Annotated in this window: 224 protein-coding genes, 12 tRNA genes and 1 rRNA gene (1 of these 237 cut by a window edge); 67 read left to right on the top strand and 170 right to left on the bottom strand. The window is 66.4% G+C overall.

Annotated features, from left to right (window positions below):
* Positions 1–68 (bottom strand): 16S ribosomal RNA (locus tag GZH52_RS01985); the annotation flags it as partial.
* Positions 69–385: 317 nt separating this feature from the next.
* Here GZH52_RS01985 and GZH52_RS01980 point away from each other — a divergent pair.
* Positions 386–1024: a pyrimidine 5'-nucleotidase gene (locus tag GZH52_RS01980; protein WP_163314825.1), complete on the top strand. Its 639-nt coding sequence runs from the start codon at positions 386–388 to the stop codon at positions 1022–1024.
* On the opposite strand, the gene GZH52_RS01975 is transcribed toward GZH52_RS01980, so the two are convergent.
* From GZH52_RS01975 to GZH52_RS01955, 5 genes are all read right to left on the bottom strand, one after another.
* Positions 1001–2053, bottom strand: coding sequence for a VanZ family protein (locus GZH52_RS01975; protein ID WP_349290625.1), 1053 nt, complete (start codon positions 2051–2053; stop codon positions 1001–1003). The genes GZH52_RS01980 and GZH52_RS01975 overlap by 24 nt on opposite strands.
* A gap of 156 nt (positions 2054–2209) precedes the next feature.
* Positions 2210–3007: an ABC transporter permease gene (locus tag GZH52_RS01970; protein WP_349290624.1), complete on the bottom strand. Its 798-nt coding sequence runs from the start codon at positions 3005–3007 to the stop codon at positions 2210–2212.
* A complete protein-coding gene (locus GZH52_RS01965; protein WP_163314823.1) occupies positions 3000–3887 on the bottom strand; it encodes an ABC transporter permease in 888 nt (295 codons plus the stop codon). The genes GZH52_RS01970 and GZH52_RS01965 overlap by 8 nt, the downstream gene beginning before the upstream one ends.
* Positions 3888–3892: 5 nt before the next feature.
* Positions 3893–4978: an ABC transporter ATP-binding protein gene (locus GZH52_RS01960; protein ID WP_163314822.1), complete on the bottom strand. Its 1086-nt coding sequence runs from the start codon at positions 4976–4978 to the stop codon at positions 3893–3895.
* Positions 4979–5235: 257 nt separating this feature from the next.
* Positions 5236–5841, bottom strand: coding sequence for an OmpW/AlkL family protein (locus GZH52_RS01955; protein WP_163314821.1), 606 nt, complete (start codon positions 5839–5841; stop codon positions 5236–5238).
* Positions 5842–5991: 150 nt separating this feature from the next.
* Between GZH52_RS01955 and ubiD the strand changes: the two genes are divergently transcribed.
* Positions 5992–7473: a 4-hydroxy-3-polyprenylbenzoate decarboxylase gene (ubiD, locus tag GZH52_RS01950; RefSeq protein WP_163314820.1), complete on the top strand. Its 1482-nt coding sequence runs from the start codon at positions 5992–5994 to the stop codon at positions 7471–7473.
* Positions 7474–7527: 54 nt separating this feature from the next.
* On the opposite strand, the gene GZH52_RS01945 is transcribed toward ubiD, so the two are convergent.
* Entirely contained in the window at positions 7528–9063 is a 1536-nt protein-coding gene (locus tag GZH52_RS01945; RefSeq protein WP_163314819.1) for a M30 family zinc metallopeptidase, read from the bottom strand.
* Between the two features lie 361 nt (positions 9064–9424).
* On the opposite strand from GZH52_RS01945, the gene GZH52_RS01940 reads away from it, so the two are divergent.
* Complete coding sequence (locus GZH52_RS01940) at positions 9425–9793, top strand: YggL family protein (protein ID WP_163314818.1); 369 nt, start codon at positions 9425–9427, stop codon at positions 9791–9793.
* A gap of 52 nt (positions 9794–9845) precedes the next feature.
* On the opposite strand, the gene GZH52_RS01935 is transcribed toward GZH52_RS01940, so the two are convergent.
* Positions 9846–10187: a hypothetical protein gene (locus tag GZH52_RS01935; protein ID WP_163314817.1), complete on the bottom strand. Its 342-nt coding sequence runs from the start codon at positions 10185–10187 to the stop codon at positions 9846–9848.
* A 59-nt stretch (positions 10188–10246) separates the two neighbouring features.
* Positions 10247–11650, bottom strand: a complete 1404-nt coding sequence (gene aspA, locus GZH52_RS01930) for an aspartate ammonia-lyase (protein WP_163314816.1) — start codon at positions 11648–11650, stop codon at positions 10247–10249.
* Between the two features lie 212 nt (positions 11651–11862).
* Between aspA and GZH52_RS01925 the strand changes: the two genes are divergently transcribed.
* Positions 11863–12441: a porin family protein gene (locus GZH52_RS01925; RefSeq protein WP_163314815.1), complete on the top strand. Its 579-nt coding sequence runs from the start codon at positions 11863–11865 to the stop codon at positions 12439–12441.
* A gap of 14 nt (positions 12442–12455) precedes the next feature.
* Here GZH52_RS01925 and GZH52_RS01920 read toward each other — a convergent pair whose 3' ends face one another.
* Positions 12456–13367, bottom strand: coding sequence for a LysR substrate-binding domain-containing protein (locus GZH52_RS01920; protein WP_163314814.1), 912 nt, complete (start codon positions 13365–13367; stop codon positions 12456–12458).
* A 123-nt stretch (positions 13368–13490) separates the two neighbouring features.
* On the opposite strand from GZH52_RS01920, the gene GZH52_RS01915 reads away from it, so the two are divergent.
* Positions 13491–14738, top strand: a complete 1248-nt coding sequence (locus GZH52_RS01915) for a GGDEF domain-containing protein (RefSeq protein WP_239057969.1) — start codon at positions 13491–13493, stop codon at positions 14736–14738.
* On the opposite strand, the gene GZH52_RS01910 is transcribed toward GZH52_RS01915, so the two are convergent.
* The 16 genes from GZH52_RS01910 to GZH52_RS01835 form a co-directional block, all read right to left on the bottom strand.
* Complete coding sequence (locus GZH52_RS01910; RefSeq protein ID WP_163314848.1) at positions 14724–16616, bottom strand: polysaccharide biosynthesis protein; 1893 nt, start codon at positions 16614–16616, stop codon at positions 14724–14726. The two genes, GZH52_RS01915 and GZH52_RS01910, sit on opposite strands and share 15 nt — an antisense overlap.
* A gap of 8 nt (positions 16617–16624) precedes the next feature.
* Complete coding sequence (locus tag GZH52_RS01905; RefSeq protein ID WP_163314813.1) at positions 16625–17275, bottom strand: sugar transferase; 651 nt, start codon at positions 17273–17275, stop codon at positions 16625–16627.
* Positions 17272–18435 carry a DegT/DnrJ/EryC1/StrS family aminotransferase gene (locus GZH52_RS01900; RefSeq protein ID WP_163314812.1) on the bottom strand — a complete coding sequence of 388 codons (1164 nt, stop codon included), beginning with the start codon at positions 18433–18435 and terminating at the stop codon, positions 17272–17274. Before GZH52_RS01900 ends, GZH52_RS01905 begins: the two co-directional genes overlap by 4 nt.
* Positions 18436–18490: 55 nt before the next feature.
* Positions 18491–19219: an alpha/beta fold hydrolase gene (locus GZH52_RS01895; protein WP_163314811.1), complete on the bottom strand. Its 729-nt coding sequence runs from the start codon at positions 19217–19219 to the stop codon at positions 18491–18493.
* On the bottom strand, positions 19216–20445 hold the full coding sequence (locus GZH52_RS01890; RefSeq protein WP_163314810.1) for a glycosyltransferase family 4 protein: 1230 nt from the start codon (positions 20443–20445) through the stop codon (positions 19216–19218). The genes GZH52_RS01895 and GZH52_RS01890 overlap by 4 nt, the downstream gene beginning before the upstream one ends.
* A 27-nt stretch (positions 20446–20472) precedes the next feature.
* Positions 20473–21579: a glycosyltransferase family 4 protein gene (locus GZH52_RS01885; protein WP_163314809.1), complete on the bottom strand. Its 1107-nt coding sequence runs from the start codon at positions 21577–21579 to the stop codon at positions 20473–20475.
* The gene (locus tag GZH52_RS01880) at positions 21576–22667 is read right to left on the bottom strand and encodes a glycosyltransferase (protein WP_163314808.1); all 1092 of its coding nucleotides are present in this window, start codon (positions 22665–22667) and stop codon (positions 21576–21578) included. Before GZH52_RS01880 ends, GZH52_RS01885 begins: the two co-directional genes overlap by 4 nt.
* The gene (locus GZH52_RS01875) at positions 22660–23232 is read right to left on the bottom strand and encodes an acyltransferase (RefSeq protein WP_163314807.1); all 573 of its coding nucleotides are present in this window, start codon (positions 23230–23232) and stop codon (positions 22660–22662) included. Before GZH52_RS01875 ends, GZH52_RS01880 begins: the two co-directional genes overlap by 8 nt.
* Positions 23229–24506, bottom strand: a complete 1278-nt coding sequence (locus GZH52_RS01870) for a lipopolysaccharide biosynthesis protein (protein ID WP_349290623.1) — start codon at positions 24504–24506, stop codon at positions 23229–23231. The genes GZH52_RS01875 and GZH52_RS01870 overlap by 4 nt, the downstream gene beginning before the upstream one ends.
* Complete coding sequence (locus tag GZH52_RS01865; RefSeq protein WP_163314806.1) at positions 24503–25600, bottom strand: DegT/DnrJ/EryC1/StrS family aminotransferase; 1098 nt, start codon at positions 25598–25600, stop codon at positions 24503–24505. The genes GZH52_RS01870 and GZH52_RS01865 overlap by 4 nt, the downstream gene beginning before the upstream one ends.
* Before the next feature lie 97 nt (positions 25601–25697).
* Positions 25698–26267, bottom strand: a complete 570-nt coding sequence (locus tag GZH52_RS01860) for an acyltransferase (RefSeq protein WP_203525561.1) — start codon at positions 26265–26267, stop codon at positions 25698–25700.
* A gap of 22 nt (positions 26268–26289) precedes the next feature.
* Positions 26290–27348 carry a Gfo/Idh/MocA family protein gene (locus GZH52_RS01855; RefSeq protein WP_163314805.1) on the bottom strand — a complete coding sequence of 353 codons (1059 nt, stop codon included), beginning with the start codon at positions 27346–27348 and terminating at the stop codon, positions 26290–26292.
* A gap of 3 nt (positions 27349–27351) precedes the next feature.
* Complete coding sequence (locus GZH52_RS01850) at positions 27352–28656, bottom strand: nucleotide sugar dehydrogenase (protein ID WP_163314845.1); 1305 nt, start codon at positions 28654–28656, stop codon at positions 27352–27354.
* 210 nt (positions 28657–28866) lie between these two features.
* The gene (locus GZH52_RS01845; RefSeq protein WP_349290622.1) at positions 28867–29667 is read right to left on the bottom strand and encodes a polyamine aminopropyltransferase; all 801 of its coding nucleotides are present in this window, start codon (positions 29665–29667) and stop codon (positions 28867–28869) included.
* On the bottom strand, positions 29657–30610 hold the full coding sequence (gene ttcA / locus GZH52_RS01840; RefSeq protein ID WP_163314803.1) for a tRNA 2-thiocytidine(32) synthetase TtcA: 954 nt from the start codon (positions 30608–30610) through the stop codon (positions 29657–29659). The genes GZH52_RS01845 and ttcA overlap by 11 nt, the downstream gene beginning before the upstream one ends.
* Before the next feature lie 66 nt (positions 30611–30676).
* Entirely contained in the window at positions 30677–31417 is a 741-nt protein-coding gene (locus tag GZH52_RS01835) for a pteridine reductase (protein WP_163314802.1), read from the bottom strand.
* Positions 31418–31507: 90 nt separating this feature from the next.
* On the opposite strand from GZH52_RS01835, the gene GZH52_RS01830 reads away from it, so the two are divergent.
* The 9 genes from GZH52_RS01830 (at position 31508) to lnt (ending at position 39028) form a co-directional block, all read left to right on the top strand.
* Positions 31508–32662 carry a class I SAM-dependent methyltransferase gene (locus GZH52_RS01830; protein WP_163314801.1) on the top strand — a complete coding sequence of 385 codons (1155 nt, stop codon included), beginning with the start codon at positions 31508–31510 and terminating at the stop codon, positions 32660–32662.
* Positions 32663–32810: 148 nt separating this feature from the next.
* Positions 32811–32887, top strand: a tRNA-Met gene (locus tag GZH52_RS01825).
* Between the two features lie 35 nt (positions 32888–32922).
* Positions 32923–32999: transfer RNA gene (locus GZH52_RS01820), tRNA-Met, on the top strand.
* Between the two features lie 170 nt (positions 33000–33169).
* Positions 33170–33700, top strand: coding sequence for a GNAT family N-acetyltransferase (locus GZH52_RS01815; RefSeq protein ID WP_163314800.1), 531 nt, complete (start codon positions 33170–33172; stop codon positions 33698–33700).
* Positions 33701–33835: 135 nt separating this feature from the next.
* Complete coding sequence (gene miaB / locus GZH52_RS01810) at positions 33836–35170, top strand: tRNA (N6-isopentenyl adenosine(37)-C2)-methylthiotransferase MiaB (protein WP_163314799.1); 1335 nt, start codon at positions 33836–33838, stop codon at positions 35168–35170.
* 58 nt (positions 35171–35228) lie between these two features.
* Positions 35229–36194, top strand: coding sequence for a PhoH family protein (locus GZH52_RS01805; protein WP_163314798.1), 966 nt, complete (start codon positions 35229–35231; stop codon positions 36192–36194).
* Positions 36175–36687 carry an rRNA maturation RNase YbeY gene (ybeY, locus tag GZH52_RS01800; RefSeq protein WP_163314797.1) on the top strand — a complete coding sequence of 171 codons (513 nt, stop codon included), beginning with the start codon at positions 36175–36177 and terminating at the stop codon, positions 36685–36687. Before GZH52_RS01805 ends, ybeY begins: the two co-directional genes overlap by 20 nt.
* The gene (locus GZH52_RS01795; RefSeq protein ID WP_136555540.1) at positions 36687–37544 is read left to right on the top strand and encodes a CorC family transporter; all 858 of its coding nucleotides are present in this window, start codon (positions 36687–36689) and stop codon (positions 37542–37544) included. Before ybeY ends, GZH52_RS01795 begins: the two co-directional genes overlap by 1 nt.
* A complete protein-coding gene (lnt, locus tag GZH52_RS01790; protein ID WP_163314796.1) occupies positions 37544–39028 on the top strand; it encodes an apolipoprotein N-acyltransferase in 1485 nt (494 codons plus the stop codon). Before GZH52_RS01795 ends, lnt begins: the two co-directional genes overlap by 1 nt.
* Positions 39029–39219: 191 nt before the next feature.
* Here lnt and GZH52_RS01785 read toward each other — a convergent pair whose 3' ends face one another.
* Both GZH52_RS01785 and aptA read right to left on the bottom strand, forming a co-directional pair.
* Entirely contained in the window at positions 39220–40707 is a 1488-nt protein-coding gene (locus GZH52_RS01785; protein ID WP_163314795.1) for a CoA-acylating methylmalonate-semialdehyde dehydrogenase, read from the bottom strand.
* Positions 40708–40720: 13 nt separating this feature from the next.
* Positions 40721–42037 carry an omega-aminotransferase AptA gene (gene aptA, locus GZH52_RS01780; RefSeq protein WP_239057968.1) on the bottom strand — a complete coding sequence of 439 codons (1317 nt, stop codon included), beginning with the start codon at positions 42035–42037 and terminating at the stop codon, positions 40721–40723.
* A 161-nt stretch (positions 42038–42198) separates the two neighbouring features.
* Here aptA and GZH52_RS01775 point away from each other — a divergent pair, with 161 nt between their 5' ends.
* The gene (locus GZH52_RS01775; protein ID WP_163314794.1) at positions 42199–43620 is read left to right on the top strand and encodes an aminotransferase-like domain-containing protein; all 1422 of its coding nucleotides are present in this window, start codon (positions 42199–42201) and stop codon (positions 43618–43620) included.
* A 50-nt stretch (positions 43621–43670) separates the two neighbouring features.
* Here GZH52_RS01775 and rplQ read toward each other — a convergent pair whose 3' ends face one another.
* From rplQ to rsmD, 48 genes are all read right to left on the bottom strand, one after another.
* A complete protein-coding gene (gene rplQ / locus GZH52_RS01770) occupies positions 43671–44063 on the bottom strand; it encodes a 50S ribosomal protein L17 (protein WP_136555548.1) in 393 nt (130 codons plus the stop codon).
* Between the two features lie 24 nt (positions 44064–44087).
* Positions 44088–45071, bottom strand: coding sequence for a DNA-directed RNA polymerase subunit alpha (locus GZH52_RS01765; protein WP_136555550.1), 984 nt, complete (start codon positions 45069–45071; stop codon positions 44088–44090).
* A 21-nt stretch (positions 45072–45092) separates the two neighbouring features.
* Complete coding sequence (gene rpsD, locus GZH52_RS01760) at positions 45093–45713, bottom strand: 30S ribosomal protein S4 (RefSeq protein WP_163314793.1); 621 nt, start codon at positions 45711–45713, stop codon at positions 45093–45095.
* An 18-nt stretch (positions 45714–45731) separates the two neighbouring features.
* Positions 45732–46127, bottom strand: a complete 396-nt coding sequence (gene rpsK, locus GZH52_RS01755) for a 30S ribosomal protein S11 (RefSeq protein WP_124735762.1) — start codon at positions 46125–46127, stop codon at positions 45732–45734.
* Between the two features lie 18 nt (positions 46128–46145).
* A complete protein-coding gene (gene rpsM / locus GZH52_RS01750; protein WP_163314792.1) occupies positions 46146–46508 on the bottom strand; it encodes a 30S ribosomal protein S13 in 363 nt (120 codons plus the stop codon).
* 63 nt (positions 46509–46571) lie between these two features.
* Positions 46572–46685, bottom strand: coding sequence for a 50S ribosomal protein L36 (gene rpmJ / locus GZH52_RS01745; protein ID WP_077296114.1), 114 nt, complete (start codon positions 46683–46685; stop codon positions 46572–46574).
* Between the two features lie 210 nt (positions 46686–46895).
* A complete protein-coding gene (secY, locus tag GZH52_RS01740; protein ID WP_136555556.1) occupies positions 46896–48215 on the bottom strand; it encodes a preprotein translocase subunit SecY in 1320 nt (439 codons plus the stop codon).
* 11 nt (positions 48216–48226) lie between these two features.
* Positions 48227–48661, bottom strand: coding sequence for a 50S ribosomal protein L15 (gene rplO, locus GZH52_RS01735; RefSeq protein ID WP_136555558.1), 435 nt, complete (start codon positions 48659–48661; stop codon positions 48227–48229).
* A gap of 1 nt (position 48662) precedes the next feature.
* A complete protein-coding gene (gene rpmD / locus GZH52_RS01730; RefSeq protein ID WP_136555560.1) occupies positions 48663–48848 on the bottom strand; it encodes a 50S ribosomal protein L30 in 186 nt (61 codons plus the stop codon).
* The gene (gene rpsE, locus GZH52_RS01725; protein WP_136555562.1) at positions 48841–49359 is read right to left on the bottom strand and encodes a 30S ribosomal protein S5; all 519 of its coding nucleotides are present in this window, start codon (positions 49357–49359) and stop codon (positions 48841–48843) included. The genes rpmD and rpsE overlap by 8 nt, the downstream gene beginning before the upstream one ends.
* Positions 49360–49372: 13 nt before the next feature.
* The gene (gene rplR / locus GZH52_RS01720) at positions 49373–49726 is read right to left on the bottom strand and encodes a 50S ribosomal protein L18 (protein ID WP_136555564.1); all 354 of its coding nucleotides are present in this window, start codon (positions 49724–49726) and stop codon (positions 49373–49375) included.
* 13 nt (positions 49727–49739) lie between these two features.
* Positions 49740–50273 carry a 50S ribosomal protein L6 gene (gene rplF, locus GZH52_RS01715; protein ID WP_136555566.1) on the bottom strand — a complete coding sequence of 178 codons (534 nt, stop codon included), beginning with the start codon at positions 50271–50273 and terminating at the stop codon, positions 49740–49742.
* Between the two features lie 12 nt (positions 50274–50285).
* Complete coding sequence (gene rpsH / locus GZH52_RS01710) at positions 50286–50681, bottom strand: 30S ribosomal protein S8 (RefSeq protein ID WP_163314791.1); 396 nt, start codon at positions 50679–50681, stop codon at positions 50286–50288.
* A gap of 13 nt (positions 50682–50694) precedes the next feature.
* The gene (gene rpsN, locus GZH52_RS01705; protein ID WP_136555570.1) at positions 50695–51000 is read right to left on the bottom strand and encodes a 30S ribosomal protein S14; all 306 of its coding nucleotides are present in this window, start codon (positions 50998–51000) and stop codon (positions 50695–50697) included.
* 4 nt (positions 51001–51004) lie between these two features.
* The gene (gene rplE / locus GZH52_RS01700; RefSeq protein WP_136555571.1) at positions 51005–51544 is read right to left on the bottom strand and encodes a 50S ribosomal protein L5; all 540 of its coding nucleotides are present in this window, start codon (positions 51542–51544) and stop codon (positions 51005–51007) included.
* 9 nt (positions 51545–51553) lie between these two features.
* Positions 51554–51868, bottom strand: a complete 315-nt coding sequence (gene rplX, locus GZH52_RS01695; protein WP_136555573.1) for a 50S ribosomal protein L24 — start codon at positions 51866–51868, stop codon at positions 51554–51556.
* Between the two features lie 9 nt (positions 51869–51877).
* Positions 51878–52246 carry a 50S ribosomal protein L14 gene (gene rplN / locus GZH52_RS01690; RefSeq protein WP_136555575.1) on the bottom strand — a complete coding sequence of 123 codons (369 nt, stop codon included), beginning with the start codon at positions 52244–52246 and terminating at the stop codon, positions 51878–51880.
* Positions 52247–52440: 194 nt separating this feature from the next.
* Positions 52441–52704, bottom strand: coding sequence for a 30S ribosomal protein S17 (gene rpsQ, locus GZH52_RS01685; protein WP_163314790.1), 264 nt, complete (start codon positions 52702–52704; stop codon positions 52441–52443).
* 1 nt (position 52705) lies between these two features.
* Positions 52706–52894 carry a 50S ribosomal protein L29 gene (rpmC, locus tag GZH52_RS01680; protein WP_136555579.1) on the bottom strand — a complete coding sequence of 63 codons (189 nt, stop codon included), beginning with the start codon at positions 52892–52894 and terminating at the stop codon, positions 52706–52708.
* Positions 52894–53310: a 50S ribosomal protein L16 gene (gene rplP, locus GZH52_RS01675; RefSeq protein ID WP_136555581.1), complete on the bottom strand. Its 417-nt coding sequence runs from the start codon at positions 53308–53310 to the stop codon at positions 52894–52896. Before rplP ends, rpmC begins: the two co-directional genes overlap by 1 nt.
* Entirely contained in the window at positions 53294–53998 is a 705-nt protein-coding gene (gene rpsC / locus GZH52_RS01670; protein WP_163314789.1) for a 30S ribosomal protein S3, read from the bottom strand. The genes rplP and rpsC overlap by 17 nt, the downstream gene beginning before the upstream one ends.
* Positions 53999–54008: 10 nt before the next feature.
* Positions 54009–54338: a 50S ribosomal protein L22 gene (rplV, locus tag GZH52_RS01665; RefSeq protein WP_136555585.1), complete on the bottom strand. Its 330-nt coding sequence runs from the start codon at positions 54336–54338 to the stop codon at positions 54009–54011.
* 9 nt (positions 54339–54347) lie between these two features.
* Entirely contained in the window at positions 54348–54626 is a 279-nt protein-coding gene (rpsS, locus tag GZH52_RS01660) for a 30S ribosomal protein S19 (RefSeq protein ID WP_136555587.1), read from the bottom strand.
* Between the two features lie 7 nt (positions 54627–54633).
* On the bottom strand, positions 54634–55467 hold the full coding sequence (gene rplB / locus GZH52_RS01655; RefSeq protein ID WP_163314788.1) for a 50S ribosomal protein L2: 834 nt from the start codon (positions 55465–55467) through the stop codon (positions 54634–54636).
* A gap of 11 nt (positions 55468–55478) precedes the next feature.
* Positions 55479–55787 carry a 50S ribosomal protein L23 gene (gene rplW / locus GZH52_RS01650; protein WP_163314787.1) on the bottom strand — a complete coding sequence of 103 codons (309 nt, stop codon included), beginning with the start codon at positions 55785–55787 and terminating at the stop codon, positions 55479–55481.
* A complete protein-coding gene (gene rplD, locus GZH52_RS01645) occupies positions 55778–56398 on the bottom strand; it encodes a 50S ribosomal protein L4 (RefSeq protein ID WP_163314786.1) in 621 nt (206 codons plus the stop codon). The genes rplW and rplD overlap by 10 nt, the downstream gene beginning before the upstream one ends.
* Positions 56398–57042, bottom strand: a complete 645-nt coding sequence (gene rplC, locus GZH52_RS01640; protein ID WP_136555595.1) for a 50S ribosomal protein L3 — start codon at positions 57040–57042, stop codon at positions 56398–56400. The genes rplD and rplC overlap by 1 nt, the downstream gene beginning before the upstream one ends.
* 144 nt (positions 57043–57186) lie before the next feature.
* A complete protein-coding gene (gene rpsJ / locus GZH52_RS01635) occupies positions 57187–57498 on the bottom strand; it encodes a 30S ribosomal protein S10 (protein WP_008955635.1) in 312 nt (103 codons plus the stop codon).
* Between the two features lie 18 nt (positions 57499–57516).
* Positions 57517–58707 carry an elongation factor Tu gene (tuf, locus tag GZH52_RS01630; RefSeq protein WP_163314782.1) on the bottom strand — a complete coding sequence of 397 codons (1191 nt, stop codon included), beginning with the start codon at positions 58705–58707 and terminating at the stop codon, positions 57517–57519.
* A 64-nt stretch (positions 58708–58771) separates the two neighbouring features.
* Complete coding sequence (gene fusA, locus GZH52_RS01625; protein ID WP_163314785.1) at positions 58772–60868, bottom strand: elongation factor G; 2097 nt, start codon at positions 60866–60868, stop codon at positions 58772–58774.
* A 24-nt stretch (positions 60869–60892) separates the two neighbouring features.
* Complete coding sequence (gene rpsG, locus GZH52_RS01620) at positions 60893–61363, bottom strand: 30S ribosomal protein S7 (RefSeq protein WP_136555887.1); 471 nt, start codon at positions 61361–61363, stop codon at positions 60893–60895.
* Positions 61364–61463: 100 nt separating this feature from the next.
* Positions 61464–61835, bottom strand: coding sequence for a 30S ribosomal protein S12 (rpsL, locus tag GZH52_RS01615; RefSeq protein WP_101709800.1), 372 nt, complete (start codon positions 61833–61835; stop codon positions 61464–61466).
* 156 nt (positions 61836–61991) lie between these two features.
* A complete protein-coding gene (gene rpoC, locus GZH52_RS01610) occupies positions 61992–66188 on the bottom strand; it encodes a DNA-directed RNA polymerase subunit beta' (RefSeq protein WP_239057967.1) in 4197 nt (1398 codons plus the stop codon).
* A 54-nt stretch (positions 66189–66242) separates the two neighbouring features.
* Positions 66243–70418, bottom strand: a complete 4176-nt coding sequence (gene rpoB / locus GZH52_RS01605; RefSeq protein ID WP_163314784.1) for a DNA-directed RNA polymerase subunit beta — start codon at positions 70416–70418, stop codon at positions 66243–66245.
* A gap of 152 nt (positions 70419–70570) precedes the next feature.
* Positions 70571–70936 (bottom strand): 50S ribosomal protein L7/L12, encoded by a 366-nt coding sequence (rplL, locus tag GZH52_RS01600; protein ID WP_136555885.1) that lies wholly within the window; start codon positions 70934–70936, stop codon positions 70571–70573.
* A 40-nt stretch (positions 70937–70976) separates the two neighbouring features.
* Complete coding sequence (rplJ, locus tag GZH52_RS01595) at positions 70977–71474, bottom strand: 50S ribosomal protein L10 (RefSeq protein ID WP_136555884.1); 498 nt, start codon at positions 71472–71474, stop codon at positions 70977–70979.
* 79 nt (positions 71475–71553) lie between these two features.
* Positions 71554–71628: transfer RNA gene (locus GZH52_RS01590), tRNA-Thr, on the bottom strand.
* Positions 71629–71786: 158 nt separating this feature from the next.
* On the bottom strand, positions 71787–72482 hold the full coding sequence (gene rplA / locus GZH52_RS01585) for a 50S ribosomal protein L1 (protein ID WP_136555883.1): 696 nt from the start codon (positions 72480–72482) through the stop codon (positions 71787–71789).
* A gap of 1 nt (position 72483) precedes the next feature.
* Positions 72484–72915, bottom strand: coding sequence for a 50S ribosomal protein L11 (gene rplK, locus GZH52_RS01580; protein WP_136555882.1), 432 nt, complete (start codon positions 72913–72915; stop codon positions 72484–72486).
* 97 nt (positions 72916–73012) lie between these two features.
* Positions 73013–73546 carry a transcription termination/antitermination protein NusG gene (gene nusG / locus GZH52_RS01575; protein ID WP_163314843.1) on the bottom strand — a complete coding sequence of 178 codons (534 nt, stop codon included), beginning with the start codon at positions 73544–73546 and terminating at the stop codon, positions 73013–73015.
* A gap of 2 nt (positions 73547–73548) precedes the next feature.
* Positions 73549–73902: a preprotein translocase subunit SecE gene (gene secE / locus GZH52_RS01570; RefSeq protein WP_163314783.1), complete on the bottom strand. Its 354-nt coding sequence runs from the start codon at positions 73900–73902 to the stop codon at positions 73549–73551.
* Positions 73903–73964: 62 nt separating this feature from the next.
* Positions 73965–74040 (bottom strand) — tRNA-Trp (locus GZH52_RS01565).
* An 11-nt stretch (positions 74041–74051) separates the two neighbouring features.
* Positions 74052–75242: an elongation factor Tu gene (gene tuf, locus GZH52_RS01560; RefSeq protein WP_163314782.1), complete on the bottom strand. Its 1191-nt coding sequence runs from the start codon at positions 75240–75242 to the stop codon at positions 74052–74054.
* A gap of 32 nt (positions 75243–75274) precedes the next feature.
* Positions 75275–75349 (bottom strand) — tRNA-Thr (locus GZH52_RS01555).
* A gap of 19 nt (positions 75350–75368) precedes the next feature.
* Positions 75369–75442, bottom strand: a tRNA-Gly gene (locus GZH52_RS01550).
* A gap of 46 nt (positions 75443–75488) precedes the next feature.
* Positions 75489–75573, bottom strand: a tRNA-Tyr gene (locus GZH52_RS01545).
* A gap of 139 nt (positions 75574–75712) precedes the next feature.
* Complete coding sequence (locus GZH52_RS01540; RefSeq protein WP_163314781.1) at positions 75713–75964, bottom strand: YfhL family 4Fe-4S dicluster ferredoxin; 252 nt, start codon at positions 75962–75964, stop codon at positions 75713–75715.
* Positions 75965–76042: 78 nt separating this feature from the next.
* Positions 76043–76600 carry a 16S rRNA (guanine(966)-N(2))-methyltransferase RsmD gene (gene rsmD / locus GZH52_RS01535; RefSeq protein ID WP_163314780.1) on the bottom strand — a complete coding sequence of 186 codons (558 nt, stop codon included), beginning with the start codon at positions 76598–76600 and terminating at the stop codon, positions 76043–76045.
* Positions 76601–76770: 170 nt separating this feature from the next.
* Here rsmD and ftsY point away from each other — a divergent pair, with 170 nt between their 5' ends.
* The 4 genes from ftsY to rpoH all read left to right on the top strand — a co-directional run bounded on the left by ftsY (position 76771) and on the right by rpoH (position 80673).
* Complete coding sequence (gene ftsY, locus GZH52_RS01530) at positions 76771–78006, top strand: signal recognition particle-docking protein FtsY (RefSeq protein WP_163314779.1); 1236 nt, start codon at positions 76771–76773, stop codon at positions 78004–78006.
* 26 nt (positions 78007–78032) lie between these two features.
* A complete protein-coding gene (gene ftsE, locus GZH52_RS01525; RefSeq protein WP_136551608.1) occupies positions 78033–78683 on the top strand; it encodes a cell division ATP-binding protein FtsE in 651 nt (216 codons plus the stop codon).
* Positions 78680–79588, top strand: coding sequence for a permease-like cell division protein FtsX (gene ftsX / locus GZH52_RS01520; RefSeq protein WP_163314778.1), 909 nt, complete (start codon positions 78680–78682; stop codon positions 79586–79588). The genes ftsE and ftsX overlap by 4 nt, the downstream gene beginning before the upstream one ends.
* A 239-nt stretch (positions 79589–79827) precedes the next feature.
* Entirely contained in the window at positions 79828–80673 is an 846-nt protein-coding gene (rpoH, locus tag GZH52_RS01515; protein WP_163314777.1) for an RNA polymerase sigma factor RpoH, read from the top strand.
* Between the two features lie 62 nt (positions 80674–80735).
* On the opposite strand, the gene GZH52_RS01510 is transcribed toward rpoH, so the two are convergent.
* From GZH52_RS01510 to GZH52_RS01495, 4 genes are all read right to left on the bottom strand, one after another.
* Positions 80736–82508 (bottom strand): PglL family O-oligosaccharyltransferase, encoded by a 1773-nt coding sequence (locus tag GZH52_RS01510; protein ID WP_163314776.1) that lies wholly within the window; start codon positions 82506–82508, stop codon positions 80736–80738.
* A gap of 375 nt (positions 82509–82883) precedes the next feature.
* On the bottom strand, positions 82884–84878 hold the full coding sequence (locus GZH52_RS01505; protein ID WP_163314775.1) for an O-antigen ligase family protein: 1995 nt from the start codon (positions 84876–84878) through the stop codon (positions 82884–82886).
* A gap of 136 nt (positions 84879–85014) precedes the next feature.
* Positions 85015–85446 carry a pilin gene (locus GZH52_RS01500; protein WP_163314774.1) on the bottom strand — a complete coding sequence of 144 codons (432 nt, stop codon included), beginning with the start codon at positions 85444–85446 and terminating at the stop codon, positions 85015–85017.
* Between the two features lie 58 nt (positions 85447–85504).
* Positions 85505–85939: a pilin gene (locus GZH52_RS01495; protein WP_163314773.1), complete on the bottom strand. Its 435-nt coding sequence runs from the start codon at positions 85937–85939 to the stop codon at positions 85505–85507.
* 256 nt (positions 85940–86195) lie between these two features.
* Between GZH52_RS01495 and GZH52_RS01490 the strand changes: the two genes are divergently transcribed.
* From GZH52_RS01490 to GZH52_RS01470, 5 genes are all read left to right on the top strand, one after another.
* Positions 86196–87539 (top strand): adenosylmethionine--8-amino-7-oxononanoate transaminase, encoded by a 1344-nt coding sequence (locus GZH52_RS01490; protein WP_239057966.1) that lies wholly within the window; start codon positions 86196–86198, stop codon positions 87537–87539.
* A gap of 6 nt (positions 87540–87545) precedes the next feature.
* Positions 87546–88904 carry a cyclic-di-GMP receptor FimW-related protein gene (locus GZH52_RS01485; RefSeq protein WP_163314771.1) on the top strand — a complete coding sequence of 453 codons (1359 nt, stop codon included), beginning with the start codon at positions 87546–87548 and terminating at the stop codon, positions 88902–88904.
* Positions 88905–88972: 68 nt separating this feature from the next.
* The gene (gene proB, locus GZH52_RS01480) at positions 88973–90091 is read left to right on the top strand and encodes a glutamate 5-kinase (protein ID WP_163314770.1); all 1119 of its coding nucleotides are present in this window, start codon (positions 88973–88975) and stop codon (positions 90089–90091) included.
* A 176-nt stretch (positions 90092–90267) separates the two neighbouring features.
* Positions 90268–91341 (top strand): ABC transporter substrate-binding protein, encoded by a 1074-nt coding sequence (locus tag GZH52_RS01475; RefSeq protein WP_163314769.1) that lies wholly within the window; start codon positions 90268–90270, stop codon positions 91339–91341.
* Between the two features lie 156 nt (positions 91342–91497).
* Positions 91498–91827, top strand: a complete 330-nt coding sequence (locus GZH52_RS01470) for an endonuclease domain-containing protein (protein ID WP_163314768.1) — start codon at positions 91498–91500, stop codon at positions 91825–91827.
* 127 nt (positions 91828–91954) lie between these two features.
* Here the strand turns inward: GZH52_RS01470 and GZH52_RS01465 are convergent, their stop codons facing one another.
* From GZH52_RS01465 to amgK, 9 genes are all read right to left on the bottom strand, one after another.
* A complete protein-coding gene (locus GZH52_RS01465) occupies positions 91955–93505 on the bottom strand; it encodes an AbgT family transporter (RefSeq protein WP_203525553.1) in 1551 nt (516 codons plus the stop codon).
* A gap of 310 nt (positions 93506–93815) precedes the next feature.
* Entirely contained in the window at positions 93816–94205 is a 390-nt protein-coding gene (locus tag GZH52_RS01460; protein WP_163314767.1) for a hypothetical protein, read from the bottom strand.
* 38 nt (positions 94206–94243) lie between these two features.
* Positions 94244–94963 (bottom strand): glutamine amidotransferase, encoded by a 720-nt coding sequence (locus tag GZH52_RS01455; RefSeq protein WP_163314766.1) that lies wholly within the window; start codon positions 94961–94963, stop codon positions 94244–94246.
* Position 94964: 1 nt separating this feature from the next.
* Positions 94965–95999, bottom strand: a complete 1035-nt coding sequence (ruvB, locus tag GZH52_RS01450; RefSeq protein ID WP_163314765.1) for a Holliday junction branch migration DNA helicase RuvB — start codon at positions 95997–95999, stop codon at positions 94965–94967.
* Between the two features lie 254 nt (positions 96000–96253).
* Positions 96254–97006 (bottom strand): NYN domain-containing protein, encoded by a 753-nt coding sequence (locus tag GZH52_RS01445; RefSeq protein WP_163314764.1) that lies wholly within the window; start codon positions 97004–97006, stop codon positions 96254–96256.
* Between the two features lie 4 nt (positions 97007–97010).
* Positions 97011–97604 carry a Holliday junction branch migration protein RuvA gene (ruvA, locus tag GZH52_RS01440; RefSeq protein WP_163314763.1) on the bottom strand — a complete coding sequence of 198 codons (594 nt, stop codon included), beginning with the start codon at positions 97602–97604 and terminating at the stop codon, positions 97011–97013.
* A gap of 69 nt (positions 97605–97673) precedes the next feature.
* Positions 97674–98201 carry a crossover junction endodeoxyribonuclease RuvC gene (ruvC, locus tag GZH52_RS01435; RefSeq protein ID WP_163314762.1) on the bottom strand — a complete coding sequence of 176 codons (528 nt, stop codon included), beginning with the start codon at positions 98199–98201 and terminating at the stop codon, positions 97674–97676.
* Positions 98198–98896 (bottom strand): N-acetylmuramate alpha-1-phosphate uridylyltransferase MurU, encoded by a 699-nt coding sequence (gene murU, locus GZH52_RS01430; RefSeq protein WP_163314761.1) that lies wholly within the window; start codon positions 98894–98896, stop codon positions 98198–98200. The genes ruvC and murU overlap by 4 nt, the downstream gene beginning before the upstream one ends.
* 2 nt (positions 98897–98898) lie before the next feature.
* On the bottom strand, positions 98899–99930 hold the full coding sequence (gene amgK / locus GZH52_RS01425) for an N-acetylmuramate/N-acetylglucosamine kinase AmgK (protein WP_163314760.1): 1032 nt from the start codon (positions 99928–99930) through the stop codon (positions 98899–98901).
* 79 nt (positions 99931–100009) lie between these two features.
* Between amgK and GZH52_RS01420 the strand changes: the two genes are divergently transcribed.
* The 5 genes from GZH52_RS01420 to GZH52_RS01400 all read left to right on the top strand — a co-directional run bounded on the left by GZH52_RS01420 (position 100010) and on the right by GZH52_RS01400 (position 109022).
* Entirely contained in the window at positions 100010–102211 is a 2202-nt protein-coding gene (locus tag GZH52_RS01420; protein WP_163314759.1) for an LPS-assembly protein LptD, read from the top strand.
* A gap of 8 nt (positions 102212–102219) precedes the next feature.
* Positions 102220–103500 (top strand): peptidylprolyl isomerase, encoded by a 1281-nt coding sequence (locus GZH52_RS01415; protein ID WP_163314758.1) that lies wholly within the window; start codon positions 102220–102222, stop codon positions 103498–103500.
* Between the two features lie 10 nt (positions 103501–103510).
* Positions 103511–104488, top strand: a complete 978-nt coding sequence (gene pdxA, locus GZH52_RS01410; protein ID WP_163314757.1) for a 4-hydroxythreonine-4-phosphate dehydrogenase PdxA — start codon at positions 103511–103513, stop codon at positions 104486–104488.
* A 92-nt stretch (positions 104489–104580) separates the two neighbouring features.
* Positions 104581–108423: a DUF3683 domain-containing protein gene (locus tag GZH52_RS01405; protein WP_163314756.1), complete on the top strand. Its 3843-nt coding sequence runs from the start codon at positions 104581–104583 to the stop codon at positions 108421–108423.
* A 50-nt stretch (positions 108424–108473) separates the two neighbouring features.
* Positions 108474–109022 (top strand): cysteine hydrolase family protein, encoded by a 549-nt coding sequence (locus GZH52_RS01400; RefSeq protein WP_163314755.1) that lies wholly within the window; start codon positions 108474–108476, stop codon positions 109020–109022.
* A 4-nt stretch (positions 109023–109026) separates the two neighbouring features.
* Here GZH52_RS01400 and GZH52_RS01395 read toward each other — a convergent pair whose 3' ends face one another.
* On the bottom strand, positions 109027–110379 hold the full coding sequence (locus GZH52_RS01395; protein ID WP_163314754.1) for an MATE family efflux transporter: 1353 nt from the start codon (positions 110377–110379) through the stop codon (positions 109027–109029).
* Positions 110380–110698: 319 nt separating this feature from the next.
* Here GZH52_RS01395 and GZH52_RS01390 point away from each other — a divergent pair, with 319 nt between their 5' ends.
* Positions 110699–111484, top strand: a complete 786-nt coding sequence (locus tag GZH52_RS01390) for a ferredoxin--NADP reductase (protein WP_163314753.1) — start codon at positions 110699–110701, stop codon at positions 111482–111484.
* A gap of 66 nt (positions 111485–111550) precedes the next feature.
* On the opposite strand, the gene rquA is transcribed toward GZH52_RS01390, so the two are convergent.
* Positions 111551–112252, bottom strand: coding sequence for a rhodoquinone biosynthesis methyltransferase RquA (gene rquA, locus GZH52_RS01385; protein ID WP_163314752.1), 702 nt, complete (start codon positions 112250–112252; stop codon positions 111551–111553).
* A 57-nt stretch (positions 112253–112309) separates the two neighbouring features.
* Positions 112310–113626: a polyamine export protein PaeA gene (gene paeA, locus GZH52_RS01380; RefSeq protein WP_163314751.1), complete on the bottom strand. Its 1317-nt coding sequence runs from the start codon at positions 113624–113626 to the stop codon at positions 112310–112312.
* 127 nt (positions 113627–113753) lie between these two features.
* On the opposite strand from paeA, the gene GZH52_RS01375 reads away from it, so the two are divergent.
* Positions 113754–114152, top strand: coding sequence for an HIT family protein (locus GZH52_RS01375; RefSeq protein WP_163314750.1), 399 nt, complete (start codon positions 113754–113756; stop codon positions 114150–114152).
* A 1-nt stretch (position 114153) separates the two neighbouring features.
* Here GZH52_RS01375 and GZH52_RS01370 read toward each other — a convergent pair whose 3' ends face one another.
* The 5 genes from GZH52_RS01370 to GZH52_RS01350 form a co-directional block, all read right to left on the bottom strand.
* The gene (locus tag GZH52_RS01370; protein WP_163314749.1) at positions 114154–114537 is read right to left on the bottom strand and encodes a hypothetical protein; all 384 of its coding nucleotides are present in this window, start codon (positions 114535–114537) and stop codon (positions 114154–114156) included.
* 202 nt (positions 114538–114739) lie between these two features.
* A complete protein-coding gene (topA, locus tag GZH52_RS01365) occupies positions 114740–117043 on the bottom strand; it encodes a type I DNA topoisomerase (protein ID WP_163314748.1) in 2304 nt (767 codons plus the stop codon).
* A gap of 175 nt (positions 117044–117218) precedes the next feature.
* Complete coding sequence (locus tag GZH52_RS01360) at positions 117219–117668, bottom strand: Smg family protein (protein WP_163314747.1); 450 nt, start codon at positions 117666–117668, stop codon at positions 117219–117221.
* A gap of 23 nt (positions 117669–117691) precedes the next feature.
* Entirely contained in the window at positions 117692–118786 is a 1095-nt protein-coding gene (gene dprA / locus GZH52_RS01355; RefSeq protein ID WP_163314746.1) for a DNA-processing protein DprA, read from the bottom strand.
* Positions 118783–119784, bottom strand: coding sequence for a LysM peptidoglycan-binding domain-containing protein (locus GZH52_RS01350; protein ID WP_163314745.1), 1002 nt, complete (start codon positions 119782–119784; stop codon positions 118783–118785). Before GZH52_RS01350 ends, dprA begins: the two co-directional genes overlap by 4 nt.
* A 129-nt stretch (positions 119785–119913) precedes the next feature.
* Between GZH52_RS01350 and def the strand changes: the two genes are divergently transcribed.
* From def to GZH52_RS01315, 7 genes are all read left to right on the top strand, one after another.
* Positions 119914–120417, top strand: coding sequence for a peptide deformylase (gene def / locus GZH52_RS01345; protein ID WP_163314744.1), 504 nt, complete (start codon positions 119914–119916; stop codon positions 120415–120417).
* A 70-nt stretch (positions 120418–120487) separates the two neighbouring features.
* Entirely contained in the window at positions 120488–121405 is a 918-nt protein-coding gene (gene fmt, locus GZH52_RS01340) for a methionyl-tRNA formyltransferase (protein WP_163314743.1), read from the top strand.
* Positions 121402–122250: a zinc metalloprotease HtpX gene (gene htpX, locus GZH52_RS01335; protein WP_163314742.1), complete on the top strand. Its 849-nt coding sequence runs from the start codon at positions 121402–121404 to the stop codon at positions 122248–122250. Before fmt ends, htpX begins: the two co-directional genes overlap by 4 nt.
* Positions 122251–122270: 20 nt before the next feature.
* On the top strand, positions 122271–123521 hold the full coding sequence (rsmB, locus tag GZH52_RS01330) for a 16S rRNA (cytosine(967)-C(5))-methyltransferase RsmB (protein ID WP_163314741.1): 1251 nt from the start codon (positions 122271–122273) through the stop codon (positions 123519–123521).
* Positions 123508–124065, top strand: a complete 558-nt coding sequence (locus tag GZH52_RS01325) for a DUF4390 domain-containing protein (RefSeq protein ID WP_239057965.1) — start codon at positions 123508–123510, stop codon at positions 124063–124065. Before rsmB ends, GZH52_RS01325 begins: the two co-directional genes overlap by 14 nt.
* A gap of 4 nt (positions 124066–124069) precedes the next feature.
* Positions 124070–126199, top strand: coding sequence for a sensor histidine kinase (locus tag GZH52_RS01320; protein WP_163314739.1), 2130 nt, complete (start codon positions 124070–124072; stop codon positions 126197–126199).
* Positions 126178–127446, top strand: coding sequence for a sigma-54-dependent transcriptional regulator (locus GZH52_RS01315; protein WP_163314738.1), 1269 nt, complete (start codon positions 126178–126180; stop codon positions 127444–127446). Before GZH52_RS01320 ends, GZH52_RS01315 begins: the two co-directional genes overlap by 22 nt.
* A 67-nt stretch (positions 127447–127513) precedes the next feature.
* Here the strand turns inward: GZH52_RS01315 and GZH52_RS01310 are convergent, their stop codons facing one another.
* The 5 genes from GZH52_RS01310 to GZH52_RS01290 are packed head-to-tail and all read right to left on the bottom strand — an operon-like array spanning position 127514 to position 130167.
* A complete protein-coding gene (locus tag GZH52_RS01310) occupies positions 127514–127996 on the bottom strand; it encodes a peroxiredoxin family protein (protein ID WP_163314737.1) in 483 nt (160 codons plus the stop codon).
* Complete coding sequence (locus tag GZH52_RS01305) at positions 127993–128415, bottom strand: acyl-CoA thioesterase (RefSeq protein WP_163314736.1); 423 nt, start codon at positions 128413–128415, stop codon at positions 127993–127995. The genes GZH52_RS01310 and GZH52_RS01305 overlap by 4 nt, the downstream gene beginning before the upstream one ends.
* A gap of 23 nt (positions 128416–128438) precedes the next feature.
* Positions 128439–128798, bottom strand: coding sequence for a VacJ (locus GZH52_RS01300; protein WP_136551548.1), 360 nt, complete (start codon positions 128796–128798; stop codon positions 128439–128441).
* Between the two features lie 16 nt (positions 128799–128814).
* Positions 128815–129663, bottom strand: a complete 849-nt coding sequence (locus GZH52_RS01295; protein ID WP_163314735.1) for a TonB family protein — start codon at positions 129661–129663, stop codon at positions 128815–128817.
* Between the two features lie 39 nt (positions 129664–129702).
* Positions 129703–130167: a Dps family protein gene (locus tag GZH52_RS01290; protein WP_163314734.1), complete on the bottom strand. Its 465-nt coding sequence runs from the start codon at positions 130165–130167 to the stop codon at positions 129703–129705.
* A gap of 78 nt (positions 130168–130245) precedes the next feature.
* Between GZH52_RS01290 and GZH52_RS01285 the strand changes: the two genes are divergently transcribed.
* Positions 130246–130542: a DUF167 domain-containing protein gene (locus GZH52_RS01285; protein WP_163314733.1), complete on the top strand. Its 297-nt coding sequence runs from the start codon at positions 130246–130248 to the stop codon at positions 130540–130542.
* Here GZH52_RS01285 and GZH52_RS01280 read toward each other — a convergent pair.
* On the bottom strand, positions 130533–130985 hold the full coding sequence (locus GZH52_RS01280) for an FxsA family protein (RefSeq protein WP_163314732.1): 453 nt from the start codon (positions 130983–130985) through the stop codon (positions 130533–130535). The genes GZH52_RS01285 and GZH52_RS01280 overlap by 10 nt on opposite strands.
* Before the next feature lie 15 nt (positions 130986–131000).
* On the opposite strand from GZH52_RS01280, the gene cutA reads away from it, so the two are divergent.
* The 6 genes from cutA (at position 131001) to GZH52_RS01250 (ending at position 132270) form a co-directional block, all read left to right on the top strand.
* Entirely contained in the window at positions 131001–131330 is a 330-nt protein-coding gene (gene cutA, locus GZH52_RS01275) for a divalent-cation tolerance protein CutA (RefSeq protein WP_349290621.1), read from the top strand.
* A gap of 164 nt (positions 131331–131494) precedes the next feature.
* Positions 131495–131570, top strand: a tRNA-Lys gene (locus GZH52_RS01270).
* Between the two features lie 16 nt (positions 131571–131586).
* Positions 131587–131662: transfer RNA gene (locus GZH52_RS01265), tRNA-Lys, on the top strand.
* Positions 131663–131683: 21 nt separating this feature from the next.
* Positions 131684–131759, top strand: a tRNA-Lys gene (locus GZH52_RS01260).
* Between the two features lie 22 nt (positions 131760–131781).
* Positions 131782–131857, top strand: a tRNA-Lys gene (locus GZH52_RS01255).
* Positions 131858–131949: 92 nt separating this feature from the next.
* The gene (locus GZH52_RS01250) at positions 131950–132270 is read left to right on the top strand and encodes a hypothetical protein (protein ID WP_163314731.1); all 321 of its coding nucleotides are present in this window, start codon (positions 131950–131952) and stop codon (positions 132268–132270) included.
* A 147-nt stretch (positions 132271–132417) separates the two neighbouring features.
* On the opposite strand, the gene pyrE is transcribed toward GZH52_RS01250, so the two are convergent.
* The gene (gene pyrE / locus GZH52_RS01245) at positions 132418–133062 is read right to left on the bottom strand and encodes an orotate phosphoribosyltransferase (protein ID WP_163314730.1); all 645 of its coding nucleotides are present in this window, start codon (positions 133060–133062) and stop codon (positions 132418–132420) included.
* Between the two features lie 74 nt (positions 133063–133136).
* Here pyrE and GZH52_RS01240 point away from each other — a divergent pair, with 74 nt between their 5' ends.
* Positions 133137–133925: an exodeoxyribonuclease III gene (locus GZH52_RS01240; protein ID WP_163314729.1), complete on the top strand. Its 789-nt coding sequence runs from the start codon at positions 133137–133139 to the stop codon at positions 133923–133925.
* Entirely contained in the window at positions 133913–134518 is a 606-nt protein-coding gene (locus GZH52_RS01235) for an RBBP9/YdeN family alpha/beta hydrolase (RefSeq protein WP_239057964.1), read from the top strand. Before GZH52_RS01240 ends, GZH52_RS01235 begins: the two co-directional genes overlap by 13 nt.
* Here the strand turns inward: GZH52_RS01235 and GZH52_RS01230 are convergent.
* From GZH52_RS01230 to GZH52_RS01200, 7 genes are all read right to left on the bottom strand, one after another.
* A complete protein-coding gene (locus GZH52_RS01230) occupies positions 134515–135735 on the bottom strand; it encodes an SAM-dependent methyltransferase (RefSeq protein WP_163314728.1) in 1221 nt (406 codons plus the stop codon). The genes GZH52_RS01235 and GZH52_RS01230 overlap by 4 nt on opposite strands.
* Before the next feature lie 73 nt (positions 135736–135808).
* Positions 135809–136654 (bottom strand): sulfurtransferase, encoded by an 846-nt coding sequence (locus GZH52_RS01225; RefSeq protein ID WP_163314727.1) that lies wholly within the window; start codon positions 136652–136654, stop codon positions 135809–135811.
* Between the two features lie 69 nt (positions 136655–136723).
* Positions 136724–137104 carry a diacylglycerol kinase gene (locus GZH52_RS01220; RefSeq protein WP_163314726.1) on the bottom strand — a complete coding sequence of 127 codons (381 nt, stop codon included), beginning with the start codon at positions 137102–137104 and terminating at the stop codon, positions 136724–136726.
* Positions 137101–138135: an FAD:protein FMN transferase gene (locus tag GZH52_RS01215; protein ID WP_163314725.1), complete on the bottom strand. Its 1035-nt coding sequence runs from the start codon at positions 138133–138135 to the stop codon at positions 137101–137103. Before GZH52_RS01215 ends, GZH52_RS01220 begins: the two co-directional genes overlap by 4 nt.
* Entirely contained in the window at positions 138132–139079 is a 948-nt protein-coding gene (gene gshB, locus GZH52_RS01210; protein WP_163314724.1) for a glutathione synthase, read from the bottom strand. The genes GZH52_RS01215 and gshB overlap by 4 nt, the downstream gene beginning before the upstream one ends.
* A gap of 60 nt (positions 139080–139139) precedes the next feature.
* A complete protein-coding gene (gene gshA / locus GZH52_RS01205) occupies positions 139140–140420 on the bottom strand; it encodes a glutamate--cysteine ligase (protein ID WP_163314723.1) in 1281 nt (426 codons plus the stop codon).
* Positions 140421–140480: 60 nt separating this feature from the next.
* Complete coding sequence (locus GZH52_RS01200; protein ID WP_163314722.1) at positions 140481–141446, bottom strand: carbohydrate kinase family protein; 966 nt, start codon at positions 141444–141446, stop codon at positions 140481–140483.
* A 126-nt stretch (positions 141447–141572) separates the two neighbouring features.
* On the opposite strand from GZH52_RS01200, the gene GZH52_RS01195 reads away from it, so the two are divergent.
* Entirely contained in the window at positions 141573–142046 is a 474-nt protein-coding gene (locus tag GZH52_RS01195; RefSeq protein WP_239057963.1) for a TlpA family protein disulfide reductase, read from the top strand.
* A gap of 446 nt (positions 142047–142492) precedes the next feature.
* Here GZH52_RS01195 and GZH52_RS01190 read toward each other — a convergent pair whose 3' ends face one another.
* The 17 genes from GZH52_RS01190 to GZH52_RS01110 form a co-directional block, all read right to left on the bottom strand.
* Positions 142493–144514 (bottom strand): oxidoreductase, encoded by a 2022-nt coding sequence (locus GZH52_RS01190; RefSeq protein WP_163314720.1) that lies wholly within the window; start codon positions 144512–144514, stop codon positions 142493–142495.
* A 115-nt stretch (positions 144515–144629) separates the two neighbouring features.
* Complete coding sequence (locus tag GZH52_RS01185; protein ID WP_136551531.1) at positions 144630–144932, bottom strand: P-II family nitrogen regulator; 303 nt, start codon at positions 144930–144932, stop codon at positions 144630–144632.
* The gene (locus GZH52_RS01180; protein ID WP_163314719.1) at positions 144932–145867 is read right to left on the bottom strand and encodes a sodium-dependent bicarbonate transport family permease; all 936 of its coding nucleotides are present in this window, start codon (positions 145865–145867) and stop codon (positions 144932–144934) included. The genes GZH52_RS01185 and GZH52_RS01180 overlap by 1 nt, the downstream gene beginning before the upstream one ends.
* Positions 145868–145942: 75 nt before the next feature.
* Positions 145943–146527 (bottom strand): GNAT family N-acetyltransferase, encoded by a 585-nt coding sequence (locus tag GZH52_RS01175; protein WP_163314718.1) that lies wholly within the window; start codon positions 146525–146527, stop codon positions 145943–145945.
* Positions 146528–146533: 6 nt separating this feature from the next.
* Positions 146534–147412, bottom strand: coding sequence for a phosphoribosylaminoimidazolesuccinocarboxamide synthase (locus GZH52_RS01170; protein ID WP_163314717.1), 879 nt, complete (start codon positions 147410–147412; stop codon positions 146534–146536).
* Positions 147413–147468: 56 nt separating this feature from the next.
* Positions 147469–148608: a 5-(carboxyamino)imidazole ribonucleotide synthase gene (locus tag GZH52_RS01165; RefSeq protein ID WP_163314716.1), complete on the bottom strand. Its 1140-nt coding sequence runs from the start codon at positions 148606–148608 to the stop codon at positions 147469–147471.
* Positions 148608–149096, bottom strand: a complete 489-nt coding sequence (purE, locus tag GZH52_RS01160; protein ID WP_163314715.1) for a 5-(carboxyamino)imidazole ribonucleotide mutase — start codon at positions 149094–149096, stop codon at positions 148608–148610. The genes GZH52_RS01165 and purE overlap by 1 nt, the downstream gene beginning before the upstream one ends.
* Before the next feature lie 107 nt (positions 149097–149203).
* Positions 149204–149956 (bottom strand): tol-pal system protein YbgF, encoded by a 753-nt coding sequence (gene ybgF / locus GZH52_RS01155; RefSeq protein WP_203525551.1) that lies wholly within the window; start codon positions 149954–149956, stop codon positions 149204–149206.
* Positions 149957–149990: 34 nt separating this feature from the next.
* Positions 149991–150425, bottom strand: coding sequence for a hypothetical protein (locus GZH52_RS01150; RefSeq protein WP_163314714.1), 435 nt, complete (start codon positions 150423–150425; stop codon positions 149991–149993).
* 84 nt (positions 150426–150509) lie between these two features.
* Complete coding sequence (gene pal, locus GZH52_RS01145) at positions 150510–151007, bottom strand: peptidoglycan-associated lipoprotein Pal (protein WP_239057962.1); 498 nt, start codon at positions 151005–151007, stop codon at positions 150510–150512.
* Positions 151008–151070: 63 nt separating this feature from the next.
* Complete coding sequence (gene tolB / locus GZH52_RS01140; protein WP_163314712.1) at positions 151071–152351, bottom strand: Tol-Pal system beta propeller repeat protein TolB; 1281 nt, start codon at positions 152349–152351, stop codon at positions 151071–151073.
* An 18-nt stretch (positions 152352–152369) separates the two neighbouring features.
* Positions 152370–153239: a cell envelope integrity protein TolA gene (tolA, locus tag GZH52_RS01135; protein WP_163314711.1), complete on the bottom strand. Its 870-nt coding sequence runs from the start codon at positions 153237–153239 to the stop codon at positions 152370–152372.
* Between the two features lie 4 nt (positions 153240–153243).
* The gene (locus GZH52_RS01130) at positions 153244–153645 is read right to left on the bottom strand and encodes a biopolymer transporter ExbD (RefSeq protein ID WP_163314710.1); all 402 of its coding nucleotides are present in this window, start codon (positions 153643–153645) and stop codon (positions 153244–153246) included.
* Positions 153646–153698: 53 nt separating this feature from the next.
* A complete protein-coding gene (locus GZH52_RS01125; RefSeq protein ID WP_163314709.1) occupies positions 153699–154364 on the bottom strand; it encodes a class I SAM-dependent methyltransferase in 666 nt (221 codons plus the stop codon).
* 57 nt (positions 154365–154421) lie between these two features.
* Positions 154422–154601 (bottom strand): DUF3460 family protein, encoded by a 180-nt coding sequence (locus GZH52_RS01120; protein WP_136551519.1) that lies wholly within the window; start codon positions 154599–154601, stop codon positions 154422–154424.
* 62 nt (positions 154602–154663) lie between these two features.
* Positions 154664–156415, bottom strand: a complete 1752-nt coding sequence (locus GZH52_RS01115; RefSeq protein ID WP_349290620.1) for a GGDEF domain-containing protein — start codon at positions 156413–156415, stop codon at positions 154664–154666.
* A 63-nt stretch (positions 156416–156478) separates the two neighbouring features.
* Complete coding sequence (locus GZH52_RS01110; protein ID WP_163314708.1) at positions 156479–156904, bottom strand: Lrp/AsnC family transcriptional regulator; 426 nt, start codon at positions 156902–156904, stop codon at positions 156479–156481.
* 130 nt (positions 156905–157034) lie between these two features.
* Between GZH52_RS01110 and ocd the strand changes: the two genes are divergently transcribed.
* From ocd to GZH52_RS01090, 4 genes are all read left to right on the top strand, one after another.
* A complete protein-coding gene (gene ocd, locus GZH52_RS01105; protein ID WP_163314707.1) occupies positions 157035–158051 on the top strand; it encodes an ornithine cyclodeaminase in 1017 nt (338 codons plus the stop codon).
* Between the two features lie 80 nt (positions 158052–158131).
* Positions 158132–158207: transfer RNA gene (locus GZH52_RS01100), tRNA-Ala, on the top strand.
* A 203-nt stretch (positions 158208–158410) separates the two neighbouring features.
* Positions 158411–158965 carry a flavodoxin family protein gene (locus GZH52_RS01095; protein ID WP_163314706.1) on the top strand — a complete coding sequence of 185 codons (555 nt, stop codon included), beginning with the start codon at positions 158411–158413 and terminating at the stop codon, positions 158963–158965.
* A gap of 266 nt (positions 158966–159231) precedes the next feature.
* Positions 159232–160269: a GGDEF domain-containing protein gene (locus tag GZH52_RS01090; RefSeq protein WP_163314705.1), complete on the top strand. Its 1038-nt coding sequence runs from the start codon at positions 159232–159234 to the stop codon at positions 160267–160269.
* 306 nt (positions 160270–160575) lie between these two features.
* On the opposite strand, the gene GZH52_RS01085 is transcribed toward GZH52_RS01090, so the two are convergent.
* Positions 160576–161205, bottom strand: coding sequence for an isochorismatase family protein (locus GZH52_RS01085; protein WP_163314704.1), 630 nt, complete (start codon positions 161203–161205; stop codon positions 160576–160578).
* Between the two features lie 342 nt (positions 161206–161547).
* On the opposite strand from GZH52_RS01085, the gene GZH52_RS01080 reads away from it, so the two are divergent.
* Positions 161548–161730: a hypothetical protein gene (locus GZH52_RS01080; RefSeq protein ID WP_163314703.1), complete on the top strand. Its 183-nt coding sequence runs from the start codon at positions 161548–161550 to the stop codon at positions 161728–161730.
* A gap of 10 nt (positions 161731–161740) precedes the next feature.
* On the opposite strand, the gene cls is transcribed toward GZH52_RS01080, so the two are convergent.
* The 4 genes from cls to GZH52_RS01060 all read right to left on the bottom strand — a co-directional run bounded on the left by cls (position 161741) and on the right by GZH52_RS01060 (position 166830).
* Positions 161741–163171, bottom strand: a complete 1431-nt coding sequence (cls, locus tag GZH52_RS01075) for a cardiolipin synthase (RefSeq protein ID WP_163314702.1) — start codon at positions 163169–163171, stop codon at positions 161741–161743.
* Between the two features lie 164 nt (positions 163172–163335).
* On the bottom strand, positions 163336–164220 hold the full coding sequence (locus tag GZH52_RS01070) for an ABC transporter permease (protein ID WP_163314701.1): 885 nt from the start codon (positions 164218–164220) through the stop codon (positions 163336–163338).
* Complete coding sequence (locus GZH52_RS01065; protein WP_163314700.1) at positions 164217–165308, bottom strand: ABC transporter permease; 1092 nt, start codon at positions 165306–165308, stop codon at positions 164217–164219. Before GZH52_RS01065 ends, GZH52_RS01070 begins: the two co-directional genes overlap by 4 nt.
* A complete protein-coding gene (locus tag GZH52_RS01060) occupies positions 165295–166830 on the bottom strand; it encodes an ABC transporter ATP-binding protein (protein ID WP_163314699.1) in 1536 nt (511 codons plus the stop codon). The genes GZH52_RS01065 and GZH52_RS01060 overlap by 14 nt, the downstream gene beginning before the upstream one ends.
* A gap of 220 nt (positions 166831–167050) precedes the next feature.
* On the opposite strand from GZH52_RS01060, the gene GZH52_RS01055 reads away from it, so the two are divergent.
* Positions 167051–168121, top strand: a complete 1071-nt coding sequence (locus tag GZH52_RS01055) for a BMP family ABC transporter substrate-binding protein (RefSeq protein WP_163314698.1) — start codon at positions 167051–167053, stop codon at positions 168119–168121.
* 136 nt (positions 168122–168257) lie between these two features.
* Positions 168258–168878 carry a DUF4136 domain-containing protein gene (locus GZH52_RS01050; RefSeq protein ID WP_163314697.1) on the top strand — a complete coding sequence of 207 codons (621 nt, stop codon included), beginning with the start codon at positions 168258–168260 and terminating at the stop codon, positions 168876–168878.
* A 1-nt stretch (position 168879) separates the two neighbouring features.
* Here the strand turns inward: GZH52_RS01050 and GZH52_RS01045 are convergent, their stop codons facing one another.
* The 5 genes from GZH52_RS01045 to GZH52_RS01025 all read right to left on the bottom strand — a co-directional run bounded on the left by GZH52_RS01045 (position 168880) and on the right by GZH52_RS01025 (position 175799).
* Positions 168880–170586, bottom strand: coding sequence for a response regulator (locus GZH52_RS01045; protein ID WP_163314696.1), 1707 nt, complete (start codon positions 170584–170586; stop codon positions 168880–168882).
* A gap of 16 nt (positions 170587–170602) precedes the next feature.
* On the bottom strand, positions 170603–172768 hold the full coding sequence (locus GZH52_RS01040) for a UvrD-helicase domain-containing protein (RefSeq protein ID WP_432417423.1): 2166 nt from the start codon (positions 172766–172768) through the stop codon (positions 170603–170605).
* Positions 172769–172948: 180 nt separating this feature from the next.
* Positions 172949–173482: a YfaZ family outer membrane protein gene (locus GZH52_RS01035; protein ID WP_163314694.1), complete on the bottom strand. Its 534-nt coding sequence runs from the start codon at positions 173480–173482 to the stop codon at positions 172949–172951.
* Between the two features lie 74 nt (positions 173483–173556).
* Complete coding sequence (locus GZH52_RS01030; RefSeq protein WP_163314693.1) at positions 173557–174207, bottom strand: YceH family protein; 651 nt, start codon at positions 174205–174207, stop codon at positions 173557–173559.
* A gap of 53 nt (positions 174208–174260) precedes the next feature.
* Complete coding sequence (locus GZH52_RS01025; RefSeq protein ID WP_163314692.1) at positions 174261–175799, bottom strand: glycine betaine uptake BCCT transporter; 1539 nt, start codon at positions 175797–175799, stop codon at positions 174261–174263.
* 296 nt (positions 175800–176095) lie between these two features.
* On the opposite strand from GZH52_RS01025, the gene GZH52_RS01020 reads away from it, so the two are divergent.
* The gene (locus GZH52_RS01020; protein ID WP_163314691.1) at positions 176096–176857 is read left to right on the top strand and encodes a TlyA family RNA methyltransferase; all 762 of its coding nucleotides are present in this window, start codon (positions 176096–176098) and stop codon (positions 176855–176857) included.
* Between the two features lie 33 nt (positions 176858–176890).
* Here GZH52_RS01020 and GZH52_RS01015 read toward each other — a convergent pair whose 3' ends face one another.
* The 9 genes from GZH52_RS01015 to GZH52_RS16640 form a co-directional block, all read right to left on the bottom strand.
* Positions 176891–177385, bottom strand: a complete 495-nt coding sequence (locus GZH52_RS01015) for a universal stress protein (RefSeq protein ID WP_163314690.1) — start codon at positions 177383–177385, stop codon at positions 176891–176893.
* A gap of 223 nt (positions 177386–177608) precedes the next feature.
* Positions 177609–177974, bottom strand: a complete 366-nt coding sequence (locus tag GZH52_RS01010; RefSeq protein ID WP_163314689.1) for a cupin domain-containing protein — start codon at positions 177972–177974, stop codon at positions 177609–177611.
* Positions 177975–178053: 79 nt separating this feature from the next.
* Positions 178054–180132 (bottom strand): prolyl oligopeptidase family serine peptidase, encoded by a 2079-nt coding sequence (locus tag GZH52_RS01005; protein ID WP_163314688.1) that lies wholly within the window; start codon positions 180130–180132, stop codon positions 178054–178056.
* Between the two features lie 448 nt (positions 180133–180580).
* Entirely contained in the window at positions 180581–181156 is a 576-nt protein-coding gene (locus GZH52_RS01000; protein WP_163314687.1) for a hypothetical protein, read from the bottom strand.
* A gap of 86 nt (positions 181157–181242) precedes the next feature.
* Positions 181243–182796, bottom strand: a complete 1554-nt coding sequence (locus tag GZH52_RS00995) for a T6SS phospholipase effector Tle1-like catalytic domain-containing protein (RefSeq protein ID WP_163314686.1) — start codon at positions 182794–182796, stop codon at positions 181243–181245.
* Positions 182797–182907: 111 nt separating this feature from the next.
* Positions 182908–183525 (bottom strand): PEP-CTERM sorting domain-containing protein, encoded by a 618-nt coding sequence (locus GZH52_RS00990; protein ID WP_163314685.1) that lies wholly within the window; start codon positions 183523–183525, stop codon positions 182908–182910.
* 81 nt (positions 183526–183606) lie between these two features.
* Entirely contained in the window at positions 183607–184245 is a 639-nt protein-coding gene (locus GZH52_RS00985) for a PEP-CTERM sorting domain-containing protein (protein WP_163314684.1), read from the bottom strand.
* Positions 184246–184320: 75 nt separating this feature from the next.
* Complete coding sequence (locus tag GZH52_RS00980; RefSeq protein ID WP_163314683.1) at positions 184321–185103, bottom strand: CHAP domain-containing protein; 783 nt, start codon at positions 185101–185103, stop codon at positions 184321–184323.
* Positions 185100–187994, bottom strand: a complete 2895-nt coding sequence (locus GZH52_RS16640; RefSeq protein ID WP_203525549.1) for a hypothetical protein — start codon at positions 187992–187994, stop codon at positions 185100–185102. Before GZH52_RS16640 ends, GZH52_RS00980 begins: the two co-directional genes overlap by 4 nt.
* Positions 187995–188096: 102 nt before the next feature.
* Here GZH52_RS16640 and GZH52_RS00970 point away from each other — a divergent pair, with 102 nt between their 5' ends.
* Entirely contained in the window at positions 188097–188915 is an 819-nt protein-coding gene (locus GZH52_RS00970; RefSeq protein ID WP_163314682.1) for a hypothetical protein, read from the top strand.
* Between the two features lie 3 nt (positions 188916–188918).
* Here the strand turns inward: GZH52_RS00970 and GZH52_RS00965 are convergent, their stop codons facing one another.
* From GZH52_RS00965 to GZH52_RS00905, 13 genes are all read right to left on the bottom strand, one after another.
* Complete coding sequence (locus GZH52_RS00965) at positions 188919–189428, bottom strand: YgjV family protein (RefSeq protein WP_163314681.1); 510 nt, start codon at positions 189426–189428, stop codon at positions 188919–188921.
* The gene (locus GZH52_RS00960) at positions 189429–189914 is read right to left on the bottom strand and encodes a nucleoside deaminase (RefSeq protein ID WP_163314680.1); all 486 of its coding nucleotides are present in this window, start codon (positions 189912–189914) and stop codon (positions 189429–189431) included.
* Entirely contained in the window at positions 189911–191074 is a 1164-nt protein-coding gene (locus GZH52_RS00955) for a M20 aminoacylase family protein (protein ID WP_163314679.1), read from the bottom strand. Before GZH52_RS00955 ends, GZH52_RS00960 begins: the two co-directional genes overlap by 4 nt.
* Positions 191075–191302: 228 nt before the next feature.
* Positions 191303–192679, bottom strand: a complete 1377-nt coding sequence (locus GZH52_RS00950; protein ID WP_163314678.1) for a YfcC family protein — start codon at positions 192677–192679, stop codon at positions 191303–191305.
* A gap of 62 nt (positions 192680–192741) precedes the next feature.
* Positions 192742–194178, bottom strand: a complete 1437-nt coding sequence (locus tag GZH52_RS00945) for a YfcC family protein (RefSeq protein WP_163314677.1) — start codon at positions 194176–194178, stop codon at positions 192742–192744.
* 359 nt (positions 194179–194537) lie between these two features.
* Positions 194538–195905, bottom strand: a complete 1368-nt coding sequence (gene allB, locus GZH52_RS00940) for an allantoinase AllB (protein ID WP_163314676.1) — start codon at positions 195903–195905, stop codon at positions 194538–194540.
* A 43-nt stretch (positions 195906–195948) separates the two neighbouring features.
* The gene (locus GZH52_RS00935; RefSeq protein WP_163314675.1) at positions 195949–197379 is read right to left on the bottom strand and encodes a YfcC family protein; all 1431 of its coding nucleotides are present in this window, start codon (positions 197377–197379) and stop codon (positions 195949–195951) included.
* A gap of 217 nt (positions 197380–197596) precedes the next feature.
* Positions 197597–199027 carry an NCS1 family nucleobase:cation symporter-1 gene (locus tag GZH52_RS00930; RefSeq protein WP_163314674.1) on the bottom strand — a complete coding sequence of 477 codons (1431 nt, stop codon included), beginning with the start codon at positions 199025–199027 and terminating at the stop codon, positions 197597–197599.
* A gap of 175 nt (positions 199028–199202) precedes the next feature.
* On the bottom strand, positions 199203–200657 hold the full coding sequence (locus GZH52_RS00925) for a YfcC family protein (protein WP_163314673.1): 1455 nt from the start codon (positions 200655–200657) through the stop codon (positions 199203–199205).
* Between the two features lie 126 nt (positions 200658–200783).
* Positions 200784–201812: an aspartate/ornithine carbamoyltransferase family protein gene (locus GZH52_RS00920; RefSeq protein WP_163314672.1), complete on the bottom strand. Its 1029-nt coding sequence runs from the start codon at positions 201810–201812 to the stop codon at positions 200784–200786.
* A gap of 58 nt (positions 201813–201870) precedes the next feature.
* The gene (gene allE / locus GZH52_RS00915; protein WP_163314671.1) at positions 201871–202644 is read right to left on the bottom strand and encodes a (S)-ureidoglycine aminohydrolase; all 774 of its coding nucleotides are present in this window, start codon (positions 202642–202644) and stop codon (positions 201871–201873) included.
* Between the two features lie 324 nt (positions 202645–202968).
* Positions 202969–203625 (bottom strand): glutathione S-transferase family protein, encoded by a 657-nt coding sequence (locus tag GZH52_RS00910; protein WP_163314670.1) that lies wholly within the window; start codon positions 203623–203625, stop codon positions 202969–202971.
* The gene (locus tag GZH52_RS00905) at positions 203619–204917 is read right to left on the bottom strand and encodes a hydantoinase/carbamoylase family amidase (protein WP_163314669.1); all 1299 of its coding nucleotides are present in this window, start codon (positions 204915–204917) and stop codon (positions 203619–203621) included. The genes GZH52_RS00910 and GZH52_RS00905 overlap by 7 nt, the downstream gene beginning before the upstream one ends.
* 126 nt (positions 204918–205043) lie before the next feature.
* On the opposite strand from GZH52_RS00905, the gene GZH52_RS00900 reads away from it, so the two are divergent.
* Positions 205044–206090 (top strand): AraC family transcriptional regulator, encoded by a 1047-nt coding sequence (locus GZH52_RS00900; RefSeq protein WP_163314668.1) that lies wholly within the window; start codon positions 205044–205046, stop codon positions 206088–206090.
* Between the two features lies 1 nt (position 206091).
* On the opposite strand, the gene GZH52_RS00895 is transcribed toward GZH52_RS00900, so the two are convergent.
* From GZH52_RS00895 to GZH52_RS00885, 3 genes are all read right to left on the bottom strand, one after another.
* Complete coding sequence (locus GZH52_RS00895; protein WP_163314667.1) at positions 206092–206829, bottom strand: sulfite exporter TauE/SafE family protein; 738 nt, start codon at positions 206827–206829, stop codon at positions 206092–206094.
* Positions 206826–207860: a low-specificity L-threonine aldolase gene (ltaE, locus tag GZH52_RS00890; protein WP_163314666.1), complete on the bottom strand. Its 1035-nt coding sequence runs from the start codon at positions 207858–207860 to the stop codon at positions 206826–206828. Before ltaE ends, GZH52_RS00895 begins: the two co-directional genes overlap by 4 nt.
* 110 nt (positions 207861–207970) lie before the next feature.
* Complete coding sequence (locus GZH52_RS00885; protein ID WP_163314665.1) at positions 207971–208210, bottom strand: hypothetical protein; 240 nt, start codon at positions 208208–208210, stop codon at positions 207971–207973.
* Positions 208211–208382: 172 nt separating this feature from the next.
* Between GZH52_RS00885 and GZH52_RS00880 the strand changes: the two genes are divergently transcribed.
* A complete protein-coding gene (locus GZH52_RS00880) occupies positions 208383–209147 on the top strand; it encodes a tRNA threonylcarbamoyladenosine dehydratase (RefSeq protein WP_163314664.1) in 765 nt (254 codons plus the stop codon).
* Positions 209148–209208: 61 nt separating this feature from the next.
* Here GZH52_RS00880 and GZH52_RS00875 read toward each other — a convergent pair whose 3' ends face one another.
* From GZH52_RS00875 to GZH52_RS00865, 3 genes are all read right to left on the bottom strand, one after another.
* Positions 209209–212235: an efflux RND transporter permease subunit gene (locus tag GZH52_RS00875; protein WP_163314663.1), complete on the bottom strand. Its 3027-nt coding sequence runs from the start codon at positions 212233–212235 to the stop codon at positions 209209–209211.
* On the bottom strand, positions 212232–213326 hold the full coding sequence (locus tag GZH52_RS00870; RefSeq protein ID WP_163314662.1) for an efflux RND transporter periplasmic adaptor subunit: 1095 nt from the start codon (positions 213324–213326) through the stop codon (positions 212232–212234). Before GZH52_RS00870 ends, GZH52_RS00875 begins: the two co-directional genes overlap by 4 nt.
* Before the next feature lie 89 nt (positions 213327–213415).
* Positions 213416–213874, bottom strand: a complete 459-nt coding sequence (locus GZH52_RS00865) for a GNAT family N-acetyltransferase (RefSeq protein ID WP_163314661.1) — start codon at positions 213872–213874, stop codon at positions 213416–213418.
* Between the two features lie 64 nt (positions 213875–213938).
* On the opposite strand from GZH52_RS00865, the gene parC reads away from it, so the two are divergent.
* On the top strand, positions 213939–216284 hold the full coding sequence (gene parC / locus GZH52_RS00860) for a DNA topoisomerase IV subunit A (RefSeq protein ID WP_163314660.1): 2346 nt from the start codon (positions 213939–213941) through the stop codon (positions 216282–216284).
* Between the two features lie 6 nt (positions 216285–216290).
* Here parC and GZH52_RS00855 read toward each other — a convergent pair whose 3' ends face one another.
* Entirely contained in the window at positions 216291–218147 is a 1857-nt protein-coding gene (locus GZH52_RS00855) for a methyl-accepting chemotaxis protein (RefSeq protein ID WP_203525547.1), read from the bottom strand.
* Positions 218148–218278: 131 nt separating this feature from the next.
* Positions 218279–219220, bottom strand: coding sequence for a LysR substrate-binding domain-containing protein (locus tag GZH52_RS00850; protein ID WP_163314658.1), 942 nt, complete (start codon positions 219218–219220; stop codon positions 218279–218281).
* A gap of 125 nt (positions 219221–219345) precedes the next feature.
* Between GZH52_RS00850 and GZH52_RS00845 the strand changes: the two genes are divergently transcribed.
* From GZH52_RS00845 to GZH52_RS00820, 6 genes are all read left to right on the top strand, one after another.
* Entirely contained in the window at positions 219346–220113 is a 768-nt protein-coding gene (locus GZH52_RS00845; RefSeq protein ID WP_163314657.1) for an ABC transporter permease, read from the top strand.
* Positions 220110–221138, top strand: a complete 1029-nt coding sequence (locus tag GZH52_RS00840; protein ID WP_163314656.1) for an ABC transporter ATP-binding protein — start codon at positions 220110–220112, stop codon at positions 221136–221138. Before GZH52_RS00845 ends, GZH52_RS00840 begins: the two co-directional genes overlap by 4 nt.
* A 29-nt stretch (positions 221139–221167) precedes the next feature.
* On the top strand, positions 221168–222244 hold the full coding sequence (locus GZH52_RS00835; RefSeq protein WP_163314655.1) for an extracellular solute-binding protein: 1077 nt from the start codon (positions 221168–221170) through the stop codon (positions 222242–222244).
* 12 nt (positions 222245–222256) lie between these two features.
* The gene (locus GZH52_RS00830; protein WP_203525545.1) at positions 222257–223072 is read left to right on the top strand and encodes an ABC transporter permease; all 816 of its coding nucleotides are present in this window, start codon (positions 222257–222259) and stop codon (positions 223070–223072) included.
* The gene (locus GZH52_RS00825; protein WP_163314654.1) at positions 223056–223613 is read left to right on the top strand and encodes a TIGR00725 family protein; all 558 of its coding nucleotides are present in this window, start codon (positions 223056–223058) and stop codon (positions 223611–223613) included. The genes GZH52_RS00830 and GZH52_RS00825 overlap by 17 nt, the downstream gene beginning before the upstream one ends.
* 102 nt (positions 223614–223715) lie before the next feature.
* Positions 223716–224627, top strand: coding sequence for a sensor domain-containing diguanylate cyclase (locus tag GZH52_RS00820; RefSeq protein ID WP_163314653.1), 912 nt, complete (start codon positions 223716–223718; stop codon positions 224625–224627).
* On the opposite strand, the gene GZH52_RS00815 is transcribed toward GZH52_RS00820, so the two are convergent.
* Both GZH52_RS00815 and pdxH read right to left on the bottom strand, forming a co-directional pair.
* Positions 224628–225098 (bottom strand): YehS family protein, encoded by a 471-nt coding sequence (locus tag GZH52_RS00815; protein ID WP_163314652.1) that lies wholly within the window; start codon positions 225096–225098, stop codon positions 224628–224630.
* A 40-nt stretch (positions 225099–225138) separates the two neighbouring features.
* Positions 225139–225780: a pyridoxamine 5'-phosphate oxidase gene (pdxH, locus tag GZH52_RS00810; RefSeq protein ID WP_163314651.1), complete on the bottom strand. Its 642-nt coding sequence runs from the start codon at positions 225778–225780 to the stop codon at positions 225139–225141.
* Between the two features lie 117 nt (positions 225781–225897).
* Between pdxH and hemA the strand changes: the two genes are divergently transcribed.
* Positions 225898–226946: the 5' portion of a glutamyl-tRNA reductase gene (gene hemA, locus GZH52_RS00805; protein WP_163314650.1), read on the top strand. It continues 214 nt past the right edge of the window; 1049 of the gene's 1263 nt are visible here — the first part of the coding sequence; the start codon lies at positions 225898–225900; the stop codon falls past the right edge of the window.

The raw sequence follows: 226946 nt of genomic DNA, 5'->3' as shown, positions 1-226946 counted from the left end.
CGTTCGACTTGCATGTGTAAAGCATGCCGCCAGCGTTCAATCTGAGCCAGGATCAAACTCTTCAGTTCAATCTCTAACTTTTTCGTACTTCTGGCACGCAAGTCCAAAGAAACTTTCGTTTCCTTCTCTTGCAGTGCAAGTGTTGGCTGCGCCAAGCACTCACACCTATCGGTTGTTCGTTCTGTTAAAGAGCAGTGACGTTTCGCGTTGTGTGCGCTGCGTCGAGGTGGCGAACTATACGTTTGCAGCCCGCCTCCGTCAACACCTTCCTGTACAGGAAATGGCAGAAGTCCGTCATCTTGTTGATTAGCATCACAAAAAATTTCAACCTTCGCCCAAGGCTGCGCTTGCCGGATAATCGCAAGCCTGATTACAGGAGACTGCTTTGACCCACCCCACCTGGATTTTCGACCTCGACAATACCCTGCACGACGCCGACCACGGCATTTTCCCGCGCATCAACGAACTGATGACCCGCTACATCATGGACAAGCTGGCAGTGGACGAGGAAGCCGCGCACACGCTGCGCGAACGTTACTGGCAGCAATACGGCGCGACGCTGCGCGGACTGGTCGAACACCACGGCATCGACCCGCACCACTTCCTGCGCGAGACGCACCCGACCGAGGTGTTCCGCCCCATGCTGCGCTGGGAGCCGGACCTCGACAGCGTGCTGCGCACGCTGCCCGGCCGCAAGATCCTGCTCTCGAACGGGCCGCAGCATTATGTGGAAGACCTGCTGCGCGCGATGGGCGTCCACCAGCACTTTTGCGCGCACTACGGCGTCGAGCGCCTCGACTTCACCCCCAAGCCCGCCGCGTCGGCGTTCCGCCGCGTGCTGGTCGACCACCACCTGCAGGCGCAGCACTGCGTGATGGTCGAGGACAGCCTGGACAACCTGAAGGCGGCCAAAGCTCTGGGCATGAAGACCGTCTGGCTCAGCCGCAAGCCGCAGCGCCCCGACTATGTCGACGCGCGCATCAGCCGCATCAGCGAGCTGTCACGCCTTGCGCTGGCGGGCTGACTGCCAGAGCAGACCCAGCAGCGTCGCCAGCGCCGCGTACGGCCACAACTGCGACAGGAAGGCGATCAGCGCGTTCATATTGGCCAGATGGCCGTAATGCCAGCGGAACAGCGACAGCATTTCCTCGTCCGAGCGGGTCAGCGGCCACATCGCGGCGAGCACCCGGGTGCCGGCCAGCGCGAGCAGGGCGACCACCGCCTGCACCAGCGGCGGGAAGCGTGTGAACAGCCACACCAGCAGGAAGCCCGCCGACAACCCGGTCATCACGTTGAAGCTGATCCACTCGAACAGCGCCATCGGCTTGAGCAGCGCGCCCGCGGTCATCATCTTCAGCAGCCACGGCAGCAGCATCACGAGCATGACCGCGCGCGCGTAGTAGCGCCTGTCTGCCAGGAAGGTGGTAACAAACAACAGCACCGCGACCAGGTGCAGCATCACGCTGCCGGCCTCGACCAACAGCAGGAACAGCATGGGGTTTTCCAGCGGTGACACAAAGGGCTGCGGCAGCCCCAGCGGGCGCACCACCACGCCGAACAGCGGCACCGACGGGTCGAGCTGGGTGACGAACCACAGCGCGATCAGCACCACCGCGTAGTCGGCTGCCGTTTCACTGCGGAAATAGCGCTGGCGGGCCCGCCAGATGCGGTGCCATAGCCGGCGAAACAGCGGGCTGACCGCCAGCGTCGCGCCCAGCGCACCGCCGGCGGCGTTGTACAGCATGTCGAGGTTGGACGACACGCGGCTGGGCAAAAATTGCTGGCCGAATTCGACCAGCAGGCTGGCCAGCCCGCACAGCAGCACGGCGAGCAGCCAGCCCAGGATGCGCGGCCTGCAGGTCAGCGCCAGCGCGAAACCCAGCGGCAGGTAGACGATGAAGTTGACCGCGTTGTCGAACACGCGGAAGTAGTAAGGCAGCGGGTAGCTCAGGAACTCGAACAGCGGCCGGCCGCTATACGCCCAGCCGGTGAACGGGTAGAAGCTGGTGAAGACGATCACCACGAAGGTGATCAGGGCCGTGTAATGGGCCACATGGGAACGCGCAGCGTTGACCACGGCATTTAATGGGCAAATTATTGACTGCCAGAGCATACGGCGGCGCCTGCCGGCGGGCAAGCGCGCCGCGGCATCCCCGGCGCACGTAAAAAAGGCAGGCCCAAGCCTGCCCCGATTGCCGCAGCTGCGCGCTCAGTCGTTCGCGCGCAGGGCACCGGGCGAGACGCGCGAGGCGATCACGATCAGTACCAGCGTCAGCAGCATCAGCAGGCTGGACACCGCGTTCACTTCCGGCGTCACCGCGATCTTGATCATCGAGTAGATCTCCAAGGGCAGCGTCGACGCGCCGGCGCCGGCGGTAAAGAAGGTGATCACGAAGTCGTCGATCGACAGCGTGAACGCCATCAGGGCGCCGGCGATGATGCCCGGGCGGATCACCGGCAGCGTCACCAGCCGGAACGCCTGAAAAGGCGTCGCGCCCAGGTCGCGCGCGGCCTCGACCAGGCTCTCGTCCATCCCCTGCATGCGTGCCTTGACCACGATGGCGACGAAGCCGATGCAGAACGCGACGTGCGAGAGCAGGATGGTGAACAGGCCGAGCTCAAGGATGCCGAGGATCTGGTTGACCAAGACGAAGAAGATCACCAGGCTGACCCCGGTCAAAAGCTCGGGAATCGCGATCGGCGTGAGCACCAGGAAGCTCAGGAACGGCACCTTGTACTTGTGCAGCGCCATGCCGGCCAGCGTGCCCAGTACCGTCGACAGGAAACTTGCCGCGAGCGCGATCAGCAGCGAGTTGCCCGCCGCGGTCAGCATCTTCTCGTTGGCGAACAGCTGGCTGTACCAGCGCGTGGTGAAGCCCACCCACTCCGCGTTGAGCTTGGAGTCGTTGAACGAGAACACCACCACGATCACCAGCGGCAGGTAGAGGAACAGGTAGGTCACCCAGGCCGATACCTTCAGCCAGGCGGACTGTTTGGCCTTAGCCACGCTTCACCCCCTTGCGCGCGATCAGCGCGCCCAGCATTGCAATCGCCAACACCCCGGCCGTCAGCATGATCGACAGCACCGCACCGAACGGCCAGTCGCGGGTGTCGAGGATCTGCTGCTTGATCAAGTTGCCGATCATGATCGAGTCGGTCCCACCCAGGATGTCCGGAATCGCGAACATGCCAAGCGCCGGGATGAACACCAGCGCCGAGCCGGCGAACACGCCGGGCAGGCTCAACGGCCAGGTAATCCTCCAGAAGCGCTGCCAAGCGTTCGCGCCCAGGTCCTGCGCGGCCGACAACAGCGACAGGTCGTGCTTCTCCAGGTTGGCGTACAAGGGCAGCACCATGAAGGGCAGGTGCACGTAGACCATGCCGACGATCACCGCGAACGGGGTGAACAAGAGCTGCACCGGCTCACCTCCCATGCCGGTCCATACCCAGTTGACCGCACGAGTGAACGCCGACTGCGGGCCGAGAATGATCATCCACGCGTAGATGCGGATCAGGAAGTTCGACCAGAACGGCAGGATCACCAAGAGCAGCAACAGGTCGCGGTACTTCTTCGCCGAACGCGCAATCAGCCACGACAGCGGGTACGCCATCACTAGGCAGATCAGCGTGGTCAGCGCCGCGTACCACGCGGACTTGGCGAACAGCTCGAAATAGATCGGCTCCTCGACAAGGCGCGTGAAGTTCTCCAGCGTCAGGTCCCAGATGAGCTTGCCTTCCTCGTAGTAATACATCGGCGCGAGGCCGCCGTAGTCACCGGGAAAGCGGAACGCCGCGACGAACATGATCGCGGTCGGGATCAGGAAAAACAGCACCAGATAGAGTAGCGGCGGCCACGACAGCAGCCATTTGCCCAGACGGTTCTTCATGGCGCTTACTCGGTCAGGAAGCTGCCGGCGTCGAAACGCCAGGCAATCTCGACGATGTCGCCGTCGTCGAAGAACTTGGCGACCCCGGGGATGTTGTTGGGCAGCATCGCCTCGATCAGCACGCCGTCGGCAACCTCGACGATGTAGATGGTCACATCGCCCAGGTACAGGCAGTCGTGGATGCGCCCCCTGAAATACGCCTCGTCCGGCAGGTCCGACAGTTCCTTGTCGAGCTTGATCTTCTCCGGCCTCAAAGCGAGCCAGCCTTGCTGGCCGACGGTTACACCCGGCACCGCGAGCGTACGCACCTCGCCGCAGCCCTTGATATCGACCGTCATCGTCCCGCCATCGACCGCGCGCACCGTCCCCTCCAGCACATTGCACTGGCCGATGAAGTCGGCGACGAAACGGTTCTTCGGGTTGCCGTAGATGTTCTCGGGGATGTCGAGCTGCTCGACCTGACCACGGCTCATCACCGCGATGCGGTGGCTGAGCGCCAGCGCCTCGCCCTGGTCGTGGGTGACGTAGACGAAGGTGATGCCGACTTCCTTCTGCAGCTTGATCAGTTCGAGCTGCATCTCCTCGCGCAGCTTGGCGTCGAGCGCGGACAGGGGCTCGTCGAGCAGCAGCAGGCGCGGACGGTCGACCAGCGCGCGCGCGATCGCGACACGCTGGCGCTGGCCGCCGGACATCTCGTGCGGGTAGCGCTTGCCAAATTCGGTGAGGCGCACGTCTTCCAGCAACTCGTCGACCTGCGCGTCCATCTTGTCCTTGGCCCAGCCGGCCATCTTCAACGGGAACGCGATATTTTCGCGCACCGTCATGTGCGGAAACAGCGCGTAGTTCTGGAACACCGTATGCACCGGACGCTTCTCCGGCGGCACACGCGACATGTCCTGCCCGTCGAGCAGGATCTGCCCGGCGTCCGGCTGCTCGAAACCCGCCAGCATGCGCAGCAAGGTGGTCTTGCCGCAACCGGAAGGACCCAGCAGGGTGAAGAACTCGCCTGCCTCGACCGACAGGCTCACGTCGTTGACAGCCGTGAAGTCATCGAACTGTTTTACGACGTTGCGGATTTCAAGGAGCGCCATCTTTCGTCCCCGCCCATAAAAAAGGGCGCAATTGTAGCAAAAATCCCCCCGGGGGGAAGCCGGGAATGCCTTGCAAATTCAAGGCCTCAGCGCAGTTTGCTGATCCGCCTCAAATGCGGATCACGCAAAGCGGGCAAACAGTACCGTTTGTCAGCGGGCCGCACGGACGGCTTATAAACGGTGTAGCGCCGGCGGCCCAGTGCCGCCAGACAATGCAAAAAGGCGCCCGCAGGCGCCTTGCATGGAGATGGCCAGGATCAGAACTTGGTGCCGATGCCCAGACCGAACACCCACGGGTTGATCTTCAACTCACCCACATGTGCGCCATTCAGGCTCACGTCGGTCTTGATCCAGATCTTCTTGACGTCGACGTTGATGAAGTAGTCCTTGTTGACCGCGTAGTCGGCACCGACCTGCAGCGCGCCGCCCCAGCTGTTCTTGTCGATATCCAGATCTGCAGCACCTGCCTTCAAGCTGCTCTTGTAGAAGCGGGTGTAGTTGATACCGGCACCCACGTACGGACGGAAGGCCGCTTCCGGCGCAAAGTGGTACTGCAGGGTCACGGTCGGCGGCAGCACCCAGACGTTGCCCAGATTGCCGAGCTTATTCGAGGTCACCTGATGGCGGGCAGTACCCAGGATCAGTTCGGCGCCGATGTTGTTGGTGATCATGTAGGTGAAGTCGAGCTCAGGTGCGACCTGGCTCTTCACATCAACATCCAGCCCCGGAACGACATTGCCATTGCTCCACGATGCGCTCGGATCAATGTCGATCACGCGGAAGCGGGCCAGGATGTCACCCTGGGCGGCGAAAGCGGGAGCGGCCAGAGCGGCGGCGAGCGCGGCGATTGCGAACTTCTTCATCATTATTCTCCTGAACGGTGAGGTTTTTTGCGTTTAGAATCTTGGGTCAAGACGCGTGGCTCAAACATCCCATACGCGTATCGATGGCAGCAAAATTAGCAAAGCCCTCCGCGTGAAACCTTGAGCCAGATCATGAAAAGAACATAAAACATGAAAAATCCATACCGCGACCTGCGCGAATTCATCGCGCAACTGGAGGCCGACGGCGACCTCAAACGCATCGCCCGCCCGGTGTCGCCGCACCTGGAGATGACCGAGATCGGTGACCGCGTATTGCGCGCGGGCGGCCCCGCCCTGCTCTTCGAGCGACCCGAACGCGATGGCGTGCGCTACGCCTACCCGGTGCTCGCCAACCTGTTCGGCACGCCCGAGCGCGTCGCGCGCGGCATGGGCGCGGACAGCGTCGACAAGTTGCGCGAGATTGGCTCAACGCTCGCCTACCTGAAGGAGCCCGAGCCGCCGAAGGGGCTGCGCGACGCGTGGGACAAGCTGCCGCTACTCAAGCAGGTGCTGTCGATGGCGCCGAAGGAAGTGAGCAAGGCGCCCTGCCAGCAAATCGTATGGGAAGGCGCCGAGGTCGACCTCGAGAAGCTGCCGATCCAGCACTGCTGGCCGGGCGACGTGGCCCCGCTGATCACCTGGGGGCTGACCGTCACCCGCGGCCCCAACAAGAAGCGGCAGAACCTCGGCATCTACCGCCAGCAGGTCATCGGCAAGAACCGCGTGATCATGCGCTGGCTGGCGCACCGCGGCGGCGCGCTCGACTACCGCGAGTTCTGCGCGCGCCACCCGGACACGCCGTATCCGGTCGCGGTGGTGCTCGGCTGCGACCCGGCGACCATCCTCGGTGCGGTCACCCCGGTGCCGGACACCCTGTCCGAATACCAGTTCGCCGGCTTGCTGCGCGGCGCGCGCACCGAACTGACCCGCTGCATCGGCTTCGACCTGCAGGTGCCGGCGCGCGCCGAAATCGTGCTCGAAGGGCATATCCACCCTAACGACACCGCGCTGGAAGGGCCGTACGGCGACCACACCGGCTACTACAACGAGCAGGACCGCTTTCCGGTGCTCACCGTCGAGCGCATCACCATGCGCGAGAACGCGATCTACCACAGCACCTACACCGGCAAGCCACCGGACGAGCCGGCCATCCTCGGCGTCGCGCTGAACGAGGTGTTCGTGCCCATCTTGCAAAAGCAGTTCCAAGAGATCACCGACTTCTACCTGCCGCCCGAGGGTTGCAGCTACCGGATGGCGGTGGTCCGCATCAAGAAACAATATCCGGGGCACGCCAAGCGGGTGATGATGGGGGTGTGGTCGTTCCTCAGGCAGTTCATGTACACCAAGTTCATCGTGGTGGTGGACGACGACGTCGACACCCGCTCGTGGCAGGAGGTGATCTGGGCGATCACCACGCGCATGGACCCGGTGCGCGACACGGTGCTGATCGAGAACACCCCGATCGACTACCTGGACTTCGCGAGCCCAGTGTCGGGCCTCGGCGGCAAGATGGGGCTGGATGCGACCAACAAGTGGCCAGGCGAGACCACGCGCGAATGGGGCACGCCCATCGTGATGGACTCGGCCACCCGCGCCCGGGTCGACGCGATGTGGGACGAACTGGGCCTGTAAGTGGGTACATCAGTAAAGAAGGGAGGCCGAGGCCGCCCTTCTTGCGTTCTGCACTCAATACACGACCAGATGCAGCCGGCTGCCACCGGGCACACGCACGCGCGTGTTCTCTGCAATTCCCGGCTGGACATTGACCGCGTAGCGCGGAGCACTGGCAGCCGGCAGGGTCGTCGTAAAACTCCCCACCTTGAAGTTGAAATAGGCGCCAGGGCTGACTGCGCCCAAGTCAATGGTGGCCGTGCCGAGCGGCCACTTCCTGGCAGGGAAGCCCAAATTGCCCGCGGCCTTTTCCATACGGGTCGAGATGCCCCAGCGGCGGACGACTTCGTGGTACTTCAGTCCGGTACTCGCCGACGCCAACCCCTTTTCGATGGCGGCAATTCCGTTCTCCGGCCCCTGCACCCAATCCTTGAGGATACCGGGTCCGTACTGGTGCAGCATGTACATCGCAAGGCTCAGCGCCTGCGGGTAGTGCGCGCCAGCGGAGCACATGTCGCCGCTGCCACCCCAACTATCCATCAGACAACCCGAATAACCGAGCGATTGCCTGAACTCACCTTCGAAGCCACCGACAACCTCTGTCCTCAGATGCGGGTCTGTCTCGACATCGGGGAACATCTTCCGGCCGGCCAGATAACCCAAGGCCTGTGCGGCAGTCTCGTTCTGGAAGGTGTCGCCTGCCCCCACCGGAGCACCGTGCCGCACCTGCTTCTGGTAGAACTGGATCATGTGCTGGAACTCGTGCGCGAGCGTCGTCATGCCCAGCGCCGGGTACGTGCCCTCGGGCCGCCAGGCCCCGTACTCGGTTTCGCCAATCGTGTAGCGATCCAGCTTGGCAAACGTCGCCGCGTCCATATAGAACACCAGGGCCTCGTTGCTGTAGGGCTTCACACCCTTGCGGAAGCTGTTGACAGACCAGTAGTAGCCGATCGTGCCCAGCGGTTGGCCATCGGGGGTGATATCGAGCAGCACGATATGGATATCTTTGGTTGACCTATCCAGCAACCAAGACTGCAGCGCGGCAGGCACTTCGTTTCCCCACGGCGTACCGATCAGTTCGGTCGCCAGCAGGTAGACCTTAGATGCGAACATGTCGGCCATCGCCTGAGCCTGACATATGCTTACCTTCATGTCGGCCTTGGCAAGGTCATCGCCCGTCAGTGGCGCACCGCAAGAGGAAAGGTTCGTCAGGGCAGTGTTCTGTCCCCACACAACGACCTTCCCGCCGCCACTGTTCGGCAAATCACGCTCGGCAAGCTTTGCAGTTGGGACAGTGGTGATGTTGTCGTTGACGATCGATGTCCAGTTTCCACTCGGCTGGACTGGCGCAGGCGCAGAAGTCCCGACGTTGTTTTTCAATAGATCCCGCAAGTCAGCAGGCGCTTGCAGGTTTTCCTTCGAAATCTGTACGGGGATACTGTTGTGCTGCCGGGACACCGCGTCGAACAGCCTGCCGCCACTACCGGAATCCGGCAGGTCATTCGGTGTCGTATCGCTCGAATACAGCACGGCGCTGACCGTGTGGATGCCGCCAATCCCACTCACCAGCAAATCTCGGGGTACCGATCCCTGATTTTCGTAGGTGAGCACGGCACTGCCATCTCCAATGGCATTACTCTCGACTCGTACGCCGGGCGCACACTCGTTACCGGCCGCCAGGCTGACGCAACTGCTGACGCGGACTGGCGTTTCACCGAACGAGCTACCTAGGGAGCCTGGAGAGCCACCGCCGCTGCCACCGCCGCCGCACGCGGACAGCAGCAAACAGCCAATCAGGCTAAGCGCCTTTTTTGTCATTGTTTATCCCTTCACTTTGTCCTGCCAACAAGATTGCCTGCGATTATCCTCCCAAACCGCAACACAACCCAATTTGCATAAAGACTTCAAGGGGCTTGTGACAAAAAAAGATACACTGCATCATCGCGGGCTATCTCCAAGGAAGGACTTTCCCATGCACAACCCGAACAGCAAGCAGCGCCTGAAACGCCTGAGCCCGCGCCAGCGCAAGAAGATGAAGGTCGGTGAATTCACCGAACTAGGTTTCTCGCTGCTGGTTACCCTCAAGCCACAACTGGCGGCCGAGGCGCAGGACGCGCTGCTCGACGCCTGGCTCGAGACGGTCGACGCGCAGGGCGTGAGCTTCGGCGGCCACTTCGGCGGCGACGAAGTGCAGCGCTTCGAAGGCATCGTGTTCCCGGTTGGCCGCACCAAGGTCACCGAGGAAATGCGCGCATCGCTCGTCGCGTGGCTGAACGCGCGCGACGAAGTCGACGCGGTCGACGCCGACGAGCTGGCCGACCTGTGGAATATCGAGTGGTAAGTACGCCGCAGGTGTCTGCGTAAAGAAAAGCCGGGGCACCCCCCGGCTTTTTTCACGCCTGAGCCAGCGCGTCGAGTGAGCGCGCGGCTTCGACGATCAGCCGGCGCTGCCGGCACGCAGCACTATCTAGCGCGGCAAGACACTGCCCCGCTTGCGCGGGCGGCAGGGTGGCGCACCAGCAAATCGCCGGCCACAGCAGGGCCGGTAATGTGTCGTGCAGCAAGGCCAGGCGGTCGGCCTGCTGGCGACGCAGCAGGCGCCGGCAGCGCTCAGGCAACGCTTCGGGTGAGCGCAGCTGCCTCGCCGTAAAGAAGATACAGAAACGCAGCCAGGCGTGCTGGCTGCGCAAGACGGCGGACGCGCGGGCGTCCGCGAGAGAGGGAAAGCCGGCCATGACAGCCTCCATTGTGCAATGCACAATGGAGAATAGCCTGCCACGGCGCCTGCTTCAAATCAGACCTTGACCCAGCGCGGGCGGGTCAGCGCTTCCGGCTGCAGCACCGCGTCGAGCTGCTCGCGGCTCATCAGCCCGCGCTCAAGCACGATGTCGGCGACGCTGCCACCGCGCCTGAACGCTTCGCCGGCCACTTCGGTCGCCGCAGCGTAGCCGATGATCGGGAACAGCGCGGTGACGAGACCGATCGAGTGCTCGACCTGGCGCTTGAGGAAGTCGCGGTTGGCGGTGATGCCGGAGACGCAGTGTTCGCCCAGCGTGTCGCAGGCGGCGATCAGGTGGCCGATGCTGCGGAACAGGCTGTACGCGATCACCGGCTCGAAGGCGTTGAGCTGCAACTGGCCGGCTTCGGCGGCCATGGTCACCGTCACATCGTTGCCGATCACCTCGAACGCGACCTGGCTGACCACCTCCGGGATCACCGGGTTGACCTTGCCCGGCATGATCGACGAGCCGGCCTGGCGCGCCGGCAGGTTGATTTCGCCAAACCCCGCGCGCGGGCCGGACGAGAGCAGGCGCAGGTCGTTGCAGGTCTTGGAGAGCTTGACCGCGACGCGCTTGAGCACGCCCGAAACCTGCACGAAGGCGCCGCAGTCCTGCGTCGCCTCGATCAGGTTGGGCGAGGTCATCAGCGGCAGGCCGGAAAGCTGCGACAGGTGCTTGCACACCAGCGGCGCGTAGTCCGGGTGCGAGCAGATGCCGGTGCCGATCGCGGTGGCACCGAGGTTGATCTCCAGCATCAGCCGCGCGGCCTCCTGCAGACGCTCGATATCCTCGCCCAGCATCACCGCGTAGGTGCGGAACTCCTGACCCAGCGTCATCGGCACCGCGTCCTGCAACTGGGTACGCCCCATCTTCAGCACGTCGGCAAACTCGTCGGCCTTGGCGTCGAAATGCACCTTGAGGCGGCCCATCGCCTCGATCAGCCGGGCGATGCCCATATGCGTGGCCAGCCTGAGCGAGGTCGGGTAGACGTCGTTGGTGCTCTGGCACAGGTTCACGTGCTCGTTCGGGTGCAGGTGCGCGTACTCGCCCTTGGCGTGCCCCATCAGCTCGAGCGCGCGGTTGGCGATCACCTCGTTGGCGTTCATGTTGGTCGACGTACCGGCGCCACCCTGGATCGCGTCAACCACAAACGCCTCGTGCAAGGCGCCTGCGCGGATCTCGCCGCACGCGGCCGCGATCGCCTCGGCCTTGCGGCTGTCGAGCAAGCCCAGCTCGCAGTTCGCCTGTGCGGCGGCCTGCTTGATCAGCGCAAGCGAAAGCACCAGTTCGCGGTAATGCGAGATCGGCACGCCGGTGATCGGGAAGTTCTCCACCGCACGCAGGGTGTGGATCCCCCAGTAGGCGTCGGCCGGGATCTCGCGGTCGCCGATCAGGTCGTGTTCGAGGCGTGTTTGCATGTTCTGGGCTTTCAAAGCGTTGCGCCACTGGGGGCGAAGAAGGCTGAAACTCTAGACGAGCCCATCGCCTGCCGGCCAATTCCGAATGCGGATGGGGTCATGCAAAAAATGCATGGCACGAAAGCAACAACCGGCACAGTCCCCGACAGTGGTTTTTGCCGATGCACAAATATTCATATAGCATTGCGCAACCATCTCCAAGGCCAACGCACATGAAAAAACTGACTTCCGCCCTGCTCCTGACCGTTCTCGCCGCCGGCGCCCACGCCGCGCAGCCGGATGACGAATATATCGGCATCGCCGGTGCCATCGCCCGTCACAAGACCGATTTCGGCGTGCTCGGTGGTAACGGCAGCAATCAGGAAAACACCCGTGCGGGCATCGCGATCAACGCCGGCTACTACCTGATGCCGCAACTGTCGCTGGAACTCGCCTACGCGGACCTGGGCGACAGCAAGCGCAACTACGGCACGAACAAGCTGAAGACCAACTTCCGCTCGGTGTCGTTCAGCGCGCTGGGCCACCTGCCGGTCAACGACGCGTTCGGCGTGTACGGCCGTCTGGGCGCGTCCCAAGCCCGCGCCCGCGCAACGGTCAACGGAGAGAGCGCAACCCAGCACGACTACCGCCCGGTCTTCGGCTTCGGCGTCGAGAGCACGCTCAGCAGCGACTGGCGCGTCTTCGCCGAACTCACCCACTACGGCAAGGTCGACTTCGAAGACGCATACGGGAATAAGGAAGCCAGCGTAGAAGTCATGGCGCTGCAGGCTGGCGTCAGCTACCACTTCTAAGCATTGTTCTGTGCTCACACCGCCGGGTAACGCCCGGACAGGCTGTGCCACAGCGCGTCGAGCGCCGGTTTTCGCCGGCGCACGTCGCGGTACAGCCTCACCTGCATCGCCACCTGCCAGCCTGGCTCACCCGCCACCGCCAGTTCGCCGCGCGCAAGCTCCCCGGCCACCGCGCTGTCGGGCAGGAAGGCGAGGCCGTGCCCCTGCAGCACCATATGCTTGAGCCCCTCGGCCATGTCGGTCTCGTAACGCAGCCTGAGCGCGCACGGCGCGCCGACCGCTTCGAGCAGCAGCTCGCTCATCCGGTGGAAATACGCGTTGGGCGCGTAGCCGAGAAAGGGGATCGCCGCCTGCGCGTCGCCCGGCAGCCGGAACATCGGCGCGCCGTCTTCCTCGGCCCGCGCGTAAGGGCGCAGGTATTCGGTGCCCAGTTGCAGGCCGCGGTAGCGCGCGTCGGTCAGCTCGACCGGCTGGCGCGGATGGTGGTAGCACATCAGGAGGTCGCTTCCGCCTTCGACGAAGGCGAGCAAGGCGTCGTGCACATTGCTCGCCGACAGCCGGCAAGGCAGCTCGCCGAACGCGTCCTCGACCCCGGACAGCCAGCGCGGAAAGAACGAGAACGACAGGGTATGCGGCACCGCAAACTCGAGCATGTCGTCGTGCGCGGCGCGCAAACTCGCCAGCCGGCCGCGCGCGCTGCCCAGTTTGCCGAGCACCGCGAGCGCCTCCTCGCGCAGCGCTTCGCCCGCCGCGGTCAGCCGGGTCGGGTAGGTGGTGCGGTCGATCAGCTCGCAGCCGGCCCAGCCCTCCAGCGACTTGATGCGCCGCGAAAAAGCCGGCTGCGTCAGGTGGCGCAACTCGGCCGAACGCGTGAAACTGCCGGTCTCGGCGAGTACCAGAAAGTCTTCCAGCCAGCGCGTTTCCATTTGTCCCTTCCCGTCGTGGCCGGCCAGCACAGGCTCGCCGCACCGCAATATGCTTTATGAGTTCATGATGGTATATTGTCAGGCAAACATTCCCAGCCCAGGTTGACCGGGAGCCAGACGGACTTGAGCATACCCACACTGACCGATTTCCTCAGCCGCACGCTGGCGGGCCTGTTGCCCGACGAACTGGAGCGCAGCGACAGCCGCCAACTGGTCAGCCCGATTGGCCACCTGCCGCTGCTGACCAGCCGCCGCGCAACCATGATCGTCAACCGGGTCCGCCTGTTCGCCCTGCTGTTCGCGCTGCTCACGCCCCTGTGGATCGTCGTCGACGTCGCGACGCTGCCTTTTCCGCTGTGGGCGCAACTGGCGGCGCTCAGGCTCACGGCGACGGCCGCCTTCGCCGCCCTGTTCAGCCGGGCACGCGGCAAGAGCAGCCTGCTGCACGCCTACCGCTCGATGGCGACGTTGTTCGCCATCCCCACGCTGTTCTACGTGATCTCGCACCTGCTGATGGCCCAACACCAGCTCGACGGCCTGTCCGCCGCGCTCGGCACCGGTTACGCCTTCCTGCCCTTCGTGCTGCTGGCCGGCTTCGCGGTGTTCCCGCTGACCCTGCTGGAAACTGCCGCGTTCGCCGCGCCGGTACTGCTCGCTTACGGGCTGGCCGGCCTCTCCGAGTTGGGGGGCAGCGACTGGCCGTCGTTCACCGCCGAGTTCTGGCTGCTGATCCTGATCACCGGCGTCGCCGCGCTGGCCAGCCTGTGCCAGCTGGTGCTGATGAGCGCGCTGGTCGGCCAGGCGCTGCGCGACCCGCTGACCGGCTGCTACTCGCGCCGCAGCGGCGAGGAGATGCTGGCAATCCAGTTCGACCAGTCGTTACGCTCGGGCGCCCCGCTGTCGGTCGCCTTCATCGACCTCGACCACTTCAAGCGGGTCAACGACGAGCACGGCCACGACGCCGGCGACGTCCTGCTGAAAAACCTCTCCAAGAGCGTGAACAGCCAGTTGCGCGGCGGCGACATCCTCGCGCGCTGGGGCGGCGAGGAATTCGTGCTGATCCTGCCGTCGACCGACTGCGAGCAGACCATGCAGGTGCTCGCCCGCCTGTACGGCACCGGGCTTGGCGAGCGCCCGAGCGGCAAGCCGGTGACCGCCAGCATCGGCGTGGCCGAACGCACCTGCGACCACGCTCCCGACTGGCGCGCGCTGGTCCAGCTCGCCGACGAACGCATGTACGCGGCCAAGCACGGCGGACGCAACGGCGTGGTCTGCCCGCTCAGGCAGTGCGCCAGCGAACATTGCAACAGTTGCCTGGGCCGCGCGGCCATCACCCGCCAGCAGCCCGCCGTCCGCCTAGAGACGGCCTGATACGGCTGCCACGCGGTCGGTGCACGCACCGGCCGGCGTGAATTCGTGCACCAGCGACGGCATCAGTTCGAACACCGCCGCGCCGTCCTCCGCCTGGCATGCGGCCGCCAGGCGCTCAAGCAGCGGCGACAGTTCGGCCGCAGGCAGATGGTACTCGCGCGCGCGCAGGATGCGCGGATGCTCGGTCGGCTCGGCGCCGTCGCCGATCAGCAATTCTTCGTACAGCTTCTCGCCCGGGCGCAGGCCGGTAATGCGGATCTCGATGTCGCCGTGCGGGTGCGCCGCGTCGCGCACCTCGAGGCCGGAGAGGTGCACCATGCGCCGCGCCAGGTCGATGATCCTGACCGGCTCGCCCATATCGAGCACGAACACGTCGCCGCCCTCGCCCATCGCGCCGGCCTGGATCACCAGCTGCGCCGCTTCGGGGATGGTCATGAAGTAGCGGGTGATCGCCTCGTGCGTCAGCGTCAGCGGGCCGCCCGCGGCGATCTGCCGCTTGAAGAGCGGCACCACCGACCCCGAGCTGCCCAGCACGTTGCCGAAACGCACCATCACGAAGCGGGTGCGGCTGCCGCGCGCGTGGCGCGCCTGCAGGCACAGCTCGGCCAGCCGCTTGGAAGCGCCCATCACGTTGGTAGGGCGCACCGCCTTGTCGGTCGAGATCAGCACGAAGGTGTCGACGCCGCACGCCTCGGCCGCAGCCGCGCAGCGGTCGGTGCCGAAGGCATTGTTCCACACGCCGGCGGCCGTGTTGTACTCGACCATCGGCACATGCTTGTACGCGGCGGCGTGGTACACCGTATTGACGCCGAAGGCGCGCATCACCGACTTGAGGCGCGCCTCGTCGGTGACCGAGCCCAGGATGGGGTCGCGCGGCACGGCGCTCGCGCGTGCGGCGAGGTCCTGGTCGATCGCGTAGAGCGCGAACTCGGACGCCTCGAACAGCACAAGCCTGGCCGGGCCGTGGCGGACGATCTGCCGGCACAATTCGGAACCGATCGAGCCGCCGGCGCCGGTGACCATCACCACCTTGCCGCGGATGTTCGCCGCGAGCAGGTCCTCGCGCGGCGGCACCGGTTCGCGCCCGAGCAGGTCCTCGATCGACACCTCGCGCAGCGCCTCGACGCGCACCTCGCCCGACACCAGCTCGGCCATCCCCGGCAACTGCTTGATCGGCACCCGCAGCTTCTCCAGCGACACCAGGATCTCGCGCTGGCGCGCGCGGCCGACCGACGGCATCGCAAGCAGTATCGACTTGACGCCCAGCTCGTCCACCAGCACCGGCAGCTCGGCCGGCGCGTGCACGGCCAGGCCCCGGTAGGTACGCCGCCACAGCTGCGGGTTGTCGTCGACGAAGGCCATCGGCCGGTACTCGCGCCCGGCCTGCAGGGCGAGCATCAGCTGCACGCCGGCGTGGCCCGCGCCGTAAATCAGCACATGCTCGCGCGGCGCGTCGACCGCGTCGATCCGCCTGACCAGCCCCCTGAGCAGGAAGCGGCTGGCGCCGATATACGCCATCGCGAACACCCAGAAGATGATCACCGACGAGCGCGGGAACGGGCCCACCCGCGCCATCACGATCACCGCCATCAGCACCAGTACCGCCAGGCTCACCCCGGCCAGCACCGTGTACACGATACGGTCGTCGACGTACTTGAGCACCGCGCGATAGAGGCCCAACTTGATGAAGATCGGGATCACCCACAAGGGCGGCACCAGGAACAGCCACCAGAACGGGTCGAGCTTGGGGTCCCAGTTGCCGCCCAGACGCAACAGCACGGCGGACACCAGCGCCAGCGGCAGCAACAGCGCGTCCAGCAACATCAAAAGCGCCATCTTGTGGTGGCGCGAGAAGGAGAGCAGGCGTTCGAACGACATGGTTTTGGTCAACGCTCGACAATCTTGTGAAGGGTGGCGACGATGATGCGCAAGTCGCCCAGCAGCGAGTAGCTTTGCGCGTAGCGCACGTAGTGTTCGAGTTTTTGCGGCAGCACCTCGTCGAGATACGCGCGCTCGGGGTCGGCGGCAGCGCCGAGGATCTGGTTCTCGTCGATCATGCTGATCGACGCCCAGTCGGTGATCCCCGGGCGCACCGACAGCACCAGCGCCTTCACCTCATCCGGGTAATGCGCGACGTACTTGGGCACCTCGGGGCGCGGGCCGACCACGCTCATGTCCCCCATGAGCACGTCGATCAGCTGCGGCAGCTCGTCGAGCTTGCTCTTACGCAGGAAATGCCCGGCGCCGGTCACCCGCGCATCAAGTCCCACCGTCAGCTGGCCGTGCCGCTCGCTGTTTTCCTGCATGGTGCGGAACTTGTGGATGCGGAACAGCACGCCGCCCCGCCCCACCCGCACCTGGCGGAAGAACACCGGCCCCGGCGAGTCGAGCTTCACCCATAGCGCGATCAGCAGCAAAAAGGGCGACAGCAGCACGAGCCCGGCGGCGGACGCCACGATGTCGAACAGCCGCTTCACCAGCGGCGAGCCGTGGCCGCTGCCGGCGCAGCAAGGCAGGGCGGAAGGCCCGCCGCTCATGCGCCGAGCACCCCGCGCACCGCCGCGATCACCCGTGCCTGGTCGTCGGCGCTCATCTTGGTGTACAGCGGCAGCGTCACCTCGGCCTCGAACGCCGCCTGCGCCGCCGGGTAGTCGGCCGGCGTCAGGTGGTAGCCGTCGCGCCATACCGGGTGCAGGTGCAGCGGAATGAAGTGCACCGAGCAGCCTATGCCCCGCTCGGCCATCTTCGCGATGAAGTCGTCACGCTTGACGCCGGCCTCGGGCTTGAGGCGCACCGGGTACAGGTGCCAGGCGTGGCTGCTCGCCGCGTGCGCCGGACGCGCGGGCAGGATCAGCGGCAGGTCGCTAAGCTCTGCATCGAAGCGCGTCGCCATCTCCTCGCGCTGGGCGTGGAAGCGGCGGATCTTGCGCAACTGGTGCAGGCCGATGGCGGCGGCGATATCGGGCATGTTGTACTTGAAGCCGGGCGCGACCACCTCGTAGAACCACGCCGGCGTCGTCGAGCGGTAGCGGTCGAAGGCGTCGCGGCTGATGCCGTGCAAACGCATCACCTTGCAGCGCGCGATCAGCTCCTTGTCCTTGGACACCACCATGCCGCCCTCGCCGGTGGTCATCGTCTTGTTCGCGTAGAAGCTGAACACCGTCGCATCCGAGTCCAGCGCGCCGACGAGCTTGCCCCGGTACAGCGTGGGCAGCGCGTGCGCGGCGTCCTCGACCACCTTCAGCCCGTGCTCGCGCGCCACCACAATGATCGCGTCTAGCTCGCAGGCGAGGCCGGCGAAATGCACCGGCATCACCGCCTTTGTTTTCGGCGTGATCGCCGCGCGCAGGCCCTCGGCCGTCATGTTCAGCGTCACCGGGTCGACGTCGACGAACACCGGGTCGGCGCCCAGGTAGCGCACCACCTCGGCGGTGGCGGTAAAGGTGTAGGTCGGCACCACCACCTCGTCGCCCGGGCCGATGCCCAGCGCCTCGAGCGCCAGGTGCAGGCCTGCGGTGGCCGAGTTGACCGCGATCGCCTCGACGCCGTCGCCGATGAATTCGGCAAACTCGGCCTCGAACTGGCGGGTCTTGGGGCCGGTGGTCACCCAGCCAGAACGCAAGGCGTCGACCACTTCGGCAATCTCTTCCTCCCCGATATCGGGCAGGGCAAACGGCAGGAATTTTTGTTCGCTCATCTCGAACCTCCTTCACATTCGATCAGCGGCACGTCAACCGGCTGACGCATCGCAATTACAGCGCAAGCTTGCGCACAACCCGCTCGGGTTGGGCAAGCAGCGAGAAATGGTCGCACTCGCTCAAAACGGTGCACGTATCACCACGCGAGGCGGCGAGTTCTTGCATGTCGGCAAGAGCAAAACAATCCGCCGCCGCATACATGCGCACGGGAACCTTGACCTGAGCCAGCAACTCGCCCAGATCGGGCCACGTCCCTTCCGCAAGGCGCAGCGCCCGCAACGCCTCCCGGTTACAGCCTTGCAGCCGACTCGCCATCCCCGGCGGCACCGGCATCAGGCGCTGCCACAACGCACACCATGGCTGACCACCAGCGCGCAATGTTTCCAATACCAGATCTTTGTCGACGTCCACGCGGCTGTGGCGCTCAAACCCACCCAGCACCAGACCTCCCACCCGCTCTGGGTGCCAGGCCGCCAGGCCCAGTGCGAACTTGGCGCCCAGCGAATACCCCCAAAGCAGCGCGTCATTGACGGACAAACGCGCCAGCAGCGCATCGATATCGGCCACGATGTCTGCCAGCGCGTACGCGTCCGCAGCAAGCGGTGCCGGACTGGCTCCGTGTCCGCGCGCCGACACGCAGATCATCTGATAGCGACCAATCAACGGTGCCAGATAGCCAAGTTCGTACGCATCTTCATGCACCATTCCGAAACCAAGCAACAGCACCAGCGGCCTGCCGCTACCGTAAACCGCATAATCCAGAGCCAGCGAGGAACCGCTCATCGGCAAGTTACCTGTAGGAACCGCCGCGCCAGCACCTTGTAATCGTGGTTGGCCAGCACGTACTGGCGGCCAGCCGCGCCCAGGCGGCCGCGCTCGTTTGGCGTCTTCGCCATCATCGCGCGCACGCCTTGCGCGATCGCTACCGGGTCTTCCGCGGCCACGCTGACGCCGCAGCCGGCGGCAGCGACGATGTCGTTGCCGGCGTCGACCGAGTGGATCACCGGCTTGCCGGCCATCATGTAGTCGAACAGCTTGTTCGGGTTGATGCCGAAGCGGTAGATCGGCAGTTTGCGCCAGCCGATGTACAGCGCGTCAGTCGCGGCAAGAAAGGCCGGCACCGCGCGCTTGGGGATGGCCGGCAGGAAATGTACGTTGCAAAGAGCAAGCTTGCGCGCCTGATCTTCCAGCGCCGCCTTGTCCGGCCCATCGCCGACCAGCACGAAGGCGGCGCGGCTGTCCGTCAGGCCCACCGCCGCTTCCAGCAGGAAGTCGAGCGCGTTGGCGAGGCCGTGCCCGCCGGCGTAGCCGACGATGAAACGCCCGTCGGCGCGCAAGCGCGCGAGCAATTCACGGTGCGCGTCGGGCAGCGGCAACGGCTCGCCCTGCCACTCGGCCACGTCCACCCCGTTCGGCACCACCGCGTATTTGGCCGGGTCCATGCCGTGCGAGAGCATATAGTCCTGCGCGCACGGCAGCATCGACACCACGGTGTCGGCCTTCCGGTAGCCGAAGTCCTCAGCCCACTGCAAAAGGCGGATGAACGGGTGCTTGGGGCTCATGCCGCCCACTTCGACCGGCGTCAGCGGCCACAAGTCGTGCACCTCGTAGGCGAGGCGCGCGCCGGTCTTGCCGGCGATGAAGGCCGCCGGCACGGTGTCGAGCGGGTAGGTGCTCGACGCAATCACCAGGTCCGGCTTCCAGTCGCGCAGGAAACGCCCGGACAGCCCCATCAGCCGGCGCAGGAAAGCGAAGATGTTGACCACCCGTTTCGCGCCGTTGCCCTCGTAGCGAGGCGTGCGGCACCAGGTGTAGCGGATGCCGTCGATCTCCTGGTCGGCGTAGGCCTTGGAGAGTTCGGGGTTGTGCTGGCGCAGGTGCGAGAAGTCGGCGGCGACGATGTTCACCTCGTGCCCGGCGCGCACCCATTCGCGCGCGAGGTAGTACGGGCGGAACTCCATGCCGTGCTTGGGCGAACCCGCGTAGTGGTTGATATACAGGATCTTCATCGTGTTCTGTCGTGCGGGTTGGCCGCCTCAGGCTGCGGCTTCGAGCGTGCGGTAGAGCGCGACCAGCTTGTCCGCCTCGGCCGCCCAGCTGTATTTGGCGAGCACCGCACGCCGGCCGGACTCGCCCATTTCGCGCGCGCGCGCCTCGTCGGCGAACAGCGTGTTGATCGCCTCGGCGACCGCGCCCGCATTCTCCGGATCGACCAAGAGGCCGCAGCCGGCGTCCTCGACGATGGCGCGCCACAGCGGGAAGTCGCTGGCGACAACCGGCAGGCCGGCCGCCATGTACTCGAACAGCTTGATCGGCAGCGCGTCGACGTAGTTCGGCGTCGGGAACAGCGTCACCAGGCCCGCCTTGCTGCGCGCGAGCACCTCGGCGACGCCGTCGCGGCCGAGCACGCCCAGCTCGTTGACGCGCGCCCAGCCCTCGCGCCGGGCCAATTCGTCGCGCAGGGCGGGTTCGCTCCACGGACCAGCCAGGTTCAGCCGTACGCAGGTCTCTGGCAGCGCGTCGACCACCGGGCCGATGCCGCGGATGCGGCTGATGCCGCCGAGGTAACACACCTCGTTGCGCCGCGCGTTCCAGTCGGTTTCCTGCAGGAATTCGTCGAGGATGGGGTAGTTGCACACGTCGACACAATGCAGCGCGCGCGGCGCGAAGCGCTCGCGGATATGCGGGGTCGCGGCGACCACCGCGTCGAAGCGGCCAACCGCCCAGTCTTCAACCCGCTCGAAGCCGCCGGACACCCAGGGGCGCGCGGCACCGGGAATCCAGTGTTTGGCGAGGATCTGCCGCGGCACGTCCTCGTGCACGTCGTAGACCACCTTGATGCCGGCCTGCTTCAGGCGCAGCGCAGCCGGGATCAGCTCGGGGTCGTGGAAGTGGACGACGTCGGGCGCGAGCGCACGCGCCGCCTCGTACACGCGGCGGGCGGTACCGGTCATCCGCGAGAAGCGCCCGCCCGTCTTGGCGCCGGCGTCGTGGATGCGCACGCCGCCACGGATCTCCTCGCCCAGCCCGTCGGCGACAATTAAGCTCACGTCGAAGCCGGCGGCGGCCAGGCTCTGGCACTCCTTGACGAAGATGCGGATATCGTGGCGCGGGTGCGCGCTGGTCAGGTGGACAACTTTCATGCTTTTTCTGCGGCGCGGGCGGCGCCGGTCACTTCCGTATAGAGCGCGGCGAATTTCGCCATGTTTTCGTGGTGGAGCGCCTTGGCCTCGACCAGGCGGCGGTTGAGCATGGCGGCGTCCGTGAGACGCGCGTCGTCGCCGGCGGTGTCGAGCGCACCCTTCAGCGCGTCGCCCAGCCGGCCGATGTCCTCGGCGATCACCCCGCCCATGCCGTCGATCACCCATTCGAGGTTGGCCGGCAGGTTGGAGAGCAGCGGCAGGCAACCGTGCCCCATCGCCTCCAGCAAGCTGATGCTGGTCGCGTCCGACTCGGGCACGCTGACGAACACCCGGCTTTGCGCGTACAGCTCGGCGAGGCGGGCAGCCGGCACGAAGCCGGTGAACGCCACCCGCGCAAGATTCAACTCTGCGGCGAGCGCCTTCAAGGCATCGGTCTCCTCACCGCTGGCGGCGACGGTCAGGTTCCAGCGCGCGTAGCGCGGGTCGGCCTCGACCTCGGCCCACGCCCTGAGGATCGCGTCGACGCGGTACAGCTTCTTGTGCAGCCGGCACGACAGCACCTGGTAGGGCTTGGCGGCGACGTCGACCGCTTCCGGCAGCGCGTCGATGCCGTAGTTGAGCACCGCGATGCGCGCCTTGTCTCCGGTGAATTCGCGGATCTTCGCCGCCATATGCAGCGAATCCGAGGTGATCAGGTCGGCGGCGGCGAGGTTGGCCTTCACCATCTGCCCCATCAGCGGGTTCTGCTGCGGCAATCTGAGCACGTCCGACCCCCAGGCGGTGAGCACGATGGGGACGCCAAGGCCGCGCGCGGCGCGCGTCGCGTGCCAGGCGACACTGTTGGCCTGGTGGATATGCACGACGTCGGGGCGGATGGACTTCATCCAGCCGCGCAGTTTGCCGACCGCCGAGAACGACGAGAAGCGGAAGTCGACGCGCAACACGCCGGCCAGGTTGGCCGGGCGGCGCGCCGGCGGCACGTCGTCGCTGGTCGCCAGCCACACTTCGCGCACATGGGGCGCGATGCCTGCGAGGTAGCGCCAGGTATGTACCGACGCCGAGCCGACCACCAAGAGTCTGTCAATCATGGGCCCACGCCTCGTACAGGGGTTTGAGTTCGGGATGCGCGGCGAGGAATTTCTCGTCGCGGCTGCGGGTATCGCCGACCACGCGCGCCGGGTTGCCGGCGAGCACCGCGAAGTCGGGGTAGTCGCCCGCCTCGACCAGCGAATACGCGGACACCAGACAGCCCTTGCCCAGGCGCACGCCCGGCATCAGCACCGCGTGCGGGCCAACAAAGCAGTACTTGCCAAGCACGGTCGGCTTTTTCAGGTAGCCCGCGTGCTCGCGGTGGTCGAGGTAGGCCGCGCCGTAGAGGCGTAGCGCGTCGTGGCTGGAGTGCGTGAGCAGCGACACGTAGTTGGTGATCTGGCAGCCCTCGCCGATGGCGAGGCCACCGGAGGCGTCGATCAGGTTGAAGTGGCCGATGAACACGTTGTCGTCGACCATCAGCTGGTGCGGGTGCTCGATCCGCGTCATGTTGGAGACGCGCACGCGGGGCAGGCGTACGCCGTCGTAGCGGGTGAAGCCGACCACCATGCGCGGGCCGATCAGCCCGGAGAGCCGGTATAACAGGGCGCGCCACAGCCTCATCGCCGCACCGCCTTCCACAACCAGACAAAATAAGCAGAAAAATAGACAGTCATCACTGCCGAGACTAACGCAAAAGCGTCGCCGACGTCGCCGAATCGCTCAAAACCGATCGACAGCGCCGCGAGGAACAGCGAGATGCCGGCGACGGTGAACGCGAACGCGGTGCGCTGGCGGCCGATCACCAAGGGCACCATCCCCAACGGCGAGGCGACGAAATGGAACAGGATGTAGGGGGCGAGCATGCGCGCGTATTCGCCCGCCTGCCGCCAGGTCTCGCCGAACACCCACGCAAACAGCGCGTCTCCCCACAGCACGATCACCACGAAGGGCGGCAGCGCGAGCGCGAACAGGATGGCCATCAGGCGCGCGAGCAAGGGGCGCAAGGGCTCATGCGCGGCGTGCGCGGCGGCTAGGTCGCGGTACGCCACCTGCGCGACCGCCTGCCCGACCAAGGCCGCCGGCAGCTTGAGCACCCGCATCAACAGGCCGTAGAGGCCGACGGTCGCCGAGCCGGACGCTGCGGTCAGCAGCGTCACCGTCAGCATGTCCTGCAGCGAGGCGACGAAGGCGTGCGGTGCGTTGATCAGCGGAAACTCGCGGTAGCGGCGCGCTACACCGGCGAGCCCCGCGCGGTCGACGCCGCGCCGCCAGCCGAAGCGCCCGCGCATGTCCTGCCACGCCTGCACCAGCGTCGACGCAGCCTGCCCGGCCACCTGGCCGAGCACGAGACCGGTCGCGCCCATCCCCGCGAAACCCGCCGCCAGTTGCACGCCGACCAGGCTGCCGCCCAGCGCGAGGCGGCCGCCTGCGTTGGCGCGGTAGCGCTGGTGGCGATTGTTCCAGCTGGTGAACGCCTGCATCAGCCCGGCCAGCCACAGGGAGAGCGGCAGCCACGGCAACAGCCGGGCGAGCGACGCCTCGCCCGCCCACGCGGCCAGCGTGTCACCGGCCAGCCACAAGGGCGGAATGGCCACGAGCGACAAGGCGAACGACAGCGCGAGCGACAGCACCATCAGCCGTGCGGCGTCGGCGTCCTCGCGCGGCAGCACGATCGCCATGTCGTAACGCGCGGTCATCAGCACCGCCAGCGAAGACAGCCACGCGGTGTAGATCGCCAGCACGCCGAAGTCGGCCGGCGTATAAAGCCGGGTCAACAAGGGCGCGGCCATCAGCGGCAGCAACTGCGACAGCGCGGCGCCGCCGGCGAGCAGCGTCACGTTGCGGGCGAAACCGCCGGCAAACAGCGCACGCACGCGCCGTATCACGGCACTCACGCCAGCGCCTGCCTCACCGCAGCGACGATCGCGTCCTGGCTCGCCTCATCGAGGAAGGGGTGCATCGGCAGGCTCATCACCCTCGCCGCAGCCGCCTCGGCCACCGGGAAGCTGCCCGCGCCCTGGCCAAGCCCGGCAAACGCTGGCTGCAGATGCAGCGGGATCGGGTAGTGCACCGCGGTCGGCACGCCGGCTTCTTTCAGGGCCGCCTGCACCGCCTCGCGCTTGGCGACTTCGACGGTGTACTGCGCGTAGACGTGGGTATTGCCCTCGCCGACCACCGGCACCCGCGCCACATCCTGCAGCAGGCGGCTGTAACGCGCGCCGATGCGCGCGCGCGCGTCAACCTCATCCGGGAAGCTCGGCAGCTTGGCCAGCAGCACCGCCGCCTGCAGGGTATCGAGGCGGCCGTTGAGGCCGATCACCGGGTGGTGGTAGCGCCTGTCCTGCCCGTGCACGCGGATTTCGCGCATCTTCTTGGCAAGCGCATCGTCGTCGGTGAAGCACGCACCACCGTCCCCGTAGCAGCCCAAGGGCTTGGACGGGAAGAAGCTGGTGCAGCCGATGGTGGACAGGCTGCCCGAGCGGCGGCCGTGCTGGCTTGCGCCGAAGCTCTGCGCGCCGTCCTCGATCACCGCAAGGCCGTGCTTGGCGGCGATCGCGTTGATCGCGGCAAAGTCGGCACATTGGCCGTACAGGCTGACCGGCATGATGGCGCGGGTACGCGGGGTAATCGCCGCCTCGACAAGCATGGGGTCGAGGTTGTAGCTGATAGGGTCGATGTCGACGAACACCGGCTTGGCGCCCAAGAGCGCGATCATCTCGCCGGTGGCGATAAAGGTGAACGGGCTGGTGATCACCTCGTCGCCCGGGCCGATGCCCAGCGCCATCATCGCGATCTGCAGGGCGGTGGTGCCGTCGCTGACGCCGACGGCGTGCCTGACGCCGACGTAGTCGGCGAGCGCCGCCTCGAGCTCGGCCACTTCCGGGCCCATGATGTACTGGCCATGGTCGAGCACCGCGTGGATGCGCGCGTCGATGTCGGCTTTCAGATGCTGGTACTGCGCCTTGAGGTCGATGAACTGGATGGACATGGGTGAACCTTGTTGCCCTGCGGGCGAAAACCGGTATGTAAAACAGAAAACCGGGCGGGAGAAGCCGCTGCGCGGCTCACCCGCCCGATGAAAATGTTCAGACAGGCGTGCAGCTGTTGCCGGTGACCTGGTAGCGGGTGCCACAGGCGGCGCACTCGTGCTCGCCCAGCGTGCTCTCGACGCGCTCGCCGCACTGGCACATCCAGCCGATGCGACGCGCCGGCGTGCCGACCATCAGCGCGTAAGGCGGCACATCCTTGGTGACCACCGCGCCGGCACCGATGAACGCGTACTCGCCGATCACGTGGCCGCACACCACGGTGGCGTTGGCGCCGATGCTCGCACCCTTCTTCACCACCGTGCGGCGGTACTCGTGCTTGCGGCTGACGTGGCTGCGCGGGTTGTTCACGTTGGTGAACACCATCGAAGGCCCGCAGAACACGTCGTCTTCCAGCGTCACCGCGTCGTAGATCGACACGTTGTTCTGCACCTTCACGTTGTCGCCGATCACCACGTCGTTCGCGACGAACACGTTCTGCCCGAACGAGCAGCCGGCGCCTATGCGCGCGCCGGCCGAGACATGGCTCCAATGCCAGACGCGGGTGCCCGCGCCCACTTGCGCCCCCTCGTCGACCAGCGCCGTCGGGTGGATCATCATTTCGCTCATCCCTTGTTCCTCGTGCGTGGGCTCAGTAGTCGAGCGGCAGGCTGACGCGGCGGCCGTCGCGCGCCGACAGGTACATCGCGATCAAGAGCTCGAGCGACTTCAGGCCTTCCCTGCCGTCGGTCTCCGGCTCGGCCTCGCCCTGCATCACGCGGATCACGTTGTCGTAGTAGAGCGGGTGGCCGAAGCCGTACACGCTGGTGGTCGCGTAGCTGGCGTCCTTGATCTCGGCGTCCATCTCGTGCGGCGTCTCGAATTCCCAGTGCAGGATCTCGTTGACGGCGACCCCGCCGACGCGCACTGAACCCTTCTCGCCCAAGATGGTGATCGAGCCTTCCAGGTTCTTCGGGTAGGTCAGCATGGTGACGTTCATGCTGCCCATCGCGCCGGAGCGCCACTTGACGCTGACGGTGCCGGTATCCTCGACCTCGATGTCGCGCGCCAGCGTCGCCATATACGCCTGCACGCTCTCGACCGGGCCGATCAGCCAGTCGAGCAGGTCGACGTAGTGGCTCGCCTGGTTCATGAACGCGCCGCCGTCGAATTCCCAGGTGCCGCGCCAAGCGCCCTGGTCGTAGTAGGACTGCGGCCGCGTCCAGAACACGTTGACGTTGACCATATGGATGCGGCCGAAGCGCTTGGCCTGCATCGCGCGCTTGAGCAATTGCAGGGTCGCGTTGCGGCGGTTCTGCTTGACCACGAACAGGCGGCGGCCGGCCTCGTCGGCCGCGCGCACCATGGCAAGGCCGTCTTCCCAGCGCGTCGCCATCGGCTTCTCGGTCATCACGTGAAAGCCCGCGCGCGACGCGGCGATGCTCTGCGCCGGGTGCAGCCCGGACGGCGTGGTCAGGATCACGACGTCGGCGTCGCTGGTTTCCAGCAGCGCGTCGATGCTGGCGTGGCCACGCGCGCCGGTGCGCGCAACCGCCGCGGCGAGTACCGCCGGGTCGATGTCGCACACGTCGGTCAGCTCGGCGCGGTCGGCGTGCTTTTCCAGCGCGTTAAAGTGGTTGGCGGCGATGCGGCCGCAACCGACGAGCGCGAAGCGGACCTTGCGGCCCTGGATGGTTTCGAATGCGTGCATCGCTTACGCCCTCACGATATGGTCGGCCGGCTCGAGGTACTTGCCGCGGGTGTCGACGATCAGCTGCGCGCTGGCCTTGATCTGCGCGTAGTCGAACTTGTCGTGGTCGGTCGCCAACAGCACGCAGTCGAACGACGCGAGCGACTCGGCGGTGAGTTCGGTGCTCGCCAGATCGAAATGGTGCTCGCGCATCTGCGGGAACACCGGCACGTGCGGGTCGCTGTACGCGACTTCGGCACCCAGCGCGCGCAGTTTTTCCATCAGGAACACCGACGGGCTCTCGCGCATGTCGTCGACGTTCTTCTTGTAGGCGATGCCCAGCACCAGCACGCGGCTGCCGTTGATCGCCTTCTTGCGCGTATTCAAGGCGGACGCGACCTTGGCCACCACCCAGTCGGGCATGCCGGAATTCACTTCGCCGGCGAGCTCGATGAAGCGGGTGTTCACGCCGTACTCGCGCGCCTTCCATGTGAGATAAAACGGGTCGATCGGGATGCAGTGCCCGCCCAGGCCCGGCCCCGGATAGTAGGGCACGAAGCCGAACGGCTTGGTCGCCGCGGCGCGGATCACCTCGAAGATGTCGATGCCCATCTTGTCGGCGACGATCTTCATCTCGTTGACCAGGCCGATGTTCACCGCGCGGTGGATGTTCTCCAGCAGCTTGGTCATCTCGGCCGCGCGGGTGCTCGACACCGGCACCACTTGGTCGATCACCGCGCTATAGAGCGCGACGCCGACTTCCTGGCAGGCCGGGGTGACGCCGCCGCACACCTTGGGGATGGTGCGGGTAGTGAAGTTCGGGTTGCCCGGGTCCTCGCGCTCGGGCGAGAACACCAGGAAAGCGTCCTGGCCGACCTTGAGCCCGCGCGACTCGATGCGCGGCAGCAGCTCCTCGTCGGTGGTGCCCGGGTAGGTGGTCGACTCCAGCGACACCAGCTGCCCCTTGCGCAGGTAAGGCACCAGCGAATCGATGGTGTTCAGCACGAAGGAGAGGTCCGGCTCGCGGTACTTGTTGAGCGGGGTCGGCACGCACAGGATCAGCGCGTCGGCCTCGCCCGCGCGCGCGAAGTCGCAGGTCGCCTCGAAACCGTCCATCAGCGCGCGCTGGATGCTGTCGGCGCTGATGTGCTCGATGTAGCTGCTGCCGTTCATCAGCGCGTCGACCTTGCGCTGGTCGATGTCGTAGCCGATGACCTTGTAGCCGACTTCGGCAAAGCGCAGCATCAGCGGCAGGCCGACGTAGCCCAGGCCGACGATGCCGATGACCGCCGACTTGTCGGCAATGCGGGAGAGGAGTTGCTGTCTGATCACGATGGATTCCACGGAAGTGATTACCCGGGCGCGCCCGTCTGCCGGGACGCGGCCGCCGGCGCCTGAGACGGCCGGCGCGGCGCGAGGCCGCAAAAGTCGCGATTATACGCCTTATTCCCCTATGCAATAGGGCTCTACACCCCGCTGTCGCGCACAAGAAAAAACCCGCCTGCGGGCGGGTTGCAACAGTCCTGCATGCACGGCGCGTCAGATCAGCAAGCGGCCGGCGCTGTGCAGGTTGCTCTCGCGCAGGCGGCGCACGAAGTCGGAGAACTCGACGCCGTAGCGGCATTCGAGCCGCGCCGCGCGCTCTTCCAGCGCGTCCCACGCGGTCGGCACCGGGCTTTGCCTGAACGCCAGCACCGCGACGTTGCCGTGGCCGGCCGACGGCAGCTCGAGCACGCGCCCGTCGAACACCGCAAGCAGCCGCTCGAGGAAGCCCTGGTAGCGCTTGTCGCCGCTCCACCAGTTGGCGACGAACACGCCGCGCGGGCTGAGCGCGCGCTTGCAGTCCTCGAAGAAGTCGTCGCTGACCAGCGCGTCGACGATCTGCAGGCCGTCGTAGCCGTCGACCAGGATGGCGTCGGCCGAATCGCGCGGGATCTTCACGTAGTCGGCGCCGTCGGCCTCGACGATCTCGAAGTACTCGCCTTCCGGCGGCAACTGGAAGAACGAGCGCGCCACCGCGACCACCTGCGGGTTGATCTCGACCGCGACCTGGCGCGCGTCGGGCAGGTACTCGTCGATGAAGCGCACCAGCGAGCCGCCGCCCAGCCCAATATGCAGGATGTGCTCGGGTTCCTCGCTGAACAGCAGGAAACCCGCCATCGCCCGCGTGTAGCTGAGCACCAGCTCGGACGGCTCGTCGAGGTTCATCGAGCTTTGCACGGTCTCCGAACCCAAGTGCAGCGAGCGGATATTGCCGGTTTCCGAGATCTCGACTTCGGGCATCGCGTCGACGCCGCCGCGCACGCGGCGGCGGAACGGGTGGCGCGCCTTACCCGCCACAGGCACTCTCCTTCGGACGCGAGTCGAGGATGCTGATCCGCTTCCGGGCCTGGCCGTCTTCATCCACCGGATGCGGGTCGTGGAACTCTTCCTTGTCGAAGGCGGTATCGCCGCCGGCGGCCGGCACTTCGCCGGCGACCAGGTTCACGAAGTCGAACAGCTTGGGGTCGGCCAGATGCGACGGCACCACGTTCTGCAGCGCGCGGAACATGGTTTCGATACGACCGGGGAAGCGGCGATCCCAATCGTTGAGCATCTCTTTCACCACCTGGCGCTGCAGGTTGGGCTGCGAGCCGCACAGGTTGCACGGGATGATCGGGAATTCGCGCAGCTCGGCGTAACGCTCGAGGTCCTTCTCGCGGCAGTAGGCGAGCGGGCGGATCACCACATGCTTGCCGTTGTCCGACACCAGCTTGGGCGGCATCGCCTTGAGCTTGCCGCCGTAGAACATGTTGAGGAACAGCGTCTGCAGGATGTCGTCGCGGTGGTGGCCCAGCGCGATCTTGGTCGCACCCAGCTCTTCGGCCACGCGGTAGAGCACGCCGCGGCGCAGGCGCGAGCACAGGCTGCAGGTGGTCTTGCCCTCGGGGATCACCCGCTTGACGATCGAGTAGGTGTCCTCCTCGACGACGCGGTACTCGACGCCGATCGACTCGAGGTAGGCCGGCAGCACGTCGGCCGGGAAGCCCGGCTGCTTCTGATCGAGGTTGACGGCGACGATGGAGAAGCTGATCGGCGCCGACTTTTGCAGGCCGCGCAGGATGTCGAGCAGCGCGTAGCTGTCCTTGCCGCCGGACAGGCAGACCATCACGCGGTCGCCGCCCTCGATCATGTTGAAATCGTTGATCGCGTCGCCGACATGGTGACGCAGACGTTTGGTGAGCTTGTTGCCCTCGTAGGCGGCCTTGTCCGCCTTGAGGGCGGCGTCGTTCGAATCAGTCATGGCAGGCTGTAAGGGGCTGAAAAGCCGGCGATTTTAGCGCCAAACCGCCCGGCTTCGCCAGCGCCGCTACAGCACCACGCTGCGCCCGCCGTCGACCGCGAGGATCTGCCCGCTCACGTAGTCGGTGTCCAGCAGCAAGAAGGCGACCGCCCGCGCGATGTCGTCCGGCCCCCCGGTACGCGCCAGCGGGATGCTCGCCTCGATGCGCGCGCGCTCGGCCGCGTCGAACGACACTTCATCGTCCGGCCACAGGTTGACCCCCGGCGAGACGCCGTTGACGCGCACCTGCGGAGCCAGCTCGAGCGCGAGCGCGCGGATCAGCTGCGCGTGACCGGCCTTGGCGACGCTGTACACCAGATGCTTCGCCATCGGCCGCTCGGCGTGGATGTCGACGATGCCGACAATCGCGCCGCGGGTCGCCGCCAGGTGCGGCGCGGCCGCCTGCGCGAGGAACAGCGGCGCCTTCAGGTTGGAGCCGATCAGGTCGTCCCAGTCGGTTTCTCCAATGGCTCCGACCTCGGTCGGATAGAAGCTAGACGCGTTGTTGACCAGCGCGTCCAGCCGGCCGAAGGCGGCCACCGCGTCGGCGACCAGCCGCTCGGGCGCGCCCGGCGCGGTCAGGTCGGCCTGCACGAGGCAGGCGGAGCCGGGGCGCGCCTGTTCAAGCTCGTCGGCCAGCGCTTCGGCTTCAAGACGCGAGCCGCGGTAGTGCAACACCAGCTTGCAGCCCCGAGCGTGCAAGTGCCGCGCGATCCCCGCGCCGACCCGCCGGGCCGCCCCCGTCACCAGCACCACCTTGTCGTCCATCGCGCCTCCTGTTGTCCGTGCCCCTGCCATGCCCTTCTCATGACCTGGGCTTTGGCAGACAATCGCGTCATATTGTACCGGAATCCCGTGATGACCCAGCTTCCCGCCCCCGACGCGGCCGCCCTGGCCGCAAGCGAACAACTGTGCGCGCTGATCGGCGCCGAAATCGACGCCGCCGGCGGCTGGCTGCCGTTCTCCGTTTATATGGAGCGCGCGCTGTACGCGCCAGGCCTCGGCTACTACGCGGCGGGCAGCGCCAAGCTCGGCGCCGGCGGCGACTTCACCACCGCGCCGGAGCTCACCCCGCTGTTCGGCACCACCCTCGCCCGCCAGATTGCCGAACTGCTGCCGCAGACCGGCGGCACCGTCTACGAATTCGGCGCCGGCAGCGGCCGCCTCGCCGCCGACCTGCTCGAGCGCCTGGCCGAACTGGGCCAGTTGCCCGAGCGCTACGTGATTATCGACTTGTCGCCCGACCTGATCGACCGCCAGCGTGCGCTGCTGGCGGACAAGGCGCCGCAGTGGCTGGATCGCGTCCATTGGGCGAGCGAGCTGCCGGAACGGCTTGACGGCGTGGTGATCGGCAACGAGGTGCTCGACGCGATGCCGTGCGAGCTGGTGGCGCGTGGCGAGCGTGGCGCCGTGCTGCGCCGTGGCGTGGTGCGCGAGGGCACGGGCTTCGCCTTCGCCGACCGCCCGGCCGACGCTGCGCTCGCAGAGCACGCCGGCGTCTGCCTGCCGGCCATCGCCGGTTACGTCAGCGAGGTGAGCCCGGCCAACGCGGCCTTCGTGTCGACGCTCGCCGCACGCCTTGCGCGCGGTGCGATCATCCTGATCGACTACGGCTTCCCGCGCGCCGAGTACTACCACCCGCAGCGCAGCCGCGGCACGCTGATCGGCCACTACCGCCACCACACGGTCGACGACCCGTTCTTCCTCCCCGGCCTGATGGACCTGACCTGCCACGTCGACTTCACCGCCGTCGCCGAGGCGGGGCTCTTAGCCGGGCTCGATCTGATCGGCTACCTGTCGCAGGCGCAGTTCCTCGTCAACGCCGGGCTCGCCGACGAACTGTCGCGTCTGGACAGCAGCGACACCGCGCGCTACGCGCCGCAGGCGGCCGCCGCGCAGAAACTGGTGTCGCCGGCCGAGATGGGTGAACTCTTCAAGGTGGTCGCCTTCGGCCGCGGCGTTGGCATAGACTGGGCGGGCTTCACGCAGGGCGACCGCTGCCACACGCTATAAAACACCCAAGCCATTGATCCGACAGCACAAACCCGCAAAAAAACCGGCGAACGCTGTGGGAAATGGCGGATTTTGTCATGCAAAGGGTTGACACCCGTCGGGGCGGCCCTTATAGTTCGCAGCCTCGATGCCAAGGCATCGAAAGCGTGGCGAATTAGCTCAGTCGGTTAGAGCGACGGAATCATAATCCGCAGGTCCGGGGTTCGAGTCCCTGATTCGCCACCACCCGTTTTACCGGGGTTTGACTTGTCAGGCCTCACGGCGAATTAGCTCAGTCGGTTAGAGCGACGGAATCATAATCCGCAGGTCCGGGGTTCGAGTCCCTGATTCGCCACCAATAAAAAAGCCAGCGCAGCGCGCTGGCTTTTTTGCATTCGCCCATACCCGGATCCGCACTGCCCGCACACATTCCAACCGCCCCCCGCCTTGACGCTTTCATGCTGCATCGCGACAATCTCCGGTAGATTGTATAAAAACATACGGCGCATCTGACCGCGCCTCCCTGCCATGCCAAGCCAGAACCTTGCCTCCCGCCCGCAAGCGGAAGTCACACTGCGCGCGATGCGCGCCGCCGATATCGACGCCGTGCTCGCCGTGCAGGCGCAGTGCTACCGCGCCGAACTGATCGAAAGCCGCGACGCGCTCTTTTCGCGCCAGCGCCTGTCGCCCGACACCTGCTTCGTCGCGGAGGAGGACGGCCGCGTGCGCGGCTACCTGTTCGCCCACCCCTGGCAAGGCGAGACGCCGCCGGCGCTGGACACCCCGCTGCCAAGCCTTCCCGAACGCTGCGACACATTGTTCCTGCACGACATGGCGATCAGCGAGCGGCTGCGCGGACGCGGCGTCGCGCCGCGCCTGATGGAGAAGGCGCTACGCTCGGCACGCGAGAAGGGCTACCGCTACGCGCGGCTGGTCGCCGTGCAGGGCGCAGCCAGCTACTGGCGCAAACTCGGCTTCACACCCTACCCGCTTGGCCGCGGCAAGCTCGCCTGCTACGGCGACGACGCGCAGGGCATGCTCGCGCCACTGGCGCACTGAGGCTACCCCGACCGTTTTGCCGCGCCTGTGGTACACTCGCGCGCAAGCCATTCATTTGCCAGCAAAAAACCGCACCCGGCGACGGGAATTGGGCGGGGCGTTGCTGGCATTTATCATTTCCCGAGCGCAAGACAGATGAAAAAGGTTTACATCAAGACCTTCGGTTGCCAGATGAACGAGTACGACTCCGACAAGATGGTCGACGTACTCGGGCTCACCGAAGGCGCCGTCAAGACCGACCGTCCCGAGGACGCCGACGTCATCCTGTTCAACACCTGCAGCGTGCGCGAGAAGGCGCAGGAAAAGGTGTTCTCCGACCTGGGCCGCATCCGCGAGCTGAAGGACAAGAACCCCGAGCTGGTGATCGGCGTCGGCGGCTGCGTCGCGAGCCAAGAGGGCGAAGCCATCGTCAAGCGCGCGCCCTTCGTCGACGTGGTGTTCGGCCCGCAGACGCTGCACCGCCTGCCCGAGCTGATCCGCGCGCGCCGCGCCGAGGGCCGCTCGCAGGTCGACATCTCCTTCCCCGAGATCGAGAAGTTCGACCACATCCCGCCGGCCAAGGTCGACGGCGGCGCCGCCTTCGTGTCTATCATGGAAGGCTGCTCGAAGTACTGCTCGTTCTGCGTGGTGCCGTACACCCGCGGCGAGGAAGTGTCGCGCCCGTTCGACGACGTGCTGACCGAGATCGCCGGCCTCGCCGCGCAGGGCGTCAAGGAAGTGACGCTGTTGGGCCAGAACGTCAACGCCTACCGCGGCCTGATGGCCGATGGAGAGATCGCCGACTTCGCGCTCCTGCTCGACTACGTGCACGAGGTGCCCGGCATCGAGCGCATCCGCTTCACCACCAGCCACCCGCGCGAGTTCACCGACCGCATCATCGACTGCTTCGCTCGCCTGCCCAAGCTGGTTTCGCACCTGCACCTGCCGGTGCAAAGCGGCGCCGACCGCATCCTGATGGCGATGAAGCGCGGCTACACCGCGCTCGAGTACAAGTCCATCATCCGCAAGCTGCGTGCGGTGCGCCCGGACATCTGCCTGAGCTCGGACTTCATCGTCGGCTTCCCCGGCGAGACCGAGGCCGACTTCAACGCGACGCTCAAGCTGGTAGAGGACCTCGGCTTCGACTTCAGCTTCGTGTTCATCTACAGCCCGCGCCCGGGCACGCCGGCGTCCAACCTGCCGGACGACACGCCGCACGCCGAGAAGGTGCGCCGCCTGGAAGCGCTGAACGAGGTGATCGAGGCCAACGGCTACGCGGTCAACCGCGCGATGGTCGGCACCACCCAGCGCGTGCTGGTCGAGTCGGTCTCCAAGCGCGACGCCGGCATGCTCGCCGCGCGCACCGCCAACAACCGCGTAGTCAACTTCGTCGGCCAGCCGCGCCTGTTGGGCCAGATGATAGACGTGCGGATCACCGAGGCTTACCCGCACTCGCTGGGCGGTGAGGTAGTCACGACCGAGTCGGTGTAATACCATCAGGGCATGACGACCCCGGGGCCGCCTGTCGGCGGTCCCTCACACGGATACCATGTCCCACAGCGAACACCTGAGCTTCACCCCTGTCGACAACGAAAGACTGGCCCGTCTGGCCGGCGTGCTCGACGAGAACATCAAGCAGATCGAAACTGGTCTGGACGTCACCATCACCCGCCGCGGCGAAGCGTTCCGCATCCAGGGCGAGCGCGCGCGCGACGCCGCCGACGCGCTGACCCGCCTCTACCTGCTGGCCGACAAGCAGGAACTGTCGGTCGACGACGTGCAGCTGACGCTGGTCGAGATCCGCCAGCACATGAACCGCATGGCCCTGGCCGACGCACCGGTGCTGATCACCCGCCGCGGCGACCTCAAGGGGCGCACGCCGCGCCAGGCCGGCTATATCAAGGCCATCCTCGAACACGACATCACCTTCGGCATCGGCCCGGCGGGCACCGGCAAGACCTACCTCGCGGTCGCCTGCGCGGTCGACGCGATGGAGCGCGACGCGGTCAAGCGTATCGTGCTGGTGCGCCCGGCGGTCGAGGCCGGCGAGAAGCTGGGCTTCTTGCCGGGCGACCTCGCGCAGAAGGTCGACCCCTACCTGCGCCCGCTGTACGACGCACTGTACGACCTGATGGGTTTCGACCGCGTCGCCAAGCTGTTCGAGAAGAACCTGATCGAGATCGCGCCGCTCGCCTATATGCGCGGGCGCACGCTGAACAACGCCTTCATCATCCTCGACGAGGCGCAGAACACCACGCCCGAGCAGATGAAGATGTTCCTCACCCGCATCGGCTTCGGCTCGAAGGCTGTGGTCACCGGCGACGTCACCCAGATCGACCTCGCCCGCCACCAGAAGAGCGGCCTCGTCGAGGTCGAGCGCATCCTGAAGGCGGTGCGCGGCATCCACTTCCACCATTTCCAGAGCGACGATGTCGTGCGCCACCCGCTGGTGCAGAAGATCGTCGACGCCTACGACCAACACGCAATCGAACAAGATGAAAAAAGCCAAGCGTAACCCACTGCTCTCGCGCCGCGCCGCGCGCCTGACCCTCGCCTACGACAACCGCAGCAGCGCCAAGACGCTGCCTTCCCGTGCGCAGTTCGAGCGCTGGGCGTGCGCCGCGCTGCAAGGTGGCGACGAACGCGCCGAGATCAGCCTGAGCGTGGTCGACGCCATTGAAGGCCGCGAACTGAACGGCCAGTGGCGCGGCAAGGACTACGCGACCAATGTGTTGAGCTTCGCGCTGAACGAGGGCGAGCCCGTCCCCGGCATGCCGCTGTGCGGCGACCTGGTGCTGTGCGCCGAGGTGGTCGAGCGCGAGGCCGCCGAACAGGGCAAGCTGCTTGCCGCGCACTACGCGCACCTGACCGTGCACGGCATGCTGCACCTGCAGGGCTTCGACCACGAGGACGACGCCGAAGCCGACGCCATGGAAGCGCTGGAGACGCGCATCCTCGCCCGCCTGGGCTTCGCCGACCCCTACCAGGGCGAGAAGGGGAACGCCTGATGGACGACGGCAAGCCCACGCCCAACTGGTTCGAACGCCTGCTCAACCGCTTCACCCACGAACCGGACGACCGCGAGGAGCTGCTCGCGCAACTGCGCGCGGCGTTCGAGCGCAACCTGATGGACGCCGACGCGCTGTCGATGATAGAGAGCGTGCTGGGCTTCGCCGAACTGTCGGTGCGCGACGTGATGGTGCCGCGCAGCCAGATGGACGTGGTGCGCACCGACGAGCCGATCGAGCGCTTCCTGCCGATGGTGATCGACACCGCGCATTCGCGTTTCCCGGTGATCGACGGCGACAAGGACAATATCGTCGGCATCCTGCTGGCCAAGGACTTGCTGCGCTACTTCCACGACCCGAAGAACTTCGACCTGCACGACTCGCTCAGGCAGGCGGTATTCATCCCCGAGTCCAAGCCGCTGAACGTACTGCTGCGCGACTTCAGGAACGCGCGCAACCATATGGCGATCGTGGTCGACGAGTACGGCAGCGTGTCCGGCCTCGTCACCATCGAGGACGTGATCGAGCAGATCGTCGGCGACATCGACGACGAGTACGACTTCGACGAGACCGAAGACAATATCGTGCCGATCCGCGGCAGCCGCTACCGCGTGAAGGCGACCACCGAGGTCGAGGACATCAACGCCTTCTTCGGCACCGACTTCGCCGACGAGGACGCCGACACCCTGGGCGGACTGGTACTCGGCGCGATGGGCCACGTGCCGCACCGCGGCGAGCGCGTCAGCCTCGGCCGGCTCGACGTGACCGTGCTGCGCGCCGACAGCCGCCGCCTGCACACGCTGATCGTCACCCCCAGACGCGAAGCCGAACCGCCCGCCCCCGAGCAGGACGCCTGATGCGCGCGCCGCTTTACTGGACGCTGGTGGTCGCCAGCGGCGCAGCTGCCTTGTTCGCGTTCGCGCCCTACCGCCTGTTCTGGCTGATGCCGCTGCTGCTCGCGGTGCCGCTCGCGCTGTCCGCGCGCGAGGGTGCCCATCCCTTCCTGACCGGCTACCTGTGGGGCCTCGCCGCGTACACCGCGTGCTTTAACTGGATCTACCACAGCCTGCATACGGTGGCCGGCCTGCCGTCGCTGCCGGCGGCGGCGGCCACGCTGCTGCTGCCCGCCTACCTCGCACTGTTTCCCGCCACGGCCATAGCGCTGAGCCGCCGCCTCGCGCGCGGGCGCCTGCTGCTTGCCCACCTCGTGCTGTTCCCGGCGCTGTGGACGCTGGCCGAATGGCTGAGAAGCTGGTTTTTGACCGGCTTTCCGTGGGGCGCGGTCGGCTACAGCCAGATCACCGAAAGCCCGCTCGCCGGCTACGCGGCCGTCGGCGGCATCCACGCGGTGACCTTCCTCGTCGCGCTCTCCGCCGGCGTGCTCGCGCAACTGCCGGTGTCGAACATGCGCGGCAGGTTCGCCATGGCCGCACTCGTCGCCGCTGTGTGGGGCGGCGGTGCCGCCCTCTCCGGCGTCAGCTGGACGCAGCCGGTCGGCAAGCCGACCCGTGTCGCGCTGGCGCAGGGCAATATCCCGCAATCGCTCAAGTGGAACCCCGACATCCAGCAGCTGACGCTGGAGCGCTACTTCCGCATGATCGCAACCGCGCGCGCCGACCTCTTGATCCTGCCCGAGACGGCGATCCCGCTGTTCCTCGACGATCTGCCGTCCGGCGTGATCACCATGATCCAGCGCGAGGCGCACGCCAAGAAGATGGCGGTCGCCGCCGGCATCCCGCGCCGCACCGACGACGGCCAGGGCTATCTGAACGCGGTGGTCGCCTTCAGCGACGAGCGCCTGCCCTATTACGCGAAGGACCACCTGGTCCCGTTCGGCGAGTTCATCCCGCTACCCTCGCTGATCGGCTGGATCTACCGCTACATGAACATGCCGCTGTCGGGCTTCAGCCGCGGCGGCAGCGCGCAGGCGCCGCTCGCGCTCGCCGGCCAGCAGGTCGCCTTCAACGTCTGCTATGAAGACAGCTTCGGCGAGGAACTGATCGGCCCGGCGCGCGACGCGACGCTGCTCGCCAACGTCAGCAACCTGGCCTGGTTCGGCGACAGCGTCGCCATGGACCAGCACCTGCAGCTGTCGCAGGCCCGCTCGCTCGAAACCGGCCGGCCGATGCTGCGCTCGACCAATACCGGCATGACCGCACTGATCGAGGCGGACGGCACCGTCAAGGCGCTCGCCGCGCCCAACACCACGCAGGTGCTGAACGTCACGGTGACCGGCCGCAGCGGGCTGACCCCGTATATGCGCACGGGCAACCTGCCGGTGCTGCTGTTGTGCGCCCTGCTGCTGGTGGCGGGCAGCCTCTGGGCACGCCGCACGCGCTGAGAGCGTGTTCACGGTCTCGCGAGCGAGAGCGAGACAAGGCGAAAACGGCTGAGAAAGCGGAATGTACAGCTTGTCCATGAGCATTTCGAAGCCGTTTTTAACGCCGTATCGCTGATGCGCAGCAGACCGTAAACAGGCTCTGACAAAAAAGGGCCGGCATGCGCCGGCCCCACCTCCCCACGAGTCAACCCTTACTTCATCGTCGGCATCACGAACTCTGCGTCCAGCCGCTCCGGCCAGCGGCTGGTGATCGTCTTCATCCGCGTGTAGAAGCGCACCCCTTCCGGGCCGTGCATATGGTGGTCGCCGAACAGCGACGCCTTCCAGCCGCCGAAGCTGTGGAAGGCCATTGGCACCGGGATCGGCACGTTGACGCCGACCATGCCGACCTGGATGCGATGGCTGAATTCGCGCGCCGCCGCACCGGAACGGGTGAAGATGCTGGTGCCGTTCGCGTACGGGTGCGCGTTGATCAGCGCGACGGCGCTCTCGAAGTCCGGCACGCGCACCACGGCGAGCACCGGCCCGAAGATCTCTTCGCGGTAGATGGTCATCTCGGGCGTCACCCGGTCAAACAGGCAGGGACCGAGGAAGAAGCCGCTCTCGTAGCCCGGGTGACTGTAGCCGCGGCCGTCGACCACCAGAGTGGCGCCCTCGGCGACGCCGGTGTCGACGTAACCCTTCACCTTGTCGCGGTGCACGCGGGTCACCAGCGGGCCCATTTCCGCCTCGACGTCCGCGCCGACGCCGATCTTCAGCGTCTTCGCGCGCGCGGCCAGCTTGTCGACCAGCGCGTCGGCAATGTCGCCGACCGCGACCGCGACCGAGATCGCCATGCAGCGCTCGCCGGCCGAGCCGAAGGCGGCGCCGGTCAGCGCCTCGACCGTGCCGTCGAGGTCGGCGTCCGGCATCACCACCAGATGGTTCTTGGCACCGCCCAGCGCCTGCACGCGCTTGCCGTGGCGCGCGCCGGTCTCGTAGATGTACTGCGCGATCGGCGTCGAGCCGACGAAGCTCACCGCCGACACATCCGGGTGGGTCAGCAGGGTATCGACCGCTTCCTTGTCGCCGTGCACCACGTTGAACACGCCGTCCGGCAGGCCGGCTTGCTTGAGCAGCTCGGCGAGCAGCAGCGCGGCCGACGGGTCGCGCTCGGACGGTTTGAGGATGAAGGTGTTGCCGCAGGCGATCGCCACCGGGAACATCCACAGCGGCACCATCGCCGGGAAGTTGAACGGGGTGATGCCGGCGACCACGCCCAAGGGCTGGCGCATCGAATGGCTGTCGATGCCGCCGCCGACCTGCTCGGTGAACTCGCCCTTGAGCAGTTGCGGGATGCCGCAGGCGAATTCGACGACCTCGAGACCGCGGGTGACTTCGCCCATTGCGTCGGACACCACCTTGCCGTGCTCGGACGAAATCAGCTCGGCGAGCTTGCGCTGGTTGGCTTCGAGCAGCTCCTTGAACTTGAACATCACGCGGGCGCGGCGCAGCGGCGAGGTGTCGGCCCACGCCGGGAAGGCGGCACGCGCGGTGGCCACCGCGGCGTTCACGTCGGCCTGATCGGCCAGCGCGACGCGGGCGACCACTTCGCCCAGCGCCGGGTTGTACACGTCGGCGCTGCGGCCGCCCTGGCCGGCGACACTCTGCCCGCCGATGTAATGCTGGATGTGCTGCATAGTGCTGTCCTGTTTATTCGGTTTCACGGATGGCTTCGCCGATCGCGGCGAACAGGCGGTCGATCTCTTGCTCTTCGATGATCAGGGGCGGCGAGCAGGCGATGATGTCGCCGGTAAAGCGCACCAGCACCCCCTTCTCCCAGCACTTGAGGAACACGTCGAAACCGCGCTGGCCCGCTGCGCCCGGCCGGCTGTCCAGTTCGATGCCGGCGACCAGGCCCAGGTTGCGGATATCCTTGACGTGGCGCTCGCCGCGCAGCGCGTGCGCCTTCTCCTCGAAGCGCGGCGCGAGTGCGGCCGCACGGCCGAACAGGTCTTCCTCGCGGTACAGGTTCAGCGTCGCGATCGACGCCGCGCACGCCAGCGGGTGCGCCGAGTAGGTGTAGCCGTGCGGGAACTCGATCATGCGATCGCCGGCGGCGGCCATGAACGCGTCGTGGATCTCCGGCTTGACCAGCACCGCGCCCATCGGTACCACGCCGTTGGACAGGCCCTTCGCGCAGGTCAGGATGTCGGGCAGCACGTCGAAGCGGTTGGCAGCCCAGTCGGCGCCCAGACGGCCGAAGCCGGTGATCACCTCGTCGAAGATCAGCAGGATGCCGTATTTGTCGCAGATCTCGCGCAAACGCTTGAGATAGCCCTTGGGGGGGATCAGCACGCCGGTCGAACCGGCCATCGGCTCGACGATCACCGCGGCGATGGTCGACGGGTCGTGCAAGGTGGTGATGCGTGCTTCAAGTTCGTCGGCGAGTTCGGCGCCGTATTCGGGCTCGCCACGGCTGAACGCGTTGCGCGCCAAGTCGTGCGTGCTCTTCAGGTGGTCGGTCGCCGTGAGCGTCACCGGGAACAGCTTGCGGTTGCCGGCGATGCCGCCGACCGAGATGCCGCCGAAGTTCACACCGTGGTAGCCGCGCTCGCGGCCGACCAGCTTGACGCGCGCCGCGTCGCCGCGCACGCGGTGGTAGGCGATCGCCATCTTCAGCGCGGTGTCGGCCGCTTCGGAGCCCGAATTCACGAAGAACACCTTGCCCAAGCCCTTGGGTGCCATCGCGGCCAGTTGCTCGGCGGCCTCGAAGGCAAGCGGATGGCCAAGCTGGAACGGCGGCGCGTAATCGAGCGTGGCGGCTTGACGCTGGATCGCCTCGACAATGGGCTTGCGGTTGTGGCCGGCGTTCACGCACCACAGGCCGGCGCAACCGTCGAGGATGTCGCGGCCTGCGTCGTCCTTGTAGTACATGCCGTCGGCGCTGACCAGCATCCGCGGTGCCGACTTGAATTGCCGGTTGGCGGTAAACGGCATCCAGTAAGCCTGCATGTTCTCCTGCTTCATCTTTGTTCTCCTTGTCGGCACCGTTGTGCCCTGCGCTGAATGTAGCCAGCAGGGCGCGGAGAAAACAGCGACAGTTGGCAAAGAGAATGCCAGGCCGTACAGATGGAATCTCTGCACGGCGGACAAGGCATCGGCGCTGGAAGACGGGCAGATGGCCATGTATGCTGGACAATTATCAGATTGACCGACAGACCATGCCGGAAAACGCACAACCGACCAGTACAATCGCGCTCGCCGAGCAGTTGGCGGCAGAAATCACCCGCCGCATCGAAACCGGTGGCCTGCGCCCGGGCGAGCGGCTGCCTTCGGTGCGCGAGGCGGCGCGCAGCCGTGGCATCAGCACCTTCACGGTCAGCGACGCCTACCAGCGACTGACCACGCGCGGACTGCTGGTCGCCCGCCGCGGCGCGGGCTATTTTGTCGCGCCGCCGCTGGGCCGGGCCCGCGAGGTACTACCGGCGCTGTCGACCCTGCCGATCGACGACGACTGGCTGCTCAGCCGCATCTACCAGCGCGACCCGGCTATCCTCTACGCGGGCTGCGGCTGGCTGCCGGACCACTGGTACGACCGCGACGCCAATAGCTCGGCGATGCGCACCATCGCCCGCCGCAAGGCTCCCTTCCACCCGTACGGCGACCCGCAGGGTTACGAGCCGCTGCGCCGCGAGATTGCCCGCGGCCTGTGCGCGCAGCACCTGCAAGTCGGCGCCGAGCAGGTGTTGATGACGCAAGGCGCGAGCAAGGCACTCGACATGGTCGCCTGTACGCTGGCCGAACCGGGCGACACCGTGCTGATCGACGAGCCGGGCTACTGCAACCTGATCTCTTGCCTGCGCCTGCGCGGCTTCAAGCCGGTGGGCGTGCCGTGGAACGCAGACGGGCCCGACTGCGAACGGCTGGCGGCCCTGCTCGCGCAACACAAGCCCCGGCTCTTCTTCAGCAACCCGCTGCTTAACAACCCGAGCGGTGCCAGCTACACGCTTGCCACCGCGTACCGGGTGATGAAGTTGCTCGACGACGCGGGGTGCACGCTGGTCGAGGACAACGTCGCGCAGCCCTTCCACCCGGCACCGCCACCACCGCTGTGTTCACTAGGCGGCGCTGAGCGGCATGTGTATATCGGCAGCTTCTCCAAGTCGCTCGCGCCGGGCTTGCGTGTGGGCTACGTGGTCGCCAGCCAGGAAAGGATAGAGCGGCTGCTGCGCTACAAGATGATCACCGGCCTGACCACGCCGGTGCTCAACGAGATGCTGGCGATGGAACTGGCCGAAGCGGCCGGCAGCCGCCGCCAGCTGAATGAAGCGCGCGAGGCGCTGCAGGAGGCACAGCATGTGTGCCAGCAACGCTTCGATGCGGCGGGCTGGACGCTGTTCGCGCGGCCCGCACACGGGCTGTTCCTGCTGGCCCGTCCGCCACACGCTGCGCCGGCTCTGGCCGAGCAGGCGCGCGACGCCGGCATCGTCCTCGCGCCGGGGCGCTTGTTCTCCTGCGACGGCAGCCACGACGACTGGTGGCGCTTCAACGTTGCGTACAGCCGCAACAGCCGCTTGTGGGACTTCCTCGGCGCGCTGCGCCACCAATGAAAAAGGCCACCCCTGGGGGTGGCCTTTTTGCCAGGGCTTGCGCCCTCCGATTACTCGGCTTCGTCAACGACGACGGCTTCGCCTTCCGGACGGTCCAGCAGCTCAACCAGAGCCATCGGGGCGTTGTCGCCCTTGCGGAAACCGTACTTCAGGATGCGAACATAACCGCCGTTGCGGGTAGCGTAACGCTGACCCAGCACGTCGAACAGTTTGACCACGATTTCGCGGTCACGGGTGCGATCGAAGGCCAGACGACGGTTGGCCAGCGACGGCTTCTTGCCGAGAGTGATCAGCGGCTCGGCTACACGACGCAGCTCCTTGGCTTTCGGCAGCGTGGTCACGATCACTTCGTGACGCAGCAGCGAGTTCGCCATGTTGCGGAGCATCGCCAGACGATGGCTGGTCGTGCGGTTCAGTTTACGATTGCTATAACGATGACGCATTCTTTTGTCCTTTTATCCCGTAGCTTACGGTTTTTCCAGACCTGCCGGCGGCCAGTTCTCAAGCTTCATGCCGAGCGTCAGACCCTTGGAGGCGAGAACTTCCTTGATCTCATTCAGCGACTTGCGGCCGAGGTTCGGAGTCTTCAGAAGCTCGGTTTCGGTGCGCTGGATAAGATCGCCGATGTAATAAATGTTCTCGGCCTTCAGGCAGTTCGCGGAGCGAACCGTCAGTTCGAGATCGTCGACCGGGCGCAGCAGGATCGGATCGATCGGCGGCTGCTTCTCTTCGATGACTTCGACCGTCGTGCCCTGGAGATCGGCAAAAATGGACAGCTGGTCAATCAGGATACGCGCGGCGGCACGAACAGCCTCTTCAGGCTCGATCACGCCGTTGGTCTCGATATCCAGAACCAGACGGTCGAGGTCGGTACGCTGCTCAACGCGTGCGCTTTCGACAGCAAAGCTTACACGGTTGATCGGCGAGAACGACGCGTCGAGCTGGATGGTACCGATCGCACGGTTATCTTCGCTGTTGACACGGGCGGATACCGGCTGGTAACCGCGGCCCGTTTCGACCTTGATCTCCATCTCGACCTTGCCGCCTGCCGACAGGTGGCAGATGACATGGTCGGGGTTGACCACTTCCACATCGTGCGGAAGATCGATATCGCTGGCCAGGACTGCGCCCTCACCCTCTTTCTTGAGGGTCAGTACGACGCTGTCACGACCATGCAGCTTAAGCACCACGCCCTTGAGGTTCAGGAGAATGTCGACAACATCCTCCCGAACACCGTCAAGTGCGGAATACTCATGCAAAACGCCAGCGATGGTCACTTCGGTCGGAGCAAAGCCCGGCATCGAGGACAGCAGGATGCGGCGCAGCGCATTACCCAGGGTATGCGCGTAACCACGCTCGAACGGCTCCATGGAGACATGGGCGTGCGTGGCGCTCACCGGCTGCACGTCGATCAGACGGGGTTTAAGAAATTCCGAAGCGCTGTTTTGCATAGACATTCCTCTGGCTAGCGATTACTTGGAATAGAATTCCACAACCAGCTGTTCGTTGATGTCGCTCGACAGCTCGGAACGCTCCGGAACGGACTTGAAGACGCTTTCCATCTTCTTCGCGTCAACGGAAACCCAGGACGGCAGACCAATTTGCTCGGCCAGTGCCAGCGCTTCCTGGATACGAACCTGCTTCTTGCTCTTTTCGCGGATAGCGATCACGTCACCGGCTTTCACCTGGTAGGACGGGATGTTCACGGTCTTGCCATTGACGGTAACCGCCTTGTGGCTAACCAGCTGACGCGCTTCTGCACGGGTCGAACCGAAACCTACGCGGTACACCACGTTGTCCAGACGGGACTCGAGGAGTTGCAGCAGGTTCTCGCCGGTCGAGCCCTTCAGGCGGGCAGCTTCAGCGAAGTAGTTGCGGAACTGACGCTCCAGCACGCCGTAGATGCGGCGGATTTTCTGCTTTTCGCGCAGCTGGGAACCATAGTCCGACAGACGCGGCTTGCGGGCGCCATGCTGGCCCGGCGGCGTGTCGAGTTTGCACTTGGAGTCCAGCGCACGACGCGCGCTCTTCAGGAAGAGATCGGTGCCTTCGCGGCGCGCGAGTTTACATTTGGGGCCGATATAACGTGCCATCTTCTCAAAATCTCCGAATTAGATACGACGTTTCTTGGGCGGACGGCAACCGTTGTGCGGCACCGGCGTCACGTCGGAGATGCTGGTAATCTTGAAGCCAAGCGAGTTGAGAGCACGAACTGCAGATTCGCGACCCGGGCCAGGGCCCTTGATGCGAACTTCCAGATTCTTGACACCGTATTCTTGGGCAACTTTACCAGCATGTTCTGCAGCAACCTGTGCTGCAAACGGTGTACTCTTGCGCGACCCTTTGAAACCAGCACCGCCGGAGGTAGCCCAAGACAAAGCATTCCCTTGACGATCGGTGATGGTGATGATGGTGTTGTTAAAGGAAGCGTGAACGTGGACGATGCCCTCGCTTACGCTCTTGCGCACTTTTTTGCGTACACGACCTGCTGTGTTTGCTTTAGCCATTATCAGAGATCCTTAAAATTACTTCTTGCCAGCGATCGGCTTGCGCGGACCCTTACGAGTACGAGCATTGGTGCGAGTACGCTGACCGCGGCACGGCAGGCCACGGCGATGGCGGAAGCCGCGGTAGCAGCCCATGTCCATCAGACGCTTGATGCTCATGGTGATTTCACGGCGCAGGTCACCTTCAACGGTGAACTTGGCCACTTCTTCACGAAGCGTTTCCATCTCTGCGTCGGTCAGATCCTTAACCTTGGAGGAAGGATTCACGCCAGCAGCTGCACAAATCAGCTTCGCGCGCGTCTGACCGATGCCGTAGATTGCCTGCAGGCCAATGACGGCATGCGCATGATTGGGGATGTTTACCCCTGCAATACGGGCCATAGTCTATCCTTAAGACCTTGAAAAGTTTGCGATTGTATCACGCAAATGAAGGCCTAACAAATGTTAGCCTTGCTTCTGCTTGTGACGGGGGTCGGTGCAGATCACGCGCACGATACGGTTGCGGCGGATGATCTTGCAGTTACGGCAAATTTTCTTTACCGAGGGTTGTACTCGCATATCAGTTCCTTATCGAACACAAAAGGTCGAACCGGCCGTGGGCCGGTCAACCGGCTCCCGAAGAGCCATCGACACCGGGTGGTGTCCGTTACCACCAGCCAGACGCCCGACCACCCCACCTTGCGGGACAGAAGAGCACCGGAACCGCCCGCAGGCGGCCCGGCGAATCTGGATCGTTTGCCTAGCCAGATAACCCAGCTAACCCCGGACTCAGCGGCTGAGGCCGCCGCCCTTGAAGTTTGCCTTCTTCAACAGGCTCTCGTACTGGTGGGACAGTACATACGACTGCACCTGGGTCATCAGGTCCATCGTCACCACCACGATGATCAGCAGCGAGGTTCCGCCGAAATAGAACGGAACGTTCCACTTCAAGATCAGGAACTCGGGCAGCAGACACACCAGAGTGATGTAGACGGCCCCGATCAGGGTCAGCCGCATGATGATCTTCTCGATGTAACGGGAAGTCTGTTCACCAGGACGGATGCCGGGGATAAAAGCCCCACTCTTCTTCAGGTTGTCTGCCGTTTCCTTGGGGTTGAACACAAGGGCGGTGTAGAAGTAGCAGAAGAAGACGATGGCTGCTGCGTAGAGCAGGACGTAGAGCGGCTGGCCCGGATGCAGTTTGTCTGCAATGGACTTCAGCCAGCCCACGCCTTCACCACTCCCGAACCAGCCGAGGGCCGTTGCCGGGAAGAGGATGATGCTGGACGCAAAGATCGGCGGAATTACGCCGGCCATGTTCAGTTTCAGCGGCAGGTGCGTGCTCTGACCCTGCATCACGCGGTTGCCGACCTGGCGCTTCGCGTAGTTGACCAGGACCTTGCGCTGGCCGCGTTCGACGAACACGACGAGGTAGGTCACGGCAATCACGCCGACAAACAACAGGATAGTCAGCAGCACTGGCAGCGAGCCCTGGCCCGCGAGGGTCAGGGTCTTGCCGATCGCCGACGGCACACCGGACGCGATACCGGCGCAGATGATCAGCGAAATACCGTTGCCGATACCCCGCTCGGTGATCTGCTCGCCGAGCCACATCAGGAACATGGTGCCAGTCACTAGGGTTACGACCGTCGAGAGGTAGAACTCCCATTGGCCGACAACCACCAGGTTGGGCTGTTTATAAAGCATCACCGCAATGCCGAAACTTTGGAAAGTCGCGAGCAGAACGGTGGCGTAACGCGTGTACTGGGTTATCTTGCGACGTCCCGCGTCACCTTCCTTCTTCAGCTGCTTGAGCTGGGGAATCACTTCCCCAGCCAGCTGCAGAATAATGGAGGCCGAGATGTACGGCATGATGCCGATGGCAAATACCGTAAATCTCGACAGGGCACCACCGGAGAACATGTTGAACATGTCCAGCAGACCCGTTTGTGACGACTGGAACAACTTCGCTAGTTCGGCAGGGTTGATCCCGGGAACCGGAATATGCGCACCAATACGGTAAACGATCAGCGCACCGACCAGAAACCAGATCCTGCGCTTGAGATCACCAAACTTATTGGTGTTTGCCGCTAGAGAAGTATTCGCCACGTACTTACGCCTTATTCAACGATGGAGCCACCAGCAGCTTCGATCGCGGCACGTGCACCGGCAGTGGCAGCAACGCCACGCAGCTTGATGGCGCGTTCGATCTTGCCGGACAGGATCACCTTGGCAGACAGAGCCTGGATAGTCGCGAGACCAGCCTGCTTCAGTGCGAGCAGATCGATCTCGTCAACCGGCAGAGCAGCCAGGTCGGACAGACGGACTTCACAGGTCTTGCCGGCCGACAGCGACTTGAAGCCGCGCTTCGGCAGACGACGCTGCAGAGGCATCTGACCGCCTTCGAAGCCAACCTTGTGGAAACCACCGGCACGGCTCTTCTGACCCTTGTGACCGCGACCGGCGGTCTTGCCCAGGCCGGAACCGATGCCACGACCCACGCGACGCTTGGCGTGCTTGGCGCCTACGCCGGCTTGAATGGTATTGAGTTCCATGTTAGCCCTCGCATTTCAGCAGGTAGCTGATCTTGTTGATCATGCCACGGTTCTCAGGCGTATCCAGCACTTCGACGGTCTGGCGGATCTTCTTCAGACCCAGACCGCGAGCGCAAGCCTTGTGCGATTCAAGGCGACCGATCAGGCTTTTCACCAGGGTCACTTTGACGGTTTTACGATCACTCATGGTTTGCCCCCAGAATGTCTTCCACGGTCAGGCCACGCTTGGCAGCGATCTGAGCCGGGGTGTAGATCTTCATCAGGCCGTCCAGGGTGGCGCGAACCACGTTGTACGGGTTGGTCGAACCATGGATCTTGGCGGATACGTTGCGAACGCCCATGGCGTCGAAAATCGCGCGCATCGGACCACCAGCCTTGATACCTGCGCCGTCCTTGGCCGGCTGCATGAACACGGTGGTCGCACCGTGACGGCCCTCCACTGCGTGGTGCAGGGTACCGTTCTTCAGCGGGATCTTCACCATGTTGCGACGTGCTTGCTCCATGGCTTTCTGCACGGCAACGGGCACTTCCTTCGACTTGCCCTTGCCCATGCCGATGCCACCATCGCCATCACCGACAACGGTGAGAGCGGAGAAAGCCATAATGCGACCGCCCTTCACCACCTTGGTGACGCGGTTGACGCCGATCATCTTCTCGATCAGACCGTCGCCACGATCTTCAATCTCGTGCTTAGCCATTCTTCACTCCGAATTAGAATTGCAGGCCGTTTTCACGGGCTGCATCTGCCAGGGCCTTGATGCGGCCGTGGTAGTTGAAACCCGAGCGGTCAAAGGCGACCTGCTGGACGCCGGCAGCCTTGGCCTTTTCGGCGATGCGCTTGCCCACGATCGCTGCAGCAGCGGTGTTGCCACCGTTGGCGATGTCGGCGCGCACTTCTGCTTCCAGGGAGGAAGCACTGGCAAGCACTTTACTGCCGGTCGCGTCGATGATCTGAGCGTAAATGTGGCAGTTGGTACGGTGTACCGACAGACGCACCATCTTGAGCTCCGCGATCCGGGCACGGGTTTTGCGTGCGCGGCGGAGTCGAGCTTGTTTCTTATCCATGTCAGTGCCTCAATTACTTCTTCTTGGTTTCTTTCAGAACCACAACCTCGTCGGCGTAACGCACGCCCTTGCCCTTGTAGGGCTCCGGCGAACGGTAGGCGCGGATTTCAGCCGCGACCTGGCCAACTTGCTGCTTGTCTGCACCCTTGATCAGGATCTCGGTCTGAGACGGAGTCTCGACCTTGACGCCTGCCGGCATCTTGTGGACGACCGGGTGGGAGAAACCGAGAGAAAGGTTCACGGCATCACCCTGGGCCTGGGCACGATAGCCCACGCCGACGAGCTGGAGCTTGCGCTCGAAGCCCTTGGAAACACCGGTCACCATGTTGTTCAGCAGCGCACGCAGCGTACCGGACATGGAACGCGCGAATTTGCTGTCGCTCTTGGCTGCGAAGGTCAGCTCGTTATTGTCGAGCTTGACGTCGACGTCTGCGCACAGTGCAGTGCTCAGCGTGCCGATCGGGCCTTTGACGACGATTTCTTCGGCGGTGAATTTGACTTCAACGCCTGCCGGAATCGCAACGGGATTTTTAGCTACGCGAGACATGTAATCCTCCCATTACGCCACGATGCAAAGGAGTTCACCACCGATGCCGGCAGCACGTGCCTTGCGGTCGGTCATCACACCTTTGGAGGTCGACAGGATGGTTACACCCAGGCCGTTCATCACCTTCTGGATCTCGCCGGAACCCTTGTAGACACGCAGGCCAGGACGGGAAACGCGCTCGATGCGCTCGATGACCGGACGACCGGCGTAGTACTTGAGCTGGATGTCCAGCGACGGCTTCTTCTCTTCACCGGCGACGGCGAAGTCTTCGATGTAGCCTTCTTCCTTGAGAACCTGGGCGATCGCAACCTTCAGCTTCGACGACGGCATGGAAACCGAGGTCTTCGAAGCGCGCTGGGCGTTGCGCACGCGGGTCAACATATCGGAAATAGGATCGTGCATACTCATTCGTGTTCTCCTATTACCAGCTGGCCTTTGTTACGCCAGGGATTTCACCCTTCATGGCGATTTCACGCAGCTTGCTGCGGCCGAGGCCGAACTTGCGGAATACGCCACGCGGACGACCGGTGATGGCGCAACGGCGGCGCTGGCGAACCGGGCTAGCGTTGCGCGGCAGCTGTTGCAGCTTCAGACGAGCAGCGAAGCGCTCTTCGTCCGACAGACTTTCGTTGTTGATGATGCCGAGGAGTTGCTCGCGCTTGGCAGCGTACTTGGCTACCAGCTTGGCGCGCTTCTCTTCACGGTTAATCAGTGCAAGTGTTGCCATGTGCTTAACCCTTGAACGGGAACTTGAACGCAGCCAGCAGAGCGCGGGCCTCTTCGTCAGTCTTCGCCGTGGTGGTGATGGTGATGTTCATACCACGCAGAGCATCGATCTTGTCGTACTCGATTTCCGGGAAGATGATCTGCTCTTTGACGCCCATGTTGTAGTTGCCGCGACCGTCGAAGGACTTGGCGGAAACACCACGGAAGTCGCGAACGCGCGGCAGCGAGATCGTCACCAGGCGGTCGAGGAACTCGTACATGCGTTCACGGCGCAGGGTCACCTTGCAGCCGACCGGGTAGTGATCGCGGATCTTGAAGCCGGCGATCGACTTGCGGGCGGTGGTCACCACGGGCTTCTGACCGGCAATCTTCTCCAGGTCGCCCACGGCGAATTCCATGACCTTCTTGTCGGCAACCGCTTCACCAACACCCATGTTCAGGGTGATCTTTTCGATGCGCGGTACTTCCATGATGGATTTGTAACCGAACTGCTTGGTCAGCTCGGCGACAACCGTTTCTTTGTAGAAATCGTACAGACGTGCCATGTTGACTCCTTAAGCCCCGATCACTTCACCGGACGACTTGAAGACGCGTACCTTGCGGCCGTCTTCCAGCGTCTTGAAGCCAACGCGGTCAGCTTTCTGGGTGTTCGGGTTGAAAATGGCAACATTGGAAACGTCAACAGGCATGGTCTTTTCGACGATGCCGCCGGCGATGCCGCGAACCGGGTTCGGCTTCATGTGCTTCTTGGCGACATTGATGCCTTCAACCACGACCTTGCCTTCCAGAGCGCGCAGAACGGTGCCGCGCTTGCCCTTGTCCTTACCAGTGATTACTACGACTTCATCACCTTTGCGAATCTTGCGCATGCTAGCTCCTTACAGCACTTCCGGTGCCAGCGACACGATCTTCATGAAGCGCTCGGTACGCAGTTCACGCGTAACAGGCCCGAAGATGCGGGTGCCGATCGGCTCGAGTTTGGCGTTCAGCAGAACGGCGGCGTTGCCGTCGAACTTGATCAGCGAGCCATCCGGACGACGAACGCCCTTGGCGGTACGAACCACAACTGCGTTGTAGACGTCGCCTTTCTTGACACGACCGCGCGGAGCAGCATCCTTGATGCTCACCTTGATGATGTCGCCAACGCTTGCGTAGCGACGCTTGGAGCCGCCCAACACCTTGATGCACTGCACATGGCGCGCACCAGTGTTGTCTGCGACCTCAAGCATGGTCTGCATTTGGATCATTTGATTACCTTTTCTATCCAACTTAACCCGTCACTTTCACCTGATCCACCGCTGCATGTTTGAGCGGCTTTACAGATGAAACGCCGCGAATGCGGCGTATCAAACGGCCAGTTTTGGACCCCGTAAGGGCAGAATCCTGCCAGACAGGGCAGGAAAGTGGCCATTATACAGAGGGGTCGCCCCCTCTGCAAGCTTTACACCTGGCGAGCTTTCTCGACCAGGCTGGTCACGACCCACGTCTTGGTCTTCGAGAGCGGACGGGACTCGCTGATAACAACGATGTCGCCTTCACGGTACTCGTTAGCCTCGTCGTGCGCGTGGAACTTCTTGGAAAGACGGATCACCTTGCCGTAGACAGGGTGCTTGACCTTGCGCTCGACCAGTACGGTCACGGTCTTGTCCATCTTGTCGCTGACCACCTTACCGGTCAGCGTACGTACCACTTTGGTTTCGCTCATATCAAGCAGCCTTCTCTTTCAGAACGGTACGGACACGAGCGATGTCGCGGCGCACTTTCTTAAGTTCACTGTTTTTGGCGAGTTGCTGCGTGGCATGCTGCATCCGCAGGGCGAACTGTGCCTTCAGAAGGCTCAGCAGTTCCGCCTTCAGCTCGTCCACGTTTTTAGCTCTCAGTTCGGACGCTTTCATCACTGACCCACCTGTCTAGTCACAAACATCGTAGCGATCGGCAGCTTGGCAGCAGCCAGACGGAATGCTTCGCGGGCCAGTTCTTCTGCCACGCCGTCCATTTCGTACAGCATTTTGCCAGGCTGGATTTCAGCCACGTAGAATTCCGGGGAACCCTTACCGTTACCCATACGCACTTCAGCAGGCTTGGAGGTAATCGGCTTGTCCGGGAACACGCGAATCCAGATGCGGCCGCCACGCTTGATGTGACGGGTCATCGCACGACGGGCAGCTTCGATCTGACGCGCGGTCAGACGGCCACGACCGACAGCCTTCAGGCCGAAATCGCCGAAGCTCACCTTGTTGCCACGAGTGGCGATACCGGTGTTGCGGCCCTTGTGCTGTTTACGGTACTTGAGTCTAGTTGGCTGCAGCATTTCGTGCCCCTGCCTTTCTCGTTTTCTTCTCCGGGGCAACCGGTGCGGCCTGAACCTGACCCGGCTTCAGATCGCCCTTGTACACCCAAACCTTGATGCCGATGATGCCGTAGGTCGTCTTGGCTTCGCTGGTCGCGTAGTCGACGTCCGCACGCAGCGTGTGCAGCGGCACGCGACCTTCGCGGTACCATTCGGTACGTGCGATTTCGATACCGTTCAGACGGCCCGAGCTCATGATCTTGATGCCCTGGGCGCCCATGCGCATCGCGTTCTGCATGGAACGCTTCATCGCACGGCGGAACATCACGCGCTTCTCGAGCTGAGCGGCGATGCCGTCAGCGATGATCTGCGCGTCGGTTTCCGGACGACGGATTTCTTCGATGTTCACGTGAACCGGCACGCCAAGCTTGCTCTGCAGCTCGCGCTTCAGCAGTTCGATGTCTTCGCCCTTCTTGCCAATCACGACACCCGGACGGGCGCTGTGGATGGTGATGCGGGCGGACTTGGCCGGACGCTCGATGACGATGCGGCCAACCGAAGCGTGTGCGAGACGCTTCTTCAGGAACTCACGGACTTCGATGTCCTTCTTCAGCATGCCCGGAAAATCCTGGGAGCTGGCGAACCACTTCGAAGACCAGTTTTTAGTCACGGCAAGACGGAAACCCGTCGGATGAATCTTCTGACCCATTGCTAACCCCTCAATTGCCTACGGTCACGGTGATGTGGCAAGTCTGCTTTTCAATGCGGTTGCCACGACCTTTGGCACGGGCCGTGAAGCGCTTCAGGCTCGGACCCTTGTCAACGAACACAGTTGCCACCTTCAGGGTGTCGATGTCCGCGCCTTCGTTGTGCTCAGCGTTGGCAATCGCCGAGTTGAGCACCTTCTTCAGCAGTTCGGCGCCTTTTTTCGGGCTGAAAGCCAGAATGTTCAGCGCTTCCTCCACGGACTTGCCGCGGATCAGATCAGCTACCAGGCGGCACTTCTGGGCCGACAGGCGAGCGTTATTCAAATGTGCAGATACTCTCATCGCTTCACCTTACCTCTTCTTGGCCTTCTTATCGGCAGCGTGGCCTTTGAAGGTACGAGTCAGAGAGAATTCACCCAGTTTGTGACCAACCATGTTCTCGGAGATGTAGACCGGAACGTGGGTGCGACCGTTGTGAACAGCAATCGTGAGACCAATGAAGTCCGGCAGGACGGTCGAGCGGCGCGACCAAGTCTTGATCGGACGCTTGTCATTGGATGCACGCGCCGCATCCACCTTGTCCAGCAGGTGGAGATCAACAAACGGGCCTTTTTTAAGCGAACGTGCCATGTTTCAATTACCCTTTATTGGAATAGCGGCGGCGTACGATCATGTTGTCGGTACGCTTGTTGCGACGGGTGCGGAAGCCCTTCGTCGGCTGGCCCCACGGGCTAACCGGCACGCGGCCTTCACCAGTACGGCCTTCACCACCACCATGCGGGTGATCGATCGGGTTCATCGCCGTACCGCGGACGGTCGGGCGGATACCACGCCAGCGGTTCGCGCCGGCCTTACCGATCTTGCGCAGGCTGTGCTCTTCGTTGCCGACTTCGCCGATGGTGGCGCGGCAGTCAACGTGCACCTTACGGATCTCGCCGGAGCGCAGACGCAGCTGGGCGTAGATGCCTTCGCGGGCCAGCAGCATGGCGGACTGGCCAGCGGAACGGGCGATTTGCGCACCCTTGCCCGGCTGCAGCTCGATGCAGTGAATGGTGGTACCGACCGGGATGTTGCGGATCGGCAGGGCGTTGCCGGCCTTGATCGGGGCTTCAGCGCCCGAAATCAGCACGGCACCGGCCTTCACGCCACGCGGGGCGATCACGTAGCGGCGCTCGCCGTCGGCGTAGCACAGCAGCGCGATGTGCGCGGAGCGGTTCGGATCGTATTCGACGCGCTCAACCTTGGCCGGGATACCGTCCTTGTTGCGGCGGAAGTCGATGATACGGTAGTGCTTCTTGTGGCCACCACCCATGTGACGGGTCGTGATGTGGCCATTGTTGTTACGGCCGGCGGTCGAGGTCTTCTTCTCGAGCAGCGGAGCGTAAGCACCACCCTTGTGCAGGTCGGGGTGAACGACCTTGACGACTGCGCGGCGACCGGCAGAAGTCGGCTTTACTTTAACGATAGGCATGCTCTATCTCCTCACTCCGCGGCCGTTGCGGTCAGGTCGAATTCCTGACCCGGAACCAGGCTGACGTAAGCCTTCTTGGTGTCCTTGCGGCGACCCATGGTACGGCCGAAACGCTTGACCTTGCCCTTCACGCTAACGGTCGAAACGCCAGCAACCTTCACGTTGAACAGCAGTTCAACGGCGGCCTTGATCTCGCCCTTGGTCGCGTCAGTGGCGACACGGAAAGCAACCTGCTGGGTCTTCTCGGCGATCATCGTGCTCTTTTCGGAGACGATCGGAGCAAGAATAACCTGCATCAGACGTTCTTGATTCATGCCCACTGCTCCTCAAGTTGCTTGATAGCGTCGCGGGTGATCACGATCTTCTTGAAGCGGACCAGGCTGTACGGGTCAGCCTGCTGGGCTTCGATCACCAGCACGTTCGGGAGGTTACGCGAAGAGAGGTACAGGTTCTCGTCCAGTTCCTTGGTGATGAACAGAGCCTGTTCCAGACCCATGCTCTTCACCAGACCGGCAAATTCCTTGGTCTTCGGCGTTTCGACGGACAGCGAATCAACCACGATCAGACGCTCGTCACGCACCAGTTGCGACAGGATGGTCGCCACACCGGCACGGTACATCTTGCGGTTGACCTTCTGGCTGAAGTTTTCATCCGGCTTGTTCGGGAACGCACGGCCACCACCGCGGCGAACCGGGGAAGCAGTCATACCGGCACGCGCGTTACCAGTACCCTTCTGCTTGAACGGCTTCTTGGTGGTGTGGTTGACTTCAGCACGCGTCAGCTGTGCGCGGTTGCCGCTACGGGCGTTCGCCAGGTAGGCGGTAACAACCTGATGCACCAGCGCTTCGTTGTACTCGCGGCCGAACAGTGCTTCGGAGGCCTGCAGAGCTTCCAGAGCCTGACCCTGAGTGTTGATTACTTTCAATTCCATCACGCACCCGCCTTCACACTAGGACGAACGACCACGTCGCCGTTCGTGGCACCCGGGACGGCGCCCTTGACCATGATCAGCTGACGCTCAGCGTCGATACGAACAACTTCCAGGCACTGGACGGTGCTCTTGACGTTACCGTACTGACCTGCCATGCGCTTACCCGGCAGAACGCGGCCCGGATCCTGAGCCTGACCGATCGAACCCGGCGTGTTGTGCGAACGGGAGTTACCGTGCGACGCGCGGTTGGAAGAGAAGTTGTGGCGCTTGATCACGCCGGAGAAGCCCTTACCCTTGGAGGTACCGGTCACATCGACCAGTTGACCAACGGTGAAGATCTCAACGGTGATCTTGTCGCCCGGCTTGTACGCGGAGACCTGCTCAGCGGTCAGCGCGAATTCGCGCACGCCACGACCGGCTTCGACGCCAGCCTTTGCGAAGTGACCGGCAGCAGCCTTGACTACGCGGCTTGCCTTACGATCGCCAAAAGTAACCTGAACGGCGGTGTAGCCGTCTACTTCGGCGGATTTTACTTGCGAGACGCGGTTAGCGGACATATCCAGCACGGTCACCGGGATGGAAGCGCCATCCTCGGCGAAAATGCGGGTCATGCCGACTTTGCGTCCGACCAGACCTAAAGTCATGTTTATTTCCTTTTGCAGGTGCCGATTACGATTGACCGGCATACAAAAACAAAAGCGGACTCTCAGAAACGAGAGTCCGCAAATGTATCACAGAAAAATCATACGGCGCAATCACTTAGCGCAGTTACGCCGTATTTTCCGCGATTACTGCAGCTTGATTTCGACGTCGACGCCTGCCGGCAGGTCGAGTTTCATCAGCGCGTCGACCGTCTTGTCGGTCGGATCGACGATGTCCATCAGGCGCAGGTGGGTGCGGATTTCCAGCTGGTCGCGGGAAGTCTTGTTCACGTGCGGCGAACGGAGGATGTTGAAACGCTCGATCTTGGTCGGCAGCGGAACCGGACCCTTGACCACGGCGCCGGTGCGCTTGGCGGTCTCGACGATCTCCTGGGCGGAGCGGTCGATCAGGTTGTAGTCAAACGCCTTCAGGCGGATACGGATTTTCTGGCTTTGCATGAGAGTCTCCGTAGCCGATTACTTGATGATCTTGGCAACAACGCCGGCGCCGACGGTACGACCGCCTTCGCGGATCGCGAAGCGCAGACCTTCTTCCATCGCGATCGGGGCGATCAGTTCGACGGTGATCGAAACGTTGTCACCCGGCATCACCATTTCAACGCCTTCCGGCAGGCTGATCGCGCCAGTCACGTCCGTGGTACGGAAGTAGAACTGCGGGCGGTAGTTCGCGAAGAACGGGGTGTGACGGCCACCTTCGTTCTTGCTCAGCACGTAGATCTCGCCGGTGAAGTTGGTGTGCGGGGTGATGGAACCCGGCTTCGCCAGGACCTGACCACGCTCGACTTCTTCACGCTTGGTGCCGCGCAGCAGCACGCCGACGTTGTCACCAGCCTGACCCTGGTCCAGCAGCTTGCGGAACATTTCCACGCCGGTACAGGTGGTCTTGGCGGTTGCCTTCAGGCCGACGATTTCGATTTCTTCGCCGACTTTGACGATGCCGCGCTCGACGCGACCGGTCACCACGGTACCGCGGCCGGAGATCGAGAACACGTCTTCGATCGGCAGCAGGAACGGCTTGTCCACAGCACGCTCAGGCGTCGGGATGTAGCTGTCCAGCGCGTCAGCCAGACGGAAGATCGACGGTTCGCCGATGTCGGACTGGTCGCCTTCCAGCGCTTTCAGCGCGGAACCCTTGACCAGCGGCAGGTCGTCGCCCGGGAAGTCGTAGGAAGACAGCAGCTCGCGCACTTCCATTTCGACCAGTTCCAGCAGCTCTTCGTCGTCGACCATGTCGCACTTGTTCAGGTAGACGATGATGTACGGAACGCCCACCTGGCGAGCCAGCAGGATGTGTTCGCGGGTCTGCGGCATCGGGCCGTCAGCGGCCGAGCACACCAGAATCGCGCCGTCCATCTGGGCAGCACCGGTAATCATGTTCTTCACGTAGTCAGCGTGACCTGGGCAGTCAACGTGAGCGTAGTGACGGGTTTCGGTTTCGTACTCGACGTGCGCGGTGTTAATGGTAATACCGCGAGCCTTCTCTTCCGGCGCGCTGTCGATTTGCGAGTAGTCCTTGGCTTCGCCACCGAACTTCTTCGACAGGATGGTGGTGATCGCTGCGGTCAGGGTGGTCTTACCGTGGTCAACGTGACCGATGGTGCCGACGTTTACGTGCGGTTTGGTCCGCTCGAACTTTTCTTTTGCCATTGCAAAAATCCTTAATTAAAGAACATCAAATCAGGCCGGCCCGCAGGCCGGCCACAGCGCGGAATTACTTCTTGGCGTTCATCACGGCGTCAGCGACGTGCTTCGGCGCGGCGGAGTAGTGCTTGAACTCCATCGAGTACGTAGCACGGCCCTGGGTAGCGGAACGCAGGTCGGTCGAGTAACCGAACATCTCGGCCAGCGGAACTTCGGCCTTGATCTTCTTGCCACCCAGACCATCGTCGTCCATGCCCAGCACGATGCCGCGACGACGGTTCAGGTCGCCCATCACGTCGCCCATGTACTGTTCCGGGGTTTCCACTTCGACAGCCATCATCGGCTCGAGGATCACCGGACCGGCGCGGCGCATGGCTTCCTTGAAGGCCATGGAACCCGCCAGTTCGAACGCGATCTGCGAGGAGTCGACGTCGTGGTAGGAACCGAAGGTCAGGCGGACAGTTACGTCCACCACCGGGAAGCCGGCCAGGATGCCGTTGTTCAGGGTGTTCTGGATACCCTTGTCCACCGACGGGATGAATTCGCGTGGAATCACGCCACCCTTGATCTCGTCGAAGAACTGGTAACCCTTGCCTTCGCCGGACGGCTCCAGCGTGATGACGGCGTGACCGTACTGACCCTTACCACCCGACTGCTTGACGTGCTTGCCGTCGACGTCGGTAACGGTCTTGGTGATGGTCTCGCGGTAAGCCACCTGCGGTGCGCCCACTGCGGCTTCAACGCCGAATTCGCGCTTCATGCGGTCAACCAGAATTTCCAGGTGCAGTTCGCCCATACCGGAAATGATGGTCTGGCCCGACTCTTCGTCGGTACGCACGCGGAAGGACGGGTCTTCCTTGGCCAGGCGGTTCAGGGCAACGCCCATCTTTTCCTGGTCAGCCTTGGTCTTCGGCTCGACGGCAACGTGGATCACCGGCTCCGGGAACTCCATGCGTTCCAGGATGATCGGTGCGTCCGGTGCACACAGGGTTTCACCGGTGGTCACGTCCTTCAGGCCGATACCGGCGGCGATGTCGCCGGCGCGGACTTCGGTGATCTCGATACGGTCGTTGGCGTGCATCTGCACGATACGGCCCATGCGTTCCTTGCGGTCCTTGACCGAGTTCAGCACGGTGTCGCCGGAGTTCACAACGCCCGAGTACACACGGAAGAAGGTCAGCTGGCCGACGTACGGGTCGTTCATCAGCTTGAACGCCAGCGCGGAGAACTTCTCGTCGTCCGAAGCGTGACGCACGGCCGGCTGGCCGTTTTCTTCGCCAGCGATCGGGGGAACGTCAACCGGCGACGGCAGCAGTTCGACCACGGCGTCCAGCATGCGCTGCACACCCTTGTTCTTGAACGCGGTACCGCACAGCATCGGCTGGATTTCGCAACGCAGGGTACGGTCGCGCAGGCCGCTGATGATTTCCTCTTCGGAGAGCTCGCCCTCTTCCAGGTACTTGTTCATCAGTTCTTCGCTGGCTTCAGCGGCGGACTCGACCATCTTCTCGCGCCACTCTTCAGCGGTCGCCTGAACGTCAGCCGGGATGTCGCCGTATTCGAACTTCATGCCCTGGGACGCTTCATCCCAAATGATGGCCTTCATCTTCAGCAGGTCGACAACGCCCTGGAAGCCGTCTTCGGCACCGATCGGCACCACGATAGGCACCGGGTTGCCGCGCAGACGGGTCTTCACCTGGTCTACGGCGCGGAAGAAGTTCGCACCCTGACGGTCCATCTTGTTGACGAACGCCAGACGCGGCACTTTGTACTTGTTGGCCTGACGCCACACGGTCTCGGACTGCGGCTGAACGCCACCGACCGCGCAGTACACCATCACGGCGCCGTCCAGAACACGCATGGAGCGCTCCACCTCGACGGTGAAGTCAACGTGCCCCGGAGTGTCGATGATGTTGAAGCGGTGTTCCGGGAACTGCAGGCTCATGCCCTTCCAGAACGTGGTGGTCGCAGCGGAGGTAATGGTGATACCACGCTCCTGCTCCTGCTCCATCCAGTCCATGGTCGCAGCACCGTCGTGCACTTCACCGATCTTGTGGTTTACACCGGTGTAAAACAGGATGCGTTCGGTGGTAGTCGTCTTACCAGCATCGATGTGAGCAGAGATACCGATGTTACGGTAGCGCTCAATAGGAGTTTTCCTAGCCACGGCGATAACCTTAAAAAAGTTAGATTAGAAACGGAAGTGCGAGAAGGCCTTGTTGGCTTCTGCCATGCGGTGCACTTCATCACGTTTCTTCATGGCGCCGCCACGGCCTTCGGCTGCATCCAGCAGCTCGCCAGCAAGACGCAGATCCATGGACTTCTCGCCACGCTTGCGCGCAGCGTCGCGCAGCCAGCGCATTGCCAGAGCCATCCGACGGGACGGGCGAACCTCAACAGGGACTTGGTAGTTAGCACCACCTACACGGCGGCTTTTCACTTCCACGATCGGCTTGGCGTTGGCAATAGCGGTGTTGAACACCTCGATGGCGTTCTTGCCGGTCTTCTTCTCGATCTGGGCCAGTGCGCCGTAAATGATGCGTTCGGCAACAGCCTTCTTGCCGTCGATCATCACGACGTTCATGAACTTGGACAGATCCTGGCTACCGAACTTCGGATCCGGCAGGATTTCGCGCTTGGGGACTTCTCTGCGGCGTGGCATTTTGATTCCTTAATTCTATTCAGTTGAGCGACATGCTCTGGACCACCCAGCTAAGTGGCCACTTACTCGACGGCGGGTGCCGCCTGAAAATGCCGAAGAATTACTTCGGACGCTTCGCGCCGTACTTGGAGCGGGACTGCTTACGGTCCTTGACGCCTGCGGTGTCAAGCGAGCCGCGCACGGTGTGGTAACGCACACCCGGCAAGTCCTTCACACGACCGCCGCGGATCAGCACGACCGAGTGTTCCTGCAGGTTGTGGCCTTCACCGCCGATGTACGAGATCACTTCGAAGCCGTTGGTCAGGCGGACCTTGCACACCTTACGCAGAGCCGAGTTCGGCTTCTTCGGGGTGGTGGTGTAAACGCGGGTGCAAACGCCGCGCTTCTGAGGGCAAGCCTCGAGCGCCGGGACCTTGCTCTTCGCCGTGATGGCGACGCGCCCCTTGCGGACCAGTTGGTTAATAGTTGGCATGACTATCAGTTCCCTGTTGAGTGAAAAATAGGCGGCAAGCCACCTAAAGACGCGAGATTATATTGAAGCGGCCGGCCAGCGTCAATGAAGAAAAGCCGCCAACCCAATGTTACCCATTGAATTGACGGCTTTTTTCCGGGTCAGCTTATGCGGCGATTACTCGTCGGCAGCGGCCTCGGTATCGGCCGGGATGTCGCCGAACACGCTCTCCGGCGTCAGCTCGCCGGTGAAGGCGTCGTTGCGGCGGCTGCGGTGGTACGCGAGGCCGGTACCCGCCGGAATCAGGCGGCCGACGATCACGTTTTCCTTCAGGCCGCGCAAGTCGTCCTTCTTGCCCATGATCGCGGCTTCGGTCAGCACGCGAGTGGTTTCCTGGAAGGAAGCCGCCGAGATGAACGAGTCGGTCGACAGCGAAGCCTTGGTGATGCCGAGCAGCACGTTATCGTACTGCGCCGGGATGCGGCCTTCGCTGTTCATCTGGTCGTTCGCCTTCAAGAGCTCGGCGCGCTCGACCTGTTCGCCCGGAATGAACTCGGTATCGCCGGCGTCGGTGATCAGCACGCGACGCAGCATCTGGCGGATGATCACCTCGATGTGCTTGTCGTTGATCTTCACACCCTGCAGACGGTAGACCTCCTGCACTTCCTGCACGATGTAGCGCGCCAGCGCCTCGATCCCCTGCAGGCGCAGGATGTCGTGCGGATCGACCGGACCATCGACGATGGTCTCGCCCATGTTCACCACCTGACCGTCGTGGACCAGCACGTGCTTGTCCTTCGGGATCAGCGTCTCGAAGCCGTTGCCCTCGACGTCGGTGATGATCAGGCGCTGCTTGCCCTTGGTGTCCTTACCGAACGAAACGGTACCGGTCACCTCGGCCAGCATGCCGGCGTCCTTCGGCGAACGCGCTTCGAACAGCTCGGCCACACGCGGCAGACCACCGGTAATGTCGCGGGTCTTGGTCGTTTCCTGCGGAATACGCGCCAGCACCTCACCCTTGCCGACTTCCTGACCGTCGCGCACGGTGATGATCGCGCCGACCTGGAAGGTGATCGAGACCGAAGTTTCGGAACCGGCCAGCTTCACCTCGTTACCGAACTCGTCGAGCAGCTTGACCAGCGGACGCAGCATCTTGGAGGTGCTGGTACCGCGGCGCTTCGGGTCGATCACGACCAGCGAGGCGAGGCCGGTCACTTCGTCGACCTGCTTGGCGACGGTCACGCCCTCTTCCACGTTTTCGAACTTCACGCGGCCAGCGTACTCGGTGATGATCGGACGGGTGTGCGGGTCCCAAGTCGCCAGTACGGTGCCGGCCTTGATGACGTCGCCGTCCTTGACCACCAGCGTCGAACCGTACGGCACCTTGTGGCGCTCGCGCTCGCGGCCGATGTCGTCGTGGATCACCACTTCGCCGGAGCGGGTGATCACGATCAGCTCGCCCTTCGAGTTGGCGACGTAACGCATCTGGCTCGAGAAGCGGACGGTACCGTTGGACTTACCTTCAACCTGGCTGGCAGCCGCATTTCGCGAGGCCGCACCACCGATGTGGAAGGTACGCATGGTCAGCTGGGTGCCCGGCTCACCGATCGACTGGGCGGCGATCACGCCAACCGCTTCGCCCGCGTTGACGCGCTTGCCGCGCGCCAGGTCGCGACCGTAGCACTGTGCGCACAGGCCGTAGCGGGTGTCACAGGTAATCGCGGTGCGTACCTTCACTTCGTCGACGCCGTGGCTGTCGATCAGGTCGACCATCGCCTCGTCGAGCAGGGTGCCTGCCTCGACCACAGTCGCGCCGCTGCTCGGGTCGACCACGTCGACCGCGGTCACGCGGCCGAGGATACGGTCGCGCAGCGCTTCGATCACGTCACCGCCCTGCACCACCGACTTCATCACGAAGCCGTTGCTGGTGCCGCAGTCGTCCTCGATCACAACCAGATCCTGCGTCACGTCGACCAGACGACGGGTCAGGTAACCCGAGTTCGCGGTCTTCAGCGCGGTATCCGCCAGACCCTTACGGGCACCGTGGGTCGAGATGAAGTACTGCAACACGGTCAGGCCTTCGCGGAAGTTCGCGGTAATCGGCGTCTCGATAATCGAGCCGTCCGGCTTGGCCATCAGACCACGCATACCGGCCAGCTGCTTGATCTGCGCCGCGGAACCCCGCGCACCGGAGTCGGCCATCATGTAAATCGAGTTGAACGATTCCTGGTCGACTTCGTTGCCGTGCTTGTCCAGCACCTTCTGCTTGGACAGGTTGTCCATCATCGCCTTGGCGATCTTGTCGCCGGTACGGCCCCAGATGTCGACGACCTTGTTGTAGCGCTCGCCCTGGGTCACCAGACCCTGGCGGTACTGCTCCTCGATCTCCTTGACTTCCTTGTTCGCCTCGGCAAGCAGCTCGGACTTCTTGGCCGGGATCTCCATGTCGTCCACGCAGATCGAGATGCCGCCGCGGGTCGAGTAGGCAAAACCGGTATACATCAGCTGGTCGGCGAAGATCACCGTGTCGCGGATGCCGCAACGGCGGAACGACGCGTTGATCAGCTTGGAGATTTCCTTCTTCTTCAGCGCCTTGTTCACATGCTCGAAGCCCAGGCCCTTCGGCAGGATTTCGGACAGGATCGCACGGCCGACGGTCGTCTCATAACGCTTCATCACCGGCTGGAACTCGCCCTGCTCGTCCTTCTCCCATTCCTTCAGGCGGACGGTGATACGGGTGCCGAGTTCGACCTGCTTGGTGCCGTAGGCGCGCTGCACTTCGGAGACGTCGGAGAACATCATCCCGTCGCCCTTGCCGTTCACCTTGTCGCGGGTCATGTAATACAGACCCAACACGATATCCTGCGACGGCACGATGATCGGCTCGCCGTTCGCCGGCGACAGCACGTTGTTGGTCGCCAGCATCAGGGTGCGGGCTTCCATCTGCGCTTCGAGCGACAGCGGCACGTGGACGGCCATCTGGTCACCGTCGAAGTCGGCGTTGAACGCCGCGCAGACCAGCGGGTGCAGCTGGATCGCCTTGCCTTCGATCAGCACCGGCTCGAACGCCTGGATACCCAGACGGTGCAGGGTCGGCGCACGGTTCAGCATCACAGGGTGCTCGCGGATCACGTCCTCGAGGATGTCCCACACTTCCGGCACTTCCTGCTCGACCAGCTTCTTGGCTGCCTTGATGGTCGAGGCGAGGCCCATCACTTCCAGCTTGTGGAAGATGAACGGCTTGAACAGCTCGAGCGCCATCTTCTTCGGCAGGCCGCACTGGTGCAGGCGCAGGGTCGGGCCCACGGTAATCACCGAACGGCCGGAGTAGTCGACGCGCTTACCCAGCAAGTTCTGGCGGAAGCGGCCGCCCTTACCCTTGATCATGTCGGCCAGCGACTTCAGCGGGCGCTTGTTGGCACCGGTCATCGCCTTACCGCGACGGCCGTTGTCCAGCAGCGAGTCAACCGATTCCTGCAGCATGCGCTTTTCGTTGCGCACGATGATGTCCGGCGCACGCAGTTCGAGCAGGCGCTTCAGGCGGTTGTTCCGGTTGATCACGCGACGGTACAGGTCGTTCAGGTCGGAGGTCGCGAAGCGGCCACCGTCCAGCGGCACCAGCGGGCGCAGTTCCGGCGGCAGCACCGGCAGCACTTCCATGATCATCCACTCCGGCTTCATGCCGGAACGGTGGAACGCCTCGAGCACCTTCAGGCGCTTGGCGATCTTCTTGATCTTGGTGTCCGAGCTGGTGCTTTCCAGTTCGCGGCGCAGCGTCTCGATTTCGCCGACCAGGTCGAGCTTCTTCAAGAGTTCGCGGACAGCTTCGGCGCCCATCAGCGCGACGAACTCGTCACCGTGCTCGTCCTGCTTGTCGAGGTAGTCCTCTTCGGTCAGCAGCTGGCGCGACTGCAGCGGGGTCATACCCGGGTCGGTCACGACGAACGCCTCGAAGTACAGCACGCGCTCGATGTCGCGCAGCGTCATGTCGAGCACCATACCCAGACGCGACGGCAGCGACTTCAGGAACCAGATGTGGGCAACCGGCGACGCCAGGTCGATGTGACCCATGCGTTCGCGGCGCACCTTGGACAGCGTCACTTCGACGCCGCATTTTTCGCAGATCACGCCACGGTGCTTGAGGCGCTTGTACTTGCCGCACAGGCACTCGTAGTCCTTCACCGGCCCGAAGATGCGGGCGCAGAACAGGCCGTCGCGCTCGGGCTTGAAGGTGCGATAGTTGATGGTTTCCGGCTTCTTGACCTCACCGTACGACCAGGAACGGATCTTGTCGGGGGAGGCGATGCCGATCTTAATCGCATCAAACTCTTCTTCTTGCGTGACTTGCTTAAAGAGGTCGAGCAGAGCTTTCATTGCGTCTCCATTCAGGCGACAGGCGCGGGCGCCATGCCCGCGCCGCCTTGCCTATCAATAGCGTTCCAGATCGATGTCGAGGCCCAGCGAGCGGATTTCCTTCACCAACACGTTGAAGGATTCCGGCATGCCTGCTTCGATCTTGTGTTCACCCTTGACGATGTTTTCGTAGACCTTGGTACGGCCGGTCACATCGTCGGACTTCACGGTCAGCATTTCCTGCAGCGTGTAAGCGGCGCCGTAGGCTTCCAGCGCCCACACTTCCATCTCACCGAAGCGCTGGCCACCGAACTGCGCCTTACCGCCCAGCGGCTGCTGGGTCACCAGCGAGTACGGGCCGGTCGAACGGGCGTGCATCTTGTCGTCGACCAGGTGGTGCAGCTTCAGGTAGTGCATCACGCCGACGGTGACCTTGCGGTCGAAGGCTTCGCCGGAGCGGCCGTCGAACAGGGTCATCTGCGTCTTCGACGCGTTGAACGCCAGTTGCTGGGTGTGCGGGTCTTCGTCCGGATACGCGAGGTCGAGCATCTGGCGGATTTCCGCTTCCTTGGCACCGTCGAACACCGGCGTCGCGAACGGCATGCCGCGGCGCAGATGCTGGGCGAGGTTCAGCACCTCGTCGTCGCTCAGGCTGGCGATGTCTTCCGGCTTGCCGGTGCCGTTGTAGACCTTGTCCAGATACTCGCGGATCTCGCCGACCGAACGCTGTTCCTTCAGCATGCGGTTGACGCGCTCACCGATGCCCTTGGCGGCCCAGCCCAGATGGACTTCGAGAATCTGGCCGATGTTCATACGCGACGGTACGCCCAGCGGGTTCAGCACGATGTCGACCGGACGGCCGTCGGCCATGTACGGCATGTCTTCGACCGGCAGGATGCGCGAAACCACACCCTTGTTACCGTGACGGCCGGCCATCTTGTCACCTGCCTGCAGGCGGCGCTTGACGGCGATGTACACCTTGACCATCTTCTGCACGCCCGGCGGCAGTTCGTCGCCCTGGGTCAGCTTGCGCTTCTTGTCCTCGAAGCGCAGGTCGAATTCCTCGCGCTTGACCGACAGGCTCTCCTTGATCAGTTCGAGCTGCTTGGCGACGTCCTCGTCGGCCATGCGGATGTCGAACCAGTCGTGCTTGGACGGCAGTTCGGTCAGGTACTCGCGGCTGACTTCGGTGCCCTTGGGCAGACGCTTCGGACCGCCGTTAGCCACCTTGCCGACGATCAGGCGTTCGATACGGCTGAACGCGTCGTTTTCGAAGATGCGCAGCTGGTCGTTCAGGTCAAGGCGGTAACGCTTGAGCTCGGCGTCGATGATCGACTGCGCGCGCTTGTCGCGATCAATGCCTTCGCGGGTGAACACCTGCACGTCGATTACGGTGCCGACCATGCCAGTCGGCACGCGCAGCGAGGTGTCCTTCACGTCGGACGCCTTCTCGCCGAAGATCGCGCGCAGCAGCTTCTCTTCCGGGGTCAGCTGGGTTTCGCCCTTCGGGGTCACCTTGCCGACCAGCACGTCGCCGGCTTCGACTTCGGCGCCGATGTAGACGATACCGGCTTCATCCAGGCGGCCTGCCATGCGTTCGGACAGGTTCGGGATGTCGCGGGTGATCTCTTCCGGCCCCAGCTTGGTGTCACGGGCGACCACGTTGAGTTCTTCGATATGGATCGAGGTGTAGCGGTCTTCGGCGACCAGCTTCTCCGAGATCAGGATCGAGTCCTCGTAGTTGTAACCGTTCCACGGCATGAACGCGATGGTCATGTTCTGGCCGAGCGCGAGCTCGCCCAGGTCGGTCGACGCACCGTCGGCCACCACGTCGCCACGCGCGATCTGGTCGCCCACCTTCACCACCGGACGCTGGTTGATGTTGGTGTTCTGGTTGGAGCGGGTGAACTTGGTCAGGTTGTAGATATCCACACCCACTTCACCTGCGGTCGCCTCTTCGTCGTTCACGCGCACCACCACGCGGTTCGCGTCGACATAGTCGACCACGCCGCCACGGCGGGCGACGACGGTGGTACCCGAGTCGACTGCCACCGAACGCTCGATGCCGGTACCGACGAACGGTTTTTCCGGGCGCAGGCACGGTACGGCCTGACGCTGCATGTTCGCGCCCATCAGCGCGCGGTTCGCGTCGTCGTGCTCGAGGAACGGAATCAGCGAGGCCGCCACCGATACCACCTGGCCGGTCGCCACGTCCATGTACTCGACACGGTCGGGCGTCGCCAGGATGGTTTCGCCGGTTTCACGGCAGGTCACCAGCTCGTCGATCAGCTTGCCCTCTTCGTCCAGCGTGGCGTTCGCCTGCGCGATGACGTAGCGGCCTTCCTCGATCGCCGACAGGTAATCGATCTGCATCGTCACCTTGCCGTCGATCACGCGACGGTACGGGGTTTCCAGGAAACCGAACTCGTTGGTGCGTGCGAACACGGACAGCGAGTTGATCAGGCCGATGTTCGGACCTTCCGGCGTTTCGATCGGGCACACGCGGCCGTAGTGGGTCGGATGCACGTCGCGCACTTCGAAGCCGGCGCGCTCGCGGGTCAGGCCGCCCGGCCCCAGTGCCGAGACGCGGCGCTTGTGCGTCACTTCGGCCAACGGGTTGGTCTGGTCCATGAACTGCGACAGCTGGCTGGAGCCGAAGAATTCCTTGATCGCGGCCGAGACGGGCTTGGCGTTGATCAGGTCATGCGGCATCAGGTTGTCGGACTCGGCCTGGTTCAGGCGTTCCTTCACCGCACGCTCGACACGCACGAGACCGGCACGGAACTGGTTCTCGGCCAGTTCGCCGACGGAACGCACGCGGCGGTTGCCCAGGTGGTCGATATCGTCGACTTCGCCGCGGCCGTTGCGCAGTTCGGTCAGGATCGCGATCACCGACACGATGTCTTCGGTCGACAGGATGCCGGCGGTGGTGCCGTTACGGCCGGCGAATTTCTCGCCGATCAGCTGCCTGAACCACTCCGGCGACTTGTCGTCGAACTTGTAGTCGTAGGTGCGCGTGTTGAACTTCATGCGGCCGACGCGCGACAGGTCGTAGGTGTCCTCGTCGAAGAACAGGCGCTGGAACAGCGCTTCCACGGCGTCCTCGGTCGGCGGTTCGCCCGGGCGCATCATGCGGTAGATCGCGACGCGCGCGGAGAGCTGGGTCTCGGTGTCGTCCGAGCGCAGCGTCTGCGAGATGTACGCACCCTGGTCCAGGTCGTTGGTGTACAGCACCTGGATTTCCGGCACGCTGTGGATGTCCAGCTTGGCCAGCAGCTCTTCGGTGATCTCTTCGTTGGCACGCGCCAGCACTTCGCCGGTTTCCGGGTTGACCGCAGCCTTGCCCAGCACCTTGCCCACCAGCGTGTCGAACGGCACCTCGATGCTCTCGATACCCGCGGTCGCCAGGTCGCGCACGGTCTTAGCGGTGATCCGCTTGTCCTTGGCGACGATCAGCTTGCCGTCGGCGGCGACGATGTCGGCCTTGGCCAGCTCGCCCTTCAGGCGCTCCGGCACGACCTTCAGGCGCACGCCGTCTTCGGTCAGGAAGAAGGTATCGAAGCTGTAGAACTCGGCCAGGATCTGCTCGTCGGTGTAACCCAGCGCCTTCAGCAGGATCGACACCGGCATCTTGCGGCGACGGTCGATACGGAAGTACAGGTGGTCTTTCGGGTCGAACTCGAAGTCCAGCCACGAGCCGCGGTACGGAATCACGCGGGCGGAGAACAGCAGCTTGCCCGACGAGTGCGTCTTGCCGCGGTCGTGCTCGAAGAACACGCCCGGCGAGCGGTGCAGCTGGGAGACGATCACGCGTTCGGTGCCGTTGATGATGAACGAGCCGTTCGCGGTCATCAGCGGGATTTCACCCATGTAGACTTCGTTCTCGCGCACCTCCTTCACCACCGGCTTGGAGGACTCCTTGTCGAGGATGGTCAGCCGGATGCGCGCGCGCAGCGGCGCGGCAAAGGTGATGCCGCGCAGCTGGCACTCCTGCACGTCGAACGGCGGCTCGCCCAGCACGTAGTGGACGAAGTCAAGGCTGGCGTACCCGTTGTGGCTGACGATCGGGAAGATCGACTTGAACGCCGCTTGCAGACCCGTATCCTTGCGCTGATCCAGCGGCACACCCAGTTGGAGGAAATCGGTATACGAATCGATCTGGGTCGCCAACAGGAATGGGACGTCGAGAACGCTGGCACGTTTCGCAAAACTTTTACGAATACGCTTCTTCTCAGTAAACGAATAACTCATAGAGTCTCCATCGAGGTGTGGTGGCGCAAGTAACCAAAAGTCAACAGCCGCGCTCGGGATGCTGGCTTTTAGTGACTCGGCTCTTACCCACCACAAGCGCAACAAGGCTGGCGGATTGCTCCGCCAGCCCCTTCAATCTTCCTTACGGAAGATTATTTCATTTCTGCCTTGGCGCCAGCTTCGGTCAGCTGCTTGACGATGTCTTCAGCTTCAGCCTTGGAGATGCCTTCTTTCAGGGTCTTCGGCGCGCCGTCAACCATGTCCTTGGCTTCCTTCAGGCCCAGGCCGGTCAGAGCACGGACAACCTTGATCACGTTCACCTTGTTGTCGCCAGCGGCGGACAGGATCACGTCGAACTCGGTCTTCTCTTCAGCAGCAGCAGCAGCCGGACCAGCGGCAACAGCAACAGCAGCGGCGGAAACGCCAAACTTCTCTTCGAACGCCTTGACCAGGTCGTTCAGTTCCATCACGGTCAGACCAGCAACGGCCTCGAGGATGTCTTCTTTGGTAATAGCCATGTGAAAATCTCCTGAATTCTGTTCAGTGAATCAATTAGGGTTAAGCAGCTTCGGCTTGCTTCTTCTCTGCCAGAGCGGCCAGACCGCGGGCGAAGCCCGACAGCGGTGCCTTCATGACATAGAGCAGCTTGGACAGCAGTTCTTCGCGGCTCGGGATCGAAGCCAGCTCAGCAACCTGAGCAGCGTCCAGCACCTTGCCTTCGTAGGAACCTGCCTTGATGACGATCTTGTCGTCAGCCTTGGCAAACTGATGCAGTACTTTGGCGGCAGCGACCGGATCTGCAGAGATACCGTAAACCAGCGGACCGACCATCTGGTCAGCCAGACCGGCAAACGCGGTATCCGCTACAGCACGGCGCACCAGCGTGTTCTTCAGAACGCGCAGGTACACACCCTGCTCACGCGCCTGGGCGCGCAGCTTGGTCATGCTACCAACCTCAATACCCCGATATTCGGCGATGACGAGCGTCTGTGCGTCGGCCAGCTTGGCAGACACCTCGGCTACTACCGCCTTTTTATCTTCAAGATTGAGACTCAAGGTCTACCTCCTAGACTGAAATGAGACAGTTGCCTGCCCCTCTTGCAGCGGCGACCTATTCAGGAGACATTCAGAGAACTGGTGCCCATGGGCGGAATTGAACCGCCGACCTCTCCCTTACCAAGGGAGTGCTCTACCCCTGAGCTACATGGGCCTCATTTTGAAGCCTTCTTTTCGGGTACCATCTGCGTAGGATACCGTTGCCGGCGATTAAGTCCGATGGACTCCTACGGTCTTTGACACTCTGGCGGTTACCCGCCAGCCCAAAGCCTTTTAGCAGGCGGACCGGAGCGGCCCGCCCGAAACCACCAATTAGGCGGTCAGCGAAGCGACGTCGACGCGAACGCCCACGCCCATCGTGCTGGATACGGCGATCTTCTTCAGGTAGACGCCCTTGGATGCAGCCGGCTTGGCCTTCTGCAGAGCTTCAACCAGTGCGCCCAGGTTCTCGCGCAGCGCGGCTTCTTCGAAAGAAGCGCGGCCGATGGTCGCGTGAATGATGCCCGACTTGTCGGTACGGTACTGAACCTGACCAGCCTTGGCGTTCTTCACGGCCTCGGCGACGTTCGGGGTCACGGTACCAACTTTCGGGTTCGGCATCAGGCCACGCGGGCCGAGGATCTGACCCAGCTGGCCAACCACGCGCATCGCGTCCGGGGAAGCGATCACCACGTCGAAGTCCAGGTTGCCGGCCTTCACTTGCTCGGCCAGGTCGTCGAAACCGACGATCTCTGCACCGGCAGCCTTGGCGGCTTCAGCGTTGGCACCCTGTGCGAACACGGCAACGCGGACCGACTTGCCGGTACCGCGCGGCAGCACGACGGAACCACGCACGACCTGGTCGGATTTACGCGGGTCAACGCCGAGGTTCACAGCCACGTCGATCGACTCGTCGAACTTGGCGGTCGCAGCGGACTTGACCATGGAGATGGCCTGGTCAACGACGTACAGCTGGTTGCGGTCAACACCGGCCTTCAGGGCCTTCAGACGCTTGGAAATCTTCGCCATGTTACACACCCTCCACGATCAGACCCATGGAACGGGCGGAACCCGCGATGGTGCGAACAGCAGCGTCCAGATCAGCGGCAGTCAGGTCAGGCTGCTTGGTCTTGGCGATTTCTTCCAGCTGTGCGCGGGTAATCTTGCCGACTTTGTCGGTGTTCGGCTTGCTCGAGCCGCTCTTCAGGCCAACGGCCTTCTTCAGCAGGATCGAAGCCGGCGGGGTCTTCATCACGAAGGTGAAGGACTTGTCCGCGTAAGCAGTGATCACCACCGGAATCGGCAGACCGGGTTCCATACCCTGGGTCTGGGCGTTGAACGCCTTGCAGAATTCCATGATGTTCAGACCGCGCTGACCCAGCGCCGGACCGATCGGCGGCGACGGGTTGGCCTTGCCGGCCGGCACTTGCAGCTTGATAAAGCCGATGATTTTCTTTGCCACAATTAGCTCCTAAACGGGTAAAACGCGACACGAAAGTGTCGCTCCCCAACAAGAGCGCGTGATTATACACGCACCCAATTGATTTACCAAGCGAAAATCAGATTTTCTCGACCTGGTTGAAATCGAGTTCGACCGGCGTGTCGCGGCCGAAGATCTGCACGGAGACGCGCAGCTTGTTGCGTTCGTAGTTGACCTCGTCGACGGTGCCGTTGAAGTCGTTGAACGGACCATCGGTCACGCGCACTTTCTCGCCCACCTCAAACAGCACCTTCGGACGCGGCTTTTCGACGCCCTCCTGCATCTGCTGCATGATGGCCTCGACCTCGCGCGCCGAGATCGGCGCCGGACGGTTGGCGGTACCGCCGATAAAGCCGGTGACTTTCGGCGTGCTCTTCACCAGGTGCCAGCTGTCGTCGGTCATGTCCATCTCGACCAGCACGTAACCCGGGAAGAACTTGCGCTCGGTGATCGAGCGGCGGCCGTTCTTCATGTCGACCACCTCCTCGACCGGCACCAGCACCTGACCGAACAGGTCGGCGATTTCGGAGCGGTCGATGCGCTCGCGCAAAGCCTTTTGCACGCTCTTCTCGAAACCGGAGTAAGCGTGAACCACATACCAGCGTTTGGCCATCATCAACCCCGCTTAAGAATCAGATCGTAAAAGAACCAGGTCAACGAAGAATCGACCAGCCACATGAAGAGCGCAAGAAGAGTGACGAAGACAAATACCAGACCGGTCATCTGCGTCGCTTCCTTGCGGGTCGGCCACACCACCTTCTTGGCTTCGGCAACCGACTCGTGCGCGTACGCGACAAATTCGCGGCCCGGGGTCGACACCCACAGCACGCCGACCGCCATCGCCAGACCGGCGACAAACGCGAGCGCACGCAACAAGCCCTGCCCTTCCGGCACCAGGTAGAAGCCCGCGACACCGGCGGCAACGAGCAGACCGGCCAGCGCCAGCTTCATCTTGTCTTGCATTTCCATATAAATTCCCGCTGCAGATGCGACAAAAGACTAACCGGCGAAAATCGCCGGTTAGTCTTATTTGGCAGGCCAGGAGGGTCTCGAACCCCCAACCCTCGGTTTTGGAGACCGATACTCTACCAATTGAGCTACTGGCCTAAAACCTTAGATCACTTGATGATCTTTGCAACCACGCCGGCGCCGACGGTACGGCCACCTTCGCGGATCGCGAAACGCAGACCTTCTTCCATCGCGATCGGGGCGATCAGTTCGACGGTGATCGAAACGTTGTCACCCGGCATCACCATTTCAACGCCTTCCGGCAGGCTGATCGCGCCAGTCACGTCCGTGGTACGGAAGTAGAACTGCGGGCGGTAGTTCGCGAAGAACGGGGTGTGACGGCCACCTTCGTTCTTGCTCAGCACGTAGATCTCGCCGGTGAAGTTGGTGTGCGGGGTGATGGAACCCGGCTTCGCCAGGACCTGACCACGCTCGACTTCTTCACGCTTGGTGCCGCGCAGCAGCACGCCGACGTTGTCACCAGCCTGACCCTGGTCCAGCAGCTTGCGGAACATTTCCACGCCGGTACAGGTGGTCTTGGCGGTTGCCTTCAGGCCGACGATTTCGATTTCTTCGCCGACTTTGACGATGCCGCGCTCGACGCGACCGGTCACCACGGTACCGCGGCCGGAGATCGAGAACACGTCTTCGATCGGCAGCAGGAACGGCTTGTCCACAGCACGCTCAGGCGTCGGGATGTAGCTGTCCAGCGCGTCAGCCAGACGGAAGATCGACGGTTCGCCGATGTCGGACTGGTCGCCTTCCAGCGCTTTCAGCGCGGAACCCTTGACCAGCGGCAGGTCGTCGCCCGGGAAGTCGTAGGAAGACAGCAGCTCGCGCACTTCCATTTCGACCAGTTCCAGCAGCTCTTCGTCGTCGACCATGTCGCACTTGTTCAGGTAGACGATGATGTACGGAACGCCCACCTGGCGAGCCAGCAGGATGTGTTCGCGGGTCTGCGGCATCGGACCGTCAGCGGCCGAGCACACCAGAATCGCGCCGTCCATCTGGGCAGCACCGGTGATCATGTTCTTCACGTAGTCAGCGTGACCCGGGCAGTCAACGTGAGCGTAGTGACGGGTTTCGGTTTCGTACTCGACGTGCGCGGTGTTAATGGTAATACCGCGGGCCTTCTCTTCCGGCGCGCTGTCGATTTGCGAGTAATCCTTGGCTTCGCCACCGAACTTCTTCGACAGAATGGTGGTGATCGCAGCAGTCAGAGTGGTCTTACCATGGTCAACGTGACCGATGGTGCCAACGTTTACGTGCGGTTTGGTCCGCTCGAACTTTTCCTTAGCCATGGCAGTATCCCTGAAACTAAACAAGGTTGAATTGGTGCCCATGGGCGGAATTGAACCGCCGACCTCTCCCTTACCAAGGGAGTGCTCTACCCCTGAGCTACATGGGCCTGCAACTACTTAATATCCTGGAGCGGGTGAAGGGAATCGAACCCTCGTCATAAGCTTGGAAGGCTTCTGCTCTACCATTGAGCTACACCCGCTTATCACGCGCCGCATGTCTTCACGTCGCCAAGATAATCTTTATTCTGGTGGAGGGAGAAGGATTCGAACCTTCGAAGGCAGTGCCGTCAGATTTACAGTCTGATCCCTTTGACCGCTCGGGAATCCCTCCTGAAGAGACCCGAATACTACAGACCCCTTTTTTCACCGTCAACACTTTTCGCGGATTTTTTTCGGAAAACTGCCTTTTTCAGCCATTTACCCGGTAAAAGACGACAACCCGCCCCCGAAACCCGCGAAAGATCAGCCACTTAGGCCTTGCCGGTGATGATCAGGTACTTCTGGTACAGCTCGTCCTGCGACTCGACGTGGTTCGGGTCGAGCGGGATGCAGTCGACCGGGCACACCTGCTGGCACTGCGGCTCGTCATAGTGGCCGACGCATTGCGTGCACAGGTTGGGGTCGATCACGTAGATCTCCTCCCCTTGCGAGATCGCGTTATTGGGGCACTCCGGTTCGCAGACGTCGCAATTGATGCATTCGTCGGTAATCATCAAAGACATAGCAATTCCCTCAACTATTTGCGTTTCACGATTTTGTCACCCTCCCTGCGCCCGGGCAAGGAAGGCGCCGTTATACGTTTATGCCGGCTCGGCAACATCCGCTTCGACCAGCGCGTAGCGCACCGCGCCGGCCGAGCCCTGCTTCAGCACACGCCAGCCGGCCAGGTCCGGCAACCTGGCCGCCTCGAGGTAGACGCGCGCACCGGGCGCGAGCAGACCCGGCAACAAGGGCAACAGCGCGGGCAACAGGTCCAGCCCGAAGGGCGGGTCGAGGAACACCAGGTCGAAGCGCTCGCGCGCGCCGCGCAGGTAGGCGAGTGCGTCGCCCGAGACCACGTCGATCTCGTCTGCACCGAGCATGCGCCGGTTGTCCTTGAGCAGCGTGAGCGCACTGCGGTCGCGTTCGACCATCACAACTCGGCGCGCGCCGCGCGACGCGGCCTCGAAGCCCAGCGCGCCGCTGCCGGCGAACAGGTCCAGACACACCAGCCCGTCCAGTTCGGCACCCAGCCAGTTGAACAGGGTCGTGCGCACGCGGTCCGGCGTCGGCCGCAGGCCATCCACGTCCGGAAACGCCAGTTGGCGCCGGCGGTACTTGCCGGCGATCACGCGGACCTTGTTGCGGTACTCGCCCATAACCCCTCCTGTTGCAAGCCGGCAAGTTTACCCTGAAGCGGCCGCTTGTGCAGGCTTTGTCGGACAAGCGCAACCTTATATATGTTTTTTCTGGCGTGATTGCCGGCCATGGGCGACACCCAGCCTGAATACGCTACAATCCCTGCTCCACGATCGAGTACAGCCGAAGCATGTTCAGTTTCTTCAAGCGAAAACCCAAGGACAACGCGCCGCAGGCCAACGCGCCTGCGACGCCTGAAACCGCGCCCATCCAGGCGCCAGACACCACGGCGCCGGTACCGGAACCCGTACCGGCGGTAACGCCTGCACAGCCCGTGCCCGTCGCCGAACCTGTTGCCGCATACGAGCGTGACGAATTACCGCCTACCAGCGCACCGGCGCCTGATGCCGGCCATGCGGTGCCGGCACCAGCCGCTGTCCCTATCGAGCTCCCCGAGGCACCGGCCCCAGCGCCCAGCGCGCCCGCCGAGCCGGACGCTCAAGCGGTGCCCGAGCGCAAGCTCAGCTGGACCGAACGGCTGAAGGCCGGCCTTGCCAAGACGCGCAGCAAGCTCGGCAAGCAGTTGGCCGGCCTGTTCGGCGGCGGCAAGATCGACGAGGACCTGTACGAAGAACTGGAGACGGTGCTGCTTACCGCAGACATGGGCGTCGACGCGACCATGCACCTGCTGGGCGACGTGCGCGAGCGCGTGTCGCTGAAGGGGCTGAAGGACGCGTCCGAGCTCAAGGGCGCGCTCAAGGATTCCCTGCTCGAGCTGATCGGCCCGCTCGAACAGCCGCTGAGCGTCGAGGGCAAGCAGCCCTTCGTGATCATGATGGCCGGCGTCAACGGCGCCGGCAAAACCACCTCGATCGGCAAGCTCGCCAAGTACTACCAGTCGCAGGGCAAGAAGGTGATGCTCGCCGCCGGCGACACCTTCCGCGCCGCCGCGCGCGAACAACTGATGGCGTGGGGCGAGCGCAACAACGTCACCGTGATCGCGCAGCAAGGCGGCGACGCCGCCGCGGTCTGCTTCGACGCGATCCAGGCAGCCAAGGCGCGCGGCATCGACGTGGTGCTCGCCGACACCGCCGGTCGCCTGCCGACCCAGCTGCACCTGATGGAAGAGATCAAGAAGGTGAAGCGGGTGATCCAGAAGGCGATCCCGGACGGCCCGCACGAGGTGATGCTGGTGATCGACGCCAACACCGGGCAGAATGCCGTGACGCAGGTGAAGGCCTTCGACGACGCGCTGGGGCTGACCGGCCTGATCCTCTCCAAGCTCGACGGCTCGGCCAAGGGCGGCGTGATCGCCGCGATCGCCAAGCAGCGTCCGGTGCCGCTACGCTTTGTCGGCGTCGGCGAGAGCATCGACGACTTGCGCCCGTTCAGCGCTCGCGACTACGTCGACGCGCTGTTTGATTAGCACGGGTGCCGCAGCCCATGACGCCCATGATCAAATTCGACCAGGTCAGCAAGCGCTACCCCGGCGGCTTCGACGCGCTGAAGAACCTGTCCTTCCAGATCGACGCCGGCGAGATGGTGTTCCTCGCCGGGCACTCCGGCGCCGGCAAGTCGACGCTGCTCAAGCTGGTTGCAGGCATCGACCGCGCGACCAGCGGCAACGTGCTGGTCAACGGCCAGAACCTGAGCCGCCTGCGCGCCAGCCAGCTGCCCTACGTGCGCCAGCATATCGGCATCGTGTTCCAGGACCACAAGATCCTGTACGACAGGAGCGTGTTCGACAACGTGGTGCTGCCGCTGGACATCATCGGCTTCGACCGCCGCGACGCCGCGCGCCGCGTGCGCGCCGCGCTCGACAAGGTCGGCCTCGCCGGGCGCGAGAAATCGATGCCGGTCGGCCTGTCCGGCGGCGAGCAGCAGCGGCTGTGCATCGCGCGCGCCGTGGTGCACCGCCCTGCCATCCTGCTGGCCGACGAACCATCGGCCAACCTCGACCGCGCGTACGCGCTCGACATCATGGAGCTGTTCAAGTCCTTCCATCAGGTCGGCGTCACCGTGCTGATTTCCGCGCACGACGAGACGCTGATGGAAGACTACGGCAGGCGCATCATCCGCCTCAGGGAAGGACAGTTCGCATGAAACACTACCTGTTCCTGCACGCGCAAAGCGCGCTGTTGGCACTCAAGCGCACCGCGCGCGCGCCGATCGCCAGCCTGCTCAACCTCGCGATGCTCTCGCTCGCGCTCAGCCTGCCGGTCGCGCTTTATCTGGTCGTGCAGGGCGTACAGCAGTGGAGCGGCAAGATCGACGTCACCCCCGAGCTGACCGTGTTCATGGAGATGGCGAGCGAACCGGCCGACATCGCCGCCGTCGCAAGCTCGCTCAAGCAGCATCCGCGCGTCGGACAATCCACCTTCGTCGACAAGCAGCAGGCGCTCGCCGAACTGGAGGCGCGTAGCGGCGTCACCGGCATGGCCGAGGGGCTGGACGGCAACCCGCTGCCGGACGCCTTCGTCGTCAAGCCCGCCACACTGGACGCCGCCGAACTCGACCGCCTGCAAAAGGAGATCGCCGGCCTGCCGATGGTCGCCGAGGTGCAGTTCGACGCGGCGTGGGCGCAGAAGCTCGCCGGCCTGATCTCGCTGGGCGGCCAGCTGACGCTGCTATTGGGTTCGGCCTTTGCGCTGGCGCTGGTGCTGGTCACCCACAACACCATCCGCATGCAGATCCTCGCCCGCCGCGACGAGATCGAGATCTCCAAGCTGATCGGCGCGACCGACAACTTCATCCGCCGCCCCTTCCTCTACCACGCACTGTGGCAGGGCGTGCTCGCCGCGCTGGCCGCGTGGGGGCTGTCGAGCTGGCTGATCGCCGCCGCCAACCCTGTGCTCGCCGACTTCGCCCGCCTCTACAACGAACAGCTCGCGCTGCGCGGGCTGACGGCAGGCGAATTGGCCGCGCTCACCGGCCTTTCCGCGCTACTGGCGGTCAGCGGCGCCCGGCTCGCGACCGACCACCACCTGCGGCAGGTGCGCGCGCACTGAGTACCTGATCACGATCTGCGCATCGACGATGCGGCGTCGAAACCGGCTTGGATGGCCCGTGTACCGCAAGGCCACGCTGATTTTCCGGCCGGTTTGCCCCCCCGCCTGCCAGAGCGCCACCCCTCTCCCGCGCTATCGGGCGATAAAAAACATTCATGCTAAGAGGAACTTCCGTTGCTTGGCACTCACTAATCCCGAGTGCTAACATCGGAATTCGAGACTAGGAGGACAGTTTCCACATGAGCGCTACTTTCGCTTTGCCCGTACCTTCCAGCACCGGCAGCCTCGAGCAGTACATTCAGGCCGTCAACCGCCTGCCCATGCTGACGCAGGAAGAAGAGTCCGAGCTGGCGACCCGCTACCACGACCAGAACGACCTCGAGGCGGCCCGCCGCCTGGTGATGTCGCACATGCGCGTGGTGGTGTCGATTGCACGCGGCTACGCCGGCTACGGCCTGCCGCAGGCCGACCTGATCCAGGAAGGCAATATCGGCCTGATGAAGGCCGTCAAGCGTTTCGAACCCAGCCGCGGCGTGCGTCTGTTCTCGTTCGCCGTGCACTGGATCAAGGCCGAAATCCACGAATTCATCCTGCGCAACTGGCGCCTGGTGCGCATCGCGACCACCAAGCCGCAGCGCAAGCTGTTCTTCAACCTGCGCAGCATGAAGAAGAACATGTCGGCGCTGTCCGACAGCGAGGCGCGCGAGATCGCCGAAGACCTCGGCGTCAAGCCCGAAGAAGTGCTGGAGATGGAAACCCGCATGACCGGGCAGGACATCGCGCTGTTGGCCGACGACGGTGACGACGACGGCTACGCGCCGATCGACTGGCTCGCCGACAGCGAGCACGAGCCGGTGCGCCAGATCGAGAAGAAGGCGGTCGACCGCCTGCAGAGCGAAGGCCTGCACGAGGCGCTCGCGTCGCTTGACGCGCGCAGCCGCCGCATCGTCGAGGCACGCTGGCTGGCCGACGACAGCGGCGCGACGCTGCACGAGCTGGCCGCCGAATTCGGCGTATCCGCCGAGCGCATCCGCCAGATCGAGGCGAAGGCACTGCAGAAGATGAAGGCCGCGCTAGCCGCGTAAGCCGCTACGCCTCCCGTAAAAAACGGCGACCCGATGGGTCGCCGTTTTGCATGCCCGCTTCCTTAGCGGTAACGCTCGGGCAGCCGCGCGCGCGCCGCGCTGGCATCCTCGTACAGCACCGTCCACGCGGGCTCGCTGCCGGCGAGTGTCGCCATGAAGCGCGGCGCGTAGGTCGGGAACGACGCGAGCGCGTACGCCAGTGTCTGCCGCGCCTGCGCCGTGTCGCCCGCCAGTGCCTCGAGTTGCGCCTTCTTCAGCAGTACGTCCGGGTAGGGGCGAAACGCGGCAAGCCGCGTCATCCACGCGCGCTTTTGCTGCAGCTGCTCGCGGTCGGCCCGCAGGTAGTTGTCCAGCGTGTTCAGCGCGTGGAAGGCGAACATCGGTTCGTTTTCGACGATCGCGGCGAGCCGCGTCTGGTTCCTGGCGCGCAGCTCGGCGTTGTAGGGCGGCGTGTAGAGGCTGACCAGCTCGCGGTAACGCGGCCACGCTGCGACCGACAACCAGACAAGCATAAGCATCAGCCCCGCTAGCCCCAGCTTTACAACAAGCGGCGCGCGCAGCGAAGGCGCGGGAGACAGCGACAGCGCGACCACCGCCACCGCCGGAAAGTACAGATACCACAGCGGATACTCGACCTGGCTGTGGATCAGCGTGACCGCCAGCATCGCCACCGGCAGTAGGTGGCGCGCCGCCATGCCTCGGCCAAAGAACGGCCACATGAGCCAAGCGAAGCCCAGCAGCACCGCGCCGGTACCGACCACGCCGGTCTCGGCCAATAGCTGCAGCACCAGGTTGTGGCTGTTGGCAAACAGCCCGCTATTGAACGCTGCCTCGGCAAACTCGGGCCGCATCTGCAGGGCGACGCTGTGCGCGGCAAACTGCGACCAGCCGGCGCCGAACAGCGGGTAATCGCCGAACACCAGCCACGCCTTGTGCCACTCGGCGAAACGGCGCGAGTTCATCCCCTCGCCGCCCGCAGCCGCGATGCGTTCGACCCCACTCTCCACGGCGCCGCCGGCGAACAGCTGGTTCACCCACGGCAGCGCAAACTGCAACGCGATCACGGCAAACGCCGCCGCCGCCAAGGCGCCCGCAAAGCGCCGCCCCTCCGCGTCGCGCACCCGCAGCGCCCAGATGAGCGCCAGCGCGAGGAACGCCGCCGCGTAGAGCAGCACCGTGCGCGACCCCGCCCACGCCATGGAGAGCGCGAGCCACGCCACCGCCGCCACCGCCCAGCAGGTACCCAGCCTGCGCCGCGCCCACAGGTAGGCCGCTGCGGCGCCCCCCCACGCCAGGTAGTGCGCGTACTGGTTGCGCTGGCCGAGGTGGCCGAACACATTGCTGGTCGGGTGCGCCGCATCGTAAAACAGCACGCCGCCCATCACCTGCGCGAGGCCGGTCACCTGCGCGAAGCCGATCAAGCTCTGCAGCACGGTGCCGACCAGCAGCGCCTGCGCGAAGCGCAGGTACACCGCCTCGTCGCCGTAGATCTCGCGCAGCCGCTGCGTGAGCAGGCCAAGCAGCGCAAGCAGCACGAACGCCCAGGCGGTGGCCGCGTTCAGCCCCGGAAAGGCCAGTGGCACCCACAGGGGCTGCACAGCCCACACGAGCGCCAGCAACAATAGCCACAGCGTGGTGCGCGGCAGCGCGCCAAAGGCCGACAAACCGTCACGCAGCGCCAGCGGCAACAGGGCGGCGTGCGTCAGCCACACCACGTTCATCTCGCCGAACCATTGCGGCAGCGGCAGGTAATGGATGCGCGACAGAAACGGCACGGCGGCGACGGCCGCCCACAGGGCCAGCGCCAAGCCTGCCAGCAGGGATCTTGATTGCATGTTGTGCAAGGGGAAATCAGACAAGGCGGATATTGTAACGTACCCATGTGGCCGTGTAGGGTGGGTTAGCCGACAACGTCGGCGTAACCCACCGATAGGCACGGCAAGCGAAGCGGCGCGCGGGAATGGGCTGTGTAACCCACCATTAGACGCGGCGGGCAAAGCCGCGATTAAAACGCCATCCCGCAAAATGGCTTTGTGTGGTGGTGGGTTACGCCTCCTAGAGGCTAACCCCCCCTTGCTGGCAGCAGAGGGGCCGGGGGTGAGGGTGGCGGGGCTGCGCCCTCATCCGGCGCTGCGCGCCACCTTCTCCCGCTGGCGGGAGAAGGCATCCAACGACGGCGCCGGCAACGGCACACCGATAGACAACGTCCGTCAGCGCACCGTGCGTGCGGCAGCGAGTGGGCCGTGCTGCTGGTAGGCCTCATGCGCGCGCGCGGCCATCGCCTGCAGGGGTGCCAGCGCTGGGGCTTTTTCCTGCGCGAGGGTCTCCGCGATGCCCGGTACCGTCGCCGGGTAAGCGGCGACCGCGCGGCGCAGCGCGTCGCGGGCCCCCGCTGCGTCGCCCGCGTGCGCGCGCAGCATGGCAAGCTTGGTCAGCGTCGCCGGATACGGCCGGTATGCGGCGAGGCGCTCGAACAGCGGCTGCTTGAGCATGAGGTGCGCGGCGTCGCCGCCCAGGTAGTTCGACAGCAACTGGTCGGCGTCGTAGCTCCACGACGGGTTCGCGCCCTGCACAAGCAGCGCCTCGATGCGCGCCTTGTTCTCGCGCGCGTCGCTGCTCGGCACCACCCACTTCACCCAGTCGAAGTAATGCGTCACGCCGATGAGCGTCTGGCCGGCGATGACCAGCACCAGCAGCAGCGCGCCGACGCGGCGCAAGGACGCGCGCACCGGCAACGCCCAGCCGGCGGCGGGGCTGACGCCGACCAGCACCGCGAACACCATCAGGAAGCTCGCGTACCACAGCGGGTACTCGAGCAGGCTGTGCCCGAGCAGCACCAGCGCGAGGCCGAGCACCAGCAGCGCGTCGGCGCCGATGTTCTGCCGCCGGAACCACGGCAAAAACGCCCACATGAGCGCCACCGCCACCGCCAGCGTGCCGGTGAGGCCGGTTTCGGCGAGCAGCTGCAGCACGATGCTGTGGCAGTGGGTGAACAGCCAGCTCTCGGACCACTCGCCGGCGAACGCAGGCTCCAGCACGACCGACTGCGCGGCGTAACCGCCGAGGCCGACACCGGTCAGCGGGTGGGCGACGAATACCTGCCACGCCTTCTGCCACTCGATCCAGCGGCGCGCGCCAAAGCCGCCATCCATGAAGCGCCCGGCGCCGCTTTGCAGGTCGACCGGCAGGCCGAGCAGGGACAGCCCCGCGTTGATCTGGCTGGTAAACAACTGGCACAGCGCGATCAGTACGATGGCGAAGCCGAGCGCGGCCGCCATGCGGGTGAGCGCCGAGCCCTCATCCGGCGCTGCGCGCCACCTTCTCCCGCCTGCGGGAGAAGGAACTGTCGGCCCGCTTCCTGCCGGTAAACGATCCACCCTGCACGCCCCACTCCCGCCAGCGGTAGAAGGATCTGCCGGCAAATACTCCACGATGCCCTCCCCTCTCCCACTGGCGGGAGAGGGGCCGGGGGTGAGGGCGGGGGTGAGGGCGCGGCGGCCGGCCAGATACAGCCCCGCCGCCAGCAAGCTCAACCCCAGCGCGAAGACGATCACCAGCCGCGACGCCGACCACGCCAGGAACAACGCAAACAGCGCTGCCAGCAATACGAACAGCCACGCCGGCAGGCGCCGGCGCGCGACGAGCCAGCAAAGCGATACCAGCGCGAGCGTCAGGTAGTTGGCATACTGGTTGCGCTGGGCAAGGTTGCCGAACAGCGTGCCCAGTCCGTCCGACACCACAAACCACAAGCCCCACGGCTGCGCCAGCTGGAACACCTGCGCGGCGCCGATCAACAGTTGCAGCACACCGCCGGCGAACAGCCCCCAAGCCAAGGCAGCGAGCACCGCGCCGCGCGGCAGGGTCGCCACCGCCTGCGCGGCGAGCGCCGCCAGCCACACCGTCGCCAGTTGCCCGAGTGCGACGCCCGGGTAAGGCGCGCCGGCGAGCGCCGGCAAGGCAGCCAGCGTCAGCGCCGCCGCCGCAAGCAAACCCGGGCGCAGTACCAGTTCGCCCCCCATCCGCGGCAGGCAGGCGAGTACCAGGGCAACCGCCAGCAGCAGTGCCAGCGCGTTGGCGAGCAGGTCGCCATCCGGTGCGAAGCGCAACCACAACAGGAACGGCAGGATGGCGAGAAGGGCAACCGGCAGCGCGGACAAGGGAAGCACAGGCCCGGCGGCCAGCGGCGCAGCTAGGACGGACGACATTCGGTTCATGGGAAAAACCGGAAGGGCTGGATGGTAAGACACCACCCGAAGGTGGTGTCTTGATCAACATAGACGAAGGGTTACGCCGCGTGGCGGCTAATCCACCCTACGCACTACCTTGTTTCATTTTAAATCATTAGTTAATGGTCGCACCTGCGGTACAACCCTTAGGCGAATAATCGGCAGTGACCGTAGTGGAGCAATTCCACACACCAGAAGCAGTCCTAGTCAGAGCGACCTTAGGAGTACCTAAAGACGTCGGCGCCTTTTGCACATCGCACTTCAGCGTGTAGGCATTATTTGCTTTAGTGATGGAAATGTTGCAATTGCCAGTAGCAGATGCAACACCCACAGCTGCCAAAGAAGTGGCATCAGTGACATCTGTCCCTTCATTAAGGGCTACTTCGATAGGTGTTTTAGCTGCAGCCAGCTCAGCGAGCGATGCCGAAATTTTCGCTTTAGCCGTGTAGTTCTGATACGCCGGAATCGCGACTGCCGCGAGAATACCGATGATCGCCACCACGATCATCAGTTCGATCAGGGTAAAGCCCTGTTGTACACGTTTCATGTTGCTAACCTCCCAGGTGAATAAGAACCGCTGCCGTTTTTCAAAGGGTACTACTTGCCTAACCGCCGTCCCGGCAACTGGCCGGCAGCAAGGCGAACAGATTCTTGGCCCGGTCGCTGCTGCAGCGCCAGTTGTAGCCGCCGCTCGCGCTGTCCGGGTACAGCTCGAGCTTCGCGCCGCTGGCGACCCAGGGCGCCGCAAGCGTCACTTCCAGCGTCATGGGCCGCGCGCCGGCAGCTGGCTGCACCGCGACCTGCGCGATGGTGTGGCTCTGGTAGCCGGCGAAGCCTGCCGACGCGTTGCCCTGTGGCCAGCCCTCACCCGTCGCGTGCTGTACGTCGATCGCACGGCGCATCGGCTCGGTCTCGAACAGCGCGGCCGCGACCTGCGCGCGCCGGCTGTAGTCCACATACGCGACGATGGCGACCGCGGCAAGGATGCCGATGATGGCGACCGCGATCATCAGCTCGATCAGAGTGTAACCTTTTTGCATACGCAAATTATGCCAAGCGTCTGCTTCGTGTGCCGGCATTTTGCCATGACGTTGGTGCCTTGCGCAGCATCTGTCAGCAACACTGGCAGAAACCCCCCGTTAAATGCAAACGCCATTTATAGGATGCTACCGCATGACCGGCGACTTGTGGCGGGAAACCTACACCGCACTTGCGCTGGATCAACATTGGCCGGCGGGCGCAGACGGCCGGCGGCGGCATGCTAAGATGCCGCCATCCATCCGCAGGGAGCGCACGTTGAGCGACAACCAAGACTACCTGGCGCGCAGCCGCGCCGCCGTCTGGCACCCGTGCACGCAGATGAAACGGCACGAGTCGCTGCCCATCGTGCCGGTGGCCTCCGCCGACGGCGCCTACCTCGTCGACTTCGACGGGCGGCGCATCCTGGATGCGGTGTCGTCGTGGTGGGTCAACCTGTTCGGCCACAAGGAGCAGCGTATCCGCGCCGCCATCGTGCGCCAGCTGGAGACGCTCGACCACGTGATGCTGGCGGGCTTCACCCACCGCCCGGTGGTCGAGCTCTCCGAGCGGCTCGCCGCGCTCACCGGCCTCGGGCACGCCTTTTACGCGTCGGACGGCGCCTCGGCCACCGAGATCGCGCTGAAGATGAGCTTCCATTACTGGAAGAACATGGGCGAGCCGACTAAGACCCGTTTCGTGTCGCTTACGGGCAGCTACCACGGCGAGAGCGCCGGCGCGCTGGCGGTGACCGACGTGCCGCTGTTTTCCGCTACCTACGCGCCCCTGATCCGGCAAAACTTCACGGTACCGACCCCTGACGCACGGCAGGCGCGCGCAGGGGAGAGCGCAGCAGATGTGGCGCGCCGCGCGGCGGTGTCGCTAGACAACCTGCTGTCCAAGCACCACCACGAGATCGCCGCGCTTGTCGTCGAGCCCCTGGTGCAGGGCGCTGCAGGCATGGTGATGTACGACGCCGAATACCTGCGCCAGGCACGCACGCTGTGCGACCGCTACCGCGTGCACCTGATCGCCGACGAGATCGCGGTCGGCTTCGGGCGCACCGGTACGCTGTTCGCGTGTGAGCAGGCCGGCATCCGCCCCGATTTGTTATGCCTCTCCAAGGGCATCACCGGCGGCACGCTGCCGCTCTCCTGCGTGCTGTCGACCGACGACATTTACGCGGCGTTCTACGACGACGACGTCACCCGCGGCTTTTTGCACTCGCACAGCTACACCGGCAACGCGGCGGCGTGCGCTGCCGCGCTTGCCGTGCTCGACATTTTCGAGTCCGACGACGTGCTCGCGCGCAACCGCGTACGCGAAAAAGAGATCAGCGCGGCGCTCGCACCGCTCACCGCCCACCCGGCGGTGAAGGGCTTCCGCCACACCGGGCAGATCTGGGCGTTCGACGTGCCCTGCGCGCCGGCGGGTTTTGCCGGGCTCTGTTTCGAGCGGATGCTCGCGGCGGGCTTCTTGTTGCGGCCGATCGGGCAGACCGTCTACCTGATGCCGCCGTATGTGGTGAGCGCCGCCGAGATGGCCGCGCTGGCCGATGCGCTTACCGGCGTGCTGGACGCGCTGCCGGCAGGCGCGCAGACCACCGCAGTCGCACTACCGTAGACCCGCATGCTGCTGCTCCCTGCCCTGCTGTCCGCCACTCCGCCCGACTTCGCGCTGCAGTGCGACGACGCGTTGCGCTCGCCGCCGGCGGTGCTCTCGCGCACGCTGCCCGGCCTTTTGGAGACGCTGGCCGCGGCGCCGCTGCCGCCGGTTGAGCGGCTGAACCGTTACGCCGCGCTGCAGGACGCGTGCGCGCAGGCGGCCGAATGGCTGCAGGGCGAGCTGCGCCTGCGCGAACTCTCGACCGCGCCGCGCGCCCGCGAGGCGGCGTGGCTCGCCAGGCGGCTCGCGCAGGGGCGGCTCGCCGTGTTGCTCCGCGCGGTGGACGAGGCGCTGCGCGCGCACGACAGCACGCGCGCATCACATGTGATCGGCACCGCGCAGCTGGCGATGCAGGACGTCGCGCTCGCCCACCTCACCGGTTACCACCCGCTGCCGGACGACTTTTGGGACAACGCGCACGCGCTGCATCGGCTCGCCGGGGAGCTGAACGTCGACGCGGACGCGCTCGCCTACAAGGCGCTGCGCCTGATCGGCATGGTCGACACCCAGCGCCTCTCGCCCGCGCAGCAGCACAAGCTCGCCGCGCTAGCGGTGCAGGTCTCGCCGCTGTTGGGCCTCATGCCGGGCACGCCCCCGCTGCTCGACACCGCGGCGCTGGCCGACTGGCTGCGCGAGCGCTCGCTGAGCCTGGCCCGCGAGGGCACGGCCGACGCGCAGGACGACGCCGAACTCTACCAGACGCTGCTGACCGACCTGCGCAGCCGGCCGATGCGCCGCGAGGTGCGCGAGAGGGGGCGCGGCAGCGTCGAGCTGGTCGCCGGGCTCGCTGCCTGCTGGCACCTTGCCAACGGCGGGCGCTGGCACTTCCCGGATACCGGCCACGACGAGGAAGAACTCGAACACCGCGCGCGGCTGCTGCAGCGGCCGGCGCCGGCCTCACCAGTCAACCTGACGGTGGTCGACCTGAGCGGCAGCGGCCTGTCGCTCGCCGGCAGCGCACCGGGCCACGCGCTGCGTGCCGGCGAATTCGTGCTGTGGCGCGCGCGCGGGCAAAACTGGCAGGGCGCGCTGGTGCGCTGGGTGCGTTACGGCGACGACATGGACACCCGCGTCGGCCTGGAGATCGTCGCGCGCCGCGTCGAGCCGCTGATGGTGGTCGAGCCGAAGAGCGGCCGCTCGCAGCTCGCGCTCTCGCTCGAGCACCCTCAGCATCCGCCGCTGGTGCTGCTCGCCGGGCGAGTGTTCAACCGCCTCGCGCCGTGCCTCTTGGTCGGCCACGGCGTGCGCGCGCGCGCCTACCCGCTGCGCGTCGCGCGGCAGACGCCGCTCTACCAGCTGATCGAACACCGCGCAGGCGCTTAGCCGGTGCTGCCCGCCCCCCGCTTTTTTGGGTAAACTTTGCGCTTTGCACACAAGCGGTCGTCCACCCCATGCAATCCGCCATCCACACCGCCGACCGTCTGGTCATCAAGGTCGGCTCCAGCCTGGTCACCAACGACGGCCGCGGCCTCGACCACGGCGCGCTCGCGCGCTGGGCCGGCGAGATCGCCGAACTCAAGCGCCGCGGCAAGCAGGTGTTGCTGGTCTCCAGCGGCGCGATCGCCGAGGGTTGCCAGCGCCTGGGCTGGGCCAAACGGCCGAAGGCGGTGCACGAATTGCAGGCGGCGGCGGCTGTCGGCCAGATGGGGCTGTGCGAAGCGTACGAGCACGCTTTCGGTGAGCACGGCATCCGCACCGCGCAGGTGCTACTCACCCATGAAGACCTGGCCGACCGCACCCGCTACCTGAACGCGCGTACCACGCTTGCCACCCTGCTCGCGCTGGGCGTGGTGCCGATCATCAACGAGAACGACACGGTGGTCACCGCCGAGATCCGCTTCGGCGACAACGACACGCTGGGCGCGCTGGTGACCAATCTGATCGAGGCCGACGCGCTGCTGATCCTGACCGACCAGCAAGGCCTCTACACCGCCGACCCGCGCAAGCACCCGGACGCGCGCTTCGTGCACGAGGCCGAGGCGGGCGACCCCGCGCTGGAAGAGATGGCCGGCGGCGCCGGCTCCAGCGTCGGCACCGGCGGCATGCTGACCAAGGTGCTCGCCGCACGGCGCGCCGCACGCTCAGGCGCGAGCACGGTGATCGCCTGCGGGCGCGAGGCGCAGGTACTGTCGCGCCTGGCCGACGGCGAGGCGATCGGCACCCAGCTGACCGCACCGACCACCCGCATGGCCGCACGCAAGCAGTGGATGGCCGACCACCTGCAGCTGGCCGGCACGCTGACGGTGGACGAAGGCGCGGCGCGCGCGCTGCGCGAACGCGGCACCAGCCTGCTGCCGGTCGGCGTCACCCGCGTCGACGGGCGTTTCCTGCGCGGCGACGTGGTCGCCTGCGTCGACGACAACGGCGCCGAAGTCGCGCGCGGGCTCGCCAACTACGGCTCGGAAGAGGCGCGCCTGATCATGCGCCGCCCGACCCGCGACATCGAGGGCATCTTGGGCTATCTGGTCGAGCCCGAGCTGATCCACCGCGACAATATGGTTTCGCTCTGAATGACGCACCACCTGACCCGCCGCGACGGCCAGCGCCCCGCGGCTAACGCCTGCCTGCACCCGATCGAGCCGCCACGGCCCGGCCGGCGCATGGCCGGCACCTGACTCGCTCCCTGCCCGCGCCTGCGGTGCAGGGATTTTGTTTTTCAAACGACTCGGAAAGAGGACTTCACGGTATGAAACGGTTGGCCATCTCGGCTCTTCTGGCACTGTCCGCAGGCGCTGCGAGCGCACAGGACGTCCTGCACATCTACAACTGGAACAACGCGCTGTCGGCCGAGACGGCCAAGCGCTTCGAGGCGTACTGCAAGTGCAAGCTGGTGCAGGACTACTACGGCGACAACGAGGAAATGCTCGCCAAGCTCTCCGCCGGCGCCAAGGGCTACGACATGGTGTTCCCGACCGCCTTCGCCGTGAACACCCTGCTCAAGCAGGGCAAGCTGCAGCCGATCGACAAGCGCAAGGTGCCCAACTGGAAGCACCTCGACGCGGGCTACCTGAAGATCAACGCGCCGTTCGACCCGGGCAACCAGTACGCCGCGCCGACCGTGGTGACGCTGACGCTGCTGGGCTACAACGAGACCGCGCTGAAAAAGGCCGGCGTGCTGGACAAGGCGAACAGCTGGGCACTGGTCTTCGATCCGGCGGTGCTCGCCAAGATCAAGGGCAAGGTGACGGTGCTCGACAGCCAGCGCGAGCTGATGTCCGCCGCGCTGATGTACCTGGGTAAAGACCCCAACAGCACCAACAGTGCCGACCTCAAGGCCGCTGCCGACGTGATCAAGAAGGCCAAGCCCTACTGGGCCGCGTTCAACAACCAGAGCTACATCAAGGAGCTGACCGTCGGCAACATCTGGGTCGCCCACGGCTACTCGAACGACCTCTTTCAAGCGCAGCAGGACGCCAAGAAGGCCAAGCGTCCGTTCGCACTGGCTTACCAGCCGCAGAAGGAAGGCAACATCCTGGCGGTCGACAACATGACCATCCTCAAGAGCGCCGCGCGCCCGGACCTCGCGCACAAGTTCATCGACTTCATGCTCGACGGCAAGAACGCGGCGGAGATCTCCAACCAGATCGGCGCGACCAACCCGGTCACCACCGCCCGCGCCCACTTCTTGCCCGCGATCAAGGCGAACCCGGTGATCACGCTCGACCCGGCCAAGGGCCGCTACATCCCGCTGAAGGACCTCGACGTGAAGTCGCGCCGCGAACTGAACCGCGTGTGGTCGCAGGTGAAGGTAGGCGGCTAGCCCTCATCCGGCGCTACGCGCCACCTTCTCCCGAAGGGAGAAGGATCACGGCCCTCCCCTCGCCCGCTTGCGGGAGAGGGGCCGGGGGTGAGGGCGAGGTGAGGGCCGGCACGCCAGCTGCTACGGTCAATGCAGTTGTCCACGACGGCCCAAACCATGTCCCGCCTGACCCCACTGGCGCGCGCCCTGCGTGCCCAGCAGACCGACGCCGAACGCCTGCTATGGCTACACCTGCGTGACCGCAGGCTGGGCGGCCACAAGTTCCGCCGCCAGTACCCGGTGGCCGGCTACATCATCGACTTCATCTGTCTCGAAAAAAGGCTCGCCGTCGAGGCGGACGGCAGCCAGCACGGCGACGCAGCCGATTTGCACCGAGACCTAGCTTTGCAGGCTTGCGGCCTGCGCGTGCTGCATTACTGGAACCACGACATCCTGACGCGCACCGATGACGTGCTCGCCGATATCCTGCGGCAACTGCAGGCATAGCGCCCTCGTCCGGCGGCCCTCATCCGGCGCTGCGCGCCACCTTCTCCCGCAAGCGGGAGAAGGATCTCGCACTCCCCTCGCCCGCTTGCGGGAGAGGGGTTGGTGGTGAGGGCAGGGAGAGGGCCGGTCAGCCGGCGACCGGCAGGAAAGTCGAGACGCCCGGGCCGATCGGCAGGCCCAACGCCAGCCACGCCGCAAGCATCACGCTCCAGCCGACCATGAACACCACCGAGTAGGGCAGCATCAGCGCGATCAGGTTACCCAGGCCATATTCGGGCAGGTAACGCTTGGCCATCACCAGCACCATCGGGAAGTACACCATCAGCGGGGTGATGATGTTGGTCACCGAGTCGCCGATGCGGTACGCGAGCTGGGTCGCCTCCGGCGAGAAGCCAGTCAGCATCAGCATCGGCACGAAGATGGGCGCGAGCAGCGCCCACTTGGCCGACGCCGAGCCGATGAACAGGTTGATGAAGCCGGTCAGCAGCACGAACAGCAGCAGAAGCGGCAGGCCGGACAGGCCCAGCGCCTGCAACGCCTCGGCGCCGTTGATCGCGAGGATCAGGCCGAGCTTGCTGTCGGCGAACAGCGCGATGAACTGCGCGGCGAAAAACGCCAGCACCAGATAGTAGCCCATGTCCGACATGCTCTGCGACATGGCGCGGGCGACGTCGCGGTCACTCTTGTAGGTGCGGGTGCCGACGCCGTAGGCGATGCCCGGGATCAGGAACACCAGCATGATCAGGATCACCACGCCGTTAATCAAGGGCGAAGGCACGAAGCCGCCGGTCTCGGGGTTGCGCAGCAGCGCGCCTTCCGGCAGCGTCGCCCACAGGATCAGGCCCAGCAGCACCGCGAAGGCGATGCCGGCAAAGCGCATGCCGCGCGCCTCGGAGGCCGAGCAGCGCTGCATTTCTTCGCCGCCCTGGTCGCGCCACGCCGGCAGGCGCGGTTCGATCACGCGGTCGGTCACGTACCACGCCAGCAGCGCGACGGTGACGGTGGAGGCGGCCATGAAGGTGTAGTTGGCCACCGCGCTCACCGTGTACGCCGGGTCGACGATATGCGCGGCCGCTTCGGAAATGCCGGCGAGCATCGGATCGAGCGTGGAGAGCAGGATGTTGGCCGAGAAGCCGCCGGAGACGCCGGCGAACGCGGCGGCGAGACCCGCGATCGGGTGGCGGCCGGACGCGGCGAACAGCATCGCGGAGAGCGGCACCACCACCACGTAGCCGACGTCGGCCGCGACGTTGGAGAGCACGCCGATGAACACGATGATCGGGGTCAACAGCACGCGCGGCGAGCAGGCAACCAGCCGGCCGAGCAAGGCGGCGAGCAGGCCGCTGCGCTCGGCGACGCCGACGCCGAGCATGGCGACCAGCACGGTCGCCAGCGGCGGGAACAGCGCGAAATGCCTGGGCGCGTCGACGATCCACGCGCGGATCGCGTCGGCGCTCATCAGCGACACCGGCACGATGGTTTCGCCGCTGCCGGGCTTGAGCGCGGACAGGCCGGCCTCGGCGGCAAAGTAACTGCCGACGAACACCAGCAGGGTCAGGCCGATGAACAGCGTCACCGGATCGGGCAGGCGGTTGCCGACGCGCTCGATGGTATCGAGCATGCGGTCGACCAGGCCACGCGGCGCCTGCGGCGCCGCCTGTTGAATCACTTCTTCCATGCAATCCCTTTCGGACAGGTACCGGCCGGCGGCAGTGGCCGGCCTGTTGGTGGGACGCCCCGCCGGGCGGCGGGATTGGAACCAGTCTGCCCGAAGCAAAACATTAGCGTCAAATTACATTAGAATAATATTTTCTTCAAACATTTAGCCCATGGTGCCAAAACCGTTGCCGCTTCGAACGCTACCCACCCAACACTTGCCTTAAATGCCGAAAATGAAAAATAACGCGCAATAATCGAATAAAAACGAAGCTAAACGCGCAAAAAAAGCGCCCCGCTTGCGGGGCGCCTGCCGGATGGCCGGGATCTGCTCAGCGATGGTCCTGCCGCATCTCGATCGCGCGCACGATCACGTAGGCGATCATCGCGGCAAGGAAAAACAGCAGCATCACCCACGCGATCGACTGCAGGGTCTCGATCAGCGTGCGGTAGATTTCCAGCGTCCAGCGCATGCCGTTCAGTTCGAGCGCGGCCGACTCGCGGCTGGCGGTCACGTACTTTTCAAGCTCCCACAGCCGCACGCCGCCGGACACGCCGACGACCATCACCGCGAAACGCAGGTAACGCCGCCACGGGTCGGCCAGCTCGTCACCCACGATGCGCGACAGGATCTTGCCGACCGCGCCGTCGAAGAACTTGGCGGTCGCAAGCGAGGTCAGCAGGGCGACCAGCAGGGTCGCTCCGAGTAGCGCATAAAACATACGTTTATCCCTAGCAAATTAAAAATCTCAACGGAATTCTACGCCGGTCGCGCCACGCCGTCGCGCACCCGCACCGCGAAACGGCGCAGCAAGCCGGCGGCGGCGGTAAGGTCGTCCGGGTAGGCAGCAAGGCTGCGGGCGTCCAGCCCCTCGCCGGCGAGGCGTTCTGCCAGCAAGTCGAGGTAGCCGCGGATCGCCGCGGCGCTGAATTCCGGGTGGAACTGCACGCCGACGCTCTCGCCGAGCCGGAACGCGTGGTTGGGCTCGAAATCGTTACCGGCCAGGCGCACCGTCCCCGGTGGCAGGCGCAGCACGCTCTGCCAGTGGATCACCGCCGCGTCGAACGACGCCGGCAGGCCGCCGAACAGCGGGTCGGCGCCGGCGGCGGCAGTAAGCTTCACGCGGGCAAAGCCGACTTCCGGCCCGGCCGGGTGGTAGCCGACCTCGCCACCCAGCGCGTCGGCCAGCAACTGGTGGCCGTAGCAGATACCCAAGAGCGGCACGCGCGCCGCGTGCGCGCCTCTTAGCCAGGCGGCCAGCGCCACGCTCCACGGCGCACGGTCGCTGACCATCGCCGGCGAGCCGGTGATGACCACGCCGGCGACCGCGGCGGGCGGTGGCAACACTTCGCCCACCATCGCGTCGACCACCCGCCAGCCGCCCTCCCCCAGCCCGGCGGCGATCCAGTCCTCGTAGTCGCCGAGCTGCTCGCGCAGCGCAGGCAGGGCCGAACCCGTCTTGATGATCAGCCGCTGCATGTCAGCCCTCCCTCAGCGGCAGGCCGAAGTGAGTAAATGCCAACGCGGTGGCCATCCGCCCGCGCGGCGTGCGCTGCAGGTAGCCCTGCTGGATCAAATAGGGCTCGATCACGTCCTCGATGGTGTCGGTCGACTCGCCGATCGCGGCGGCGACGTTGTCGAGGCCGACCGGCCCGCCGCCGAACTTCTCGAGGATGGCCTGCAACAGCTTGCGGTCCATCACGTCGAGGCCAGCCGGGTCGACGTCCAGCATCGCCAGCGCGGCGTCGGCCACCTGTGCGCTGACCACGCCGTCGGCGCGCACCTCGGCGTAATCGCGTACCCGCCGAAGCAGCCGGTTGGCGATGCGCGGCGTGCCGCGCGAACGCCTGGCCACCTCGAACGCGCCGTCCTCGCCCATGGTGACGTCCAAGAGGCCCGCCGAGCGGCTGACGATGCGGGTGAGTTCCTCTGCGCTGTAAAACTCCAGCCGCGCGACGATGCCGAAGCGGTCGCGCAGCGGGTTGGTCAGCATGCCGGCGCGGGTGGTCGCGCCGATCAGCGTGAACGGCGGCAGGTCGATCTTCACCGAACGCGCCGCCGGACCCTCGCCGATCATGATGTCGATCTGGTAGTCCTCCAGCGCCGGGTAGAGGATCTCCTCGACCACCGGGCTTAGCCGGTGGATCTCGTCGATGAACAGCACGTCGTGCGGCTCGAGGTTGGTCAGCAGTGCGGCCAGATCCCCGGCGCGCTCGAGCACCGGCCCCGAGGTCTGCCTGAGGTTGACCCCCAGTTCGCGCGCGACGATATGCGCGAGCGTGGTCTTGCCCAGGCCCGGCGGGCCGAACAGCAACACGTGGTCGAGCGCCTCGCCGCGCTTCTTGGCCGCCTCGATGAAGATCTCCAGCTGCTCGCGCGCCTTCTTCTGCCCGACGTACTCGTCGAGCAGCTTGGGGCGCAGCGCGCGCTCGAGCGCCTCTTCCTGGCTGGAGACGGATTGCTGGGTGACGATGCGCTTGGGCGCGCCGCCGCTGAGGTTGTCGGTTTCTATCATCTGCTTCCTGCCGCGCCGGCACCGGTGCCGGCTGCTGTGAGCGAGGTCGTGAGATCGTGAGGTAGGGTGGATTAGGCCTCAGGCCGTAACCCACCAAGGTGGCTGCCGGTGGTGGGTTACGCCACTCATTCCTTCGCGCCGCTTTGCTTGCCGCGCTCAGAGGTAGGGTGGGTTAGGCCGCAGGCCGTAACCCACCACTAGAGACGCCCCATTGGTGGGTTACGCCCCTTCGGGGCTAACCTACCCTACTTGGCCTACTTTTTCTTGCCGTTGCCGGCCTTCAGGCGGATAAACACGCCGCCGCGCCCCTGCGCCGCCTTCTTCACCTCGAACCAGCCGGACTTCTCGACCAGCTCGGAAATCTTGCGGTAGCCGTAGTTGCGCGGGTCGAAGTCCGGCATCCACTGCCCGAGCAGGCTGTTGGCGCCGCCCAGGTCCGCCCAGCCCTCGTCGTCGCCCGAGGCCTCGATCGCCTTCTTGAACTGGGCGCGCAGCTTCTTGTCGAGCGGGCGCAGCACGCGCTGCGGCGCCTCCGGTGCCTTGCCGGCCTCCGGCTTCACCGCTTCCGACTCGGGCTCGGCCTCTTCGGCCAGCACCTCGACGTAGACGAACTTGCTGCACGCGTTGACGAAGGCGCCGGGGGTCTTCTCCTCGCCGAAGCCCCACACCTCGATGCCGTCCTCGCGCAAGCGGGTCGCCAGGCGCGAGAAGTCGCTGTCGCTGGAGACCAGGCAGAAGCTCTGGAAGCGGCCCGAGTGCAGCAAATCCATCGCGTCGATCACCATCGAGATGTCGGACGCGTTCTTGCCCTTGGTATTGGGGAACTGCTGGATCGGGTGGATTGCGAAGCGCGCGCACAGCGTGCGCCACGCCTTGTCGTGCTTGCTGAAGTCGCCGTACACGCGCTTGAGCGCGAGCACGCCAAGCTTGCCTGCTTCTTCCAGCACGTCCTCGATCCAGTTGGGGGAGACGTTGTCCGCGTCGATCAATACCGCGACGTTGGCCATGGGGTCAGCCTTTCATCAGGTTCTTAAGCGCGAGGCGCACGCCGTCGCTCACGCCGACATCCACCGGCAGCGGCTTGACCGCGGCGGCGGCCTCCTTCTCGTTGTACCCGAGCGCGAGCAGCGCCGAGACGATGTCGGACTTCTCGTCCGGCGTGGTCGCGAGCGGCAGCCCGCCCGGCGTGGAAAGTAGCGCGCCGGTGGCGAGCTTGCCGCGCAATTCGAGCACCAGGCGCTCGGCCGTCTTCTTGCCGATGCCGGGCACCGCCGACAGGCGCTTGACATCCTCGGCGGCGACCGCGACCGCCAGCTCGTCGCAAGTCATGCCGGAGAGGATGGCCAGCGCGATGCGCGCGCCGATGCCGGAGACCTTGATCAGGCGGCGGAACGCCTCGCGCTCGTCGCGGCTGGCGAATCCGAACATGAGGTGCGCGTCCTCGCGCACCACCAGATGGGTGAACAGCGAGACCTTCGCCCCGGTCGCCGGCAACTGGTAGAAGGTGTTCATCGGCACGTCGACCTCGTAGCCGACGCCGCCGGCGTCGATCACGATCTGCGGCGGCTGCTTTTCAACGAGGGTACCGCTCAGGCGTCCGATCATGCGGGACATCCTTATGGAAAACAGAAGGAAAGCATTGTGCCACAGACGGCGCGCGCCGCCCGTGCCAGGTCAGACGAAGCGGCCGCGGCGTACCTTGCGCGGTGCGCCGCCGGTGGCGGCGATCAGCCCGGCGTGCCCGGCGTGGGCGAGCGCCACCGCCAAGGCGTCTGCGGCATCCGCCTGCGGCGTGCCGGAGAGGCGCAGCATGTGCACCACCATGAACTGCACCTGCTCCTTGGGCGCCTTGCCCTGGCCGACCACCGCCTGCTTGACCTGCAAGGCGGTGTATTCGGCGACCGGCAGGCCGGCGTCGACCAGCGCGGCGATGCACGCGCCGCGCGCCTGCCCCAGCATCAGCGTCGCGGCGGGGTTGACGTTGACGAACACCTGCTCGATCGCCGACTCGGTCGGCTGGTAGGTGGTGATCACGTCGCGCAGGCCTGCCATCAACACGCGGATGCGCTCGGCAAGCGGCGCGCCAGGCGGCGTCCTCACGCAGCCGGAGGCGACGTAGTGGCGCTCCTGCCCGACGACGTCGATCACGCCGAAGCCGGTGATGCGGCTGCCCGGGTCGATGCCGAGGATGCGCCGGCTCACGCCCGGGCCCGGGCGATCGCGTCGGCTTCAAGAAGCCGCTCGGGCGTGCCGACGTCCAGCCACAGCCCGTCGTGGCGCTCGCCGCTGACCTGCCCCTTCGCCATCGCGCTGCGCAAGAGCGGCGCGAGCTTGGCCGGCACGCCGGCAGGCGTGGTAGCGAACAGCGCGGGATGGTAGAGGCCGACGCCGGCGAAGGTCAGGCCCACGCCCCCCGCTGGGTCTGCCGAAACGCGCCCGTCCGGCAGCAGTCCGAAGTCGCCCTTGGCGTTGTGCGCGGGGTTGCCGACCAGCATGAGGCGGGCAAGCTTATGCACGCCGTCGAGCGCACTTGCGTGCGCAGCCAGCGCGGCGAAGTCGATGTCGGTGAGCACGTCGCCGTTGACGACCAGAAAAGGCGCGTCGCCCAGCAGCGGCAAGGCGGTGGCGATGCCGCCGGCGGTCTCCAGCGCAGCGCCGCTCTCGGCCGAGTAGCGGATGGACACGCCGTACGCCGCGCCGTCACCGAGGCGCGCCTCGATCAGCTCGCCCAGCCACGCGTGGTTGATCACGATCTCGCGCACCCCGGCCGCGGCCAAGCGCCGGATATGCCAGAGGATCAGCGGCTCGCCGCCGACGTCGAGCAGGGGCTTCGGACAATGGTCGGTCAACGGCCGCATGCGCTCGCCGCGGCCGGCGGCGAGGATCATCGCGCGCATACTCAACCCTTCACGCCGAGCACCGGGTAGCTCGAACTAAGCTCGGCGTCGGTCGCGTCGGTGCCGACCAGCTCGACCAAGAGCTTGTACAGCGGCGCAAGCTCGCCGTAGCGGCGGCTGGTGCGCTTGAGGTACTTGATGAAGCGCGGGATCTCCGGACGGTACTTGTCCTTGCCGTCGCGGTGATAAAGACGCGCGAAGATGCCGGCGACCTTCAGGTGGCGCTGCACGCCCATCCATTCGAAGTCGCGGTAGAAGTCGTCGATGTTCGGGGGCACCGGCAGCCCTGCCGCGCGCGCCTTCTCCCAGTAGCGCACGACCAGATCGATCACGAAGTCCTCGTCCCACTCGATGAACGCGTCGCGCAGCAGCGACACCAGGTCGTAGCTGACCGGGCCGTACACCGCGTCCTGGAAGTCGAGCACGCCGGGGCGGCCGGAGGTCAGCATCAGGTTGCGCACGATGTAGTCGCGGTGCACGTAGACCTTGGGCTGCGCGAGCGCGCGCGACACCAGCGCGTCGCAGATGCCGGCCCACGCCTGGCGCTGCGCGAAGGTGAACGGCGTGCCAAGCTCCTTGGCAGCAAACCACTCGGGAAACAGGTCGAGCTCGCGGCGCAACAGGGCCGCGTCGTACTCGGGCAGCACGCCAGAGCGGCTGCCCTTCTGCAGTTCGATCAGGGTGTCGATCGCCTCGAGCAGCAGCACGCGCTGCACCTCGGGACGGTTGTCGTGCTCAAGGGCGGCGATCAGCTGCACGCGGCCGAAGTCCTCGAGCAGCATGAAGCCCTGCTCGCGGTCGCGCGCGATGATTTCCGGCACCCGCACCATGGCGAATACTTCGCGCACGCGCACGTAGGGGTCGGTGTCCATCTTGTCCGGCGGCGCGTCCATCACGATGCGCGTGCTGCCGTCCTCGAGCGTCGCGCGGAAGTAACGGCGGAAGTCGGCGTCGGCGGCGGCGAATTCGACGGTCAGCGCCTCCCCCGGAAACAGCGTGGCAAGCCAGGCTTTAAGTGCTTCGAGTCGCTGCATGGTGGCTTCATTGCGAGATTGATACAATTGTGCGATTGTACCTTCATTTTCCGGGCTTACCACACGTCCCCAGACGCACATGCCAGCCAACTTCCGCCCAACCGTCATCGCCGCCACCGTCGCCCTGCTGTTCCCGGCAGCCCCCCTGTTCGCCGAAACCCTGCCGCCGGGCACGCTGACCGTCACCGCCGACGCGATGGACGGCCAGATGGACAAGGAATTGAAGGCGCGCGGCAACGTCGTCGCCGTGCGCGACGACCAGAAAGTCACTTCGGACTGGCTCGATTACTACGTCGACAAGGGCGAACTGGTGCAGGCCGGCGACCGCGTGCAGATGACGCAGCCGGGCAGCGACATCGTGAGCCGGCGTCTCGACTACTCGATGCAGAGCCGGCAAGGCGAGGCGGATGACGCAACCTTCGCGTTCAACCAGGGCGGCGGCGTGCTGCGCGGCAAGAGCGAAAAGCTGCGCATCCTCGGCGACAAGCACTACGAACTGGGCCGCACCACCGCCAACACCTGCGACCCGGGCGACGAGTCGTGGTACCTGAAGGCGACCACCATCGACGCCGACTACCGCAGCAATATCGGCGTCGCGCGTAACGCCCGGCTGTACCTGGGCGGTGTGCCGGTGCTCTACACGCCGTGGATCGACTTTCCGCTGGACGGCGCGCGCAAGTCCGGCCTGCTGTTTCCGACGCTCTCCACCGGCAGCAACGGGCTCGACATCACGCTGCCCTATTACTGGAACATCGCGCCCAACTACGACGCGACACTGTTCCCGCGCTACATCGCCAAGCGCGGCCTGATGCTCGGCGGCGAGTTCCGCTACCTTCAGCCCGGCTACACCGGCACCCTGTACACCGAACAGATCGAAGACAAGGAAACCGATACCCACCGCTACCTGTGGAAGGGCGAGCACCAGCAGCAACTCGCCAGCAACTGGTCGTGGGGCTACGGCGGCAGCTACGTGTCGGACAACGACTACTTCGACGACTTCAGCGACCGCCTCGCGCAGGTGTCCAGCGACAACCTCGAGCGCCAGGCGTGGACCAGCTACAACCTCGGCTGGGGCAGCGTGTTCCTGCGCGCGCAGCGCTACCAGACGCTGATCGACGACGCCCGCGGCGACCTGATCCCGTACGCGCGGCTGCCGCAGCTGCAATTGAACGGCGGCCAGGCACTGCCGGCCGGTTTCCGCTGGCAGCTGCTCTCCGAGGCGACCCGCTTCTCGCACCCGGACCTGCAGGAAGGCAACCGCCTGATGGTCTACCCGCAGCTGGCGTGGCGCGCCGACGCGAGCTGGGGCTTCGTCGAACCCAAGGTCGGTGTCAACTACCGCCGCTACGACCTCGACGCCTGGCGTTACGCCAGCGACCCGACCCGCCAGGTCGAGCGCAGCAAGACCGTGACTACGCCGACCTTCAGCGTCGACTCCGGCCTCTACTTCGAGCGCGACTCCGAGTTCGGCGGCCACGCGCACACGCAGACGCTGGAGCCGCGCCTCTACTACGTGAACATCCCGTACCGCGACCAGAGCGCGCTACCCAACTTCGACAGCGCGACCACCGACTTCGACTGGACGCAGCTGTTCACCGAGAACCGCTACTCGGGCTGGGACCGCATCAACGAGGCCAACCAGCTGACGGCGGCGGTGACCTCGCGCTACATCGACAACGAGAGCGGCCTCGAGCGGCTACGCGTCGGCGTCGGCCAGCGCTTCTATTTCGAGAAGGACCGCGTCACGCTGCCTGGCGAAGCCGAACGCAGCCGAGACAACGTCTCCGACATCCTCGCCACCGTCGGCGGCGACCTTACCCGCGACTGGCGGCTCGACGGCGCGATCCAGTACAACCCGGAAGACAGCCGTACCGAGAAGTACCACGTCGGCGTCTACTACAAGCCGGCCGCCGGCAAGACGGTCAGCATGCGCTACCGCTACGACCGCGACGAGCAGGTCACCATCAACGGCCAGACCTTCGAGTACCCGACCCGCCAGGTCGAACTCGCCGCGCAGTGGCCGATCACCCGCCAGCTGTACGGCGTCGGCCGCGTCGAGTACTCGCTGGCCGCCAAGCAGGCGTTCGACACGCTGGCCGGCTTCGAGTACAACGCCGGCTGCTGGACCTTCCGCATGGTCGGCCAGCGCTACCTGACCGATATCGACGAGTTCAAGACCGGCGTGATGTTCCAGCTCGAACTGAAAGACCTGTCGAGCACCGGCTCGGTCGCCGACAAACTGCGCCTCGCCATCCCCGGATACAGCAAGACCAACGAATGAACCGCGCCATGAAAAGAACCCTGATCGCCGCCTGCCTCGCAGGCGTTTTCACCCTGCCCGCCAGCGCCGCCGTCACCACCGTCGACCGCATCGTCGCCGTCGTCGGCAAGGACGCGGTGACCCTCTCCGACGTCAACGCGCGCCTCGCGCAGGTCGAAGCCGGCCTCAAGCGCCAGGGCGTGCCGCTGCCGCCTGCCGCCGTGCTGCAACGGCAGGTGCTCGACCAGCTGCTGCTCGAGAAGCTGCAGCTGCAGTACGCGGCCAGCAACGGCGTGCGCGTCGGCGACGGCGAACTGGACGACGTCGTCTCCCGCCTTGCCCGCCAGAACGGCACCGACGTGGCCGGCCTGCGCGCGCGTCTGGCCAAGGACGGCACCGACTACGCGGCCTTCCGCGAGAACCTGCGCAAGGAAGTGCTGCTCGAGCGGCTGCGCGAGCGTGTCGCCAGCAGCCAGGCAAACGTGTCGGACCAGGAGGTCGAGCAGGTGCTCGCCAGCGCGCAGAACGCCAAGCGCGCCGAGTACCGCATCGCCAACATCCTGGTCAGTGTTCCCGAACGCGCCGACGCCAAGCAGATCGACGCCGCGCGCCAGAAGATCGGCCGCGCGCAGGCTGACCTTGCCGCCGGCAAGCCGTTCGCGCAGGTCGCCGCCAGCTACTCGGACGCCAAGAACGCGCTCGCCGGCGGCGAGATCGGCTGGCGCGGCAGCAGCGCGCTGCCGCCGGAGCTGGTCGGCCTGCTTGACGCGCTCGCGCCCGGCCAGCACACCGACGTGGTGCGCACGCCGTCCGGCTTTTATCTCTTCCAGCTGATCGAGAAACGCGACCGCTCGGCGCCGCAGATGGTCGAGCAATACCGCGTCCGCCATATCCTGATCCGCACCAACGAGGCGGTATCCGAAGCCGACGCGCGCACGCGCATCGAGCAGGTGCGCGACCGCCTGCAGCAGGGCGCCAAGTTCGACGAACTCGCCCGCCGCTTCTCCGAGGACGGCAGCGCGCCGCAAGGCGGCGACCTGGGCTGGATGAACAAGGGCGACACCGTCCCCGAGTTCGAGCGTGCCATGCTCGCGCTCAAGCCCGGCGAAACCAGCGCGCCGGTGCGCTCGCCGTTCGGCTACCACCTGATCCGCCTGGAGAATACCCGTACGCAGGACGTCTCCGGCGAGCGCGAAAAGGCCGCGGTCAAGCAGGAAATCCGCCAGCGCAAGGCCGAACAGGCTTACCAGGACTGGCTGCAGCAGCTGAAGGACTCGGCGTATATCGAGGACAAGCTGAGCGACGACTAAGGCCATGCGGATGCAAGCGACCCTGGCCGTCACCGCCGGCGAGCCCGCCGGCATCGGCCCCGACCTCGTGCTCGCGCTCGCGGGCCGCGACAACGGCGCGCGCTGCGTGGTCGTCGCCGACCGCGCGCTGCTCGCCGAACGCGCGCAAGCGCTCGGGCTCTCTGTGCCGCTAGCCGACTGGCAGCCGGACCGCCCGCCACCGCCCGCCGGCACGCTCGAGGTGCTGCACGTGCCGCTTGCCGCGCCCGCCCGGCCGGGCGTGCTCGATACGGCCAATGCCTCCTACGTGCTCGCGACGCTGGACGCGGCGATCGACGGCTGCGTCGCCGGCCGCTTTGCCGGCATGGTCACCGCGCCGGTGCACAAGGGCGTGATCAACGACGCCGGCGTGCCGTTCTCCGGACATACCGAATACCTCGCCGAGCGCACCGGCACGCCCAAGGTCGTGATGATGCTCGCGGGCGGCGGCCTGCGCGTCGCGCTGGCGACCACCCACCTGCCGCTGCGCGAAGTCGCCGACGCGATCACCGCCGACAGCCTCGCCGAGGTGATCGCCATCCTGCACGCCGACCTCGTGCACAAGTTCGGCATCGCCTCTCCGCGCATCCTGGTCGCCGGGCTCAACCCGCACGCGGGCGAAGGCGGCCACCTCGGCCGCGAGGAAATCGATGTGATCGAGCCGGTGCTGCGCCGCCTGCGCGCCAAGGGCATGGACCTCGTCGGCCCGCTGCCGGCCGACACGCTGTTCAACCCTGCGCGGCTCAAGGACGCCGACGCGGTGCTCGCGATGTACCACGACCAGGGGCTGCCGGTGCTCAAGTACGCGAGCTTCGGCGCCGGCGTCAACGTGACGCTCGGCCTGCCCATCGTGCGCACCTCGGTCGACCACGGCACCGCGCTGGAATTGGCCGGCAGCGGCCGCGCCCACCCGGGCAGCCTGTTCGAGGCGGTCTCGCTCGCCGCACAACTGGCGCAAGTCCGCGGCTGACGCCGCGCAATTCCCTTACGTCATCGGCGTTTATCGCGCTGCAGCACATGCGTTAGAATCATGGCATTCCATGGTTCTTGACCGGTAGCCCGATGAACGCCCCCGACCAGCCTCGCCTGCGCGAAATCCCCTACAACTACACCTCGTACTCGGACCGCGAGATCGTGATCCGCCTGCTGGGCGAGCCGATGTGGCAGTTGCTCGACAGCCTGCGTTCCGAGCGGCGCACCGGCCGCTCCGCGCGCATGCTGTTCGAAGTGCTCGGCGACATCTGGGTGGTCGACCGCAACCCCTACCTGGTCGACGACCTGTTGGACAACCCCAGCCGCCTGTCGGCGCTGGCCAGCGCGATGCGCCACCGACTCTCCGAGATCGAAAAGCGCCGCGAGGGCAACGAGAAGGTCGGCGCGCTGGTGACCGCCACCCGCGACGCGGTGGTGCGCTTCGAGACCCAGTTCGACGAGACCCGCGCCTTGCGTGCGCGCGTGCTCAAGCGGCTGGGCCGCCACACCCGCCGCGACAACATCCTGTTCGACGGGCTCGCCCGCGTCTCGCACGTGACCGACGCGACCGACTGGCGCGTCGAGTACCCGTTCGTGGTGCTGAGCCCGGACAGCGAGGCCGAGATCGCACCCCTGGTGCGCGGCTGCATCGAGCTCGGGCTGACCATCATCCCGCGTGGCGGCGGCACCGGTTACACCGGCGGCGCCGTCCCGCTCGACCGCAAGAGCGCGGTGATCAACACCGAGAAGCTCGACCGCCACCAGGGCGTCGAACATATCGCCCTGCCGGGGCTCTCGGGTCACCACGCGACCATCGCCTGCGGCGCCGGCGTGGTCACCGCGCGGGTGTCCGAGGCGGCGTCCGCCGCCGGTCTCGTGTTCGCGGTCGACCCGACCTCGGCCGAGGCGTCGTGCGTCGGCGGCAACGTCGCGATGAACGCCGGCGGCAAGAAGGCCGTGCTGTGGGGCACCGCGCTCGACAACCTCGCCTCGTGGCGGATGGTCGACGCCGACGGCGTATGGATGGAGATCGAACGCGTCGGCCACAACTACGGCAAGATCCACGACGTCGACACCGCGACCTTCCGCGTCACCCGATTGCAGGACGACCTGAAGACCGTGATCGACCGGCGCGAGCTGGTGATCCCCGGCAGCGCGTTCCGCAAAGTGGGTCTCGGCAAGGACGTGACCGACAAGTTCCTCGCCGGCCTGCCCGGCGTGCAGAAGGAAGGCTGCGACGGCATCATCACCAGCTGCCGCTGGGTGCTGCACAAGATGCCGGCGCACACCCGCACCGTCTGCCTCGAGTTCTTCGGCACCGTCGCCGAGGCGACGCCGGCCATCGTCGAGATCACCGACTACTTCAAACCCGGCGGCGCGGGCTTGGCCGCCGGTGTCCGCCTCGCCGGCCTCGAGCACCTCGACTGGCGCTACGTGCGCGCGGTCGACTACGCGACCAAGGCCAAGGGCCGCGGCCGGCCGAAGATGGTACTGATCGCCGACATCGTCAGCGACGACGAGACAGCGGTCGGCGAGGCGGCGAGCGCGGTGGTGCGCTTCGCCAACGCACGCACCGGCGAGGGCTTCATCGCGGTCACCGCCGAGGCGCGCAAGAAATTCTGGCTCGACCGCTCGCGCACCGCGGCGATCGCCCGCCACACCAACGCGTTCAAGATCAACGAGGACGTGGTGATCCCGCTGGACAGGCTGGGCGACTACTCCGACGGCATCGAGCGCATCAATATCGAGCTGTCGATCGGCAACAAGCTGAAACTCGTCGACACGCTCGCCGACTGGTTACACGGCCGCCTGCCCGTCGACAAGCAGGGCGTTGACCTCGCCAGCGACGAGATCATCGGCGAGCGCCGCGCCGACGCGCTCGAACTGCTTGCCGCGACCCGCGAGCGCTGGCAGTGGCTGCTCGACAACCTCGACGCGCCGCTGTCCGACTACCGCGCACGCTGGCCGGTGGCGCCCCTCGAGCGCGAGCTGCCTGCTTCCAGCAGCGTGTTCGTCGCGCTGCGCGACTTCGCGCTGAGGGTCAGCTGGAAGAGCGAACTGTTGGCCGAACTGGAAACGCTGTTCTCCGGCAAGGCGTACAGCGACATCGTCGCCGGCCTGCGCGAGCAGCACCAGAAAGTGCTCCGAAGCCGGGTGTTCGTCGCGCTGCACATGCACGCGGGCGACGGCAACGTGCACACCAACCTGCCGGTCAACTCCGACGACTACGACATGCTGCAGGCCGCGCACCGCGCGGTCGCCCGCATCATGGCGCTCGCGCGCAGCCTGAACGGCGTGATCTCCGGCGAGCACGGCATCGGCATCACCAAGCTGGAGTTCCTGACCGACGACGAAATCCAGCCCTTCCGCGACTACAAGGCGCGCGTCGACCCCAACGGTCACTTCAACCGCGGCAAGCTGCTGCCGGGGGCGGACCTCACGATGGCGTACACGCCGTCGTTCGAGCTGCTGGGTGCCGAGTCGCTGATCCTCGAGGCGTCCGACATCGGCGCGATCTCGGACATGGTCAAGGACTGCCTGCGCTGCGGCAAGTGCAAGCCGGTGTGCTCGACCCACGTGCCGCGCGCCAACCTGCTCTACAGCCCGCGCAACAAGATCCTCGGCGTCGGCCTGTTGACCGAAGCCTTCCTGTACGAGGAGCAGACCCGGCGCGGCGTCTCGCTCAAGCATTTCGAGGAGCTGTCGGATGTGGCCGACCACTGCACGGTCTGCCACCGCTGCGTGAAGCCGTGCCCGGTGAAGATCGACTTCGGCGACGTGTCGGTCGCGATGCGCAACTTCCTCAGGAAGACCGGGCAGAAGAAGTTCAACCCGGGCACCGCCGTCGGCATGGCCTTCCTCACCGCCAAGGACCCGACCACCATCCGCGCGATGCGCAAGGGCGTGATCGAGTGGGGCTACCGCGCGCAGCGCTTCGGCACCAGCCTCGCCCGCCGCTTCGGCCTCGCCGGCGCGCAGATGGCGCAGCCGCCGGCGACCGTCGGCAAGCCCGAAGTGAAGGCGCAGGTGATCCACTTCATCAACAAGCCGATGCCCGGCGGCCTGCCCAAGAAGACCGCGCGCGCACTGTTGGACGTCGAGGACGCCAACGTGGTGCCGGTGATCCGCAACCCCAAGGTCGCCGAGGACGCCGAGGCGGTGTTCTACTTCCCCGGCTGCGGCTCGGAGCGCCTGTTCAGCCAGGTCGGCCTCGCCACGCAGGCGATGCTGTGGCATGCCGGCGTGCAGACCGTGCTGCCGCCAGGCTACCTGTGCTGCGGCTACCCGCAGGCGGCGTCCGGCTACGCCGACAAGGGCGACGCGATCACCACCGAGAACCGCGTGCTGTTCCACCGCGTCGCCAACACGCTGAACTACCTCGACATCAAGACGGTGGTGGTCAGCTGCGGCACCTGCTACGACCAGCTCGCCAAGTACCGCTTCGAGGAGATCTTCCCGGGCTGCCGCATCATCGACATCCACGAGTTCCTGATGGAAAAGGGCGTGAAGCTGGAAGGCGTCGCCGGGCAGAAGTACATGTACCACGACCCCTGCCACACACCGATGAAGGCCTACCAGCCGATCAAGGTGGTCAACGAGCTGATGGGCGGGGACGTCGCGCTGAACGACCGCTGCTGCGGCGAGTCGGGCACCTTCGCCGCCGCGCGGCCGGATATCGCGACGCAGGTGCGCTTCAGGAAGGAAGAGGAAATCAACAAGGGCCTGGCGGCGCTGGGCGAGACCGACAAGCCGGTGAAGATCCTCACCTCGTGCCCCTCCTGCCTGCAGGGTTTGAGCCGCTACAGCCCGGACACCGGCACCGAGGCCGACTACATCGTGGTCGAGATCGCCCGCCACGTGCTGGGAGAGAACTGGATGAAGGACTACGTCGACAACGCGCGGAACGGCGGTGTCGAACGCGTACTGCTGTAAATCCTCGCAATGGCCACCTTCGGGTGGCCATTTTCTTGTCAGGAAGTACCATGCCCAATCCCTCGCGCGCCGCGCTGCTTGTCATCGACGTCCAGCAGGGCCTGATAGACGGGCCGCCGCTGGTCACACGCGCTGCGTCGCTCATCAGCACGATCAACGCGGCCATCTCGCTCGCCCGCAAGCGCGCCATGCCGGTGATCTTCGTGCAGCACGACGGCGCGGCCGGCAGCCCGCTGGCACCGGGCAGCGATACCTGGCAGCTGCACGGCGCGCTCGCGCGCGAAGACAGCGATACGGTCATCAGCAAGACGGCGGCCGACGCCTTCTGCCGGACCTCGCTCAAGGCGACGCTGGAATCGCTCGGGGTCAGCGACCTGTGGATCGCCGGCTACGCCAGCGACTTCTGCGTCGACAGCACGGTACGCAGCGCGGCGATGCAGGGCTACGCGGTGACGGTGATCGCCGACGCGCATGCCGGCAAGGACAGGCCGCATATCGGCGGCGACACGCTGATCGGGCACTGCAACTGGGTGTGGGCCAACCTCGATACGCCCGGCGCGCCGGTGCGCGTATTGCCCCTCGCCGAGCTGGCTGCCTGACGCTTCAGGCGGGCTGTGGCTGCGGCGCGGACGCACCCAGCCTTTGCCACTGCCGCCACAGCAGATACGCCGTCGCGCCGCCGAGCACGAGGTTGACGAGCGGCATCGCCAGCCACACGCCGTCGAGTGCCAGCCACAAGGGCAGGCCGTACAGCGCGGGCATGAGCAGCACGGTCTTGCCCAGCGTCAGCGCGAGCGCCTGCCGCGTCGCGGCCATCGATTGCAAGGCGAGGGTGCCGACGATCGCCAGGCCGTCGAACGGCAGCGCGCTCAGGTTGAGGCGCAGCGCGTGCGCGCTCGCCGCGAGCAGTGCCGTATCGCCGGCAGCGACATACAGGCGGGCGATGCTGCCGGCAAACAGCTGGACCACCGCCCATACGCCAAATGCCAGCATTGCTACCGTGCACAGCCCGTAGCGCAGCACCGCGCGCGCCTCACCGGGGCGCCCGCCGCCGACTGCCTGCCCCAGCAAGGGCTGCATGCCCAGCGCGAGGCCGTGCGCGACCAGGGTGAACACCATCTCGGTGTAGCCGGCGACCGCGTACGCGGCGACGCCTTCGGTACCGCCGTACACCAGCAACTGCTGGTTGTGCGCAAACAGCACCAGCGCCAGGTTCAGCTCCATCAGCAGGCTGGACGCGCCCAGCCGCACGATGTCGGCCATCCGCGCCGGCAGTTTGCCCATCCGCCCCATGACCGGGCGCAGGCCGGCGCGTGCCGAGCCGAAATAAACCAGGGCCGCGGCGACGACAACCCCCATCGCGATCAGCGAAGCCTGTGCCGAGCCGGCCAGGCCGTGGCCGAGCACGCCGACAAACCAGTAGTCAAAGCCGATGTTGAGCAGGGTCGAGGCCACCATCAGCCCTGTCGCCAGCCGCGGCCGGCCGTCGTTGCGCAGCAGATAGGTCGCCAGCATCTGTGCGCACAACAGGGGGCTGCCGCCCAGCATCCAGACAAGGTAGGCACGCGCCTCGGCCCGCAGCACCGCGTCCCCGCCGGCGCCCAACAGGATCAGCCAGTCGTCCAGCCAGACAAGCCCGCCCAACGCAAGCAGCCCGCCCAACAGCAGCGCCAGCAGCGCGGCAGCCACCAGCACCCGCCCCGCCGCAGCGTGCCGCCCCTCGCCCAGCAGCAGCGCGATGCGGGTTGACGCACCCATGCTCAGCATGGCGGCGACGCCGACCTGCACCATCACCAGGGGGTAGGCGAGGTTGATCGCGGCAAGCCCCATCGGGCCGACGTAATGGCCAACGAAGACACCGTCGACCACCACGTAGCAGCCGGTCACCAGCATGGCCAGGATGGAAGGGAGGGCGTAGCGCCAGAAGCGCTCGGCAGCGTCGTCGGGGCGGGACATCGGGCAAGAATCCGCGGAAAGCCCCCAGCTTAACACGAGAGCACGCGCTTCCATTTGTGCGGTATAGCCTGCAGAAAAACCATGCCACAACAAATGACATAGGCTTGAATATGGCCAAGCGGCGGGGACAGGCATATCCTATGCGGCGGCGCAGCGACAACACCCCGCCCTTAGGCGGAAAACGCCTGAGCGCACGCCGCCTAATAACCCAAAATCATAATTTCAGCGAAAACAAATCGTTCTCGCCACCGCTGCCGCCGACTAACATGCCCTCGATGCGGCCGCGGCCGGAACCGAAGAACAAGAGAGTGACCATCGCATGGCAATTCCATCCAATATGACCGCCGAGCGCGTGCTCAGCGTCCACCACTGGAACGACACGCTGTTCTCGTTCACCTGTACCCGCGACGAAGGGTTGCGCTTCATCAACGGCCAGTTCGTGATGATCGGCCTAGAAGTGAACGGCAAGCCCCTGATGCGCGCGTACTCGGTCGCCAGCGCTAACTACACCGAATACCTCGAATTCTTCAGCATCAAGGTGCAGGACGGCCCTCTGACCTCGCGCCTGCAGCACCTCAAAGAAGGCGACACCGTGCTGATCAGCCGCAAGCCGACCGGCACGCTGGTGCAGGACAACCTGTTGCCCGGCAAGAACCTGTACCTGCTCTCAACCGGTACTGGCCTTGCGCCCTTCATGTCCATCATCCAGGACCCGGAGGTGTACGAGCGTTACGAGAAGGTGATCCTCACCCACGGCGTGCGCTACAAGAACGAACTCGCCTACGAAGACTTCATCACCCGCGAGCTGCCGGACAACGAGTTCTTCGGCGACATCGTGCGCGAGAAGCTGATCTACTACCCGACCGTCACCCGCGAACCCTTCCGCAACCAGGGCCGGCTGACCGACCTGATCACCTCGGGCAAGCTGTGTGCCGACATCGGCCTGCCGCAGATGAGCCCCGAGAACGACCGCGTGCTGATCTGCGGCAGCCCGGCGATGCTCGACGACCTGTGCCACATCCTCGACGGCATGGGCTACGTAGAAAGCCCGCGCATGGGCGAGCCCGGCCACTACGCGATCGAGCGGGCCTTCGTCGAGAAGTAATCGCTCGCGCCACGCAACAAAGCCCCGCTTCGGCGGGGCTTTGCTTATGGATGCGCGGCTGGCGGTTCAGCGCAAACGCACGCGGACGATCTGATAGACGCCACCGAAGATGGTTTCCTTCTGCCACACGAAGTCGTCCTTGCGTGTCGCGTAGTCGGCGATGTCCTTGTCCCACAGTGCCTCGGCGAACGGCTCGAGCCAGCGGTTCACGTACTTGAGCAGCCAGCCGATCGGCTGCCACGGCCGCGGCCGGTGGTAGTCGACGAACACCAGTTCGCCGCCGGGCGCGACCTGCGCGAGCATATTGTCGACGATGGCCGCCTTCAATTCGTCCGGCACCTCGTGCAGGAGGAAGAAACTGCATACCAGGTCGAACGGCTCGTCGGCCTGCCAGTTCGACGCGTCGGCACGCACCACTTCGGCCTGCGGGTACGGCGCGAGCTTCTTCAGCGCGTGTTCGACCTGCACCGGCGTGATGTCGGTCAGCACGAAACGGCCGTCTGGCCCCACCGCCTGCGCGGCGCGCGACACCAGGTCGCCGTACACATGCGCGACCTGCCATACGCGGCTCCCCGGACGGATACACGCAAGGTAGCGGCGCATCAGCCGCTGGTCGTTGAGGAACAGCAGGGTGCTGACCACGATGTTGCGGTCGAGCAGGCGCGCCTTGGCGGGGTTGACGTACGCCCAGTCGTAGACGTCGACCATATAGTCCGGAACCCCGTCGTAATACGGAGCGGGCCGGAATTCAGGCGGGTTACCGCTCATGCTTTTCTCCGCTGCAAAACGCCCACTCTAGCGCATGGGCGGCAGGCAAAACTTGCGCTAGGCCAAACTTGGCTCAGGCTTGGCGGCCGCGTCCTGGCGGGTGACCAGGATCTGGTCGATCTTGTGGTTGTCGATGTCGACCACCTCGAACTTGTAGCCTTCCCACACCACGCAGTCGGTGCGCCGCGGGATCTTGCGCAGCATGTACATCATGAAGCCGGCAACCGTCTCGTAGTTGTCGTCGTCCGGCAGGCTGTCCAGTTCGAGCGCGCGCAGCACGTCCTCGACCGGCGTCATGCCGTCGACCAGCCACGAGTACTCGTCGCGCTTGACGATCTGCTCCTCGACGTTCTGCCCGATCAAATCGCCCATCACCGTGCTCATCACGTCGTTCAGCGTGATGATGCCGACGACCAGCGCGTACTCGTTGAGGATGACAGCGAAGTCCTCGCGGGTGGTCTTGAAGCGCTCGAGCACCTCGGACAGCGACAGGGTGTCGGGAATCATCAGCACCGTCTTGATCATCCCCTGCTCCTTCAGCGACAAGCGCTCGCCCGACAGCACCCGGCGCAGGATGTCCTTGGAGTCGGCGTAGCCGATCACGCTGTCGATCGAGTGGTCGCACACCAGGAACTTGGAGTGCGGCTGTTCTGAGATCTTCGACTTGATGCTGTCGGCCGGCTCGTCGAGGCTGAAGAACACGATGCTCTCGCGCTGCGTCATCGCCGAGGGGACGGTGCGGCTTTCCAGCTCGAACACGTTCTCGATCACCTGGTGCTCGCTCTTGTGCAGCACGCCGGCCTCGGCGCCGGCGTCGACCACCGCGAAGATGTCGTCGGAGGTGATCTCGTCCTTGCGCGACAGCGGCACGCCGAACAGGCGGAACACCGCGTTGGCCAACCCGTTGAAGAACCACACCAGGGGCAGCAGCAGCCGCACGCAGAACAGCATCGGCCGCACCACGCGTACCGCGATCGCCTCGGGGAAGTTCATCGCCAGCCGCTTTGGCATCAGATCGGCGATCAGGATGAACAGGGACGTGACCAGCATGAAGGAGCAGGCAAAGCTGACCGCACCCACCCACGGCGCGTCGGTCACCAGCCTGAACAGCGCGGCGAAAGTCGGCGTGAACGCCGCCTCGCCCAGGATACCGCCGAGGATGGCGACGGCGTTCAGGCCGATCTGAACGACGGTAAAGAAGTGGCCCGGCTGCTCCTGCAGGCGCAGCACGCGCGCGGCGTTGATGTGGCCGTCGTCGGCCATCTGGCGCAGGCGGATCTTGCGCGCCGCAGCCAGCGAGATTTCAGACACCGAAAAAAATGCGCTGCACGCGATCAGCAACGCAATGATCAAAAGATTGTTGGCAAGACTCACGGTATACCTCGGTTTTGCAGGTCATGCCCATGTTGGGCGAGTGCCTGCTACCGGGCGAGTATAGCAGACGTCATGCCTTGGCTCGTCCGGCGGCGTACAATCGGCCAGCCCCCCTGAAGGAGACACCATGCAACCGTGCGAACTCTGCCGCGAAAGCGGCGACATCCTGTACCGAGACGAGCGCCTGCGCGTGATCCTGGTCGACGATGCCAGCTATCCGGGCTTCTGCCGGGTCATCTGGAACGCGCATGTGCGCGAGATGACCGACCTTGTGCCCGAGGACGCGCGCTACCTGCTAGAGTGGGTGCTGAAAACCGAACGCGCGGTGCGCGAAGTACTGAATCCGGACAAGGTCAACCTGGCAAGCCTAGGCAACGTGGTACCACACCTGCACTGGCACGTGATCCCGCGCTTTGCCGCCGACGCGCACTTCCCGGCGCCGATCTGGGCCGCTCCGGCGCGCGCCGGGCAGCCGCCGGCGCCCGAAAACCTCGCTGAACGCCTGCAGGCTGCGCTGACCGCCTGACTCAGGCCGAGCGGCGCTGGTAGACGAAGCCCGGAAACACCGTGATCGCTTCGCCTTCGCAGTCGACCTCGCCTGCCGCGCCGGCCAGCGCCCAGCACTCCTGGTGCGTGCAGAGGTAGCGGTAAACTGGGCAGCCGGCATGGACGAACAAGAGCTCGTGGCACTCGAAGCGCTCGTGCGAGAGCATGGCCGGCCGGCTCGCCCGCGGCACCAGCATCTGCATCGCCATCTCGTCCATCGCCTCGTACTGCTCTCGGTCGGCGACGAACACGCCGTACAGCATCACGAAGAACGGCAGTACCAAGAGCAGCCACTGGCCGGTCAACAGGAAGAACAGCGTCAGCACGGCCGAGCCGGTGAAATAGAAACGGCTGTCGGGTTTCATCGGTTCCCCCTCAGCAGGTCTTGCAGCCACCAAATGAAAAACGCCGCCCGAAGGCGGCGTTTTTTGCCCTGAGGCATTCCGGTTCGTCACCTGAACCGTAATGGCCGGGAAAGATTCCGGCACTTTCAAGGCGGGCCTACCGCGCCCGCCCACCCAATATAGGCCAGCGAACAGGCGTGCAAGCGTTTTTTTCGGGAGCTGCTCAAGCCTCGGCAGGCGGCGCTTCCTTGCCCTCCGGCGGCGCGATCTGCTCGGCGTAGCCGCACTCCTTCTGCGGGCAGACCTTCTCGGTGCCGCGCCGCTTGGTAGTCTTGATGGTCAGGATCGGCCAGCCGCACTTCGGGCAGGGCTCGGCAATCGGCGGGTTCCACGTCGCGTACTTGCAGTCCGGATAGCGGTTGCACGAGTAGAACAGCTTGCCGTAACGGCTCTTGCGCTCGATCAGGTGCCCCTGTTTGCACTCCGGGCACTCGACGCCGGTGTCCTTGGGCTTCTCCAGCGGCTCGATATGCTTGCACTTCGGATAGTTCGCGCAGCCGATGAACTTGCCGTAGCGGCCCTTCTTGATCACCAGCTGGCCACCGTCTTTCGGGCACACCCGGCCTTCGACGATTTCCGGCGCCTCGGCCTCGGCGGCCTCCTCGGCGGTCTCGTTCAGGTTGCGCGTGTAATCGCACTCCGGGTAGCCGGTACAACCGATGAAGCGCCCGCGCTTGCCGAAGCGGATGTTCAGCGGCTTGCCGCACTTGGGGCACGCCTCGTCGAGCTGCTCGGTGGTGATCGACTCGCGCGAGATCCCTTCCTTCTCCTCGATCTGCTTCTTGAAACCCTTCCAGAAGCTGTCCATCACCGGCACCCACTTGCGGTCGCCGCCGGCAATCTCGTCGAGCTGGTTTTCCAGCTTGGCGGTGAAGTTGTAGTCGACGTACTGCGCGAAGTGCTCGGTCAGGAACTTGTTGACGATCTCGCCGGTGTCGGTCGGCACGAAGCGCTTCTTGTCGAGGATCACGTACTCGCGATCCTTCAGCGTCGAGATGATGCTCGCGTAGGTCGACGGGCGGCCGATGCCGAACTCTTCGAGCGCCTTGACCAGGCTAGCTTCCGAGAAGCGCGGCGGCGGCTGCGTGAAGTGCTGCTCGCCGTACAGCTTGTCTACCGGCAGCACGTCGCCCTCGACCAGAGCCGGCAGCTTGGCATTGTCTTCGTCCTCGGCGTCGTCGACATCCTCCTCGTACACGGCGAGGAAGCCGGCGAAGGTCTGTACCTGGCCGCTGACGCGGAACACGCCGTCACCGACCGCAATGTCGACGGTGGTGGTATCGAACTTGGCCGGTGCCATCTGGCAGGACAGCGTGCGCTTCCAGATCATGTCGTACAGCTTGAACTGGTCGCTGGTCAGGAAGGGCTTGAGCTGCTCGGGCGAGCGGTACACCGAGGTCGGACGGATCGCCTCGTGCGCTTCCTGCGCGTTCTTCGCCTTGTTCTTGAAGGTGACCGGGTTCTTAGGCAGGAAGTCCGGCTCGAACTTGTGCTCGATGTAGTGGCGGATCTCGGTGACCGCCTCCGCGGCCAGCGCGACCGAGTCGGTACGCATATAGGTGATCAGGCCGACGGTGCCCTGGCCGATATCGACGCCCTCGTACAGCTGCTGCGCCGTGCGCATCGCGCGATCGGTGGTCATGCCCAGCTTGCGCACCGCCTCCTGCTGCAGCGTCGAGGTGGTGAACGGCGCGACCGGGTTACGCGTCTTCTTCTTCTTCTCGACGCTGGCGACCCGCGCCTCGTGGCCGGCGAGGCGCGCGAGCGCCGCGGCTTGCGCGGCCTCGTCGGGCAGCGCGAACTGGTCGAGCTTCTGGCCGTCCAGCTGGGTGAGCTTGGCGGTGAAGCGGGTGCGCCCCTTGTGGCTGTCGAGGTGCACCGACCAGTACTCCTGCTCGGTGAACGCGCGAATCTCGTTCTCGCGCTCGCAGATCAGGCGCAGCGCCGGGCTTTGCACCCGCCCGGCCGACAGGCCGCGGCGGATCTTCTTCCACAGCAGAGGCGACAGGTTGAAGCCAACCAGGTAGTCGAGCGCACGGCGCGCCTGCTGCGCGTCGACCAGGTCCTGCGAGATCTCGCGCGGGTGGGCGATCGCGTCGAGCACCGCGTTCTTGGTGATCTCGTGGAACACCACGCGCTGCACCGTCTTGCCCTTGAGCAGCTTCTTGCCGGCCAGGATCTCGGTCAGGTGCCAGGAGATGGCCTCGCCTTCGCGGTCCGGGTCAGTTGCCAGGTAGACATGGTCGGCGTCGCGCACCGCGGAGACGATCGCGTCGACATGCTTGCTGTTGCGCGCGATCAGCTGGTACTTCATCGCGAAGTCGTGGTCCGGGTCGACCGCGCCGTTCTTCGGCACCAGGTCGCGGACGTGACCGTACGAAGCAAGGACTTCAAAGTCACTGCCCAGGTATTTTTTCAGCGTCTTCGCCTTGGAGGGCGACTCGACGATCAGGAGGCTAGAAGGCATGTCTAGGTCGTCTTCCTTTACCCGCAACGGGCGGGCGAACACATCCGGTATCCATCAAACAAAACAAGAGCGCAAGGCTGCACTCTTGATCACATCGGCCGGCCAGGACCGGCAAGGGCGCGCATGGTAAGCCCACAGACATGCAGACTGCAAGCGCACGCACCCTACGACAAACTTATTGCATGGTCGGTTCACCGTGCACCGCCGAGAGCAATTCCTCACCGACCAACAGCGGCAACTCCGCCTGCTCGCGCCACAGCACCAGCAGCGCGACCAGCCTCACCACCGCCGGCGTGATCTCGTCGGACGGCAGCGCCAGCAGGCGGTCGATCACCAGTTCGCGCTGGGCGGCGTCGAGCGCGCCGTTATCCTCAAGAAAACAGATGAAACCGCGCACCTCGCACGACAGCAGTTCGAGCTCGTAGTCGCTGTAGATGCGCACGCCACCCGACTCCTTCAAACCGGCAAACGCCTCTGGACGGATTCCGTCAAACCAGTCGAGCGCGTCGCCTATCTCTTCGCTCTCGAAGCCGGCGGCCTCGAGTTCGCGGGTCAGGTCGTCACGCCCCGGACAGCTGGACGGGTCGTCGTATTGTTCGAAGAGAAAAGTCAGAACGTCAAACATCGGGGGCCTTAGGGACGGGCAGCTCAGGACAGTCGTTGGTAGCGGTTGCCACCGAGCACGGCCACCCTGCCCTGCATTTCAAGCGCAAGAAGCATCGGGTAAATCGCCGCAGCCGTCAACCCGACCCGCCCGAGCAGGGTGTCGAGGTCGACCGGGTCGAAGCCCATCGCGTCGAGAATCGCCGTGCACGCGGCGTCGTCCCCGTCCTCTTCCGCCGCCGTCGCGACGGGCGCGTCTGCAGCAGGCGGCAAGGCGGGACGGCCGACCTCGTCGAAGATGTCGTCGGCCGACTCGACCAGCCGCGCGCCCTCGCGGATCAGCCGGTGGCAGCCGCGCGAGAGCGGGCTGAGGATGGAGCCGGGCACCGCCATCACCTCGCGGCCGGCCTCGAGCGCGAGGCGCGCGGTGATCAGCGAGCCGGACTCGGTGCCGGCCTCGACCACCAGGCAGCCGCGGCACAGGCCGGCGATGATGCGGTTGCGCTGCGGAAAGTGCGCGGCCAGCGGCCCCGAACCCAGCGCGAATTCGGACAGGATCAGCCCCTCGCTCGCCAGCCGGTGAGCGAGCGCGCGGTTGGATGCCGGGTAGACGCGGTCGATGCCGGTGCCGACCACAGCGATGCTGGCGCCAAGGGCTTCCAGCGCGCCCTGGTGGGCGGCGGCATCGATGCCGGCGGCGAGCCCGCTGACCACCGTGTAGCCCTGCGCCGACAGCGCGCGGGCGAATGCGTGCGCGCTTTGCGCGCCCTGCGCGCTCGCCTTGCGGCTACCGACCACCGCCAGCATGTCGCGCGCCAAGAGTTCGCGCCGGCCGCGCCCGAACAGCAGTGGCGGCGGCGACGGCGATTGCGCGAGCCGCTCGGGGTAGTCGTCGTCGAGCAGGGTCAGCAGGAAGCAACCTTCCTGTTCCGACCAGGCGAGCGCCGCCTCGGCGGCGGCCGCCCCGGCCTCGGCGGCCAGCGCGTCGGCGGTCTCGCGCGGCACCAGCGTGGACCACGCCGTACGCCCGGCGCCGAGCGCTGCGCTGGCGCTGCCGAAACGCTCGATCAGGCGCAGGAAGGCGGCCGGCCCCACGCCCGGCGTCAGCGCCAGCGTCGCCCAGGCCGAGCGTTCGCTCATTCGGGCTGGCCGAGCGTGTCGCCGACGGTGACCGCCTGCGTGGTGTCGAGCAGCAGGCCGTAAGAGACGCGGTCGAACACGCGGTAGACGAACAGGCGGCCGACCGACGGCGCCGGCAGCGTCACCGCCTTGCCGTCGACCTTGATCAGCCGTGGCGCCTTGTAGACGCCGAACACGTAGCCGACCTCGGCGCCGTCGCGCGCGCCGCGGTTGATCGCGACACTGTCGTACTGCGCGGCGTCGATCGCACCGCCGTACACGGCGACCACCTGACCGCCCGTTCCGGCCGGCGCCTCGCGCGGCACGTAATTGAGGACCGGCGTCGACGCATACTTGATCAGGCGGTCACCGACGGCGATTTCCTCGACATTGCTGCGCACAATGAGCGTACTGACGTCGGCGCCCTGCGCCTTCACCTCGAGGTCGCCGGTGTAGACCGCCTCGTAACCGAGGCGCTCGCCCGTTTTCGGGTCCTTCAGTTCACGCCCGGGGCGGAAGGACTGCCAGCGGCCGTCTTCCGGCAAGGGCTGCGCGTAGACGGTGTTGCCCTGCGCGAGCATCAGCCGCTCGTCCGGGCCGGCGACGATGCGCGGCGATGCCTTGAACGCCGCCTCGTCGATCACCAGCGGCCGCTCGAGCAGCGCCGCGATGCGCGAGGCGGGAATGCTGCTGATCGCGCCGTCGACCACCCGCGCGTGTGGCGAGAGTTTGACCGTGCGCGGCCCCTTCTCCAGCCGCAGCCTGCCGCTGGCGCGGTCGAGCACCAGCACGTCGCCCGGGTAGATCCAGTGCGGGTCCTTGATCTCGGCGCGGTTCATCTGCCACAGCCTCGGCCACTTCCACGGGCTGTTCAGGTAACGCCCGGAAATCGCCCACAAGGTATCCCCGCGCTTGACCACGTAGCGCTCGGGCGCGTCCGGCCGCAATTGCAGGGTATCCGCCGCGGCGAGCCCGGACAGGCCCAGCGAGAGCATCAGCGGTATAATGGCTTTAAACATCGGTCAGTATCCCCATCTGGTCTTCCATCGACACCAAAACGCATCAAACTGCGGCGTGTTACATACCAGAGGGATGGTATCCCAATTTTCGGGTGCGCGACGCACCCCATCGTGACGGAATCGGCGCTTATGGCTCTCCTTACTATCCTGCAATACCCCGACCCGCGGCTGCACACGGTCGCGCAAGCGGTGGACAAGGTCGACGACGAGGTGCGTCGCCTCGTCGACGACATGGCCGACACCATGTACGCCAGCCGCGGCATCGGCCTCGCCGCGACTCAGGTCGACGTGCACCGCCGAGTCGTCGTGATCGACACCAGCGAAGACAAGTCGGGGCTGACCGCGTTCATCAACCCCGAGATCATCGAGAAGCACGGGCAGACCGTCTATGAAGAAGGCTGCCTGTCGGTGCCCGGCATCTACGACAAGGTCAACCGTGCCGAGCGCGTGAAGGTGCGCGCGCTGGACCGCGACGGCCAGCCGTTCGAAATCGACACCGACGGCCTCTTGGCAATCTGCATCCAGCACGAGATCGACCACCTCGACGGCAAGGTGTTCGTCGAATACCTGTCGCAGTTGAAGCAGGGCCGCATCCTGACCAAGCTGAAGAAGCGCGAAAAACACAATCTGTAAGGCGGGCTTGGCCCTGCCTGACGACGGGACACGCGCGGTCGTGTCCCGTCGCGTTTTCGAGGAAGCCAGAATGAGACTGATTTTTGCGGGGACGCCCGAATTCGCGGCGCGCGCGCTGGACGCACTGATTGAGGCCGGCCACGACATCGCGCTGGTGCTGACCCAGCCCGACCGACCGGCGGGCCGCGGCATGAAACTGAAGCCCAGCCCGGTCAAGGCGCTCGCGCTCGAACACGGCCTGCGCGTCGAGCAACCGACCACGCTGAGGAATGCCGACGCGCAGGCGATGCTCGCCGAGGTCGGCGCCGAGGTGATGGTGGTCGCCGCGTACGGGCTGATCCTGCCGCAGGCGGTGCTGGACACCCCGCGCCGCGGCTGCCTGAACATCCACGCCTCGCTGTTGCCGCGCTGGCGCGGCGCCGCGCCGATCCAGCGTGCGCTGCTCGCCGGCGACCAGGAGACCGGCATCACCATCATGCAGATGGACGCCGGGCTCGACACCGGCGACATGCTGAGCGTGCATCCGCTGACTATCGCGGCAGACGAGACCGCGGCCAGCCTGCACGAGAGGCTCGCCGCGCTCGGCGCGCACGCCATCGTCGACGCGCTGTCCCGGCTCGACGCGCTGGCGCCGCAAAAGCAGGACGAGGCGGGCGTCACCTACGCGCACAAGCTGAGTAAGGAAGAGGCGCGCGTCGACTGGACGCTGGACGCCGAAACGGTCGCCCGTGCGATCCGCGCGTACAACCCGGCGCCCGGCGCGCACACCCTCCTGAACGGCGAGACGCTGAAGCTGTGGATGGCGCACGCGCTGCCCGGCGACGCCGAGCCCGGCGTGGTGGTGAGCGCCGGCGCCGACGGCGTGCTGGTCGGCTGCGGCCAGGGCCTGGCCTGCCTGACCGAACTGCAGGCGGCCGGCGGCAAGCGCCTGGCCGCGCGCGACTTCGTCGCCGGGCGCGCACTGCAGGACCTGAGACTGGGCGCATGAACGGTACGCTGAAGACCACGCTTCTGATGGCGGCCATCGTCGCGCTGTTCGGCGTGATCGGCGCGATGATAGGCGGGCGCGGCGGCATGCTCGTCGCGCTCGCCTTCGGTGGCGCGATGAACGTGTGGGCGTGGTGGAATTCCGACCAAATGGTGTTGCGCATGTACAACGCCGAGGAGGTCAGCGCCGCCAGCGCGCCCGAGTTCTACGGCATGGTCGCCGAACTGGCCGCGCGCGCCGGACTGCCGATGCCGCGCGTCTACGTGATCCACGAGGACCAGCCCAATGCGTTCGCCACCGGCCGCGACCCCGCCCACGCGGCGGTGGCGGCGACCACCGGCATCCTGCGCCTGCTCGACTATCGTGAATTGCGCGGCGTGATGGCGCACGAGCTCGCGCATGTCGCCCACCGCGACACGCTGATCTCGACGGTGTCGGCGACGATGGCAGGCGCAGTGTCCGCGCTCGCCAACTTCGCGATGTTCTTCGGCGGGCGCGACGAGCACGGCCGCCCGGTCAACCCGATCGCCGGCCTCCTGGTCGCGCTCTTGGCCCCGCTGGCGGCCAGCCTGATCCAGATGGCGATCTCGCGCGCACGCGAATTCGAGGCCGACCGTGGCGGCGCACAGATCAGCGGCGACCCGCTCGCGCTGGCCAGCGCGCTCGCCAAGATCGAGCACTACGCGCGCGGCATTGTGCTGCCCGCCGCCGAAGCCCATCCGGAGACCGCGCAGATGATGATCGTCAACCCGCTCGCGGGCGCCGGCTTCGACAACCTGTTTCGTACCCACCCGCAGACGGCCGAGCGCATCGCCCGCCTGCAGGCCATCGCACGCGGCGGCTAGGCCCGCCGACAAGGACAAGCATGCACCGCACGCAGGAACTGGCCGTCCAGGCCATCGAAATGGTCGACAACGGCCGCACGCTGACCGAGGCGTTCGCGCGCTTGCTGCGCCCCGACGCCGACCTGTCGGCGCCGACGCGCGGCGCCGTACAGGACATCAGCTACGGCGTATTGCGCCACCGCGGCGAGCTCTCCGCTTTGCTGCGCCTTCTGGTGCCGCGCGCGCTACCGGAAAAACGGATCGAATATCTGCTCCTGGTCGCGCTCTACCAGCTGACGTACACGCGCGCCGCGCCCTACGCGGTGGTCGACCACGCGGTCAAGCATGCCGGCCGCGTCGCCGGCGGCCGCCTCAAAGGCTTAGTCAACGGTGTGCTGCGCAACTACCAACGCAACGCCGAGTCGCTGCGCGAACAGGCGCTGCAAAACGACGAGGCGCGCTACAACCACCCGCACTGGTGGATACGCGCGCTGCGCGCGGCTTACCCGCAGGACTGGCAGCGCGTGCTCGAGGCAAGCAATACCCACCCGCCGATGACGTTGCGCGTCAACGCGCGCCACGGCGACGCGCAGGGCTACCTCGCCGAACTCGCCGCAGCCGGCCTGTCCGGCCAGGCGCTGGGCAGCCACGCTGTGAGACTGGACAAGCCGGTGCCGGTACGCGAGCTGCCGGGCTTTGCCGAAGGCCGGGTCTCGGTGCAGGACTTCGGCGCGCAGAGGGCGGCGCAACTGCTCGCCCCGGAACACGGCATGCGCGTGCTCGACGCGTGCGCGGCCCCCGGCGGCAAGACCTGCCACCTGCTCGAGCTCGCCGACGTCGAGATGACCGCGGTCGAGATCGACGCGGCGCGCCTGCCCCGCGTGCAGGAAAACCTCGAGCGCCTGCACCTGGCCGCAAAGCTGGCCCTGGGCAGCGCGGCGGAGCCCGCGTCGTGGTGGGACGGCCGGCCGTTCGACCGCATCCTCGCCGACGTGCCGTGCACGGCCTCCGGCGTGGTGCGCCGCCACCCCGACATCAAGTGGCTGCGCCGCCCAAGCGACTTTGCCGAACTGGCCCGCCAGCAGCGCGTGCTGGTCGACGCGCTGTGGCCGCTGCTCGCCTCGGGTGGCAAAATGCTTTACGCTACGTGCTCGATTATGCCGGAGGAGAATGCCGGACAAATCGAAGCCTTCCTCGAACGCCACCCCGACGCCAGCTTGGCGCACGCGGAACAGCTGCTGCCCGACCCCGACCATGACGGCTTTTATTACGCGCTGCTTGAAAAGTCTTAGCCTGCTGCTGCTTGTCGCCGGCATGGGCTTGGCGCGCGCCGACGGGGTCGAGGTGCGCCGGGCCGAGCTCGAGCTGGCCGAGCACAAGCTGCAGCTGTCGACCCGTTTCCACACCACGCTGCCGCCGGTGCTGCAGGACGCGCTGCAACAGGGGGTCCCGCTGACCTTCGAGCTGCAGTTCGAGCTCACCCGCCCGCGCGGCTACGCGTACTACTACGACCTGACCAGTTGGTTCGAGCCGACCGCACGCCTCGAATTCAAGCTGTCGTACTACCGCTTCACCAACCGCTACCGGCTGACCATAGGTTCGCTGTCCAAGTACTACGCGACGCTGGACGAGGCGCTGTCGGCACTCGGCAATATCGCCGGCTGGGCGGTGCTCGACGTTGCCGACTGGAGCGAGGCCGACGCGCGCCGCGCGCAGGGCCGCGTGCGGCTGGCGCTGGACACCGGTGCGCTGCCGCGCCCCTTCCAGCTGGGCGCGCTGGGCGACCGCGACTGGGCGCTGTCCTCGCCGTGGACCGACGTCAAGGTGCGCAGCTGACGCCATGCGCACCCCGCTGATCGCCACCGGCGTCGTCATCCTCGCCCTGCTCTACCTGCTCGCGCTGGCCACCGGCAACACCTCGGTGCTGTCCGACTACTACTGGCCGGTGTTCGCGCTGAACGCGGCCGTGCTGGCCGGCCTAGTAGGGCTGGTCGTGCGCCAGCTCGTGCGCCTGCGCCGGCGCGTGAAGACGCGGGTATTCGGCGCCAAGCTCACCCAGAAACTGGTGGTGATGTTCTCGCTGGCCGCGCTGGTGCCGGGCATGCTGGTTTTTACCGTGTCCGCCCAGTTCCTCACCCGCAGCATCGAGAGCTGGTTCAACGTGCGCGTCGAGAACGCGCTCGACCGCGGCCTCGACCTCGGCCGCAACGCGCTGGGCTACGTGCTGACCGACCTGTCGCGCAAGGCGCGGGTGGTCGGCAACGACATCGCCGAGCTACCCGAGCCGATGCTGGGCGCCCGCCTGCTACGCCTGCACGAACAGCTCGACGTGCAGGAAATCGCCGTGTTCGCCCGCGACGGCAGCCTAATCGCGTTTGCCGGCCCCGACGAGCTGAGCTACCGGCCCGAACGCCCGCCTGCGAACGAGCTGCGCGCGCTCCAGCCCAGGGAGCCCAGACAGGCGATCGAGACCGGCCGCGGCGGGCGCATCGTCCTCAAGGTCCAGCTCGCGTACCGCGACTACGCCAACGGCGAGCTGCGCGTGCTGCAGCTGGTGCAACCGGCGCCGGAGGCGATCGCGCGCGACGCCGAGCTGATCGAGGACGCGCGCGCCGAATACAGCCAGCTCCTGCTCGCGCGCGACGGCATGCAGGACTTTTACATGATGACGCTGGCGCTGGTCTTCCTGATGGCGATCACCGCCGCGCTCGCCTTCGCGCTGTACTTCTCCGAGCGGATGTCGGCGCCGCTCTCCGAGCTGGCCGCCGGCACCCGCGCGGTCGCGCAGGGCGACTTCTCGCGCCGCCACCCGGTCTACCGGCGCGACGAGCTGGGCATCCTCACCTCGATGTTCAACCGGATGACCCAGCAGCTGGAAGAGGCGCGCCATACCGCCGACGAGAGCCGCCGCCAGCTCGAGGACAGCAAGCTCTACCTTGAGAGCATCCTCGCCAACCTGACCGCCGGCGTGATCGCGTTCGACCGCGGCGGCCACCTGCGCGCCGCCAACTCGAGCGCCGGACGCATTCTGGGTGTGGACTTCTCCGAGCTCGCGCCGTTCGCGCTGACCCAGTGGCCTGCGCAGGTGCCGACCCTGACCACGCTGGTCGAGGTGGTCGAGACGCGCCCCGTCCAGCGCGACGAGTGGCAGCAGCAGATCGAGTACGCGCACGCGGCAGGCGCCCGCACGCTGCTGGTGCGCGTCTCCCGCCTGCCCGAGCAGTCGCAGGGCGGCTGCGTCGCGGTGTTCGACGACATCACAGACCTGGCCCGCGCACAGCGCGACGCCGCGTGGGGCGAGGTCGCCAAGCGCCTCGCGCACGAGATCCGCAACCCGCTCACGCCGATCCAGTTGTCGGCCGAACGGCTGGCGATGAAGCTCTCGCCCAAGCTCGAGGGCGCCGACGCGGCGATGCTCGAGCGGGCGACCGACACCATCGTCAAGCAGGTCGCCGCGCTCAAGCGCATGGTCGACGCGTTCCGCGACTACGCGCGCGCGCCGAAGATCAAGCTGCAACCGCTGGAACTGAACACGCTGGTCGGCGAAGTGCTGGCGCTGTACGAGGGCGACGTGCCGGTCGTCGCCGAGCTGGCCACGCAGCCTTTGCCCATCATGGGCGACGCCGCGCTGCTCAGGCAGGTCCTGCATAACCTGTTATTGAATGCCAAAGACGCCGTTCTTGACGTTGGCATTCCGATGATACACATTAGCAGCCGAAGCGACGGCCATCTGGCAAGGGTCATTGTCGAGGACAACGGCGCGGGTTTCGCGCCCGACATCCTCGCACGCGCCTTCGAACCCTACGTCACCAGCAAGAGCAAGGGCACCGGCCTCGGGCTCGCGGTGGTAAAGAAGATCGTCGAAGAACACCAGGGCCAGATCACGCTGGCCAACCGGGAGACGGGGGGCGCGCGCGTCCTGGTGTCCTTCCCGTTATTGGAGCATGAATGCGAAGCAGCGATATCCTGATCGTCGACGATGAAGTCGGCATCCGCGAACTGTTGTCAGAAATCCTGCAGGACGAAGGCTATACGGTCGCGCTGGCGGAAAACGCCGAAGTCGCGCGCCAGCTGAGGTCGCAGACGCGGCCGGCGCTGGTGCTGCTCGATATCTGGATGCCGGATTGCGACGGCGTGACCCTGCTCAAGGAGTGGGCCAAGTCCGGCCAGCTGACCATGCCGGTGGTGATGATGTCCGGCCACGCCAGCATCGACACCGCGGTCGAGGCGACCCGCATCGGCGCGTTCGACTTCCTCGAGAAGCCGATCGCGCTGCAGAAGCTGCTGTCGACCGTGCAGCGCGCGCTCAAGTACGGCGACATGCAGGCCAATACCTCGCTCAGCCTCGACAAGCTGGGCAAGAGCGAACCGATCCAGGAGCTCAAGCGCCAGCTCGAGCGCGTCAGCAAGGTCAAGGCACCCATCCTGCTGACCGGTGAGCCTGGCTCGGGTTTCGAGCTGGTCGCCCGCTACTTCCACAGCGGCAACACGCCGTGGATCACGCCGGGCAAGCCCGAGCAGCTGTCCGACGCGCCGCTCGAGCTGTTGCAGAAAGCCAACAACGGCGTGCTCTACCTGGCCGAGATCGGCCAGTACAACCGCCGCGCGCAGCAGGGCCTGCTATTCCTGCTCTCCAAGCTCGACCGCTTCAACGTGCGCCTGATCTGCTCGTGCAGCCGCCCGCTGCAGGAGCTGCTGGTCGACCCGGAATGCGATAACCGCCTGCTCACCGCACTCTCAAGCGTGATCGTGCCGATCCCGCCGCTGAAGGACCACACCGAGGACGTGATGTTCATCGCCGAGCAGCTGCTGACCGAGCTGATCGAGTCCAGGCAGGTGCCGGCGCGCCGGCTGACCACCTCCGCGCTCAACGCGCTGCGCCAGTACGACTGGCCGGGCAACCTCGAACAGCTCAAGAGCATCATCAAGAGCCTGGCGCTGACCGCGGAGACCGACAGCATCGACGCGCCCGAGGTCAACAAGGTGCTCTCGCAGTTCCGCCACGAGAAACCGGCCGAGGAAACCGGCTTCGACTTCGGGCTGCCGCTGCGCGAGTTGCGCGAACAGCTCGAGCGCCGCTACTTCGAGCACCACATCGCGCTGGAGAACGGCAATATGAGCCGGGTCGCGCAGAAGGTCGGCCTCGAGCGCACCCACCTCTACCGCAAGCTCAAGCAGCTGGGCGTGCGCTTCTCGCGCAAGCAGACCGAAGAGTAAGCCCGCCTCGCACACAAGAAGGGTCGCCCAGTGGGCGGCCCTTTCCGTTTTCAGCAGTAGCGCTACCTTACAGGTTCTGCGCGATCAGGTGCTCGACCTCGGCAAAATCCATCACGCCGACGTAGCGCTTGAGCACCTTGCCGTCGCGGCCGATCAGGAAGGTGGTCGGCGTCAGCTGCACGTCGCCGAAGGCACGCGCGACGCTGCCGTCGGCGTCGAGCGCGACCGGGAACGGCAGCGCGTTCTTCTCGGCGTACGTCTTCACGTAGGCCGGCGGGTCGTAGCTCATCGCCACGGCGACGATCTCCAGCCCCTGGGGGGCAAGTGTCTGGTACATCTTCTTCATCTCGGGCATTTCCTTCACGCAGCCCGGGCAGGACGTCGCCCAGAAGTTCACCAGCACGACCTTGTCCCTGAGCGACGCCTGCGTCAGCACCCGCCCGTCCAGCGTGCGGTAACTGACGTCGGGCGCGGCGTTGCGCGAGAACGCGAAATAACCGAGCCCGGCGAGCACCACGAGCAGGACGACGGCGATCAGCCCCCGCTTCATGCCGTCGCGTCCGCTTGCTGCAGGCCGGACAGCAGCGTGGCGAGCTCGCCCTCGATCTGTACCGCGCGCCCTTGCTTGCTGTCGTACGCAACGAAGGTCACGTCCGCCTCGGCAACCAGCCGGCCGCTGCCGGCCAGGGTCACCCGCTGGTGGATCACCGCCGAGCGGTTGCCGACCGACTTGACCGAGGTCAGGATTTCCAGCTCGTCGCCCATGGTCGCCGCGTGGCGGTAGTCGATGTTGATGTTGACGACCACCAGCGCAATGCCCGAGGCGAGGAAGGCCGGCAGGTCGGCCCGGTCCTCGAAGTAGGTCCAGCGGGCCTCCTCGAGGAACTCGAGGTAACGCGCGTTGTTGACGTGGCTGTACAGGTCGAGGTGGTAGCCGCGGACCTTGATCCGCGTGAGATGGTGCGCCATGGTTTCTCCTTGTTGGCGTCGGCTCAGGATTCGAACGGACGGAACGCTTCGCGCGCGAGCGGCGCGTCGGCCAGGTCGGTCACCACCGGGTGGATCTCGACGTCGAACCAGGCGCGGAAGACGTCCAGCGTGCGCGGCGTCGGCCACAGCGTCTGATCGTCGCACCAGTCGGCGAGTTCCGCCTCGAACAGGTCGTCCATGCGCTCGGCGAGCAGGGCGGCGATCTCGTCAAGGTCTTCCGCGACCGGGATCAACAGCGCGTTCGCGCTGTCGCGCAGCGCGTCCAGCGTGACGTCGGCCTGCTGGCCGGGCAGCGCGAGCAGCCAGTCGGCAAAGGGCTGGCGCGGCTTGAGCAGCACCAGCGAACGGTTCACTTCATACATGGGAAAGGCTCCAGGTTCAGCCGCCCGCCAGGCTGTTGTCAGTGGTGAACGACCACTTGCGGGCGATCTGCAGCGACGAGAATTTCGCCGCCAGCGCAGGGGGGAAAGGCGCGAAGGGGGCGGACATGCGCACGATGCGCACCGCGGCGTCGTCCAGCAGCGCGTGGCCGGAACTGCGCGTGACGTCGACGGACAGCAGACGGCCGTCCGCGCCGACCACGACCTTGAGCTGCAGGCTGCCGAATACCCCCTGCCGGCGCGCCTCGTCCGGGTAATTGAGCCGGCCGACCCGCTCGATCTTGATCCGCCAGTCTTCGACATAACGCGCCCACTCGACACCGTAGGCGTTGACGCCGAACACGCCGCGCTTGGGCGCCGCGTCGTTCGGCGAGAAGCGTTCGGCACGCTCGCCGATTTCGGGCACCGCCAGTTCGCGCGCCTGCGCAAGCAGGGTGTCGGCGCTAAGCGGATCGGCACGCCCCGCGTCCACGCTGTGCGCTGCCTGCGGGCGGGTCAGCCGCTGTGGCCTTGTATCGGCGTCCTTGGCTCCGGCCTCGGCCGGAACCTGCAAGGCTTGCGGCGCCGGCGGCGCACTCGCCCGCGCACCGGCCGTGGCGTCGCCTCCGCCCGCGCTGTCCGCTTGGGCGAGCACGTCCGGCTGCTTGGGTTTCTCGCCGCTCGGCGCGTGCAGCACGCTCACGTGCAAGGCGGGCGCCCCCTGCGGCTTGGCCGGCTGCCAGTGCTTGAGCGCTGGCGCGGCAAGGAACACAAGATGCAGCGCGATCGACAGGGCGATCGCGAGCTGGATCAGGATGGGGCTGCCGGTGCGGGCAACGGCGCCGGCAGGCGCGGCGGCCGCTCTCACGCGCCGCCGCCAGGGAATGAACGGGTCATACCCGCGAGTTTAACGCACCAGCAGGCTGCGCAACATCCACGCGGTCTTCTCGTGCAGTTGCAGGCGCTGGGTCAACAGGTCGGCCGTCGCCTCGTCGCCACAACGCTCGACCGCCTCGAACAGCGAGCGCGCGGTACGGCACACCGCCTCGTGGCCGGCGACCAGCTGCGCGATCATTTCCTCGGCTGCCGGTACGCCGCGTGCTTCCTCGATCGAGGTCAGGCGCGCGAAGTCGGCGTAGCTGCCCGGCGCGAAGTGGTCGAGCGAGCGGATGCGCTCGGCGATCAGGTCGACGGCGGTCGACAGTTCGGTGTACTGCTCTTCGAACATCAGGTGCAGCGAACGGAACATCGGGCCGGTGACGTTCCAGTGGAAGTTGTGCGTCTTCAGGTACAGCGTGTAGGTGTCGGCGAGCACGCGCGACAGGCCTTCGGCGACGACGGTACGGTCCTGGTTGGAAATGCCGATATCCATGGTAAGACTCCTCTGGTGAGTGGTTGGATCAGGGATGCACTAAAATACCCGCTTTGCCCCCACCGCGATTTGACGCAGATGAAACCCTGGCTTACGCCGCGCCCCGGCGGCTTCCGGCTGACGCTCTACATCCAGCCCGGCGCCCGCAAGACGGAATGCGCGGGCGAACACGACGGCGCGCTGAAGATCCGCCTGGCGGCGCCGCCGGTCGAGGGCAAGGCCAATACCGCGCTCATCGCGTGGCTGGCCAAGACGCTCGGCGCGGCGCGGCGCGACGTGGTGCTGGTTTCCGGCGACAAGAACCGGCACAAGCTCGTCGACGTCGACACTGCACTTAACGCCGACGAAATCGCGGCTCGTCTGGGTTATTTGTGAATCCTGCGGTCGGGGTCGACCGTCTCGTCGACGCGGGTGTATTCGCCCTCGATCGCGCCGTCGCCGGCCGGGCCGGCCTGACCGCTCCCGCCGCCGAAACCGCCGGCCGGCGGCACCTTCAGGCTGGGGCCCTTCAGGGGCAGCAGCAACAGCACGGCCAGCACGTCGCTGATGAAGCCGGGGATCAGGAACAGCACGCCGGCGAGCAGGAAGCGCAGCGGCCACAACAGGCCGTACAGCGAGACTTCGCCCGGCTTGCGCAGCACCGCGCCCAGCGTCAGCAGGGCGCCGACTTTCTGGTTGCGCAGCATCAGCACGCCGATCAGCGCGCTGACGATGACCCAGCCGAGCACGAAGCCGCCGCCGAAATGGTCGGCCATGTAGACAAGGGACGCCACCTCGAGGAAGGGGTAGGCGAGAATCAACAACAGGATTGCGCGCATGAGGCTCCGATACGCATGAAAATAATGTTCGTCATCTGCAACACGCCGGACGAAGTCACCGCCGGCCGCATCGCCCGCACGCTCATCGACGAGCGCCTGGCCGCCTGCGTGAACCAGTTGCCCCCCTGCCGCTCGGTCTACCGCTGGCAGGACGCCGTCGAGGAAGCCGTCGAGGTGCCGCTGCTGATCAAGACCACCGCCGGCGCGTATCCGGCGCTCGAGGCGAGGTTGCAGGCGCTGCACCCGTACGACGTCCCGGAGATCGTCGCCTGGGAGGCCGCGGCTGGCCTGCCCGCCTACCTTACATGGGTCAGCGGGCAGGTGATTTCAAGCCGCACGGACTAAAGCGTTTCGAACGCGCACAGCCTGCAAGGTTCAGCCCGTGACATAAAAAGGCGTCAACCGCAAAACAGCTTGACGCAACTTTGGGCAATCGGTATAGTCTCGATCTCTCTTGATCTGGATTGGCATGCAACTAGCCGATTCGGGACAAGAAGCCCATGCCTTGGGGGTCGTTAGCTCAGCTGGTAGAGCAGCGGACTTTTAATCCGTTGGTCGCAGGTTCGAATCCCGCACGACCCACCACCAAGACCCGGCACGGGGGTCGTTAGCTCAGCTGGTAGAGCAGCGGACTTTTAATCCGTTGGTCGCAGGTTCGAATCCCGCACGACCCACCACAATGCAAGCCCGGTATCCCGGGGTCGTTAGCTCAGCTGGTAGAGCAGCGGACTTTTAATCCGTTGGTCGCAGGTTCGAATCCCGCACGACCCACCACATACCACCGGCGCCCGTTTTCGGGTCGTTAGCTCAGCTGGTAGAGCAGCGGACTTTTAATCCGTTGGTCGCAGGTTCGAATCCCGCACGACCCACCAAGATCAACCCTCCCAGGTTCGCCTGCGGAGGGTTTTTCGTTTGCGCCGGCGGCTGTTAAGCTTGCAGGAATAATACAAGGAACCCTATACGCATGACCCGACCGCTCGCCGCCGCGCTTTTCGCGCTCGCCTCCCTGCCCTGCCTTGCCGGCCCCAGCCAGGATCTGCTCTCCGCGCAGATGGTCTACCAGCAGGCCGACAGCCAGCACTCGGCCAGCCAGAAGCGGCTCGCCGCCGCCCAGGAGGCCCGCCGCATGGCCGAAGCGCGCGTGATCGACGCGCAGGCGCTGCTGCAAAAAGCCGACGGCGAACTGGCCGCAGCGCAGGGCGCGGCCGCCGCCAGCGACGCCGCGCTCAAGGACGCGGCCACCCGCCTCGACGCCGCGTGGCAGGCGAAGCAGGCGGCCAACTGAGAGCTCAGAGCGTGTTCACGGTCTCGCGAGCGAGCGCGAGACAAGGCGAAAACGGCTGAGAAAGCGGAATGTACAGCTCGTACATGAGCATTTCGCAGCCGTTTTTAACGCCGTATCGCCGATGCGCAGCAAACCGTGAACAGGCGCTCAGGCGTCAACGCCGTAGGTATCGCGGTAGGCCTTGACCGCCGCGCGGTGCGCCGCGAGCGCCTCGCTGCCGTCGATGAAGGTCATCAGGTCTTTCAGGGTCGCGATCGCGACCACCGGCAGGCCGTATTGCTGCGAGACTTCCTGCACCGCGGACAGCGCACCGGTGCCGCGCTCCATGCGGTCGAGCGCGATGGCGACGCCGGCAGGCTCTGCGCCGGCCTTGCGGATCAGTTCGACCGACTCGCGCACTGAAGTGCCGGCGCTGATCACGTCGTCGATGATCAGCACGCGCCCCTTGAGCGGCGCGCCGACCAGGGTGCCACCCTCGCCGTGGTCCTTGGCTTCCTTGCGGTTGTACGCGAACGGCACGTTGCGGCCCTCTTCGGCCAGTGCCATCGAGGTGGCGGCGGCGAGGATGATGCCCTTGTACGCCGGGCCGAACAACATGTCGAAGCCGACGCCGGAGGCGAGGATGGACTTCGCGTAGAAACGCGACAGCGCGAGCGTGCTCGCGCCGTCGTTAAAGAGGCCGGCGTTGAAGAAATACGGCGACAGACGGCCGGCCTTGGTGACGAACTCACCGAACTTCAGCACTTGCTTGTCGAGTGCGAAACGGATGAAATCCTGGCGGAAATCGCTCATATAAACCCCTCGTTCTGAATTCTATCCACAGCCTTGCGGCCAAACGGCGGCAAGCATACCACGGGAGACCCCCCTTGCTCCGCGTCATCAGCGCCAACCTCAACGGCATCCGCTCCGCCGACAAGAAGGGCTTCTTCGACTGGCTGGTCCGCGAACCGGCCGACATCGTCTGCGTGCAGGAACTCAAGGCACAGGCCGGCGACCTCTCCGAGCGCATGCGTGCGCCCGACGGGCTGACCGGCTACTTCCACTACGCGGAAAAGAAGGGCTACAGCGGCGTCGGCGTCTACACCCGCCACACACCGGACGCCGTCATCGAGGGACTGGGGGTCGACTGGATCGACGCCGAGGGCCGCTACCTCAGACTGGACTTCGGCCGCCTGACCGTGATCTCGCTGTACCTGCCCTCCGGCTCGAGCTCGGATGAGCGCCAGCAGGTGAAGTTCGACTTCCTCGACGTGTTCCTGCCCCACCTCACCCAACTGATAGCCGAGGGGCGCGACGTGGTGATCTGCGGCGATTGGAATATCGCGCATAACGAGATCGACCTGAAGAACTGGAAGAGCAACCTGAAGAACTCGGGCTTCCTGCCCGAGGAGCGCGCATGGATAGGCGATTTGTTCAGCCGCGTCGGCTGGTGCGACGTGTGGCGCACGCTGTATCCGGACACGCCCGGCTATACCTGGTGGAGTAACCGCGGCCAGGCCTACGCGAAAGACGTCGGCTGGCGGATCGACTACCACGTCGTCTCGCCGTCGATGATGGACAAGGCGCGCGCGGCCAGCGTGTACAAGGGCGAGAAGTTCTCAGACCACGCGCCCTTGATCGTCGACTACGCGTACACGCTGCCATGTTCGGCCTGATCGAAGACGACGAGGTATTCCTCGTCACCGCGCCCGGCTGGGGCAGTTCGGGCGCGCAGCACTGGCAGACGCGCTGGGAGAAGGGCTACCCGCTCGCCTGCCGCGCCGAAATGCCCGACTGGTTCGCCCCCGAGCGCGGTCCGTGGCTCGCGGCGCTCACCGCCGCCATCGCCGCCTGCCCGGGGCGGGTGGTGGTCGCCGCGCACAGCCTGGGCTGCCACACGGCCGTCGACTGGGTACTGTCGCTCCCGCTCGCCGAGCGCAAGCGCGCGCACGGCCTGCTGCTGGTCGCGCCGCCCGCGCTGCCGATCTTGGACGAGGCGGCCTCGGACGCCGGGGTCGTGCCCGCCGGCACCCCCTTGATGCCTTTCAGCGGCTTTGACGCGCCACGCCTGCAGCGCCTGCCCTGCCCGGCCATCGTCGTCGCCAGCCGCAACGACCCGTTCTGTCCGTTCGCCGAGGCGACGCAGATGGCCGCCGCTTGGGGCGCGCGCCTGATCGACGCGGGCGACGCCGGACACCTGGGCGACACTGCCGGGCTTGGCGCCTGGCCGGCTGGCCAGAAGCTGCTGCAGCAGCTGATGCTCGGCTAGCCCGGTGAATCGGCGGCTCCGGCCCAGTCAAGCGGAGCGCCGCCGCCGTACAGATAGCCCCAGTCGCGCGGCAGGGTGTTGTTGTTGCCCTTGGAGACCAGCAGCTGGTGGATGTCGAGATCGCCCGCACGGAAGGCGGCCGAACAGCCGCGCAGGTACATGGTCCACATGCGCTCGAAACGCGTGTCGAACATCGCGAGCACCTGCGGCGTCACCGCCTTGTAGCGCTTAAGCCAGCACTGCAGGGTCTGCGCGTAGTGCAGGCGCAGGCTCTCCATGTGCACCAGCTGGAAGCGGTGCGCCGGCAGCGCCGACACCAGCGTCTCCGGCGCCGGGATATAGCCACCGGGAAAGATGTATTTCTCTATCCACGGGTTGGTCTCGCGGCTCTCGGGGCCGGTAATGGTATGCAGCAGCATCAGCCCGCCCTCTTCCAGCACGTCGCTCGCGCGCGCGAAGAAGTCGTGGTGGTGGCCGCGGCCGACATGCTCGAACATGCCGACGCTGACCACCCGGTCGAAGCGCTCGACGTTGCCGTCGAGGTCGAGGTAGTCCTGCAGGCGGATGTCGACGCGCCCTTCCAGCCCGGCCGCGCGCACGCGCTCGCAGGCGCCTGCGCGCTGTTCCTGCGACAGCGTGATGCCGACCACCCGCGCACCGCGGCGCGCCGCCGCGATCGCCATCTCGCCCCAGCCGCAGCCGATGTCGAGCAGCCGCGTGCCCTCGCCGACGCCCAGCTTGTCCAGGCACAGCGCGACCTTGTTGCGCTGCGCGGCCTCCAGCGTATCGTCCGGCGTACGGAAGTACGCGCACGAATAGGTGAGCGTCTCGTCCAGCCACAGCCGGTAGAAGTCGTTGCCGATGTCGTAATGGTGGCGCACGTTGTGGCTTTGCCGCTCGCGCCGCGCGGCGAGTTTCTCGCCCAGCCAGCCCAGCGCCTTGCCGGTGCCGCGCCCGATCAGCGTGGCGGAGCCGGCGACCATGGTCGCGAGTAACGCATCCCACGAGCCGTCGATCTCGAGCGCGCCGTCCATATAACACTCGCCCAGATAGACGACCGGCTCGTCCGGCGCGCCGTCGGGCTCGCGCGTGAAGCGCAGCGTGAAAGCGGGCTCACCTTGCCCGTAGAGGATACGGTCGCCGTCCCAGTATTCGACGGCGAATGGCCGCGGCCCGTTTAGCCCGGCGAACAAGGACCGCAACAAGGTTTTGAGCATGCCTGCCTCCGTGGTCTGTACCTGCATCCATACGGGATAGGCGAAACCACGACGAAAGCAAAGAGCGCCCGCGTCAGCCGGCCTCGACCGGACGCGCCGGGTCGCTACACCATTCGCTCCACGAGCCCGGGTACAGGCGGCCGCCGGGCAAGCCCGCATGCGCGAGCGCGAGCAGGTTGTGGCAGGCGGTCACCCCGCTGCCGCACTGGTGGACGGCCGCCTCGGCCGGCACGCCGGCGAACAGCTGGCGCCACTCGGCAGCGAGCGTTTCCGTCGCCTTGAAGCGGCCGTCGGCTGCGAGGTTCTGCATGAACGGGTGGTTGCGCGCGCCGGGGATATGGCCGGCGACCGGGTCGATGGTCTCGTTCTGCCCGGCGAAACGGTCGGCACCGCGCGCGTCGACCACCATGAAGGCAGGCGCGGCGAGATTGGCCAGCACTTCGGCACACGATACCGTGCCCTCCAGCGGCGCTCGCCGGCTGAATACGGCGCCTTGCGCCGCCGGCACGGCGGTGTCGAGCTCGCCGCCGGCTGCCAGCCAGGTGGAGACACCGCCGTCGAGCACCGCGACCTCGGCGTGCCCCATGAGGCGCAGCAGCCACCACGCGCGCGCGGCGAACATGCCGCCTGCGTCGTCGTAGGCGACCACCTGCCGCCCGTCGCCGACGCCGAGCGCGGCGAGGCGCGCGGCGAGCGTGGCAAGCTCTGGCAGCGGGTGGCGGCCGTTGCAGCCGGTCTTGGCGCCGGAGAGGTCGTGGTCGAGGTGCAGGTAGTGCGCGCCGGGCAGGTGGCCTGCGGCGTAGGCGCGCGTGCCGTAATCGGGGTCGGCAAGCTGGAAACGGCAGTCGAGCAGCACGGCCGGGGCGGTGCCGGCCTGCAGTGCGTGCAGCGCCCCACCGCTGATCAGGGTCTGGAACATGGGCAAACTCCTCGTGGATCGGTCACGGCCAGCCTAAGCCGCCCGCCATGCCGATGGCAAGAGGTGCGCTCAACCCAGCAGGATCAGCCCCCACACCGCAGCGACGATGACAAGCCCGGTCAGCTGGGCGGCGCTGCCCATGTCCTTGGCGCGGCCGGCCAGCGGGTGGCGCTCGAGCGAGGTGTGGTCGACCGCCGCCTCGATCGCCGAGTTGAACAGCTCGATCACCAGCGTCAGCAGCACGCTGGCGACCATCAGCGCGCGCTCGGCGCGGCTGACGTCGAACACGAAGGCTGCCGGCACCAGCACCAGCGCGAGCAGGAAGAGCTGGCGGAACGCGGCCTCGTGGCGGAAGGCGGCCGCGTAGCCCGCGAGCGAGTAGCCGAAGGCGTTGATCAGGCGGCGCACGCCGCTTTTGCCCTTGAACGGGCTGATGGAGTCGGACTTCATGGTTGTTCCAGCGTATGGACGACGGCGGGTTTGACCAGCCAGTGGATGCGGCGCGCGAAGGAAGGCGATAGCCAAGCTTCGCCGGCGCCGTCGACCAGCAGGATATCACGCACGCCCATCCTGCGGGCATAGGCGGCCGCCTGCTTGGGGCCGGCAAAATAGAGCGGCTTGCTCACCGCGTCCGACTTGAGCCCGGCGCCCGCGCCCGACGCGAGCACGGTCGCCGCCTGCAGCGCGCAGCCGGTGTTGCCGTCGCGCGGGTCGACCAGGTGGCAGTGGCGCGTGCCGCCCGCCTCGAAGTAGCGCTGGTAGTCGCCCGAGGTGCCGATCGCCTCGCCGTCGGCCAGCTCGACGCTCGCCATCGCCTCGTTGCGGCGCGGGTGGCGGATGCCGACCGTCCACGGCGAGCCGTCGGCCTTCTGCCCCAGCGCGATCACGTTGCCGCCGATATTGACCAGCGCCGAGCGCACGCCAGCCGCCTTGAGGCGCGCGTACGCGCGCTCGAGCGCCCAGCCCTTGGCGACGCCGCCCAGGTCGAGCGCGACTTCGGGCTTGCTGCTGGCGATGCGCCCGCCCTGCACGCTGACGTCGGAGAGGCGCGGTTTGGCGCCGACCAGCGCGGCAAGCTCGGCGGCGCCTGGCGTGACCGGCGCGTAGTTGTCGGCGTGAAAGCCCCACAGCCTGACCAGGCGGCCGATCGCCGGCGAGAAGAGCCCGTCCGACGCCGCCTCGATCGCGCGCGAGCGCGCGATCAAATCTGCAAGATCAGCGCTCACCGGCGCCGGCTCGCCGCGCGCAAACGCGTCGTTGATCGCGACGATTTCGGAGCCCGGCTGCCACGCGTGCAGCCGCTTGTGCAGCGCGTCGAGGTCGGCGAGCACGGCGCCGACCGCACGGCGCGCGTCAGCCTCGGCCGCGCCGTCGACCGTCACCTCGATGCGGGTGCCGAAGGCGTACGCCTCCTGCCGGTAGGGTTCGCGCGCGCCGCACGCCGACAGCAACAAGAGCGCGGCGAGCGCCAGCGCCCTCATGCGCCGGCGCAGGCGCGCTCCAGCGCGTCGATATAGAGGCCGGCCACGTCGAGGCCGGTCTGGTCCATGATCTCGCGGAAACAGGTCGGGCTCGTCACGTTGACTTCGGTCAGGTAGTCGCCGATCACGTCGAGCCCAGCGAGCAGGATGCCGCGGCGCTTGAGTTCGGGGCCGACCGCCTCGGCGATCGCGCGGTCGCGCGCCGACAGCGGGCGCGCCTCACCACGGCCGCCGGCGGCGAGGTTGCCGCGCGTCTCGCCGACCGCCGGGATGCGCGCGAGGCCGTAGTCGACCGGCACGCCGTCGATCACCAGCACGCGCTTGTCGCCGTCGCGGATCTCGGGGATATAGCGCTGCGCCATCACCGTGCGCGTATCGTGGCCGGTGATGGTCTCCAGGATCACGTTGAGGTTGGCGTCGTCCGGGCGCAGCCGGAAGATGCCGGCGCCGCCCATGCCGTCCAGCGGCTTGACAATCACGTCCAGGTGCTGGCGTACGAAGGCCTTGATGCGGGCGCTGTTGCTGGTGACCAGTGTCGGCGCGGTCCACTCGGCGAACTTGAGGATGGCGAGCTTCTCGTTGAAGTCGCGCAGCGCCTGCCCGCTGGTGAACACCTTCACGCCCTGCTGCTCGGCCAGCGTGAAGAGCTGGGTCGCGTACAGGTACTCGAGGTCGAACGGCGGGTCCTTGCGCATCACCACGCAGTTGAACGCGGACAGCGGCAGCCGCTGCGCCGGCTCCTTGCGGAACCAGACCTTGTCGTCGCCGGTCAGGGTGACGCTGCTGGCGTCAACCAGCACGCGGCCGCCCTCGACGGACAGGTCCCCCGCCTCGGCGAACGAGAAGGCATGCCCGCGTGCGTGCGCGGCCTCCATCATCGCAAAGGTGGTGTCCTTGTAAGTTTTGAAGGTCTCGAGCGGGTCGGCGATGAACAGGATGCGCATGTCAGGTCTCGCAATAGGGGGCACGGGCCGGCGTCATGCCGGCCGCAGGGTTGGGGCGCCTCAGGCGTCCGGGTCGGTCGCTTCGAGTTCGAGCGCCGCGGCCAACAGCGCGAGGCGGGCGATCACGCCATAGGCGTAGAAGCGGTTGGGCGGGCAGTCGGGCGCGCCCTGCTTGTCCGGCAGGCACGCGCACTCGAAGGTCAGCGGTACGAAGTGCATGCCCGGCGCGTTGAGGTTCTCGTCGATGCCGCGGCCGGTGTGCACGCGGTAGAAGCCGCCGATCACGTAGCGGTCCATCATGTAGACCACCGGCTCGGCGACCGCCTCGTTGACCGTCTCGAAGGTGTACACGCCTTCCTGCACGATGACCTCGGAGACCTCCAGCCCCTCCTTCACCACCGACATCTTGTTGCGCGCCTTGCGGTTGAGGCCGATCACCTCCTCGCCCTTCTTCACGCTCATCACGCCCATGCCGTAGGTGCCGGCGTCGGCCTTGACGATCACGAAGGGCTCCTGCTCGATGCCGTGCTCGGCGTACTTGGCACGGATCTTCGCCAGCATCCCGTCGACGGTCGCCGCCAGCGCCTCCTCGCCCTGGCGCGAGTGGAAGTCGAGGCCGGAGCACTGTTCGAAGTAGGGGTTGATCGTCCACTGGTCGATCGAGATCAGCTCGGCGAACTCGCGCGCGACCTCGTCGTACGCGGCGAAGTGGTTGGACTTGCGGCGCACCGCCCAGCCCGCGTGCAGGGGCGGCAACAGCGACTGCTCGAGGTTCTGTAGCAGCGGCGGGATGCCGGCGGACAAGTCGTTGTTGAGCAGCACGACGCAGGGGTCGAAGCCGTCGGCGAGCTTCAGGCGGTTGCCCGCGCGCACGATGGGCTCGACGGTCAGCGTGCCGCCGCTGGCGGTGGAAAGCTTGGTCGGCTCGGTCACTTCGGGGTTCAGTGTGCCGACGCGCACCTTGAGCCCGGCCTGCTCGAAGATGTGCACCAGCGTCGCGACGTTCTGCAGGTAGTAGGTGTTGCGGGTGTGGTTCTCGGGGATCAGCAGCAGGCTACGCGCTTCCGGGCACACCTTGTCGACCGCGCTTTGCGCGGCCTGCACCGCCAGCGGCAGGAACTCCGGGTTCAGGTTGTTGAAGCCGCCGGGAAACAGGTTCATGTCGACCGGCGCGAGCTTGAAGCCGCTGTTCCTCAGGTCCACCGAGCCGTAGAACGGGGTCGCATGCTGGTTCCAGCGGGTCCTGAACCAGTGCTCGATCTGCGGCTGCGCGGCGAGGATGCGGCGCTCAAGTTCGAGCAGGGGCCCCTGCAAGGCGGTGGTCAGATGCGGTACGGGCATGGCTTTCCCATCGATCAGTCATTTGTAATCTTGTGATGATGGGGACGCCGGCCGCGCACTTCAAGCGCCGGCACGTCCCCGCGGCAGCGGCAATTCCTCGCCGTAACTCGCCAGGTACAGCCCGGCGAGTTTCTCCCAGTCGAAGAAATGGTTCTGCGGGCCGTTGCTGGTGACCTTGATCGCGCCGATCACGTTGGCCAGACGCCCGGTCACCCGCCAGTCCAGGCCGTGGCGGATGCCGTACAGAAGGCCGGCGCGGAAGGCGTCGCCGCAGCCCATCGGGTCGATCGGCGGCGCGTCCATCTGCACGCGCGGGATCAGGTGCACGCTGTCGTCGGCGTAGATCTCGGCGCCCTTGGAGCCGCGGGTGACGATCAGCGCCTTCACCTTGGCGCGCAGCATGTCGAGGGTCAGCCCGGCGCGCTCGCGGATCAGCTCGCTCTCGTAGTCGTTGATCGCGAGGTAGCTCGCCATCTCGACGATCTCGCGGATCTCGTCGGCCGACAGCAGCGGCAGCTCCTGGCCCGGGTCGAACACGAAGGGGATGCCCGCGGCGTAGAGTTCGCGCGAGTGCTGCAGGAAGGCCGCACGGCCGCCCGGCGACAGGATGGCGACGTCGACCGCGTCGGGCACGTCGGCGATATGGTTGCTGTCGCCGTAGTTCATCGCGCCGGGGTGGAACGCCATCAGCTGGTTGCCGTCGCAGTCGGCGATGCCGAAACATTGCGGGGTATACTGGCCGGGGATCACCTTCACGAAACGGTCGTCGACGCCGAAGTGCTTCAGGTGCTGGCGGTAGGGCGCGAAGTCCTCGCCGACCGCGCCCATCAGGATGGGCTTCTCGCCGAGCATGGCGAGGCTGTAAGCGATATTGCCGGCCGGCCCGCCAAACTCGCGGCGCATGGTCGGCGCGAGGAAGGTGGTCGAGATCTTGTGCAGCTGGTCGGGCAGGATCTGGCTGTCGAAGCGGTCTTCGAACGAAAACAGGGTATCGTAGGCGATCGCCCCGCAGACTAGGATGGCCATGCTCACTCCGCAGCAAAATCAATCGGTGATTCTAACACGACAGGTTTGGCCGGCCAGACGGGCCGACGCGCCGACACCCCCGTACAGGACAAGATAGTCACCATGGTTGGAAAAACGAAACGATTGTTGCCACTGGCAATCCTGCTGTCTTCACTGCTGGCGGTCGCCGCCCCCGCAGCGCAGGCGTCGGCGCTGACCGCCACGCCGTTCGCCACCCTCGCAGGGAAGACGCAGACGCTCGCCGACTACCGCGGCCGCGTGGTGGTGGTGAACTTCTGGGCGAGCTGGTGCGCGCCGTGCCGCGAGGAAATGCCGCTGCTCGAGCGGCTGCGCAATCGCTGGCAGGCAAAAGGCGGCGAAGTGGTCGGCATCGCGCTGGAAGACGCCAGAAGCGCGGCGGCGATGGCGCGTTCGCTTGGCGTGCGCTACCCGATCCTGGTCGGCAACGCCGACACCCTCGCGCTGATGCGCTCCCTGGGCAACCAGGCAGGCGGCCTGCCGTTCACCGTGGTGCTCGACCGCGAAGGCCGCGTGGTCGCGCGGCTGACCGGCAAGCTCTCCGAGCAGAACCTCAGGGACGCGGTCGAACCCAGGCTTTAAACCGCGGCCGCCGGATAAAGACAGGGCGATATCCCAATTGTAAGTTGGTAGGTTGAACCCGGGTTTTGTGTCCGCTGCGCGGACGTGTTTGAGTGCCGCTTCCGCGCGGCGAACGGGCAAGGGGCTTGTCGCGACAAGCCCCTTGCATCCCAAACGCCCCCGAAGGCTCGCGACTTCCCCGTCAACAAAAACGCTGCCGAGGCGCTGGCCAACTCGCGATTCGCTACCGTCGAATCGCTCGAACAAGGGCCAGCTTAAGACCTCGCCAGCGCCTTTGTTGCCGGCGCGAGCCTACGCGGAAGGGAGACTGGCGCAAAAACAGCCAGCAATGTCAGCAACAGCACCACCAACTTTTAATTACGACATAGCCAAAGACAAGCCCTGCGTGCACCGCACGCAGGGGCTGTTGCCTGTCAGGCGGGGCAGGCCCGCCGACTGGTTTTGGCTCAGATCGCCGCGGCGAGGCGGCTGCCCTGGTCGATCGCGCGCTTGGCGTCGAGTTCGGCGGCCACGTCGGCGCCGCCGATCAGGTGCACCTTCACGCCGCGCTCGGTCAAGGGCGCCAGAAGTTCGCGCAGCGGGTCCTGGCCGGCGCAAATGATCACGTTGTCGACCGGCAGCGTCTGCGTCTCGCCCTTGACGGTGACGGTGAGGCCGGCGTCGTCGATGCGCTCGTACTGCACGCCCGACACCATGTTCACCCGCTTCATCTTCAGGCTCTCGCGGTGGATCCAGCCGGTGGTCTTGCCCAGGCCCTCGCCGACCTTGCTGTTCTTGCGCTGCAACAGCCACACCTCGCGGCCGCTCGCGTGCGGCTGCGGGCCACCCTCGGCCAGGCCGCCTGCGCTCTGGCCGCTCATGTCGACGCCCCACTCCTGCATGAACGCTTCGACATTCAGCGAAGTCGACTCGCCCTGCTGGGTCAGGAACTCGGCGGTGTCAAAACCGATGCCGCCGGCGCCGATGATCGCGACGCGCGCGCCGACCGGCTTGCCGTATTTGAGCACGTCGAGGTAGGACAGCACCTTCGGGTGCTCGATGCCGGGGATCGCCGGCAGGCGCGGCGCGATGCCGGTGGCGAGCACCACCTCGTCAAAACCCGCCAGCGCGTCCGCGTCGACGCGCTGGTCAAGCTTCAGCGTCACGCCGGTCTTGTCGATCTGGCGCGCGAAGTAGCGCAGCGTCTCGTAGAACTCTTCCTTGCCCGGAATCTTCTTGGCGACGTTGAACTGGCCGCCGATCTCGCCGGCGGCGTCGAACAGCGTCACGTCATGGCCGCGCCCGGCGGCGACGGTGGCAAAGGCGAGGCCGGCCGGGCCGGCACCGACCACCGCCAGCTTCTTGGGAGATGGCGTTGGCAGGTAGTTGAGCTCGGTCTCGCGGCAGGCGCGCGGGTTCACCAGGCAGCTGGTCAGCTTGCCCTGGAAGATATGGTCGAGGCAGGCCTGGTTGCAGCCGATGCAGGTGTTGATCTCGTCGGCGCGGCCCTCGGCAGCCTTGTTGACGAACTCGGGGTCGGCCAGGAAAGGCCGCGCCATCGACACCATGTCGGCGCAGCCGTCGGCGAGCACCGCCTCGGCGACATCCGGCGTGTTGATGCGGTTGGTGGTCACCAGCGGGATCTTCACCTTGCCCATCAGACGGCGGGTCACCCACGCGAAGCCGGCGCGCGGCACCATGGTCGCGATGGTCGGCACCCGCGCCTCGTGCCAGCCGATGCCGGTGTTGATGATGGTCGCGCCGGCCGCCTCGATCGAGAGCGCCAGTTGCTCGACCTCGTCCCAGCTGCTGCCGTCGTTCACCAGGTCGAGCATCGACAGGCGGTAGATGATGATGAAGTCGTCGCCGACCGCGCGGCGCACCGCCTTCACGGTCTCCACCGCGAAGCGGCTGCGGTTCTCGAAGCTGCCGCCCCACTCGTCGCTACGCTTATTGGTATGCCGCGCGAGGAACTGGTTGATCAAATAGCCTTCCGACCCCATCACCTCGACGCCGTCGTAGCCGGCCAGCCGCGCGAGGCGCGCGCACTCGGCAAAGTCGGCGATGGTGCGCAGGATGTCGTCGCCGCTCAGCTCGCGCGGACGGTAGAAGTTGATCGGCGCGCAGATCGGCGACGCCGACACCAGGTTCTCCTGGAACGAGTAGCGGCCGGTGTGCAGGATCTGCAGCGCGATCTTGCCGCCGGCCTCGTGCACGGCGTCGGTGACGATGCGGTGGTGCGCCACCTCGGCCTCGTCGTTGAGGATGGACGCGCCCGGCGCGACGCGGCCTTCCTCGTTCGGGCCGACGCCGCCGGTGACGATCAGGCCGACCCCGCCCTTCGCCCGCTCCGCGTAGAACGCGGCCATCTTCTCGAAGCCGTGCTCCGACTCCTCGAGGCCGGTGTGCATCGACCCCATCAGCACACGGTTCTTCAGCGTGGTAAAGCCCAGGTCAAGCGGGGCGAGCAGGTGCGGGTAAGCGGTCATCGCGGCGTCCTCGTGTTGGCAAGTATCGGTTTTTTCTGTAAATACCCTGCCGGCGACGATACTTACCAGTCAGTAAGTTGTCAACGCATATGCATAAACAGCGGCCGCGACCGCCTCAGAAGCGCTCGGGCCGCATCACGCCGACGTCGCTGACGTAGAGCACCAGCCCGTAGTCGCGCGCGTAGCGCTCGGCGACGTGGCTGGCGATCGCGTCGGCGACCGCGTCGTCGCAGATCACCTCGACGCGGATATTGCGGTCGAAGCTCCAGGTACCGTGCTTGCTGCCGTGCAGGCCGCCGCCGCGCGCGTCGGTGACGGTGTGGCCGTGCGCGCCCAGCCGGCGCACGTCGCGCGACAGGCGCTCCTCGAGCACCGCCTCGCAGACGATGGTCAGCAGTTTCTTGTGGTGGTATTCCATCAGAGTCCCCAGAAGGTGCGGGTGAACGACCAGTACAGCGGGATGCCGACGATCAGGTTGAACGGGAAGGTCAGCCCCAGGCTCGCCGCCAGCGACAACGCCGGGTTCGCCTCGGGCACCGCGATGCGCATCGCCGCCGGCGCGGCGATATAGCTCGCCGACGCAGCGAGCACCGCGAGCAGCAGCGCGCCGCCGGCTGACAGGCCAAGCAGCGCGGCGGTGCCCAGGCCGGCCAGCGCGAACGCAGGCGGCACCGCCAGCGCGACTACGGCGATGAACGCGCCGGTGTGCCGCAGTTCCCCCAGCCGCGCGGCGGTCAGCAGGCCCATCTCCAGCAGGAACAGCGACAACAGCGGCTTGAACAGGTCGATATACAGCGGCGACAGCTTCTGCATGCCCGCCTCGCCGATCGCCCAGCCGATCAGCAGGCCGCCGGCGAGCAACACCATGCTCTTGCCCAGCAGCACCTCGTGCGCGAGGCGCCCCCACTCGACGCGGCGCTGCCCTCCGCAACGCGCGAGTAGCACGCCGACGATCAAGGCCGGCATCTCCATCACCGCGAGGAACAGCGTGAGCTTGGGTTCCCAGCTGACGCCCTGGCGGGCGAGGAAGCTGACCGCGACCGCGAAGGTGACCACGCTGACCGAGCCGTAGTGCGCGGCGACCGCCGCCGCGTCGGCGCGCGCGAGTTTCAGGCGCAACAAGGCAAAGGCGGCGACCGTCAGCGCGGCGCCGAGCAGCACCACCGCGCCGACTTCGAGCGCGAGCGCGGGCGACGCGAACTTGGCGAGCGCGACGCCGCCCTTGAGGCCGATCGCGAGCAGCAGGTAGACCGACAGGCTTTCATAGAGCGCGGCCGGCAGCTTGAGGTCGGCGCGGGCAAGCCCGGCGCCCAGGCCGAGCAGGAAGAAGAGGACGACGGGATCTAGCGGCATGGCAGCACGTTTGCATGAAGACGCCGCCATCATATCGGAAAGGGCTGGCCGGCCAAACCCTGCCGCGGGCAGGGTTCAGGCGCCGAACGGCGCGGGGTCGAAATCGGGGTTGGTCAGCGAGGTCAGCACATGGTCGCGCCACGCGCCGCCGATATACAGGTAGTCGCGGGCGAGGCCCTCGCGGCAGAACCCCAGCCGCTCAAGCACCCGCGCGCTGCGCGCATTGTCCGGCTGGTAGTTGGCCTGCAGCCGGTGCAGACAGAGCGGGCCGAACGCGAAGGCGATCACCTCGGTCAGCGCCTCGTGCATCAGCCCCTGCCCCTGGTGCGCCGCGTCGAGGCTGTAGGCGAGGCAGCCGGCCTGCAGCACGCCGCGCACGATATTGGAGACGTGCACAGCGCCCAACACCCGCGCCGGCGCGCCCGGCAGCGTCAGCAGGTAGGTGAGGCCGCTGCCCTCTTCCCACTCGCGCACGCGGGCGCGCAAGCGCGCCTGCCAGAACGCCTCGGTGAAGCACTGCGGCGGCGCCATCGGCTCCCAGCGTTCGAGGTGGGCGCGATTGGCGAGCGTGTAGGCAAGGCAGGCGAGGGCGTGCCGCTCGCACGCGGGGACGAGGCGCAGCCTTGCGCCCGTGAGCACCGGCAGCACGTCCCCGCCCATCGCGCCTTAGCCTGCGAGGCGCTCGAGTGCTTCGCGGTACTTGGCCGCGGTCTTCTCGCGCACGTCCAGCGGCACCACCGGCGCCGGCGGCTGCTTGTCCCAGCCGGACGCCTCCAGCCAGTCGCGCACGAACTGCTTGTCGAACGACGGCGGGTTGCCGCCCTCGGCGTAGCTGTCGGCCGGCCAGAAGCGGCTGGAGTCCGGCGTCAGCGCCTCGTCCATCAGCGTCAGCGTGCCGTTTTCGTCGAGGCCGAACTCGAACTTGGTGTCGCAGATGATGATGCCGCGCGTCGCCGCGAACTCGGCGGCGGTCTTGTAGAGCAGGATGGCGGTGTCGCGCACCTTCTCGGCCAGCTCCGCGCCGACAATCTCGCAGCAGCGCGCGAAGTCGATGTTCTCGTCGTGGTCGCCGACCGCCGCCTTGGTCGACGGCGTGAAGATCGGTTCGGGCAGCCTGGACGCCTCCTTGAGGCCCACTGGCAGTTCGATGCCGCATACGGTGCCCGAGCGCTGGTATTCCTTCCAGCCGGACCCGGCGAGGTAGCCGCGCACCACCGCCTCGATCGGCACCGGCTTCAGGCGCTTGGCGACCACCGCGCGGCCCTCGACCTGCGGCAGGTCTTCGGCCGCCACCACGTCCTCGGGCTGGTCGCCGGTCAGGTGGTTGGGCACCACGTCTTTGAGCTTGTCGAACCAGAAGTTGGAGATCGCGGTCAGGATCTGGCCCTTGCCCGGGATCGGGTCGTCGAGGATGACGTCGAACGCCGACAGGCGGTCGGTCGCGATCATCAGCATGCGTTGATCGTCGATCGCGTACAGGTCGCGGACCTTGCCCGCGTAGATCTTGTTCAGGCTCTTGAGGTCGGTCGAGGTGATGCCGGTCATGGTCTTTCCACAAGCAAAGGTAAAAAGGCGGCGCCCGGGCGCCGCCTGCAATCGGTTTAGAGGGTGCCCTTCAGCGCCTCGGCCTGCTCGAGCGCGGCGTCGGCCGAGTCGGCCATCACGTTGAAGTGGCCCATCTTGCGGCCCTTGCGGGCCTCGCGCTTGCCGTAGAGGTGCAGCTGCGCGTTCGGCGCCTCCATCAGCACCGACCAGTCGGGTTCGCCGCCGTCGTCCTGCCACACGTCGCCCAGCAGGTTGACCATCACCACGGGGGTGAGCAGCGTGGTCTTGCCCGGCAACAGGCCGCACATCGCGCGCACCTGCTGCTGGAACTGGTCGGTCACGCAGGCGGTCAGCGTGTAGTGGCCGGAGTTGTGCGGACGCGGCGCGATCTCGTTGACGACCAGGGCGTCGTCGGCGAGCACGAAGAATTCGACGGCGAGCACGCCGACGTAATCCAGCGCGTCGGCAAGCGCGAGCGCCATCGCCTGCGCACGCTCGGCAAGCGCGGGGGCCACACGCGCCGGCACGATGGATACGTCGAGGATGCCGCCCTCGTGGCGGTTCTCGGCAAGCGGGAACACCGCCGACTGCGCGTCGCTCACGCGGGTGACGATGGCCGACACTTCAAGTTTCAGCTCCAGCATCTTCTCCAGCACGCAGGCGACGCCCAACTGGCCGTACGCCTCGCGCGCCTCGGCCGGCGTCTTCACGCGGACCTGGCCCTTGCCGTCGTAGCCCAGCCGCGCGGTCTTGAGGATGCCCGGAAGATAAGCCGACAGCGCGTCGTCAGACATGCCGGCGAGCGCGTCCGCACCTTCCAGCGCCAGATACGGCGCAGTCGGCAGGCCGGCCTTGCCGATCCACGCCTTCTCGCTGATGCGATCCTGCGCGACGGCCACGCAGTCGCCGGACGGCGACACCCGGGTGAGCGCGGAGAGCGCGCGCATCGCGTTTGCGTCGACGTTCTCGAATTCGGTGGTCACCGCGGCGCAGGTTTCGCCCAGCGCCTTGAGCGCGGCCTCGTCGCCGTACGGCGCGCACAGGTGCACGTCGGCGAACTCGGCCGCCGGCGAGAGCGGGTCGGGCTCGAGCACGGTGACACGGTAGCCCATGGTCTTGGCGGCGACGGTGAACATGCGGCCCAACTGGCCGCCGCCGATGATGCCCAGCATCGCGGGCGGCAGGATCGCAGCCATCACTCGACCTCCGGCAGCGTCATCGCGAGCACCGTCTCTTCCTGGCGGCGGCGGAACGCCTTGAGCGCTTCGGTCAGTTCCGGACGGGTGGTCGCCAGTTGCGCGACGGCAAACAAGGCGGCGTTGGCGGCGCCCGCCTCGCCGATGGCGAAGGTGGCGACCGGGATGCCCTTGGGCATCTGCACGATGGACAAGAGCGAGTCCTCGCCGCGCAGGTACTTGGACGGCACCGGCACGCCGAGCACCGGCACGTGGGTCTTGGCGGCGAGCATGCCCGGCAGGTGGGCTGCGCCGCCGGCGCCGGCGATGATCGCCTTCAGGCCGCGCGCCTCGGCTTGTTCGGCGTAGGAGAACAGCAGATCGGGCGTGCGGTGCGCCGAGACGACCCGCGTCTCGAAAGCGACGCCGAACTCCTTGAGCACGCGCGCGGCGTGCTGCATCACGTCCCAGTCACTGTTGCTGCCCATCACGATACCGACTTCGATCATGCCGTATTCCGCCTGTCTAGCTGAGATTGAGAGAGCCCGGATTTTACCCGAACGCGGCGCGCGCCCGTTACCATTTATTATCTTGACATCAAGAAACGGCAGGGGCCCTACATCGACTTCAGTTGCTGGCGCGCCTTGGCGGCGGCGTCCGAGTTCGGGTAGCGCTTGATCAGCTTCTGCAGCGTCGCGCGCGCCTGGTCGACCTGCTCCAATTCGCGCTGGGCGTTGGCGACATTGCGCAGCGCGTCCGGCGCGCGCGCATGGTTAGGGTTCTCTTCGGCAAAGCGGCGCTGGATGTCGATCGCCGCGTCGTACTGGCGAAGCGCGGTATGCGCGACGCCGCGCCAGTAGGTGGCGTCCACCGCCTGTGGCGTAGCGGGGTGCGCGTCGGCGAACGCCTTGAGCTGGACGATGGCACCTGCGAAGTCGCGCGCGCGCAAGGGGGCGAGCGCGGCGTCGTACGCCGCCTGCACCGGGTCGGCGGCGGGTGCGCCGCCAGCGTTTGCCACGCCCGCCGCAGTCTGCGCCGTGCCGGCCGCGCCGCCACCTTCGAAGCGGGCGAGGCGCTGGTCGATATCGGCGTACAAGTCGTTCTGCCGCTTGGCGAGCTCGCCGATCCGGTACTGCAGCATCTCGTTGTCGCCGCGCAGCTTGGCCACCTCGGCCTGCATCGCGTCGACCTTGCCGACCATTTCCAGCAGACGCTCGTTGCTGATCCTCGACTCGATCTGCGACAGGCGGGAGGTCGCCTCGCGGTTGACCTGGTCGAGGCGGGCACGGGTCTCGTCGAGCTCGGACGTGCTCGCGCAGGCGGCGAGCATAAGCGGCAACGCGAGCGGGGCCAGACGGCGGATGGACATTCGGTTCTCCACTTGGGGCGGCAACGCCGCCGGTTCAGGGTTGTGCCACGGGCGGGTAATAGAGCTCGACGGCCGGCTTGTCGCCGGCGGTCGCCGCACCGAAGCTCGGCACGATCTGCGCGGCGCTGGCACCCGCGCCCTGCAGCGCGGCAGCCGCGGCCTGCCGCGCGGCGTCACCGGCACCGTGGCCGCGCAACACCACGCGCTGGCCCGGGTTGGCCTTCAGGCAACGCGCGCTCTCTTCGAGTGCCTTGCGCTCCGCCTCGCTGAACGGATAGAACAGCATGGTCTGCGGCGCGCCCGGGCACGCGGCGGCACCCAGGCTGATGCCAAGCACCGGGCCGATGCCGCCCATCGCGAGGTCGGGCCTGGGCGCGACCGGCTCGAGCGGCGACGCAGTAGGATGTGGCGTGCCTGCACACGCGGCGAGCAACAGGACGGGCAAGGTCAGGGGCAGCAGTCTTGGCATGATGGAATCCTCGGGCAAGGGGCGGGCGCGACGGCGCCCACCCTACCCGACCAGCTTAGACAAGCCGCCCGGAAAACCGCCCGCTTAGCGGTAGGCGACGTCGGCGCGGCGGTTCTCGGCGAAGTCCGCCGCGCTCGAGCCTTCGGCGCGCGGCTTCTCCTTGCCGTAGCTGACCGCTTCGAGCTGATCGCCCTTCACGCCGAGCACTTCGAGCGCGTTCTTCACGCTCTCGGCACGGCGCTGGCCGAGCGCGAGGTTGTACTCGCGGCTGCCGCGCGCGTCGGTGTTGCCCTGGATCTGCGCCTGCTGGCCCGGGTTCGCCTTGAGGAACTCGGCGTGCTGCGAGACGCGGGCCTGCTGGTCAGCGCGGATCGCGTTCGAGTCGAAGTCGAAGTACACGCTCTCCTTGGCCAGACGCGCGCGCTCGGCAGCCAGGCGCGCCTGCGCCTCGGCGGCGGCGTCAACCGCCGGCGTGACCGGCGCGGTCACCACTGGCTGCTGTACGGCGGGCGCGGTGTCGGCCGGTGCCGGCGGCTGCGTGCTCGAGCACGCGGCCAGCAGCGACGCGATTGCGGAAGCCATCAAAACTCGCTTGAACATGGTAAACCCCCTTGGTCTGAAAAATGGTCGGTGTTGGAACATGCTTTAAGGGCGGGCCGGGCCCCACGCGGGGTCCTGCACCTCGCCGCTGACGGTCCCCAGGCGTACCTTGCTGGTGCCGTCGGGCGAACTCGCCCACAGCACGCTTCGTGCGCCCGCGTCACTCGCAAAGAGCACCATGCGGCCGTTCGGCGCGAAGCTCGGCGACTCGCCGTACACCTCGTCGCTGACCACCCGCGCGTCGTTGCTGGCCAAATCGTGCACCACCACGCGGAAGCGGCCGCCTTCGCGCCGCATATAGGTGAGCTGCTTGCCGTCCGGCGAGAAGCGCGGCGACACGTTGTAGCTGCCCTGCCAGCTGACGCGCTGCGGCTCGCCGCCGGCGGCCGGCATCACGTAGACCTGCGGGCCGCCGCTGCGGTCGGACACGAAGGCGATGCGGCTGCCATCCGGGCTGAAGTCGGGCTCGGTGTCGATCGCGCCCGAGCGGGTCAGCCGCTGCGGCGCGCCGCCGCCAGCGCCGACCAGATAAATTTGCGAGTTGCCGCTGGTGGTCAGCACCACCGCCAGCGCCTGACCGTCCGGCCGCCACGCCGGCGCCGAGTTGCTGCCGCGGTAGTTGGCAAGCACGCGGCGCTGGCCGCTGCCGAGGTCCTGCACCCACACCACCGGCTTGCCGGTCTCGAACGACACGTAGGCAAGCCGCCCGCCGTCCGGGCTCCACGCCGGCGAGATGATCGGCTCCTTCGAGCGCAGCACGGTGCGCGCGTTGCGCCCGTCCACATCGGACACCTGCAGCGCGTAGCTGCCACGCCCTTCCTTCAGCACGTAGGCGATGCGGCTGAGGAAGAAGCTCGGCTCGCCGAACAGCGCGCGGTAGACGGCGTCGGCGATGCGGTGGCCGGCGTCGGCCAGCGCGGCGGGCGGCACTTCGTAGCCGCCCTCGGCGAGCACCTTGCGCGGCGCGAGCTGCACCAATTGGTAGTCGACGCGGGTGAGCCCGCCTGTGCCCGCGCTCATGCGCCCGGCGAGCACCGCGTTGGCGCCCAGCGTGCGCCACACCGGCGCGTTCAATTGGGCGGCGTCGGCGGCGATGGCGCCTGCCGGCACCGGTTTCAAGTCGACCATGCCGGTCAGCGCGAGGTCGCCGCGCACGATGCCGGTCAGCGCATCGCCTGCCGCTTCGCCCGCGAACGCCGGCACCGCCAGCGGGTAGCGGTTGGCGCCGCCGCCGACGATGTCGACCGACAGGTCGGCGCGCGCGAAGGCCGCCACCCACAAAAGAAGCAGGCCGGCCAGGCGCCGGCACCACAGGCTGTTCAGCATGCGTGTCCCTTCAAACAATCAGTCGCGCGGCCGGAACCGCAGCGTGTATTCGCGGTAGTCGGCGAAGCTTGCGCCGGCAGGCAGCGGCGGGAAGCTGCGCGCCTGCCACACCGCGGCCTGCACCGCGTCGTCGTACGCGGCCGACCCGCTCGACTTGATAAGCTTCACCTGGCGCACCTCGAGCGTCGGCAGCAGCGTCACTTTGAGCACCGCCTCCGGGTTGCCGGACAGACCCGGCGGCACCACCACGTACGGGCGGATGCGCCCGCGCACGCGGTCCAGATAGCCGGCGTCGGCGCCGGCACGGCCGTTCGGCGAGCCGCCGACCACGCCCTGCTTGCCGCCTTTCTGGCTGACGCTGCCGGCGCCGGGGCCGGCCGGCCCGCCGAGGTCGGACAACAGGTCGTCCGCGATATTGCCGCCCTTGGCCGGTGGCGCCTTGCCTGGCGAAGCCTTGGCCGGCGTGCCCTTGGGCTCGGACTTGGCAGCTTCCGCCTTGGCCGGCGGGCGCTTGGCCGGCGGCTCGGGCGGCGCGGGTTGCGGCTTGGCCGGTGCCGGCGCCTTGGCGTCGGCAAGCTTGACCTTGGCGTCGGCGAGGGGCGGCGCAGGCGGCGGCGGGGCCGGAACGGCGGGCGTCGGCGCCGCTTGCGGCACGGGCGCAGCTTCGGGCGCAGGCGGTGCAGGTTCGGCCGGGGCAACCGGCGCGGGGCGTGCGCCGCCCGGCTTGCCGTCGCCACCGCCGGCGATCAGCTCGACCGACATCGGCGGCGCGCCGGTGAGCTTCACCTCAGGCGCAAACGTCACCAGCAGCAGGCCGGCCACCAGCAGGTGCAGCCCGGCCGACAGCACCAGCGAGCGGCGCGGCGCGCCGCCTGAAACGTGCGCCATGGCCTCAGCCGTCCTGGCGGACGGTCAGCGCGACGCGGCTGACGCCTGCCTGGTACAGGCGGTCGGCGATGGCGACCACCTCGCTGTAGCGGGCGTCGCGCGACGCCGAGATCGCGACCGGGCGGCCGCCGGCGGCCAGCGGCGCGACGGCGGCGACCAGCGCGTCGAGGTTGTCCGCGTCGTGCGACTTGCCGTCGAGCGCCCAGCCGTAGCGGCCGCCGTCGAAGCGGACTTCGACCGGCGAGACGTCGACCTGCGCGGCGCGGCTGACGCTGGGCACCTCGATCACGCCCGGCGAGAACATCGGCGCGGTCACCATGAAAATCACCAGCAACACCAGCATCACGTCGATGTAGGGCACGACGTTCATCTGGTTGATCATGCGTCGGGGCTTGCGGTTGAGCATGTTCCAATCATTCCGGATACATTGCGGGCAGACAAGTGCGCCGCAACAAAAGTTCAGCGGCGGGTCAGCAAGGTGAGGCCGTCGCCCACCGGCACCACGCACATCTCGAAGCGTTCGTCGAGCACCAGCGCGGCGTTGAACGCGTGCATCAGCGCGACGCCCGGCGGGTCGCCCGCCTGCGGCGACACCACGCGGCCGGACAGGAACACGTTGTCGACGGCGATGATGCCGCCCGGGCGTACCAGCGTGTGGCAGGCGTCCAGATAAGCGGGGTACGACGGCTTGTCGGCGTCGATGAAGGCGAAATCAAAACGGCCGGCCTCGCCCTCGGCGATCAGCGCCTTAAGCGTATCCAGCGCCGGCCCCATCCTGAGGTCGACGCGGTCGGCGACGCCGGCCTTCTGCCAGTACTCGCGTGCGATGGCGGTGAAGGTCTCGCTGACGTCGCAGGCGGTGACCCGCCCCGCCTCGCCCATCGCCAGCGCGGCGGACAGCGAACTGTAGCCGGTGAACACGCCGACCTCGAGGTAGCGGCGCGCGCCGGTGAGGGTCAGCAGCCAGCGCATCAGCTGGCCCTGCTCGGGCGCGATCTGCATCTTGGCGAGGCGGTGGCCGGCGGTGAAATGGCGCAGCTCGGCGAGCACCGGGTGCTCGGTCAGGCCGATGTCGAGCAGGTAGGCGTGAAGTTGCGCGTCGAGCGCCACGGTACGGCTGGTCATGACTTCCTTACACAAAAAACAAGACGCCCTGTCGGGCGTCTGGCGTCGACCCGCCCCTTATTCGGGCTGGTAGACGTACGGCTTTTGCGGCACCTTCGAGTCGCGGTAACGCGCGAGCGCGTCGAGGTCGACCTGGCGGTCCCACCAGGTCAGGCGCAGTTCGCGCCGCTCGGTGTCGACCTCGGGGTGCTGCTGCAGGAAGCCGTTGATGAAACGGGTGAATTCGGACTGGTACATCGTGATTCTCCTGTTGTTGTGCGGCGATTGTAACCGAATCCGTGTCCCGCGGCAGGCGGCGCTTAAGGCGCCTGCCCGACCCACAGGCTGTTGCCCGGCACGGCCTTGGCGGCCTTCTTCACGCAGGCCGCCGCGCGCGCGACTTCGTCGCCGCTGGCGTAGCGCCCCACCGTGCACTCGACGACGCCGACCGACACCGACGTCAGCGCGAAGAAGCGCGTCTCGCCGTCGCGCCCGGCGATGCGGAAGCCGCCGGCCGCCACATGCTCAGCGCTGAAGCAGCGGCGCACCTCGCGCTCGAACATCGGCAGCAGCCGCGACAGCCGCGCGTGCCAATCGCCGCTCTCCATCACCACCACGAAGTCATCGCCGCCGACATGGCCGACGAAGTCGAGCTGAGGGTCGCAGACCTCGACCAGCAGGCGTGCGAGCAGGCAGATCAGCCGGTCGCCCTCGCTGTAGCCGTACAGGTCGTTGAACGGCTTGAAATGGTCGAGGTCGGCGTAAGCGACGACGAAGTCGCGCATCGCCTGCAAGCGGCTAGCCACCGCCTCGGTGATCGGCACGTTGCCCGGCAGCCCGGTCAGTGGGTTCGCGTAGCGCGCTTCGCTGATCTGCAGCTCGGTAATCTTGCGGATCAGGTCGAAACCGGTCGCCATCCCCAGGTAGCGGCCGTGCTCGGTGACGACGAAGCCGTCGATCAGCGCGTTGCGGCCACTGGCGGCGACCCGGGCCGACAGCTCGTGCAAGTCGAGCGAGGCATCGACGCACATCGGCTGGCGGTCGGCCAGCGCCGCGCACGGTTTCTTGCCGAACAGCTCGCGGTTGAACGGGCGGGCGAAGCTCTCCAGGAAGGCATGCCGGCGCAGGATGCCGACCGCCTGCCCGTGCTCGACCACCGGGATCGCGAAGAGCTCGGGGTCGGCGATGAAACGCTGGTACGCGTCCTCGCTCGGCGACGCAGGCGACAGCGGGTCGATCCCCACGCACAGCGTGCGCGCGCACAGCGCGCCGGCGACCACAGGCGCCTCCTCCTGCTGCGGCATGAACAGCATCGAGCCTTCGCCCGCCTCCTGCGGTTGCGCCGCCGGACGGCCCAGCAGGTAACCCTGGCCGCAGCCCACCCCCAGCCGCTGCAAGAGGCGCAATTCGTGCAGGGTCTCGATGCCCTCGGCGATCAGCTGTGCGCGCGACGCGCGCGCGAGTTCGACCATGCTGCGCACCACCTGCTCCTTGAACGGCTCCTGATGCAGACGGTAGGCGAAATGCTTGTCGAGCTTGACGAACTCGGGCTTGAGCTCGGACCACAGCCTCAGGTTGGAGAAGCCCTCGCCCATGTCGTCCAGCGCAAGGCGGAAGCCGTGCGCGCGCAGCCGCTCGATCGCCGACTTGAGCTCCTGGTAGCCGGCCGACGGCCTAAACTCGGTCAGCTCGATCACCACCCGCGCAGGGTTGAGCGATAGCTCGGCCATCCGCGCGAGCACCGGTTCGGCGTTGGCGCTCCACGCCATCAGCCCGTCCGGCGTCATGTTGAGGAACAGCGTCGCGTCGGCGACGCGCGCGGCAAACGCCTCCAGCACCGAGTCGCGGCACAGCGCGTCGAGCTCGGCCAGCCGCCCGTAGTGCGCGGCGCGCGCGAACAATTCAAGTGGCGATTCGACCAGCGAGCCGCGCGGCCCGCGCACCAGCGCCTCGTAACCGAGCAGCCGGCCGTTGCCTAGGGTGAAGATGGGTTGCAACAGCACGTCGAGGCGTCCGCCGGCGAGGACGGCGTCCAGCTCGGGGCAGCACAGCATGGGTTCGGATAGGCGCACGGAAAGTCCTCTTGGAATTTCCGCAAATCTACCGAATCAGCGTGACATTTTTATAAAGACAGCCTAGGTAAGCTTGTACGACTGCAGGTGGATCGACGTCTCGGTCGCGCTGATCCCCTTGATCAGGCGAATGCGCTCCATCACCCGCGCGAGCTCCGCCAGGTTGGGCGCGACCAGTTCCGCGAGCAGGTCCCAGCGCCCGTTGGTGTCGTGCAGCGCGCTGACGCCGGGCTCGCCCAGCAGGATGGCCAGCACCTGGCGGGTCTGGTTGCCCTCGATGGCGATGCTCATCCACGCGCGGATCTCGTCCGGCCGGGCGTCCGGGCGCAACTGCAGCGCGTAGCCGACGATCACCCCGCTGTCCTCGAGGCGGGCGAGACGGTTGGCGACGGTGCCGCGCGAGACGCCGAGCTTGCGCGCGAGCGTCGCCGTCGGCAGGCGGGCGTTGGCCCTGAGCAGGGCCAGCAATTGTTGGTCGAGTGCGTCCATACCGGCATTCTGCCAAAGAATGCTGGCGAAACGCCAATATCATGACGAAACGCGCACACTTTTGCCGCTTCCGCCTGACCTTGCCCGTCGCCAGAATGAAGCCATCCCCACCGCACGACGGAGCGCTACCATGACCCTGCTGCTGACTCCCCGCGACGTCGCCCGCATCGTCGCCCACCACGGCCTGCCCCACTTCCTCGGCACGCTGGCCGACCGCATCGAGGCCGACTTCTGCCGCTGGGAAGAATTCGACAAATGCCCGCGGCTGGCCAGCCACAGCGACGTTGGCGTGATCGAGCTGATGCCGGTCGCCGACGCGCACGACTACAGCTTCAAGTACGTGAACGGCCACCCGGGCAACACTCGCCACGGCCTGCCGACGGTGATGGCCTTCGGCGTGCTCGCCGACGTCGCCACCGGCACGCCGCGCCTCCTGAGCGAGCTGACCGTCACCACCGCGCTGCGCACCGCGGCGACCTCGGCGATGGCTGCACGCAAACTGGCGCGCGCTGGCAGCAAGGTGATGGCGCTGATCGGCAACGGCGCGCAGGCCGAATTCCAGGCGCTGGCCTTCCACCATCTGCTGGGCATAGCGGAGCTGCGCCTCTACGACATCGACCCGGCCGCCACCGCCAAGCTGATCAACAACCTGGGCGACACCCCCGGCCTCCGGCTAAGCGTGTGCGCGAGCGTGCGCGAGGCGGTCGCCGGCGCCGACATCGTCACCACCATCACCGCCGACAAGACGTACGCGACCATCCTCGACGCCGACATGCTGACCCCCGGCATGCACCTGAACGCGGTCGGCGGCGACTGCCCGGGCAAGACCGAACTGGCCGCCGGCGTGCTCGAACGCAGCAAGGTGTTTGTCGAGTTCGAGCCGCAGACGCGCATCGAGGGCGACCTGCAGCAGATGCCCGCCGACTTCCAGGTGACCGAGCTGTGGCGCGTGCTGACCGGGCAGGCGCCGGGGCGCAGCGCCGACACCGACATCACGCTGTTCGACTCGGTCGGCTTCGCGCTGGAAGACTACTCGGCGCTCGCCACGCTGGAGCACGAGGCGCGCGAACAGGGCGTCGGTAGCGACATCGAACTCGTGCCGCAGCTGGCGGACCCGAAGAACCTGTTCGGCCAGTTGCGCGTGTAAGGTGGCCCATCCCGCCACCGGCGGGGCAGCCTCTTGACCGAAAAACGCGGACAGTATTACGATTGGCCGCACGAAATGACGGGCCGATAGCTCAGCTGGGAGAGCGCTGCGTTCGCAATGCAGAGGTCGAGGGTTCGATCCCCTTTCGGTCCACCAGACACCCCAAAAACCAACCGCACGCGGTTGGTTTTTTCATGCACGCGTCCCTTCGCCATCCCCATGACTGTCGCCTGAAACGGGACAGTGAATTGCGCGCCGCGCGTATCGTACCGGCTGCCACCCTCCTATCATGCAAAGCGTTGCGGTGCCGCGACTGCGGCGCCGCTCCTTACCGTTACCCCTGCAAGGAGTGTCCACACATGGCTGACATCGTCGTCGTTTACCATTCCGGCTACGGCCACACCCAACGCATGGCGCAAAGCGTCGCCGAGGGCGCCGGCGCCCGCCTGCTCGCGATCGACGCCGAAGGCAACCTGCCGGACGGCGGCTGGGAGGCGCTCGCCGCCGCCGACGCGATCATCTTCGGCAGCCCGACCTATATGGGCAGCGTCAGCTGGCAGTTCAAGAAGTTCGCCGACGCCTCGTCCAAGCCGTGGTTCGGCCAGCAGTGGAAGGACAAGCTGTTCGCCGGCTTCACCAACAGCGCGACGATGAACGGCGACAAGCACTCGACGCTGCACTACATGATGACGCTGGCGATGCAGCACAGCGGTCTGTGGGTCGGCACCGGCATGATGCCGAGCAACAGCAAGGCCGCCGGCCGCAACGACGTCAACTATGTCGGCTCGTTCTCCGGCGCGATGGCGCAAAGCCCGTCAGACGCCGGCGTCGACGAGATGCTGCCGGGCGACCTGGAAACCGCGCGCCGGTTCGGCGAGCGCGTCGCCCAAGCGGCCGCGCGCTGGGCACGCTAAGCGCCGCCCCGGTACATCCTCGCACACGCCCGGCCCCGGCCGGGCGTTGTCTTTGTCGCCGGCACGCAGCAATCCGCCGACAAGGAGGCCACGCCGGCAACCGCCAGCGCCGCGCCTGCCGCCCATCCCTGTCATGCGGGACACCCTCAGCAGTAGCCACCATGCACCCGCCTAAGCTTGGCATGAGCCGCTCCAAGCCATTAACATAGCGAAAATAATCGATCTAATTTCGAGTAAACCCTGCCACGCACAAGGACACATCGACCATGGGGTCTGCATATGCCGGAGCGAGACATCAGACGGGCCGCGCAGACGAGAACACGCGGCTCGGGCAGGCACTGCGCGATTGCCAGCTGCAACTGGAAGAGGAACGCCTCGCCCACGCCAGGGCACGCAGCGAGCTAGCTTATTTTCGCGAAATCATCGATGCGCTGCCCGCGCCGATCTTCGCCAAAGACGCCGCGCTGCGCTTCGTGTTCTTCAATCGTGCCTACGAAGCGTTTTTCGGCATCGAGCGGGACGACTATCTGGGCAAGACCGTGCTCGAGCTCGGCTTCCTTCCCGAGAGCCAGCGCCAAAGTTACCAGCAGGAAGACGCCGAGATGCTGCGTACCGGCGGGATGGCGATACACGAAAAGGTTTTCGGCCTTCCCGGCGGCGAGACGCGCACCGCGATGTACTGGAGTCAAGGAATCCTTGACGCTCAGCAGCATGCACTCGGCCTGATCGGCATGATCGTCGATATCACGGAACAGCAAGCAGAACACCAGAGCCTCAGCCAGAAATTCGAACAGCTCGTCCAGGCCCACGAGCAGGCACGCACGCTCAGCCTGACCGACGAACTGACGGGGCTGGCCAACCGGCGCGCCGCCACGCTGCGTCTGCAGGCATTGATCACCCAGGCGGAACTGGGGTGTCGGGACGGCCTGAGCGTGATCATGTTCGACCTCGACCACTTCAAGGCAATCAACGACACCCACGGCCATGACGCGGGCGACCTGGTATTGCAGGGCTTCGCCGAAATCATGCGCAGCACCTGCCGGCAGACCGATACGGTCGCGCGGCTGGGAGGCGAGGAATTCCTGTGCCTGCTACCGGGCGCGCAGGCGGCAACCGCCTTGCAAGTCGCCGAGCGCATCCGCAATGCACTGTCCGAACTCGCGGCCAGTCCCGGCCCGGTGCGCTGCAGTGCGGGCATTGCCAGTATCGGGCCGGGAGACACCGCGGCGACGCTGATCAAACGCGCGGACAGCGCGCTGTACCGGGCCAAGCAGACGGGCCGCAACCGCTCGCTCGTCTTCTGAATTTTGCGTCACCTGACCGGCGTGGCGCGGCCCGAGCAGCCTTCCGCGCCAGCAGCCGGCGCCCTGACAGCGCCGGTTGCGCTCGGCCACCTCCCTGCCCGCCATCGACACGAAGCCCCAGCACGCAACCTCGCCCAGCGTCCTGCACACCGCGCTGGCGATCACCTTTCCGTGCAGCCCGAGCGGCAGCCAAGGAGTCAGCAAAGCAATCCCCCGCAGCAGGTTCGACAGCACGAAGATCACCTGTACCTGCCAGCCCCCCTCGGATGCCCTCTTGCCGCTCCTTCGTCGCCGAGCGTCTCCGGATTACAGCTTGCCCAGCGCGCGCTGGTTGGAGAAAAACACATTGTCCATCTCGAGCACCTCGCCGGCGGTCAGCGCCGCGACCCACGCGTCGGTCGACGCTACGGCGGCGAACGCGGTGTGCGCGACCACGGTGAACACGCGGTGGATTTCCTCTGCGCTCGCCTCGCCGATCGCGTTGCGGTAAGGCAGCGAGCCGGCCGCGTCGTGCAAGAGTTCGGCCTTCCAGCCCGCGTGCTGCAGCATGCGCACCGTCGAGTCGTCACAGTTGTGCGTCATGTAGCCGACCACGGTGACGGTGTCGATGCCGTGCTTGGTCAGCCACGCGGCAAGCCCGGTGTCGGGCGTCAGCACGCTGGCCAGTTCCTTCTCGACCAGGTGGTCCCAGTGCTTGTCGGCCACCGATGCGTGCAGCCTGGCGCCTTCGCTGTCGCGGGCAAACACCGGGAAGCCGGCCGGGAAGAACTGCTGCACCATCACGATCGGGATGCCGGCGGCCTCGGCCGCGTCCATCGCGCGCACGATATTCGGCAGGGAAACGTCGAGCGGCGGGTACTCTATCTTCAGCTTGCCGGTGACGTACTCGTTCTGCACGTCGATCACCAGCAACGCGCGTTTCGGGGCTTGGGCCATCTTTGCTCTCCATCAGGCTGGGGTAACCATCCCAGTCTGGGCCGGCAATGCTTGGCCTGTTTGAAAAAAGACGGGATCGGGCCAGATTGGCCGCCCAACCCTAGAGTCTAAGCCCGCCATGCCCGCACCGGCCACCGCCGAGGTCGTCTTCGGCCGCATCAGCAGCTTCCTGCTGTCGATCCAGTACGCAGTGTTCAGCGAGGCGCAGCCGGCAGGAAACCGGGATGGCGCTGGCCGAGAGGCGCACCGCCTTTGGTCGCCATTCGCCGCAATTTGCGCCAGATCAACACTTGAAAACCGCAGCCGGAACATAATCAACCGCTTTTTCAGGAAGTACCCGCAATGGACTACTCGCTTCAAAGCCTGATCGAAGCGCTGCCCGACCTCGTGCGCTGCGAGCAGCTGGCCGTCAGCATGCTGCAGCAGAGCGTGCAGGACGGACAGATCGGCGACGCGCTCGCCAGCTTGCTGACCAAGAGCCAGCAGACGCTGGCCGACCTGCGCGACAGCCTGCCGCTTCTGTAAGCGCACGCCGCTACAGCAGCGGCGACACCAGATTGGCCGCCCCCTCTTTCATCCGCTCGCGCAAGCTGCGCGCGCGCCAGCGCCCGGCGTCGACCGCGTCCGCCTGAGCCTCGTATCCCTGCTGCAGCGCGACCAGCGCGGTGCTGAACGCCGCATCGTGCAAGAGCAGCATCAGTTCGAAGTTCAGGTGCAGGCTGCGCGTGTCGAGGTTGACCGTGCCGAACAACGCGAGCTCGCCGTCGATGGAGATGCTCTTGGTGTGCAACAGGCCGCCGCGGTAGAGCAGGATATCCACTCCGCATTCCAGCAAGGGCTCGAAATACCAGCGGCTCGCGTACTGCACCAGGCGCGAATCGTTGCGCGCGGGCACCAGCAGGCGCACCGACACCCCGCGCAACGCAGCGTTCTGCAACGCCAGCGCCAGCGCCTCGCCCGGCACGAAGTAAGGCGTGGTCAGCAGGATCTGCCGGCGCGCCTGGTTGACTGCCTCGACGATCAGCCTGAGGTTGGCGCTGCGCTCGGTCCCCGGACCGGACGGCACCAGTTGCGCGCTCGCCCCCGGCCACGCGACGGTACCCGTCGCCCTCACCGCGCGCGCCGGCGGCTCGCCAGTCTGCAGCATCCAGTCATACGCGAACACCGCGGCGAGCGCGTCTAGCACCGGCCCCTCGATGCGTGCCATCGCGTCGACCCATTCGCCGACGCCGGCGTCCTGCTTGAAGTAGCGCGGGTCGACCAGGTTGAGGCTGCCGGTGTAGCCGACGCGCCCGTCGATCAGCGCGATCTTGCGGTGCAGCCTGAGGTCGCCGCGCACGAAGGGCAGTTGCCACGCGCGCACCGTCATCGCCGCCTCCAGCCTCACCCCCGCCGCACGCAGCCGCGCCGCGCCTTCGGACGCGAGGTAGCGCTTGGCGCCGATCGCGTCGAGCAGCACCCGGCACGGCACGCCGCGCAAGGCTGTGGCGATCAGCGCGGCCTCAACATGGTCGGCGTCACCGCCTGCATTCCAGATGTAGAACGCGAGGTCGACGCCGACCTCGGCGCGGGCGATGTCGTCGGCCAGCTGGGCAAGTACCGTGTGGGTGTCGGAGATCAGTTGCAGGCGGTTACCGCCGCTGGCCGGCAGCGCGGTCAGCTGGTTCGCCAGCGTCGAGAGTACCTGGAAATGCGGGCCGCTGTCGTGCGGGACGGGCGGCGGCGGCAGGCGCCAGCCGCCGAAGCGTTCGGCAAAGGCAAGCACCCGCGCCCGCCGCGCGCGGCCGATCGAGTGCTCGCCGACCATGAGGTAGAGCAGGAAGCCGGCGAACGGCAGCGCCAGCGTCACCAGGATCCACGCGAAGCTGGAACCGGGCGGGTGGCGGGTGGCAACCACCCGCAGCACCACCGCCAGTACCAGCAGCGCATCGAGCGCGACGATCATCCAGCCCAGCCACCCAGACATCCAATCTGCCTCCCAAGACTTCCCGTGACATCCAGTATGAATGAACGGGCGGCGGATTGCCGCCCGGAGCGGGCCCACAACCACGCAGGCGGGGACGAGACCAGGCAAAACGGCCGGGAAAGCGCAAGGTCCACGCCTTCCCGGCCGTTCGGCGCGACGGACGCCTAGCGGTCCGGGTGGTAGGGCTTGCCCAGCGACAGCGGCTGGTTGAGCAGGATGGTGCGCGGGTCGCGGCAGATCAGCACCAGCACGACCACGGTCGCGAGGTAAGGCAGCATCGACAGGAACTCGGACGGGATGGCGAGCCCCAGCGCCTGCGTATGCAGCTGCAGCACGGTCATGCCGCCGAACAGCCACGCACCGGCGAGTACCCTGAGCGGCCGCCAGGTCGCGAACACCACCAGCGCCAGCGCGATCCAGCCGCGTCCGGCGGTCATCCCCTCCGCCCACATCGGCGTGTTGACGAGCGACAGGTAGGCGCCGGCGAGGCCCGCCAGCGCGCCGCCGAACAGCACGGCCGCGAGGCGGATGCGGCGCACCGCGAAGCCGATCGCGTCCGCCACTTCGGGGCGCTCGCCGACCGCACGCAGCAACAGGCCAGCGCGGCTCTTCTGCAGGAACAGCCACAAAAGCGGGCACAGCGCGATGGCAAGCCACGCGACCAGGTCCAGCCCCAGCACGCGCGGCACGCCGGCCGACACCACCTGCCCGACGAAGGGCTGGCCGGCGAACGCCGACAGGCCGACGCCGAACAGCGTCAGCGCGAGGCCGGTGGCGACCTGGTTGGTCATCAGGCCGAGCGAGAGCAGCGCGAACAGCGCGGAGAGCGCAAGGCCGGCGCCCATGCCGGCGGCGAAGCCGGCCGTGGCGCTGCCGGTGTGGGTGGTCACCGCGAACGCGCTGACCGCGCCGGCGAGCATCATGCCCTCGACGCCGAGGTTGAGCACGCCGGCGCGCTCGACGACCAGTTCGCCCAGCGCGGCGAGGATCAGCGGCGTCGCCGCGGCGGCGGTCGACAACACGAGGGCGACTACGAACGCTTCGTTCATCGCGTGGCCTCCTTGAGGGCGGGGGTGGCCGCAGGGCTCACCCTGCGCAGCCGGTAGTTGACGAACAGGTCGGCCGCCAGCAGGTAGAAGAGCAGCAAGCCCTGGAACAGGCCGGTGATCGCCGCGGGCAGGCCCAGCTCCATCTGCGCGGTCTCGCCGCCGATAAACAGCAGCGACATCAACAGCGCGCCCAGCAGCGCGCCCGGCGCCGACAGGCGGCCGACGAAGGCGACGATGATCGCCGCGAAGCCGTAGCCGGGCGACACCGAGGGCTGCAGCTGGCCAAGCGGCCCGGCCACCTCGGCCACACCGGCAAGCCCGGCGAAACCACCGGAGGCGAGCAGCGCGATCCATACGTTGCGCTTCTGGCCGAAGCCCGCGTACAGCGCGGCCGCCGGTGCCTGCCCGGCCACCGTCAGCCGGAAACCCAGCCAGGTACGCGCGAGGAACAGCCACACGCCGCCGGTGAGCAAGAGCGCCAAGAGGGCGACCACCGTCACCCGCATCTCCGGGTGCAGCAGCGGCAGCACCGCCGCCTCGCCGAACATCCTCGACTGCGGGAAGTTGAAGCCGTCCGGGTCGCGCCACGGGCCGCCGACCAGGTAGCGCAGCAACAGGCCGGCCACGTAGACCAGCATCAGGCTGACCAGGATCTCGTTGGTGTGAAAGCGCGTGCGCAGGAAGGCCGGCACCGCCGCCCACGCCATGCCGCCTAGAACGCCGGCGGCCAGCATCGCCGGCAGCAACCACGGCCCGCTGGCGTCGGGGAAGGCCAGCGCGACGCCGCCGCCGGCGATCGCGCCCATCACCAGTTGCCCCTCGGCGCCGATATTCCACACATTGGCGCGGTAGGCGATCACCAGCCCCAGCGCGCACAACAACAGCGGCGTCGCCTTGAGCAGCCATTCGCCGACGCCGTAGGCGGTGGTCAGCGGCTGCACGAAAAACGCGTAAAACGCCTTGCCGACCGGCTGACCAAGCGCCCAGAACAAGAGCGCGCCGGTCAGCGCCATCGCCAGCGCGGCAAAGAGCGGCGAGGCGACGCGCATCAGCGCGGACGGCGCCGGGCGCGCTTCAAGCTTGAACATGACCCACCTCCGTAAAGTCGCCGCTCATCCAGCGGCCGATCAGCTCGACGCTGGCGTCGCGCGTCGGCACCGACGGCGAGAGCCGGCCGTCGGCGAGCACCGCGATGCGGTCGCAGATCTCGAACAGCTCGTCGAGCTCTTCGGAGATCACCAGCACCGCCGCGCCCTTGGCGCGCAAATCGACCAGCGCGCCGCGGATCAGCGCGGCGGCGCCGACGTCGACGCCCCAGGTCGGCTGCGCGGCGACCATCACCGCCGGCGAGAGCAATACCTCGCGGCCGATGATGAATTTCTGCAGGTTGCCGCCGGACAGGCTCTGCGCGGCGGCGGTCTCGTCTGGCGTCTTCACCCTGAAGCGCGCGATGATCTCGCGCGCGAACGCGTTCACCTTGCCGCGCAGGATCCACGGCCCCTTGGTGAGGCCCGCGCCACGCGCGCCGGTGAGCAGCGCGTTGTCGGCGAGGCTCAGCGCGGGTACCGCGCCGCGGCCCAGGCGCTCCTCGGGGACGAAACCGAGCCCCAGTCCCAGCGCGCGCCGCGCCGCCGGCCCCAGCCGGCCGGCCTCGACGCCGGCGATGCGCACGTCGCCAGCCTTCTCGCTTAACGTCTCGCCGGAGAGCACGCGCAGCAGTTCCTGCTGGCCGTTGCCCGAAATGCCGGCGATGCCGAAGATCTCGCCGCCCTTCACTTCCAGCGACACGCCATCAAGCGCGGTGCCGAACGGGTCTTCGCTCTTGGCGGACACCGCGTCGAGCTTGAGGCGCACCTCGCCGGGGGTGCCCGGCGGCAGCGGGCACGACGGCAGCTCGCTGCCTATCATCAGCCGCGCTAGGCTGTCGTTGCTCTCGACCCGCGGGTCGGCCTCGCCGCTGACCCGGCCTTGCCTGAGCACGGTCGCGCGTTCGCACAGCTCGCGGATCTCGTCGAGCTTGTGGCTGATATAGAGGATCGAGCAGCCCTCGGCGGCGAGCTGGCGCAAGGTGGCGAACAGCTGGCGCACCGCCTGCGGCGTCAGCACCGAGGTCGGCTCGTCCATGATCAGCAGGCGCGGCGACTGCAACAGGCAGCGCACGATCTCGACGCGCTGGCGCTCGCCGACCGACAGGCTGTGCACCAGCCGCTCGGGGTCGATCGGCAGGCCGTAGCGGTTCGACACCTCGCGGATGCGTTCGGACAGGCCCGCCGACGGCAGGCCGGTGGCCAGCGCGACGTTCTCGCTGACGGTCAGCGTCTCGAACAGGGAAAAATGCTGGAACACCATGCCGATGCCCAGCGCGCGCGCGGCGGCCGGGCTGTCGATGTGCACCCGCTTGCCCTCCCAGCGGATCTCGCCGCTGTCCGGGCGGGTGACACCGTAGATGATCTTCATCAGGGTGCTCTTGCCGGCGCCGTTCTCGCCGAGCACTGCGTGGATCTCGCCCGGCGCGATGTCGAGGTGGACGTCGTCGTTGGCGACGACCGAGGGATAGCGCTTGCTGATGCCGGAAAGCAGCAGGCGCGGCGGCGCGGGAGGCGCAGTCATGATCGGGTACTCCGCTTTCGGGTCCGGCCGGGCCGGTGTGACTCAAGGCGCAATGGTAAATCCTTTGGCATTTTCCACCAAACATTTGTTTGACAATGAGGTTTATAATGCCGGCGCCGGCGCGCGTCCCTACCCGATGGTCATCTTCTGCCGCGACCGATGGCGGATGGCACGGCACTTGCTCGTTCAGAGGTTTACCACCACTCCCAGGAGACCCCCGATGCTGTCCCGCCGTACCCTTATCGCGTCCATCATCGCCGGCACCCTCGCCGCGCCCGCCCTCGCCGCCGAACCGCTAAAGGTCGGCTTCGTCTACGTCGGCCCGGTCGGCGACGCCGGCTGGACCCACGCGCACGACCTCGGCCGCAAGGCGATGGAAAAGGCGCTGCCCGGCCAGATCAAGAGCACCTACGTCGAGAGCGTGCCCGAAGGCGCAGACGCCGAGCGCGTGATCCGCCAGCTCGCCGCCGCCGGCAACAAGCTGATCTTCACCACCTCGTTCGGCTACATGAACCAGACCCAGAAGGTCGCGCAGGCCTTCCCGCAGGTGAAGTTCGCGCACGCGACCGGCTACAAGACGGCGAAGAACGTCGCCATCTACAACCCGAAGACCTACGAGGGTTCGTACCTGATGGGCGTGATCGCCGGCGGCATGACCAAGAGCGACACGCTGGGCTTCGTCGGCTCCTTCCCGATCCCGGAAGTGATCCGCAACATCAACGCGTACACGCTGGGCGCGCAGAGCGTGAACCCGAAGATCAAGACCAAGGTGGTGTGGGTGAACAGCTGGTACGACCCGGCCAAGGAACGCCAGGCCGCCGAGACGCTGATCGCGCAGGGCGCCGACGTGCTGGCGCAGAACACCGACTCGCCGGCGATCGTGCAGACCGCGCAGGAGAAGGGCAAGTACGCGTTCGGCTGGGATACCGACATGAAGAAGTTCGGCCCGAAGTCGCAACTGGCGGCGTCGGTGATCAACTGGGGCGGCTACTACACCCGTTCGGCCAAGGCGGTGCTGGCCAACAACTGGCAGTCGGACAGCGTGGACTGGGGTGTGAAGGACGGCATGGTCGACGTGGTGTCGGTCAACCCGGCGGTACCCAAGCCGCTGCTCGCCAAGTTCGACGCCAAGAAGGCTCAATTCGCCGCCGGCAAGTTCCACAGCTTCACCGGCCCGATCGTCGACCAGGCCGGCAAGACCATGGTCGCCGCCGGCCAGGTGCTGCCGCAGAAGGGCGTCGACACCATGAACTGGTACGTCAAGGGTGTCGAAGGGTCGATCCCGAAGTAAGCACATCCTGCCCCGTGCCTGCACCCTGCCCCCGCCTCGCGCGGGGGTTTTTGCGTTTATGGCATGCTGATGGCTACGCCCTCGCCCATACTGCATGGGTGGCGCGCAGAAGGCGCGCGTTTGTGGAGACAGGACCATGTGGAACCCCAGCCGATTCATGGCCGCCGGCGTGCTCGCCGGTACCCTTGCCGCGTGCGCGACGCAGACCACCGTGCAAAGCCAGTGGCGCGACCCCGGCTACACCGGCGGCCCGATCAGGAGCGCCGTGGTGCTCGCCGTCGGCGGCAGCCCCACCGAGCGGCGCGTGTTCGAGGACACCGTCGCGCAGGAAATGAACACGCGGGGTGTCAACGCGACGCCGGCGTGGTCGCTGTTGCCGCCCAGCAGCGCGCCCTTGCCCGAACCGGTACTGGAGAAGGCGCTGGCCGACAGCCAGGCGCAGGCACTCTTGCTGGTGCGGCTGATGCCGCTGAAGACGGATTACCGGGTGGTCGACCAGCCGGTGTGGGGGCCGGGGCCGATGTGGGGCTGGTACGGCTTCTACCAGGGGCCGTGGTCGGTGCCGATGCTGCAAAGTTACCAGCTCGCCGACACCCAGACCTCGCTGTGGGACGTGAAGAGCCGCCGCCTGTTGTGGTCGGGCGACATGCAGGCGTTCGACCCCTCGTCGGTCGCCGCGTCCGCGCAGTCCTACGCGAAGACGCTCGGCCAGACGCTGCAGCAGGCGGCGCTGCTGCCCACCGCGCCCGCGCAGTAGCTCACACCACCCACTCGCGCCGGCCCTGCTGCGCCATCAGGGCGTTCCAGCCCTGCAGCAGCTTCTGGAACTTGCCGTTGTCCGGCGCGAGGCCCCGCACCTTCTGCAACAGCGCGTGCGCGTTGCGCGCGTGGCTCTCGTGCCAGCCCTGGCGCACCAGCTGCGCCATGATCGCGTTGCACATATTGAGCATCACCTGCAGGTTGTCCGGCAGGTCGGCGTGCGCGCGCGCGAACAGCGCGATCGCCTCGTCGAAGTGGCCGCCGTGTGCGGCGCGCACCGCCGCGTTGTTGAGGCCGACCACGCTCTCGACGTTGCTGGCGATCAGCTCGCGGCCGGCCTCGGCACGGCCGACCTCGTCGAACATGCCGCCCAGCCGGCCGAGCAGCGCCTCGTCGTCGTGGTGGTTGCGCACCAGCTTCTTCACCACCGCGTCGGCCGCCTCGGCACGTCCCTGCTGGTAACAGGTGCGCGCGTATTCGAGCAGCGCGTCGCTGCCGACCTCGCCCTCCAGCTTGGGCAGGCTGTCGCCGGCCTGCGCGATCAGCTGCTCGGCGCGCCGCTTGTTGCCCTGCGCGCGCTGCAACTGGCTGTCGACCACGTCGGCCATCCACTCGCCCGCCTTGTCGTACTTGTAGTCGCGGCGCAGGGTACCCAGCGTGCGGGCGGCGCCGGCCTTGTCGCCGCGCGCGAGCTGCACGCGCGCCAGCGTCGCGTACAACGCGGGGTCCCGGTGCCAGCTGTAGCGGGCCAGCTCCAGCGTCGCCGTGCACGCGGTTTCGGCCGCCTCCAGGTCGCCGTTGGCGAGCGCGACTTCGGAGAGCTGCTTCTGGCGGCGCACCACCACCGGCGAGAGGCGGGTCGCGGTGGCGAGCACGCCCTGCGCCGCCTCGCCGTCGTGGTTGGCCAGCGCGATCTTCGCCAGCCAGTCGTACGCTTCCATCACCCGGTCGTTGTCGCGCAGCACCTCCTCGAACAACAGCCTCGCCTCGTCGTACTGCTTGAGGCCGGTCAGCGCCTTACCGAGGCCCAGCTTGGCCCAGGTCACCGGCTTGAGCTGCAGCACCGACATGTAGAGCGTCCGCGCGCGCTCCCAGTCGCCGATCTTCAGGCAGAGGCTGCCCTTCAGGCGCATGAAGTCGAGCGAGAACTCGCTGCGCGCGGCGGTCTCGCGCTCGCAGCCGGCGATCGCCTCCATGTACTCGAAGCGCATGATCGCGTCGTCGACCACGCGGAACGCCTCGCGCCGGCGCAGCGCGCGCTCGAGGCGCACGCGCAGCTCCTCGCCGGTGAACGGCTTGAGCAGGTAGTCGTCCGGCGCGAGCTCGGCCGCCGAGATCACCCGCTGTGCGCGCCGCTCGCCGGTCACCACCATGAACACGCAGGACTGCTTGATCAGGTTGCGCGCGCGCGCCTCCTCGAACAGGTAGAGCCCGTCGTAGCCCTTGCCCAGGTCGTAGTCGCACAGCACCACGTCGAAGTCGTAGTGGCCGAGCTTGGCCAGCGCGTCCGACGCGCGGCCGGCGTACTCGACGCGCTCGGCGCCGAAGCTTGAGAGCGTCATCGCCAGCGCGCGCTGCATCTCCGGCACGCTGTCGACCACCAGGAACAGCTTGTTGCGGTAGGGATTCGCTTCCTCGGCGCCGGACGGGGCCGCGCGGCCGCTGGTCAGCGTCTGGAACGAGGTCGACGGGGATGAGCTGCGCATCGGTGTCTCCTGGCGCTTAACACGCGCTCAGTTTGGCATAGCGCAGGTCCAGCCACTTGAGGCCGTGCTCGGCAAAGTTCACCTGCACGCGCACCTCGTCACCGCCACCCTCGGCGTTGACGACGACACCCAGCCCGAACTTGGCGTGGCTGACGCTCTGGCCGATCGAGAAGCCGCCGGCGGCGGCCGGCTTCGCCTTCGCCCACGCCGGCGTCTCGTTGAGCCACGCCGCCTGCCGCGCGGCCGGCGCCGGCTTGGGCGCGGACAGCGTGTGGATCAGCGCCGGCGGCAGCTCGTCAACGAAGCGCGAGCGGATCGGGAAGCGGCTCTGCCCGTGCAGCATGCGGCTTTGCGCGCAACTGAGGTACAGGCGGCGCCGCGCGCGGGTGATCGCCACGTACATCAGCCGGCGCTCCTCCTGCAGGCCCTTGCGGTCGGAGAGGCTGTTCTCGTGCGGGAACAGCCCCTCTTCCAGGCCGGTGACGAACACGCCGCCGAACTCCAGCCCCTTGGCCGCGTGCACCGTCATCAGCTGCAGCGCGTCCTCGCCGGCCTCGGCCTGGTGCTCGCCCGCTTCCAGGCTCGCCGCGGTCAGGAATTCGACCACCTCCATGCCCGGCTCGTCGGCGACAAAGCCGGTCGCCGCGTTGACAAGTTCGTCGAGGTTGGCGAGGCGCTCCTCGCCGTCCTTGCGGTCGGCCTCGTACATCGCGCGCAGCCCCGAGCGGTCGATGATCAGGCTGATCATCTCGGCAAGGTTCAGCCGCTCGCGCTCGGCACGCAAGCTTTCGATCAGCATCACGAAGCCCGCCACCGCGCCGCGGCCGGCGCCGCCCGCGCACGCCGCCTGCCACAGGGTGATGCCCTGCTCGCGGCTGGCCGCCTGCAACTGCTCGACCGAGCGCGCGCCGATCTTGCGCGCCGGCACGTTGATCACGCGCAGCAGCGCGTTGTCGTCGTCCGGGCTGGATACCAGGCGCAAATACGCCAGCGCGTGCTTGATCTCCTGGCGCTCGAAAAAGCGCAGGCCGCCGTAGATGCGGTAGGCGATGCCGGCGTTGACCAGCGCGTGCTCGAGCGCGCGCGACTGCGCGTTCGAGCGGTACAGCACCGCGAGGTCGGACAGGTCCCAGCCGTCGCGCGAAAGCGCCCTCACCTCGTCGCAGACGAACTCGGCTTCCTCGTTGTCGGAAAAAGCCTCGTACAGGCGGATCGGCTCGCCCTCGCCGGCGTCGGTCCACAGGTTCTTGCCCAGCCGGCCGTCGTTCTGCTCGATCAGCGCGTTGGCGGCGGCGAGGATGTTGCCGGCCGAACGGTAGTTCTGCTCGAGGCGCACCGGCGCCTCGACGCCGTAGTCGGCGAGCAGCGACTTCATGTTGCCGACCTCGGCGCCGCGGAACGCGTAGATGCTCTGGTCGTCGTCGCCGACGGCGAACAGCGCGTTGTCGCGGCCGGCCAACAGTTTCAGCCACGCGTACTGCAGGCGGTTGGTGTCCTGGAACTCGTCGACCAGCACATGGCGGAAACGCTCGCGGTAGTGGCTCGCCAGCGCCTCGTTGCGGCTCAACAATTCGTACGCGCGCAGCAACAGTTCGGCGAAGTCGACCACGCCCTCGCGCTGGCACTGCGCGTCGTACGCGGCGAAGATTTCGGCGAGCTTGCGGGTATACGGGTCGATCGCCTGCACCTTGTCGGCGCGGTAGCCGGCTTCCTTGTTGCTGTTGATGAAGCCGACCACATTTTTCGGCGGGAACTTCTCGTCGGACAACTCGAGCTGCTTGATGAGGCGCTTGACAGCTGACATCTGCTCGCCCGAGTCCATGATCTGGAAGGTCTGCGGCAGGCCGGCGTCGCGGTAGTGCACGCGCAGCAGGCGGTTGCACAAGCCGTGGAAGGTGCCGATCCACATCTGCCGCGTGTTGACGGGCAGCATGGCCGACAGGCGGGTCTGCATCTCGCGCGCGGCCTTGTTGGTGAAGGTCACCGCCAGGATGGACGCCGGGCTCGCCTGTCCGGTCGACAGCAGCCACGCGATGCGCGTGGTCAGCACCCGCGTCTTGCCGCTGCCGGCGCCGGCGAGCACCAGCGCGCTCTTGGCCGGCCAGGTGACGGCACGCAGTTGTTCGGGGTTGAGTCCGGCGAGAAGGTCGGCGGGCATGGGTCGGGACCTTGCGTGAAACAAAACCCCGATTCTACATGATGCGGCGGGGCCGCCGGGCTTGCCGCCGGCCCACGCACCCGCAAGCCTTGGCGAAGCCCGGCACAAACGGCCCGGAAAGCATGGTGCACACACGGTACACGGGCGTTTCCGGGCCGTGATTAGCCCGGCCGCACGCGATGCGCAGCCGGGTGTAGGCAGCGCTTAGAAGCCGACGCTGACGCCGACGTAGGCGCCGTCGGCGAGCTTGGCGTCGCGGCGCGCGTCGTTGCGCTCGACCTTGAATTCGCGCCAGCCGGCCTCGACGCCGACCAGCGGCAGCGGCTTCCAGCGCACGCCGGCCATCGCGTCGCTCACCTTGTGCACGCTGCCGCTGGCGGCAGCTTCAGGCGCCCAGTAGCCCTGCACGAAGCCTTCCAGCGACAGCGGCAGATCGACGCTGACGCGGCCGCCGACCATCCCCGCGCTGGCGTCGCCGTAGGCGTCGAGCCACATCGCCTTGGCGCCCACGTCGACGCGGGCGAACGGCACCGGCAGGCCGAAGGTGAGGCCGACGCCGCCGGCCTTGGCGTCCTGGTGGCGGTCGGTCTGCAGGTAGTCGAGGGTGATGCCGGGGCCGAAGCCTGTGGGCGTGCGGCTGACGAAGCCGCCGTGTTCGTTGCCGGCAATGGTCAGGTCACCGGCGTTGGCGCCGGCAGCCACCGCCAGCAGGGCGGCGGCGATCAGGGAACGGGACATGGGTTTTCCTTATGGGTACGGATGTTGAAAACGGCGACGGCCGCGCAGGCGGCCGTCGCGATGCAGGGCGGCGCTCAGTCGCGGCCGAGCGCACCCTCCAGTTCGGCGATGCGCGCCTTGAGCGCGGCCACTTCGGCTTCCAGCGCGGCGACGCGGCCGGTCAGCCCGACCACGATCGCGTCGCAGCCGGCGTCCGGCACCGCGCTTGCCGCGGCCTCGGCGACGGGCTCGCCGCACAGCAGGTGCGCCCAGCGCGCCTCGCGCTCGCCGGCCTGGCGCGGCAGGTGGACGACCAGCGGCGGGTACTTGTCGGCGAGCGCCGCAAGCGCGGTCTCGACCACGTCGGCGCTGGCGAAGCTGTGGATGCGCCCGGCGCGCGCGCGGATCTCGGCGGCGGTCTGCGCGCCGCGCAGCATCAGAAGCGCGAGCGCGGCAAGGCGCGCGCCGTCGACGTTCCACTCGTAACCGAGCCGGTGCTCGTACTTGGCGACGCGGCTGCCGGCCGGCATCCGCTCGCCGATCAGGCGGCGCGCGAGCAGGCGGTCGAGCGAGGCGGACAGTTCGGCCTCGCCGAGGCTCATCACCGGTTCGCGGCTGGTGCTCTGGTTGCACGCGGCCAGCAGGCTGGCGCGGGTCAGCGGGTAGTTGTCAGGGGTGAGCGCCTGTTTTTCGACGAGGCAGCCCAACACCCTGACGTCGACCGGATCGAGTTCGTATGCGTCCATGGTGCGCTCCTAGGCTAAGGCGCCCATGATCGCACCAAAGCCGCCACCGCGCATCAGTCGCGGCCGCTCCCGCGCGCGGCCATCAGCCGCTCGACCTCGTGCGCGATCTCGCGCTGGTGGCGATGGAGCGCGCGCGCCTCGGCCGACAGCGCCCGATAGAGCGACACGCACATGCCGACCATGATCAGCGAGAACGGCAAGGCGGTGACGATCGCCACGCTCTGCAGCGCCTTGAGCCCGCCGCTGGCGAGCAGGATCAGCGCGACGGCCGCGACCAGCACGCCCCACACCACCTTGACGCGCGCCGACGGGTTGAGGCTGCCGCCGGACGAGAGCATGCCCAGCACGAAGGTCGCCGAGTCGGCCGAGGTGACGAAGAAGCTCAGCACCAGCAGCATCGCCACCGTCGAGAGCAAGGCGCCGCCGGGCATCGCGTCGAACAGGTGGTAGAGCGCGGTTGCCGTGTTGTCGCCGACCGCGGCAGCCAGGTCGACCGAGCCGAACAGCTGCAGCCACAGGCCGCTGCCGCCGAACACCGCGAACCACGCGAAGCTCGCCAGCGTCGGCACCAAGAGCACGCCGACCACGAACTCGCGGATGGTGCGCCCGCGCGAGACGCGCGCGATGAACATGCCGACAAACGGCGCCCAGGTGATCCACCACGCCCAGTAGAACAGCGTCCAGCCGGCGACCCAGCCGTTCTGCGAGTAAGGCGTCAAGCGCAGGCTCTGCGCGATCAAATCGTCCAGATAGTCGCCCAGCGTGGTCGTGAAGATCTCGAAGATGAAGCCGGTCGGCCCCAGCACCAGCAACAGCAGCAAGAGGGCGATGGCCAGCCACAGGTTGAGGTTGGACAGGACGCGGATGCCGCGGGAGAGGCCAGTCAGCGAAGAGAGCACGAACAGCACGGTCGCGCCGGCGACCACCCAGAAGGTGGTCCAGCCGTTCTGCGGTACACCCCACAGGTAGGCGAGCCCGGACTCAATCTGCAGCGCGCCGAAACCGAGCGACGTGGCGACGCCGAAGGCGGTGGTCAGTACCGCCAGCGTGTCGATCGCGTAGCCGAGCGGACCGTCGACCAGACGCCCGAGCAAGGGGCGGAACACCGCGCTGATCAGGCCGGGCGCGCCGCGGTTGAACTTGAAGTAGGCAAGCGCCAGGCCCATCACGCTGTAGATCGCCCACGGGTGCAGTCCCCAGTGGAAGAACGACGCGTGCATCGCCATGCGCGCCGCCTCCGGCGTCGACGCGGTGACGCCGCGCGACGGAGAGACGAAGTGCGACAGAGGCTCGGCGACGCCCCAGAACACCAGGCCGATGCCCATGCCGGCCGAGAACAGCATGGCGAACCAGGTGCCGCGCGAGAATTCTGGCTCGGCGTCCTCGCCGCCCAGGCGCAGTTGCGCGAAGCGGCTGAACGCGAGGTAGATGGTGAACAGCAGGAAACCGAACACGGCCAGCAGGTAGAACCAGCCGAAGCGCTCGATGGTCAGCGTGAGCAGCGCGCCGGTCGCCTGGCCAAACAGGTCCGGCAGCAAGGCGCCGATCAGGACAAACAGCGCGGTCAGTGCCAGGGAAATGCGAAGAACCATAATTGCTCCTTGAGTGGTCCTTTGCCGTGCGCGCCAGTACGCCGGGGCACGAACGCCGGACCGGTGGTTGGACGGATGACCCAAGGTGAGCCGATGCGGCCGGATGGCCGCCTTGCCCGCGGTACGGGCGTTACGAATTGACGGGAAAAACCCGAACTGAAATCACTCAAAATGCATAGAGTGCGAGCCAAGGCTATCATCTCGGGCAACTTGATGCAAATCAAGACCGCTACGCTTGACAGGCGGGCGCCGGCAGCGCGACCCTTGCCCGCCCTGCCAACCCTCCGGGAGATGCCATGATCCGCGCCGACTTGCTGCTGGTCGAACAGGGGCTCGCTGCCTCGCGCACCGCCGCGCAAAAACTGATCGAGGCCGGCCGCGTCCGCATCGACGCGGACGGGCAGCTCTCGGCCGTCGCCAAGGTCAGCCAGAAGCTGCCGGCCGACACCCGCTTCGACATCGTCCCCGACGCCGCCGACCGCTACGTGTCGCGCGGCGCGCTCAAGCTCGAGGGCGCGCTCGCCGCGACCGGCGTCGACGTGACGGGGCTGACCGCGCTCGACGTCGGCCAGTCGACTGGCGGCTTCACCGACTGCCTGCTACAGGCCGGCGCGCGCCGCGTGGTCGGCGTCGACGTCGGCCACGACCAGCTCGCGCAGCGGATCCGCGACGACGCACGGGTGCGCTGCTTCGAAGGCGTCAACGCGCGTGCGCTCGATAAAGCGACGCTGCTCGCGGCCAACGAAGGCGAGCCGTTCGACCTGATGGTGTGCGACGTGTCGTTCATCTCGCTGACGCTGATCCTGCCCTCGGCGCTGCCGCTGCTGGGAGAAGGCGGCCGGCTGCTGAGCCTGGTCAAGCCGCAGTTCGAAGTGGGACGTGAAGGGGTGTCCCGCGGCGGCATCGTGCGCGACGAGCGCTACTACCCGCGGGTGATGGACAAGATCGACGCGGCGCTGGCCGCCGAAGGCTTTACCGCGCAGCAGTGGCTGGACAGCCCGATCAAGGGCGGCGACGGCAACCGCGAATTCTTCGTGCTCGCCGCGCGCAAGAACTGAAACCCCCGCGTGTAGCGGGGGTGTAGGGAAGGCTTACAGGATCGGCCGTTTGGCGCTGACCTGCTCGTCGTCATCGTGCGGGTTGCGCACAATCAAGAGCGGCAGCGTTGCGACCTTGAGCAGGGTCTCGGCGAAGCTGCCCATCAGCAGGTTCATCAGCCCGGCGCGGCCGTGGGTGCCGAGCACGATCAGGTCGGCGCCGCGCTCGCGGGCAACGTCGATGAGCATGCGCGCCATCTCCTTGCCACCGTCCCAGCTCTCGACGATCACCGTCTCGACCTTGTCTAGGCCCGCCTTGCGGATTTCCGACTCGGCCTCGGCGAGGATGTCTCGGCCGCGGGTCTGCGCCAGCGTGTGCAGGTCGTGGCTGCCGAGCATGCCGACGCCCTCGACGCTGATGTCGCGCAGGCTCGCCACGTGCACCGGGATCAGGCGCGCGCCGGTCACCTTCGCCAGCTCGATCGCCTCGTTCAGCGCGAGGGTGGCGTTATGGCTGCCGTCGAGGGCAATCACGATGTTCTGGTACATAGCGGTCCTTTCTGTTGGGTTCCCGGCCATTGTGGCGTGCGCCAGCGCAGGCCGTCTTCACCCAGATCAAATAAACGGTGTCAGAGCGTGCTCACGGTCTCGCGAGCGAGAGCGAGACAAGGCGAAAACGGCTGAGAAAGCGGAGTGTACAGCTTGTACATGAGCATTTCGAAGCCGTTTTTAACGCCGTATCGCTGATGCGCAGCAGACCGTGAACAGGCTCTCAGCGCGCCGTCTCGAACACGGCGTAAGTCTTGCTCGCCGGCTCGATCACCTCCCACACGCCCTCGAAGCCGGCCGGGATCACGAAGTGGTCGCCCGCCTCCAGCAGCACCGACGCGCCCGTATCGTCGCTGACGCGCACCTTGCCCGAGAGCAGCGTGCAGAACTCGTGCTCGGTATAGCGCACCTTCCAGCGGCCGACGCCGCCGGACCAGATGCCGGCGTGGAACTGGCCGCTCTCGTCCGAGTAATGGTTCTCGACGCGCTGGCGGCACTCGCCGTCCAGGCGCCGCTCGGGGGCGGCGACAAAAGACTCGGCCTGAACCGGGTGGCGGGCAAACACGACGATATCGCTGACCTGCTGCATGGTTTCTCCTCTGCTGTCTAATATTTTCGACAACTTTGGCATAAAACCCGCCGCAGGCACAAGCGGATGACTTGCCCGGTCAGTCCATCAGCTGGCGGTACAGGTAGACCAGTACCCGCGCGAGCTCCTCGGCCGTCTGCGCCTGCTGCGCGTTGCCGGTGTGGCCGCCGGCATCCGTCTCGATCAGCAGCGCGTCGTGCCCCAGCGCCTGCAGCCGCGCGACCATCTTGCGCGCGTGCCCCGGGTGGACACGGTCGTCCTTGGCGCTGGTGGTAAACAGCGCGAGCGGGTAAGGCTCGCCGGCTTGCACATGGTGGTAGGGCGAGTACGCGGCCAGCGCCGCGCGCTCGGCCTCGTCGGCCGGGTCGCCGTACTCGTCGATCCAGCTCGCGCCGGCCAGCAGCTCGGTATAGCGCAGCATGTCCAGGAGCGGCACCTCGCACACCACCGCGTTAAAGAGCGCCGGCCGGCGCACCATGCACGCGCCGACCAGCAGGCCGCCGTTGCTGCCGCCCTCTATCCCCAGGCGGCGCGGGCTGGTCAGGCCGCGCGCGACCAGGTCCTCGGCCACCGCAATGAAGTCGCCGAAGCTCACCGCGCGGCGCGGCCCCTGCGCCGCCTGGTGCCAGGCCGGGCCGAACTCGCCGCCGCCACGGATGCACGCGAGCACGAAGGCGCCGCCCTTCTCCAGCCAGTGCGGGCCGAAGTTTTCCACGTAATAGGGCAGCATCGGCACCTCGAAGCCGCCGTAGCCGTACATCAGCGTCGGCGTGCGGCCGTCCATCACCGTGTGGCGGCCGCGCACGACAAAGTACGGGATCGCGGTGCCGTCGGATGCAAGCGCGCTGTGCTGCTCGGCAACAAAAGCCGACGCGTCGAACGCCGCCGGCTGCGCGCGCAGCACTTCCTGCTCGCCGGTGGCGACGTTGAGCCGCCACAGCCCGGTCGGCGTCAGAAAATCGCTGAAGCTGTAGCAGATAATGTCCGTATCCCACGGCTGGTCGGCGAACTCGACCACCCCGCTGTCGGGCACCGGCAACGCGCGCTCGCGCCACGCGCCATCCACCCGGTCGAACGCGACCAGGCGGCTTTTGACGTTGTCGATCAGGTTGACCACCACGCTGGTACGGGTGGTCTCGACCGACTCGACCGAACACTTGTCGTGCGGCGCCACCAGCACCTGCACCCGGCCCAGAGATACGGTCGCCCCCCCTCTCCCTGCGGGAGAGGGGTCGGGGGTGAGGGTAGCGAGGGGGGTGAGGGCCGGCAGCGCCACCGCCAGCAGGCTGCCGGCGCGGTACTCGTTGCCCTGCCACGCCCAGTCGTCGGCCAGCTTCACCAGCAGTTCGCCGTGCAGATAGCCCTCGATGTCGGCGCGCTCGGGCAGCGGCAGCGCGTGCGTGCCGTCGTCGGAGCCGATCAGGTGGTAGGTCTTGCGGTAGAAGGAATCGGACGCCTCGATGATGTCGAGCGGCGCGCCGTCCGCGTCGAGGTAGCGCCAGGCGGCGACCATCATCGCGCCCTTGCCCGCGGCGAACAGCTTCACCCACGCGTGCTGCCCGCCCTCGCCGCGCGTCACCCGCCACACTTCGCGCGGGTAGCCGGCGCGCGTCAACGGCGCGCCCTGCCAGCCCGGGCACACCAGCGCGCTGTCTGCGTCGCGCCACGCGATATGGCTCTTGCCCTCGGGGAAGTTGAAGCCGTCGTCGATGAAGTCGCCCGCCTCGATGTCGAACTCGCGGCACACCGTCGCGTCCTGCCCGCCGCGGGTCAAAAACAGCATCGCCCGCGCAGGCACCAGCGTGCAGTGCGACACCCCGTCGAGGAACCAGTCTTCGGCCTCGGCCAGCGCGTCTAGGTCGAACACCGGCTGCCAGTCGTTGCCGCCGGCGCGGTAGGCTGCCAGCGTGGTGCGCCGGTACAGCCCGCGCGGATGCGCCTCGTCCTGGTGGAAGTTGTACAGCCAGCCGTCGTGCTCGGCGAAGAACGGGATCTGCCGGGTGTCCTGCAGGTGGGCGAGGATCTCGGCCGTCAGCGGCGCGCAGCGCGGGTCGGCATCCAGCAGTTGGCGCGTCTTCAGGTTCTGCGTGTCCACCCACGCTTGCGCGTCGGGGCTGTCCAGGCTTTCCAGCCACAGGTAGGGGTCGTGAGGGGTCATGGCATCGTCGCTGCGAATGAATGGGGGCGATGATGCCACGCAAACCCGCGGCAGGCAGCTACTTACCCAAACCCTCGCGGGCCAGGGTAAGTTTCCAGATGCGTTTGCACAGATGATAGTCGGGGATGCGACAGCTACTTCGGAAATGCCTCCGACGTGATGGGCGATGGCACAACCTTTAAATCTTTACCTAATTCGTGCGAAAATGAAAGTTCACGCAGAATTTTATTGAAATCTGTAATTTCAAATTTCGAATGACCTGGACTGCAGGCGAAATTTACCCCTCCACATGGTTGTTGTTCTGGAAGCTTCACTCCAGTACCACCTCTCAATGGTTCAGTACAAATTTTTTTCCCATTAACGAAACAACAATGATCCTTAGCAAGGACGCCATGCGAAAAAAAATAACGCCACAACAGCACCAACCGGAATAGCCAGACCTTTCATGTCACCCTCCTTCTAACTGAGTAACTCCTACACGAACACAATCAACACCAAGCTTTCCATTCTTAGCACAGCTGTCCATTATCTGAAATATGTGCCGCTTAGATATATAATCCGCATCTGAAAAATAGTTCGGCGTTTGTGATGTCTGGTATTCATTCGCCACAATACCAGCATATGCAGCTACCAAAGAACCAACGACAAACACCAAAGCCCCAAAGGATTCAAGCTTCAGGCTGACCCCATGAAATTGACCCTCCGCGCCCTGCCTCCGGTCAAAACCGAGTATCAGCAACGCGATACCTACGCTGGAAACGGCAAATCCGATCTTCATGACAGAAAACTTCACCCCCTGCTTATTCCTCACCACGGTATAGTTCACGTTTTCTAGATACATCGATGAGAACAGCGTGTACTGATCATTCGTCCAGCGAGCGGAACTCGCAGCAATTTCTTGAAGCGAATTTATATTCGGAGGAGCAACCAACTCTTCCATTCCAAAGTACGCGCTGAAGAACATGAGTGACGGCAACACCACCCCAAAAATGATCAGGCCTAAAACTTTGAAATTCTGTTGCATTCGACCTCCGCGAGTCAGTTCAATCAGACACGATGCACGCGCCAATCTTGATAAAAAACAAGCATGACGCGCGCACCAACCACGGCCTATGCCACTCTCTCAAAAGTTAACTGTACCGAACCACGATTATTATCGTAAAAATGCCACGCGTCATTGGCAAAGCAGTACAAATAGCCAGAGGATTTTGGCATAATCTCAACCGGGCCAGCACCTACCAAGAAATATTCCATATCGGAAGGAGTACCATCCGCATTCGGATTCTTCGCGTTGGCAATCGCGCCGACCAGGGCAAACCACGGCATATGTCTCATCCTGCGCGACGCATAGAAATCAGCCTTTTTGTTTTTAAAAACTTTTGCGTACCAGCCCTCTAAACCGTCAAGGAACGATCCGGCTAAGTGCACGATTTCCCCCGGATGAAAAACACCGTCATTCATACCACCCGGACCACATGGAATCGTCCGGTCCACCCACTCCCCGCTTGCCTCCAGCCGATAGGTCGCACCCTTTTTCAGGTACACACCGGTATTCCCCCATCGATGCTTAGCGAAAATTTCTATATTTTCCAGTTCCTCTCCAACACTGAGCAGTCTTGTCCCCCGATAGGGCGCCTGGGAGATAGGCGGCACACGCTGCCGGTCCAGCACAGACGCATGGAGTCGCCCATCATTTACGCTCTCCTGAACAACGGCCGGCGTGCTCCTTGGCTGACTCCTGAACATTTCAAAAACACCAGAGTAAGAATCATGCATATACCCGCACGGGTTCGGCATAATCTGTGCCAGCATGGGAATTTCAAATTTTGCGCCTAGGTGATGTGCCTCCTCAATCATCCACTTCAATGCAAGATCGGAAAGCCCTGTCTCGAGGTAGCCACCACCCACATCACAGTGCACGCCCGGAAACCATTTTTGCTTGACCGTTCGGCCATCACCAAAATCTTTCTCCGAGAATGGATCATTATGCTCATCTACCCACAAGGTCGGTGCAAAGCTCGACCTCACCTCATCCATTGCGACAGCATGCCGGGCATGCTGCACATGTTTTCCCAATGCTACGTCGTGAAACCTGTACTCACTTGGCCTGTCAAGCATATTGGCCAACTCAGCATCGTCCGGAATGCCCAAAGCCCCCACCGTATCCCAGACCCCTACGAAGTAAACCCCGACATCCTTACCGTCCTGGTCTTTCAGGCGTTTCACATCCATCCCCCACTGGGCATTACGCAAGCGATACCGGTTCTGATAGGCATCCTTCACAATTTTCCATTGTTCCTCATCGCTCTTATCGTATAGTTTCAACAAACCGGAGCACTGTCCGATCATCCCGGCAAGGCTGCGTGCCGAATATGCCCCGCGACTGAACCCGATGATGAAAATCCTGTCAGACGGAAGATAATTCCTGCACAGCCAGTGATAGCCGTTGACGATATGATCGTCAATACTGGAGCCCAATGCACCATCCACCAGTTTTTTTATTCCACTTCCTTCCGTACCGACACCGGGATGATAGAACTTCATGACCTCGGACACTGCCAACGTGCAGAAGAATCTGCGCACATTGGTTGGGCAAACGATATCGCCAACCTTTTGATCCGGCGTATTCCATGTCCCGTCAAAACAAACATAAATATTGCGCATGTTGATGACTCCAAACTGAATGACTGCACTCAAACAAATCAAAGCAGGCGACGCATTTACTCAAATCATAAAAACAGGATCACATATTCAATTAAACGTTCAGTTTCTATCTCACTCCCGGCCACGATTCCGGCGCCACCAGCCGACTACGCCGAGGCCGGACAGCATCAACAGCGCGCTGGCCGGCTCGGGCACCGGCGAGACAGGACGCACCAGCCAGTTGCCCGCCAGTGGCCAGGTGCCGCGGATTTGGCTGCCTTCAAAGACGAAAGGCGCCCCGCCAGAGATACTGCTCCAAGAGTAACCATGCACGGCATCTGCCGAGTTTGCCCAAAGATCCTTGCCATAGTCGTCGTCGAAGCTCGAACGACTCATGGGATCGAACCACTCGTAGAAGCTGTTGAGCACAGGCCCATTTTCTTTCTTGTAAATGTGATCAGGGAATAACACCAGCTCACCAAAATTACCCTGAATCAGCTGTTGCACCTCCTGAGATGAGGCGTAGCGCAGGCCGTAAGTCGACATTACTGACTTGACCACCGCCCCCTCGTACCCACCTCCCAGGGTCGCGACTGGTTGCAGCCATTCGAGCCCGCTGGCGTTATCGAACACCAGCAGTTGGTCGCCCGCCAGCAGGTCGCGCTTGAAAAGCTGTGCGTGCGCACCGCCGGCGAGGCCAAGGGTCAACGTGAGCATGGCCACGCCGGCCAGGGATTTTTTCGCCTTCATTAAGTTTCTCCTCCCCCTTGTCCACACACATGCCCCGCCGCGCTGCCGGCGGCTTCGGGCTCGGGTTTGAGGCGATGGGCGTCAGTGCCGCCGCCGGCGCCACCAGCCGACGACGCCGAGGCCGGACAGCATCAACAACGCGCTGGCAGGCTCGGGTACCGGCGCCGCCGGCTGGAAGGCCAGGTTATCGATGGGGAGGACTACCAAACTATCGCCGTGGCTGAAGCGGATACGGTCGAAGCTGAGGTTGTCGAAGCCGTTGTAGCCGTTGGCCAGCGTCAGCGAGGCGACCAGCGTGTTGCCGCTGAATGCTTCAGCCGAACCCAGTCCAGCTCCTAAAAAGTCCTGCGTCCAGAACGACGCGGCGCTGACCGGCGACGCAAAGCGGATCTCCACGGGTTCTACTGGCCTGCCACCCGCGCCGGCCGGAAGCGTTGCGCCCACCAGTACGCCATACGTTTGTGATATTGCCACCTGCCCCAGTCCCAGTAGCCCCGGGTCCCCGATAAAGCCGCTGAAACTCACCCCGGACGCCGCGTAGAAGTCGTCGAGGTAAGGGAACTCCGGCAGCGGCCCCGGCGGCACCACGTTTTCAAAGTCGACCAGCGTCGCCGGTGGTGCCGCGAGGCCGCTGGCCGCGCCGGAAAAAGTCCCCGCCAGCGCGGCGGGCGACAGCAGCGCGGCGGCGAGCGCCGCCTGCCACAAGGTTTTTGCCTGCATCAATTTCTCCTTCCCCTTGTCCACACACATGCCCCGCCGCGCTGCCGGCGGCTTCGGGCCGGAATCTGCCAATCCTTACGCGTAGTCGATGAAGCCCTTGTTGATGGTGTCGATCTTGCGGCGCAGCCGGTACACGCCGCCACCTTCGCGAGTCCCCGAGCCGTCGGTGTTGCCCTCGATGGTGTGGATAAACTCGCCGGCCACCCGCTCGACCACGCCGGTGTGCCCGCTCCCACCACCGTGGTCGATGATGAACAGCATGCCCGGCTTCACCAGCGCCGGGTTGGCCACCGCGTCACTCTTGTGTACGCGCTGCGCGCCTTGCTGCTTGGCGCCGTTCCAGTGGGTCAGGCAATGCGCGGTCTGGAGCATGGGGTTGGCCACACCCAGCGCCTTGGCCGCCTCGCCAAAGCACCAGTAGGTGAACGCGCAGCACCACGGGTTACCGGGCGCGGTACCGGTCGAATGCAGATAGGCGACGACCTCCGCGCCTTTGTTCGAGTTTTTCGGCTTCTCGCGCACGCCGAGCTGGCTGGCGGCGACTTCGACCACCTTCTGCAGCAGCGGGGTCCCGGCCTGTTCCGCCACCGGCACGTTCGCCTCGCCGAACAGCGCCGCCCAGGTCAGCGCGCCGATCTCTCCGTCCTGGCGTAGCGGCTGGCGCAGCGCATCGACGTTGCGGCTCTGGAACAGCTTGACCGCCTGCTCGGTCGTCACGCCGAAGTTGGGGTTGGCCTCGTCGAGCGCACCGCCTGCCTCCTGTGCCAGGTGCAGCGCCTTGTTCAGCTGCGCCTTGACCGCCTTGACCACCTTCGGGTCCGCCTCGCCCAGCCGGACCACCCTGCCCGGATATTTCATCTCAATGCTCCTTCTTGGTTGACTGCCTGCTCCGGCGGCTGGCACAGCCAGCGCGCCACCTCCCCACTGCTTGCCAGCGCCCGCACCACGTGCTCGCCACAGAGCAGCCCCAGCTTGCGGTAGCTCTCCCATTGCTGGTCGTCGAAGAACTGGTCGACAGTGGTCTGCTGCGGAAAGGCGGGGTTCAACGCGGCGTAGTGCGCCACGTCGACCGGCACGCCGGCCGGCACCCGCGGCTTGATCAGCACGATGTGGCAGACGGGTTCTAACTCACCGGCGGGGCGCACCCTGAGCAGGACGGCGCACGCGTCGTCGTCCGGCGGGCTGGCTTGCCCGGCACGCCGCGCAAGTTCCGCCTGCCGCAACTGTTGCGGGGTGGCAAAGACTCTGCGCGCATTGGCAGGCTGCAGGGCGGCCATCGCCGCCTCGTCCACTTCGATCTCCCGGCCGAAGTCGACGCGCACGAGGCGCACCAGGTTGGCCAGATCGTTGAAGCGGTAATCGGGATCGGCACCACAGTCGCAGGCGATGATCAGCCGCACGTCGCGGCCGGGGCGCAGCAGTTCGTAAACGCCGAGGTTCTCGAAGTGGCCGCCGTCGGACAGGTATTGCCACGGCGCATGCAAGCCGTGAAAGCGCGCCGTCCATTCACGCAGCAACAGCGTCTGGTTCGGCAGCATGGCCAACCATCGGGATGGCCGCTCGGACGGGTTTTGGCTTGCGTCCCTGGTCGCTACGCCGGTTTCGTCGCGCGGAAGCTGCATCCACCGCCCCAGGCGGATATTGGCGAGGCCGCACAATAGCGAAGTACCAAGAGAGGTGGTCCGCCCGAGGCCGGTCGAAAACGCGGCGCCGGAAATGGCGATCCACGCGCCCAGCCCTGCGGGTACGCCTTCACCCGGTCTGACAGGACAGCGACCCTTCCGTCTGGCCAGGTGGCCGTCTACAAGGATGTGGTAGGAAAGCGGCGGGCGGTCCGGCGTGCCACCGCATGGCGTGGCTACGGCAGGCGCGATACAGACCGGCTTGCCCTTGCGGTCGCGCTGCACCAGTTGCTCGGCCGGCCCTAGCGTCTGGTTGAGGGTGCAATTGATCAGGTGCAGCGGCGCGGCCGAACCTTCCCGGTAATAGTCTTGCAGGCTCAGGTCGTCGCCCGGCACCGGCTCGGCGCTGCTGTACGAGGCCCGCTCCGGGCTCTGGAAGCGCGTGCCGTTGCTCGCCCCCAGATAGGCCCGCGTCAGGCGTGCCGCGTAAAACTGCTGCAAGGACGATAAATCGAGAAAGCCGGGCGCGTGGCCTGTCCACCACAGCAGCAGCAGGCTCGCCCCCAGCAGCAGGCCAAGCCGCCCCAAGGCCCAGGGCAAGGCATCCGCGCCGGGCGGCTGTCCCGCCCACGCCACCCACTGCACGGCTAGCGCCCACAGCGCCAGCAGCAGCAGGGCGAGCACGGTGGCGGCGGCACCGGTGATGGCAGCCAGCGGCAGGCGCGCCAGCCAGCCGGACGGTGTCTTCTCGTCAAAGAAGCGGGCGAGGTAACGCACCACCGAAAACAAGCCCGCGAGCACCGACAGCAGGCCGCCCAACGTTAGCGCTGGCTCGTTCCTGACCATGTACAGGTACAGCGACTGCCCGAGCGACTCCGCCAGCGCCAGTACGGCCACCCCCAGCAGCACGGCCAAACCGGTCGCAAGATGGCGGGTGACCCGCACCCGGTAGCCGGGTGCCAGCATGTCCGGCGAGGCATCACCCCCCAGCTGGCTGCGCACCTGACGCTGCAGCCAACCCGTCAGGCAGCGCGCGGCGAATCCCACCCACAGCAAGCCCCAGGCCAGCCAGCGCCAGATGGCTAATTGCGGTGACCAGCGCTGTTCAAGCTCGAGCCACAGCAACACCACAGCCAAACCGGCAAGCAACAGGTCCGAGAACGGCACCTGCCACAGTATCTTGTGGCCTGACAGGGCCATGATCCGGTCGGATAGCCAGTAGGCCAGCATGGCGGGCATCAGCCAGACAAGCGCCAGTAAGGGCAGCAGCCACCATGCGGGGGACGGCCACCAGGCGCTTCCGCCGGCAGGCACGGCAACCCAGTCGACATCCCCGCCCTGCAGCGTGGCCACAGCAATCAGCTTCCATGCCGTCCCCAATGGCAGGGCTTGCGGCAACACCCCCTCTCCGGCTTGAGCCAGTAAGCTCCCCGCGCCCAGCGACCCCAGCGCCAGCAGACCCAAGATGCACAACACCCCCACCCCGATCACCAGATGGACCGACAGCAGGTTACGGATCAGGAGGGCCAGCGCGTAACCGGTGTCTCCTGCACCGGTCGGCAGCAGGTAACGGCCGTTGTCGCGCAGCCAGGCGAGCGGCATCGAAGTCCCTGCGGGCTGCGACAGCTGCCTGATGCGCAAACTGGGACGGAAGCGTGGAGGCGGCTCCTTGCGCAACACACGGTACGCAAGGCGAGCGGCCTCCTTTTGGGGATCAGGCTTGTTGTCAGGCGGTATCCGGAAGCGCCCGGGCACGAACAGGCTGCACAGGAAGGCACCCAGATAGCCGCCGCCGCTGACCGTCGACAGATAGTCGAAACGGGCGAACCAAGAGCGCTCCGGCTGCTCCTCATCGTCTTGTTGAGTGCTGCCGGTGTCTGCCGACGGGTCGCCCACCGGCTGGCCATCCGGGGCATGACGCGCCAGCGCCTGCACCACCCCCAGCGAGAAAGTCGCGCTGCGGATGCCGCCGCCGGAGAGCGCCAGCGCGCAGCGCGCGGCGTCCCCGTCCGGCCAACCCAGCAGTTTGCGGCGCCGGTCTATCCGTTGGCTTTCCGCCTTCTGCGCATTCTCGTCGAGTTGGCAATCCTGCCGGTTCTGCGACTGTTCAGCGCCCATCATCGCCATGCCCGCCAGCCAAAACTTCGGCTTAGGCGAGAAACTGGCGGCGGTAAAGTGTTAAACCTATGTTTTTTATGTGTTTTCCCAAGCCCGCACCGGGAGGTTCCCATGCGATTGACCAGCACCGCCACCACCATCGCCTGCGCGATGGCGCTCACCCTGACCGGATGCGCCGGCATGGCGCGCCTGGACGCGACCGAGGTGCAAGAAGCACTGACCAAAAGCAGTTGCGACTTGCTCAAAGACGAACCCGCCGACGAAAAACAATGTGGGGAGGCATTTCCGTCCAAGCCGGTGTACACGGAGCCGGTCGTCGACAAGCAGCGCCGCCTGCTACGCGCCTATTTGGTGATCGACGCGTTCACCCGCTTCGGCGCCCGCCGCATCGCAACCGACTCGGACAACCCGGTACGCGACGCGTCCTTGCTGGTCAACAACACCCGCCTCGCGCTCGACCGGCTGGATACGCTCCACCAACTGCTGCTGCCGCCATCTCAAGAAGAACATCTTAAAAACGCCGAGTACGCGCTGCAGCAGCCGGCGGCTTTGTTCTCCGTGGTCGGCGTGATGCAGGCGGCCACCCGCCCCGTACGCAGCAACCTGTTCGGGCTGGTCAGCCAGCTCTCGCTGCGCGAAATCGCCACCAACGCGCCCGACATCATCCGCAACGGCTTTCGCGACCTGCTCTACGCCAACGCCTACGCCGACGCGCTGATGAGCATGGTCAACGCAACATCAAACCAGCCCGTACAGATGCCGGAAGAAGAATACAAAAAGTGGAAGGATGCGCTGCTCGTGCAGATCGATGCGCATTGCACACAACTGGAAACCATGGCTAACGGCGGGCAAGCCATTGCTGACAAAGGGGGGAGGCTCTGCGGCTACGCGCAGCCGGTCAAGGCAAAGGAAACCAGCGCAGCCCAGTGATGCCTATGGCTGCCCGATATCGCTCCGCCGGTACAAGCGCCAGCTGCCGACAAGGTTGCTCGTGAACACCAGCGCCTCGCGCAACACGGCGAGCGGGCTGCCGACGGCGAGGTTGTGCGCGATCCATACCAGGGTCGCCAGCAGTTGCAGCGCGCGCAAGGCGCGCTCGCTCGCGGCGAACATCGCCCGGTTGGCCAGCAGCGCGCCGGTGCAGGCGAGCAGGCTGGCCAGCCCGCCCCAGGTCAGCGTGGCACCGGCGACGATCAGCAAGGCAAAGCCGAGTTCGACGGCTGGAGTCCGCCGCCTGAGGCTGGCGAAGTTGCGCACGACGGCGAGCAGCATGGTCAGCGCCGCCGTCCACTGCGCGAGCAGCGCGAAGTGCAGGCACACCAGCGCCATGCCGCCGCTCATGCACAGCAGGAGACGACGGCGGCCGTGCAGCTGGAACGCCACCACGTCGCAGGCGATCGCCAGCAGCATCGCCGCCTGCGCGGCCAGCCCAAGCGTCAGCATCTAGCGGCCGAAGTGGCGGCGCAGCACCTCACGCCCCAGTTCGACCTCGACCGGGCCGACCACGCACACCGGGTGCGAGCCGGCGGCGAATACCTCGCGGCAACCCATCGTAAGCACCGGTGCGCCCTCTTCCTCGCACGCGCGCATGGTGTCGGCGCCGACGGCGTACACCACGCGGCGGATGCCGCTGTAGAAGATCGCCGCCGCGCACTGCGGGCAGGGTTCGCCGCTGGCGTACAGGGTCAGGCTTGCCGCGCTGCCCAGCGCACGCGGGGTCAGGCTGCGCAACGCGTCGATCTCGGCGTGCGCGGTCGGGTCGGCGTTGCTTGCTTCGCGGTTACGGCCGAGCGCGAGCAGGCGGCCGCCGTGCTCGGCGATCAGCGCGCCGAAAGGCCTGTCGCCGGCAAGGCGCGCCTGTTCAGCCTCTAGCACCGCGCGCGCGAGCATCGCGCGGTCGAAATCGTCTGCCTCGGCCAGCGTGTTCATGCGAGCGCCTCCAGCGCGTCGTGCGCGAGCGCCACCCAGAAGCGCACCCCCGGTTCGATCAGCGCGTCGTTGAAGTCGTACGCCGGGTTGTGTAGCGGGGCGCTGGGCGCGTGCGCGTTGTCGGCGCCCAGCCACACCAGCGCACCGGGCACTGCACCCAGCATCGCCGCGAAATCCTCGCTCGCCATCGACGGCGCAAAGCGCGTGCACAGCCCGGCGTCCCCCAGCGCGCGGCGCGCGGCAGCGGCGGCGACGGCGGCGTGCGCCTCGTCGTTGCACACCGCCGGGTAGCGCACCCGGTAGTCGAGCGCGGCCCTCACCCCGAAGGCGAGCTCGAGGCCGCCGCACAGCCCGTCCAGCCGCGCGCGGATCGCCGCCTGCACGGCCGGCTTGAAGTAACGGCAGGTGCCGCGCACCACCACCTGCTCGGGCAACACGTTGTACGCGTCGCCCGCGTGCAGCTGGGTCACGCTGACCACCGCGCTCTCCAGCGGGCTGACGCTGCGGCTGGCGATGGTCTGGATCGCGGTGACCAACTGCGCGGCGGCGACCAGCGCGTCGTTGCCCTCGTGCGGCATCGCCGCGTGGCTGCCGCGGCCGGTGACCACGATCTCGAACAGGTCCATGCCGGCCATCATCGGCCCGGCCTGCACCGCCACCTGCCCGGCCGGCAGCCCCGGCCAGTTGTGCAGGCCGTACACCGCCTGCATCGGGAAACGGGTGAACAGGCCGTCTTCGATCATGGCGACGGCGCCGCCTTCCATCTCCTCGGCCGGCTGGAAGATCAGGTAGACGGTGCCGGCGAAGTCGCGCGAGCGCGCCAATACACCGGCGGCGCCCAGCAGCATCGCGCTGTGGCCGTCGTGCCCGCAGCCGTGCATGCAGCCGGCGTGGCGCGACGCGTGCGCGAAGGTGTTGCCCTCCTGCATCGGCAAGGCGTCCATGTCGGCGCGCAGGCCGACCGCAGGGCCGGGCCGCGCGCCCTCGACCACCGCCACCACGCCGGTGCCGCCGATGCCCTCGTGCACCGGCAAGCCCAGCGCCGCCAGTTCGCGCGCGATGAGCGCGGCGGTGCGCCGCTCGGCGAAGGCAAGTTCGGGGTGCGCGTGCAGATCGCGGCGCAGGGCGGTCAGTTGTTTGAGGCGTTCGGCTGTCAGCATGGGCGGTCTTCCAATGGGTTCAGGCACCGGCGTCAAACCGGTGCCTGCAGGAGTTCAACCGGTTTGGTGGACGGTTGAGGCGGCACGCAAGGCCGGCCGGGCGGAACCGGTGCCTGGGTCCAACCATCCTTGTCGGGCATCAGGCTGCGTGCACGGATTCACTGTACCGGCAGTGCATGCCGCCGGCCTGTCTGCGCCCGACAAGCGATTGGCTTTGCGCGCCGCGACTCAGAACGGGCCGAAACGCAGCGCGTGCGCGAGGCACAACACGACGCCGGCGTACAGCGCGAGGGTCGCGAACAGTGGCGCGTAAAAGCGCAGCCACGCCGGATAGCCGACCTTGCCGATCGCCAGCGTCGCGACGAAGTAGCCCGAGGTCGGAAACACCAGGTTGGTCAGCCCGTCGCCGAACTGGGTCGCCAGCACCAGCGTCTGCCGGGTGATGTCCAGCAGGTCGCCCAGCGGTACCAGCACCGGCATGGTCAGGATGGTCTGCCCGCTGCCGGAGGACACCAGCAGGTTGAACAGCGCCTGGAAGCCGAAGATCGACAGCAAGGCCGCGTACGACGACATGTCGCCGGTCAGCGTCTCCAGGTGGTGGACGACGGTGTCGGCGATCTGTCCCTGCTCCATCACCACCGCGATGGCGCGGGCAAAGCCGCAGATCAGCGCGCCGACCAGGATGTCGCGGAACGCTGCGTTGAAGTCTTCGCAGATGCCGTTGGGCGAGCGCCCGGCCACCAGCGCGCCGGTCACGGCCATCAGCACGAACAGCCCGCCGATCGCGTTGAACTTGAGGCCGAACACGATGATGGACGCGATCACCGCGACAAACAGCAAGGCGGTGACGCCGGCGGCCCAGCGCAGGCGGGCGCTGAACACCGGCAGCGCGTGGGTGCCCTCGTCAGACGGCGCCTGGCGGGTGCGCCGTGCGTGGCGCAGCACGTAGGCCGCGCACAGCGCGATCGCGCCCAGCCACACCAGCGCGCGCACCGCCGCGCCGGAGAACAGCGGCAACTGGGCGATGCTCTGGCCGACGCCGACGGTGGTCGGCGCGGTGATGCCGAAGGTGAAGCCGAGCGAGGTCGCCAGCAGCGCGGTCGCCGTCGCGGTCACCGCGTCGTAGCCCAGCCGCCGGAACAGCGGCAGGATGATGGGCAGGTAGGCGATCGCCAGCTCCGGCGTGCCGATGAAGGCGGCCAGCAACGCGAACATCGCCATCAGGATGGGGATGGTCAGCTCGGCGCGCGTCCCCAGCGCGCGCAGCAGGTGGTGGATGCCGAATTCGAGGATGCCGGCGCGCGCGACCACGCCGACCGCGCCGCCGACCAAGAGCGTCATGAACACGATCTCGCTGGCGCTGGACAGGCCGTCCGGCAAGGCGGTGACCAGTTGCATGAAACCGACCGGCGATGCCTCGACCAGCTGGTAGGTGCCGGGCAGCACCACCGCGCGGGTGCCGAGCAGCGTCTCGCGCAGTTCGCGCTCGTAACTGCCGGCCGGCACCAGCCAGGTCAACAGGCCCATCAACAGCACGAAGGCGAGCAGGATCAGGTAGACATCGGGCATCGGCCAGGCGGCCGTTCTGGATCGTGGGGTTGTCATGGCACATCTCCCGACAAGAGCACGGTCAAAAAAGGCCGGCGCGGAGCCGGCCGCTTGCGGTTTCAGGCGAGCGCGACCAGTTGCGCGACGAACAGGCCGGCCAGCGCCAGCGCGACCAGCAGGCCCAGCAGGGGCAGGAAGAAGCGTACCCAGCGGTTCAGCGGCACGCCGGCCATCGCCAGGATGGCCATGAAGTAGCCTTCGGTCGGCTGGATCACGTTGGCCAGGCCCTCGCCCCATTGCAGGCCGAGCACCACGATCTGGCGCGAGACGCCGACCAGGTCGGCCAGCGGGTAGAGGATGGGCAGCGTGATCACCGCCTTGCCCGAGCCGGACGGCACGATCAGGTTGAAGAACCACTCGGTGGCGAAGATGCCGTAGGCGGTGACCGCCGGCGGCAGCCTGCCCAGCATCTCGGACAGCCAGAACACGATGGTGTCCATGATCATGCCCTGCTCGAGCACCACCGACACGCCGCGGGCGATGCCGCAGATCAGCGCGCCGACCATCACGCCCTTCATCGCGTCGTTGTAACTGACGCAGATCGCGTTGAGCGTCTGCCCGGCCAGCAGGCAGGCGGCGACCGCCATCAGCATGAAGAGGCCGGAGATCGCCATGAACCCGAGCTTGAACTCAAGGATGGCCGCGATGATGGCGACGAACATCAGCAAGGTCGCCGCACCGGCCATGCGCTGGCGCGGGGTGTAGCGGCTGTCCGCTGCCCCCTCCTCGCCGGCGAAACGCGCGCGCAGCGTCGCGTCGAGTTCGGCGGTCGGGCTCTTCTCCGGGTCGGCCTTCACCCGCGCCGCGTGGCGCATGATGAAGGCGGTGCTGATCGCGAGCGCGAGCGCGAGGAAGGCGAAGCGGAAGGCGGCGCCCGAGAACATCGGCAGTTCGCCCAACAGGTGGGCGGTGCCGACCGTCGCCGGCGCGGTCAGCGCGAACGCGAAGCCGACCGAGGGGCCCAATAGCGCGATCGCGGTGGCCGTCATCGTGTCGTAGCCCAGGCGCAGCATCAGCGGCAGCACGATGGGCAGGTAGGCGATACCGAGCTCGGGCGTGCCGATGAAGGCCGAGATCACGCCGCCGACCGAGGTGAGCACCGGGATCATCAGGCTGGTGCGGCTGCCCAGCGCGCCCAGCAGCTTGTCGATGCCGTAGTTGATGATGCCGGCGCCGCGGATCACGCCGACCGCGCCGCCGACCAGCAAGGTCAGGATCACCACGTCGCCCGCCTTGACGAGGCCGGTCGGGATCGCCTCGACCACCTGCATGAACCCCACCGGCTGCTGCTCGATAAAGGCGAACGAGCCGGCGACCACCGTCGCGCGGCCGTTGACGATCTCGCGCTGGTACTCGCCGGCCGGGATCACGTAGCTGAGCAAGGCGACGAACACGATCATCGCGCCCAGGATCACGTAGATGTCCGGGATCTCGAACTTGCCGGCCGGTTTGGCTACGGCCTGATGCGCGGGGGGCGTTGAAACAGGAATGGCCATCGTTGATCTCCACTGAAAGTTTGCGATTCGGATACGGCGACCTGGCCCGGCATGCCTGCTTGCCGGGCGGGGAGTATCCACTACCGTAATGACAAACACGGCCCCGCACACTGTCCTTGCACGCCAGCGTGTCCGGCCATGCACACTTGTTTGACAAAACGCAAAAAAGCTTGCCTGGCAATGCTTACAGCGGAAATCAACCCATCAAAACACCTGTCATCGCACGCCAGCGCATGGCACGCACAGACAGATTACGGCAGCAGAATGAAGGCTGGACAGTCCACGCCCGCCAACCCGCAGACGACAAAAAAGGCACCGGCGCGGTGCCGGTGCCTTGGTGGAAAAACAACAAAACAGGCTTAGCTGCCCTGCTTGCCGGTGACGCGGATCAGGCGGCCGTCTGCCTTGCCGAAGTCCTTGCCCAGTTCGAAGATGGTGCGCCCGCGCAGCACGGTGCGGGTGACGCGGCAATCGATCTTGCGGCCCTCGTACGCGCTGTGCTTGTTCTTGTAGTAGAGGCCTTCGGCGCTCACCGTGTACGACTGCTCGGGGTCGATGAACACCAGATCGGCGTCCTTGCCGATCGCGATCTCGCCCTTGTCCTTCAGGCCGAAACGCTCGGCCGGGTTGGTCGCGAGCACCTGCGCGAGCAGGGTCGGGCTGAGGCCGCGCTGCTTGACGCCGGCGTCGAACATCGCGTCGACGCTGTTCTGGCAGGCCGACAGGCCGCCCCACGCGTCAAACGCGTTTTCCTTGTCTTTGAGGTCGAAGGTGCACGGCGAGTGGTCGGAGCCGAGGATGCCGATCTTGCCGGCAGCGAGATATTCCCACATGCGCGCCTGGTTGGCGTAGTCGCGGATCGGCGGCGAGCACTTGGCGCGCGGGCCGATCGCGTCGAGCTCTTCGGTGGCGAGCAGGAAGTAGTGCGGGCACGACTCGACCGACGCGTCGACGCCGTCGGCGATGGCGCGGTGGATGGCGTCGACCGCTTCCGGGCAGCTGTTGTGCGCGATATGCACGCGGCAGCCGGTTTCCTTGGCGATCAAGAGCACGCGCTGCACCGCTTCCACTTCGGTGAACACCGGGCGGCTGGCGACGTAGTCGGACACCTTGCTCTTGCCCTCGGCGCGCGCCTTCTTGCCCAGCCCGTCGGTCAGCGCGGCGTTCTCGCAGTGAATCACCAAGAGGTCGCCGGTCTCGGCGAGGATCTTCATGCCTTCGTACAGCTCGAAGTCGTTGACGTTCTTGAAGTCGCCCGGCTTGCCCGAGCCGCAGGTGGCGACGAAGCACTTGTACGCGGCGACGCCGGCTTGCGACATCGGCTTGAGGTCGTCGAAGTTCCACGGTACGAGGCCGCCCATCAGCGCGTAGTCGACGTGGCACTGGCCGCTGGCGGCGCCGATCTTCAGGTCCATCGCGGCGACGTCGGTGGTGGCCGGGATGGTGTTCAGCGGCATCTCGACAAAGCAGGTGGTACCGCCGGCGGCCATCGCCTGGCTGCCCGTCTCGTAACCTTCCCACTCGGTGCGCCCCGGCTCGGAAATATGCATGTGCACGTCGACCATGCCCGGCATCACGTACTGGCCCGCGGCGTCGACGGTCTCGCGCGCCGGCTCTTCGACATGGTCGGCGATCACGGCGATCTTGCCGTCGCGGATGCCGAGTTCGGCGTTCACCACTTCGTTGCGCAGCACCAGGCGCGCGTTGCGGATCAGGGTATCGAGCATTGGGATTTCCTTGATGGTTGAAGGTTGGGTGGCTGCCTTGGGGTCAGAACGGCCCCAGCGCGATCGTGTACGCCAGCGTCAGCGAGCCGGCCGCAATCGCGAGCAGCACGCCAAACAGCGGCAGGTAAAAGCGCAGCCACTTGAGGTAGTCGACCCGGGCGATCGCCAGCGTGGCGATGAAGTAGCCCGAGGTCGGGAACAGGATGTTGGTCATGCCGTCGCCCATCTGGGTGGCGAGCACCATGGTCTGGCGGGTGATGCCCAACAGGTCGGCCAGCGGCACCAGCACCGGCATGGTCAGCACGGTCTGCCCGCTGCCGGACGGGATCAATGCGTTGAACATCGCCTGGCACAGGAAGACGGTGATCACCGCGACGGCGCCGCTGAAGTCGGACACCAGGCCGACGATGCCGTAGACGATGGTGTCGGCGATCTGGCCGTGGCTCATCAGCACCGAGATCGCACGGGCCAGGCCGCAGATCAGCGCGCCGACCAGGATCTCGCGGAAGGATTCGTCCAGATCCTCGCACAGCGCGTTGGCGCGCTTGCCGGCGATCAGGGCGGTGGCAACGGCGACGGCGAGAAACAGGCCGCTGATCGCGTTGAAGCTCAGCTGCCACTTGAGGATGGCGACGATCACGCCGATCAGCGAGACGCCGCACAGCACGCCGGCGAGCTTCTGCCGCTGCGTGAAACGGACGGCCTCCTCGCCGTTGCGGGTACTGAGCAAGCGGGTGCGCAGTTCGGCGTCGGTATCGAACACCAGGCTCGCCGCCGGGTTGGCCTTGACGCGGGCGGCGTAGCGCCAGGTGTAGGCGATGGCGACCAGCATCACCAGCGCGAGCATCCCGGCGCGGTAGCCGGCGGCGGAGAACATCGGCAACTGGGCGATGCTCTGGCCGATGCCGACGGTGCCGGGGATGGTGATGCCGAAGGCGAAGCCCAGCGTGGTCGGCAATAGCGCGACCGCGACCGCGGTCATGCCGTCGTAGCCCATGCGGTAGAACATCGGCAGCAGCATCGGCAGGAAGGCGATCGACAGCTCGGGCACGCCGATAAAGCCGCAGATAGACGCGAACAGCGCCATCAGAAGCGGGATCACCAGTTGCGAGCGCCCGCCGACCACGCGGATCAGCGACTGGATGCCGAGGTCGACCACGCCGGTACGGCGGATCAGGCCGACCGAGCCGCCGACCAGCAGCGTCATGAACACGATGTCGGCCGCGCCGACCATACCGTCGGGGATCGCGGTGATGAACTGCCAGAGGGTAACGGGAGAGGAAGGGAGGAACTGGAAACTGTCGGCGACGGCGACCATGCGTGGGCCGGCGGCGGTCATCATTTCGGCGCGCTGGTAGCTGCCTGCGGGTATCCAGCGGGTCAGCAAGGCCACCACGGCCATGAAGCCGACCAGAATCAGGTAGATATTCGGGAGCCGGAAGCTCCCGCCCTTCAAAGCGTGTTTGCCCAACATGCTCGCTCCTGTCATCCAGGTTTATGTCCGAAGCGGCAGGCCCTGCAGCGAAGGCCGGACCTGCCTGCTTGACTCGGGACGCAGTGTAGCGAGCCATTGCTTTTTACGCCTGTCTGCCCGTGTCATTTCCTTGTCCGGACACGCCAAGGCGGATGGCCGGTGCAGACAAATGACAGAAGGGTTGCTGTCGATGCAAACCAGCCTTCCCGTTTGCGCGTCAGGCCGGCTCGCGCGGCATGATCAGCGCGTAGATCGCGGCGGCCGCCAGCGTGCCGATCAGCCAGCCGTACGCTTCGAGGTGCCCTGCCCCCGGCCACAGCACCACCATGCAGGCGAGCGAGGCCGCCGGCACGAAGGCCGCGACCGCGCGCAGGTTGACCCCGCCCTGGTACCAGTAGCGGCCGGCCGGGTCTTCGCTGTACAGGTCGGCAATCACCACCTGGCGGCGGCGCGTCCAGTAGTAGTCGACCATGATCACGCCGAACAGCGGCCCCAGGCAGGCGCCCAGCCCCCCGACGAACAGGTTGATCACCACCGGGTTGTGGTAGAGCTGCCAGGGCAGCACCGCGATCGACAGCAGCGCGGTGATCAGCCCGCCGCGCGCGAAGGTGATGTGGCGCGGCGCGACGTTGGCGATGTCGTACGCGGCCGACACGAAGTTGGCGACGATGTTGATGCCTATGGTCGCGATGACGAAGGTCAGGCTGCCCAGGATCAGCACCGGCTTGTTCTCGATGCGGTGCACCACCTCGATCGGGTCGAGGATGGCCTCGCCGAACACCACCAGCGTGCTGGCGGTGACGATCACCGTCACCAGCGCGAACAGCATGAAGTTGATCGGCAGCCCCCAGAAGTTGCCGCGGCGCACCGCCTGCTCGCTGACGCCGAAGCGCGAGAAGTCGGCGAAGTTCAGCAACAGCGCGGCGAAATACGCGACCACCAGCGCGACCACGCCCAGCATCTCGTAAACGGTGTCGGCCGTGCTCAGCACCCGGTCGGACAGGCGCAGGGTGAACGCCCCCCAGCCGGCCTGGCTCAGCATCCACGCCGCCAGCGCGAACATCACCAGGTACACCGCCGGCCCGCAAAAATCGATGAAGCGGCGCACCCACTCCATGCCGCGCCAGAACAGCACCAGCTGCAGCAGCCACATCGACATGAAGCAGATCCAGCCAAGCGCGGTGAGCCCCAGCCACTGGCCGGGCAGCGCGGCGGACGCGCCCGGCCACACGGCCTCGACCAGGATCACCAGCGACAGCGAAGCGAGCCAGGTCTGCACGCCGTACCAGACGATGCCGACCGCCGCGCGGATCAGCGCCGGGATGTTGGCGCCGAACACGCCGAAGCTCAGCCGTGCGAGCACCGGGTACGGCACGCCGGTCTTCTGCCCCATCACGCCGACACCGTTGAGCAGCTGGTTGACGATCAGGATGCCGGCCAGCATCGCGAGCAGGATCTGCCAGCCGGCGAGGCCGAGGAAGAACAGGCCCGCGGCGAACACATAGCCGCCCAGGCTGTGGATATCGCTCATCCACAAGGCAAAGAAGCTGTAGGTCCCCCAGCGGCGCTCGGCCACCGGCAGCAGGTCCTCGTTGGCGAGGCGGTCGCTCGGGGTAAACGGGAGGGAGAGGGATTCGTTGGATGCCATCAGGACATTCCTTTGCGAACGGCAGCGCCCGCATGCGGCATGCGCGGCACTGCAATGCAGCGAAACGGCGTGTCCCGTCCGTCGCGCCCTCGGACGCGGCCGCACCCCAGAAAAAACGGGCCTGTCGGCGTCGACAGGCCCGCGCGGGGACACACCTTCCGGCTTGGCCGGAGACTTACAGACCCATGGCCTGCTGGATCACCAGCGCGATGCTCGACATCACGCCCAGGGCCATCATCAGCGGGAAGTAGAAGCGGATCCACTTGCTGAACTCGACCTTGGCCAGCATCAGGGTGGCGACGAAGAAGCCGGACGTCGGGAAGAAGATGTCGGTCAGCTGGCCGCCCCAGGCGTTGGCGGTCACCACCACCTGCTGCGGGATGTCCAGCAGCGTGGCCAGCGGCGACAGTACCGGCAGGGTCAGCACGGTCAGCGCGGTCGCGCCCGGCACCAGGAAGTTGAAGATCGACTGGGTCCAGAAGATGCCGACGGCGGAAGCTTCCGGCGGTACCACGCGCAGCATCGCCTCGAGGTAGTACACCAGGGTGTCGGTGATGATGCCGCGGTCCATCACCACGGCGATGGCGCTGGCCACACCGCACAGCAGCGCGGCGACCATGATGTCGCGCATCGACGCGTTCAGGTCGTCACAGATCTGCTGCGGCTTCTTGCCGGCGATCGCGGCTGCGGCGAGGCCGATGAACAGGAACAGGCCGCCGATGGCGCCGAAGCCCAGGTTGTTGATCAGGATGGTGGCAATGGCGGCCGGGAACATCACGAAGCAGGCGTAGCCGGCCAGGATCTGGCGACGGGTCGCGGTGATCTCGCCCTTCTGTTCGCCTTCGGCCAGCTTGGCGCGCATCTCGATGTCAGTATCGAAAGTCAGGCTCTTGCTCGGGTTCTTCTTCACCTTGGACGCGTAGTACATGGTGTAGGCCACCGACATCACCACGGCGATCGCCAGGATCACGGCGCGGAAGCCGGAACCGGAGAAAATCGGCAGTTGCGCGATCTGCTGGCCGACACCGACCGAACCCGGGATGGTCAGGCCGAAGATGAAGCCCATGCACGGGCCGAGCAGCGACACCGCCATCGCGGTCATGCCGTCATACCCCAGCCGGTAAAAGAGCGGCAGCAGGATGGGCAGGTAGGCCAGCGACAGTTCGGGCACGCCGATGAAGGCGCCCAGCGCGCTGAACAGCGTCATCAGGATCGGGATGATCAGCACTTCCTTGTTGCCGACCGCACGGGCGAGCTTCTGCACGCCGATGTCGATCAGGCCGGCGCGCTTGATCAGGCCCATGCCGGCGCCGACCAGGAAGGTCAGGAACACGATGCCGGAGGCGCGGTTCAGGCCGTCGGGGATCGCGGTGACCAGGTCCATGAAGCCGACCGGGTGCTGCTCGATCTGCTTGTAGGTGCCGGCGACGACGAATTCCTTCACGCCGTGCGCGGTCTCGACCTTTTCGCGGTCGTACTGGCCAGCAGGAACGATATAGGTGAGCACCGCCATCACCATGATGAAGATGGCGAGGACGATGTAGATGTCCGGCATCTTGAAGCCGGATTTCTTGGCGGGAGCAGCAGCGCCGGCGGCGCCGGTAGCGGGAGAGGAGCTTGGGATTGCCATGATTGCATCTCCAATGAGGTAGTTCCGCAACCGCCGCTTGCTAAACCCGGCGGCGGCTGCCGGAAAACAACAATCGAGGTCCGGAAAAAAGGGGGAATCGCTTCCCCCTTTCCAGTGACGCATCGCTTAGTTCACACCGACCACCGCGGCCAGGAGGGCCATGCGGATCGCGACGGAGAAGCCGATTGCCTTGAAGTACAGCTCGTGTTCGGTAGCGTCGATGCCCATGTCGAACTCGCCCGGGTTGCGCGGCAGCGAGTGGTGCACGCCGACCACCTTGCCGGTCTTCTTCTTGATGTTCTCCAGCATCTCGAGGGAGATGTAGTGGTTGGAGAGCTTCTTCATGAAGTCTTCGCGGTTCGGGTCGTCCTTCTTCACCGAGCAGCCCGGCAGGTAGACCAGGTCGGCGCCGACGTCGGCGAACAGCTCTTCATGCTGCTTCACGTTCAGGTCGAAGTGTTCTTCCCAACGGGCGCCCATGCGGGTCAGCTTCTCGCGGATGATGTCCGGGGTACGCAGTTCGCTGGTGCCGGTGTACACGATGCGGGCGCCCATGGCGGCCAGGGCCAGCGCGAAGGATTGGCCGGAGCGGGCACGCGACAGGTCAGGCGAGCTGATCACGACGGTGGCGTTTTCCAGGTCGCCGAAGGCGCGGTAGCAGCTGTAGCTGTCGAGCAGGCCCTGGGTCGGGTGGGTCACGTGGCCGTAGCCGCCGGAGATGATCGGGCTACCGTTGCCGCCCAGCTCTTCGATCGCGCCGAGCGCTTCCTTGTCGTCCGGGTGGCGCATCACGATCACGTCAGCGTACTGGCTGGTCACACGCAGGCTGTCGTACAGGCTTTCGTTCTTGGCGGCCGAGCTGTTGTGCAGCGGGTCGGCTTCGGTGATCACGTTGCCGCCCAGGCGCAGCATGGCGTTTTCGTGGCTGCAACGGGTACGGGTCGACGGCTGGAAGAACAGGGTGTACAGCGTCTTGCCTTGCAGCAGGTTGGTGCCGGTGCGCATGAACGGCTCGAGCATCTCGGCGGACTGGTACAGCGACAGGATCTGTTCGCGGCTGAAGTCGTCGAGGAAGGTGATGTTCTTGCCCTTCATGCCGGTGGCGGCCAGCGTTTCGCGGATGTCCTTGGCTTTGAATTCTTTGGTCAGTGCCATGATTGCTTTCCTTTTATCGTGAATTTTTCAGTGAGTATTCGTGTGCCGGGCGCCGCGCTCAGATCTCGACGTCGCGGTTGCAGTCTTTCGAGTAGATGTAGGTCAGCGGGCCACGGCCGGTCGCGTACACGGCCTGCTTGGTGAACGGGCCGAACCACATGAAGTCTTCCGCCTTAACGTGGATCCAGTCCTCGCCCATCATGTACAGGCCTTCGCCTTCGTACAGGTAGGCGCCATGTTCCTGCACGTGGGTTTCCACGAAGGGGTGGCAGCCGTCCGGGTCGAACGACAGGATGTGCATGTTCATGTCGAACGCTTCGTTGACCGGCAGCAGGTCCTTGAGGTGGACGTTGCTCATGCCGTCGTAGTCAACCCAGTCGATGTCGTTGGTGTTGCCGAACACGTTGAACGGAGCGCGGCCATCCGGGTGCGGCACGTAGCGCTGCTTGTACAGCAGGATGCGGCATTCCTTGCCGTTGACGTTCTCGAACTCGATGCCGGTGCCGGCGGTGGCGTACGCGTAGCCGCCCTGGCCGTAGACCTTGCTCTCGCCGCCGACGGTGATCTTCAGTTCGCCTTCGCCGTCGAGGATGTAGACGAAGCTCTCTTCATGTTCCTTGCCACCGTACTTCAGGGTGGTCTTGCCGGCAGCGCCGACGGTGCCGATGAACTGGATGAAGCTCGCGCCCATTTTCGGGGTTGCCAGGATGGTCATCTTGCAATCGGAGAAACCCGGCACGCAGTTGATGACGCGGCCTTCGGGGGCGATCACGGCCCATTCACCATGCTTGACGACGGAGCGGTTCTTCAGCAGACCAACTGGGTAAGGCATAACTGTCTCCAATTTCGGTTAATTAGCGGCTTTATTCGGCCAAATTCGTTTAACTTTCAGCTTGCTTCGGTTTGTCTCTGAAAGTGAAGCCAGTCTACTCCCCCGTTTCGCACCGTCTCTGTCCCGTGGCGACAACACGTTGTCCAAGCGCGCCACGGCTTTTGCCGCTTGCAGGGCACGCAATACAGACATCCATCACACGCAAGCGCCCGCCGCTCTGCGCCGGGTGCAAGAGGCGGCCGACGGCCGGCAAACACGCATGAAAAAAGCCGCCCGGGGTGCAGGCGGCAAAGGAGGAGAACAAACGCAAAGGGAAGATACGGATCAGCCGCGCTCGAGGCGGGCCCACTCTCCGGGGGTGGTGCCGATCGGGCGCAGCACATGCGTGCGGCAGGCCGGCCGCTCGGACAGGCGGGCAAACCACGCGTCCAGCGCCGGCATCTCGAGGTGGACGATGGGCAGCGCACGGTAGCGGGCGAACATCGTGCCCAGCACGATGTCGGCGATACCCGGCTCGGTACCACCGAGGTAAGGTTTGGCCTCGAGCGCAGGCTGCAGGATCTGCCAGCAGCCGTGCAGGCGGGCGGCGCCCCTGGCGATGGCCGCCTCGTCGCGGCGCTCGGGTTCGGTCTTGATGGTCGCGACGAACACCGGCCCCAGCGCGTCGGCGAGCGTCGAGAGCTGCCAGTCCAGCCACTTGTCCCCAACCGCGCGTACCGCCGGGTCGGCCGGCCACCAGCGCTCGCCGCCGTAGCGGGCCGCCAGGTAGCGGACGATGGCGTTCGATTCGAACAGCGCGAGTTCGCCGTCGACCAGCGTCGGCACCTTGCCGTTCGGGTTCAGCCTGAGGTAGCCCGCATCGTCGTTGCCGCCGAAGCTGCCGCCGACGTTGATCCGCTCGTAGTCGAGGCCGAGCTCGCCCAGCATCCACAACACTTTCTGCACGTTGGCCGAGTTGTGCCGGCCGTAGACTGTCAACATTCCATCGCTCCTGTCTGTTTATCCGCCTCGCCCGCGGCAAGGCGTCCGTTATCCGCTGCCCAGCGCAACACCGCCGACAGCAAGGCCTCGGCACCCAGGCACAGGTGCTCGCGCCGTGTCTCTTCCGCCACGTTGTGGCTGATGCCGCCGATGCTCGGCACGAACAGCATCGCGGCCGGCATCACGCGGCCGAGGATGCCCGCGTCGTGCAGCGCGCCGCTGGGCATCGTCCGCCATGCACCGGGCGCCACCCGTTGTGCCGCATGGACGCAGGCCTCCCGCAGACCCGCGTCCATGCCCACGGCACGCGTCGGCTCGCCGCTGCGGGAGAGCCTGCATTCGACCCCGCCTTGCCCGTCGTGCGCGGCGACCAGTTCGCCGACGGCCGCCTCGATGCGGTCGAGCAAGGCCTCGTCCTGGTCGCGAAACTGCAGCCGCAACCGCCCCTCCTCCGGCACGATGGCCGCCGCGCCGGGCAAAAATTCCATCCGGCCGAAGTTCCACACCGTGTACGGGCCGGCAAAACAGGCAAGCAGCATGTCCAGTTCGTGCGCGAGCACGATCAGCGCACGCCCGGCGTCGCGCCGGCGGACCATCGGCGTCGAACCGGCGTGGTTCATCTGCCCGTGCGTCGTGATGTCGAGGTTGCGCGCGCCGACGATCGCCGACACCACGCCGATCGCCTCGCCCGCGTCGTCCAGCCACGGCCCCTGCTCGATATGCAGCTCGAGAAAGCCGGCGTAGCGCGCCAGCGCCAGCGGCTCGACCTGCCCGCTCAAGCCTGCCGCGTGCAACAGTTCGGGCAGGGGCACGCCGGTATGGCTCAGCGCGGCGTCGAGCCCGGCCTGCGTCATCAGGCCGGCCGCGCTCAGGCTGCCCAGGAAGCCGTAGTGGCTACCCTCCTCGTCGACAAAACTCATCACGTCGACGGCGAGGTGGGCGGTGGCCGGGCACGACGCGAGCGCACGGGCGACTTCGATCGCCGCGATCACGCCGAGCGCGCCGTCGAGATAACCGCCGACGGGCTGGGTGTCGGAATGCGAGCCGAGCAGCAAGGCGGGCCCCGGGTTCGGCGACACGCCGACCACGTTGCCGACGCCGTCGATGCGCGCGGCCAGCCCCGCGCCCTGCATCCGTCCGCACAGCCAGTGGCGCGACGCGAGGTCGGCCTCGCCGAAGCTCGTCCGCCGCACACCGCTGCCGTAACGGCCGAAACCGCGCAGGGTGTCCAGGCCTTCGAGCAGGCGCTCGCAATCGAGCCGGGGTCGGGAAAGGGAAGGGGTTGCTTGCATGCCGGCCAGTGTAGGCCTTGCGCCGGCGAGGGATGTGGGCGCGCACGACAAAATGTTGTCCGCGCACGCCACTATTGAGGTAGCATTCGATATCTAAAAAAGATAAAGAAAGAGGGAACACGAGAAATGAGTGCGCCGCTACATCAACATCACTCTCCGATAGAACCGACCATCCTCGCCAGCTGGATACGCGCGCTGTGCCAGACGCTGCGCGGCTACGGCGTCCACCCCGAACCACTGATGCGCCAGTGCGGCATGGACGCGGGCCTGCTGCATGTCCCCGAGGCGCGCTACCCGACCGCGCAGGTGCGCCGCTTCTGGCAGGCGGCGATCGAGCACACCGGCGACCCGCTGCTCGGCCTGCAGATGGGGGAGGAAATCCAGGCGCCTTCGCTGCACGCGCTGGGGCTGGCAATGCTCGCCAGCGCCAACCTGTCCGAACTCCTGAGCCAGATGGCACGCTATTGCAAGGTGATCTCGAGCACCATGCACATGGCGCTCAGGCACGACCGAAGCGGCAGCGCGTTGGTGATCAAGACGCTGGGCGGCAGCGAGCCCAACCACGCGGCACGGGTGGCGATGCTCGCCTTCATCCACCGCCAGGCGTGCCGTCTCTCCCAGCACCCGATCAAGCCGACCTTCGTCGCGCTGGCCGTCGAGCCGACCCCGGAATACTCGGCCCGCCTCGACAACTACTTCGGCGTGCCGGTCACCCTGGGTGCCGAGCAGGACAGCATCGGCTTTTGCTACAGCGACATGCTCGAGCCGTTCGCCGGCGCCAACCCGATGCTGGTCTCGCTGAACGAGCAGGCGATCCGCGACTACCTGAGCCGCATCGAACGGCTGCGCTTCGCCGACCGCGTGCTCGAGCAGATCCGCCGCACCCTGCCCGAGGGTGAACCGAGGCTCGGCGACATCGCGCAGACCCTGGGCGTGTCGCAGCGCACCCTGCAACGCAAGCTGAACCAGGAGGCGCAATCGTTCCAGGGCTTGCTCGACCAGGCGCGCCGCCAGCAGGCGGAAGACCTGCTGCAGCACAGCACGCTGCCCATCGTCGAGATCGGCTACCGGCTGGGTTTCTCCGACCCGAGCAATTTCTGCCGGGCGAGCCACCGCTGGTTCGACTGCTCGCCGAGCGAGTTGCGCGAACGCGGCCGGCTGGTGGCGACGTAAGCTAGCGCAGGAAAAACACCAGCGTCAGCATCAGTCCCAGCGCGACGACGAAGCGGCGCAGCCAGCGCACCGGCAGGCGCCGCGCCAGCGCGACGCCTGCAACGCCGCCTGCCACCGTGCCGGCGACGGAAACCAAGCCCGCCCGCCAGTCGATCAGGCCGGCGGCGACAAACGCGGCGACGCCGCCGCTGGCGATCAGCACTGACAGGCCGTTCTTCAGCGCTCCGGCGATGAGCAATCCGCCCGGCAAGGCGAGCGCGAACAGCGCGAGCATCATCACCCCCATCCCCCCGCCGAAGAAGCCGCCGTACACGGCGACCGCAAACTGGCAAGGCACCAGCACGCCGCGCGACCACTGGCTGCCGCCGGGGCGCGCCAGCCTGGGCGCCGCCCAAAAGAGCAGCGTGGCCAGCAGGATCAGCCACGGCACCAGCCGCATGAAGAGCGCGGCGGACACCACGCTGGCGAGCACGCCGCCGACGACACCGCCGGCGATACTCGCCACGGCGAGACCGGGCAGCACGTCGCGCGACGCGGCAAGTTCGCGCCGCATCGCGTAGCCCGACGCGAGGTAGCCCGGCCACTGCGCGAGCGAGCTGGTCGCGTTGGCAACCAGGGGCGGCAGGCCCGCGGCGAGCAAGGCCGGGAAGGTCACCAGCGTGCCGCCGCCGGCGATCGCGTTAAGCGCGCCGGCGACAAAGCCCGCGCCGAACAGCAGCGCATCCGTCGCGACGCTCATGCGCGGTCGGTCAGCGCGGCCTCGAACACGTCGGCCAGCCGCTCGACGTCGGCGGCGCTGACCTGCCAGTGGGTGACCACGCGCATCCAGCCGTCTTCCGGCGGGTTGGCCTTGACGCCGGCGTCCGCCAACGCATCCATCAGCGCGGTCACGTCGACGCTGTCGGCCAGACGGAACCACACCATATTGATCTGCACGGATGCCTCGTCCAGCCACACGCCGGGCAACGCTGCCAACCGTGCGGCAAGTCGCCGTGCGTTGGCGTGGTCCTCGGCGAGCCTGCCACTCATCTGCCTGAGCGCGACGATGCCCGGCGCGGCGATCACGCCGGCCTGGCGCATACCGCCGCCCATCAGCTTGCGGCCGCGGCGCGCGCGCGCGATGAACTCCGTGCTACCGGCGAGCAGGGAGCCGACCGGCGCGGCCAGTCCCTTGGAGAGGCAGCACATCACGCTGTCGGCGTAGCGGGTGATCTCGCGCACGTCACAGCCCAGGTGGGTCGCCGCGTTGAACACCCGCGCGCCGTCCAGGTGGATCGGTACGCCGTGGCGGTCGGCCACCCTGCGCGTCTCGGCCATCACCTCAAGCGGGATCACCCGCCCGTTCGAGTGCGCGTTCTCCAGGCAGATCAGGCCGGTGCGCGGGAAGTGGATGTCCTCGCCGACGCGGATGCGCGCCTCAATGGCTTTCGGGTCGAGCACGCCAAGCTCGCTTTCGATGGTACGCAGCTGCACGCCGGCGATCACCGCCGCGCCGCCCGTTTCGTGCCAGACGATATGGCAGTCGTCGCCGAGGATCACCTCGTCGCCGCGCCGGCAGTGGGTCAACAGCGCGAGCTGGTTGCCGAAGTTGCCGGTCGGCACCAATAGCGCCGCCTCCTTGCCCAGCATGCGCGCGCCCAGCGCCTCCAGTTCGGCGACCGTTGGGTCGTCGCCGTAGACGTCGTCGCCGACCACCGCGGCGAACATCGCCTCGCGCATCGCCGGGGTCGGTTGGGTCACGGTATCGCTGCGTACGTCCAGCCACTGCATCGCTCATCTCCTGAAAAACTGCGCATGAAAAACGGCGGCCTGTGCCGCCGTAGTGTCGCGCGGGGCCGTCCAAAGCTAGCCCCGATTGTGACAGCTCTCCAAGCGCTACGTCATGCCCCGCCGTCGACTCCATACGATTTGCGGATCTCGGCCGCCTGACGGCCGGCCAGCTCGATCGCCTCCAGGTCCAGGGTGATGTTGGTGTTGCACTTGCCGCAGAAAATATCGTTGTCGGGCGACAGCGACTTGAGGTGATGCGGCGTCTCGTGCCCGCATTCTGGGCAGGCGATGCGCAGCGACGCGTTATTGTGCTTGTCGAAGTCGATGTCGAACGACGGCTGAGGCTTCATGATGGCGGATCTCCCTGCTGGATGGATGGCAAGACAGGTCGGCGACGACCCTTCGCTCAGGCTAGGCCAGCGGGCAAACTCTTTCCACAATCAGCCACTTGCGCGCGGCAGGTTCTGGCCGTGCGCGCGGCTTTGCCGTATCCTTCGCCGCTTTGCCCTGCAGGAAACCGCCATGCAAGACGCCGACCTCAACCGCCGCTTCGGCGGCATCGCCCGCCTGTACGGAGACGCCGCACTCGAGCGTTTTCGCACCGCGCACCTGTGCGTGATCGGCGTCGGCGGCGTCGGCTCTTGGGCGGTCGAGGCGCTGGCACGCAGCGGGGTCGGGCGCCTGACGCTGATCGACCTGGACAACGTCGCCGAGTCGAACACCAACCGCCAGTTGCCGGCGCTCGACCCGCACTACGGCCGCGCCAAGGTCGACGTGCTCGCCGAACGCGTGCACGCGATCAACCCGGCGTGCCAGGTGCACTGCATCGAGGACTTCGTCGAGGTGGAAACGCTGGACGCGATGCTCGGCGGCGGCTTCGACTTCATCGTCGACTGCATCGACAGCCTGAAGGTGAAGACCGCGCTCGCCGCGTGGTGCGTCGCGCGCCGCCAGAAGCTGATCGTCTCCGGCGGCGCCGGCGGCCAGCTCGACCCGACGCAGATCCGCGTGGCGGACCTCTCCGAAGTCACGCAGGACCCGCTGCTCTCCAAGCTGCGCTACAACCTGCGCCGCCGCCACGGCTTTTCTCGCGAGCCGGGTAAGAAGATGAAGGTGACCTGCGTGTACTCGACCGAACAGCTGATCTACCCGCAGGCGGCCGCCTGCGACGCCACCGCCGGCCCGCAGGGGCTGTCCTGCGCGGGCTTTGGCGCGAGCATGACGGTCACCGCCAGCTTCGGCATGGCCGCCGCCGCCTACGCACTGCGCACGCTCGCGCGCGCTTAAGCGCGTGCGGGCGAAGACGCTGTAACGCCATACCCCTGCGCCAGCAGGTCGTGGGCGGCCGCTAAGCGCGGCGACGCCCCTCCAGCAGCGAATACGCGGCCGGGATCACCAGCAGGGTGAGCAGCGTCGAGCTGACCATGCCGCCGATCACCGCGACCGCCAGCGGGCCGTTGGTCTCGGCGCCGGCGCCGAAGCCGAACGCCGCCGGTAGCATGGCCAGCACCACGGTCAGCGAGGTCATCAGCACCGGCCGCAAACGCAGCGGGCAACTCGCGAGCAGCGCCTCGTCGACCGCCATGCCGCGCGCACGGTGCTGGTTGGTCACGTCGACCAGCAGGATCGCGTTCTTGGCGACCAGGCCGATCAGGAGCACCATGCCGATCACCGAGTACACGTTCAGCGAGTGGCCGGTCAGCCACAGCGCGACCAGCGCGCCGACCAACGCCAGCGGCTCGGCCAGCATGATCAGCGCCGGCTGCAGGAAGCTGTTGAACTGCGCGGCGAGGATCAGGTACAGCATCAGGCTGGCCAGCACGAACACGGTGATCAGCTCGCCGCCCGAGCGGTCAAGCTCGCGCGCCTCGCCCTTGAACTCGACGCGGTAGCCCGGCGGCAACAGCGGCTCGGCCGCCGCGCGCACCACCGCCATCGCTTCGGCCAAGGGCATGGTCGGCGACGCCGACATCCCCGCCGAGTACATCAGCGCCATCCGTTCGATCTGCGAGGGGCCCAGCTTGGGGCGCACCTCGGCGACCGCCGACAAAGGCACCAGTTCGCCCGCCTTGCTGCGCAGATAGATCGCCGACAGGTCGGCCGCGGTCGCGAGCTTGCCGCCGGCCGCCTTCAGGCGGATGTCGTAGCGCTCGCCGTCACCGTCGGAGAACTGCGCGGCGTCGCTGCCGGCGGTCAGCAGGTTGACCGCCTCCAGCACGTCCTGCGTGGAGAGCCCCGCCTTGGCCGCCGCCTCGCGGCGCACGTCGACGGCGAGCATCGGCAACTGGCTCTCGCTGTTGGCGTCGGCGCGGCCGATGCCCGGCTCGGCGGCGAGCTTGGCCTGCAGCGCCTCGTTGATGCGCTGGATCTCCTTGAGGTCGGGACCAACCACCGAGAACTGCAGCTTGCCGCCGCGGCTTTCGCCGACGCGCGGGAAGGGGAAGGCCGACACGCGGGCGCCGGCGACCGCCCCCATCTTGCGGCGTACCTCGGCGAGCACCTCGCCCTGGCTGCGTTCGCGTTCGTCGCGCGGCTTCAGGCGCACCATCATATTGGTCTGGTTGGCCGAGTTGCCGCCGAAGCCGCCGACAATCGCGAGCACGCTGTCAACCTCGGGCAGCTTCATCAGCGCCGCCTCGGCCGCGCGAGTGCGCTCGTCGGTATAGGCAAGGCTGGCCCCGACCGGCGTCTTCAGCGACACCATGAAGCGGCCCTCGTCTTCCTCCGGGTAGAACTCGGACTTCATCAGGAGCGCGACGCCGCCGCCGGCGATCACCAACGCGAGCGAGCCTGCCAGCACCGCGCCGCGGTGGCGGACCGAAGCCTCCAGCAGCCGCCGGTAGCCCGACTCCAGAGCATCGAACGCAGATTCGAACGCGCGGTAGACGCGCCCGTGCGAGGGCTCGGCCTTCAGGAAACGCGAACACAGCATCGGCGTCAGCGTCACCGACACCAGGAGCGACACCAGCACGCCGACGCTGACCACCACCGCGAAGGTCGAGAACAGGCGGCCGACCGTGCTGGTCAAAAACAGCACCGGCATGAAGATCGCGACCAGGCTGAGCGTCGCCGCCACCACCGCGAAGATCACCTCGTTGGTACCGCGCACCGCCGCGTCGAACGGCGCCTCGCCGCCCTCCTCGCGCCGGTGCACCGCCTCGAGCACCACGATGGCGTCGTCGACCACCACGCCGATCAACAGCAGCAAGGCGAGCAGGGTGATGGTGTTGAAGGTGTACCCCATGAAGTACATCAGCGCGATGGCACCCAACAGCGACACCGGGATCGCAAGCGAGATGATCAGCGTCGCGCGCCAGTTGCGCAGGAACGCCCACACCACCAGCGCGGCGAGCAGCGTGCCCTCGAACAAGTGGTCTTTCAGCGCGCCGACCATCTCGTTGATGAAGTCGGCCGAGTTGGACGACACCTTGAGCACGAGGCCGGCGGGCAGGTTGGCCGAAATCGCGTCGACACGTGCGAGCACCTCGTCGGCGATGGCGACGGTGTTGGTGTTGGGGATGCGCACGATGCCGATGCTGACCGCGGGCTTGCCGCCCTCGCGCGCGAAGCTCTTGAGGTCGCCCTCGCCGTCGAGCACCTGCGCAACGTCGGACAGGCGCACCGGCGCCTCGCCCTGCCAGCCGACAACCAGCCCCTTGAGCGCCGACACCGAGTGGAACTCTTGGTCGAGGTCGACCAGGTACTCGCGCGGGCCGGACTCGATGGTGCCGCCGGCGTCCTGCCGGTGCTCGCGCTTGAGGGCGGCCTTCACGTCCTGCGCCGAGAGGCCGTGCGCGGCGAGGCGCGCCGGGTCGAGCTCGACGCGGATCACCCGTTCGCCGCGCCCGCGCACCCACACCTCGCCGACGCCGTCGACCGACTCGAGCTGCTTGCGGATCACGTTGTTGGCGAACTGGTAGAGGTCGCGCTCGCTGCGCGCGCCGGACAACGTCAGCCAGATGATGGGGCTGGCGTTGGCGTCGGTCTTGGTCACCACCGGCGCGTCGGCCTCGTCCGGCAGGCGGCGGCGCGCCCGCTCGAGCTTGGACTGCACCTCGTTGAAGGCGACGTCGATGTCCTTGTCGAGGTTGAAGGTGATCTTCACCTGCGAGCGGCCCGGGCTGGAAGTCGATTCGAGGATGTCGATGCCCGGCACGCTGTTGACCGACGACTCGATCACCTGGGTGACGCTCTGGTCGATCACCTCCGGCGTCGCGCCGGACAGCGAGGTCGACACCGTCAGCGTCGGCTGCTCGATCTCGGGATAACGGTCGACACCGATCTTCTGGTAGGCGACGACGCCGAACAGCACCACCACCGCCGAGAGCACGAAGCTCAGCACATGGCGGCGGACAAACAGCTCGATCCAGTTCATGCGCCCGCCCCCTTGCCGGCGGCGGCCGTAGCCTTGCCGCCCTGCCCTTCGCTGACCTTGGCCCCGTCGGACAGGAAGCCTGCGCCGTCAACGGCGACGCGCTCGCCGGCCTTGAGCCCGGACGTCAGCTCGACGCGGCCGTCCGCCTCGGCGCCGACCGTCACCTTGCGCTCGGCAGCCTGGCCCCCCTCGACGCGGTACACCACCTTGCCGCCCGGGCGCTCGACCACCGCGGCGGCCGGCACCGACAGCGCCTCACGCCGCTCGAGCTCGACTTCGGCGTCCAGCGCCTCGCCGACCCGCCACGGCGCGTCGGCCGGCAGCATCGCCCACGCGACGCGCGCGCGGCTCGCCGTGTCCAGTCCGGCGCGCACCTCGTCGATGCGCACGGTCAGCGTCTTGCCGTGCGCGGACAGGCGCACCGGCATGCCGACCGCGAGCGCGTCGCCGTCGGCACCGCCCAGCGCGAGTCGCACCCGGCGGCCACCGTCGGCGTTCAACAGGAATGCGGTCTTGCCGGGGGTCACGTAGTCGCCGGGATTCACCTCGCGCGCCTCGATGACGCCGGCCATCGGCGCGCGGATCTGCGTGCGCGCGCTGTCGCGGCCCTTGCTGCGCGCCAGCGCCTGGGCGGCGGACAGCTGCTTCTCCAGCGCCGTCAGCTGCGCGGTCGACGCTTCGAGCGCGGCCGGCGAGATGAAGCCCTGCGCCAGCAACGCCTGGTTGCGCTTGACCGTCGAGCGCTGCTCGGCGAGCAAGGCCCCGACGCGCGCCGCGTCGGCCTCGGCGCCCAGTTGTGCGTCATGCGCGCTGCCGGGGTCGACCTCGGCCAACAGTTGCCCGGCCGCCACCCGCTGGCCGGCGTCGACCAGCACCTTGAGCACGCGGCCGCTGCTCTCGGCGGCGACCTCGGGCGCGAGCACCGGCTCGACCTCGGCCCAGACGCGCGCGACACGCGCCATTGGGGCAAGCTTGGCCGTTTCGGTCGTCACCGGCGTCGGCGGCGGGCCCTTGCGGGCGCCCTTGTCGGTGGCGGGCTGGCAGGCGGCAAGCGCGAGGCAGAGGGCGAGCGGGGAGAGCAGGTGTTTCATCGGCGGCATCCGTCCATTCATTGGCCGCCATCTTAAACGCTCTTCATGACAGCGGCGCCCGCCATTAACACCGCTTAACCATTTCGCCGTCAGCCGCGGCGCATCGTCACGTGCGGGATGCCGCCGTCGTCGTACGGCTCGCTGACCGGCACGAAGCCGAACGCCTGGTAAAAGCCCTGCTTGTCGGCCTGCGCGGAGAGCATCATCGGCGCGCCGGGCCAGTGGCGCGCGCACCCGGCGACCGCCTCGGCCATCAGCGCACGGCCCAGCCCCGTCCCGCGGCACGCGGGCTCGAGCACCACGCGGCCGATCGCCGCGGCGTCCGGGTACTTGTCGCCCGGCGCGATCAGGCGCGCGTACGCGACCAGCGCGCCCGCGTCGTCCACTCCCAGCAAGTGCAGGCAGTCGCGGTCGACGCCGTCGACGTCGCCGTAGATCGACTGCTGCTCGACGACGAACACGGCATCGCGCAGCGCGAGCACGTCGTACAGGCGGGACGGCGAAAAGTCGTCAAAACCGTGGCAACGCCACGTGATGGGGGTGGGCATAGTACAATCCTCGCTCTATTGATTCACCGAACATCATAACGCCGCCCGCGCGCGGCGCGTCAGCATGAACCAGGAACCCGACCTCTTCGACCTTCCCGACACCCCGGTGCCGCCCCCGCCCTCCGCCACGCCGCCCGCCGGCGACGCCGACGGCTGGATCCCGCTCGACTTGTACGCCGAGCGCGCCTACCTCGAGTACGCGATGAGCGTGGTCAAGGGCCGCGCGCTGCCCGAAGTCGCCGACGGCCAGAAACCCGTACAGCGGCGCATCCTCTACGCGATGCGCGACATGGGGCTGGTCGCCGGCGCCAAGCCGGTCAAGTCGGCCCGCGTGGTCGGCGAGATCCTCGGCAAATACCACCCGCACGGCGACGCCTCCGCCTACGAGGCGATGGTGCGCATGGCGCAGGACTTCACGCTGCGCTACCCGCTGATCGACGGCCAGGGCAACTTCGGCTCGCGCGACGGCGACGGCGCGGCGGCGATGCGTTACACCGAGGCGCGCCTCACCCCCTTGGCCGAACTGCTGCTCGCCGAGATCGACATGGGCACCGTCGACTTCGTGCCCAACTACGACGGCGCCTTCGAGGAGCCGGCGCTGTTGCCCGCGCGCCTGCCCATGGTGCTGCTGAACGGCGCCTCCGGCATCGCGGTCGGCATGGCCACCGAGATCCCGCCGCATAACCTGCGCGAGGTCGCCGCCGCCGCGATCGCCCTCTTGGAAAACCCGGCGCTCACCACGGCCGAGCTGATGCAATACGTGCCGGGGCCAGACTTCCCCGGCGGCGGACAGATCATCACGCCGGCATCAGACATCCTCGCCGCGTACGAGAACGGCCGCGGCTCGGTGCGCGCGCGCGCGCGCTGGGAAGTCGAGAAGCTGGCGCGCGGCCAGTGGCGGGTGGTGGTCAGCGAGCTGCCGCCGGGCTCGTCGGCGCAGAAGGTACTCGCCGAGATCGAGGAGGCGACCAACCCCAAGGTCAAGTCCGGCAAGAAGACCTTAAGCCAGGACCAGCAGAACCTGAAGAGCCTGATGCTCTCCATCCTCGACCGCGTGCGCGACGAGTCCGACGGCGAGCAGCCGGTGCGCCTGGTGTTCGAGCCCAAGTCGAGCCGGCAGGACGTCGACGAGTTCGTCAACGTGCTGCTCGCGCAGACCAGCATGGAAACCAACGCGCCGCTCAACCTGGTGATGCTGGGGCTGGACGGCCGCCCGGCACAGAAGGGCTTGCGACAGATTCTCGCCGAGTGGCTGGACTTCCGCCACACCACGGTCGGCCGCCGCCTGAACCACCGCCTGGACAAGGTCAATCAGCGCATCCACATCCTCGAAGGGCGGATGATCGCCTTCATCCATATCGACGAGGTGATCCGCGTGATCCGCGAGGCGGACGAGCCCAAGCCCGAGCTCGTCGCCGCCTTCGGCCTGTCGGATGCGCAGGCAGAGGACATCCTCGAGATCCGCCTGCGCCAGCTGGCGCGGCTGGAAGGCTTCAAGCTGGAGAAGGAGCTGTCGGCGCTGCGCGAGGAGCGCGACGGCCTCCAGCACCTGCTGTCCGACGAGGCCGCGTTCCGCGCGCTGATCGTCGGCGAGATCAAGGCCGACGCCGAGAAATACGGCGACGCACGCCGCTCGCTGATCGAGGTCGCCGAACGCGCGGTGCTCGAACAGCGCGCGGCCGACGAGCCGGTGACGCTGATCCTGTCGCAGAAGGGCTGGCTGCGCGCGCGCGTCGGTCACAACGTCGACCTGTCGCTGCTCGCGTTCAAGGACGGCGACGGCCTCGCCTGCGCGGTCGAGACGCGCACGGTATGGCCGGCGATCGTGCTCGACAGCAAGGGCCGCGCCTACACCGTCGACGCGTCGGTGGTGCCGACCGGCCGCGGCGACGGCGTACCGGTCACCTCACTGATCGACGTGCAGGATAACGCCAAGGTCGCCTGGCTGCTGGCCGGCCCCGACGACACCCGTTTCGTGGTCGGCGGCAGCGGCGGCTGCGGCTTTGTCGCGCGCGTCGCCGACATGGCCGGCCGCGTGAAGGCCGGCAAGGCTTTCCTGACCGTGAGTGAAGACGAAAAGGTGTTGCAGCCGGTGCGCGTCAGCCGGCCGCTGGCCGAGTGCCAACTGGTGGTCGCCAGCAGCAGCGGGCGCCTGCTCGCCTTCCCGGCAGAAGAAATGAAGGAAATGGCCAAGGGCCGCGGACTGACGCTGATGGCGCTGGACGAGGGCGACGCGGTCACCGCGTTCGGGCTGGTCAGCGCCGAGCGCGCGCAGCTTTCGGTCACCTCGGTGCGCGGCAAGGCGTCGGAAGAGAAACTCGCGCTCGCCGAATACGCCGGCAAGCGCGCGCGCAAAGGCAAGCTGATGCCGAAGAAGTGGCAGGTCGGCGCGATCACCGACCCCGCCTGACCCTCCTTAAAGCCGGAAGCGGCCGAACGCCTGTTCCATCTGGCGCGCGGTCGCGTCCAGTTCGTCCAGCAGGGCGCTGACCGCCTGCACCGCCCGGTCGTTCTCGTGGATATGTGCGTCGACCGACTCGGTGGTCTGCGCGATCAGCGTGCTCGCCTTCTGCTGCTCGGTCGTCGACAGCGCGATCTCGCCCATTTTGGCCACCACCTCCTGCATGGCGGCGCCGACGCTCTGCATGTCGGCCTTCAATTCGTCCAGGCTGCTGCGCCCGCTGCCAACCGCTTGCGAGGTACGTTTCATGTCGGCCACCGCCTGTGCGGTCTCGCCACGCACCGCCTCGATCATCGAAGTGATCTCCAGCGTCGCCCGGGCGGTGCGTTCGGCCAGTTTCCTCACCTCATCGGCCACCACCGCGAAACCACGGCCCTGCTCGCCCGCGCGCGCAGCCTCGATCGACGCGTTGAGCGCAAGCAAATTGGTCTGGTCGGCGATGTCGCTGATCACGCCGGTGATGCTGGAAATTTCCTGGGAACGCTGCTCCAGCCCGCCCAGGATGCGCTCGAGACCCTCGACCGAGGTCATGGTCACCGACATGCTGTCGACCATGCGGGTCACCGCCTTTTCGCCGTGCAGCATGCAGGCGTGCGTATTGCGCACCTGTGCATCCGCCTGGGTGGCGTTGTCGGCGATGGTGGTGACGCTGACCGAGATTTCCTCGAGTGTCGCGGCGTTGGCCGAGGAAACGTCGGCCATCTGTCGCGAGCCGTCAGCAACATTGCCCACCTGCGCGTGCGCAGCCCCCACCCCGCCGGTCAGCCGGGTCGCATCCTCACGCAAACCGGTGAACAGCACGTGCAGGCGAGCGATGAAGGTATTAAATGCAGAGGCGGTCTCGGCAATCTCGCTATAGCCGTCCTCCGGCAGGCGTACGGTCAGGTCGCCCTCGCCGCTGGCGATGCCGCGCATCGCGTCGTGCAGGCCGTCCAGCCCGGAGAGCGCGCGGCGGGTGATCACGAAATTCAGCGGCACCATCAGCAACAGCGCCAGCGCAGCCACCCCGGCCAGGCTGTATAGCAACTGGCGCAAGGGCGCGTTCAGCACCGCCTCGTCTGCGGCGACGCCGAGAAACCAGTCACTGCCGGGCACCGCCTCGATGCGCACCAGTTCGCGCTTGCCGTCCGCCTTGTCGACGCCGCGCGTCTGCCCCTCCTGCGCCAGCGCCGCGATCGCCGGCGCGTCCAGCGCAGGCATGTCCTCATTCAAGGGCTTCATCGAGCGGGCCGCGTCGGGATGGGCAATCACCCGGCCGGCCTTGTCGACCAGGAAAGCGTAACCGTCGCCGCGCAGGTGCAGCGCGAGCACGCTCTTGACGATGGTATCGGTGTTGACGTCGGCGGCGAGTACTGGCGCGCCCTCCCCCGGCAGCCGGGTCGACAGCGTGACGGTCAGCGCGCCGGTGTTGGCGTCGGCGTAGGGACTGCTGACGGCGACCGCAGGCTGGGCGGGCGCCTTGCTGTACCACTCGCGGCTGGAAAAATCGAAATCGGCGGGCGCGACCCAGCCGTCGGAGAACTGGTGACGCCGGTCGGGGTAGGCGGCGAACATCACGGCAAAGCCGCCGGTGGCGGCGCCTTCCTTCAGCCTGGTCAGCAAGGCTGCATCATCCGCAGGCAGGCTAGTCACACCGGCCAGCTGCTGGCGCTTGCCGGCCAGCCACTGGCCGATCGACCGGCTCTGCGCCTTGGCAACAGTGTCGAACTCCTGGTGGATGGCCGTGCTGATTTCCCGGCCAAGCTGCAAGTAGGCCAGACCAACCAGAACGGCCGCCAGCAACGCAAGAAACAGCGAGTTCCAGCCGATCAATCTGGCCTTTAACGAATTCCGGACCCCCATACTCCCTCCGCATGTCATTTGCTTTCAATGCAGATAATGCGCGAAGGGTAAACGGCACTCAAATAATAAGCACTCGCTATTTAATGTGGATCAAGCACGGCCTATTCGAACTCGGGGATCACGTTCTGCTGCTCGGGCAGCCCCGGGCCGCCGCACTTGTGCCCTTCCTCCAGCAGCCAGTTGCGGAAGGCGAGGAACACCGGCGACTCGAGCTGCTCCTCGCGGTAGCACAGGTAGTGGCCCTGGCCGAGCAGCTCGGCGCTGTCGAACGGCTCGACGACGCGCCCGGCGGCAATCTCGGTCGCGGCGAGGCAGCGCGGCACCAGCGCGTAGCCCATGCCGGCCTCGACCGCGCTGATCAGCGAGTTGTACTGCTCGAAGCGCGCGCCGCTGCGCAAGGGTTGCGCGGCGAGGCCGCGCGCGCGGCACCACTGCGCCCACGCGTCGGGCTCGCCCTGGTGGATCAGGATGCGCGCGTCGGCCAGGTCCTGCGCCGATTGCGGCAGTTTCTGCCCGCTGACCGCTTCGGGTGCCGCGATCAGCACGAAATGCCGGCCGGCGATGTCTTCGGCGACGACCCCCGGCCAGTGGCCGCTGCCGTAGCGGATCGCGATGTCGACGTCGTGCGGTTGCGCCTGGCGGCCGGACAGGTGCTGGTGGAAGGCGAGCATCACCTGCGGGTACGCCTCGCCGAACGCCGGCAGGCGCGGGATCAGCCACTTGGTCATGAAGGTCGGCACGCACGACACCGACAGGGTGCCGCGGCCGTGCTGGCTGCTCATCAGGTCGCTCGACGCGCTCTCCAGCATGCGCAGCGCCGGCTGTATACGCTGCAGATAATGGCGGCCGGCATGGGTCAGCACGAAGGAACGCCCGACGCGCGCCAAGAGTTCGACGCCGAGGAAGACTTCCAGGCCGGAAATCTGCCGGCTGACCGCGCTCGGGGTCACGCACAGTTCGTCCGCGGCCAGCGTCACCGACAGGTGGCGGGCGACGGCCTCGAAAGCCAGCAGTTCATGGATGCTCGGGCAGATTCGCTTCATCGGAACTCGGATGCCTTGCTTGCCAACCGCGCAAACGACGGCTGATGTTTAATCATTCGGATGTGAGTAGTCGCTAATATAATACCGGCTTTGCGACTTCCCCGCAGGCTTTAGTCAGGCGCCCCATGTTCATCCGCTTGGTTTCCTTTACCTACATGCTGTACCTCGTGCTGCCGATCGCGCTGATCCTGGTCGGCTCGTTCGGCGAGACCTGGGTCAACGCGCTGCTGCCCGAAGGCAGCACGCTCGCGTGGTACCAGGAGCTGTGGGATGACCGCAGCTTCACGCGCGCCTTCGTCACCAGCCTGATTGTCGGTGGCGCCTCGTGCGTGATCAACACCTTGTTGTGCGTGCCGCTGGCGTATTCGCTGGTGCACGGCGCGAAACAGAAGAACCGCTTCGCGACCCGCCTGTTGACGCTGTTGCCGGTGGCGGTGCCGACCATCACGCTGGGCTTCGGCTACATCCTGGTGTTCAACACCGACGCGATGCCGTGGCTGGGCAGCACGCCGCTCCTGATCGCCGCGCACGTGGTGCTGACGCTGCCGTACCTGACGCAGGCCTTGGTCACCGACCTGCGCCACCAGCGGCTCGACCGTCTGGAAGAGGCCGCCGCCACGCTGGGCGCGCGCCCGCTCGAGCGCTTCTTCGGCATCATCGTCCCCAACCTGCGCTACAGCCTGCTGTCCGGCCTGGTGATGGTCGCCGCGCTGTCGATCGGCGAGTTCCAGCTCTCCAACCTGATCGTCGGCTTCCAGAACCGCACCTACCCGGTCGTGCTGCTGCAGGCCTTCTACGGCGCCACCGGCTTCGCGTGCGCGGCGACCGTGATCCTGCTGCTGCTGGCCACCGTCGCCTCCCTGACATCCACCCTGGCATCGAAAAAAGCATGAGCCTCTCGTTCGAACACGTCGGATTCCAGTACCGCGGCACGTCCATCGGCGTGCACGACATCAACCTCTCGCTGGACAGCGGCGAACTGGTCGCGCTGATCGGCCCGTCCGGCTCGGGCAAGACCACCTTGCTGCGCCTGACCGCCGGCCTGATCACCGGCCACAGCGGCCGCATCGTACTGGGCGGACGCGACCTGTCCAACATGCCGGTACACGAGCGCCATATCGGCATGATGTTCCAGCACTACGCGCTGTTCCCGCACCTCACCGTGCTGGAGAACGTCGCCTACGGCCTGAAGATGGCCGGCGTCAAACCCGACGAGCGCCGCAAGAAGTCGCAGGAGATGCTCGAACTGGTGGGTCTGGGCCAGCTTGCCGCACGCCGTCCGGCGCAACTGTCCGGCGGCCAGCAGCAGCGCGTCGCGCTGGCGCGCGCGCTGGCGTACAGCCCGCAGGCCTTGCTGCTGGACGAGCCGCTCTCTGCGCTCGACGCTTCGATCCGCGGCCAGCTGCGCGACCAGATCCGCCAGCTTCAGCAGCAGTTCGGCGCGACCACCGTGCTCGTCACCCACGACCAGGAAGAGGCGCTGGCGATGGCCGACCGCATCGCCCTGCTCGACCAGGGCCGCGTGCTGCAGTACGGCACGCCGACCGAACTCTACGAGAACCCGAAGAACGAGACCGTCGCCCGCTTCGTCGGCCTGTCGACCATCGTCGAGGCCAGGGTATGCGCGGACAACCGCGTCGACACCGGCTACGCGACGCTCGCCTGCGACACCGCCGGCCGCGCCATCGGCAGCGCCGTCAAGCTGCTGGTCCGCCCCGAGCATGTCGAGGCCGACCCGGCCGAGGGCAGCGTCAACCGCATCGCCGGCCGCGTCACCCTCAACCGTTACCTCGGCTCGTTCAACCGCTACGACTTCGTGCCCACTGGCGGCAGCGAACCCTGGCTGGGCGAAGCACGCGTGGCACCGGCCGCAGCGATCGCCGTCGCCCCCGAACACATCCGGCTGCTCGCCGACTGAACACCCCCTACAAGGACCTGGAGACTGTCATGACCCTGCTGAACCGCCGCCAGTTGCTCGCCGCAACCGTCGCCACCCTGTTCGCCATGCCCGCGATGGCCTTTAGCGGCCCCGAGCTCTACCCGGGCGAGAAGGCGCTGTATAAGGCCGCCGCCAAGGAAGGCATCGTGGTGTCGTTCGACACCGGCCCGGAATGGGCGAACTGGAAGTCGCTGTTCAAGGAGTTCAAGAACCGCTACCCGGAAGTCGAGCTGACCTACAACGACCTGGGTTCGGCTGCGACCGTGGTCGCGCTGGAGAAGACCCGCCGCCGCCCGCAGGCCGACACCGCGTACTACTTCGCGCAGTCGGCGGTCGACGCCGCCGGCAAGGACGTGGTCGCGCCGTTCAAGCCGGTCAACTTCGACAAGGTCAGCCCGGTGATGCGCGAAGCCTCCGGCAAGTGGTTCGGCGTGCATTCGCTGAACGTCGCCTTCCTGGTCAACAAGAAGCTGGTCAAGAACATGCCGCAGGGCTGGGCTGACCTCCTGAAGCCCGAGTACAAGAACAGCGTGGTCTACCTCGACCCGCGCTCGACCGGCCAGGGCCAGGTGGCGGTGTTCGCCGCCGCCTTCGGCAACGGCGGCTCGATGGACAAGCCGCAGGCGGGTACCGACTACCTGGGCCGCCTGCACAAGGCCGGCAACGTGCTGCGCGTCGAGGGCACCACCCCGTACGCCAAGTTCCTCAAGGGCGAGATCCCGATCTGGATCGGCTACGAGAACGACGGTCTGAAGGCCAAGTACATGGACGGCATGAAGGACAGCATCGCCGTGGTGATCCCGAAGGAAGGCAGCGCGGCCGCGCCGTACGGCATGAGCCTCGTCAAGAACGCGCCTAACCCGAACGCGGGCAAGCTGTGGCTGAACTTCGTGATGAGCAGCAAGGGCCAGCAACTGTTCGCCGAGGGCTTCGTGCGCCCGGCGGTCTCCGGCGTCGCGCTGCCGGCCGCGGTCAAGGCCAAGATGCCGGATGCGCCGCAGGTCAAGCCGGTCGACGTGATCAAGGCCCAGCAGCAGAAGGCCGCCATCGACGCGGCCTGGTCGCGCGCGGCACTGTCCAAGTAAGGAAAGCCCGACATGATGCAGCGGTTCGGCGCGTGGCCCGCGCTTGCCTTTATCGGCCTGTTTTTTGTGTTGCCGCTTCTGGCGCTGGTGCCCGAGGCCCTGTCCGAAAACGGCGCGGCCTTCGGCCGCATGCTGGCCGACCCGCTGTTCTGGCCGGCCCTCGTCAACTCGGCCCTGCTCGGGCTGTCGGCCGGCGTGCTCTCCACGCTGGTCGGCGTCGCGGTCGCCTGGCAGCTCGCGCAGGCGTCGCCGTTCTGGCGCGACAAGCTGATGGCAATGCTGGGCCTGCCGCTGGCGTTCTCCGGCATGGTGATCGCCTACGGCTTCATCCTCGCCTTCGGCCGCGCCGGCTTCGTCACCCAGCTGTTGGGCTATCTCGGCGCGGACACCGCCGAGATCGGCGGCTGGGTGTACACCGTGGGCGGACTGACCTTCGCCTACGCGTACTACCTGATCCCGCGCGTCGCGCTGACGCTGTACCCGGTGTTCGCCAACCTCGACCTGCGCCCGATCGAAGCGGCACGCACGCTGGGCGCGACGCCGCGCCGCGCCTTCTTCGACGTGGTGGTGCCCGAAGTCGCGCCGTCGGTGCTCGGCTCGTGCGCCGTGGTCAGCGCGCTGGCGATGGGCACCTACGGCACCGCGCTCGCGCTGGTCGGCACCCAGGTCAACATCCTGCCGCTGCTGCTGTACGCCAAGATCGGCGACGGCGGCGCGGACTTCCCCGTCACTTCCGCCCTGTCGATCGTGCTGCTGGCCCTGTGCTCGCTGGTGCTCGGCCTGGGCGACTACTTCAGCCAACGCCGTGAACATGCAACATTCCACTGATACCGCCCACCTGCTCGACCTGCTGGCCCAGCGCCAGAGCGGGCCTGACCGCCTCGCGCAACCGGTCGCCATCGTCGGCCCGCGCGAAGCCAGCGAAGAGCAGGTCGACTGCGCTTACCGCCTCGCCCTGGCGCTCGCCGGCGCCGGCGTGCCGCTGGTCTGCGGCGGCAAGATCGGCGTAATGCAGGCAGCCGCGCGCGCCGCGCGCGACGCGGGTGGCACCTGCGTCGGCCTGCTGCCCGAAGAGGACGCGGCCTACGGCAACCCCTACCTGACCGTTTCGCTGCCGACCGGCCTTGGCCTGTCGCGCAACATGCTGGTCGCCCGCGCCGGCGCCTGCCTGGTCGCCGTCGGCGGCGGGCTGGGCACACACTCCGAGATCGCGATGGCGCTGCAGTGGAAGAAGCCAGTGTTCTCCATCTGCATGGCGCCAGAACTGCCGGGCGTACAGGCGTTCGACGACGAGGACGCGCTGCTGGCGGCCACCGCACGCTGGCTGCTCGAATTCTCGCCGCAGGGCAACCGCGACCTAGGCGGCTGAATGCGACGACCCTATCACCGCCCGCAAGGGCGGTTTTTTATGGTGTTTGACAGCCGGGATGGAATGCGCAAAAGATAGCAACCTCTTCCAAGGAGCTATCGGATGTTGGAAAGCCAGTTGCTGCGGGCGGTGGCGGATTCGCTGTCGGACCCGATCTTCGTCATCGACGACACCGGCCGCTACCTCGACGTGCTCGGCGGGAAGGATCGTGACGACTACGACAGCGGGCGTTACCTGATCGGCCAGACCTTGCATGAAGTCCTGCCCCAAGCCAAGGCCGACCGTTTCCTTAACTGGATCCGCGCGGCCCTCGCGCGCGGCGAAGTCACCCGCTACGAGTTTTCGCTATCGGCCGCCGAATGCGCGGGCAATCACCGGGAAGGTCCGAATGGCGAACAGTGGTTTGAAGGGAGGATCTCGCCGCTCAACGACCTGCCTGACAACATGCCGCCCTGCGTCGCGTGGATGGTCTTCAACATCACCCACCACAAGGCGATGCAGCAACAGCTGCGCTACATGGCGGCCAGCGACGCGCTGACCGGGCTGGCCAACCGCCACGCCTTCGACGAGCTGCTGCCGCGCATACAGGCCGAGCACCGCCGGCGCGGCCTGCCGCTGGCGCTCGCGCTGATCGACCTCGACCACTTCAAGTCGGTCAACGACCGTTACGGCCACCCTACCGGCGACGCGGCGCTACGCTGCTTCGCGGACGCACTGCGCACCCATTTGCGCGCCGGCGACGTGCCGATCCGGCTGGGCGGCGAGGAGTTCGCCGTGCTGCTACCCTCGACCGAAACCCCTGCGGCCAGCCTGACGCTCGGGCGGCTGCAGGCCGTGCTGCGCGCGCGGCCCATGCCCGTCGGCACAGGCGAAACGCTGACGCTGGCCTTCAGCGCCGGCATCGTCGATGCGGCGAGCCTGCCCGACAGCGACGCCGCGTACCACGCGGCGGATGCACGCCTCTACCAGGCCAAGCGCGCCGGGCGCGACTGCATCGCAGGCGACGACGCCTGATCAGGCCGCCGGGCGCAGCCTGGCGGACAGCGCACGCAAGAGGTTGCGCAGCACCTGGTCGCCGCATTCGCGGTAGTGCTTGTGGCCGGGCTTGCGGAAGAACGCGCCCAGCTCGCTCTCGGTCATCAGAAGGCCCGCGTCGGCCAGCAGCTGCTGCACGTCCTCCTGCTTGAGCTCGAAGGCGATGCGCAGCTTCTTGAGGATCAGGTTGTTGGAGAGCCGGCCGGACAGCGGCGCCGGCGGCGGCGCGTCGTCACGGCGGCCGCGCCTGAGCACGATCACGCCGTCGAGCAGGGCGGCGAGCACCTTGTCGTTGCACGGCCTGAACCCTTCTTCGTCCTCGCGCGCGAGCAGCGCGCGGAAGTCCACGCCTTCGGGGTCGAGCCCGCCGTCGCGCAACAGCGCCGGCAACTGGTTGTCGCGCAGGTCGAGCGCGTAGCGCACCTGGCGCAGGATATCGTTGTTGAGCATGGGGTTCCGTCAATTCAAAAGTTGGTCGCCGGGAGACGCCTTAAGGCGCGAGGCGGGCGATGCGCCAGCTCGCGTCGTCGTGCAGGGTGTACAGCACGCGGTCGTGCAGGCGGCTGGGCCGGCCCTGCCAGAACTCGACGCGGTCGGGCACCACCGCGTAGCCGCCCCAGTGCGGCGGGCGCGGTACCTTCAGCGGGTAGCGCACGCCGAACATCGCCGCGCGCTTGACGAGCTCGGCCTTGGACGGGATCTCGCTGCTCTGCTCGGACGCCCACGCGCCCAGCCGGCTGGTGTACGGGCGGCTGTCGAAATAGGCGTCGGACACTTCGGGCGCGACCCGTGCGACGCGGCCCTCGACGCGTACCTGGCGCTCGAGCTCGGGCCAGAAGAAGGTCAGCGCGACCCACGGGTGTGCGTCGAGCTGCCCGCCCTTGCGGCTGTGGTAGTTGGTGTAGAACACGAACTGGCCGTCCTCGACGCCCTTGAGCAGCACGATGCGCGCGCTCGGATGCCCGTCGTCGCCGACGCTGGCGACGTGCATCGCGGTCGGCTCGAGCACGCGCGCCTCGATCGCCTCGGCGAGCCAGCGCTCGAACTGGGCGACGGGGTCGGACAGGCAGTCGTCGGGCGACAACTCCTGCCGCGCGTAGTCCTGGCGGATATCGGCAAGATTGATCGACATGGCAGCTCCCGGCTAATCGGATAGCTCGCCATGATAGCGCGCGCCGTCGCCGGGGTCTGCGCGCGTCCGTCATTTCGGATAGAATCACCGCTTATTTGTCACCCTGGCCGCACGTCCATGCAGCTTGTCGCCTTCGGTCTGAACCACCTGTCTGCCCCGCTCGCGATCCGCGAGAAGCTGGCGTTCCCGGCCGACGTGCTGCCCGGTGCGCTCGCCAGCCTGGTCGGCTCCGAGGCCGCCCGCGAGGCGGCGATCGTGTCGACGTGCAACCGGACCGAGGTTTACTGCGCGAGCCCCGACCCGGCGGCGGCGCTGGGCTGGCTGGCCGAATTCCACGACCTGCCGCTGGAGACGCTCAAGCCCTACCTGTACCAGCTCGACACCTCGGGCGCCGCTCGCCACGCCTTCCGCGTCGCGTCGGGGCTCGACTCGATGGTGCTGGGCGAGACGCAAATCCTCGGCCAGATCAAGGACGCGGTACGCGCGGCCGAGGCGTCCGGCACGCTGGGCACACTGCTCAACGGCCTGTTCCAGAAGACCTTCGCGGTCGCCAAGGAAGTGCGCAGCAAGACCGAGATCGGCGGCGGCTCGGTGTCGATGTCGGCCGCGGCGGTCAAGCTCGCCGAGCAGATTTTCCCCAGCGTCGGCGAGCTGAAGGTGCTGTGCATCGGCGCGGGCGAGATGATCGAACTGGTGGCGACCCACTTCGCGGCGCGAAGCCCCAGGCTGATCACCATCGCCAACCGTACCGCCGCGCGCGGCGAGGCGCTGGCCGGCCGCCTCTCCGGCCGCACCTCGGCGGTGCCGCTGTCGGAGCTGCCGCAGATCATCGCCGAGTACGACGTGATCGTCAGCTCGACCGCGAGCCAGCTGCCCATCATCGGCAAGGGCCTGATGGAACGCGCCATCAAGGCGCGCCGCCACCGCCCGGTCTTCATGCTGGACCTGGCCGTGCCGCGCGACATCGAACGCGAGGTCGGCGAGCTGGACGACGTGTTCCTGTATACCGTCGACGACATCGCCGGCGTGGTCGAGGTCGGCCGCGAGGCGCGCGCGCTCGCCGCCGAAGAAGCCGAGGCGATCATCCAGGCGCGGGTCGCCGAGTTTCTCGGCTGGCTCGCCCAGCGCGGCCGCGTGCCGATGATCCGCGCGCTGCGCGACAACGC

The organism is Crenobacter caeni, from assembly GCF_010435965.1.
GTDB classification, from domain to species: domain Bacteria; phylum Pseudomonadota; class Gammaproteobacteria; order Burkholderiales; family Chromobacteriaceae; genus Craterilacuibacter; species Craterilacuibacter caeni.
The sequence above is the reverse complement of the archived record's forward strand: the minus strand, read 5'-3'. Positions and strand labels throughout refer to the sequence as shown.

Coding starts and splice junctions, on each gene's coding strand:
- cls (WP_163314702.1), bottom strand. CDS start 163,171: ATGTCTGGGTGGCTGGGCTGGATGATCGTCGCGCTCGATGCGCTGCTG.
- rplA (WP_136555883.1), bottom strand. CDS start 72,482: ATGGCGAAGATTTCCAAGCGTCTGAAGGCCCTGAAGGCCGGTGTTGAC.
- rpoH (WP_163314777.1), top strand. CDS start 79,828: ATGAGCGCTACTTTCGCTTTGCCCGTACCTTCCAGCACCGGCAGCCTC.
- GZH52_RS00895 (WP_163314667.1), bottom strand. CDS start 206,829: ATGAGCGTCGCGACGGATGCGCTGCTGTTCGGCGCGGGCTTTGTCGCC.
- dprA (WP_163314746.1), bottom strand. CDS start 118,786: ATGAGCGAACGCTCGGCCTGGGCGACGCTGGCGCTGACGCCGGGCGTG.
- GZH52_RS01895 (WP_163314811.1), bottom strand. CDS start 19,219: ATGAGCGGTTCCTCGCTGGCTCTGGATTATGCGGTTTACGGTAGCGGC.
- GZH52_RS00930 (WP_163314674.1), bottom strand. CDS start 199,027: ATGGCATCCAACGAATCCCTCTCCCTCCCGTTTACCCCGAGCGACCGC.
- ftsY (WP_163314779.1), top strand. CDS start 76,771: ATGTTCAGTTTCTTCAAGCGAAAACCCAAGGACAACGCGCCGCAGGCC.
- GZH52_RS00865 (WP_163314661.1), bottom strand. CDS start 213,874: ATGCCCACCCCCATCACGTGGCGTTGCCACGGTTTTGACGACTTTTCG.
- GZH52_RS00950 (WP_163314678.1), bottom strand. CDS start 192,679: ATGACAACCCCACGATCCAGAACGGCCGCCTGGCCGATGCCCGATGTC.
- GZH52_RS01175 (WP_163314718.1), bottom strand. CDS start 146,527: ATGGGCGGGGACGTGCTGCCGGTGCTCACGGGCGCAAGGCTGCGCCTC.
- GZH52_RS01910 (WP_163314848.1), bottom strand. CDS start 16,616: ATGTCGTTCGAACGCCTGCTCTCCTTCTCGCGCCACCACAAGATGGCG.
- GZH52_RS01285 (WP_163314733.1), top strand. CDS start 130,246: ATGAAACCCTGGCTTACGCCGCGCCCCGGCGGCTTCCGGCTGACGCTC.
- GZH52_RS01200 (WP_163314722.1), bottom strand. CDS start 141,446: ATGGCCATCCTAGTCTGCGGGGCGATCGCCTACGATACCCTGTTTTCG.
- proB (WP_163314770.1), top strand. CDS start 88,973: ATGCAATCCGCCATCCACACCGCCGACCGTCTGGTCATCAAGGTCGGC.
- GZH52_RS01940 (WP_163314818.1), top strand. CDS start 9,425: ATGCACAACCCGAACAGCAAGCAGCGCCTGAAACGCCTGAGCCCGCGC.
- parC (WP_163314660.1), top strand. CDS start 213,939: ATGAACCAGGAACCCGACCTCTTCGACCTTCCCGACACCCCGGTGCCG.
- GZH52_RS01460 (WP_163314767.1), bottom strand. CDS start 94,205: ATGTTTTATGCGCTACTCGGAGCGACCCTGCTGGTCGCCCTGCTGACC.
- rplV (WP_136555585.1), bottom strand. CDS start 54,338: ATGAGAGTATCTGCACATTTGAATAACGCTCGCCTGTCGGCCCAGAAG.
- amgK (WP_163314760.1), bottom strand. CDS start 99,930: ATGCAGCGACTCGAAGCACTTAAAGCCTGGCTTGCCACGCTGTTTCCG.
- rplQ (WP_136555548.1), bottom strand. CDS start 44,063: ATGCGTCATCGTTATAGCAATCGTAAACTGAACCGCACGACCAGCCAT.
- murU (WP_163314761.1), bottom strand. CDS start 98,896: ATGCGCGCGATGATCCTCGCCGCCGGCCGCGGCGAGCGCATGCGGCCG.
- GZH52_RS01395 (WP_163314754.1), bottom strand. CDS start 110,379: ATGTCCCGCCCCGACGACGCTGCCGAGCGCTTCTGGCGCTACGCCCTC.
- GZH52_RS01165 (WP_163314716.1), bottom strand. CDS start 148,608: ATGGCTGCGATCCTGCCGCCCGCGATGCTGGGCATCATCGGCGGCGGC.
- GZH52_RS01795 (WP_136555540.1), top strand. CDS start 36,687: ATGGACGACGGCAAGCCCACGCCCAACTGGTTCGAACGCCTGCTCAAC.
- rsmB (WP_163314741.1), top strand. CDS start 122,271: ATGCACCGCACGCAGGAACTGGCCGTCCAGGCCATCGAAATGGTCGAC.
- GZH52_RS01815 (WP_163314800.1), top strand. CDS start 33,170: ATGCCAAGCCAGAACCTTGCCTCCCGCCCGCAAGCGGAAGTCACACTG.
- GZH52_RS00870 (WP_163314662.1), bottom strand. CDS start 213,326: ATGAAACACCTGCTCTCCCCGCTCGCCCTCTGCCTCGCGCTTGCCGCC.
- GZH52_RS01250 (WP_163314731.1), top strand. CDS start 131,950: ATGACCCGACCGCTCGCCGCCGCGCTTTTCGCGCTCGCCTCCCTGCCC.
- rplR (WP_136555564.1), bottom strand. CDS start 49,726: ATGGATAAGAAACAAGCTCGACTCCGCCGCGCACGCAAAACCCGTGCC.
- GZH52_RS01010 (WP_163314689.1), bottom strand. CDS start 177,974: ATGCAGCAGGTCAGCGATATCGTCGTGTTTGCCCGCCACCCGGTTCAG.
- rpsL (WP_101709800.1), bottom strand. CDS start 61,835: ATGCCAACTATTAACCAACTGGTCCGCAAGGGGCGCGTCGCCATCACG.
- GZH52_RS00835 (WP_163314655.1), top strand. CDS start 221,168: ATGACCCTGCTGAACCGCCGCCAGTTGCTCGCCGCAACCGTCGCCACC.
- GZH52_RS01935 (WP_163314817.1), bottom strand. CDS start 10,187: ATGGCCGGCTTTCCCTCTCTCGCGGACGCCCGCGCGTCCGCCGTCTTG.
- GZH52_RS01235 (WP_239057964.1), top strand. CDS start 133,913: ATGTTCGGCCTGATCGAAGACGACGAGGTATTCCTCGTCACCGCGCCC.
- lnt (WP_163314796.1), top strand. CDS start 37,544: ATGCGCGCGCCGCTTTACTGGACGCTGGTGGTCGCCAGCGGCGCAGCT.
- GZH52_RS01400 (WP_163314755.1), top strand. CDS start 108,474: ATGCCCAATCCCTCGCGCGCCGCGCTGCTTGTCATCGACGTCCAGCAG.
- GZH52_RS01025 (WP_163314692.1), bottom strand. CDS start 175,799: ATGGTTCTTCGCATTTCCCTGGCACTGACCGCGCTGTTTGTCCTGATC.
- GZH52_RS00960 (WP_163314680.1), bottom strand. CDS start 189,914: ATGAACACGCTGGCCGAGGCAGACGATTTCGACCGCGCGATGCTCGCG.
- GZH52_RS01905 (WP_163314813.1), bottom strand. CDS start 17,275: ATGAGCGGCGGGCCTTCCGCCCTGCCTTGCTGCGCCGGCAGCGGCCAC.
- miaB (WP_163314799.1), top strand. CDS start 33,836: ATGAAAAAGGTTTACATCAAGACCTTCGGTTGCCAGATGAACGAGTAC.
- rpmD (WP_136555560.1), bottom strand. CDS start 48,848: ATGAGTGATCGTAAAACCGTCAAAGTGACCCTGGTGAAAAGCCTGATC.
- GZH52_RS00815 (WP_163314652.1), bottom strand. CDS start 225,098: ATGCTCAACAACGATATCCTGCGCCAGGTGCGCTACGCGCTCGACCTG.
- purE (WP_163314715.1), bottom strand. CDS start 149,096: ATGATCGAAGTCGGTATCGTGATGGGCAGCAACAGTGACTGGGACGTG.
- GZH52_RS01805 (WP_163314798.1), top strand. CDS start 35,229: ATGTCCCACAGCGAACACCTGAGCTTCACCCCTGTCGACAACGAAAGA.
- GZH52_RS01885 (WP_163314809.1), bottom strand. CDS start 21,579: ATGAAAGTTGTCCACCTGACCAGCGCGCACCCGCGCCACGATATCCGC.
- GZH52_RS01290 (WP_163314734.1), bottom strand. CDS start 130,167: ATGGATATCGGCATTTCCAACCAGGACCGTACCGTCGTCGCCGAAGGC.
- GZH52_RS01510 (WP_163314776.1), bottom strand. CDS start 82,508: ATGCAATCAAGATCCCTGCTGGCAGGCTTGGCGCTGGCCCTGTGGGCG.
- pdxA (WP_163314757.1), top strand. CDS start 103,511: ATGCAAGCGACCCTGGCCGTCACCGCCGGCGAGCCCGCCGGCATCGGC.
- GZH52_RS00925 (WP_163314673.1), bottom strand. CDS start 200,657: ATGGCAATCCCAAGCTCCTCTCCCGCTACCGGCGCCGCCGGCGCTGCT.
- pyrE (WP_163314730.1), bottom strand. CDS start 133,062: ATGAGCGATTTCCGCCAGGATTTCATCCGTTTCGCACTCGACAAGCAA.
- tolB (WP_163314712.1), bottom strand. CDS start 152,351: ATGCTGAACAGCCTGTGGTGCCGGCGCCTGGCCGGCCTGCTTCTTTTG.
- GZH52_RS00905 (WP_163314669.1), bottom strand. CDS start 204,917: ATGCAAGCAACCCCTTCCCTTTCCCGACCCCGGCTCGATTGCGAGCGC.
- rpsQ (WP_163314790.1), bottom strand. CDS start 52,704: ATGAGCGAAACCAAAGTGGTACGTACGCTGACCGGTAAGGTGGTCAGC.
- ttcA (WP_163314803.1), bottom strand. CDS start 30,610: ATGACTGATTCGAACGACGCCGCCCTCAAGGCGGACAAGGCCGCCTAC.
- GZH52_RS00820 (WP_163314653.1), top strand. CDS start 223,716: ATGTTGGAAAGCCAGTTGCTGCGGGCGGTGGCGGATTCGCTGTCGGAC.
- rpsD (WP_163314793.1), bottom strand. CDS start 45,713: ATGGCACGTTATATCGGCCCCAAATGTAAACTCGCGCGCCGCGAAGGC.
- GZH52_RS16640 (WP_203525549.1), bottom strand. CDS start 187,994: ATGGCGATGATGGGCGCTGAACAGTCGCAGAACCGGCAGGATTGCCAA.
- rplN (WP_136555575.1), bottom strand. CDS start 52,246: ATGATCCAAATGCAGACCATGCTTGAGGTCGCAGACAACACTGGTGCG.
- GZH52_RS01090 (WP_163314705.1), top strand. CDS start 159,232: ATGGGGTCTGCATATGCCGGAGCGAGACATCAGACGGGCCGCGCAGAC.
- GZH52_RS01220 (WP_163314726.1), bottom strand. CDS start 137,104: ATGAAGTCCGACTCCATCAGCCCGTTCAAGGGCAAAAGCGGCGTGCGC.
- GZH52_RS01965 (WP_163314823.1), bottom strand. CDS start 3,887: ATGAAGAACCGTCTGGGCAAATGGCTGCTGTCGTGGCCGCCGCTACTC.
- ubiD (WP_163314820.1), top strand. CDS start 5,992: ATGAAAAATCCATACCGCGACCTGCGCGAATTCATCGCGCAACTGGAG.
- rpsC (WP_163314789.1), bottom strand. CDS start 53,998: ATGGGTCAGAAGATTCATCCGACGGGTTTCCGTCTTGCCGTGACTAAA.
- GZH52_RS01225 (WP_163314727.1), bottom strand. CDS start 136,654: ATGTTCCAGACCCTGATCAGCGGTGGGGCGCTGCACGCACTGCAGGCC.
- nusG (WP_163314843.1), bottom strand. CDS start 73,546: ATGGCCAAACGCTGGTATGTGGTTCACGCTTACTCCGGTTTCGAGAAG.
- GZH52_RS01055 (WP_163314698.1), top strand. CDS start 167,051: ATGCTGTCCCGCCGTACCCTTATCGCGTCCATCATCGCCGGCACCCTC.
- GZH52_RS01370 (WP_163314749.1), bottom strand. CDS start 114,537: ATGAAACCCGACAGCCGTTTCTATTTCACCGGCTCGGCCGTGCTGACG.
- rpsG (WP_136555887.1), bottom strand. CDS start 61,363: ATGCCACGCCGCAGAGAAGTCCCCAAGCGCGAAATCCTGCCGGATCCG.
- GZH52_RS01110 (WP_163314708.1), bottom strand. CDS start 156,904: ATGGACGCACTCGACCAACAATTGCTGGCCCTGCTCAGGGCCAACGCC.
- GZH52_RS01360 (WP_163314747.1), bottom strand. CDS start 117,668: ATGTTTGACGTTCTGACTTTTCTCTTCGAACAATACGACGACCCGTCC.
- GZH52_RS00945 (WP_163314677.1), bottom strand. CDS start 194,178: ATGGCCATTCCTGTTTCAACGCCCCCCGCGCATCAGGCCGTAGCCAAA.
- rpsJ (WP_008955635.1), bottom strand. CDS start 57,498: ATGCAAAGCCAGAAAATCCGTATCCGCCTGAAGGCGTTTGACTACAAC.
- GZH52_RS01350 (WP_163314745.1), bottom strand. CDS start 119,784: ATGTTTAAAGCCATTATACCGCTGATGCTCTCGCTGGGCCTGTCCGGG.
- ruvB (WP_163314765.1), bottom strand. CDS start 95,999: ATGATAGAAACCGACAACCTCAGCGGCGGCGCGCCCAAGCGCATCGTC.
- GZH52_RS01785 (WP_163314795.1), bottom strand. CDS start 40,707: ATGCAGCACATCCAGCATTACATCGGCGGGCAGAGTGTCGCCGGCCAG.
- GZH52_RS01300 (WP_136551548.1), bottom strand. CDS start 128,798: ATGTATGAAGTGAACCGTTCGCTGGTGCTGCTCAAGCCGCGCCAGCCC.
- GZH52_RS01420 (WP_163314759.1), top strand. CDS start 100,010: ATGCCAGCCAACTTCCGCCCAACCGTCATCGCCGCCACCGTCGCCCTG.
- GZH52_RS01765 (WP_136555550.1), bottom strand. CDS start 45,071: ATGCAAAACAGCGCTTCGGAATTTCTTAAACCCCGTCTGATCGACGTG.
- rquA (WP_163314752.1), bottom strand. CDS start 112,252: ATGAGCGGTAACCCGCCTGAATTCCGGCCCGCTCCGTATTACGACGGG.
- def (WP_163314744.1), top strand. CDS start 119,914: ATGGCTCTCCTTACTATCCTGCAATACCCCGACCCGCGGCTGCACACG.
- GZH52_RS01280 (WP_163314732.1), bottom strand. CDS start 130,985: ATGCGCGCAATCCTGTTGTTGATTCTCGCCTACCCCTTCCTCGAGGTG.
- topA (WP_163314748.1), bottom strand. CDS start 117,043: ATGCCTTCTAGCCTCCTGATCGTCGAGTCGCCCTCCAAGGCGAAGACG.
- allB (WP_163314676.1), bottom strand. CDS start 195,905: ATGCTCGATACCCTGATCCGCAACGCGCGCCTGGTGCTGCGCAACGAA.
- GZH52_RS00880 (WP_163314664.1), top strand. CDS start 208,383: ATGCAAGACGCCGACCTCAACCGCCGCTTCGGCGGCATCGCCCGCCTG.
- GZH52_RS01020 (WP_163314691.1), top strand. CDS start 176,096: ATGATCCGCGCCGACTTGCTGCTGGTCGAACAGGGGCTCGCTGCCTCG.
- GZH52_RS01875 (WP_163314807.1), bottom strand. CDS start 23,232: ATGAGGCTGTGGCGCGCCCTGTTATACCGGCTCTCCGGGCTGATCGGC.
- GZH52_RS01485 (WP_163314771.1), top strand. CDS start 87,546: ATGCTGCTGCTCCCTGCCCTGCTGTCCGCCACTCCGCCCGACTTCGCG.
- GZH52_RS01960 (WP_163314822.1), bottom strand. CDS start 4,978: ATGGCGCTCCTTGAAATCCGCAACGTCGTAAAACAGTTCGATGACTTC.
- rpmJ (WP_077296114.1), bottom strand. CDS start 46,685: ATGCGAGTACAACCCTCGGTAAAGAAAATTTGCCGTAACTGCAAGATC.
- gshA (WP_163314723.1), bottom strand. CDS start 140,420: ATGCCCGTACCGCATCTGACCACCGCCTTGCAGGGGCCCCTGCTCGAA.
- GZH52_RS01855 (WP_163314805.1), bottom strand. CDS start 27,348: ATGCACGCATTCGAAACCATCCAGGGCCGCAAGGTCCGCTTCGCGCTC.
- rplC (WP_136555595.1), bottom strand. CDS start 57,042: ATGACTTTAGGTCTGGTCGGACGCAAAGTCGGCATGACCCGCATTTTC.
- allE (WP_163314671.1), bottom strand. CDS start 202,644: ATGCCTTACCCAGTTGGTCTGCTGAAGAACCGCTCCGTCGTCAAGCAT.
- rplL (WP_136555885.1), bottom strand. CDS start 70,936: ATGGCTATTACCAAAGAAGACATCCTCGAGGCCGTTGCTGGTCTGACC.
- GZH52_RS01170 (WP_163314717.1), bottom strand. CDS start 147,412: ATGACCGGCATCACCTCGACCGACCTCAAGAGCCTGAACAAGATCTAC.
- rplP (WP_136555581.1), bottom strand. CDS start 53,310: ATGCTGCAGCCAACTAGACTCAAGTACCGTAAACAGCACAAGGGCCGC.
- rpsH (WP_163314791.1), bottom strand. CDS start 50,681: ATGAGTATGCACGATCCTATTTCCGATATGTTGACCCGCGTGCGCAAC.
- GZH52_RS01065 (WP_163314700.1), bottom strand. CDS start 165,308: ATGTTCAAGCTTGAAGCGCGCCCGGCGCCGTCCGCGCTGATGCGCGTC.
- GZH52_RS00850 (WP_163314658.1), bottom strand. CDS start 219,220: ATGAAGCGAATCTGCCCGAGCATCCATGAACTGCTGGCTTTCGAGGCC.
- GZH52_RS00955 (WP_163314679.1), bottom strand. CDS start 191,074: ATGCTGACAGCCGAACGCCTCAAACAACTGACCGCCCTGCGCCGCGAT.
- rpsK (WP_124735762.1), bottom strand. CDS start 46,127: ATGGCTAAAGCAAACACAGCAGGTCGTGTACGCAAAAAAGTGCGCAAG.
- GZH52_RS01030 (WP_163314693.1), bottom strand. CDS start 174,207: ATGGACGCATACGAACTCGATCCGGTCGACGTCAGGGTGTTGGGCTGC.
- GZH52_RS00985 (WP_163314684.1), bottom strand. CDS start 184,245: ATGCAGGCAAAAACCTTGTGGCAGGCGGCGCTCGCCGCCGCGCTGCTG.
- rplD (WP_163314786.1), bottom strand. CDS start 56,398: ATGGAATTGAAAGTAATCAACACTCAGGGTCAGGCTCTGGAAGCTCTG.
- rplB (WP_163314788.1), bottom strand. CDS start 55,467: ATGCCTATCGTTAAAGTAAAGCCGACTTCTGCCGGTCGCCGCGCAGTC.
- GZH52_RS01470 (WP_163314768.1), top strand. CDS start 91,498: ATGTCCCGCCTGACCCCACTGGCGCGCGCCCTGCGTGCCCAGCAGACC.
- GZH52_RS00875 (WP_163314663.1), bottom strand. CDS start 212,235: ATGAACTGGATCGAGCTGTTTGTCCGCCGCCATGTGCTGAGCTTCGTG.
- GZH52_RS00970 (WP_163314682.1), top strand. CDS start 188,097: ATGCGATTGACCAGCACCGCCACCACCATCGCCTGCGCGATGGCGCTC.
- GZH52_RS01185 (WP_136551531.1), bottom strand. CDS start 144,932: ATGGAATACCACCACAAGAAACTGCTGACCATCGTCTGCGAGGCGGTG.
- rpoC (WP_239057967.1), bottom strand. CDS start 66,188: ATGAAAGCTCTGCTCGACCTCTTTAAGCAAGTCACGCAAGAAGAAGAG.
- GZH52_RS01445 (WP_163314764.1), bottom strand. CDS start 97,006: ATGGCCAACGTCGCGGTATTGATCGACGCGGACAACGTCTCCCCCAAC.
- GZH52_RS01085 (WP_163314704.1), bottom strand. CDS start 161,205: ATGGCCCAAGCCCCGAAACGCGCGTTGCTGGTGATCGACGTGCAGAAC.
- GZH52_RS01405 (WP_163314756.1), top strand. CDS start 104,581: ATGAACGCCCCCGACCAGCCTCGCCTGCGCGAAATCCCCTACAACTAC.
- GZH52_RS01320 (WP_163314739.1), top strand. CDS start 124,070: ATGCGCACCCCGCTGATCGCCACCGGCGTCGTCATCCTCGCCCTGCTC.
- GZH52_RS00910 (WP_163314670.1), bottom strand. CDS start 203,625: ATGTTGACAGTCTACGGCCGGCACAACTCGGCCAACGTGCAGAAAGTG.
- GZH52_RS01095 (WP_163314706.1), top strand. CDS start 158,411: ATGGCTGACATCGTCGTCGTTTACCATTCCGGCTACGGCCACACCCAA.
- GZH52_RS00965 (WP_163314681.1), bottom strand. CDS start 189,428: ATGCTGACGCTTGGGCTGGCCGCGCAGGCGGCGATGCTGCTGGCGATC.
- cutA (WP_349290621.1), top strand. CDS start 131,001: ATGAAAATAATGTTCGTCATCTGCAACACGCCGGACGAAGTCACCGCC.
- GZH52_RS01050 (WP_163314697.1), top strand. CDS start 168,258: ATGTGGAACCCCAGCCGATTCATGGCCGCCGGCGTGCTCGCCGGTACC.
- GZH52_RS01925 (WP_163314815.1), top strand. CDS start 11,863: ATGAAAAAACTGACTTCCGCCCTGCTCCTGACCGTTCTCGCCGCCGGC.
- GZH52_RS01900 (WP_163314812.1), bottom strand. CDS start 18,435: ATGAGCGAACAAAAATTCCTGCCGTTTGCCCTGCCCGATATCGGGGAG.
- GZH52_RS00990 (WP_163314685.1), bottom strand. CDS start 183,525: ATGAAGGCGAAAAAATCCCTGGCCGGCGTGGCCATGCTCACGTTGACC.
- GZH52_RS01390 (WP_163314753.1), top strand. CDS start 110,699: ATGGCAATTCCATCCAATATGACCGCCGAGCGCGTGCTCAGCGTCCAC.
- GZH52_RS01230 (WP_163314728.1), bottom strand. CDS start 135,735: ATGCTCAAAACCTTGTTGCGGTCCTTGTTCGCCGGGCTAAACGGGCCG.
- tuf (WP_163314782.1), bottom strand. CDS start 75,242: ATGGCTAAGGAAAAGTTCGAGCGGACCAAACCGCACGTAAACGTTGGC.
- GZH52_RS01415 (WP_163314758.1), top strand. CDS start 102,220: ATGAAAAGAACCCTGATCGCCGCCTGCCTCGCAGGCGTTTTCACCCTG.
- GZH52_RS01150 (WP_163314714.1), bottom strand. CDS start 150,425: ATGCCAAGACTGCTGCCCCTGACCTTGCCCGTCCTGTTGCTCGCCGCG.
- rplO (WP_136555558.1), bottom strand. CDS start 48,661: ATGGAACTCAATACCATTCAAGCCGGCGTAGGCGCCAAGCACGCCAAG.
- pal (WP_239057962.1), bottom strand. CDS start 151,007: ATGGCTTCCGCAATCGCGTCGCTGCTGGCCGCGTGCTCGAGCACGCAG.
- GZH52_RS01465 (WP_203525553.1), bottom strand. CDS start 93,505: ATGGAAGAAGTGATTCAACAGGCGGCGCCGCAGGCGCCGCGTGGCCTG.
- GZH52_RS01455 (WP_163314766.1), bottom strand. CDS start 94,963: ATGCAGCGGCTGATCATCAAGACGGGTTCGGCCCTGCCTGCGCTGCGC.
- GZH52_RS01865 (WP_163314806.1), bottom strand. CDS start 25,600: ATGTCCATCCAGTTCATCGACCTCAAGGCGCAGTACCAGCATCTGAAA.
- rplF (WP_136555566.1), bottom strand. CDS start 50,273: ATGTCTCGCGTAGCTAAAAATCCCGTTGCGATTCCGGCAGGCGTTGAA.
- rplX (WP_136555573.1), bottom strand. CDS start 51,868: ATGCGCAAGATTCGCAAAGGTGATGAAGTCGTAGTAATCACTGGTAAG.
- ocd (WP_163314707.1), top strand. CDS start 157,035: ATGACCCTGCTGCTGACTCCCCGCGACGTCGCCCGCATCGTCGCCCAC.
- GZH52_RS01190 (WP_163314720.1), bottom strand. CDS start 144,514: ATGACCGCTTACCCGCACCTGCTCGCCCCGCTTGACCTGGGCTTTACC.
- GZH52_RS01215 (WP_163314725.1), bottom strand. CDS start 138,135: ATGAGGGCGCTGGCGCTCGCCGCGCTCTTGTTGCTGTCGGCGTGCGGC.
- aspA (WP_163314816.1), bottom strand. CDS start 11,650: ATGCAAACACGCCTCGAACACGACCTGATCGGCGACCGCGAGATCCCG.
- GZH52_RS01835 (WP_163314802.1), bottom strand. CDS start 31,417: ATGGACGACAAGGTGGTGCTGGTGACGGGGGCGGCCCGGCGGGTCGGC.
- GZH52_RS01500 (WP_163314774.1), bottom strand. CDS start 85,446: ATGAAACGTGTACAACAGGGCTTTACCCTGATCGAACTGATGATCGTG.
- tuf (WP_163314782.1), bottom strand. CDS start 58,707: ATGGCAAAAGAAAAGTTCGAGCGGACCAAACCGCACGTAAACGTCGGC.
- GZH52_RS00935 (WP_163314675.1), bottom strand. CDS start 197,379: ATGTTGGGCAAACACGCTTTGAAGGGCGGGAGCTTCCGGCTCCCGAAT.
- htpX (WP_163314742.1), top strand. CDS start 121,402: ATGAACGGTACGCTGAAGACCACGCTTCTGATGGCGGCCATCGTCGCG.
- GZH52_RS00845 (WP_163314657.1), top strand. CDS start 219,346: ATGTTCATCCGCTTGGTTTCCTTTACCTACATGCTGTACCTCGTGCTG.
- rpsE (WP_136555562.1), bottom strand. CDS start 49,359: ATGGCTAAGCACGAGATTGAAGATCGTGGCGACGGTCTGATCGAGAAG.
- GZH52_RS01305 (WP_163314736.1), bottom strand. CDS start 128,415: ATGGCGCACCATCTCACGCGGATCAAGGTCCGCGGCTACCACCTCGAC.
- GZH52_RS01125 (WP_163314709.1), bottom strand. CDS start 154,364: ATGACCAGCCGTACCGTGGCGCTCGACGCGCAACTTCACGCCTACCTG.
- GZH52_RS00840 (WP_163314656.1), top strand. CDS start 220,110: ATGAGCCTCTCGTTCGAACACGTCGGATTCCAGTACCGCGGCACGTCC.
- gshB (WP_163314724.1), bottom strand. CDS start 139,079: ATGCGCATCCTGTTCATCGCCGACCCGCTCGAGACCTTCAAAACTTAC.
- ftsE (WP_136551608.1), top strand. CDS start 78,033: ATGATCAAATTCGACCAGGTCAGCAAGCGCTACCCCGGCGGCTTCGAC.
- GZH52_RS01955 (WP_163314821.1), bottom strand. CDS start 5,841: ATGAAGAAGTTCGCAATCGCCGCGCTCGCCGCCGCTCTGGCCGCTCCC.
- GZH52_RS01045 (WP_163314696.1), bottom strand. CDS start 170,586: ATGCGCAGCTCATCCCCGTCGACCTCGTTCCAGACGCTGACCAGCGGC.
- GZH52_RS00885 (WP_163314665.1), bottom strand. CDS start 208,210: ATGAAGCCTCAGCCGTCGTTCGACATCGACTTCGACAAGCACAATAAC.
- GZH52_RS01475 (WP_163314769.1), top strand. CDS start 90,268: ATGAAACGGTTGGCCATCTCGGCTCTTCTGGCACTGTCCGCAGGCGCT.
- GZH52_RS01315 (WP_163314738.1), top strand. CDS start 126,178: ATGCGAAGCAGCGATATCCTGATCGTCGACGATGAAGTCGGCATCCGC.
- rpoB (WP_163314784.1), bottom strand. CDS start 70,418: ATGAGTTATTCGTTTACTGAGAAGAAGCGTATTCGTAAAAGTTTTGCG.
- GZH52_RS01880 (WP_163314808.1), bottom strand. CDS start 22,667: ATGATTGACAGACTCTTGGTGGTCGGCTCGGCGTCGGTACATACCTGG.
- GZH52_RS00825 (WP_163314654.1), top strand. CDS start 223,056: ATGCAACATTCCACTGATACCGCCCACCTGCTCGACCTGCTGGCCCAG.
- rpsS (WP_136555587.1), bottom strand. CDS start 54,626: ATGGCACGTTCGCTTAAAAAAGGCCCGTTTGTTGATCTCCACCTGCTG.
- GZH52_RS01310 (WP_163314737.1), bottom strand. CDS start 127,996: ATGAAGCGGGGGCTGATCGCCGTCGTCCTGCTCGTGGTGCTCGCCGGG.
- GZH52_RS01080 (WP_163314703.1), top strand. CDS start 161,548: ATGGACTACTCGCTTCAAAGCCTGATCGAAGCGCTGCCCGACCTCGTG.
- pdxH (WP_163314651.1), bottom strand. CDS start 225,780: ATGTCGATCAATCTTGCCGATATCCGCCAGGACTACGCGCGGCAGGAG.
- rplE (WP_136555571.1), bottom strand. CDS start 51,544: ATGGCACGTCTGTACGATTTCTACAAAGAAACGGTTGTCGCCGAGCTG.
- rpmC (WP_136555579.1), bottom strand. CDS start 52,894: ATGAAAGCGTCCGAACTGAGAGCTAAAAACGTGGACGAGCTGAAGGCG.
- GZH52_RS01060 (WP_163314699.1), bottom strand. CDS start 166,830: ATGACTGCGCCTCCCGCGCCGCCGCGCCTGCTGCTTTCCGGCATCAGC.
- rsmD (WP_163314780.1), bottom strand. CDS start 76,600: ATGGGCGAGTACCGCAACAAGGTCCGCGTGATCGCCGGCAAGTACCGC.
- GZH52_RS00995 (WP_163314686.1), bottom strand. CDS start 182,796: ATGCGCAATATTTATGTTTGTTTTGACGGGACATGGAATACGCCGGAT.
- GZH52_RS00900 (WP_163314668.1), top strand. CDS start 205,044: ATGAGTGCGCCGCTACATCAACATCACTCTCCGATAGAACCGACCATC.
- aptA (WP_239057968.1), bottom strand. CDS start 42,037: ATGAAGCAGGAGAACATGCAGGCTTACTGGATGCCGTTTACCGCCAAC.
- GZH52_RS01180 (WP_163314719.1), bottom strand. CDS start 145,867: ATGCCGCTAGATCCCGTCGTCCTCTTCTTCCTGCTCGGCCTGGGCGCC.
- GZH52_RS01495 (WP_163314773.1), bottom strand. CDS start 85,939: ATGCAAAAAGGTTACACTCTGATCGAGCTGATGATCGCGGTCGCCATC.
- GZH52_RS01035 (WP_163314694.1), bottom strand. CDS start 173,482: ATGTCCCGTTCCCTGATCGCCGCCGCCCTGCTGGCGGTGGCTGCCGGC.
- ltaE (WP_163314666.1), bottom strand. CDS start 207,860: ATGCAGTGGCTGGACGTACGCAGCGATACCGTGACCCAACCGACCCCG.
- GZH52_RS00830 (WP_203525545.1), top strand. CDS start 222,257: ATGATGCAGCGGTTCGGCGCGTGGCCCGCGCTTGCCTTTATCGGCCTG.
- GZH52_RS01000 (WP_163314687.1), bottom strand. CDS start 181,156: ATGCAACAGAATTTCAAAGTTTTAGGCCTGATCATTTTTGGGGTGGTG.
- ybgF (WP_203525551.1), bottom strand. CDS start 149,956: ATGTCCATCCGCCGTCTGGCCCCGCTCGCGTTGCCGCTTATGCTCGCC.
- GZH52_RS01505 (WP_163314775.1), bottom strand. CDS start 84,878: ATGTCGTCCGTCCTAGCTGCGCCGCTGGCCGCCGGGCCTGTGCTTCCC.
- GZH52_RS01130 (WP_163314710.1), bottom strand. CDS start 153,645: ATGCTCAACCGCAAGCCCCGACGCATGATCAACCAGATGAACGTCGTG.
- GZH52_RS01890 (WP_163314810.1), bottom strand. CDS start 20,445: ATGAAGATCCTGTATATCAACCACTACGCGGGTTCGCCCAAGCACGGC.
- GZH52_RS01015 (WP_163314690.1), bottom strand. CDS start 177,385: ATGTACCAGAACATCGTGATTGCCCTCGACGGCAGCCATAACGCCACC.
- ybeY (WP_163314797.1), top strand. CDS start 36,175: ATGAAAAAAGCCAAGCGTAACCCACTGCTCTCGCGCCGCGCCGCGCGC.
- GZH52_RS01375 (WP_163314750.1), top strand. CDS start 113,754: ATGCAACCGTGCGAACTCTGCCGCGAAAGCGGCGACATCCTGTACCGA.
- ftsX (WP_163314778.1), top strand. CDS start 78,680: ATGAAACACTACCTGTTCCTGCACGCGCAAAGCGCGCTGTTGGCACTC.
- GZH52_RS00980 (WP_163314683.1), bottom strand. CDS start 185,103: ATGAAATATCCGGGCAGGGTGGTCCGGCTGGGCGAGGCGGACCCGAAG.
- fmt (WP_163314743.1), top strand. CDS start 120,488: ATGAGACTGATTTTTGCGGGGACGCCCGAATTCGCGGCGCGCGCGCTG.
- GZH52_RS01830 (WP_163314801.1), top strand. CDS start 31,508: ATGACCCAGCTTCCCGCCCCCGACGCGGCCGCCCTGGCCGCAAGCGAA.
- GZH52_RS01120 (WP_136551519.1), bottom strand. CDS start 154,601: ATGTACCAGTCCGAATTCACCCGTTTCATCAACGGCTTCCTGCAGCAG.
- GZH52_RS01775 (WP_163314794.1), top strand. CDS start 42,199: ATGCTGGACAATTATCAGATTGACCGACAGACCATGCCGGAAAACGCA.
- tolA (WP_163314711.1), bottom strand. CDS start 153,239: ATGGCGCACGTTTCAGGCGGCGCGCCGCGCCGCTCGCTGGTGCTGTCG.
- GZH52_RS01860 (WP_203525561.1), bottom strand. CDS start 26,267: ATGAGCGAAATGATGATCCACCCGACGGCGCTGGTCGACGAGGGGGCG.
- GZH52_RS01005 (WP_163314688.1), bottom strand. CDS start 180,132: ATGACCCCTCACGACCCCTACCTGTGGCTGGAAAGCCTGGACAGCCCC.
- rpsN (WP_136555570.1), bottom strand. CDS start 51,000: ATGGCAACACTTGCACTGATTAACCGTGAAGAGAAGCGCGCCAAGCTG.
- GZH52_RS01920 (WP_163314814.1), bottom strand. CDS start 13,367: ATGGAAACGCGCTGGCTGGAAGACTTTCTGGTACTCGCCGAGACCGGC.
- secE (WP_163314783.1), bottom strand. CDS start 73,902: ATGGAAATGCAAGACAAGATGAAGCTGGCGCTGGCCGGTCTGCTCGTT.
- ruvA (WP_163314763.1), bottom strand. CDS start 97,604: ATGATCGGACGCCTGAGCGGTACCCTCGTTGAAAAGCAGCCGCCGCAG.
- GZH52_RS01070 (WP_163314701.1), bottom strand. CDS start 164,220: ATGAACGAAGCGTTCGTAGTCGCCCTCGTGTTGTCGACCGCCGCCGCG.
- GZH52_RS00920 (WP_163314672.1), bottom strand. CDS start 201,812: ATGGCACTGACCAAAGAATTCAAAGCCAAGGACATCCGCGAAACGCTG.
- GZH52_RS01540 (WP_163314781.1), bottom strand. CDS start 75,964: ATGTCTTTGATGATTACCGACGAATGCATCAATTGCGACGTCTGCGAA.
- rpsM (WP_163314792.1), bottom strand. CDS start 46,508: ATGGCCCGTATTGCAGGGGTAAACATCCCCAATCATGCGCATGCCGTC.